Origin of the sequence: Schaalia georgiae DSM 6843 (assembly GCF_000429245.1) — a bacterium.
Lineage (GTDB): Bacteria > Actinomycetota > Actinomycetes > Actinomycetales > Actinomycetaceae > Pauljensenia > Pauljensenia georgiae.
On sequence record NZ_AUBM01000007.1, the window covers coordinates 161,505 to 339,081 of the forward strand.

Here is a 177,577-nt window from a genome sequence, read left to right on the forward strand (position 1 = left end):
GAAGATCGAGTAGGCGTAGGCGTTGTCCAGCGGCAGGGAGATGGGGATCCCGAAGAGCTCCGCGTTGAAGTTCACGCCCAGCAGCGTGTGCAGCACGTGGTACCCGGGGGCATCGTGCTTGGCCAGCTGGACGATCGACGGGTAGGCCAGGACGCCGCCGATGATCGCGACGACGATGGGGTCGGCGCCCAGGCGCTTGGCGGCCGTGAAACCGATGATGATGGGCAGGAAGAAGAACATCGAGTCCGCCATCGCGTTGAGGATGACGTTCGTGTCGGAGTCCTTCGCCAGCCAGCCGACCTGGACCAGCAGGCCCAGCAGGCCCTTGAGGATGCCCGATCCGGCCAGGACTCCGACGACGGGGATCATCGACCCGGTGATGACGCCGATCAGTGAGCTGAACCCGTACTTCACCCAGCCCAGGGGGGTGGTGGGCTTCTCGACGGGCTCGGCCGCCGCCTCGTCGTCCCCGGCCGCGCCCTGAGGGAGCCGCTTGACGATCTCCTCGTAGACGTCGCCGACGGTGGCGCCGATGACGACCTGGTACTGCCCGCCGGCCTTGGCGACGTCGATGACGCCGTCGATGTCGGCGACGGCCGCGTCATCGGCCTTGGCGTCGTCCTTGAGGTAGAAGCGCACGCGGGTGATGCAGTGGATGACGGAGGCGACGTTGTCCGCGCCGCCGACGCCGTCGATAATGCGGGCGGCCTGCAGGGCGAACCCCGTCAGCCCCTCGTACTCGCCTGCCGCGCCGGCGGTCCCGGCCGCTTCCGGTGCGGTTCCCGACGGGGCTGCGCCAGTGCCGGACGAGGCGGGGGCTGCCTCCGCGCGGGCGGGCGCGGCAGGAGCGGCGGCTTTGAGGAAGGCGTCGGCGACGGCGTCGCCGGCCCGGGCCCGGCCGGTCCGCACGTCGAGGGATTCCACGCGCTTCTTGGAGTTGGTGATGACGGTGATGGCGACCGTGGACTTCCCGGCGGCTTCGACGGCGGCCAGGTCCATCGTCCCGATGGAGTCGCCCGCCTGCACGGTGTCGCCCTTGGCGACGACGAGGCGGAAGGGCGCGCCCTTGAGCTCGACGGTGTCGACGCCCAAGTGGAGCAGCACCTGCAGGCCGTCGGCGGTTTCGAAGCCGACGGCGTGACCGGTGTCGGCCACCATCGTGATCCGCCCCGAGACGGGGGCTACGACCGTGTTCTCCTCGGGGACCACGCCGAAGCCGGCGCCCATGGCGCCCCCGGCGAAGGCGGGGTCGGGGATGTCGGCTTGGGCGATGACGCCGCCCGGCATCGGGGCGAGCAGTGACGCCCTCTGCTGTGGTGATTCGGACATGGTTGTTCCTTTCGTGCCGTGTTCGGGCACCGTGTCAGGCACCTGTGATGATGGACAGGCTCTCGTAGGGGCGCAGCGTGATGCGCGAGCGCACGACCGCGTCGTCGTAGTTCCCAATGAGGACGCGCCCCTGGGCGAAGCCCCCCAGGACGTCGACGTCGACGTCGTGGGCGCGGAAGTTGTTGAGCACCAGCAGGCGCTGGCCGTCGTGCTCGCGCACGTAGGCGAAGACCTCGTCGGGGGCGTTGTAGGGGGTGTAGGAGCCCTCGGCGATGACCGGGTGGGTGTGCCGCGCCTCGATGAGGCGCCTGTAGTAGGGCAGGATGCGGCCCCGCTCGGCGGACTCGACGTTGACCTCGGCGTGGTTGACCGGACGCAGCCAGGGAGTGCCCCGCGTGAACCCGGCGTTCTCGGAGGCGTCCCACTGCATGGGGGTGCGGGCGTTGTCGCGGGCCTTGGAGTGGACGACGGCGAAGGCCCGCGCGGGGTCGGCGCCCCCTTCGATGAGGACACGGTAGGCGTTGCGCGCCTCGACGTCCACGTAGTCGTCGATGCTCGTGTAGGCGGGGTCGCTCATGCCGATCTCCTCGCCCATGTACACGAAGGGCGTTCCGCGCAGCAGGTGGATGGCGGTGGCGAGCATCGTCGCCGACTCGTAGCGGTACTCATCCACGTTCCCGAAGCGGTCGAGGGCGCGGGGCTGGTCGTGGTTGTTCCAGAACAGGGCGTTCCAGCCCCCGCCCTCCTGCATGCCGAGGGCCCACTCCCCCAGGAGGCGCTTGAGCGCGGCCAGGTCGAAGTCCTTGAGCGTCCACTTCTGGCCGTCCTCGTAGTCGACTTTGAGGTGGTGGAAGTTGAACACCATCGACAGCTCGTGGTTGGCGGGGTTGGAGTAGCCGATGCACGCCTGGATGGAGGTCGACGACATCTCGCCGACGGTGATGGAGTCGGCGTCCTGCCCGAAGGAGTGCTCGGAGAGCCACTGCAGGTAGGTGTGGACATCGGGGCCGTCGGTGTACATCGCGCGGTCGTCGGTGCCCTCGGGGGCGTCGAGCAGCGCCTCGGGCTTTCCGATGACGTTGATGACGTCGAAGCGGAAGCCGCGCACGCCCTTGGAGCGCCAGAAGTTGACGACCCTGGCGGCCTCCTCGCGGACTTCGGGGTTGTGCCAGTCGAGGTCGGCCTGGGTGCGGTCGTACAGGTGCAGGTAGTACTTGCAGGTGTCCCCGAAGGGCTCCCAGGCGGGGCCCCCGAACTTCGACACCCAGTTGGTGGGCAGTGAGCCGTCGGGCTTGGGGTCGCGCAGGTAGTAGTAGCGCTGGTAGCGCTCGTCGCCGGCCAGCGCCTTGCGGAACCACTCGTGCTCGGTGGAGGTGTGGTTGAGGACCATGTCGAGCATGACGCCGATCCCGTGGGCGCCCAGGGCCTCGACGAGCTCCTCGAAGTCCTCCATCGTGCCCATGGCGGGGTCGATGGCGCAGTAGTCGGAGATGTCGTAGCCGTTGTCGCGCCCCGGCGAGGGGAAGAACGGGTTGAACCAGACGTGGTCCACGCCCAGGGAGGCGATGTAGGGGATCTTCTCGATGATGCCCCTCAGGTCCCCGACGCCGTCGCCGTTCGAGTCGTAGAACGACTTGGGGTAGATCTGGTAGACCACTGAACTACGGAACCCCGTCATCGTGCCCTCCAATGCTCTCGCATTCGTCAACGTTGTTTCGTACGCGAAAGTTTACCCTTTGAAAGACAGGTCAACGAGTGGTCTTTCACATATTCACACCACCGTTGTGGACGACTACGATTCTCCCCTCAGAAGCCGAGGCGCCCCAGCATCTTCGGGTCGGACTGCCAGTCCTTGGCGGTGCGCACGTGCAGGTCCAGGTACACCCGCTTGCCCAGCAGCTCCTCGATGTGGCGCCGCGCCTCGGTGCCGATCTCCTTGAGGCGCGCCCCGTCCCGCCCGATGATGATCGCCTTCTGGGAGTCGCGCTCCACGTAGACGTTGACATGGACATCCACCAGGGGCGGACGGGTGTCGCCCTCCCTGCGCTCCCGCTCGATGACCTCCTCGACCTGCACGGCCAGGGAGTGGGGCAGCTCGTCGCGCACCCCCTCCAGGGCCGCCTCGCGGACGAACTCGGCGATCAGGGTGTCGCGGGACTCGTCGGTCACGTCCCCGGCGGGGTACAGGGGCGGCGAGAGCGGGACTGTTTGGGCGAGCACGTCGCGCAGGTGGTCGATGCCCTTGCCCTCCACGGAGGACACGGGCACGATGGCATTCCACTCGCCCAGCCGTTCGATGGCGAGCAGGTGCTTCATGACGCGCTCGCGGCCCACCGCGTCGCACTTGGTGGCCACGGCGATGACCGGGCGCTTCACGCCCCGCAGCTCGCGGGCGATGAACTGGTCGCCCGGGCCGATCCTCTGGTCGGCGGGCAGGCAGAAGAGCACGGCATCCACCTCGGCCAGCGCCTCGCGCACCATGTCGTTGAGCCGCTTGCCCAGCAGCGTGCGGGGCCGGTGGTAGCCGGGGGTGTCCACGAGGACCAGCTGGTAGCCGTCGCCGTGGACGATGCCGCGGATGTTGTGGCGGGTCGTCTCGGGGCGCCCCGACGTGATCGCCACCTTCTGGCCGACCAGGGCGTTGGTGAGGGTGGATTTGCCGACGTTGGGGCGCCCCACGATTGAGACGAAGCCCGCGCGGAAGTCCTCGGGGTAGTCGGGGACCTCGATTGCGGCGGCCGCGTCCTGGCGCAGCGAGGCCACCGAGGTCAGCGCCTCGAAGGCGTCCAGGTCCGCGTCCTCCTCGTCCTCCAGGTCCGACAGGTCGTCGGCCCCGTCAGCGGCCGTATTCTCGGTGTCGTCGAGGCCGGGGTCGTCGCCGGGCCCGTCAGCGTCCGACGCTTCGGCGTCACCGGAGCCGGCGCCACCACCGGGCCCGGCCCCGTCCTCCCCTCCGAGGCCGGCACCGATCTGCGCGCGTGCCTCGGCTTCCGGATCGTCGGCGTCGGGCGCCACCTCGATGCGCGCGTCCCCGAGGGCGTTGGGGCCTGCCATGAGCTCGTCGTCACTGGGGAAGCGCATCAGTCCTCTTTCCGTGTTCCTGCGTGGGGCGGGGCACCGGGCGCCCCGCTCCCCCCAACTGTAGAGCACACGATGGTCCCCACCTGGCGCCGGCGGCCCCGCGCCTCCTCGGCGCGCATGCGCACCCCCGCCAGTTCGCCGCGCGCCCCGGGCAGCGGCACTCTGCCAATGGCTTTGGCCAGCAGGCCGCCCACCGAGTCCACGTCCTCGTCCTCGACCTCGACGCCCAGCAGGTCGCCGAGCTCGGAGATCGGGTAGCGCGCGGGCACGCGCCACGCGCCCCCTCCCAGGGGCTCGGGCTCGATGACGTGCCGGTCGTGCTCGTCGGTGAGTTCGCCGACGACCTCCTCGATGATGTCCTCCAGGGTGACCAGGCCCGCCACGCCCCCGTACTCGTCGATGACGATCGCCATGTGGGAGTGCTCGGCCTGCATCTGGCGCAGCAGGTCGTCGGCCGGCTTCATCTCGACGGTGAACTCGGCGGGGCGCATCATCTGCTCGGCGGTGTGGTCAAGGTCGGGCCCGTGGGCCTCCAGGCGGGCCACCACGTCCTTGAAGTAGAGGACGCCTCGCACGTCGTCGACGTCGTCGCCCACCACGGGCAGGCGCGAGAACCCGGAGCGCACGAAGAGGCGCAGGGCCTTGCGGGCGCCCAGGTCCGCGTCGGCGGTCACCATGTCCGTGCGCGGGACCATGACCTCGCGCACCAGGGTCTGGCCCAGGTCCAGGACGGAGCGCACCATCTCGCGGTCCTCCTCCTCGATGGACTCGGGCTCCCCCACCTCGTCGACGATCTCGCGCAGGTCGGAGACCAGTTCAGCGCGGGCCTGCGCCTCGGTGGGCTCGGGCGCGGGGCGGGAGGCTCGCACGCGCCCCAGCAGCGGGTCCAGGAGGCGGCTGAGCCGCACGAGGCGGGCGGCGGTGGGCGCCCCCGCCAGGGCGATCCCCTCGGGGCGGCGCGCCGCCCACTGGCTGGGGACCAGGGACACGAAGAGGAATTGCAGGGCGGAGACGGAGGCGACGGCGATGAGGGCCACGGCCCACCACGCGATGCCCTTGTCGACCAGGATGAGCGTGACGGACACGGCGAAGACCACCTGCCACAGGGTGCGCGCCGAACGCAGGACCAGCAGAGTGCGCCTGCGGTGGGCGACCAGGCCCGCCAGCACCCCGGCGCGCGCCCTGCCCTGCTCGGCCAGGTCCTCCACGGCGGCGGCGCTCAGGCGCGAGACGCCCTGTTCGACGCTCTGCGCCAGGCAGGCCACCACCAGGGCGAAGGCGGCCAGCACGGCGAGCGCCAGGTCGGGGACGGCCCCGATCGACGAGGCGCCCGCCGCCTGGGCGGTCAGCGGTGGGGTCATCGGGACGCCAGGAAGGTGAGGAGCAGTTTGCGCTGCAGGGCGAACATCTCCGCCCTCTCGGCGTCCTCGGCGTGGTCGTAGCCCAGCAGGTGGAGGATGCCGTGGGTGGCCAGCAGCAGCATTTCCTCGGCGGCGGTGTGCCCGGAGTCGGCGGCCTGGCGGGTGGCCACCTCGGGGCAGATGCAGATGTCTCCGAGCATCCCCGGCGGCGTGGGGTTGTCGGCGGTGCCGGGTTTGAGCTCGTCCATGGGGAAGCTCATGACATCCGTGGGGCCGGGCAGGTCCAGCCATTTGACGTGCAGCTCCTCCATGGGGCCGGCCCCGATGAACAGGATGTTGAGCTCGGCGTCGGAGGCGACGTGCATCTGGGTGAGCACGTAGTCGGCCAGGGCCGCGAACTCGGCGCAGTCGATGTCGTAGTCGGTCTCGTTCAGAACCTCGGTCATGAGCGGTCCTCTCGGGGGTGTCTGGCGCGGGAGCGGGCGGAGCGCCGGTGCGCGCCGCCGTCCTCCCACCGCTGGTACGCGTCGATGATATGGCCGACCAGCTCGTGGCGGACCACGTCCGCGCTGGTGAGGTGGCAGAACTCGATGCCGTCCACGCCCTCCAAGATGGTCTGGATGACGGCGAGGCCGCTGGGCTGGCCGCCGGGCAGGTCCACTTGGGAGGCGTCGCCGGTGACGACCACTTTGGATCCGAATCCCAGGCGGGTGAGGAACATCTTCATCTGGCCCAGCGTGGTGTTCTGCGCCTCGTCGAGGATGATGAAGGAGTCGTTGAGGGTGCGTCCGCGCATGTACGCCAGGGGCGCGACCTCGATGGTCCCGGCGGCCATGAGCTTGGGCAGCGCCTCGGGGTCCAGCATGTCCCCCAGGGCGTCGTAGAGGGGCCGCAGATAGGGGTCGATCTTGTCGGTGAGGGACCCTGGCAGGAACCCCAGGTTCTCGCCCGCCTCGACGGCCGGCCGGGTCAGGACGATGCGGCGGGCCTCGCCGGACAGGAGGCGGCGCACGGCCTGCGCCATGGCCAGGTAAGTCTTGCCCGTGCCCGCCGGACCGATGCCGAAGACGACGGTGGAGCGGTCGATGGCGTCCGTGTACGCCTTCTGCCCGGGCGTTTTGGGGCGGATGGAGCGGCCGCGGGCGGAGAGGATCTCCTCGGAGGGGGCTTCGCCGCGCGTGACGCGCCCCAGCAGTGAGATGGCCTGTTCGACGGCGTCGGCGTCGAGCGCCTGGCCCCGCCCGGCCAGGCCGATGAGCTCCTCGACCAGGTTCGCGGCCAGGTCGATGTCGGCTTGGACGCCGGTCATGGAGATCTCGCGCCCGGTGACCAGGAAGCGCACATGGGGGAAGCCGCGCTCCAGGGCGCGCAGCACCTGGTCGGCGACCCCCAGGACCATGATGGGCTCCAGGCGCGCGGGAATGGTGGCACGCCTGGTCTGCACGAGGGTGCTTTCAACGGTGGGGTCGCTCATGCGGTGGAGGTCCACGCTCCTTCGGATCCGCTTGTGGTGCTGCCCCGATTCTATCGGCGCCGCCGGGGCGGGGGCCACTCGGCGTGCCCGCCCCGCCCGCGGATGTTCCTCCCCGCCCCCCCGGGGGCAAGCTGACGCGCAGCGTGTGGGCGCGTTTGTTCTCCAGCCCTACCCGGCCCCCGGGGGCAAGCCCCTGACTCACAGTTTTCGAGTACTTGTCTGCTTCACGCGGGCGGGCGTAGTTTTGGAGCATGGCTGGAGCTTTCGAGGATTTCGAACAGATGATCGCCGACGCGCAGCGGCGCGTGTCGGAGAACGCACGGGCGGGGGCGCGCTTCAGGCGGGCCAGCGAGGGCGTGGTGGGGCGCGGGCGCGCCCTGGGCGGCGAGGTCGCGGTGGAGGTGGACGCCTCGGGCGCGCTGGTGCGCTGCGCTTTCGGGCGGGGCGTCCAGCGGGTCTCCCTGTCGTGCTTGGGGGCCGGGGTGGTGGAGGCGTACACGGCGGCACGGGCGGACGCGCTCGCCGGGGTGCGCGGGGCCGCTGTGGAGGCGTTCGGAGCGGACAACCCGATCCTGGCCCCCCTGATGGGAGGCGGGGACGGTGAGTGAGGAGCTGCGGGTGGACACGGACGTGGTGCGCTCCTACGCGGCGCGCGTGGACGCGACAGCCGACCAGGTGTCGCAGGCCCAGTGGGCGGTGGGCTCCTTGAACACCATCGGGGCGCTGGGCGCGTTGTGCGCGCCGCTCCTGGGGCCGGCGGTCAGCTTCGTCGAGGCGGGGGCGCGCTCGTGCATCGACGCGACGGGGCAGGGCCTTGGGCGCATGTACGAGCTCTTGGGGCGCACGGCCCAGGACTACGACGCGGTGGAGGCCCAGATCTCCGAGGATCTGCGCGCGATCATGGAGCGCCTGCCGTGAGCGGCGGGGCGGCGCTGAGCGCTGCTGATGCGCCCGGCGGGGCGGTCCGCGGCAGCGGGAACCCCGGCAGTGCCCTGGTGGCCGAGCGCCAGGATACACGCAGCGGCTTCGAGGGCCTGGGCATCATTGAGGACGGGCACGCCCTGGTGGAGGCCATCCAGGGCGGCAGCTGGGCGGGCACAGCGCTGGGGGTGGCGTTCACGGGGTTGGACGTGGCGTCCGCCGTCTCGGATCCCATTGGCACCCTCATCTCGATGGGCCTCGGCTGGGCACTGGAGTGGGTGTGGCCCTTCAACGCGTTGTTCAACGCCCTGGCCGGGGACGCGGCGCAGGTGGAGGCGAACGCGCAAACGTGGGAGAACGTGGCCGTGTCCCTGGAGGCTGCCGGCGCGCAGTTGGAGGAGGACACGACCACCTGCCTGTCCGACATGGCCGGGGACGGGGTCGAGGCGATCCGGACCTCGGCCGACGGAGTGGCGGAGCACGTGCAGGCGGCCTCCCAGTGGGCGCAGGCCATGGCGGACGGCCTGCGCATGGCGTCGGGCATCGTCCAGGTGGTGCATGACGTGGTGCGCCAGGCGATAACGGATCTGATCGGCACGATCTGCTCGGTGGCCATCGAGGAGGCCTGCACCCTGGGCCTGGCCACTGCACTGGTCATCGAGCAGATCACCACCCGGGTCGCCGCGTTGTCGACCCATGTCTTCGAGGCCATCGGCCATTTGAAGACCGCGTTCTCCAGTTTCCACGGGCTCCTGTCGGAGCTGGGGCGCTTGTGGAACACGCTCACCGGGGCGATCAGCTCCATGTTCCACCGGGGGGCCGCCGCTGTGACGCCCCACGGCCCCGTGGCGGGCACGACCGCGGCCATCGGAATCGGCGGCGGGGCCCCGCACGGCGCTCACGGCCCGCACGCCTCGGCCCAGCCCGCTCCCCCGCCCCCTCCTCACACCAAAGACCCCGTGAAGAACGATCCCCTGGTCTTCCCCGAGCGCAAGCCGTGGAAGGGCAAGTCGCGGGAGAAGCCCGAACCAGAACCCCACCACGGCGAGAGGTGGGGCGAGGGGCGCGACCAGGCCCAGCTCAACACACTGAGGGACGCCCGCGTCGAGACCAAGCAGCACATCGAAAACCTGGAGGCCGAACTCCGCGCCCACGGGGTGGATCCCAAGGACGCGACGCAAGAACGACTTGAAGAGACTATAACTGACCTCAGGAACAAGGGAATGCCTGACCCCGAAATCAAAAAGGTACAGATGATTGCAGACGCCTTGTCATCCCAGCGCGGAGAATATTCCCGCCTCGGCGAAGAAGTGGGTATCGTTGGGGCAGAATCTAAATTGGAGAGTCAGGGGATGGAGCTCGTTCCCGATACCGGGGGCACAGGCGCGGGGAACGCCAGCGGCGACATCTACGCGACCGCCCTGGACAAGGAGGGCAATCACCAAGCCTTCCACGTGGTGGAGGCCAAAGGATACAGCAGCAAACTGGGGACGCGATTGGTCGATGGAACGCCCTTCGAACAGGGGTCCCCCACATACGTGCGCGACATCATGCTCAGCGACACGCAGCTGCACGGCGCACTGGCCGGGGACGCGGCCCTCCGCGAGGCCATACTCAAAAGAGAGATCCCGGTGATCGCGGATGTGTACCGCACGCGCCACCCGTACATGTCCTGCGTCACCTTGCAAAAGACAACCGCCGTGCCCCTCGACGACGACTTCATAAAGAAGCTGGAAGAGATACTCAAGGGACACCCGGCCTACACGCCTTCATCTCCCCCGAAACCCACCCCCTGAAAAATACACTAGAAGATAATACCTACAAGGAGTAGAATTAAACCATGAGCACCACATTCACCCCCTGCCCCGCAGACAGATTCGCCGAGATTGCCAAAACCTGGCTCGATCACACTTGGCCCATCTCAGCAGCCGAGGCCAGCCAGATCTATGAGAACCTGGGATACTCGGCAGATCCAGAAGATCCAGAAATGTTCGCATCCCCCTTTTCAGACGGCAAAAGTGACTCGTATTATGTCACAGTGAAAGGCTTTGTCAGCACGGTCGACATCGCGGTTGCACGTCCATGCAATACGGGTGAAGAGGAGGAAGCATCTGCCGCTATCGCCGACACCTACACCACATATAGTCGAATTATTGATCGCCAATATGCTAGTACAATTAGTTCTACGCGATCCCGAGATCATTCGAAAGCATGGTTCTTCACGACTGGACTTGAACTGAACATCTCAATCTGGAACCGATCCCTTTCAATGCGCATTCGCTCCCCGTACATGACCCAGTTGCGTCGCGAAGAGGAGGAAATGGGCTTGACCAGCTACAGCGAGATCCTCGAGGACGACTGAAGAGGACGTTCAGCTCATGACGACGCAGCGCCCCGCCAGATTCGAAGCCTACCCAACAGATCGCCTCATCGAAATTGTCAAAGCCTGGGCCAACCACTCCTGGCCCATAACCACAGAAGAGGCGCGAAAATTATACGAAAGCCTGGGATACCGCGCTTACGCACCGAAACCGGAACTATTTATTTCAGACTTTTCACAGACAGACCCTGATTCCTACATCACAACATACAATGATCGCGTAGGCGACGCACGCATTTCAGTGTCCCACCCATGCGACACTGTTACACCACAGAACACAGACATAATCGCTCACACATTCAGCGATTACTGCGCCACTATCGAAGACAAGCTTAAAGATATAATTGCACGTCGCAAGAGAGAAAGGAACACAATCCGATGGACACTACACAACGGTGTTGATATTCGTTTAGCAAAGCTATCGAAGAACATCTCACTTTTCATCGAATCACCTCGTATGACCAAGTTGCGCCGCGAAGAGGAAGAAATGGGGCTGACCAGCTACGGCGAAATCCTCGAGGATGACTGAACGGAACATTCAGTCCATGACGCAGCAGCCGGCGAGGTTCGAAGCCTATGCTACGGACCGTTTTATCGAAGTCGTTAAGGCCTGGATTAATCACCCATGGCCGATTACACCTGACGAAGGAAAGGGATTATATGAAAATCTCGGACTCCGCGGATACAATCCGCGCCCGAACTTTTTCTGGTCTGATTTCTCCACGGACAAGGAACCAGACTCCTACTACGTCGTCACGCGGGATCAAGTCAGCACGATCGACATGGAAATGGCGCGACTCCTCCCCGGCAGGGGAGCCAGCGACGATTCACCGCTCTATGAGATATATACACGATACTGCAACGCCATCGACACGGTATTCAATGGAAACGCAACAAAACATCCAGTTCACGACAAAGTGACCGAATGGACGTTTCATAATGATGTCCGAATCAGGATCGCGAACATCGATATCGCAATATCTTTAGTTATCCATTCACCTCACACGACCCAATTGCGCCAAGAAGAAGAGGAAATGGGCTTGACCAGCTACGGCGAGATCCTCGAGGACGACTGAGGAGGAGATTTAGTCCATGACGCAGCGCCCCGCCAGATTCGAAGCCTACCCTACAGGCCGTTTCAACGAAGTCGTTAAAGCCTGGATTATTCACCCATGGCCCATAACCACAGAAGAGGCGAAAGAAATATACGAAAGCACTGGATACCGCCCCTACGCCCCAGACCCGAGTTTGTTCATATCAGATTTGTCAAAAGACGGCGAGCCGGACTCTTACTACACACATAACGACGGCTATATAAACACGGTCAACATAACAGTTACGAAACAAGGAGAAATAGGGACTGAGAAACACGATGCCGACAAAATTGAGAAGACATACAAACAGTACTGCAATGCGATTGACGCTCTACTTTCGAAACGACTTACCCGACGACATCAACAGGATTCCGCAACTGAGTGGTTCATCGACAATAATGTGAACATAAGAGTCGGAAATCCCGGGCACAGGGTAACGTTTTCCGTTTCCTCGCCGGCCATGACTCAGTTACGCCGCGAAGAGCAGGAAATGGGCTTGACCAGCTACAACGAGATCCTCGAAGCCGACTGAGAGGAACACCGGCGCCCCAGACTTGAGACCACCACCACTACAGAAGAAACGAGGATTCGGAGAGTGGACACCACCAACGTGACACGGACGCGCATAAGGCGCACACTCAGGCAGATGGCGAACAACCGGAGCCCGATCACAGAGCAGCGCCGCATCGAGCACATCGCCGACGCCCTGGCCCACGAGCAGGGCGAGTACACCAGGCTCGGCGAAGAAGTCGGCATCGTGGGCGCCGAGTCCTCCCTGGAGCGCGAGGGGATGGTAATACTCCCCGACATCGACGGCCCCAACGAGGGAAACCACAGCGGCGACATCTACGCCGTCGCCTACGACGAAGACTCCATGCCCCGTTCCCTCCACGTGGTCGCGGCCAAGGGGTACTCGCACAGGCTGAGGACGCGGCCAGTCGACGGCACCTACGCCACGCAGGGCTCCCCGGAGTACGCGCGCCACCTCATGCTCACAGACCGGTGCCTCCACGCCGCCCTCGCCAAAGATCCCGTTCTACGCCGGGGCATACTCGACGGCAGTGTCGAAGTCATCGCCGACGTGTACCGCACGCCGCACCCTTACATGTCGAGCGTCATCCACCCGAGCGCCACCCCCGTCCCCCTCGACCGGACTTACGCCACCACGCTCCAGAGCATCGTGAGGCAGCACCCGGACTACACCGAGTAGAGCACAATGAACAGCACCGCATTCCAGTCCTACCCCGTGGACCATTTCATCAGCATCGTTCAAGCCTGGGTCCACCAGGCATGGCCGATCACCACGGCGGACGGCCGACGGGTGTACGAAGCCCTCGGCATGAGACCCCACGCCACCGATCCCAGCCTCTTCATGTCCCACTTCGCGGTGGGCGGCGAGCCCGATGCCTACTTCACGGAACACGAGGGCCTCATCAACACGGTCCGCATGCAGATCGGCCGCCCATGCCCTCTCGGAACCGAAGAGCAGAACAGGCCCGTTATCGCCCAGTACTTCGCCGCGTACTGCGGTTCAATCGAACAGGCATTCGGGCCGAGCACGCTCATGCGCAGGCGAGAGGACGACGGAGCAATCGACTGGATCCTGAACAACAACGTCGGAATCAGCCTCGGCCCCCTCAGCCACTCGATCATCCTGTTCATCGACTCCCCCACCATGACGCAGCTGCTCCGCGAGGAGGAGGAGAACGGCCTGACCAACTACAACGACATCCTCGAAGACGACTGAGCAGAACGGCGAAGGCATGCCACAGCGCCCCGCCGCCTTCGAGGCCTACCCGGCGGAGCGATTCATTGAGATCGCCAAAGCCTGGGCCGACCACGCCTGGCCGATTACCGTCAAACAAGCACAGCGCGTGTACGAAAGCCTGGGCTACCGTGCTTACCCACCGGACCCGAGCCTCTTCACATCCGACTTATCTGCGGACGGCGAACCCGACTCCTACTATACTGCCACAGGAAAACACATCAATTCAATCAGACCCGCAGTCGCTCGGCGTTGCCCTATTGAAGAGGAAGCCAGATACTCCGCCCTGGTTTCCGACACCTACGCAAAGTACCGCTCTGCGTTCGATAGGACTTTCAACCATGTTGCTAAGCATGTGCGCGGAAGTCGGTCAGATGAGTGGACCTTAGACAACGATGTGCGATTCAGGATCAGCGATATAGGTATTACAATCACATTCGTCATTCATTCCCCACGCATGACACAATTGCGTCGCGAAGAGGAGTCGATGGGTTTGGCCAGCTACGATGACATCCTCGAAGACGACTGAGCAGAACGGACAGCCATGGGACATTACCCCACCAGATTCGAAGCCTACTCCGTAGACCGTTTCATCGACATTGTGAAGGCATGGATAGAACATTCCTGGCCGATCACAGCAGCAGAAGCCCAGCACGTTTACGAGAGCTTGGGTTATTCAGTGGATCCAGAGGATCCCGAAATGTTCACCTCCCCCTTCGCAGACGGAAAGGCCGACTCATACTATGTCACTGTGAAGGGCCTTGTCAGCACGGTTGACATCGCGGTTGCGCGCCCATGCAATCCGGGTGAGGAAGAGGAATCCTCAGCCGTCATAGCAGATGCATACGCCACATTCCACCAAGCGATCAATTCGCACTACATGAATATGATTAGTGCCACACGGTCCGATGCTGATTCCACGGAATGGACTTTTACAAGTGATGTTGAGTTAGATGTCTCAGTCTGGAACCGTTCCGTTTCAGCGTGTATTCACTCTCCTTACATGACCCAGTTGCGTCGCGAGGAGCGGGAAATGGGCTTGACCAGCTACGAAGACATCCTCGAGGACGACTGAGCAGAACGGAGAAGGTATGCCACAGCAACCCGTCACCTTCAAAGCCTACCCCGTAGAACGCTTTATCCAAATCGTCAAAGCCTGGGCGAACCACCCCTGGCCCATGACACCCGATGAGGGCAGACAACTATACGAAAGCCTTGGCTACAAAACAGACGACACGGACCGAGAGATGTTCTTTTCACCATTCGCCAATGGTGAACCAGACTCTTTCTTCACGCACACTGGAAACACCATTGCCGACATCGTCATCGCCGTCGGAGAGCGCCACACAGTCGAAGAAGAAGACAGCTGCATAGAAGCGGTGACGCGCGCATACGAGGAGTACTGCGGAGCAGTTGACGCATCGTTCATTGGAGCAGTGGACAGCCGCCAGAAGACAAGCGACGCGATGGAGTGGTTTTTGAACAATGGGGTGCAGATTAGAATTGACAATGTGGGAATAATGGTCAGCCTGACACTCCACTCCCCACGCATGACCCAGTTGCGCCGCGAAGAAGAGGCCATGGGGCTCACCGACTACGACGACATCCTCGAGGACGACTGACCCGGATCGCCCACCGACCGCCCGCCCCGGCAGCCAGGCCCGCCGCCCCCGCGCCTTCGGGGCGCAGCGGCGATAATGGTGGCGTGCGCACGCTTGAGGACCTCGTATCGGACCCGCCCGACCTGCCCGTCGCGGCCTCGCTGCCCGCGATCACCCGGGCCGCCCGCTCCGGCGCCTGCGCCGTCATCACCGCTCCCCCCGGAACTGGCAAGACCACACTGGTCCCCGCCGCCCTCGCCGCAGCACTGGCCCAGCCCCTCCGCGAGCGCCCCGGCCGGATCCTGGTCACCCAGCCGCGCCGCGTCGCCGTGCGCGCCGCCGCCCGCCGCATCGCAAACCTCCTCGGCGAACGGGTGGGCGGCCAAGTCGGCTACACGGTACGCGGCGACTCCGCCGCCTCCCGCTCCACCCGCGTTGAAATGGTCACCCCGGGCGTCCTGCTGCGCAGGCTCCAACGGGACCCCGAACTGCCCGCAGTGGCCGGCGTGCTCCTCGACGAGTTCCACGAGCGCGACCTCGACACCGACCTCGCCCTCGCCTTCCTGCTGGACGCGCGCGCCGCCCTGCGCAAAGACCTCTTCATCGCCCTCACCTCCGCCACCCTGGAGGCCTCCCGCACGGCCGGCCTGCTGGAGGACGCGACGGGCACCGCCCCGGCGCTCATCGACATCCCAGGCGCCATCCACCCACTCGACGTGCGGTGGGCCCCTCCCCCGCGCGGGGCCGAGCCCCTCGGAGCCGTGGGCGGGCGCGTCGGCGTGCGCCGCGAGTTCCTGGCCCACGTGGCGCGCACCGTGGAGTCCGCCTACGCCGGAAGCGACGGGGACCTGCTGGTGTTCCTGCCCGGCGTGGCCGAGATCGAACGCGTCCGATCCCTCATCAGCGCCCCGGGCGCCAACGTGCTCCCCCTCCACGGGCGCCTCGGCGCCGCCCAGCAGGACACTGCCCTGTCCCCCGGCTCCCGGCGCCGCATAGTGCTCTCCACGTCCATCGCCGAGTCGTCGCTGACCGTGCCGGGCGTGCGCGTCGTCGTCGACGCCTCCCTGGCCCGCGAGCCCCGCCTCGACGCGGCGCGCGGAATCTCCCAGCTGGCCACGGTCCCCGCCTCGCGGGCCCGCCTCGAACAGCGCGCGGGCCGCGCCGCCCGCCTGGGGCCCGGCACCGCCGTCCGCGTCATGGACCCCGTGGACTTCTCGCGCCGCCCCGCCCAGTCCGCGCCCGGCATCGCCGTCCAGGACCTCACCGGCGCGCGTTTGCAGGCCGCCGTGTGGGGCGCCCCCGACGCCACCGGGCTCGCCCTGCTCGACGCCCCTCCGGCGGGCGCGTGGAACGCCGCCGGGGCCAGGCTGCGCGCGTTGGGCGCCATCGACGAGGCGGGGGCGGCCACCCCCTTCGGCCGTGCCCTGGCCTCCCTCCCCCTCGACCCGCCGCTGGGCCGCGCACTGCTGGCGGCCTCCCCCGTCGTGGGCGCCGCCCGGGCGGCGCGCCTGGCGGCCCTGCTGGCCGAGGACGTGCGGGCCGACGGCGCGGACCTGGCGCGCCTGGAGCGCTCCCTAGGGTCCCCGCCCGCCCACCTGCGCGCCACTGCCTCGCGGGTGGCGGAGCAGGAGGCGCGCCTCGTGGCCCTGGCGTCCACGGTGAAGACCCCGGGCGGCGCGATCCCGGGGGCGGGTTCGGAACCAGCGGCAACGGGCGCGACGCGCACGCGGGAGGACGCGCTGGCGCTCACCGTCGCCCTGGCGCGCCCCGAGTGGATCGCCCGCAAGCGCCCCGGCTCCTCCGCCTACGTGCTCGCCGGGGGCGTGGGCGCCCTCCTGCCCGCGGGCTCCGCCCTGGAGGGCCAGGAGTGGCTGGCGGTCGCGGGCATCGACCGGGCCAGCGGCGACAAGCAGGCCCGCATTCTCGCGGCCGTCCCCATCGGGCCGGACGACGCCCTGGAGGCGGGCGCGCCACTGCTGGCCACCAGCACCGACGCGGCGCTCGAATCAGGGCGCATCCGGGCGCGCCGTGTGCGCCGCCTGGGTGCGATCGAGCTGTCCTCCCAGCCCGCTGGAGCCCTCCCCGCGGACGAGGCACTGGCCATGGTCCGCGCCTTCGCGCAGAAGAACGGCCTGGGGGCCTTCGGATGGGGGCAGCGCGCCACGGCGCTGCGCGCCCGCCTGGCCGCCCTGCGCGCCGCCATCGGCGCCCCCTGGCCCGACGTGTCCGACGAGGGGCTGCTGGCCGCCTCCGACACGTGGCTGTCCCCCCACGCCCAGCACCTCGCCTCTGGAGCGTCCCTGTCCGGCGTTGACATGGCCGAGGCACTGCGGGCGCTGCTGCCCTGGCCCCAGGCCTCCCGCCTCGACGAACTGGCCCCGGAGAGGATCACCGTCCCAGGCGGCGCACAGCGCGCCATCGACTGGTCCACCGGCTCCCCCGTGCTCACGCTGCGGGTGCAGCAGGCCTTCGGATGGACCGACACCCCCGTCCTCGCCGACGGCAGGCTCCCCCTGGTCCTCCACCTCACGAGCCCCGCGGGGCGCCCCGTCGCCGTCACCTCCGACTTGGCGTCCTTCTGGGCGGGGCCGTACACGCAAGTGCGCGCGCAAATGAGAGGGCGCTACCCCAAGCACCCGTGGCCGGAGGACCCGCTGTCCGCCCGGCCCACCGACCGGGCGAAACCCCGCCGCCGGTGACGGCGGCGCGCCAGCCGGGCGCCCTCAGTCCTCCAGGCTCTTCTCCACCACGGACCTGCCGTCGGGAAGGTTCTTCGACGGCATCTGGTAGCCGCCCACGTCCGCTATCGACGGACGCTCCAGTCCGAGGTCGCGCAACTGGCTGAGCGTCGACATGCGCACGGGGCCGAGCTCGGCGACGGGCACACCGCCCTCCAGCAGAGTCACGACCTCGCCTGATGAGACACGTGCGACCACGTCCCCCATGTTCTCCCGAAAATCACCAATATCAAGAGCCCTCATAGGGCTTATCGTTGCACATTCCCCAGTCCTGCGGCCAGTGGTGCTCCAACAGGTGGAATACTCCCCCCACCAGCGGCGTTGACACCCCGGGAAACACGAAAGCAAACGACTGAAATGGAGGCGGCATGACCACTGCGCCCGCACCGGAGAACTTCGACCTGCTCGTCGTGGGAGGGGGGAAAGCCGGGAAGTCCCTGGCGATGGACCGCGCCAAACGCGGATGGAAAGTGGCGTTGGTCGAACGCCGCTTCGTGGGCGGAACCTGCATCAATGTCGCCTGCATCCCCACCAAGACCCTGGTGGGCTCCGCGCGCCGCCTCGCCGAGGCCCGCACGGACGCCGACTTCGGCGTCGCTGGCACCGAGGGCGCCCGGATCGACCTCGCGTCGCTGCGCGCCCACAAGGACGGGGTCGTGGGCGCGATGGTGGCCGCCCACGAGAAGATGTTCGCCGCCCCGGGCATTGATTTCATCCGCGGGAGCGCCCGTTTTGTCGGCGAGCGCACAGTGAACATCACCACTGATGACGGCACGATTAGGACCATCAGCGCACCCCGAGTGCTCATCAACCTGGGAACGCGCCCCGCACGGCCCGCCATCCCCGGCCTGTGGGAGTCGGGCGCGTGGACCAGTGAGGACATCCTCCGCCTCGAGTCCCTGCCCCAATCCCTGGCGATCATCGGAGCCGGGTACATCGGCGTCGAGTTCGCCTCCATGATGGCCACCTTCGGCGTCACAGTCACCCTGGTGTCCTCCTCGCCGCGCATCCTGCCCCGCGAGGACGCCGACGCCGCGGCCGAACTGGAGGCCGCGCTCGAGGCGCAGGGCGTCACCATCGTGCGCGGGGCGCGCGCCGAGTCCGCCTCCCGCGACGGCTCCACGACCGCTGTGGCCCTGTCCGACGGCACCACGGTCGTGGCGGAGGCCGTCCTGGCGGCGGTCGGGCGCACCCCCAACACCGACGGCATCGACCTGGAGCTGGCGGGGGTCGACGTGGACGAGCGAGGCTTCATCGCCGTCGACCCCCACCTGCGCACCACCGCCGAGGGCACGTGGGCGGCGGGCGACGCGGCGGGCACGCCCATGTTCACCCACGCCTCGTGGAGCGACTACCGCATCATCCGCAACCAGTTGGACGGGGTGGGCCTGGACGACCCCACGACCTCCACCGCGGGCAGGACCATCCCCTACGCGGTGTTCTCCACCCCGGAGCTGGCGCGCATCGGCCTCAACGAGACGGAGGCCGCCGCCCAGGGCCTGGACGTGCGGATCGCGAAGATCCCGACCGCCGCGGTCCCCAGGGCGAAGACACTGCGCTCGCCCGCCGGGTTCCTCAAAGCGGTCGTGGACGCGCGCACCCACCGGATCCTGGGGGCGACCCTCATCGGGGAGCACGCCTCGGAGACCATCACCGCCGTGCAGATGGCGATGGCCGGGGGCCTGACCTACGAGCAGCTGCGCTTCCTGCCCATCGCCCACCCCACGATGGGCGAGGGGCTGCAGATCCTCTTCGACTCGCTGGACTGAGGCGCCCCGCTCCCGCGGGGCCGGCGGCTGCGCACAGGGGAAGGGCGCGGGGCACGAAAGGGGCGGGGCCCGGACCACAATGGTCCGGGCCCCGCCCCTCGCATCGCACCAGCAGATGCTCGCGCTGGTCAGCCGATCCAGCGGCCGGAGGAGTCGAAGTTCTGCCAACGCCCATCGACCCACTGAGTGCCAGTGGCCATCTCACCAGAGGGCTTCAGGTAGTACCAGTACCCGTCCACGCCCTTCCAGCCGGTGGCCATGGTGCCGTCCTCGTTCAGGTAGTACCAGCTGCCGTTGGACGCCTGCCAGCCCGTGGTCATCGCACCGGAGGCGTCGAAGAGGTACCAGCTGCCGTCGATCGACTTCCAGCCGATCGTCATGACGCCGGAGGCCTCCAGGTAGTACAGGCTGTCGCCGACCTTGGTCCAGCCGATCCGCATCTGCCCGGTCGACGGATCCAGGTAGTACCAAAGGCTGTTGACCCTGGTCCAACCGGATGCGCGGCCGTTGGGGCCGTAGTAGTACCACTTGCCGTCGGCCTTGTCCCAGCCGTAGGCCAGGTAGCCGTCGGCGTCGAAGCGGTACGCGACGCCGTCGATCTCAACGACCTCGGAGGAGGGGTGGGTGCCATCGGAGTACTGGTAGAACCAGCCCTTCCCGGTGTTCATCCAGCGCCCCGTCTTCACCGCGGTGGCGAAGAAGCCGACGGCCTGGGTGATGTCGTCGTCAGCCGCGGGGTCGTTGTTGGCGCCCTTGGCGGTGACGGTCGCGTTGACCGGGGTGGCGTCGGACCCGCTCAGGTGCAGGTTCGCCAGGTCGACCAGGCCGGACTCGACGACAACCGAGTCGGCGCCCTCATCGACCGTCTTGGAGACGGTGGCCAGTCCTGCCACGTCCAGGGTCGCCGAGGTCACGGACCCGGTGACGGTCGCGCGGACGTAGATGGTGCCGGACAGGGTCGCGCCCTCCAGGGGCTGCCAGGTCGCGTTGTCGGTCGAGTACTCGACGGATGAGACAACGGGCTTCTCCTGGTCGCGGGTGACCGCGGCCAGCGCGTTGACCAGGCCGGCGCCACGGTACTCCTTGCCGTCAGCGGGGACCGTGAGGCGGTCGAAGGAGTAGGCGGCCTGCTGCTTGAGCAGGGCCACCAGCTGGTCGGCGGTGTAACCGGGGTGGACCTCCTTGAGGAGGGCGACGACGCCCGCGGCGTGCGGGGAGGCCATCGAGGTCCCGGACAGGTAGGCGTAGCCGGACTCGCGTATCCCGGTCGGCACGGTGGACCACACGCGCATACCGGGGGCGGCGACGTCAACGGACTTGACGCCGTAGTTCGAGAAGTACGCGCGGTCCAGGAGGCCCGTGGACGCGTCCTGGCCATCGAGCAGGGCCAGCGCGGACACGGAGATCACATCGTCGTTGAGCATCGCGGGGACGTCGATGCCGCCAGTCACGTCGCGGGTGAAGGCAGCGCCCTCGACATCGTTGGGCGAGCTGGTATCAACCGTCGGGTTGTCGTGGTCGTCGTTGGCGTTGCCCTCGGCGGCCACGTTGACGACGCCCTTCTGGTGGGCGTAGTGGACGGCGCGGCTACCGGCCTCCATGCCAGCGGCCTGCGTGGGGTCGTTGGGCAGCCAGAACGCCCACGGATCCATGTAGAAACTCGCGTTGGTCACATCGACCCCGTGATCGGCCGCCCACGTGAACGCGCAGGCGACGTACTCGGGGTAGAAGCTGCCGTTGGAGTTCGAGGTCTTGATCGCGACCAGGGTCGCCTCGGGGGCGACGCCGTCAACGCCGATCCCGTTGTGGGCCGCGGCGATCGTGCCGGCCACGTGGGTGCCGTGGTAGTGGTCGTCCTTCCAGGCCGAGTAGTCCTGGTTGGCGATCCCGTTGGAGGCGCAGCCGACGGAGCGGGTGCGGTCCACCTGGTCCTTGAGGTCCGGGTGGTCGGCGTCGATGCCGGTGTCCAGGACGCCCACAGTCACCTTCGCACGGGGGACATCGACCTGCTGGGCCTGGACCGAGCCGACGGCGTACAGGCCCCAGGCGTTCGCATCGCCCTCGTCGGGCGTGAAATCGGTGCCGCCCTCGGGGGCGAAGTCATTGAGCTGGGAGTTGGGCGACAGGCTGTCATCGTGGTTGGCCACGGCCTCGGCGACCGCCTGATTCTCGCCGGGGGTGCCCTGGTTCCGCTCCACCTTGACCTCAGCGCCGCTCACCGTGGCGTAGCGCGTGGGGCCGATGGAGTCGTAGGAGATCCCGGCGGCGACCAGGGCAGCTCCGAGATCGGGCGCGAAGGCGGCCTTCACCGACTGCACGAAGAAAGAGTTGAATACCGGGTACTGGGCGAGGACTACTCCGCCCACATCACCGGCTTTCGAAACAGCCGTTGCAAAATCCGACTCGGAAGCGCCAACGGGCAGGTTCACGGCATAATTCATGACCTCGTCGCGCTCCCGCGCGGCTGAGGTAATTCCTGGAGTGCCCTCCGCGTGCGCGGCGGGACTACTCACGGCGACAACGGACAATGCTGTGGCCAGCGTTACTGCGGCGGACAGCATGACCCTTACGGGTGTACGCGACATCGTGTCCTCGATTCATTCGACGGATGGGACGGTCCCCCGAGCGGCGGAAGGCTCCTCCACTCAAGCTCCCGTCCTTTCATAATGTCGGGGATAACCGGTAAAAGTCCAGCAATATCCACATTTTAAGAACTGTTTACCATGTGTGAACACCGGTTCCAGGACTATCCACAACCCACTCACTCCCTTGTCATCACTGCATTCGACGCACAATTGGGGAAGCGATGGCACATGAGCGGGAGACATATCACTCCCCTATTCCCGCCGGGATCAGACAAAGCACTGACCACGTGTACCACATCCGCCCCAAGAAGCAGCGCCCCACCGCGTCCTGAGTACCACGGACGAGCCAGCGGCGGCGCGCCCCGCAGGCGGACGAGGCGATAGCCGCGCCGCGCTCAGTCCTCCAAACCCGCGTCCAGGGCGAGCAAGTGCTCCATGCCCTGCGGACGGACGAGCCAGTGGTGCTCCCCCGCCCCGACGCCGACGACACCGGGTTTGGTGAGCATGTTGTAGTTCGACGCCATCGAATAGCCGTAGGCGCCGGTGGCCGGGACCGCGATCACGTCCCCGGTCCGCACGTCGGCGGGCAGATCCACATCGCGCACCACGATGTCGCCGCTCTCGCAGTGCTTGCCCACGATCCTGCAGCGGGCCAGCTCCTCGGCGCCCGCCCTGCCTGCCAGGACCGCAGTGTACGACGCGCCGTACAGGGCAGGGCGGATATTGTCGGACATCCCCCCGTCGACGGCGACGTAACGGCGCACACCCCCACCCGGCAGGGACACGTCCTTCACAACGCCCACCGTGTACAGGGTCAGCGCAGTCGGCCCCACCACGGACCTGCCGGGCTCTGCGCTCACATGGGGGACCGGCAGCCGCAGCGACGCGCAGCGCTCGCGCACCACCCCCGCCAGAGCGCGCGCCACGGCCGCGGGCGAGTCGGGCACGGGATCCTGGCCGGTGTACGCGATGCCCACGCCCCCGCCCAAGTCGATGGCCGCCGTCTCCACGCCCAGCTCGTCGCGGATGAGCGCCGCGAAGTCCACGACGACGCGCGCGGCCTCCTCGAAAGCGGCCGTGCCGAAGATCTGCGACCCGATGTGGGAGTGGAGGCCCAGGAACCGCAGGTGGGGGGCCTCGCGGATCCGCCGGACGACGTCCAGGGCCTGCCCGTCGGCCACAGACACCCCGAACTTCTGGTCCTCGTGGGCGGTGGCGATGTACTCGTTGCCGCCCGCGTGGACCCCCGACTTCAAGCGCACCATGACGGGGGCCTCCACCCCCAGCCGCGCGGCGATGCGCTCGACGGCGCCCACCTCGTCGGCCGAGTCGATGAAGATCCTGTGGATGCCGGCCTCAAGGGCCAGCTCGATCTCCGCGTCGCCCTTGTTGTTGCCGTGCAGACCGATCCTGCCCGGATCCACCCCGGCGCGCAGCGCCAGCGTGAGCTCCCCCAGGGACGCGGTGTCGATCCCCATCCCCTCCGAGGCCACCAGGCGCGCCACTTCGGCGCTGAGGAACGCCTTGCTCGCGTAGAAGGCGGCGCCCCCGGCCATCCCGTAGCCGTCCCAGAACTCCTCGGCCATCGCCGACACCCACACGCGGGCGCGCGCGGCCAGGTCGGCCAAGTCCACGACGAAGAGCGGGGTCCCCAGCCGGCCGGCCAGGTCGGCCATTGCCACACCGCCGACCTCCAGGGCGCCGTCCGGGCGGCGCTCCGCGCTCCACGGCCACAGATCCGGGCGCTCGGCGGGTCCGGGGCACACCAGCGAGCCGAGCGGCGGGGAGTCCGCCCCATTGGAGCCCGGCATGGTCACATCCTCTCCGGGGCGGCGACCCCCAGCAGGCCCAGTCCCGTGCGCAGCACCTGCGAGACAGCGTCGTTGAGCCACAGGCGCGCGACGTGCCCCGCCTCGACGGGGTCGTCACCGCGAGGGGTGACGCGGCACTGCCCGTACCACGCGTGGTAGGTGCCCGCCAAGGCCTCCAGGTAGCGCGCGACGCGGTGCGGCTCGCGCAGCTGCGCGGCCTGGGCGATCTGGGCGGGGAACTGGGCGAGGGCCCCCAGCAGTTCCGCGTCCGCGGCGGTGTCCAGGGCGGCCGGGTCGAAGCCCGCGTCCCGCCGGACCCCGTGGTCCGCCGCGTTGCGCGCGACATTACGGGTGCGGGCGTGGGCGTACTGCACGTAGTACACGGGGTTGTCGTTCGTGTGCTGGGTGAGCAGGTCCAGGTCGATGTCCAGGTTGGAGTCCATCGACACGCGCACCAGCGCGTAGCGCGCCGCGTCGACGCCGACGGCGTCGACCAGGTCGTCCAGGGTCACGATGGTGCCCGCGCGCTTCGACATGCGCACGGGGGCGCCGTCCTTCACCAGGTTCACCATCTGGCCGATGAGGATCTGCATGTTCACGCCGGGCTGGTCGCCGAAGGCCGCGCACATCGCCATCATGCGGCCGATGTAGCCGTGGTGGTCGGCCCCCAGCAGGTAGATCGCGGCGTCGGCGCCGCGGCGGCGCTTGTCCAGGTAGTAGGCGACGTCCGCCGCGAAGTAGGCGGCCTGGCCGTCGGACTTGATGAGCACGCGGTCCTTGTCGTCGCCGTAGGACGTCGTGCGCAGCCACACGGCGCCGTCGCGGTCGAAGACCTCGCCGCGCTCGCGCAGGGTCTCGATGGCGGCGGACACCGCCCCCGAGTCGTGCAGGGAGTCCTCATGGAAGAACACATCGAACTCGGAGCGGAAGGCGCTCAGGCGCTCCTTGATCTCCGCGAACATCAGCTCCACCCCGCGCGCGCGGAATGCCTCAACGGCCTCCTCCTCGGGCAGGCCCACAGGATCGGGCCGCCCGGCGGCGCGCGCGTCGGCGCGCACCCTGTCGGCGATGTCGGCGATGTACTGGCCACCGTAGCCGTCCTCGGGTGCCTCGCGGCCCAGGGCGCGCGCGTACAGGGAACGGGCGAAGCGGTCGATCTGCGAGCCGTGGTCGTTGAAGTAGTACTCCCGCGTCACGCGCGCGCCCGAGGCGGTCATCAGGCGGGCGAGCGAGTCGCCGACCGCCGCCCAGCGGGCACCGCCCAGGTGGACAGGGCCTGTGGGGTTCGCCGACACGTACTCCAGGTTGATGTCCTGGCCCGCCAACGAGGCGTTGGCGCCGTAGGAGTCCCCCGCCTCGACGATCGCTGCGGCCAGCTGCCCGGCCGAGGACGCGGCGAGGCGGATATTGATGAATCCGGGTCCTGCGACCTCCACCGACTCCACACCCTCCGCGTCCAACAGGGCATCGGCGATGAGGGCCGCGAGGTCGCGCGGAGCGGTGCCGGCCCGCTTGGCCAGCTGCATAGCGGCATTGGTCGACCAGTCGCCGTTGTCGCGGTTGCGAGGGCGCTCGACCCGCACGGGGTCGGGGATGTCGGAGGGGTCGAGGGCGACGCGCCCTCCGGCGGCCGCGTCGAGCAGGACGGCGCGGATCAGTGAGGCTAGTTCTTCAGGAGTCACGCCCCAAGCCTACGGGCAATGGGCGGAGCGGGCGAACCGCCGAGCCCTCATCCCTCCCGATGTCGCGCACAAGGACGGAGTGGTGCCCCTCCTGCGGGCTGCGCCGTGAATCCGGGTGGTGATGGGCGGGACGGTCCAAAATGCGTCTGAGTTTCGCCGTTTTCGAAGGCCTCCGTGCGGGGTTGGTCCAAAATGCGTCTGAGTTCGACGGTTTTAGCCGGATCTGGGTAAATCCGGGCAAACTCAGACGCATTTTGGACCATATGCCCTCCAAGCCCCTTTTCCAGCCCGAGACTCAGACGGATTTCGGACCACCGACCCACTGGCGCCACCGGGCCGCTGGCCACAGGACCACAGCACAGCCCCTCCCATCGGAAGCGGTGGGAGGGGCCGCGTCCCCGCTCACGCGCGGTGCGACGCCTCGTACTCGGACATGAGGTCGATGCGCCGCTGGTGGCGCGCGTCCCCGGAGAACGGGGTCTCCAAGAAGGCGTCCACCAGCGCCAGGGCCTCCTCGACAGTGTGCTGGCGCGCGCCCACCGCTATGACGTTCGCGTCGTTGTGCTCGCGGGCCAGGCGGGCCGTCGCGTCGTTCCAGACGAGGGCCGCGCGCACGCCGGCGACCCGGTTGGCCGCCATCTGCTCGCCGTTGCCGGAGCCGCCGATGACGACGCCCAGGGAACCGGGCTCGGCGACGACCGCCTCAGCGGCCTCGATGCAGAACGGCGGGTAGTCGTCCAGGGGCTCGTAGGACAGGGCCCCGTGGTCGACGACGTCGTGGCCCGCCCCGCGCAGGTGGGCCACGACCTTTTCCTTCAGTTCGTATCCGGCGTGGTCGGTGCCGATGTGGACTCGCATATGACACTTCCTCGGGTGATGTGACGATGACACGCGCAAGTATGTCACACATCACCCGTGCGCACCCTTCCGCCAGGGCTGCTACACTGTTGCGCGCCGCCCCGATAGCTCAGTGGATAGAGCGTTCGCCTCCGGAGCGAAAGGCCGCAGGTTCGAATCCTGTTCGGGGCACTCTTAACGCCCAGCGCCCTGCCCGTCCGGATCCGGGTAGAAGACGTCCTCGATGCGCTTGCCGAAGACGGAGGCGATCTTGAAGGCGAGCCCCAGGGACGGGTCGTACTTCCCGTTCTCGATGGCGATGACCGTCTGGCGGGAGACCCCCAGAGAAGCCCCGAACTCCGCCTGCGTCCAGCGCTTCTGCGAGCGCCACGAAGCGCAGCAGACGAGGCGGGGGCCGCCCCGTCGCGGACTGGTCCGCGAGGCGGGGGCAGGAGTCGCAGGAACGGTGGGAACTGGGGCTGTGCGTGTTGCGCTCACGACCCGAAATGCACAGCATCCTTCACATCGATGTGAAGGCCACTTGACACTAAATGTCAACCTTCCTTGACTTCGTGCGCAAAAGTCACCGTCGTCCACCCCACATTCGCGTCCACGGAACGCGCACCCGGGCGACGCCAGGACCAGCCTCCCGTAGAGTGGGGGGACTCATCTGACCTCGAACAAGGAACTCGCATGACCTACCAGTGGTGGTCCCTGCTCCCCTTCGTGGCTATGCTCGGCTGCATCGCGCTCCTGCCGATCATCCCCGCCACAGCGCACTGGTGGGAGCGGGCCTCGAGCCAACTCATCATCGCCCTCGCCCTCGGAGCGCCCACCACCGTGTGGATGTTCCTGGGCGCGGGTTCCTCCCCCCTCATCGCCACCGGAGTCGAGTACGCGCAGTTCATCATCCTGCTCTTCGCGCTCTTCACCGTCTCGGGGGGCATCCACCTCGACGGCGACATCAAAGCAACGCCCCGCAACAACACGATCTTCCTTGCGGTCGGCGGACTCCTCGCCTCGTTCGTGGGAACGACCGGCGCGGCGATGCTGCTGATCCGCCCCTTGCTCGCCACGAACAAGGAGCGCGTCCACCGGGTCCACACCGTGCTCTTCACGATCTTCGTCGTCGCCAACTGCGGCGGACTGCTCACCCCCCTGGGCGACCCGCCCCTCTTCCTCGGCTACCTGCACGGCGTCCCCTTCACGTGGACGCTCGGCCTGTGGAAGGAATGGTTGTTCGTCCTCGCGCTCCTGCTGCTCACCTACTACTCGATCGACCGGATCCGCTACGCCTCCGAGGACGCCAGCGCCATCGAGTCCGACGACAGGGACATCAAGCCCCTGCGGCTGCGCGGCGGGCTCAACCTGCTGCTCTTCGCGGTCATCATCGCCGCCGTCGCCTTCGTCCCCTCCTGGGACGGCGAGGCGCTGGCCGAGGGGCACGTGGGCGGCTGGACCGAGCTGGTGCCGTGGCGCGAGATCGTCATGATCGGCGCTGCGGCGGCCTCCTACTTCCTCTCCGACCGCGAGGTGCGCTTCACGTCCAACGCCTTCACATGGGGACCGATCAGCGAGGTGGCGATCCTCTTCATCGGCATCTTCGCGACGATGGCCCCCGCGCTGCGCTTCCTGGAGCAGATCGCACCGTCGCTCCCGCTCACGCGGATGACGTTCTTCCTCTTCACCGGCGGCTTGTCGTCCGTGCTCGACAACGCGCCCACGTACATGACCTTCTTCGAAATGGCCAAAGCCCTCGGCGGCGACGGCACCCTCATCGCGGGGGTGCCCGAGTACTACCTCATCCCCATCTCGCTGGGGGCCGTGTTCTGCGGGGCGGTCACCTACATCGGCAACGGCCCCAACTTCATGGTGAAGTCCGTCGCCGAGGCCGACGGCGTGGCGATGCCGAGCTTCGGGGGCTACATCACCCACGCCTTCACACTGCTCGTCCCCATCCTGGCCGCGATGGCCCTGGTCTTCGTCGGAACCTCCTGGGTGGAGCGGGGCGTCGGCATCGCCCTGGCCGGCGGCCTGGCGTTCAACTCACTGTGGCGCATCCGCCGCGCTGGCAAGGTCGAGGGGGCCGCGGACTTCTCCGGCGAGCGCTGACCCGCCGAGGACGCCCGTGGGCCCGGGCGTCCGGGCCCATTCTCACGCGGGCGCCTGGGGCGCCTCCCACAGCCCGCGCGAGTCGAGGAGGTCGCGCACCATTGTCGGCTTCTCCGTGACAATGCCGTCGATGCCGTAGTCCAGCAGTTCCAGGACCTCCTCGGCGGTGTCGATCGTCCACACGTGCACGGCGAGCCCCAGGGTGTGCGCTGCGGCCACGAAACGGCGGTCGACGACACGGAGGGGCCCGAACCCCGCGGGCACCTGGGCGGCGACAACGCCCTGGGAGGGGCCGGGAACGCACCACCGCGACGGGTCGGTGGCCGTCTTCGCCGCTCCCACGAGGCGCACCACCGCTTCGGTGCCAAGGGAGGTGGGGATGGACGCGCGGGTGCGCACGGCGCGCAGGCGCGCTTCCTTGAAGGAGGCGACCAGGGTGCGCGAGGCCGCCCGGTGCTCCTCTATGACCGCGATGAGCGGCTCGACGACGCCGGGGGCCTTGGCGTCGATATTGAAGTACATGTCGGGGAACGCCTCGAGGACCTCGGCCAGCAGGGGCATCTTCTCCCCCGGGGCCCCGCGGTGGCGCAGCCGCGAGATCTCCTTCCAGTCCAGCTGGGCGATCGGCCCGGTCCCGTCGAAGCAGCGGTCCACCGTGTCGTCGTGGGAGAGGACGACCCTGCCGTCAGCGGTGAGGTGGGCGTCGGTCTCGATGTGGCGCACCCCCAGGGACCGGGCGTGCTCGAAGGCGGCCATCGTGTTCTCGGGGGCCTCGGCTCCCCCTCCCCGGTGGGCGAGGACGATCGGGCCGCGACGGGACACGACGGGAATCATTGGCAGGCCTCCTGACCGGGATAAATGGCTCGCACCCCGGCCATCCAGGCCTCGGGGTCAACGGGTTCGTCCTTCTCATTATGAATCTCGAAATGGAGGTGCGGGCCCGTTGACCACCCATTGTTACCCACGGCACCTATGGTTTGCCCGGCTGTGACCTGGTCGCCGACCTTCACGGTGATCCGGTTCATGTACTGGTGCAGGTACGCGGAGTAGAAGACCGTGCCGTCCTTGCGCTGGTGCCGGATCTGCAGGTAGGCACCCGACCGGGAGTTCTCGGCGACCTCCGTGACCGTCCCCTGGTAGACCGCGACGACCGGGGTGTCCAGCGGCGCCGCCATGTCGATGCCCTCGTGCTGCAGCAGTTGGCCCGACACCGGGGAGACACGCATCATGAAGGGCGACGTGATCGTGAAGGACCCCTCGGCGAGCGGCCAGTAGATGGTGTCGGTGGTGATGTTGACGCTCCGGGTCCCGTCGGCGCCCGCGCTCGAGGCGCAGCCCACCATGGAGACGGGGGCGCGCACCCGAGCCCGCGACGCCGCAGTGAGGGAGCCCTCGAGCATGGAGGCCCGGGGCAGCACCTGCCCCGCGGCCCAGCTCTGGCGGTCGGGCGGGGCGCCCAGGGCCATGGCGGGCATCGTGAGCGCCGTCGCCGAGCCGATGCGCCCCGTCATCGGAACCGCGATGGTGGCCCCGGCGAGGCCGACGATCAGGGTGGCGCGGGCGACGTGTCCGAAGAATCCCACCGTCCTGCGGGGTTTGCCCGGCCCCGGCTGGGACTCGGCGACGTGCCCCCCTCTGGGCCTGCCCCCGCTGCGCGGGGCGGAAGCCTCGCGATGCCGCTGGGCGCGTTTGGGCAGTGGGCATTGCAACTCGGTTCCGCTCACCCGGGTCCCCCGTTCGCTGTCGGTCGGCCAGTTCGCTTACTCATAATCTACCTCCAGGTGAGCGCGGGCGCGCAAGCCCGCGCAGCCGTGAGGTTGCACCCATATCGCGGCGGGGTGCAGCCGGACCGGTCCCCCTCGCCGGGGCCCGCCGCAGAGCGCCGCGCCCGACCAGAGCCGCGCCGGGCACGGGGATGGCCGCCCCGCACTCCGCGGACGCGCTGTTCTGCCCGCCGCTGGCGCCCCAGTGCGGCGCACTCCGCCCGGGGGCCTCACCGCTGGAGGGAGTCGCGCACCTCGCCGACCAGCTGCTCGAGGATGTCCTCCAGGAAGAGCACCCCTGCTGTCTCCCCGTCGCGCTCGACGAGGGCGCAGTGGACGCCCGTGCGCTGCATGTGGCGCAGCGCGTCCTCGACCTCGTCGGAAGCCCCGACGGTCTCCAGGCGGCGGATCCGCCACGGGGTGATGGGTTCGTCGCGCTGGGCGCCCTCGGCGTAGAGCACGTCCTTGAGGTGGACGTACCCACTGATCGCCCCGTCCCCGTCGAGGACCGGGAAACGGGAGTACCCGGTGCGGGCGACCTGTTCCTCGACGTCGGCGGGCGTCGCCGAGGCGGGCAGGACCACCAGGGCGTCGAGGGGGACCATCGTCGAGCCCGCGGTCTCCTCGGAGAACTCCAGCGTCCCGGACAGCAGGCCGAGCTCGTCGTCGAGGACGCCCTCGGCCTGGGAGGTCTCGACGATGGTGGCGACCTCCTCCACTGTGAACGTCGAGGCGATCTCGGCGCGCGGCTCGTACCCGGCCAGGCGGACGAACCAGTTCGCGAAGGCGTCCATTGCCGTGATGACGGGGCGGATGACGCGCCCTATGCCCACCAGGACGGGGGCCAGGACCAGCAGCATGCGCACGGGGGAGGCCAGGGAGATGTTCTTGGGGACCATCTCCCCGAACACCACGTGGGCGAAGAGGACGAGCGCCAGGGCGGCGGCGAAGCCGACGACGTGGGCCGAGGCCCCGGGCAGCCCCGCCCGGGCCAGCGGCGCCTCGACCAGGTGCGCGATGGCGGGCTCGGCGACGACGCCGAGGGTCGTGGAGGCCACGGTGACGCCCAGTTGGCAGATGGCGAGCATGAGGGACACGTGCCGCAGGGCGTGCAAGGCGTGGCGGCTGCCGGTCCTGCCCTGCTCGGCCAGGGGCTCGATCTGGGAGCGCCTCGTCGAGGTCACGGCGAACTCGCCGGCCACGAAGAAGGCGTTGACGCCCAGCAGGAGGACGGTGACGGCGATGCCGAGTCCGGCGTTCATCCGGCCTCCTCCGGCTCCGGCGGCGGAGTGAGGGCGATCTGCGTGACGCGCCTGCCCTGCATCTGCGCGACCTCCAGGCCGATGCCATCGACTTGGAGCCTCTGGCCGACGGCGGGGATGTCGCCCAGCTCGTTCATGACGAGGCCGCCGAGGGTGTCGTAGGGGCCGTCGTCGGGCAGGGCGATCCCCGTGCGCGCCTTGAGCTCGTCGGGCCGCAGCGTCCCGGGGACCAGCAGAGTGCCGTCGGGGCGCGGGCGGATCCCGAGGCGGCGCTGGTCGTGCTCGTCGGAGACCTCGCCGACGATCTCCTCGATGACGTCCTCCAGGGTGACGATGCCGGAGACTCCGCCGTACTCGTCGACGACGACCGCCATTTGCAGGCCCTCGTCGCGCAACTGCACCATGAGCGGCCCGATCGGCACGGTCTCGGGCACCGAGGGCGCGGGGGCGAGCAACGACGCGGAGACGACGGGCACCTCGGCGCGGCGCTCGTGGGGGACGGCGACGGCGCGCCTGAGGGACACGAGGCCGACCACGTCGTCGGAGTCCTCGCCGATGACGGGGAAGCGCGAGTGGCCGGTGCTGGCCGCCAGGGCGATGACGTCGGCGGCGCTGGCGCCCTCCGGGAGGGTGCGTACGCGCCCCCGGTCGGTCATGACGTCCGCGGCGCACAGGCGGGACATGCGGATCGAGTTGGTGAACAGGGAGGCGGTGGACGTGTCGAAAGTGCCCTCCTCGGCACTGTGCTCGACGAGAGCGGCCAGCTCCCCGGCCGAGCGCGCCGACGAGATCTCCTCGCGGGGCTCGATCCCCATGCGCCGGAGCACCCAGTTGGCGGTGCCGCCCAGCATCCAGATGACGGGGGCGAACACGGTGGTGAACGCCATCTGGAAGGGGGCCACCGCGCGCGCCGTGTCCATGGGGTGGGCGAGCGCGAGGTTCTTGGGGACCAGCTCCCCGAAGAGCATGGAGAAGACGTTGATGAACACGGCCGCCGCGAAGGCCGCTGTGCCCGTCGCCAGGCCCCAGGCCACCCCCGCCGACCCCAGTGCCGATTCCAGCAGCGAGGCGATGGTGGACTGGGTCGTGTAGCCCAGCAGGATCGTCGTCAGTGTGATGCCCACCTGCGCGCCGGAGAGCTGGGTCGACAGCGTCCTCGTGGCGCGCAGGACGCGGGCCGCGCCGCGCTGCCCCTCCTCGGCGCGCTTCTCGACGACTGCCTGGTCGATGGCGACCAGGGAGAACTCCGCCGACACGAAAACGAATGTCCCGGCGGTGAGGACGAGCCCCAGAACCAGCATCAGCGCGGTCGCCATTGCCGCCCCCCGCCGACGCCCTCGGTGCCCTGCGCGCGCCGGGCGCGTGGAGTCGGGGACGAATACCCTGGTGTGCCACTGTCCATGATGGACACCAGTCTAACGAGCCATTCCAGCGCCCTGCGCCCGCGCACGCCCCTTTTGCCAAAACTCACCCGCGCGCCCTTCAAGGGGAAGGAAGGGGGCGGCCAAGTGTCGCAAAAGAACAGTGAATGCGCTCACGGGACTCATACAATTGACTCCATCGCCACCAGTGCCGGGCCCTCGAGCGTCAGAACCAACCGGAGGAGACAGTGCCCAGTTCCACACAACACCCCGATCCCCAGTGGTACATCGCGAAGATGCGGGGCCTCTACGCGCGGGACCCCGGGCGGCTCGACGAGTCCTGGCGCGCCTACTTCTCGACCGAGACCGCCCCGCCGCAACTGCGCTCCCCGTTGCCCGCTCTTCCCACCGCGCCCGGGGCCACAGCGCAGGCGCCCGCCCCGTCGACCCCGCACGCGCCCACCGACGCTGGGACTACCTCATCGGCCCCTCCGGCGCCCGCCGGAACGGTCCCCGGGTCCAGCCCGGAGCCGGACCGGCGACCGCTCAGCGTCACCGAGCCCACTACCGGCCTGGAGGACTTCGCGCCCCAGGAGGGCGTCGCCAATGAGGAATCGGTGACGCGCGCCGACCTGCCCCCAGCCCCTCCGGCCGCCGTCGCCGAGGCGACCAGCCCCTACACGCGCCAGCAGCACGGGCGCGCCGCCTTCACCCGGGGCGCGGGCGGGGCCACCAGCGACGAGACCGCCGTCCTCAAGTCCACGGCGCGGGCCACGGCGAAGCACATGGAGGCGTCCCTGTCCATCCCGACCGCCACCTCGCAGCGCCAGATCCCGGCGAAGCTGCTCATCGAGAACCGCGCGCTCATCAACTCCCACCTTGCGCGGAGCGTGGGCGGCAAGGTGTCCTTCACCCACCTCATCGGCTACGCCCTGGTCGAGGCCCTGTGCGAGATGCCCGGACTCAACGTGCGCTACGCCCTGGAGCGCGGCAAGCCCGCCGTCGAGCACATGGCCCACATCGGGTTCGGGCTCGCCATCGACGTGGCCGACGCCCAGGGCAACCACTCGTTGAAGGTGCCCGTCGTCCACGACGCCGACACCCTGACCTTCGCGGAGTTCGTCGCCGCCTACCAGGACCTGGTGTCCCGGGCGCGGCACGGCGCGCTCGCTCCTGGGGACTACGCGGGCGCCACCGTCACCCTGACCAACCCCGGGACGCTGGGAACCACGACCTCGGTGCCGCGCCTCATGGCGGGCCAGGGCATCATCATCGGCGTGGGCGCCACCGACTACCCCGCCGAGTTCCGGGGCGTGTCCCCCAAGCGCCTGGCCGCGATGGGCATCGGGAAGACGATGTTCTTCTCGTCCACCTACGACCACCGCGTCATCCAGGGCGCCGACTCGGGCCGCCTCCTGGCCCTCATCGACCGGAAGTTGTCGGGGCACGACGGATTCTACGAGCGCGTCTTCACCTCCATGCACGTGCCCACCCGCCCCTACAAGTGGCAGGCGGACTACGAGTACGACCCCGCACGGGAGAAGGGCAAGGCGGCGCGCATCGCCGAGCTCATCCACGCCTACCGCTCCCGCGGGCACCTCGCCGCCGACACCGACCCCCTGTCCTACCGCGTGCGCCACCACCCCGACCTGGAGCTCTCCTCCTACGGCCTGTCCGTGTGGGACCTCGACCGCCCCTTCCCCGGCGGCGGCCTCGGGGGCGCCCAGACCCTCCCCCTGCGCGAGATCCTCGCCCAGCTGCGCGACACGTACACGCGCACAGTGGGCATCGAGTACATGCACATCCAGGACCCCGTCCAGCGCCAGTGGGTGCAGTCCCGCATCGAGAAGCCCTACTCGGCCCCCGACGACGCCGAGCAGGCGCGCATCCTGGACACCCTGATCCGCGCGGAGGCGTTCGAGGAGTTCCTCCAGACCAAGTTCATGGGCCAGAAGCGCTTCTCCCTGGAGGGCGGGGAGTCCCTGATCCCCCTGCTCGACGAGATCCTCTCCTCGGCGGCCCTGGCGGGGATCCACGAGGTGGCCATCGGCATGGCCCACCGCGGGCGCCTCAACGTCCTGGCCAACATCGCCGGGAAGTCCTACTCCCAGATCTTCGGCGAGTTCGAGGGCAACTACGTGGCCAACCCCGCCCAGGGCAGCGGCGACGTGAAGTACCACCTGGGCACGTGGGGCGTGTACTCCGTGGACGACGGCATGGCGACGAAGGTGTACATGGCCGCCAACCCCTCCCACCTGGAGGCCGCCGACGGCGTACTCGAGGGCATCGTCCGCGCCAAGCAGGACGCCCTGGGCGACCCGGACCTGCCGGTCATCCCCGTCCTGGTCCACGGGGACGCCGCCTTCGTCGGGCAGGGAGTCGTCCAGGAGACCCTCAACATGAGCCAGGTGGAGGGCTACAAGACGGGCGGGACGATCCACGTGATCGTCAACAACCAGATCGGTTTCACCACCGGCCCGGCCTCCGGGCGCTCCACCCGCTACGCCACGGACCTGGCCAAGGGCCTGCAGATCCCCATCCTGCACGTCAACGCCGACGACCCCGAGGCGGTGGTGCGCTGCGCCCGCCTCGCATTCCAGTACCGCTGCCGCTTCCACAAGGACGTCATCATCGACATGGTGTGCTACCGCAGGCGCGGGCACAACGAGGGCGACGACCCGTCGATGACGCAGCCCGTCATGTACTCCCTCATCAACCGCATCCCCTCCACCCGTTCCGTCTACGTGCGCAACCTGGTGGGGCGGGGGCGCCTCACCGAGGAGCAGGCGCGGGCCTCGATCTCCAAGTACGAGGCGGAGCTGTCGCGCATCCTCGAGGAGACGCGCTCGGGCGGGCACGAGGGGAGGCCCGCCCCCGACCCATCGCTGACGGCGGGCGTGGGCGGCGCGGGCGAGGCGGAGGACTCCGGGTGGACGATGCCCGAGTCCCAACTGCCCGGCCAGGGCATGATGATCGGGTGGGCGTCAGCCACCTCGGCCCCCCGGATCCGCCGCATCGGCAAGGCGCACACGCGTTTCCCGGAGGGTTTCACCCCCCACCCCAAGATCCGGCGGCTGTGCGAGCGGCGCCGCGAGATGGCGATGGGCGAGCGCCCCATCGACTGGGGTTTCGCCGAGATCCTCGCGATGGGCACCCTGCTCATGGAGGGGACGAATGTGCGCCTGTCCGGCGAGGACGCGGCGCGCGCCACCTTCGTCCAGCGGCACGCGGTGCTCCACGACCGCACGGACGGCAGGGAGTTCACGCCCCTGCGCTTCCTGCGCCCCGACCAGGCCGACTTCGGCGTGTGGAACTCCCCCCTGTCCGAATACGGTGTGCTCGCCTTCGACTACGGGTACTCGCTGGAGAGCCCGGAGACCCTGACCATCTGGGAGGCGCAGTTCGGCGACTTCGCGAACGGCGCCCAGACCGTGATCGATGAGTTCATCTGCTCGGCCGAGCAGAAGTGGGGCCAGCGCAGCGCCCTCGTCATGCTGCTGCCCCACGGCTACGAGGGGCAGGGGCCGGACCACTCCAGCGCGCGCATCGAGCGCTACCTCCAGCTGGCCGCCCAGGACAATATGTGGATCGTGCAGCCCTCCACCCCGGCGAACCACTTCCACATGCTGCGCACCCAGGCGTACAAGCGCCCCCGCAAGCCCCTCATCGCCTTCACCCCCAAGCAACTGCTGCGCCTGGCGGCTGCGGCCTCGTCCGTGGAGGAGTTCACCAGCGGCTCCTTCCGCCCCGTCATCGGCGAGGCGCAGGCCGGCATCGACCCCGCGTCCGTGGAACGGGTCCTGGTGTGCACGGGGCGCGTCTACTACGACCTCGTCCGCGAGCGCGCGGCCAGGCGCGACCCGTCGACCGCCATCGTCCGCCTCGAGCAGCTCTACCCGCTGCCCGAGGAGGCCCTCGGCGAGGAACTGGCCAAGTACCCGGGCGCCGAGGTGGTCTGGGTGCAGGACGAGCCGAGGAACCAGGGCGCGTGGCCCCACCTGGCGCTCAACCTCTTCGCGCAGTGGCCCGGGCCCGTGCGCCTGGTGTCCAGGCCCGAGTCCGCGACCACCGCGGCCGGCCGCCCGTCGCTGCACAAGGAGCAGGCCTCGTGCCTTCTGCGCGCGGCGTTCGGCGATTAGGGGCGCGCGCTCCGTATCCTGGACGCATAACGGTGCGAGTCGAAGGGAGTGGACGATGCGGCTGTGCGTGATCGGTGACGAGCTGGTGGCGGGCACGGGCGATTCCCGGAGCCTGGGCTGGATCGGCCGCGTGTGCGCCCGCTCCCGTTTCAAGGTGCCCGCGACGGTGATGGTGCTGGCGATGCCCGGGGAGACCACGAAGGAGATGGGGATGCGCTGGGAGGCCGAGGTCTCCCCGCGCCTGGCGGACGACCAGCCGCGCGGCCTCGTGATCGGGGTGGGGCCCGCCGACGTGCCCGCGGGGGTGTCGACTGCGCGCTCGCGCCTCAACCTGGCGAACATCACGGACAGGGCCGCGGTTCTGGGGATCCCCTGCTTCGTCGTGGGCCCCCCGCCCCTGGCGGGCGTCGACCACCAGGCGCTGCGGGGCCTCAGCCGCTCCTGCGCGGAGGTGTGCTCGCGGCGGCAGATCCCCTTCGTGGACACCTTCACCCCCCTGGTGTCGCACGACCAGTGGTTCGAGGACATGGCGGGGTCGATGGCCCGCAACGAGGCGGGGATGACGCTGCCGGGGCAGACGGGGTACGCGCTCATCGCCTGGATCGTCCAGCACCAGGGCTGGTACGAGTGGACGGGGGCGTCCCTGCCCGAGGACTGACGGCGGGCGCACTGTTCGCCGCCGGACCGGCTCCGCGGAGCGCGGGCTCCCGCCTACCCGCGCGCCGTCCTGCTGGCGGCCTCCGCCGTCGCCACCGCGTTGAGGAGCCTGCGCGCCGAGGCCACCCGGGAGGCGCGCCGCGCGAGCACCCCGGGTCCCGGGGCAGCCTCCCCGTCGCCTGCGCCATCCGGTGCCGCTCCCCCGGATCCCGGTTCCTCCGCCAGCCCTTCGGCCCCGTCGCCTCCGGCGCCGAAGGGGGCCTCGCCGCGTGCGAAGGCGTCGAGGGCGCAACTGGGCTCGGACTCGGCGTGCGTGCACATCGGCAGGCACCACGAGGCGGCGTCGCGCACGTCGGGGAAGACGGCGAGCACGTCGCCGGAGCCCACGTGCCCCAGTCCGAAGGAGCGCACGCCCGGCGTGTCCACGATCCACCCGCCGCCGGGCAGTTCGAAGGCCTCGGAGGAGGTGGAGGTGTGCCGCCCGCGGCCCGTCACCCCGTTGACGCTGCCCACTGCGCGGTCCGCGTCCGGCGACAGGGCGTTGATGAGGGTCGATTTGCCGACGCCGGAGTGGCCGACCAGCACCGAGAACTCGCCTCTCAGCGCCTCCGCCAGCCGGTCGGCGCCGCTGGCGCCCCCGCCCCCGGTCACAACCACGTCGAGGTCGAAGTCCGCGTAGGCGCCGACCAGCGGCCCGGGGTCGGCCAGGTCCGATTTGGTGAGGACCAGGACGGGGCGCAGTCCCGCCTCGTAGGCGGCCACGAGGCAGCGGTCGATCATGCCCGTGCGCGGCGGGGGGTCGGCCAGGGCGACGACGACGCACATGAGCGACGCGTTCGCCACAATCGCTTTCTCGCCCCGTGCGTCGGGGGCGTCCTCCAGGCTGCGGCGCAGCACGGTCGAGCGCTCCTCGACCCGGACGATGCGCGCCAGGGCCCCGGGCGCGCCCGACAGGTCGCCCGCCAGGCGCACCCTGTCGCCCATGATGACGCCGCCGCGCCTGATCTCCTTGGCGCGCACCGCCACGACGCGGTCGGCGGCCCCGGCGCGGGGCCCCCGCAGCTCGGGAGCGAGCAGCACCTGGTAGCGGCCGCGGTCGATGCCAATGACGGAGCCGACGGGCGCGGAGGACCAGTCGGGGCGGTCCTTCGTCCGGGGGCGCGAGCGCTTCGGGGGGCGCACCCGCACCCGCGGGTCGTCCGTCCCAGTGTCCCGGCGCCCCATCAGGGCTCCCGTCCGCCGGTGAGCGCGTCCGCCCACATCCGGGCGAACCCCGGCAGCGTCTTCGACGTGCATTCGATGTCGCGCACCCCCACCCCGGCGGTGGTGAGGCCCAGGACCGCGCCGAAGGCCGCCATCCTGTGGTCCTCGTAGGTCTCCACCGTGCCCGGGCGCAGCGGGGCCGGGGTGATGGCCAGCCAGTCGCCCCTGTCCTGGGCGGCGCCGCCCAGGCGGTTGAGCTCGGTGGCCAGGGCGGCGACGCGGTCGGTCTCGTGGCCGCGCAGGTGGGCGATCCCGCTCAGGCGCGAGGGCGAGGAGGCGGAGGCGCAGATCGCGGCGAGGGCGGGGGTGAGCTCCCCGACGGCCGACATGTCGGCGTCGATGCCCGGGTAGTTGCCCGCGCCGGGCCCCTCGACGGTGAGGCCGTCGTCCCCCAGTTCGACGCGGGCTCCCATGTGGCCCAGGATCGTGCGCCAGGCGTCGCCCGGTTGCGAGGTGGCGCGCGGCCAGCCCGGGATCCGCACGCGCCCGCCGGTGACCATCGCCGCGGCCAGGAAGGGCCCGGCGTTGGACAGGTCGGGCTCGATGTCGGTGTCGCCGGGACTGGGGCGGCCGGGGAACACGTGCCACGTGCGGACGGCCCCCGCCTCGTCGACCTCCTCGATGTCGATGCCCGAGCGCGCCAGGGCGCGGACAGTCATCTCGACGTGGGGCATCGAGACGACGCGGCCGGGGGCGGACACGAACAGGGGGTCGCCGATGAGTGGGGCCACCAGCAGCAGCGCTGAGAGGAACTGGGACGAGGCGGAGGCGTCGACGGCGCACTGGGCGCCCAGGGGGGTCCTCAGGGGGCCGCGGATCGTGAAGGGCAGGCGCCCCGGACCACCCTCGTGGTGGACGCGCGCGCCCATGCCCTCGAGGGCGTCGAGCAGCGGCGCGAGCGGCCTGGCGCGGGCGGCCGCGTCCCCGTCGAAGCGGGTCGTCCCCTCACTGAGGGCGGCCAGCGGTGGCAGGAAGCGCATGACGGTTCCGGCCAGCCCGCAGTCGATGGCGGCGGGCTTGGGGCGTTCCCCCATGGGCGTGACCCGCAGGGCGCCGCCCTGGCGGTCGAAGGAGGCGCCCATCTGTTCGAGGGCACTGAGGAACAGGCGGGTGTCCCGGGCGTCGAGGGCGCCGCGGATCGTGGTGGGGGCGTCGGAGACGGCGGCCAGGTAGAGGGCGCGCGCCGTCTGGGACTTCGAGCCGGGGAGCGCGACGACCGCGTCCACCGGCCGGGAGGCAGTGGGGGCCTCCCACACCGTCATCGCGTGTCCCCGCGGGCGGCCGCGACCTGCCTGAGGGCGCCTTCGCGCGCGGCCTTGACCGCCGCCGCGCGCTCCCTGCGCGCGCGCCGCGCCCACGAGGCGGAGGGCGCCCCCACGCGGTCGGTGGAGGCGATGAGCATGCCGCCGACGAGCGCGAGCCTGCGCATCACGGCGGCGCGGCGGGTGGCGCGCCCGGGTTCCTGGGCCGGTTCGGTCTGGGGGGCCAGGGCAATGGGCACCCCGACGACGGCGAGGACGGCGGCGCAGACGCGGGGTCCCCGTCCCAGCGCGAAGCCCACTCCCGCGACGGCGGTGAGAGCCCCGAGAGCGCGGGTGGCGGTGACGAGGCGGCCGTCGTCGGCCTCCACGCCCGTCACTGAGGCGGCGCGGTCGATGAGGGGGCGGGCGGGCGCGATGCGCGCCACATGGGAACGAGGATCGCGCACCGCGTCGATCCCGTCGGCGATGAAGGGGGCGGCGAGAAGGGGGCGGGCTACCATGCGCAGCAGATTCATACCCCTATTCTGACCGGGATCGGCGTGTTCGCGAAATGGAACACCCCGGGGCGGCGGCACGGGCGCGACAACTGCGACACAGGCCACTTGCGCGCGGGGAATACGGCGGGGGCGCGGCGCGTTCCGCTCACATGCCCCGCCAACCAGCCACGACAAGCGCCCCCCGCACCCCCGCGACTAGGCTGGTCACCGATGGACACGACGACACGCACACCGGCGGGGGCGACCCCACCCGCCGAGCAGGCGGAGCTGCGGGAGCGGTTCATGGACGAGGCGATGCCCCTCATGGACCAGCTCTTCGGCGCTGCCCTGGGCATGACGCGCAACCGCGCGGACGCGGAGGACCTCGTCCAGGAGGCCTACCTCAAGGCCTACTCGAAGTTCCACCAGTACAAGCCCGGCACCAATATCAAAGCCTGGCTCTACAGGATCCTGACGAACACGTACATCACCCAGTACCGCAAGGCGCAGCGCTCCCCGAAACGGGCCTCCACGGACACAGTCGAGGACTGGCAGCTGGCCGAGGCAGCCTCGCACGACGCCCGGGGCCTGGTCTCGGCGGAGGTCGAGGCGCTGGAGTCCCTGCCCTCCGAGCAGCTGCGCGACGCCCTGGAGTCTTTGTCGGAGGAGCACCGGATGGTGATCCTCATGGCCGATGTGGAGTCGATGACGTACAAGGAGATCGCCCAGGCCCTGGGGATTCCGATCGGAACAGTCATGAGCCGTTTGAACCGGGCCAGGCGCAACCTGCGCGCGAAACTGGGCGAGGTCGCAGCGGAATACGGGATCGGAGGAGCACGATGACAGCCGGAGGAACACGATGAGCGGCCCCGAGCCCACCTGCCGGGAAGTCCTGGAGCAGATCTACGCCCTGATCGACTGCGAGGAGTGCGACCGCCGGGGCGCGCTCATCGACGGCGGCGACGTCGACGGCCCCGACGCGCGCCTGCGCGCCCTCATGCTGGCGCACGCGGCCTCGTGCGCGCATTGCTCGGACGCGTTGGAGGCCGAGCGCCACGTGCGGGCGCTCCTGCGCCGCTGCTACGGGACCGCCCAGGCGCCCGCCGCCTTGCGCGCCCGTGTCACGGCCTCGATCACCCGGGTCTCGGTGGTCTACAACGGTTGAGCCGTGGCGTTCGGGGGGCCGCTTCGGGCCCCGGCCGGAGGGACGGGCCCACGAGGACAAACGCGTGGTGCGCGCCACACGACTATTGCGCACGTGGTGATGTGCGTCGCCCCCGGGGCGGGGCACGTTGGTGGCGCGGTGGCATGTGTGCGAAAATACGGGGGTTCAGATCGACCAATGAGGAGAACACCATGTCGAAGAGGGGTCGTAAGCGTCGCGATCGTCGCAAGAACGGCGCGAACCACGGCAAGCGTCCCAACGCTTGAGCCAATGACTCGGATGCCCGGCGGCCTCACGGCTTCCGGGCATCTTCTGCACTCCGGCGGCGCGTCATCCACGCCCCGCGGCCCCCGTCTTCCTCCCTATGTCGCACACAAGGGGCGGATTTACGCAACATGCCACCGCACACAAGGGCGTGATTCCGCCCTTGTGTGCGACTCATGTTGTCTAATCCGGGTCCCTTGTGTGCGTACCCACGGGGGACTCGGCGAACCCGGCCGCCCACACGGCGCTCCCTAGGCCCCGGTCAGCGCCTGAGCCGCCTGGCGGGCGCGGGCCTCCCACGTGTGGCAGCCCTTGACCCCCTCCACCGCCGCGCGCGCCCGCGCCGCAGCTCCCGGGTCGGCGACGAGGCGGGCGAGCAGGTCGGCGATGGCCGCCCGGTCGTAGGGCACCGTCCACCCGGTGCCGGTGCGCGCCACGAAATCGCCGACGTACGTGCCCTCGGAAGCCAGGACCGGCAGGGAGCGCCCGATGTACTCGAAGAGTTTCACGGGCGCGGCGAAGGCCCGGTACTCGACGGGCCGCATGGCCAGTACGCCCGCCCCCGCCCGCGCGTAGTGGGGGTCCAGGGCTTCCCCCCGCCCGTGGACGACGCTCACGCCACCGCCCAGGAACGGCTCGTAGGCGGCCCGCTGGGCCCGCCACTGGTCGGGGGGCACGCACATCGTCAGGGTCGCGCCGGGCGTGGCCGCCACCGCCGCCGCGCACTCGGACAGGTCGTAGTAGTCGCCCAGCGCCCCCACGTAGAACAGGTCCGCGCCCGCCCCCGCCGATGCCGCGCCCACCGGGGCCCCGGGCGGGAGCTCGCGGAACTTGCCGGGATCCACCCTGGGCACGTACTCCCCCATCCGCATGGTCGGCAGGAAGAGGACGTCCACAGCAGCGTCCAGGCGCCGCAACTCCCAAGCGTAGTGCGCCCTGGCCCACAATCCGTAGGCGACTCCCGCCTGCCGGAGGTAACCGGGGAAGCGCCAGTAGACATCCCTGTAGAAGGCTCCCACGGGCACCCCCCGGGAGCGGCAGTGCCGCAAGAACGCGAAGTCAGCGCGAGGATCCACCCGCGTGGTGATGGGCTCGGTCAGCGCCACCGGCGTCGAGGCCATCTCCGCGTACACGAACTCCACCCCGCCCACGTCCACGCGCTCGCGGGCGCGCGCCATCGCCTCGTGGCGCTCGCGGTGGCGCCCGCTCACGTCGATGACCTCGTAGCCGAGCCTCCCGAAAGCCTCGCGCATCCGGTAGGGCCGCACGCCGGATCCGGAGCCCGCGCCCCCGCTGACGACGGTCGGGGAGTAGAAGACCATCGCGCTCATCCGCGCCCTCCGACTTCACCGCTCCCATCGGCCAACGAGGCGTAGATGCCGCGCCACCTGCGCACGAACGCCTCCTCCCCGTAGCGGGCGCGGGCGCGCTCGCGGATCCGGCCCGCGGGGGCGAAGGCCGTGGGGCCGGCGGCCTGCCGCATCGCCCGGACCAGGGCGCCGGGGTCGTCGACGGGCACCAGCAGGCCCGTCCCCTCCGAGACGGCGTGCTCCCCCGCCCACGTGGAGGTCGCGACCAGGCGGCACCCGGCGGCCTGCGCCTCGGAGAGCACGGTGCCCCCCGCCTCGACAGCGCTGGCGAGGACGAACACGTCCGCTCGCGCCATCTCGCGGGCGGTGCCGCGCCTGTCCATCCGGCCGTGGAAGTGGATGGAAGCGGCGCCGGGTCTGCCCCCCACCGCGCTGCGCAGCGCCTCGACCTGCGCGGGAGAGCCCCCGACGACGTCGAGGCGCGCGCCACCGTGGGGGAAGGCCGCCAGGAAGGCGTCGCACATGGGGCCGGGGCGCTTGTTGCTGTCGAGGTGGGAGACGTGGACGAAGCGCGCGCCACCGGCTGCGCCGGCGCCGTCCGCGCTCCCCGTGCCGTCGGCGCTTCCGGCACCACCCCCCAGCGGCTCGTCGAAGAACAGGGCGGGCACGGGCAGCGGCACGGCCTCCCACTCCCCCATCCCGTAGTGCTCCCCCAGTCGGCGTGCGAAACCGTCCGAGACCGTGGTGAGCGCGCCGGCTCCTGCCACCGCGGCTGTTATTGGGCGGCAGCGGGCCCCGAAGGCCGGGGAGTCCAGCGTCGAGGGCCGGTGCTCGGTGATCGCGTAGGGGCGGCGCCACAGCCGGGCGAGCCCGCGGGCAACGGTCGCTCCTGGGAACACCGTGTGGGCATGGAGGACATCGGGGACGCCGAACACGGCCCCGACCAGGCGCGCCGCCCTGCGCGCCACCCACGCGTGCACGGCGGGCTCCAGGCGCCGCGTTCCCGGCGGCAGGGCCGGGACGCTCGCGCGCATGACGACGAGGCCGTCCTTTGAAGTGGCTCGGGGCGGGACCAGCCAAGCGGGGTCCTCGGCCCTCACCTGGCGCAGCGCGAGGACGCCCACCCGCAGACCGGAGTCGGACAGCATCCGCGCCTGCTCGGCGAAGAACGAGCCGTCGAAGGGGCGTTCGGCACTGGGGTACCACGAGCACACGAGGAGGATCCTCACCGCTTCCCTCCCCCCGGCGCCGCGCCCCCGTCGTCAGGGCACCCCGGGCCGCGCGGGGATCCTCCCGGGGCCCCCTCCGCGGGAGCCCCCGGGCCGCGCGGGGATTCCCCGGCTCCGCCGGGCGCCGCTCCTTCCCGCCGCGCGGGGGCGCCCTCCCCTCCGCTCGGCCCTTGCCCGCCGTTATCCGGCTGGCCAGTGCCCCGTGCGAGGCCCCCGCGCCGGTCGAACTCGCGCGCGCACGCCCACGCCATGGCGACCATCACCACGAGAAGCGCCGCCATGCCCGCCCCCAGCACGCGCACGGTCGCCGCCAGGTCCAGGGGCGACAGCCACAGCCACGCCAGGGGCGCGGCGCAGTAGACGACGGCGAAGGCGAGCATCCTGTGCTGGTTGTCCGTCACGACGAAGAGGTTGGACACAGGTGAGGACACCACCATCATCGCCAGCCAGGGCACCAGGGAGCGCGCGAAGTCCCCGGCCTGGCCCCACTGCGCGCCGAACACCACGGGGAACAGCCACGGCGCCAGGGCGTACAGCGCGCCGAAGGGGACTGCGGCGCCCAGGACCGCCCGCCTCATGGTCACTGCCACCAGGGCGCCCATCCGGCCCGGCTCCGTGCGCGACAGGGTCCGCAGGAACACCTGGCCGATGGAACCCACGATCAGGGCGACGGGCACCTGCAGCACCGCCCAGGCCAGTTGGAACTGCCCCAGCGAGGCCACCGCAGCCGATCCGATCAGCAGGTTGATGCCCGTGTTGCGCACCGCGTCGACGAGGACGTTGGGGCCCCCCAGCAGCGCCATCCTGCGGTACCTGCGCGCCATCTCGCCCATGGTGGGCGCGCCGGGGCCCCCGGGCGAACGGGCATCGCGCCCCCGCCCCCACACGTAGGCCAATGCGATCAACTGGCCCACCACGGTCGCGCCGATGAGGGCGTTGAGGCCGCCGCCCGCGGCCCACCCGCACACCAGTTGCAGGCCCGCGACCGCCAGGGAGCGCACCACCGACGAGCGCGCGATGTCGCCGAAACGCCCTTTGCGCGTGAGCCAGTACTGCAGGTTCGCAGCCTGGGCGAGCGCGAACACAGTGATCCCCGAGCCGCACAGCCACGCCGCCAGCTCCGCCGAGCCGTAACGGGACGACACCCACGACGCGGCCACCACGCACGCCAGCGACGTCAACAGGGAGGACACGACGATGCACCTGCTGGCCAGTCGCACGAGGACGCGCGCGCCGTCGTCGTCGCGCGGCAGCACCACCGACAGGTCGAAGCGGGCGGCGGCCACCGTGACCACCAGGGAGGCCACCGAGCCGTAGATGCCGAAGAGCCCCTTGTCCGTGGCCGAGTAGGTGCGCGCGATGCCGATCTGCAGGACGAAGCCGATGACCTGGGCGGCCAGGGTGCCTGACAGCAGGGTCATGACCGCCGTGAGCACGGGGGACCGCCCCCGCAGCCGCGCCGCGCCCGAGCGCAGAGTTCCACTGACCCGCATGGGCCCATTTAATCAGACCCCGCCACCGCGTAGACTCGTAGGCATCGCGTTGCCGAGGTGAGAGCGAGGAGGAGACGTGCTGCCCACCATCTCCCTGAACGCCTCGTGGAGGAGGTCCAGCGCCCCCGCCACAGGGGACGGGACCGGGGCCCGGACATGGGCGTGGTCCCCTGTCGGCGACCTGCCGCCCTCGTTGTTCTCCTTCCCCTCCGACCCGGACCTGGCGCGCCTGCCGGGGCAGTGGGCACTCGTGAGCCGCACCGGCGGCCAGGTGCGCCTCGCCGTGGACCCCATGCGATCGCGGGTCCTGCTCTTCGCCTTCCACGACGGGCGCTGGGTCGTCGCGGACTCCCCCGAGGCCCTGCGCGCCCTGGTGCCGTGGCGGCTCGACCGGGCGGGCGCCACCCAACTGCGCCACCTCGGTTTCTCCTTGGGAGCGCGCACCCTGGTCGAGGGGGTGCACTCGGTCCAGGCCGCGCACACCGTCGTCCTCCACGACGACGGCACGTGGAAGCAGCGCCCCTACATGCGGTACCGGCGGGGCCCGGACTCCGTCGAGGACCCCGATGAGTTCGCCGGGATCTTCGGCGGGGCACTGCGCCAGTGCGTGTCGCGCCTCGTGGCGGCTGCTGGCCGGCGCCAACTGGTCATCCCCCTGTCGGGCGGACTCGATTCGCGGCTGCTGGCCACCACCCTGGTCGAGGCGGGGGCCCCGCACCTGGCCGCGTTCTCCTACGGGGTCCCCGGGTGCGGCGAGGAGGCGGTCGCCCGGGGGGTCGCCGACAGCCTCGGCATCCCCTTCACGGCGGTCCGCCTGGACCCGGATCGCATGGCGCGGCGCTGGCGGGGAGCCGACGACTTCCGCCGCGCCACGTGGGGCGCCACGTCCCTGCCGCACGTCCAGGACTGGTACGCCCTGGGGGAGCTGCAGAGCCGGGACCTCATCGACGGCGACGCCGTCATCGTCCCTGGGCACACCATCGTGGGCAACGCGCACGACTGCGCCGCCCTGGCCCACCACCCCTCCCCGGCACGGGTCGCCTGGCTCATCACCCGCTACCACGGCTCTCTCCAGGGGGCCCCCGGGGCCCTCAGGCACGACCCCGACATGGCGCTCGCCCTTCGCGAGACCGCGCGCGACGCCGGGGTGGGCGCCGGCGCCGGTGATGCGGCGCTGCAGTCGTGGGTGGAGTGGTTCAACCTGCGCGAGAGGCAGGCGAAGTACATCAACATGTCGATGCGCGCCTACGAGCACTTCGGGTACGGGTGGGCGGCGCCGATGCTGGACGCTCAGATGTGGCGGGCGTGGTTGCGCGGTGGCCCGGTCCTGACGCGGGACCGCGGGTGGTACGCGGGCTTCGTGGACGCGCTCTACTCCTCGGTGTCGGGATCCCCGCCGAGGGACTACTACAGCACGCCGGGCAACGACCATGGGCTCCCGCCGGACCTGAAGAGGACCGCACTGCGCCTCATGGGCGCCACCGGCGCGGACCGGGCGCTCGCGCGGGCGCGCTCGGTGCGCGCCCAGCTGCGCCACCCGATGGGTTTCGAGGCGTTCTCCCGCCAGGTGCCGCTGCCCCTGCAGACGCTGCGCTACATGACGGGGGCCACCGTGCTGGGCACGTGGGCGCGCCTGTTCACCGACAACCGGTGGGGCGGCCAGGGCAGGATCGTCCCCGAGGAGGAGGGCGCATGAGGACGGCGATCACCAAGGGGACCCTGCGGATCCCCCCGACGTACTTCGCCCTGGCCCACGCCGACGCGATGCCTGACATCGAGTGGAGGGCCTTCACCCTGGTCGCCGACATCGCCGACCCGACCGTCGCCGTCCCCGTCGAGCAGGCCACCCCCCTCGCGGGGCGCCTGGGGACGCGCGTCCGCGAGCGGTTGAAGTGGGGGCGCCTGGGGGCGATGGCCCGGGCCGTGGAGGCGTGGGAGCCCGATGTCGTCCACCAGCAGCAGGCCACGTGGTCACTCCCCGCGGTCCGCGCCTCGCGGCGCACCGGAGCCCCGATGGTGACGACCCTGCACGGGGGCGACGCCTACCGGGCGGGGGCTGCGCGGGGTGCGGCGGGCCGGGCGTGGAACGAGCGGAACCGCAGGGCGGCCTTCGCCCAGTCGGAGGCGCTGCTGGCGGTGTCCCGCTTCCTCGCCGACATCGCCGTCGCCTCGGGTGCGCCCGCCGACAAGGTGGAGGTGCACTACCAGGGCGTCGACACGGGCTTTTGGACCCCCGGGGATCCCTCGCGCAGGGCGGACGGGGAGCCCACGGTCCTCTTCGTGGGGGCACTCACTGCGCTCAAGGGGGTGATGGACCTGGTCGAGGTGTCGTCGCGGCTCGTGGAGCGCCACCCGCACCGCCTCGTCATCGTCGGCGAGGGCCCGCTGGAAGAGCGGGTCCGCGCGGCCGCGGGCCCCCACGTCCGCTTGACCGGCGCCCTGCCGCGCGAGTGGGTGCGCGACCTCGTGCGGTCCGCGGCAGTACTGGTGTGCCCGACGCGCAGCTCGGAGGGGCGCCAGGAGGCGGCGGGCCTGGTGCTGTTGGAGGCGCAGGCCTGCGCGGTCCCGGTGATCGCGGGCCGCGTGGGGGGCACCCCGGAGATGCTCGCCGACTCCTCCACGGGGTTCCTCACCGCCGACGGGGACCGCGACGACCTGGCTGCGGCCCTCGGCCGGGTGCTGGCGATGCCCGAGGACGAGCGCGCTGCGATGGGGACCGCCGCGCGGGAGTGGGTGGTGGGCAACCGCTCCCTGCGGGGGGCGACGGCGCGCCTGCGCGAGGTCTACGCGTCGCTGGGCTGAGCGGGGCCCGGAAGCGGGGCGAGCCGCACGGCGCACCCCGTCCGCGCGCTGTCGAGGATCGCCTCGGTGACGCGCAGCGCCTCGAGTCCCTCATCCATGGACACGTGCTGGGAGCCCTCCCCCAGGACGGCGTCGCGGAAGTGGGCGTGCTCGACCGACAGGGGCTCGCGCTTGGTGAGGGCGTAGCGGATGACGGTCCCCTCCGACACCCCGCGGAAGGCCGCGATCTGGTCCCATTGGAGGGGCTGGTCGCCGTTCTCGTGGAAGGTGAGGTCCCCCATGGCGGTGTCCGCCACCAGCGCGCCCCGCTCCCCGGTGACGATGGTGGTTCGATCCTTGAATGGAGTGAGCCAATTCACAATATGGTTGACGAGGATTCCGTTCGCGAGCGTTCCCGAGGCGACCATCATGTCCTCGTGCTCCCTGCCGGAACGGGCCGTCGTCATGGCGCTGATGGTGGCGTAAGGGGAGCCCGCCACCCACGCGGCCAAGTCCACGTCGTGGGTCGCCAGGTCCTTGACGACGCCCACGTCGCAGATGCGGGCGGGGAAGGGGGACTGCCTGCGGGTGGCGATCTGGTAGATCTGGCCCAGCTGCCCGTCCGCGATGCGGCGGCGCATCTCGATGAGCGCGGGGTTGCAGCGCTCCACGTAGCCGACCGCGCCGACCAGGCCCGCCGAGGAGAAGGCATCGCGGATACGGGCCCCCGCGGCGGCCGATGCGGCCAGGGGCTTCTCGACCAGGGCGTGGACGCCCGCACGCGCCAGCGCCAGCGCCGCCTCCTCGTGGTGGACGGTGGGGGCGGCCACGATGGCGGCGTCAATGCCCGCGCGGATCAGCGCGTGGACGTCGGGGAGGACCTCCAGGGGACCTGCGGCGCCATGGGGATCGCCCGCGGGATCGGCGAGCGCCACCACCTCGAAACCGGGCGTGGCGCGCGCGTTGCGGACGTGGTGGCGCCCCATCGACCCCAGGCCCAGGATCCCCACGCGGATGGGTGCCCGCCCCATGGCCGCCCTCACGATCCCGCACGGGCCAGGGCGTTGACCCCGGTGACCACGCGCTCCAGGTCCCTGGTGAGCAGACTCGGGTGGACGGGCAGGGACAGGACGGACCGGGCGGCCTCGTCGGTGTCCCCCAGGGCGCGAGCGGGCGCGAAACGGGACAGGGATTCCAGGCGGTGGCACGGGATCGGGTAGTAGACGCCGGATCCGACTCCGTGCTCCTGGGCCAAGGCGGCGACGAAGCGGTCGCGGTCCTCGACGCGGATCGTGTACTGGTGGTAGACGTGGACGGCCCCGGGGGCGACGTGGGGGGTGACGACGCCGCGCAGCTCCGCGTCCAGGAACGCGGCGTTCGCCTGGCGCCTGCGCGTCCAGTCCGCGGCCTTGCGCAGCTGGACCCGGCCGATGGCGGCGCTGATGTCGGTCATGCGGTTGTTGAGCCCCACCACCTCGTTCGCGTAGCGCCGCTCCATCCCCTGGTTGCGCAGCAGGCGCACCCGGCGCTCGACGCCCGGGTCGGCGGTGGTGACCATGCCCCCCTCGCCGCAGGTCATGTTCTTCGTCGGGTAGAAACTGAATGCCCCGAACTCCCCGAAGGAGCCCACGCGGCGCCCGTGCAGGGACGCGCCGTGGGCCTGAGCGGCATCCTCGAAGACCATGAGGCCATTGGCCTCGGCGATGGCCATGATCTGGTCCATCGGAGCGGGGTGGCCGTACAGGTGGACCGGCATGATGGCGCGGGTGCGGGGCGTGATCGCCTCCTGGACCGAGGCGGGCGCCAGCGTGTAGGTGCCCAGGTCGATGTCGGCGAAGACGGGGGTGGCCCCCGTGATCGCGACGGCGTTGGCGGTGGCGGCGAAGGTGAAGGAGGGCACGACCACCTCGTCACCCGGCCCGATCCCGGCGGCCAGCAGCCCCAGGTGGAGGGCCGAGGTCCCCGAGTTGACGGCGACGGCGCGGGCGCCCGGCACCATGGCGCGCGCGAACTCCTCTTCGAAGGCGGCGACCTCGGGTCCCTGGGCGATCATGCCCGAGCGCATGACCGCAGCGACTGCGGCGACCTCCTCCTCGCCGATCAGGGGGCGCGCCGCGGGGACGAGGGGGGCGCTCATGCGCCCTCCCCCTCGGGCACCAGGGCGCCGGCCTCGTTCAGGCGGTAGGTGCGCCCGCTGACGGGGCACGTGAAGCGGCCGGGCTCCGCGCCCGGCACCAGGGGCTCGCCCGCCTCGCCGACCCATCCGATGCGGCGGGCGGGCACGCCGGCGACGAGGGCGTAGGCGGGGACGTCGCGGGCCACGACCGCCCCGGCGGCGACCATCGCCCACGGCCCGATGCGCACGGGCGCCACGCACACGGCGCGCGCGCCGATGGACGCCCCGCGGCCAACGTCCACGCCGACGCGCGTCCAGTCGCCCGCGCCCTTGGGCGAGCCGTCCGGGTTGACGGCCCGGGGATGGCGGTCGTTCGTCAGGACCGCAGCAGGACCGACGAACACCCCGGAGCCGAGCCTGGCGGGCTCGTAGACGAGCGCGTGGTTCTGGATCTTGCACCCATCGCCAACGCCCACCCCCGCCCCGATATACGCGCCGCGCCCGATGACGCAGTCCCGCCCGATGACGGCACCCTCGCGGATCTGGGCGAGGTGCCAGACCCGGGTGCCCTCGCCGATGGTGGCCGACGGGTCGATGTCGGCGGTTGGTGCGCTGGCCACGAAGACCTCCCTCTCAGTGTGTCGCACTGTGAACTATACTTCCCTGCGGCCCGCGGGGCGGTGCGGCGGCCCGGGCAGTTCGCGCGCTGCCAGGGCGCCGCCCCGTGCGGGTGTGGGACACTGGGGGCATGCCAGTGAACGACGACACGTGGGTAGTCATCCCCCTGTTCAACGAGGCCCCGGTGATCGCAGGGGTCGTCGAGGGGCTGCTCGAGCGGTTCCCCCACGTGCTGTGCGTCGACGACGCCTCCACGGACGGCGGCGGGCAGACCGCCCGCCGGGCGGGCGCATGGGTGGCCACCCACCCCGTCAACCTCGGCCAGGGCGCCGCCCTGCAGACCGGCTTCGACTGGGCGCTGCAGCACGGAGCGCGCTTCGTGGTGACCTTCGACGCCGACGGGCAGCACCAGGCGCGCGACGCCGAGGCGATGGTCGCCACCGCCCGCGAGCGGGACCTCGCCTTCGTCCTCGGGTCGCGTTTCCTCGGGGCCGCGCCCCAGGGGATGGGGGCTGCGCGCCGTGCCATCGTGCGGGCGGCCGCGCTCGCCACCCGGTGGCGCTCCGGCCTGCGCGTCACCGACGCGCACAACGGCCTGCGCGTTATCCGCGCCGACGCCCTGAAGGGGGTCCGCCTCACGCACAACCGGATGGCCCACGCCTCGCAGATCGTCTCGCAGCTCGGCGCGACGGGCCTGCCATGGGCGGAGGCGCCGGTGACGATCCACTACTCGGAGTACTCGCGGTCCAAGGGCCAGCCGTTGTTGAACTCGGTGAACATCCTGGTGGACCTGGCGCTGGAGGACGCGTGACGCGCTACTTCATCATCAAAGCGCTCCTGCTGGGGGCACTGTGCCTCATGACGTGGGCCCTGGTGCGGCCCGTGCGCTCCCAGTCCTCCCTGGCCCTGCGGCGCCTGGCCACAGCCATCCTAATGGTGTGCGCCGCCGCCGCGGTCGTCTTCCCCCAGGTGGCGAACACGGTCGCACGGGCCATCGGCGTCGAGCGGGGCGTCAACCTGCTCACCTACGGGCTGATCGTGGCGTTCTTCGCCCAGTCCGTCACCACCTACCGGCGGGACACGGGCGTCCAGCGCCAGTTGACCGCGCTGGCCCGCCAAGTGGCCCTCGCCTCAGCGCGCCCGCCGCACGCCGGGGCGGGGGCTCCCCCGCCCGGGGCCGAGCCGCCCTCCGGCTCCGAGGGGGGCGGCGACGAGGTGCAACGCGCCGCACCGGCGGCGGATATTCCCCGAAACGAGCCGTATAACGATATGGTTGCAACCGATGAGTAGCTTACCCATGCGAACGATCCAGCATTCGGCAACGAACTTCGGGCGCTTCGGACTCATCCGGAGCGCGCTCGCAGTCGCCTTGTCCGGGGTCCTCTTCGTCACCTCGGCGGGGGCCTTCCTCTACCGCGCCCTCGCGAGCCAAGTGCAGGACCGCGTCATCGACATCAACAGCTTCGTCACAGACTCCTCGGACACGCAGACCCCCGACTCCTTCGAGGGCCGCGCCGTCAACATCCTCGTGCTCGGCATCGATTCGCGCGAGGGCAAGAACTCGGACCTGGGGGCGGGGGACTCCGAGGACGTGGGCGGCCTGCGCAACGACTCGACGATGGTCGTCCACATCTCGGCCGACCGCACACGCCTGCAGGTGCTCTCGATCCCCCGTGACACGCTGGTCGACATCCCCTCGTGCCGGCACGCGGACAACACCTCCTCCGCCCCGCAGACCGATGTCATGTTCAACACCTCGATGTTCACCGGGGCCAACGGCGGCGCCGATGCCTCCGACGTGGCGCCCGGCGTGGCCTGCGTGAAGGCGACCGTGGAGCAGATGTCCGGGATGGCCCTGGACGCGTTCATGGTGGTCGACTTCGCGGGCTTCATCTCGATGGTGGACGCACTGGGGGGCGTGTGGTTCAACATCCCCGAGGACATCGCCGACGACGAAGCGGGGCTGTACATCGACGAGGGGTGCTGGAAGCTGGGCGGCACCCACGCCCTGGCCTACATGCGGGCGCGCTACTCGCTGGAGGACGGCACCGACATCTCCCGCATCGGCCGCCAGCAGCAGCTGATCTCCGCGATCATGCGCGAGTTGCAGTCGAAGAACTACGTCACCGACCTGCCATCCCTGGTCTCCTTCCTGCAGGCGGCGATCGCCACCGTCAACATCTCGTCGAACCTGGCCGATCCAATGGCGGACGCGACGCTCCTGGTCAATCTCATGTCGAAGCTGGACCGCGCGAACATGCAGTTCGTGACCCTGCCGGTCGTGGCGCCACCGTGGGACGAGAACCGCAGGATCGCGGCCGAGCCCTTGGCTTCCAAGGTGTGGCAGGCTATCGAGGACGACCAGGCGCTGCCCGTCGGCACCGAGTACACGGACGGGAACGGCGCGCACCTGACGGTCCCCGATCCGAACGCGGGGTCCTCCTCTGCGCCCGGTGCCGGGGACTCCACCCACGACCAGGGCGCCTCCCCCTCCAACCCCGGGCAGGGCTCCTCCAACCCCGGGCAGGGCTCCGAGGGCTCCACGTCGTCCCAGACCGATGTCGCCCAGGCCAACGACACCGCCGAGGCAAAGGCCAAGAACCAGGTCGACACATGCCCTCCGGCTGATCAACGATGAGCCCCCACCCCCCGTCCTTCACACCTGATCCGAAGCGGCACCGTCCCGGCGCCGACGACGCGCGCGTCGTCGGCGCACCGGAGGATCCCCACAGCGCGCCCGCTCCGCCTCCGCCCGGTGTGGCGCCGCAGATGTGGCGGATCTCCGAGGACCAGCAGGGCCCAGAGCACCCCCTGCTGCCCAGGACCCTCGACCAACCGAAGAGGACGGGCGGCGAGGGGAGCCGCATCCCGCAGGCCCGTGCGATGCCGCCGTCGTACCAGCCCTCCTCGGCCTCCAATCCCCCTTCCTATGCGCCGGCGTCGGCCTCGGCGCCCTCCTACGCGCCCGGCCGTGACGCCCCCAGCGGGCCCCGCGACGGCGGCCCCTCCGGCCCGCCCGGCCGCGCAGTGCCCGGAAGGCCCCGCAGGAGGAGGGGTCCCTTGCGCAGGGCTATGCGAGTCGTGGGCGTATTGCTGGTCGTCCTGCTCGCGTGGGGGGCTTTCCTGCTGTGGGACGCGAACTCGAACCTCGGCCGGGTCGATGCGCTGTCGGGGAAGGCCGACACCCCCGGGACGACCTACTTGCTGGCCGGGTCGGACTCGCGGGCCGACGGGGCGGTGCAGGACGGTTTCAACGAGTCCGAGCGCGCCGATTCGATCATGCTCGTCAACGTCGCGCAGAACGGCCAGACAGTGGCGCTGTCGATCCCGCGTGACACCTACGCCGAAATCCCCGGCTACGGGTGGGACAAAATCAACGCCTCCTACTCCTACGGGGGCGCGGCACTGCTGGTGGAGACGGTGGAGAAGCTGACCGGCCTCGCCATCGACCACTTCGTCCAGATCGGCATGGGCGCCGTCCCCGACATGGTCGACGCCGTGGGCGGCGTGGAGCTGTGCTACGACAACACCGTGTCCGATCCGTATTCGGGCTTGAACTGGGAGGCGGGGTGCCACACCGTCGACGGCACCACCGCCCTGGCGTTCTCGCGTATGCGCTACGCGGATCCGGAGGGCGACATCGGGAGGACGAAGCGCCAGCGCCAGGTGATCTCGAAAGTGGTGTCCGCCGCGATGTCGCCATCAACCCTCATCAACCCCGTGCGGACACTGGGCGTGGAGAGGGCAGGATCGAAGTCCTTCACGGTGGACGACTCCTCGTCGAACGTTTTCACTGTGGCGAGCCTCGTCATGGCCCTGCGTTCGGCGACTTCCAGCGAGATGATGGGGGTCCCGCCGATCGAGTCCCTCAACTACACGACGGACGCGGGCGCCTCGGCGGTCCTCCTGCGCGACACGACCGCGCCCGATTTCTTCGCCAAGCTCCGCACGGGCTCCCTGACCACCTCGGACTTCAACCAGGTCGACGGCTTCTGAGCGGGACCCCGTGGGCGGTCCTATGGGGAGCGCCCCCGCTTCGGAGCTTTGGGCGCTCGTTCCGGGAATCCGAGGCGCGGGAAGGGCTGCGCGACGCCTGCATGCGGACGCTCCCTGCACCTGCACCACTTGGACACTGCCCGCACCACTTAGGCCCCCGACACGCCGCGAGAACCCGGACCGACAAGGACCCGAGTGGCGCAACGGCGAGACAAGTGGTGCAGCGGCGCGCTAAGTGGCGCAACCACAGGCGAATCGGGCAGCACGGCGCACGAAGCCGCACAGAACACCGACAACGAAGCGTACGCGCCCCCCAACCACGCGGCGCAGAAGGAACCGGAATCAAACCCACACGGCCCAGCCCCACAGGCGTCAGAGCGTTGCGCGGCCCCGGTGATGACCGGGGCCGCGATCGCACGGTGCAGCGGGCCCGGCACGCCGAACCCGGGGAGGGCCTACCGCCCGGGGATTGTGATGGGGCGCTTGCCCGCCTGCCAGCCCTCCCACGCGGACTCGATGATCTCCTCGACGCCGTTGTTCGCCTTCCAGCCCAGGTCCACGCCGATGGAGAGCGGGTCCCCGATGAGTTTGGGCGGGTCGCCCGCGCGACGCCCCTGCTCCTCGACGGGGAAATCCCAGCCGATCACGCGGCGCAGGCCGTCGATGATCTCGCGCACAGAGGTGCCCAGGCCGGTGCCGACGTTGTAGGTGTGGTGCTCGGGCTGGCGCCCTTCCGCCAGGACGTCCAGCGCCGCGATGTGCGCCTCGGCCAGGTCGAGGACGTGGATGTAGTCGCGCACGCAGGTGCCGTCGGGCGTGTCGTAGTCGGTGCCGAAGATCTTCGCCGACTCGCCCTTCTCCAGGCGGTCGAGCACCATCGGGATGAGGTTCATGATCGCGGGGTCGGCCAGGTCCGGCCATCCCGCTCCTGCGACGTTGAAGTAGCGCAGGCCGATCCACTTCAGATCCCAGGCCCGCTCGCAGTCGGCCATCATCCACTCGCCGATGAGCTTGGTCTCCCCGTAGGGGTTGATGGGGTGGCAATCGACGGTCTCTGGCACCACTTCCACGGGCGGCATGCCGTAGACGGCCGCGGAGGAGGAGAAGATCATCTGGTCGATGCCCGCGTCGTTCATCGCGGCGAGGACGTTGGCCAGGCCGCCGACGTTCTGCTGGTAGTACCACGCGGGCCGTTTCACGGACTCGCCGACCTGCTTGCGCGCGGAGAAGTGGATGACGGCGGTGACGTCCTCGTCGACCATGACGTTGGACAGAACGGATTGGGCTTGGTCGGAGGCGACATCGAGGGTCACCAGCGTCGCGTCCCCGATGCGGTCGGCGCTACCGGTGGACAGGTCGTCCACGACGACGACCTTGTCGCCGCGTTGGGACAGGAGGCGGACCACGTGGGCGCCGATGTACCCGGCGCCGCCACAGACGAGAATGCTCATGTCCCTAGTCTACGACGGGGCGGCACGATGGGCGCTCCCGGCCGCCCCCGTCCCCGCGGCCGCGCTCCCGGGCACCGGAGCGGGGCGCCCGGCGGTGTTCCGTTCGTCGTCCACCGTCAGCCAGACGCCCTTCCGCCCGTCAGCGGTGTCCACCACGGTCCGCTACCGCCACGGTCCGCTACCGCTGGGAGGAGACGCGCTCGGCCAGGGCCGCGCCCTTGGCGGCGGCCATTGCGCGCAGCTCCCCCTGGAATCCGCGCATCCTGGCGCGCAGGGCAGCCGCCCGCTCCCCCTCGCCCGCGCCGAGGATCCGCGCGGCCAGCAGCCCGGCGTTGCGGGCACCACCGATCGACACTGTGGCGACCGGCACACCGGCGGGCATCTGGACGATGGAGTGCAGCGAGTCGACGCCGTCGAGGTGCTTGAGGGCCACGGGAACGCCGATGACGGGCAATTCCGTGAGGGCGGCGAGCATCCCGGGCAGGTGGGCGGCGCCCCCGGCACCGGCGATGATGACGCGCAGGCCCCGCGCGGAGGCGGAGCGCCCGTAGGCGACCATGTCCTCGGGCATGCGGTGGGCCGAGACGACGCCCACCTCGCAGGCGATGGAGAACTCGGCGAGGGCGGCAACGGCGCCCTCCATGGTCGGCCAGTCGGAGTCGGAGCCCATGACGACCCCGACCAGGGGGTCCTCACCGGTGGCAGTGAGCCGGACATCAGGGCTGGTGGGCATCGTTCCTCCCGTGGATTGTGGTTCGAGGCGGGGGCCGCCCGCCCGGTCAGTGGCGTCCGCGCTCACCTGGCGCCCCGCAGGGCGGCGACGGCGGCGCGGGCGAGGGCCTCGGCCTCGTCGGCGCTGGGGCCGACGACGGTGACGTGGCCGAGTTTGCGCCCAGGTCGCACTTCCTTGCCGTAGAGGTGGACGCGCGCCCGGGGGCCGCCGGCCTCCATGGCCGCGCCGAGGGCCCGGGCGGGTTCGTCCAGCCGCGAGCCGAGCAGGTTGACCATGACCGCGCTCCATCCTGGTCTGACGGGGTCGGTGGCGCCCAGGGGCAGGTCGAGGACGGCGCGCAGGTGCTGTTCGAATTGGCTGGTGACGGCCCCGTCGATGGTCCAGTGCCCGGTGTTGTGAGGGCGCATGGCGAGTTCGTTGACCAGCACCCGCTCCTGGTCGCCCTCCCCCACGACGAACATCTCGACGGCGAGGACCCCGGTGACGCCGAGGCGCTCGGCGATGTCCTCGCCGGTACGGCGCGCCAGGTCCGCCGTCGCGGGGCGGATCCCCACGGCGGGCGCGGTCACGGCCGAGCAGACGCCGTCCTCCTGGACGGTGGAGGCCACGGGCCACGAGCGGACCTCCCCTGAGGGGCGCCTGGCGAGCAGGGCGGCGACCTCGCGGGTGAAGGGGACCATCTCCTCCGCCAGCAGCGGCCCCTCCCCCAGCCACGGGTCCGCGTCGCCGGCCCGGCGGACTGTTTTGACGCCGTGCCCGTCGTAGCCCCCGCGCGGGGTCTTCACGACCAGGGGCCATCCGACTGCGGCGCCGAATGCCTCCAGGTCGGCCCGGGTCTCCACGCGGGCCCAACGGGGGCAGGGGATCCCCATCGCGGTGAGGCGCTCGCGCATGGCGAGTTTGTCCTGGGCATGGAGCAGGGCCGCGGCGGGCGGCTCGATGGCGACCAGGGGGGCGCACGCCTCGAGGACGGCGGCGGGGATGTGCTCGTGCTCGAATGTGAGGACATCGGCGCCCTTGATCAGGGCGAGGACGGCGGCGGGGTCGCGGGGATCCCCTACGGGCGCGTCGACGATCGCCTGCCCCCCTGATCCGTCGGGGGCCTCGACGAGCGCGCGCAGGGCGACCCCCAGCGCTATGGCGCTCTCCTGCATCATGCGGGCCAGTTGTCCGCCGCCGATGACGGCGACAGTCGGGCGGTGCTCGTTGTCCACGGCTACAACATAGCGCCGCTGGGTCAGAAACGCCGCGAGCGACGCCCCATGGACATGAGGGCGCCCTCGGGCATGACGCGGTCGGGGTCCAAAGACTTGGGGATGGCCGCCAGTGAGACGGTGAACACGGGCGGCCGGTTCTGGGCGAGTTCGAGGCGCCCTCCCATCGCTTGGGCGAGGTCGCGCGCCAGTGCGAGGCCGATCCCCGTGGACCCGTGCCCCGAAACGCCCTTCTCGAAGACGTTCGGCGCTATCTCGTCCGGGACGCCCTCTCCCTCGTCGCTGACCTCGATGATGATGCCGCGCTTGGACGTGCCCTTGCGGGCGCGGACCGTCGTCGTCCCCGCGCCGTAGCGCAGGGAGTTCTCGATGAGTGTGGCCAGGACCTGCCCGAGTTTGCCCGCCTCGGCCAGGACAGGCGTCTCCGCCTCGTCGAGGAAGACCAGGGGGCGGTCCTCGGACTCGAAGCGGTCCTCCCACTCCTCACGCGCGGTGTTGAAGACCTCGAGGATGTGGATGGCCTCGGTCTGGCCGTTGCTCCGCGCGTTCGCGTCGAGGAGGTCGGTGACGACCCGCGTCATGCGCTCGACTTGCTCGAGGCAGGTGCGGGCCTCGGCGCGCACTTCCTCCTGGGACGAGACGAGTTCGATCTCCTCGATCCGCATGGACAGCGCGGTGAGCGGGGTGCGCAGCTGGTGGGAGGCGTCGGCCGCGAACTGGCGTTCGGCGGCGAGGCGCCCCGCCATGCGCTCGCCCGTGCGGGCCAGTTCCTCGGACACGAGGTCGATCTCCTCGATGCCGGAGGACTCGACGCGGGCGCGCACCTGCCCGGAGCCGATCTGCTCGGCCTGGGCGGCCAGGTAGATGAGGGGGGCGGAGAGGCGCCGGGAGAGCCTGCGGCCCATCGCCCAGCCGGTGAGCATGGAGACCGCCATCCCGGTCGCGAAGACGGCGCAGGTCAGGGCGATGCGCATGACCGCGTGCGAGCCGGATGCGGTGAGCTGCACGGAGATGCCCGCGGGTGAGGAGACAGCGGTCGTGATGGTTGGTTGGGAGGGCCGCACCTGGTTGACCATGAGCGCGTGCCCTGGGATCTTCACCCTGTAGGCCACCGGGGAGCCGCTGCCCGGCTCGGCCACCAGGGAGTCCAGGAGCTGGGGGGTGATGGGCTCATCGGAGCTGAGGCGCCGCTCGATGGCGTGGAGCACCGCCTGCCCCTGGGTGTCGAGGGCGCGCTGGTCGTTGTCCCACACGAGCACCGAGGCGAAGAACGCGCCGGGCACCCCCATGATCAGGGACACGACGGCGACGACGGAGACGATGATCCGCACCGCCCGTTCCCGCATGCCCGGCCCCCCGGCTCAGCGGCGGGTCGTCTCGAAGCGGAAGCCCATGCCGCGCACGGTCGTGATGTAGTGCGGGTCGGAGGCCTCGTCACCGAGTTTGCGGCGCAACCACGACACGTGCATGTCGAGGGTCTTGGTGGATCCCGTGGGGTCGGAGCCCCACACCTCGCGCATGAGCTCGTCGCGCTCGACGACTGATCCGGCCTCGCGCAGCAGGACGCGCAGCAGGTCGAACTCCTTGGCGGTGAGCTGGAGCTCGGTACTGCCGGAGAACGCCCGGTGGGCGGCCACATCGACGCGGATGTCCTGGGCGCGCAGCTCGGACTCGGCGGGCTCGGCCGTGTGCCGGCGCAGCAGCGCGCGCACGCGTGCGAGCAGTTCGGCCAGGCGGAAGGGCTTGGTGACGTAGTCGTCGGCCCCGGCGTCGAGCCCGACGACCATGTCCACCTCGTCGGTGCGCGCGGTGAGGATGAGAATGGGGACGCGCCCGCCGTCGGCGCGGATCTCGCGGGCGACGTCGAGCCCGTCCATGTCCGGCAGTCCCAGGTCGAGGACGACGAGGTCGGCCCCCTCGACGCTGGCGAGCGCCTCGCGCCCTGTGGACGAGGCGAGCACCTCATACCCTTCGCGGCCAAGGGCGCGGGCGAGGGGCTCCGAGATCGCGGGGTCGTCTTCAACGAGGAGAACTCTAGTCACGCCCCCATCTTAGCGAAGACGGGGGATCTCTTTCACGTTTCTTGACCAAAATACGGGCATACGCTGAAGGCGCCCGAGGGCGCGCCACACCAGGCCCTAGACGTCGACGGCCGAGAGCACGTAGGGGGACACCGGGCCGAAACCGCGCAGGTCGGCCGTGGGGAACTCCTCGAGCTCGTAGCCGTGCCCCCCCTTGCCCGCGGCGACCGCGGCGGCGGTGGTCGGATCGGTGAGGATCTTCCCCACCGGGGCGATGTCCACCAGCCGGGAAGCGAGGTTCACGGTCGGTCCGAAGACGTCGCCGGAGCGGGAGAACACGTCCCCGCGCACGAAGGAGGCGCGCACCGGGAGGATCTCGTCGTCGGCGTTGAGCCTCTCGATGAGGGAGGTCGCCACCCGCAGGCCCGTCGGGAGGTCGTCGGCTATGTACAGAACGGCGTCGCCGATCATCTTGACCACGCGCCCGCCTGCCTCGACGACCGCGTTGCGGCTCTCCTCCTCGAAGCGCTCAACGAGGCCGACCAGGGCGTCCCCCAGAATCGTGGACGACGAGGTGTAGGACACCATGTCGACGAAGCCGAGGGAGCGGTTGAGGGGGAAACGGGAGCGGCGGTCCTCGTGGCCCCTCTGCGCGACCTCCTTGTCGAGGCGCGCCAGCAGCGCCTCCAGCTGGCGCTGCCACGAGTGGATGAACATGCTCTCGAAGACCTCGACCCTGGCGCGCATGTGGTCCAGGACGTACATGCGCGCCGTGGTGTCGTCGAGGCCGTGGCGGCGCATCGCGTCTTCGACGAGGGCCTCGAACTGCCACAGCGCGAGGCGGTCGGCCAGGTGCGAGTTCGCGCGCAGCAGCGAACGGGACGTCGCGGTGTCGATGGCCCCCGACTCGACCAGGTCGTGCCACTGGGAGAACACGTCGAGGTCCCTCTCTGAGAACACGACGGCGTCGGGGTCGGGGGTGGGGAAGCCGAGGGCGCGCCAGAACTCGTTGACGCGGACGATCGGCGTGCCCGTGCGCTCGGCGATATCGTGCGCCGAGTGCAGCAGGGGGCCCCCCAGGAGCCGCGGCACGTAGCTGGGGGCGGTCAGCTCGTCAGGAAACGCTGACGACGGCACGTCGTGCGCACCCATCAGGATCCCCTCCTCCGGCTGCTGAACACAACCTCATCAGCAGATAATGGTATCAAATCTCACATTTTTCGCTCGAAGAATCGATGAGAATCCTTCGATGAAATCGAGTATAGTGGATAATTTGATTTTTATCCATTGATTGTGGCTCCCACCTGCGCAAACCTGTTCCGCGATACGCTGGACCGCGGGCCATCCAACCCATTCACCCCCGATTGAGAGAATAATCCCATGCACTTCATCCTTGCCTCACGCTCGCCCGCGCGCCGCGCGACCCTGGAGTCGGCGGGCGTCCACCCCACCGTCATCGTCTCCGAGGTCGACGAGGAGGCGGTCCTGGACGCCCTGCCGGGCGGCCGGGCCTTCAGTGGCGGGCCGACCACCCCCGCCGACGAGGTCATGGCCCTGGCCCGGGCGAAACAGGAGGCCGTGACGGAGATCCTATGCGAAGAGGACTCCCCTTTCCAGGAGGCCCCCTCCGACGCGCTGATCGTCGTGGGGTGCGACTCGATGCTCGAGCTGGACGGAAGGATGCTCGGCAAGCCCCACACCCCCGATGTGGCGCGCGCCCGCATCCGCGAGATGCGGGGACGGACCGCTGTTCTGTGGACGGGCCACTCGATGGCCCGAGTCTCCCCCGCCCGCCCCGGCGCCACGCGGACCGTTGCCGGGACCGACACCGCCAGCGCCTCGACCCTGGTCCACTTCGGGGACATCTCCGACCGCGAGATCGACGCCTACGTGGCCACGGGCGAGCCCCTCGGCGTGGCGGGCTCCTTCACCGTCGACGGCCTGGGCGGCCCTTTCATCACGGGCGTGACCGGGGACTACCACTCGGTCGTGGGCATCTCCCTGCCGCTCGTGCGCACCATGGCGGCCGGCCTCGGCGTCTTCTGGCCGGACCTGTGGGAGGCCGCCGGGTGACGACGGGCACCCGGGGGCGCGCCACCGTAGAGTTGACGCATGGACACCAACACCGTGTGGGGCGTCGGCCTCGCGACTGTCACAACCAGCGGTCAGACCCTTGACACCTGGTACCCGGCTCCGCAGCTGGGCGAGGGCCACGACGACGAACTGTCCACGCGCCTCGCCTTGTTGGAGAAGGTCGATGACGCCCGGGGGGTGCGCACCAGGGTCGTCACCTGCGTCCAGCGCCTCGACGAGGCGCCGGACTCCACCGAGGGCGCCTACCTGCGCCTCCACGCCCTTTCCCACCGCCTCGTGCGGCCGAACACGGTCAACCTCGAGGGGATCTTCTCGTTGCTGCCCACGGTCGTGTGGACCGACGCGGGCCCCTGCGCCGTCGAGGGGTTCGAGGAGACCCGCCTGCGCCTGCGCGCCCGCCTCGGCCGCCCCGTCGTGGTGGTGGGGATCGACAAGTTCCCGCCGATGACGAACTACGTCGTGCCGTCGGGCGTGCGCATCGCCGACGCGGTGCGCGTCCGCCTGGGAGCGCACCTGTCCGAGGGCACCACCGTCATGCACGCAGGCTTCGTGAACTTCAACGCCGGCACCCTCGGCGCCTCGATGGTCGAGGGCAGGGTCTCCCAGGGTGTCGTCATCGACGACGGCTCGGACGTGGGCGGGGGCGCCTCGACCATGGGCACCCTGTCGGGGGGCGGTAGGCAACGGGTCCGGCTCGGTCGCCGCTGCCTGCTGGGCGCCAACTCGGGCCTGGGGATCCCCCTGGGCGACGACTGCGTCGTCGAGGCGGGGCTCTACGTGACCGCCGGCGCCAAAGTGGCGCTGATCGACCCCGCCTCCCCCGGCCAGGAGCGGATCGTGGCAGCCCGCGAGCTCGCGGGGGAATCGAACATCCTCTTCCGCCGCAACTCCGTGAGCGGCAGGATCGAGGCGATCGTGCGCGACGGGCACGGCATCGAGCTCAACTCCGCGTTGCACGCGTCGAACTGACCGCCCCGGCCTGGCGCACGGGCCGGGCCGGTCCCCCCGCCCTTTCGCACAGCGGCCGGAACGGTCCCCCGCTCCTTGCGCCGCCGCCCAAGCGGGCTCCGCTCAGCCCCAGTGGGAGGCGATCCTGGAGGCCGCAGCCCCTATCCTCTCGTCCGTGGCGGTCAGCGCCATGCGCACGCGCCCGCGCGCGGCCTCGCCGTAGAAGGCGCCCGGTGCCACCAGGATCCCCAGGTCGGCGAAGCGCCGCACCAGTTCCCAGTCGTCGTCGAAGCCCGGGCAGCACAGCCACAGGTAGAGGCCGGCCACGGACTGCGGGTCGTTGACCAGGCCCGCGGAGCCCACGGCCTCCAGGAGCCGAGCGCGCCGCGCCCCGTACACGTTCCGCTGGCGCCGCACGTGCGCCTCGTCGGACAGGGCGACCGCCATGGCGTGCTGGACCGGGGCGGGCACCATCATGCCCGAGTGCTTGCGGGCCTCGACGAGGGCGGCCACCAGGCGCGGATCGCCGTACACCAGGGCGGCCCGGTAGCCCGCCAGGTTCGACTGCTTCGACAGTGAGTAGAGCACGACCAGGCCGGAGGGGTCGCCCCCGCACACGTCGGCATCCAGCAGCGAGGGCACGCCCCCACTGATGTGCGGTTCGGCCCAGGGCAGGGCCGCGTAGCACTCGTCCGAGACGATGACCGCGCCCCTGCTACGCGCCCAGGCGATGGCGGCGCGCAGCTGGCAGGCGTCCATGACATGCCCATCGGGGTTGCCCGGGGAGTTGAGGAAGACCAACGCGGCGTCCGGCCAGGACCCGGGCCGCAGAGGGTCGACGGGCACAGGGACCGCCCCCGCCAGGCGCGCGCCCACGTCGTAGGTGGGGTAGGCGACCTCGGGCACCAGGACGGTGTCGCCGGGGCCCGCGCCCAGCAGGGTGGGGATCCAGGCCACCGCCTCCTTCGAGCCGATGGTCGGGATGACACCCGCCTCCCCCACGTCGACCATGTTCCTGCGGGCGCCCCATGCCAGGATCGCCTCGCGCACCTCGGCGGTCCCCACCACCGCCGGGTACCCGGGGGCGTCGCAGGCCTCGGCCAACGCCCCCCGGATCAGCGCGGGCGTGGGATCCACGGGAGTCCCCACCGACAGGTCGCAGATCCCGTCGGGGTGGGCGGCCGCCCTCTCCTTGTAGGGGACCAGGGAGTTCCAGGGGAACGCGGGCAGCGGGAGGGGACGGGGCAGCTCAGCCATATCAGTACCCGTTCTCGGCCTTCCACTCCTCGTTCTGCGGGGGCAGTGCGGCGACCATCGGATCGTCGTACTCCTGGACCCCGGTGCGCTGGGCGCCGCCCGGGCTGCCCAGCTCGCTGAAGAAGTCGGCGTTGGCGCGCAGGTAGTCAGACCACTCGTCGGGCAGGTCGTCCTCGTAGAAGATCGCCTCGGTGGGGCACACCGGCTCACACGCACCACAGTCCACGCACTCCTCCGGATGGATGTAGAGGCTGCGCTCCCCTTCGTAAATGCAGTCGACGGGGCACTCGTCGACGCAGGCGCGGTCCTTCACGTCCACGCACGGCTGCGCGATGACGTAGGTCATGTGGCATTCCTCCTCGGAAGTGTCTGCCGATAGCTCTGCGTCTATTATTCACGCGTGGAACCCTCCATACCCCATGAGCCTGGCCACGGGCCGGCGAACGGCACCACTGCGCCGAATAGTCGAACCACCCGCGATCCGGGGGCGGCGCGGCGCCCAGGGGCATTTTCTTCATCCCGACAGCGTGCAATTGAGCGCCTCCCGTGGATGCGGTGGCGCCCGGGCGAGCGCGTCGTCCTACGCTACCGCCTGGACGACGGCCTGCACGACGCCCTGGGCACGGTCATCGAGGTCGCCATTGACCACGTATCCATCGAAACGAGGCGGGGTCTGGTTCGAGTGGAGGCGACGACCATGGTGACCGGGAAGTCCGTCCCCGGCCCGCGGGCGCCCGATCCGGGGACTGGGGCCCGAAAACGCGGGCCGGGCGCCGCCCCGGGCACCCCGTCGTAAGGGGGGCGGGGGTGCCTTGTTGCGGGCCGGACTGCGCGGCCCGCCTGGGCACCCCGTCGTAAGGGGGGCGGGGGTGCCTTGTTGCGGGCTGGGTCGCGCGGCCCGCCTCCGGGCACACCCTTGTAAGGGGGCGGGCGCCTTGTTGCGGGCTGGGTCGGCGTCTGTTCTTGGCCAGGCCGGGGTGCTGGTCCCTGAGGTGCGTTTCGGGGTGGTGGGCGAGTACGTACGCCCGGAAACCTGGTGGGCAGATCCGTGAGCGCCCGGCGGGCCCCGGGCACGCGCGGTGGGCAGGCGGCGCGCGGGCGGGGTTTCCGGGCGGGCGCGGGGGCTGTTTTGCAAGCGCCCTGTCCGGCGTTGTAGGCGGCCAGGGCGCCCAACGGGCGGGCGCGGGGGCTGTTTTGCAAGCGAAGTGGAGTTTTCAAAGGGATACCACGCTTTGCAAGTGTTATAACGCTTGCAAAGTGTTGTATCGCTGTGAAAGTGGAGGTATCGCTGTGAAAGTGTGCCCCGTCGTGTCGGTATCGCTGTGAAAACAGCCCATGGCGCGCGGCTCCCGGGCCTGGGAGTCCGGAGGCCACGCGGTATAGCCGTGAAAACGGGCCCCGCGCCGCCTCCGCTTTCCAGCGAGCCGCATTGGGGCAGGTTAGCCCGCATTGGGGCAGGTTATTAACCTGCCCCAATGACCCGTTACCTACCCCAATGACCCCTTTCCTACCCCAATGCACCCTCTCCAATGCGACGTTGCCTACCCCCATGCACCGTCGTCCGCCCCAATGCGGGAATGCGCCGCCCGGAGCCGCATGACGACCGGGTCGCTGTTCTAGTCGTATAAGGGCGTGACGTTGTTTGCGGGGGCGGGGACAAGGCTAGCGGGGACGAGCGTGAAAACCGCAGTCGCCTGCGACGTTGTTTGCGGGGGGGCGGGGGCGAGGCTGGCGGGCGGCTACCACCTGCACTGCGCTGTGAGACGAACAACCGCCCCCGCGCCCAGCAGTACCCGGCCCGCGCCCAGCAGCACCGGCCCACGCCGTTCCACGGCGGAGCCGGTGCTCACACGTCCTTCTGCTCGTAGGGTTTGTCCCAGGAGCCTATTTCGATCAGATTCCCCTCGGGATCGGCGATGTAACAGGTCCTCTGCCCCCACGGCTCCGTCGTGGGCTCCATCACTGGTTTCGCGCCGTTGTCGACAACGCGCCTGAACGAGGCGTCCACTTCCCCGAAAGTGTCCACGTAGAGCGCGATCTCACAATGCCCGTTCAGTCCCCTGGCGTAGTCGTAGCGGCGGCCCGTCATCCTCTCGAAGTCCTTCCTGCCGTACAGCAGGAACAGGGTGCCGTCCTTGACCAGGTAGACGTTGGAGGAGTCCTCCGCCTCCTTGATCCCGAAGCCGAGCACGTCCCTGTAGAACCGGATCATCACCGCCATGTCCTCGACGAGCAGTCCGAAACCGTCAAGCCTCATGCGGCACCCCTCGACCACGATCGCGATTACGCCTCTGGATACTGCTATCAAAGCCACTGATCATGCGGCCCCCTCGATCACGATTACGCCCGGTCACCGGTTCGCGCGGCGCTCGCGGGCGGCGATCTTGAAGCGCTCCTGGGCGTCCAGGACGACCTTGCGCACGCGCACCGCCTCGGGGGTGACCTCGACGCACTCGTCGTTGGCCGCGAACTCGAGGGACTCCTCAAGGGTGAGTTTGCGCGACGGGGTGAGGGACTCGTACACGTCTGCGGTGGCGCTGCGCGTGTTCGTCTGCTTCTTCTCGCGGCAGATGTTCACGTCCATGTCCTCGCCGCGTGGGTTCTCGCCCACGACCTGCCCCTCGTAGACCTCAGAGGAGGGCTCGACGATGAAAGTGCCGCGCTCCTGCAGGTTCGTCATCGCGTAGGGGGTGGCCTGCCCGGCGCGGTCGGCGACGAGGGAACCGGTGAGGCGCTGCTCGATGGGGCCCTGCCAGGGCGCGTAGCCCTCGGCGATGGACGAGGCGATCCCTGTGCCGCGTGTTTCGGTGAGGAAACGCGTGCGGAAGCCTATGAGGCCGCGGGCGGGGACAACGAACTCGAGGCGGATCCAGCCCGAGCCGTGGTTCGCCATGGTCTCCATGCGTCCCTTGCGGGCGGCCATGAGCTGCGTGACCGCGCCGAGGTACTCCTCTGGGATGTCGATGGTCATGCGCTCCATCGGCTCGCTGAGGGTGCCGTCGATCTCCTTGGTGACGACCTGGGGCTTGCCGACCGTGAGCTCGAAGCCCTCGCGGCGCATCTGCTCGACCAGGATCGCCAGGGCGAGCTCGCCGCGGCCCTGGACCTCCCAGGCGTCGGGGCGCCCGGTGGGCAGGACCTTGATGGAGACGTTGCCGACCAGCTCGCGGTCCAGGCGGTCCTTGACCTGGCGGGCGGTGACCTTGGCGCCTTTGACCCGACCGGCCATGGGCGAGGTGTTGATGCCGACGGTCATGGAGATCGCGGGGTCGTCGACCGTGATGAGCGGCAGGGGCCGGGGGTCGTCGAGGTCGACCAGGGACTCCCCGATCATGATGTCCTCGATGCCGGCGACGGCGACGATGTCGCCGGGACCGGCGGACGCGGTGGACACGCGCTCGAGGCCCTCGGTGGCGAGCAGTTCGGAGATGCGGACCCGCGAGATGGTCCCGTCGTGGCGGGCGAGGCCCACGTCCGCCCCCTTGCGGAGCGTGCCGTTGTGTATGCGCAGCAGGGCGAGGCGGCCCAAGAAGGGGGAGGCATCGAGGTTGGTGACGTGGGCCTGCAGCGGCGCGGACTCGTCGTAGGCCGGCCCGGGGATGCGGTTCAGAATGGTCGCGAAAAGGGGTTCGAGGTCCTCGGTGGGCAGCTGCCCGTCGCCGGGGTTGTCGAGGGAGCACTTCCCGGCTTTGGCGCAGGCGTAGACGACGGGGACGTCCATGAGCGAGTCGACGTCGATGTCGGCCCCGTCGTTCATGAGGTCCTCGCCGAGGTTGAGCAACAGGTCGGTGGTCTCGGCAACGACCTCGTCGATGCGTGAGTCCGGACGGTCCACCTTGTTGACGACGATGATGACGGGCAGTTGGGCGGCGAGGGCCTTGCGCAGGACGAAACGGGTCTGGGGCAGGGGCCCCTCCGAGGCATCGACCATGAGGATCACACCGTCAACCATGGACAGGCCCCGCTCGACCTCGCCGCCGAAGTCCGCGTGGCCGGGGGTGTCGATCACATTGATGGTGACGCCGCCATCGATGCCCAGCGCCCCGGCGGCGGGGCCGTTGTAGTGGACGGCCGTGTTCTTCGCGAGGATCGTGATCCCCTTCTCGCGCTCGAGGTCGCCCGAGTCCATGACGCGCTCGCCCGTCTTCTCCACGGTGTCGCGCTCGGAGAAGGCCCCGGACTGCCAGAGCATGGCGTCCACCAGGGTGGTCTTCCCGTGATCGACGTGGGCGACGATCGCGACGTTGCGCAGATCTTGACGGGTGGACATCGTGGACTCCTCTTGCATGGACGACTAGCATTGTGAGGTGCAGGACACCGTGGTACCCCCTGCTGGCGGAAAGCCAACCAACCCTCACAGGCACACGGGTCTCAGAATATCGGCTGCCCCGGGCGCACGCTCATACGCGCCTGCGACATGAGACACGTAGGCGCCGCACAAGACCGACCAACCGGTCTAGTTGCACAGTAATTATATGCCTTCTTAACTGGGACCATGACTGAGATCGACATCCACACTTTCGGGCGCTATGCCAACGCGGGGCACGCCTCACCATTCGGCGCGCACGTCCTCGACTGGCAGCCGAACAGCGACCACCCTCTGCTGTGGCTCTCCCCCAGCGCCGTCACCGACGGCACCGCGCCGATCCGGGGCGGTATCCCCGTGTGCGCGCCGTGGTTCGCCGCACCCGGCCAGTCCCCCGCCGCGCCCCTGCCGGGCGCCCCCGCGCACGGACTCGCGCGCACCCGCTGTTGGGAGCTCGAGGAGTGCACCCCCCAGTCCCTCACCTACTCCCTCACCCACCGGCGCGCGGACGCCGACGGCGCCTTCCCCCACGATTTCACCGCCCGCGTGGTGATCCAGGGATCCGAGGAGCTCACGGTCGCGCTCACCCTCATCAACGACGACGACCACCCCTACGCCGTCGAAGCCGCCCTCCACGCCTACCTCGCAGTCGGCGATGTCAAGGACATCACGATCGACGGCCTGGACGGAGCGCCCTACTACGATGCCGCCAAGGAACGGAACGCCGTCCAGAAGGGGGCTCTCTCCCTCGTGGGCCCGACCGACCGCGTCTACGTGTCCACCTCGCCCATCCACGTCATGGACCCCCGGTGGGGACGGCGGATCACAGTGGACAAGAGCGGATCCGGCACTACCGTCGTGTGGAACCCCTGGCGGGAGGGCGCGGCCAGGATCGCCGACATGGGCGACGACGACTGGCAGCGCTTCGTGTGCGTGGAGACTGCCAACGCCCGCCAGCGCGCCATCACCCTGTGGCCGGGCCACCCCCGCCGCCTGACGGCCACCTACGGCGTGGACCAGATGGACTGACACCTCTGCCCCAGAGCCCCGCCCGCGTGCGCGCGCGGGCGCCCCGGCCTCGTACAATGGTGCGCGCACCATCACCTGCCCGGGAGTGAACATGGGACTGAAGAGCGCGGTGGCGACCGCATACCTGGCCATCTCGCGGTGGAAACTGGTCTGCGAGCCCCTGCCGCCGAAGGTCGTGATCATCGGGGCGCCCCACACCTCGAACTGGGATGGTGTCTTCATGGCGATCTCACTGTGGAAGGCCGGCCGTCCCTTCCAGTTCCTCGTCAAGGACTCGCTGGCGAAAGCGCCTGTGCTCGGAGCCTTCATCCGTGCGATCGGAGGCGTCTCCGTCCAGCGCGGGCAGGCCAACGGCTTGGTGGGCCAGGTCGCGGAACGCTTCCGCGCCTCGGAGTCCTTCACCCTGTGCATGACGCCGAAGGGGACGCGCTCCCCCCGGGAGTACTGGAAGTCCGGCTTCTACCGGATCGCCCTCGAGGCGGGGGTGCCGATCCAACTCGGTTTTGTGGACGCGTCCACCCGCACATTCGGCTGGGGCCCCACCTACGAGCTGACCGGGGACATGCGGGCGGACATGGACGCCATCCGGGCCTTCTACGCCGACAAGACCGGCGTACACCCGGAGAAGGCCTCCGTTCCGCGCCTGCGCGGTGAGGACGAATGACCCCGTCCCCCGTGCCCCCGGACCAACGCGGCCGGCCACCGCGGCCCTGCCCCCTCCGCCGGTGGCCGCGCCTGGTCATCGCCGCCTGCGCGGGCGCGGCCGCCCTCGGGTTCACCGCACCCGCCGGTGCGGAACCGGTCCAGCGCATCTCCCTCTACGAGGAGTACGAGGTGACCCCCGCCGTCTCCGCCCAGCACCGCGTCTTCCTCACGGCTGAGGGCGTGGCCCTCTCACAGAAGCAGTGCCAGGAAATGGGGAAGGGCGCGAACACGGACGTGGCGCGGACTGCGCGCCACGACGGGCAGGAGGGCTGCGAGTTCCACTGGTCCCTGGCGGACGCGGGGGCCGAGGTCTTCACGATCGACGACACCGGGAAGTTCGCCTTCCGCTCCCGCACCGATGAGCTGCTCGCCGGATTCGACACCCCCGACGCCCGCGCCTCCGTCGCCTCCGTCGTGCTGACCGTCCACGGCGCCCACGTCCACGAGACAAGCGGGCAGCCGCAGATCGACTCCCATGACGAATCCACCAAGAACGACGCGACAACGGTGACGTGGTCCCAGCCCGACGGCGCCGTGGAAGCCCGGGGCACCATCGATCCCGGGGCCTCGCCTACTCCGTCCCCTCCCCCGGCCACAGGTTCTGCGCCGCAGTCCACCACTGCGGCGCCCAGCGGCTCGGTGCGCCCGCAGGCGGCGGGATCCGCGGACCCGGACCCGTCCGGCCCCCCACTGGGGATCTACCCCCTGCTCGCCGGATTCCTCACACCCCTCGCCGTCGTGGCCGTCTTCTTGATCGTGGGGCGCTGGCGAGCGAACAGGGCCGGGGCGGCGTCCGAGAAGGGGGCAGCCGCCGAAGCCCCTCCGCCCCCAGTCGATCCCGCCGAGTCCGCCGAGTCCACGCGCTTCCCCTACGGGAGGCCCCGTACTTAGAGCGCCTCCCCGCAGGAGCGCGGGCCCTGATCGGATGGCGCGCTTGTTCGTTACGTTGCGTAATGAATTATCGTGAGCCCAACGAAAGGAGGGCACGATGAGCGGGAAGCGGTACACGAGCGGCGAGATCGCCATGGCCGCGGGAGTGACCGTCCGCACGATACAGCACTACGACAATATCGGCCTGCTCCCCTCCACGGGAAGAACCGACGGAGGGCGCCGGTACTACACCCAGGACGACTTGGTCCGGCTCGAGCAGATCGTCTTCTACAAGTCCTTGGACTTCCCATTGGACCAGATCAAAGAACGCCTACTGCTCCAACCCGGCAAGACCGAGTTATTGACGATGCTCGAAGAGCAGAGGCTACTGCTGCTCCAGAGGATGGAGCACCTGCACACCTCGTTCGCCACGATCGGGATCATGTCCGAGATGATCGAGTCCGATAAGGAACCGCCATTCGCCCTGATGCTCAGGTTCCTCAGCGCCCTACCTGGCGACGACGTGTTCTCACGGGCGCCCCAATTGCTGACAGAGGAACAGCGCGAAGCGCTCTCACCGCGGTTCCAGGACATCGAACCCGTCCAAACGTTCTACCACAGGTGGAAGGAGGTCCTCATCGAAGCAGCGGTACTGGTCCACGAGAACGCGCCCCCGGACAGCGCCGCCGCGCAGGAACTGGCGAAGCGGTGGTGGAATGCGATCCTCTCACTCACCAGCGGGGACATGGACCTCATCGAGCGATTGTCCCAGCTGCGCCTCGAGGACCAGATGGGAACGAGGGACGACGAGCTGATGGATTCGGCCAGCCGTTACGTGGAGGCGGCTTTCGGCCTGTTCTCCGCCAACGGCGGCCCACCCCCCGATCCGGACGGGAACAGTGCGGGAGGAGATGACGATGATAGAGCTGTGCAGCCTGACGAAACGGTACGCTGACAAAGTCGCGGTGGACAACGTCAGCTTCCAAGTCCGCCCGGGGGCGGTCACGGGTTTCCTCGGCCCCAACGGAGCGGGCAAGACGACGACGATGCGGATGATCCTCGGCCTGGCCGCCCCCACCTCGGGGCGTGTGGAAATCGACGGCCACTCCTACGCCGCATTGGACCTCCCTTTGAAGAAAGTCGGCGCGATGGTGGACGCGAGCGCGATAGACCCCCGCCTGACCCCTGCGCAGTACCTGGACATCCTCACGACCACTTCGGGGATCGGTGGCGGCAGGATCCGGGATGTCCTCGCCGTCGTCGGACTCGCCGGGGCTGCGGGCAAGAGGATCGGCGAGTTCTCCTACGGCATGAGACAAAGGGCCGGCATCGCGGCAGCACTTGTCGGCGATCCTGAGACCGTTTTGATGGACGAGCCCTTCAACGGCCTGGACGTGGACGGAATCCACTGGCTCCGCGCATTGTTCAAGGATCTGGCGCGGCAGGGGAAGGCCGTCCTCGTGTCGAGCCACCTGCTGAGCGAGGTCGAGGAGATCGCGGACAGGATCGTCGTGCTGGCCCGTGGCGCGCTGGTCGCCGACACGCCCATGGCCGATTTGCGCGGCAGGAGCGCGGACTCCTACGTGCGGGTGCAGTCGGATGACGCGTCCGCGCTGTGCCGCGCGCTGGTGGCGCAAGGCGCGCAAGTGGAGCCTTTGGGGCGCGGCGCCCTCCGTGTGAGGGGTTCGAGCGCGAGGCGCGTTGGGGACACCGCCTTCGACGAGGGCCTGCGCATTCACGAGCTGGCGGAGCACCAGCCGTCCTTGGAGCAGATCTTCGCCGAGCTGGTCGAGGGGAAGACGGAGCACGGGGGCGTCGCCCCTCGTCAGGAGAGCGGAGCGGCACAGCGATGACGAGAGCGATCAACGCGGAGTGGAAGAAGATCTGGTCCCCCACGCGCTCACGGCTGTACCTGCTCCTCGCGCCGGTGGCCGCCGTGGTCATGGGACTCGTATTCGCCTCGACGACAAAGGTCACTCGGGGCGAGGCCCTGTCCCAGCTCGACCCCATGTCCATAGTCAGCGCGAACGTCCTGGGAGTGGATGTCGTGGCGATCCTGCTCCTGCTCTTCGCGGCGGTCCAGGTCGGCCGCGAGTTCCGCGAGAGGACCGCGCAGTCCTACCTCGCCGCCTCGCCGCGCAGGAGCACTTACTTCATCGCGAAATCGCTTGCGTTCGGCCTGGTCTCACTGGCAGTCGGAGCCGCCGTGGCACTCGCCGCCCTACTCAACGGGCTCCTCCTCGTATCAGCGGTGGGCAAGCAAGCGCCTCCCCTCGTGGAGGCGTGCCGCCTCGCCACCGGGAGCACCGCCATGGCGCTCTTCTACGTCCTGCTCACGGTTAGCGCGACCTTCTGCACGAGGAGCACGGCCGCCGGGGCGGCGATCCCGTTCACTGTCCTGTTCCTCCCGGCGATCGCCGAACTGCTCCCGGGGGCGCTGCGGGACGCCCTCGTCCCGATTCTGCCCGCCTCAGCGATCCACACCCTGTCCGGGCAGGCCCCAGTCGGCAGCGCGGAGCACACGGGAGCCCTGGTGGCGCTCGCCGTCCTCGCCGCCTGGACCCTGCTGCCCGCCGGGTTCGCGTCCTGGCGGTTCCAGAAGACGGATGTGTGAAGCGCCGACTCTCCCCGCACCCTTCCACGAACGGGCGCCGGCCCTTTGGCGGGGGCGCGCGGCCCCGGTGCCCCCGCCCAGCCCCCTCGTCGGCACGCCCTACCACTTGACCGGGCCGGTCGGCGGCGCCGCCGGTCCTCAGCCGATGTGGAAGTACTGCTCCACCAGGTCCTCCACACTCACGCGCGAATCCGCCAAGTCCTCGCGCAGGTGCTCGTCGCCGAGGGCGACCAGCTGCCGCGCCCACGCGTCGATGAGGCCGCTGGGGAACACTCCGCCGGCCTCGTAGTCCGCCCGCTGGGCCAGCAGGCGCCCCGCCGCTTCGAAGCATGAGGCGGGCAGCTGGTCGAGTCCCCCGGTCCTAGAGGCGTCGCCGCTGACGTAGCGCTCCTTGGCGTACTCCAGCATCCCGGGGCCTGTCAGGCCGAGCCGGGCCGCCACAGTGATGCCGGCGAGCAGCAGGTGGATGGCGGCCGACCCGTCGGGGCTGCGCAGCTCAACGGTCTGCGCGTCGTTCGGGATCGCGCCCACGGGCGCTTCGGCGGGGTTGGCATCGCGGAACATGGAGTCCGAGACGTTCTGCCACCCCAGGGGCACGCGCACCAGCACGGAGCGGTTGCGGTCCCCCCAGCACACGGCGGTGGGCGCCTCCTGGTGGGGCACGAGCCGCAGGAACGAGGTGGGGGCGGTGTTGCCGAATGCCGTGAGCGAGGCCGCGTGCGAGAGGTAGCCGCCGATGACCTTGAGCGCGTCGTCGGTCAAGCCATGGCCCTGGGAGAACCGGTTCACCCCGTCCTGGACCAAACGCGTGTGGAAGTGCATCCCCGACCCGGCCTGCCCGACGGCGATCTTGGGGGAGAACGACACCTCAATGCCGTGGGAGTGGGCGACCTGGCGCACGACCCACTTCGCCAGGACCATCTGGTCGGCGGCGTCGCACACGTCCACGGGCAGGAACTCGATCTCCTGTTGGACCATTTGGAGCCCGCCGGACACGAAGTTCCCCACCTCGGCGTGGGCGTATTTCACGGAGCAGCCCATGGAGGCCAGGTGCAGCAGCGACTCGGTGCGCACCTCCTCCCACTTCGAGAACGGGGCGGCCTCGTGGTAGCCCCGCTGGGGCTCGACGGGGAAGAGGCGCTCCTGCTCGGAGAACAGGTAGTACTCCAGCTCCCCCAGCGCCTCCATGCGGCACCCGGTCTCCTCCTCGAGCAGCCGTTGCGCTTTGCGCAGGACTTCTTGGGGCGCCGAGGCAAGGGGTCCGCCGTCGACGTCGTAGAAGTTGCACATGAGCTCCAGCGTCGGAATGACACTGAAGGGGTTGAGGAAGGCCGAGGACAGGCGGGGCACCACGTACAGGTCGGAGCTGGTCGCATCGACGAAGGAGAACAGGGAGGAGCCGTCGACGCGCTCGCCGAGTGTGAGGACACGGTCGAGGTGCGCCTTCGACTGGATGGCGAAGTTGAGTGTTTTGAGCCGCCCGTCACCGCCGACGTACCTCAGGTTCAGCATCGGGATCCGATGGTCCTCGGCGTACCCCATCACGTCGGCTTTCGTGAACTCCTCCGCGGGTTTGCCCAAGGCCTGCACGAGGGGGTTCGGACTGAGGGAAACAGTGTCCGTCGACAGCATGGGAACTCCTCTTCGAGCATGATTCGTATCACCGCAATAGTGGCATATTTCCAGCGAACACGGAAGGCCCGGCCACTCCGCGGCTCCGCGCCGCGCCCCGGGGCCGGGGAAGCCCGCGCCGGAGCCATCGCCGCGCGGGCCGCCCCCCAGCGGTCGGACGGGCCGATCAGTCCGCGTGCGCCACCTTCTCGAATGCCCACACCGGGCACGTCTGCCCCTCCAGGGAGACCTCGTTCTCGTGGACCACGCGGCACCCGCTGTTCTTGTAGAAGCGCACGTTGTCCTCCGTGCACGTGATGAAGGCGATCCTGTGCCCGCCCCTGCGCCGCACGTAGGCGGGCAGCACGTCGCGCATCACCCAACTGCCGATCCCCTGCCCGCGCTTTCCGGGAGCAACGGCCAGGATCTCCAGGTACCAGTCGTAGTCCGAGTTCTCCTTCGCCCCGCGGTCCGCCTCCTCGGTGACCGCGAAGAAGCGCAGCAGCGACGCCAACGACGCCGAGCGCAGCATCGACAGGCCCCCGTTGGCAATGTAACCGGCCAGTCCCACGGGGACGCGGTTGAGCAGCGCGATGGCGACCGCCACACCGTCCTGTTCGACCACCAGGGCGTTGCGCCACCTGAGGTAGGCGCGCACCATCGTCGTGTTCAAGTCGACGAGGAAATCGAAGTAGGAGGCGCCTGGCTTCATGAACGGGCGCATCATCCCGTGCAGCGGGTACTCCTCGAAACCGTGCGCGGCGATGAGCGCCATCGCCTCAATGTCGTTGTGGCGCGCTGCGCGGCATCTCAGGGTCATGGGGGCTCTCTTCCCTAGCTGTGGTGATGGGGGGTGGGCACCGGCCGTTCCATCCGTCGGCGGTGAGGTGCCCGGACCAACTGTTCGTTAGTTAGGATGAGTCTACTCATTATGCTATTCGAACGATCGCGCGCGACTGGCCGACGGCACGCTGCCCGCGGTTCCCACCGCCCGCGCCCCCGGGCCGGAGGGGGCCGCCGCGTTCCCGGTGCCAGCGCCCCGGAGGAACTGCCATGCACCCACAGCGTTTGACGGCGCTGACGCGCCTCGTCGGCGCAGCCGTCCTCGCCGCCTGCCTCGGCGCCACCCACGCCGTTCCGGCGCTCGCCGTGGACAACGGCCCCGAACCGGCGCACGTGGACGAGATCTTCATGCTCACCAAGGACGGGCAGCTCATCAACCGCGTCTCCATCACCGACCCCTTGGGCCGCATCGACTACAAGCGGTGCCAGGCCATGGAGTCCACCCTTGCCCCCTCCTCGCGGGCCGACCAGACCGACGCCCGCGGCACCACTTCGGGGAATACCACCATCTGCGACCTCACGATGTCCTACAACGACGCCAACACCCAGACCGAGGTCAAGGCGGGGGTCAACGGCACGTGGGCGCTGGACACGAAGACGTTCGCGACTGCGGAGAACATGCAGCAGCTCTTCAGCGTTCCCATGGCCTACCGCTCGGCGACGGTCATGGTCGAGGGCACCGTCGATGAGAACTCCTCCAGCTCGCAGGCACGCCTGGGCACCGACGAGACCGTCTCCAACCGCGTCTTCACGGTGGCGCGGTGGGACACGGCGCCCGGACAGCTCATCGCGGCGGGCTCCCTCACGGCCGGTGGCGTGGCGCTGGCCGACGACCCCTCGCGCGCGATCACCTCCCCGGCCTCGGCAGTGCCGGTCTACCCGGGCGGCCACTCGTTCTACACGGCCGCGAGCGCCACCCCCACCCCCAGCGCGTCCTCCTCCACCGCGCCGTCGTTGGGGAGGCGGGGCACGAATTGGGGCCGCCTGGTCGTTGCCGGAATCGTCGCGGTGGGCGCCGCGGGCTTCGGCGCTGCGCGCAGGCGCAAGAAGTCAGTCGCCGAGCCCAAGGGGTTCCCCCCGCCCAGCCAGTGGCCCGCGGCACCCACAGAATACGGGCAGCCAGCACCCACTGCCGCGCCCGGGGCCCCCAGTACGGTGCCGGGGTCCCCAGCGCCCTACAGTGTTCCCGGTGCTGCGGGCGCTGCGGCGGGTGCAGCGGGCACTACTGCGGGCGCCCCCTTCGCACCGGCGGCCCCGGCGCCCGCCCCCCAGGCCGGACAAGCCGGGCAGATCGGGACGGCGCCGTCAGATCCGGACCGTTTCGCGCCGGAAGCGCGACCGCCCAGCGGGATGGGGGAGTTCGTCATCCCCGATGACCTCTCCGCCCTCGACTCCCTGCCGCCGCGCGGCGGCGCCCCCGGCTCCGGATCCGACTCCGCTGCCCGCCCAGGACCCACGCCGCAGCCGGACGACGCTCCCGACTCCGACGACGAGCCGCCGCGCGGCAACTACAAGTCCGGCGGGAAACGCTGCGACTGACGGCGCCCACACCCGTTTGCGCGCACGCCGACAGCTCTGCGGAACCGGCCGCTCCCCGGGAGGAACAGGGCGCGCCTGTTGCACGTGGAGCGGAGGGCGACCACAGCGCGGCGCTCCCCGGGAGGAACAGGGCGCGCACGCATCTGCCGCGGTCATAAGTCGGGCCAGGACCTGGGGGAACGGGGGCGCGCACGCATCGGGGCGCTGCTAGGGTTGTCCCATCGCTTCACCACGAGGAGACGGAATGTCCGACGCACGCGCGCAGTTGCTCGACCGCATCGAGCAGCTCCATTTGAACGATGAGCACCAGCAGATCATCGCACTGATAGAGGCTCAGAGCGATTTCACCGGCGACTACGACCTTGCGTCGTTGTTGGCGCGCGCGTACAACAACTACGCCCAGCCCCACATGGACACCTACCACGACCTGCTCCGCAGGGCTGTGGACCTGCTGCGCGGAGTGGAGACCGAGGGCCTGTCGGATCCGAAGTGGCATTACCGGATCGGTTACGCGCTCTACTTCCTCGACCGCGAGGACGAGGCCCTCATCTACCTCCGCCAGGCCCAGGCGCTCGACCCCACGGACACCGCCGTCACCGACCTCATCGACAGCTGCCACCGCTCCCTCACCGCACGCACGGAGCTGCTCCCCATCACCACGCAGAGCATCGCCGACTACTTCGACGACCGGGGGTGGACCTACAACCTCGACGACAACACCCTGTTCACCGGTTTCACCGAAGGGCTGTACCGCTTCCGCAAGGAGACCGACACCGATGACCTGAGCCTGTGGGGCGCCCTGCGCACCGACGCGCCCATGGACCTGCGCCCCCGGCTGGTCGAGACCTGCAACGACTGGAACAACTCGACCCGTTGGCCCAAGACCCACGTCGTCACCCTGGATGACGGGACCGTGCGCATCTGCGCCGAGCAGTACCTGACGACGCATTTCGGCATGACCCGCGCCCAGTTGTCGATGGCGGTGACCCGTTTCATCGACACGTCGGAGCAGTTCTTCTCCCACATCGTCGAGCGCTTCCCGTCGCTCGCCCAGCCCCCGAGCGAGGACTGAGGCCCCCATGGCGGCTATCGACGAAGAGGAGCGCTTGAGGCTGCTGGCCGAGGTGGCGCAGCTGCACGACGCCGGCCAGCACCAGCAGATCATCGCCCGCATCGAGAGGGTGAACGGGCACCGCGAGGACTACGTGATGGCCGGCCTGCTGGCGCGCGCGTACGTCAACTACGCGGACTCGTCGAAGTCCTCGTTCAACCAGCTCCACCAGACCGCCGTCGACTTGTTGGCGCCCTTCGAGCAGGAGGGCGCCAACGACCCCATGTGGAACTTCCGGATGGGCGCCGCCCTGTACTGGCTGGACCGTTTGGACGAGGCGATGCCCCGCTTGCGCCGCGCGTGCGAGCTGGACCCGGCGGACACGGCGTTCGCGCAACTCACCGAGAAGTGCGCCCAGGAGATCGCCGACAAGACGACCGTCACCCCCATCACAACGAAAACGATCACCGAACACCTCGATTCGCGTGAGGCCACTTACGCCTTCCACGACGACGGCGCAGTGTGCATGATGTTCCCCGTCGGGCACTACTGGTTCTCGGTTTCCCCGGAGGACAACAACCTGTCGCTGCTGGCCAGGATCGAGACGCCCGCGTCCCTCGACCTGCGCCCCGCACTGGTGGAGGTCTGCAACGACTGGAACTCCAGGACCCGCTGGCCGAAGGCGAGCGTCTTCGTGAACGACGAGGGCAAGGCCTTCGTCTACGCCGAGATGCACCTCACCCTCAGCGGCGGGATGACACGGGCCACCGTGAGCACGAACATCGACCGTTTCGTCAGCACCTCCCAGCAGTTCTTCACGCACGTCGGCGAGCGCTTCCCGTCGTTGGCCTACTCCCCCGAAGAGTGATCAGGAGCCGGTATGTTCGGTGTGTTCCAGCCCCGCCAACGACTGTTCGCGAAGATATCGCGCCTCAACACCGATGGCGAGTACCAGCGCGTCATCGCCCTCATCGAGGGGCACAGGGGCTACGAGAACGACTACGAGCTGGTGGGCCTGCTGGCCCAGGCCTACATCGACTACGCACAGCCGTCCATGGACGCCTTCAAGGACCTTCTCCAGTCGGCGGCCAACTTGCTTGCGAGCACGCAGGCGCAGGGCGCGGGCGACCCGCTGTGGAACCAGCGGATGGGGGTCGCGCTGTACTGGATGGACCGCAATGAGGAAGCGGTGCCGTACCTGCGCCACTCGCTGCAGTTGAACCCGTCGGACTCGACGACCTCCAGGTTCCTGGAGCTCTGCGAGGCGGAGATCACCGAGCGCACCACCGTGGCCCCGCCGACGGTCGAGCAGATCGCGCGGTACTTCGACCGCAAGGACTGGAAGTACGCGCTCAAAGAGGACAAGGGCGTGCTGGTTACGGACTTCACACGGGGCCACTACTGGCTGTCGTGCGACTCCGACGGTAGCGACATCCAGCTCCGCGGGGCGCTGCTGGTGGTGCCCGACGAGGACCTGAAGGCTCCTCTGATGGACGCGTGCAACGAGTGGAACTCGCTGATGCGCTGGCCCAAGGCCTACGTCTCGGACATCGACGGGCCGCTGCGGATCTACGCGGAGATGTACGTGACGTGCAGGCACGGCCTCACGTTCACGAACCTGTGCGTCAACGTCAGTCGTTTCATCCACACCGCCGAGGACTTCTTCGAGGACATCACGACGAAGTTCCCGACTCTGCTGCAGGATCCTCCCCAGGAAGGGGACTCCTGAGCCCCAGTGCTCTGCCGGATGCGGCGGGCGCGGTGGCCTGCAGCCCCCGGACGGCGGATGGGCGCCGCGTGCCCCATTCGGGGCTTCGGGGCGGTCTTGTCCTCTCAGGCGCCGGGGAGTAGCCTCTCCACAGAGGTGATCGATCAATGGCACAGGCGTTGTGGGCTTTGAACCTGGTGTGGCAGGCTGTGGCGGCGGGGTTCGCCTTCTCCTACGCCGTCACCCTCGGCGCGTTCTTCCAGTGGCAGGTGCGCGCCGGGGACGACGAGTTCTTCACACGGGTGTACACGCCCTTCCGCACGACGCTCCGCCTCAAGTGGCGCTACAGGTTGTTCATGCCCTTCGGGCCCGCTCTGACGGCAGCCGCGTCCCTGGCCTTCAACCACTCCGCGCACGCCGCCCTCCCACAGGTCCTGGCCGTCGTCGTGTTCTTCCTCTACTACTTCCTCGCGCACGTTCCGACTGGTTTCGCGAAGGCCGAGGAGGACCTCATGTCCGGGAAGGGCCTGACTGAGCGCCAACGGCGGATCTACTTGCGCCTCAACATCCCCCTGCACATCCTCATGGGCTCCCTGTACGCGGCTACCGCCGTGGCGCTCGCCCTCACCTGAGCGCAGCGCGCCGACCATTGCCCACTGCGACTCGGCGTCGGTAGCGCTCTCACCGGACGAAAGCCGATTGACAGGTCCCCGCTCTGCCTCTACTCTTGAATGAAACGTTTCATCCTCAATGCGGAGGCGCCCATGACCATCCCCACCGCGGACTTCATCGCACTGTGCAACCGGATCGGAGCGGACCCCGAGTTCACCAGGGCCGGAGGCGGCAACTCGTCGGCGAAGACCGGTACGACCCTGCGCATCAAGCCCAGCGGAGTCCCCCTGGCGACCCTACGGGAGGAGGACCTGATCCCCCTCGACATCCCCACACTGCTCAACGCCCTCCACTCCCCCGCCCCCGAGGGCGAGGATCCCGTCCGCGCCGCTGCGGAGCGGGCCCAACTGGGGCACCACGACAGGCGCCCCAGCGTCGAGATCCTCTTCCACGCCCTCATCCCCGACCCCTTGGTACTGCACCTCCACCCACTCACCGCCAACGCCGTCACCTGCAACGCCAGGGGCGCCGCCCTCACCGAGGAGATATTCGGGGACCAGGCGATCTGGGTGGACTACACGGATCCCGGGATCCCGCTCGCCCTGGAGGTCGAACGGCAGCGCGAAGCCTTCCAGGCCCGCCACCACAAGCAGCCCCCGCGCATCACAATGCTCGGCAACCACGGAGTGATCGTGTCCGGCGCCACCGTCGAGGAGGTTGATGAAAGGGTTCATTTCCTCACGGCCTCCATCCGGGCGGCCATTGAACGCGCAGCCACCAATATGGAGGAGCGGTGCCGCCGCATCGCCTCCCATTTCAAAGGGGCCACCGGGGCGGCGGCAGTCGCCATCGCCGCCGACGAGGCCGCCCGCTCGGACTCGGAACGCGATGCCGGCCCCGTGTCGCGCGGCCCCCTGATCCCCGACCAGATCGTGTACGCCGGATCGCTCCCCCTCCTGCTGGACCGCAACGACACCGAGGAGGTCGTGGGGGCGAAGACCGCGCTCTACCGGGCTCAGCACGGACGACTGCCCATCGTCGCGGTCATCCCGGCCACGGCCGTCATCGCCCGGGGCGATTCCCAGGGCAGCGCCGACAACGCCCTCGCCGTCTTCCTCGACGCCCTGCGTGTGGCCCGTGAGGCCGACCTCCTAGGGAAAGTGCGGGTCATGGACGAGGAGGAGCGGTGCTTCATCGAGCACTGGGAGGCCGAGTCCTACCGGAGGCAGGTGGCCAGCACCGGACTGCCCTGACCGGTGGCCAGCACCGGACCGCCCTGACCGCCGCCCTGTCCGGCGGACGGGGCGCCGGGCCGTGGTGTCCCAGCGGGCCGCTTCGACCGACCGGAGGCAGGCGCGTCGCCGCCTACGCCCCACCGCGCGCGACCCGCTCCTCGGCCCGCTCCCACTGGGACGCGGCTCCGCGCCGCGGAACGTAGCGCGCGAGGGGGGCCGACGAGGCGACGAGGCGCCTCATGTCCCCCAGGCCTCCGGACACGGCGCCGACAGCGCGCAGCTGGACGAGCATGTTCCCCAGCGCAGTCGCCTCGACGGGCCCGGCGACGACGGGGATACCCGTGGCGTCGGCTGTGGACTGGCACAGCAGGGCGTTCTTCGACCCTCCTCCGACGATGTGGATCGTGGTGGGAAAGACCCCCGACAGCTCGGCCGCCTCGCGCAGCGCGCGCCTGTAGGCGACCACCAGGGACTCGGTGATCGCCCGCAGCAGTTCCCCGCGCGTGGTGGGCACCGGCTCGCCCGCCGCCTCCAGCCGCGCGCCTACGCGCTCGATCATTCCACCGGGGGCCAAGAACTCCGGCGCATTGATGTCGAAGAGGGAGCGCATTGGCTGCGCTGCCTCGGTCTGGGCATCCAGCGAGGTCCAGTCCAGGCCGCCTTCACCCCGTTCCCTCCACTGCCGCAGGCACTCCTGCTGCACCCACATCCCCATGATGTTCTTGAGGAAGCGGACAGTGGAGTCCACGCCGAGCTCGTTCGTGAAATTCGCCAGGCGCGCTTCAGTCGTGCGCACGGGCGCACCCAGTTCCACGCCCACGAGAGACCACGTGCCCGAGGACACGAAGGCGAAGGGGCCGCCGTCCGGGTCGGCGGGGACACCGACGACCGCCGACGCCGTGTCGTGGGTGCCCACGGCCACGAGCGGGGTCGCCTCCCCCGACGGGGAGCGCAGCCCAAGGCCGGGGACCGTGATAGGACCGACGACGGCGCCCGCCTCGACGAGGCGGGGGAATCGCGCCTCGACGCCGAACCCCTCCATGAGCGCCTCCGCGATCCCCGGGTCCCACACGCGGGTGCCCGGGTCGAGCAGGCCGGTCGTCGAGGCATTGGTGGCCTCGGTTACGGTTTCCCCAGTCAACCAGTAAGCCAGCAGATCGGGGATGAGCAGCGCCCGTCGCGCCAGGGAGGCCCGGGCCTCACGGGCGTCTGCGACCAGTTGGAACATCGTGTTGAAGGGCTGGAACTGCAGGCCATTGCGCTCGTACAGCCATTGGGCGTCCAGCTCGGCCAGGACGGCGGCCGCCGCCGGGGCGCAGCGGGGGCTGCGGTACGAGGCCGGGTTGCCCAGCAGGCGGGAGTCGGCGTCGAGCAGGGCGTAGTCCACCGCCCACGAGTCGATCCCCACGGCGTCGACCGGGCCCAGCCCGGCGGCCACGCGCAGCCCGTCGAGGATCCCCGACCACAGGGCCAGGACGTCCCACGCGTACTCCTCCCCCACTCCGGCCCCCGCCGACGAGGCGGTGCGCAGGGGCAGGCGCACCGGGCCGTTGGCGAAGCGCGCGCACTCGTGGACGCTCAGGCGCCCTCCGTCGAGGACGCCGCGCAGGACGCGGCCCGACGAGGCGCCCAGGTCGACGGCGGCAACAGTCGTGGACACGTCACTCACGCGCCCCAACTGGCCTGGGCGCCGCCCACGCGCTCCGCCTCGGCGCGCGCCAGGTACCCCGATCGCGCGAAGGCCGCCAGGGGGTCGGGGTCGAGCCCCTGGGACTCGCGCAGCTCGCGCAGCAGGGGGCGCACATCCGTGGAGTAGGCGTCCATGAGGACCTGGTTCGCCCCAATGACATCGTGGGAGCGCTGGGCCGCGTCCAGTGCCGCGCGGTCCACCAGCAGGGCCTTGGCCGTGGCCTCCTGGACGTTGAGGGCGGAGAGGATCTCGCCGGGGATCTTCTGCTCCAGGTTGTGGCACTGGTCGAGCATGAAGTTCACGCCGCTGGTGGCCTCCAACGCCCCGAAGGACACGATCTCGTGCATGATGCGGAAGAGCTGGAACGGGTCGGCCGCCCCGACGACCAGGTCGTCGTCGGCGTAGAAGCGCGAGTTGAAGTCGAAGGCGCCCAGGCGCCCGGCGCGCAGCAGTTGGACCACGATGAACTCGATGTTGGTGCCCGGCGCGTGGTGACCGGTGTCGAGGCAGACCACGGCCCGCTCGCCCAAGGCGCTCACGTGCGCCAACGCCGTCCCCCAGTCGGGCACGTCGGTGTGGTAGAAGGCGGGCTCGAAGAACTTGTACTCCAGGAGCAGGCGCTGGTCCCCGCCCAGGGCGCCGTAGATGCGCCCCAGCGAGTCGGCGAGGCGGTCCTGGCGGGCCGCGATCGAGTCCTGGCCGGGGTAGTTCGTGCCATCGCCGAGCCACACCTTGAGAGTGGTGGAGCCCGTCTGGTCCATGACGTCGATGCACCGCAGATGGGCGTCGATGGCCTTGCGGCGTACCACCTCGTCGGAGTTGGTCAGCGAGCCGAATTTGTAGTCGTCGTCCTGGAACACGTTGGAATTGATGGTCCCCAGTTCGATCCCGCGCTCAGCGGCGTGGTCCCGCAGGCGCGCGAAGTCGTCGACGCGGTCCCAGGGGATGTGGAGCGAGACCCGGGGTGTGATCCCCGTGTACTTGTGGACCTGGGCCGCGTCGTCGATCTTCTCGAAGGGGTCGCGCGGCGCGCCAGGGGTGGTGAACACTTTGAATCGTGTTCCCGAGTTGCCGAACGCCCAGCTGGGCAGTTCGATCGTTTGCTCGCGCAGCAGGCGCGCCTGGGCAGGGGTGAGGTCGGCGAGGGAGGGGGGCATGGGGGTCTCCTATTGCTTGTGTGCGGGTTGTGGGCGCGGCGGCTCAGGGGTTCCGGTTCGGGCGGGGCCCGGGCGGGCGGCGCCCGGAGGCGCGGGTCGGCCCCGGGACGCGGCGGGGTTCCACTGGGCCCCCTCCCCTAGATCCCAGGAGGGCGGCCGGTGGAGCAGGGGTCAGGGGAGGTAGAAGTACTGGTGGAGGGCCTGGGCCCCTCCCCCGCCATCGGGCTCGAAGTACTGGGCCATCTCCCGCTGCCAGCGGGCGTTGACCCTGGTCGCGGCGATGGCCTCGGAGGCCGCCCGGGTGTCGTCCGCCTCGTAGTAGCCGACGACGAGGCCGGAGGAGGGGTCCAGGAAGAGCGAGTAGTTGCGCCACCCCGCCCGGCTCAGCGCGGAGCGCATCTCCTCCCATACGCGTTGGTGGACGTCGGCGTACTCCGCGAGTTTCTCGGGGCGCACTCGCAGGAGGAAGCAGGCGCGCGACGGGGAGGACTGGGATGTGGTGGCGAGTGTCTCGTCCAGGGTGGGGGTGGTCGTCATAGCCGTCCTTTCTGCTCGGGCACGGTGTGCTGCTCCCGGTGTTCGCTGCGGGATGCCGGTCGTCGGGCCGTCTCCGTGAGCTGGAGCCACCGGGAGCCAGTGGATGAATCGTTCAATCGCGTATGCGGGCGGCCCCCGCCGACGGGTCCTGTGCGGTGGGCGCGTCCACCGCACAGGACCCGAGGGGTCAGAAGTCGTAGTTGTCGATGTTGTCCGCGTTGAAGCGCACCGGGTCGCCCACGACGACGGTCTTACCGTCCTCAATGGTCCGCTCACCGAGAGTGCCCGCGGTGAAGGTCTCGCCGACCTCGCCCTTGACCGCCCCGCTCTCCAGTGCCGCGCCCGCGTAGGCGGCGACGTAGCCGAGCTGGGCGGGATCCCACAGGGCGAATTCCTTGACGGTGCCGTCCTTGACGAAGGAGCGCATCTCATTGGGCAGGCCGAGGCCAGTGAGGGCGACCTTGCCCTTGTAGTCGGAGGTCGACAGGTAGCGCGCCGTCGCGGCGATCCCCACTGTCGTCGGGGACACGATCGCATCGAGGTCGGGGTGGGCCTGCAGCAGGCCCTGGGCCTCCTGGAAGGACTTCGTGTCGTCGTCGTCGCCGTACACCTTCGCGACGATGGAGATGTCCTTGTACTTGGCGTTGGAGGCGATCTCGTCCTCCATGTACTGGATCCACGTGTTCTGGTTGGTGGCGTTCGCCGTGGCCGACAGGATCGCGACCTTCCCCGAGCCTCCGGTCTGCTCCGACACCATCTCCAGCATCGTCAGTGCCACCTGCTTGGACTCGACCTGGTTGATGAACAGGTCGCGGCAGTCGGCCGAGGCGTCGGAGTCGAAGGTGATGACCTTGCTGCCCGCGCCCCTCGCGTCCTTCAGCGCCGGGCACACGGCGTCGGGGTCGTTCGCCGCGAGCACGATGACATTGGTGCCCGCCTGAACCTCGGAGTTGATGAACGAGACCTGCGAGGAGGACGACGCCTCCAGTGGGCCGACGACGTGCGCCTCGGCGAATCCCAGCTCGGCCGCCGCGTCCTTCCCCCCGCCGAGCATGACGTCGGAGAAGGGGTTGTTGAGCTGTTTGGGGATGAAGGTGATCGTCTTGGAGGAGACGTCGTAGGCGCCGCCCGCGGGGGTGGCCCCGGAGCCGCCGGACGCCTGGGAGTCGGAGCCCCCGCCGCATGCGGCCACCGCCGTCGAGGCAGCGAGGACCAGGGCCGCCAGTGCGGTCGCGCTGCGTTTCGTGAGAGACATCGGTGTCTTCCTTTCAGGCGCCCTGGGCGCCGGTGGTGGGTGTTATCGGTGTTCGATGGGAACGCCACTGCGACCACGCCGACGCTATCGACGGAGCGACCACGGAGGCGATGAGCAGCAGCCCGGTCACCATGACCAGGACCACATCGGGAATGCGGTTGAGCCGCAGTGCGTAGTTGAGGACGCCGACGGTGAAGACGCCGCACACGGAGCCCCACACGGAGCCCTTGCCGCCGAAGACGCTGACGCCCCCGAAGACGACCGCCGCAATGACGACCAGCTCCAGGCCCTCGACGTTGTCGGCCTTGGCCGCCGAGTAGCGCAGGGTCCAGTACACGCCGGCCAGCGCCGCCATCACGCCCGACAGGACCAGGGCGATCAGGCGCGCGCGCCTCGTGTCGATGCCGACGAACTCCACTGCCTGCTTGGAGTGGCCGAGGGCGAAGAGCCCGCGCCCGTAGGGCGTCATGTGGAGCAGGACGGCGAAGAGGGCGACCGCCACCGCCAAGGGGACGATCATGTAGGGGATCCCCGTCTTGCCGAAGGAGCCCGTGACGGCCTCCGTCGCCCACTCGGGAAAGGCCGAGATCGACTGGTCGCCGATGACCACCAGGGCGAGGCCGCGGTAGAGGGCGAGCGTACCGATCGTGACCGCGAGCGCCGGGAGTCCGACGTAGGCCGTCATGACCGCGTTGAAAAGGCCGCACGCCACGCCGATCAGCAGGCACAGAGCGGCCACCGTCCACAAGCCCATCCCCGATTGGACGAGGACCCCCATCACAGCGCTGACCAGGCCTGCCGTCGAAGCGACGGACAGGTCGATATCGGCGTTGATCATGACCAGGGTCATCGGCAGGGCCATGAGGAGTGTGGCCGCCACGTCCAGCGTCAGGAAGGTGAGAGTGCGCGGCTGTCCGAATCGGGGAACCAGGACCAGGGCGGCCACGACCACCAGGGCCAGGACCAGCGTCATCTTGGCGTCCCTGGAGGCGGCGATGCGCCGCAGGGCGCCTGGCGCCCTCCTTCCCGAGTCCTCCGCCGGGGTGTTCGGTGTCCGGCTCATACTGATGCGCCTCCTTTCTTGCGCAGCAACTCGCGTCGGCGGATCGTCGAGACCCGGTCGATGACGATGGCGACCAGGATGAGGGCGCCGACGACGGCCCTCTGCCAGAACTTGTCGACGCCGATCGCGGTGAGCGCGGATGTCATCGTGTTGAGCAGCAGGGCCCCGATGGCGGCGCCGTAGGCAGTTCCCACACCGCCGGTCATGGCCACACCGCCGACGACGCAGGCGGCGACGATGTCGAGCTCCATGCCGCTCCCGGTCGTCGCCCCGACCGAGTTGAAGCGCGAGGCGTACAGGACGCCGCCGAGTCCGACCATCGCCCCATTGACGATGAAGGCCATGAGGACGCGGCTCCCCACGGGGATGCCGTACACGGCCGCGGCGGCGCGGTCCGATCCGATCGCGTAGAGGTCGCGCCCCGAGCGCGCATAGCGCTGGAACAGGGAGATCGCCGCGATGACGGCCACAGCGAGCAGTGTGAGCAAGGGGAAGCCCATGACGGTGGCGACACCGAGGTCCCCGAAGGCCTGGGGCCTATCCCCCGCGAAGTACTGGGTGGAGCCCGCCCACCAGTTGAGCGCTCCGCGGAAGACGTAGAGGGTGCCCAGGGTGATGACCATCGCGGGCACCCGCGCCCGGGTGACCAGGAGTCCGTTGATCGCGCCGAGCGCCGCGCCCAGGGCGGTTCCGGCGAGGAACACGACGATGATCGGGACCCCGGGCGCCGATGCGAAGAGCACGCCCGTGAGGAAGGCGGAGCCGCCCAGGATCGAGCCGACCGACAGGTCCACGCCCTCGGACTGGATGATGAGGGACTGGCCGGCGGCCATGAGCATCGCGATGGTGGCGTTGAGGAACAGGTCCTTGATGCCCTGCGGCGTCAGGAAGCGCGGGTTGAACGCCCATGTGACCAGGACGAGGACGACCAGGGCGACCAGCACCGGCGCCTCGCGCAGGGACGCCAGGGAGCGCCAGGCGCTCCGCGCGGCGGGTGCTGGGGGCGGGGCGGGCGCCTCGTTGGCGGGAGCGGTGGTGGTCATGATGCCGCCTTCGTGTGGTCGGTCGCCGCCGTCATGATCGCCTCGGCGTTCGCCTCGGCGCGTTCGAGTTCGGCGGTGACGCGGCCCTCGCACATGACGAGCACCCGGTCCGCCATCCCCATGACCTCCGGCAGCTCGGAGGAGATCATGAGGATGCCCACCCCCTGGCGCGCCAGCGCCGACAGCAGGCGGTGGACCTCCGCCTTCGTGCCGATGTCGATGCCGCGGGTGGGCTCGTCGACGATGAGGATCCTCGGATCCGTCGCCAGCCACTTCGCCAGGACGACCTTCTGCTGGTTCCCGCCGGACAGGGAGGAGGCGGGCGATTGCTGGCTGGCGGTCTTGACCTCGAGGGTCCGCGTCCACTCCTCGGCGGCGCGCGCCTCGGCCCGGGCGTCGATGATGCCCCACTTCGCCAGCTTGTCGCGCAGGGTGAGGGTGGTGTTGCGCGCGACCGACAGGTCCATGACGAGTCCCTGCTTGCGCCGGTCCTCGGGGACGAACGCCAGGCCCGCGCGGATCGCCGATGCCGTGTCGCCGAGCTTGAGGGGCTCGCCGAAGGCGGTGGCCGAGCCCGCGTCGGCGCGGTCGATCCCCATGACCGCGCGCGCCACCTCGGAGCGCCCCGCGCCCACGAGGCCCGCGAGGGCGAGGATCTCGCCGGAGCGCAACTCGAAGGAGACGTCCTCGAAGGCCCCGTAGCGGGTGAGTCCGTCGACGCGGAGCACTGGTCCGCCGATCTGGGCCTCGAGCTTGGGGAAGAGCTGGTCGACCTCGCGGCCGACCATGTCTTTGACCAGCTGGGCGCGGTCGGTGCCGGCCAGGACGCGCGTCGACACATAGCGCCCGTCGCGCATGATCGTGATCCGGTCGCACAGGTCGTATATCTCGTCCATGCGGTGGGAGATGAACATGAGCGCCGCGCCGCGGTCGCGCAGGGAGCGCGCGATGGCGAAGAGCCGGTCCGCCTCGTGCCCGGACAGCGCGGCCGTGGGCTCGTCCATGATGAGGACCTGTGCGTCCATGGAGATCGCTTTGGCGATCTCGATGATCTGCTGGTCCGCGATGGACAGCCCCTCGGCGGGCATCGCCGGGTCGATGCCGACCTCGAGGCGGTCGAAGAGGCGCTGTGCGTCGGCGCGCATCGCCGCGTGGTCGATCATGCCGAAGCGGCCCCGGGGCTGGCGGCCCACATAGATGTTCTCCGCGACGGACAGGTCGGGGAAGAGTGTGGGCTCCTGGTAGATGACGGAGATCCCGGCGGCCTTGGACTCCGCCGTGCTCTTGAACACCACCGGCTCCCCGTCGAGCAGGAGGAGCCCTCCGCTGGGCCGGTGGATTCCGGCGAGCACCTTGACCAGGGTCGACTTCCCGGCGCCGTTCTCGCCCGCCAGGGCGTGGATCTGCCCGCGGAAGAGGTCGATGCACCCATCGCTCATCGCCGTGAAGCTGCCGAACCGCTTCACCGCGTGCTGCAGCGACACGACGGGTTCGACGGAGTCACATGTCATGGTTCACCTCCACACTGAGGAATGAAACGATTCAGTGGTCAGAAGTCTGACACGGCGGACGAATGCTGTCAACTCGACCACAGAATTCCGCCGCGCCCTGTGAAATGACGCGGAACAAGGGCACCCGATTGTACTAATATGAACGATTCATCCTCGATTCTCACACCACGCGCGACGGAAGCGGAGCCAATGACCCCTCGGACCCAGGCGACCCAGCGTTCAGACCAAGACCCGCCGAAGGCGCCGCGCCGCCCCGGCCCGGCCCGGCCCGGGGGGAAGGCCCCCGGGGTCAAGGACGTCGCCACCCTGGCCGGAGTCAGCGTGGGAAGCGTGTCGAATGTGATCAACGGGCGCGGAAGCGTCAGTCCCGAAGTGCGCAAACGGGTCGAGAACGCGATCGCGCGGCTCGGCTACGTCCCCAACCCCACCGCCCAGGCCCTCAGACGGGGGACTTCCCCCCTGGTGGCCGTCGCCGTCTTCGACCTCAACAACCCGTTCTTCATGGAGGCCGCCTCGGGCATGGAGCGCTGCCTGCGCGAAGCGGGCTTCGTCATGACCCTGTCCTCGACCCACGCCTCGGTGGCCGAGGAGGCCCAACTGCTGCGCACTATGGCCCGGCAGGCCGTGCGCGGCGTCCTGCTCACCCCCGCGGACTCGGAACTCGAGGCGGCCCACGAGCTCGTCGCCCAGGGGATCCCCGTGGTCCTCTTCGACACCCCGGACACCCCGTCGGATATGTCGAGCATCGCCGTCAACGACCGGGCGGGCGCATCATTGGCGATCGAGCACCTGCTGGCCCTGGGGCACCGGCACATCATCTTCGTCAACGGCCCCGCCCACGTGCGCCAGGCCCGGCAGCGCCTGCTCGGCGTCCGCGACGCGATCGCGCACTGGGAGAAGCTGACGGGGACCGGATCGGTCGTGCTCGACGTGGTCTCCGTCGAGGACTTCACCGCCCGCGCCGGACGGGAGTTCGCCCAGGAGTGGCTGGCGGCGCGGGGCCTGGGAGCCCGCGCGGGCGCGGAGCGGGGCGGGGACGGCACCCCGGGTGGAGCGGACGGGGATGGCCGGGGCCCAGGCCGACCCGGCTCCAACGGCGCGCAGGACGGGCGCGGCGGCCGCACCGGCACCGACGAAGACGACGAGCACCCGACAGCGGTCTTCTGCGCGAACGACCTCATCGCCTTCGGCGTCATGTCCTCTCTGCGCGACGCCGGGATACGCATCCCCGCCGATGTCTCGCTGGTCGGTTTCGACGACATCGCCCTCGCCTCGCAAACCTCCGTGCCGTTGACGACAATCCGCCAGCCGATGGAGGAGTTGGGCATGGCGGCGGTCGAGTTGTTGCTGGCCGCCCCCCACGCCGACGAGGGGGACTCCCCCGTCATCGAGCACCGCTCCTTCGACCCGCAACTCGTCATCCGCGAGTCCACATCCGCGCCGAGGCGTTGAAATCCGGCGCCGGAGTGGGCCCTCCAAGCTCACGACAGCACACTCCGCCGCCCGCTACGATTGGGCCATGGAATCCCTCGACATCCTGGTCATCGGAGGCGTCGGCGTCGACACCGTGGTGCGCGTCCCCGCGCTCCCCCTCCCCCAGGCGGACTCCCTAATGGTGCCCCCCGTGCGCACACTCCTCGGGCACACGGGGAACGGCGTCGTCCGCGGCGCCCACGCCCTGGGAATGCGTGCGGCGGTAGTGGACGTGATCGGGGACGACCCCGAGGGCGCCCTCATCCGCTCCTCCTTCGAGCACGACGGCATCCCCGCGTCGTTCGCGACGAACACTGCGGGCACCCGCCGCTCCGTCAACCTGGTCGCCCCCGACGGGCGCAGGCTCTCCCTCTACGACGCCCGCGCGGACGGGTACGAACCGGACCCCGCCCTATGGCGCGACTGGCTCGGACGGACCCGCCACGTCCACGTGTCGATCATGGACTGGGCCCGCCGCGCCCTGCCGGACGCCCTGGGGTCCGGCACCACCACTTCCACCGACCTGCACGACTGGGACGGCCGCTCCGACTACCACCGCGACTTCGCTTACGGTGCGGACACCGTGTTCGTCTCAGCCACCGCCCTGGCTGACGAGGCCGGGGTCGTCGCGGATGTTTTCTCGTGCGGCAGGGCTAGCACTGTCGTCGTCATGGACGGGGAGCGCGGGGCGAGGATCTGGAGCAGAGCCGCCCCCGACTCGCCGATCCGAGTGGCCGCCGCGGTTCTGCCGGACAGGCCAGCCATCGACTCCAACGGGGCGGGCGACTCCTTCGTCGCGGCGTTCCTCCACGCGCGCCTGATGGGGCGTCCGCTCGCCGAGGCGGGCCGCGCGGGCGCCGTCGGCGGCGCGTGGGCGTGCGGCTCAGCGGGGACGCACACGAGCTTCGTCAACCGCCAGGAGCTGGAGGCAGCCCTCCGCCTTTAGAAGGCGGCGCGGTGGGCACAGCACCGCCCAGCCGCAACCGCACCACGCCCTGGCGCTGCCTCAGTCCGCCCCGCCCCCGACTCGGACGAGTCGCCCGCGGGGCCGCAGCAACGGCACTGCATCGGCGGGGACGTACACGCTGAGCCCGCCGTCGCTGACGGGGATCTCGACCGCGCCGTCCTGGTCGGCCACGACCGGCGGATGCCCGCCGATCACGCACTCCCACGTGGACCCGGCGTGGCGCTCGCCCACGAGAAGGCGTTTCACGCCCGCGAGGCGGTCGGAGAACACCACGGCGCATCCCGACGACGGGTGCGCGCTGTCGCCCTCGCGCGCGAACCCCACGACGTCGGGATCGTCGAAGGCGTTGTGCTGGGGCCCGTAGGCCAGGAAGCGGCGCGCGAGCACCAGGGCGGGCAGCTCGGAGACGGCAGGGAGCCCCCCGGAGCCGGGCGTCCCGAAAACGTCCCCCCAGAACACGCACGGCAGTCCCGCCTCGTGCAGCAGGATGAGCGCGTAGGCCGACGGCTTGAACCACGGCGCCACGGTCGACGCCAGCGACTGCCCGGGCTGCGTGTCGTGGTTCTCCACGAAGGTCACGGCCCGCGCGGGGTCGGATCCGACCAGTGTGCGCTCGAAGATCCGCGACAGGTCCATGTTCCCGTCCGACACCGAGGCGTTGTGCAGGCGGAAGTGCAGGGGCACGTCGAAGAGGCTCATGTGCGGGACCTGCTCGAGGTAGCGCTCCAGTTCGGCGACGTCGCCCGACCAGTACTCCCCCACTGCGGGCAGCTCCCGCCCCGTGGAGCGGCGCAATTCGGCCAGCCACCGGGAGAAGAAGTCGGAGCCCACGTGCTTGACGGCGTCCAGGCGGAAGCCGTCCACGCCCGTGGTCCGCACGTACCAGTGCCCCCACCGGTCGAGCTCGGCGCTCACCTCGGGGTCGGTGACGTGGACGTCGCACCCCATCAGGTAGTCGTAGTTGCCGAGCTCGGCGTTGACGTTGTCGTTCCAGTGCTTGCCCTCGAAGAGCCACACGCCGTGCTGGCGCCGCTGCTCGTCCCAGTCGCAGCCGTGGAAGCGCGTCCAGTCCCACACGAAGTCCGAGTAGGCGGAGCCGCGCCCGGGGAAGGTGTAGCGCGTCCACGCCGTGATCCACTCCGCCTCCCCGATGGCCCTGCGGCGGTCCGCCGGGTCCATGGGCGTGGCGCGCACGGTCTCAGCGGCGTCGCCGCCCATCCTGTGGTTGAGGACGATGTCGGCGATGACCCCGATGCCGGCGCGGTGCAGGGCGTCCACGGCCCGCAGGTACTCGTCCTTGGTGCCGTACTTGGTGGCGACGGAGCCCTTCTGGTCGAACTCGCCCAGGTCGTAGAGGTCGTAGACGCCGTATCCGACGTCCTCGGCCCCGCGCTTGCCCTTGTAGGCGGGCGGCAGCCACACGGAGGTCACCCCGTCCTTGAAGTCGATGGCATTCTCGGCCTTGTAGGCGGGCGGCAGCCACACGGAGGTCACCCCGTACTCGGCGGCCAGGGGCGCGTTCGCCTCCAGCAGCCGCCAGTGCGAGGAATCGGCCGGCAGGTCCCACGCGAAGGCCTGCAACAGCAGGGGGTTGTGCTCTTCCGGCCGCCCCGCCGACGAGGCGGGGGCAATGCCCGCTGATCCACTGTCGTTCTCGCTCACCCTCCGATCGTGCCAGGTCGGCGGCCGGGGCGAAAGCCGGGCGTGTCGGGGCGGGCGCGACGGTTCGGCGCGCGCTCGCCGCAACGAAGCCGCTCCTAGTGGGCGCCGCCGCGCCCGAGGACCGCGCCTTCCCCGCGGCGGGCGGGCGCTGGCCCCTCGCCGGACAACCGCTGTCACAGGCCCCGGGGCGCCGGTCATGTACAGTTGGCCGACATGGAGTACGAGACGACCGCGCCCCCGTTGCGCCGCAGCGCGCTGATCGGGGCCGCCAGCGGCCTGGTGCTGGCGGCGGCCACGTTCAGCCCCCACTGGTCCGGCCAGTTGCTGGCCCCGCTGGCGCTGGCGCCCGTGTTCTGGCTGCTCGCCCGCGTCCGTGCCCGCCAGGCCTACGCGGTGGGCACGTGCTTCGCCCTGGCGTGGCTGGTCCCCACGACCTACTGGTACTACTCCTTCATGTCCGTGGGCGCCGCCGTCGGCGCGAGCATCGGGTGGGCGCTGCTGCAGGCGAACCTCTTCCACCTGGCGGCGCTGCGCGACCGAATCGGCGTGCCAGGGGTGTGGCTGGCGTTCTCGGCCGCGTGGGTGGTCCTCACATGGGCGCGAATGCGCCTGCCCGTCACCGAGGACTGGTGGATCCCCCACCTGGGTTACGGCGTGTGGCGCAACCCCGGCCTCGTGTGGCTGGGGGGATTCGGCGGCGAGGCCGCGCTGGAGGGCGCGGTCCTGCTCGGCGGCGCGGTCGTCGCGTGGGCGCTGCTGCGCTCCTCGGCGCGCGCGGCCGCCCTGGCCCTCGGCGGCGTGGTGCTCGCCGTCGTCTGCCTGGACGCGGTGGCCTGGAACCTGCCCGCGCGCCCCATCCCGCCCTCTCTCGCCCTCCAGCAGATGACGCGGGGAGGCGTGGACGCCCCGGCCACCGAGGAGGACGTCGACTCCCTCATGGCCGCGACGCTCGCCGCAGCGGGCGCCGCCCCCGCGCAGGGCACCACGGCCGTGTGGCCGGAGAACTCGGTCCCCGCCTCCGCCCATGCGCGCATCGCGGCCTTCGCCTCGGACAACGGGGTGAACATCGTGTACCACACCGCCGAGGCGGACGGGGGCGCGGTCTACAAGAAAACGGTTGTCATCGACGCCTCCACCGGGCGCGAGGCGCTGTCGAACTACAAGAAGCACCTCGCGCCGGACGAGGAGGTCGGCGAGCCCCGCGATACCGCGAACACCGCGGACCTATCCGGCCACCGGGCCACGTCCTACATCTGCTACGACCTGCACTACCCGGACGCCGTGGAGCGCCTGCGGGGAGCGCAGGTCGCCTACGTGCCCCTCGACGACGCCGCCTACGGCTACCTGCAGAAGCAGTTCCACGCGGCTGACATCGCGCTGCACGCCGCTCAGGCGGGCACCGCCGTCGTCGCCGCCGCGACCGACGGCCCCACGATGGCCGTGAACTCGAACGGCGTCGTCGTCGAAGAGCTGGCGGGCACCGCGCCCGGCCACATCGCCGTACCCTGAGGGCGCGCGGAGCGCGCAAGGACGCGCCCTGGCCGTAGTCGGCGAGTCCGGCAGCCATGACGGCGTTGAGCGTCAGCTGCTCCTCGCCCGCCAGGCGCGCCTCGTCCTCGGCCTCGAGGGCCTCCTCGATCGCGGTCGTCGCAGCGCCCGACCGGGATGGGAGGAGCAGCCAGAAGACGAAGGCGACGACGTGCCCCAAGGAGAAGGTGAGCACGAGCGCGGGCTCCCTGCCCTGGACGGCGACCCATATCGCGGTGGCCGCCACGAGGGCCGCGCTCCCCGCGACCGCCTCCGCAGTGCGCTGGCGCAGCAGGAGGAGCAGCACCAGGAACATCGAGGCGCCGCGGGCCGCCCGCCTCACGAGCGCGGCCAGGACGGGTCCGCGCTTGGCCTGCTTGTCCCGGGGACCACTCCACTCCAGGACGACCCGCGTCCCCCCGCCGGGGCACGAGGCGAGGGACGCCCTGCCCCGACCGCCTCCATCCTGGCCACGATGGAGTCGCGGATCCCGTGGCACAGCCCGGTTGGCCGGTCCGGGTCGAAGCCACGCCCGTGTCGGTGATCGTCACGCGCACCGCGCCGCCTTCGAAGACCAGTGCGACGCGGCACTGGGCGGGCCTGCCAGGGTCCGAGGCATCGGAGCCCGCGTGGAGGCGGACGTTGTTGAGCGCCTCGTGGCCAGCGTCGATCGCCTCCCCGCGCCGTCGTGCCGCCGTCCCCTGGGGGCGCGCTGGGGGCCGCACACACGGTTCACGGGAACCTCATTTACAATGGACGGCATGACCAACCGCCGCACCGCCCCCACGTTCGAGAACCACGGTGGCGCGGGTAGCGCCCCAGAGGCCGCCCCCGCCGCTAACGACGACATCAGGGATGCGGTCCGCGCCCTCAACGAGGCGGTCACTCGTTTCTCGCGCGCCGTGGGCTCGGCCAGCGGCGACGCCTTCGGCACCAGCAAGAGCGCGGTCGCGGCGTCCCTCGACCAGGCCGCCCGCGACTTGGCGTCGGCCTCGCGCGCCGTCAGCGGCGTGTCCGGGAAGCAGGACGGGCGCCGCCGCAGGAGCGAGGAGACCCGGGCACGCCTGCTCGAAGCCGGGCGCGCGATCTTCGCCGCCCAGGGCTACGACGGCGCCTCCGTCAGCGACATCGCCCAGAAGGCCGGGTACACGAAGGGCGCGTTCTACTCGTCGTTCCCGTCGAAAGAGGCCCTGTTCCTGGAGATCGTCGACCGCCTCGACACCGGCATGCGCGGCTTCCCCGGGGCGGGCTCGCTTTTCGCCACCACCGGCACCGATCCGCACGACTGGGTGGCGGGCATCCAGGCGCTCCCCGCAGACGACGTGCTGCTGCACTTGGAGTCGTGGCTCTACGCGATGCGCCACGAGGACACCCGCGAGAAACTCTCCGAATCGTGGCACCGCTGGGTGGCGGGGATCGCCCTGGAGACCGCGCGCTTCGAGGGCCGCTCCGAGCCCACTCAGGAGGACTTCGACACCGCCTTCGGCGTGATCGCGGTCGGGATTTTCGGGCGCGTGTCCGCCAGCGCCTCCAACGAGGCGGGCCCCATGGTGGAGCGCGTCTCCCAGCGGCTCATCTCCACGCCCGGGGAGCAGCAGAACAGCGCCGACGACTGAGCCCGCGGCTCCGCTCCGCCTGCCCTGGGAGCCGCACCCCCACTCGGCGCGGCCCCCCTCCGCTGCCCGCCTCCCCTGGCAAGACGGGAACCAGCCGGACGCCGCCGCCTGAGCAACGAGGATCAGGCGCCGAAGAGGAATCGGGACCCGCGGGGACCGGCCCTCAGCCCAGCGATGAGACGAAGGCGGCGACCGAGTCGAGTGCAGCGCGGACCTCGGGGGATGGGACGAGCGCGACGTAGTCATGGATCCCCCCGGGCTCGACACGCAGGCGGATATCCGCGCCGCGGGCGCGGGCCTTGCGGGCGAAGAGCTCCACATCGGGCAGCAGGATGTCCCGGTCGCCCTGGTAGACGCGGGTCGGCGGCAAGCCCCGCAAGTGGTCGTGCAAGGGGCTGATGCGCGGATCGGCGGTCCCGAGGTCCCCCGCCCACTTCTTCCCGCACCAGACCAGGCCGTCGATGCCGAGCATCGGGTCCAACCGTGCCATAGGCGCGATCCGGGGGTTCGACATGGACACGTCCACCCACGGCGAGAACAGGACCAGCCCGTCGGGAGCGCGCACGCCCGCGTCCCTGCGCTGGATGGCGAGGCTCACCGCCAGTCCCCCGCCCGCGGAGTCGCCCGCCAGAACGGCCCTGCCCGGGGCGTCGAGGACCTGGCCCACGAGAACCCCCAGGGGAGCGAACGCCCCAGCCGCCGTGTACTCGGGGGCGCGGGGGTAGGCGGGGACCACGACCGCTGCGCGCGTCCGCTCCACGAGGGCGTCGATGAGCAGCCAGTGCGCCCAGCTGATGGGCGAGACGTAGGCGCCCCCGTGCAGGTAGACGATGACAGTCCCGGAGCCCGTGGCGCGCGGCTCGACCCGGATGACGCGCATCCCGGCGACGGCGCTGGCGCCGATCCGGTACTTCCACCGCATCCAGCAGGGCACACGGGCGCCGCGGCGGGGCAGCGCCATGGAGCGCCGGGTGAGCTCCTCGGAGTCGAGCATCCGGGGGGCCAACCGGAAAACGCCCCGTGTGAGCGCCATTTCCAAAGACATGGACCGGCCTTTCCGCACGGTGGCCGCCGACTCAGCGGCCACGGCCCCATCCTACGCGGGGCACCGGGGCGCGGGCACTCGGAGCGCGGCCCGGCCCCGCTTCGACTGGGTCTACCCGTATTCGTATTCAGCCATGCGTTTGAACTGACCGATCTCCACCTCGACGCGGGAGTAGCCCGCGTAGAGCCGCACACCGAACCCATCGACCGCGAACAACTGCATGAGCGTTCCAGCCGTGCTCGCCGCGCACCCGAATGGCGGGCCGTAGCGCTGCGCGAGCGCCTCCCCGATCCCCCTCGCGTACTCGACCACCTCGCGGTCGTCGAAGCGCACACGCGGGGCGGGCGGTTCCACCAGGTTGACCATCCAGCCGTCATCGCGTTTGGGATTCACGCTCCACCCGTCTGCTTCGAACAGCGGCCCGTCCCCACCGCGCGCTTTGCGCGCGCCGTGCTTCTTGAAGACCCGGGTCGGCTTGCGGCCCCGCCTGATGCCCCCCACGATCATGAGGACCTCCGGCGCGCCGAGCCCCGCGCGGAAAGGCGCACGGCGGATCTCGAGGGGCTCCTCCTCCTGCTCCACCGGCGAGCGCGCTATCAGGCGCCGCAACTCCCCCACGCTCAGCGGCTCCCACGCCTCCTCCCCCTCGTCGAAGTCGTCGGCGCTGATGCCCTCGCGCTCCCATTCCGGTCCGATGGGCGCCTCCGCGTAGAAATGGTACGCCTCGTCCCGTTCACAGGATGCGAGGCCCACGGACATGAAAGGCGCGCCGTGCGCGAGTCCGGCAATGGCCATCCCCATTCCCACAGGGTGGCTCCCGCTCCACCGTTCCAGGATCGAACGCGGCACCAGCAAGGTCTCCCCCGTGGACTCGACCATGACCTCAACGCCTTCGGGCAACGCCGTGAAGAACACGTCCCCCAACTGCGGCGCCGTCATCCTCCAGCGGAACGGACGCCTCCATTCGGGCGGGGTCATCGCGATGTCAGCGGGCAGCTCATTGAGCGTCGGCGCTATCAAATCACTGAAGGAGTCCCATGTTCCGACGGGGTACGCGCCCGGGTAGAACCACCCACCCGGGATCTCGCCGATATCGACCGACCAGTAGAACGGGTAGTCGGCGGGATCCGCCCACTTGAACGTTCTGTACTCCTCGATGTCAATGGCGTACTCCGTGTCCATTCCACGCACACGGAGCTCGAACGGCCAGTCCCCGCGCGCCCGTTGCGTCTCGACCTCGATGGTCCGGTCGTCCACGACCCATCGGAAACGCAGGCCGGGGCCGTACATCGAGATCGGTTTGGCCTCCAGGACCTGCGCGACTCCGCGGAGGAAACGATGGATCCCTTCCTCGTCCAAAGGCGCGCCGACCATTCGCGAGATCTGATCGCATACCAGCATTTCCGGGCGCATACCGGTGTCCTCCTACGCGTTGGCCTCACCCAATCCTACGCCGCCCGGGCCCCGTGGCGTGGAGGGCATCTGGTTCTGCTCGGCGGCCCCGGAAGGGCCCGCGCTCCAGCGGCGATCCATCCGAACACGCACCATACTGAAAGAGAGGGTAAAGAGGGGTTCACTCACGCCCCATACACTGTTAACCTGAGGGGGATGGACCAGACCACCGGCGGGCGAGGCGACGGAGCCCCCGCCGTCGACGAACGACTCGAGGAGGGGCATTCTATGACACGTCCGAACACCGCTGACTCGCGTGACACCAACGTCAAGTACATCGCCGCGGTCGCGAAGATTCTGCACGCGAACGCCGAGGCGGCCGCGGAGGGGTGGACCGAGGTGGGGCTGCTGGTCAACAAGGCCCCCGACAGCCAGAAGGTCTCCACCTACGCAGCGCTCGAGCGCGGCTCCGAGCACTTCGACGACTGGCTGACCCCGTCGGCGTGGGACGAACTGGGCAAAGTGCTGGCCGCCTGGCAGTTCGATCTCTCCCAGCAGGGCCATCCCAAATGGACGGCGATGTTCCTGGGCGGCGTGCGCGACGGAGGATTGGCGTGGCTGCCCGACTACTCGCCCACCTTCGGCAAGTGGCGCATCCGCAGGAAGCACTCAAACCTGCCGGCGATCCAAGAGGGGCTGGAGAAGGCCGCCCGCCTTTGAGGACCCCTGCCCCGGGGCGCTTGTCCGTGCACCGGATCTTTGTCCGCGCCCGGAGCGCAGTCCGCACTGCCCGCCCGCGCGCGGGCGGCGACGCGCGACTCCCAGCCTCCCGCCTCCCACGGCAAAAGCGCTGATAAACTTATCAAACGCCCGAAGCGTTGATAAACTTATCACCATGAGGACTCCACTGGACTCGCCCTTCAGCCCCGGATCCGATACCGTCCCCCACGTGTGGGCGGGGCGGGTCGAGCAACTCAGTGACTGGCGCGATGTCGTGCGCCCGCGTCGGCGCGCGGGCATTCACGAGCGCGGGCGCACCATCCTCGGCGAAGCCGGGTCGGGCAAGTCCGCGCTGGTCCGCAAAATCGCCCACTACGCTGCGGCCGAAGGCGACTGGACGACGCCCCAGCTCAGGATCCCCTCCGGTACCGACCCCGTGAAACGGGTGGCGTCGGCGCTCCTGCGCCTCGCATCCGACGCGGGCCTGCCCAGCGCCCGCGAGCGCCGCATCGCCGACCTGCTCGGCCGGGTCGAATCGATCGCCGCATCAGGATTCGGACTCACAGTGCGGGCGCGCGCAGGACCCGAACCGTACACGGCGCTCACCGAGCTCCTCGTCGAGATCGGCCGCGCCGCGATTCGCGCCGACGCGGTGGTCGTCATCCACATCGACGAGGTGCAGAACATCACCGACGAAGCGGCCCGCTCGCAACTGCTCATCGCCCTCGGCGACGCGCTGGCCCACGAGGAGGAGATCGTCCTGCCGGGCGGTCCACGCGCCTCGCGCGCCCTCCCGATCACCGTGTACCTCACCGGCCTCCCTGAGTTCGCCGACATGGCGGGGGCCAGGACGGGCGCGACCTTCGCACGGCGTTTCCGCACGACGATCCTCGAACCGATCAGCGACAACGACCTGCTGGTCGCGCTCCACCCGTTCGTGACCGAGGGGTGGCAGGTGCCCGGCGGCGAGCGCGTCTACATGGAGCCATCTGCACAACGGGCCATTGTCGAGCTCGCGCGCGGCGAACCGTTCCTCTTCCAACTGGCGGGCGAGCGCGCCTGGTACGCGGGAACCGACGACCTCATCACCGCCGAGCAGGTCGCATCGGGATGGCGCGGCGCAGCCCACGAGGCCGAAACCCACGTGCAGCGCATCCTGGAGCGCCTGCCCGCCCGGGAACAGGCGTTTCTTGAAGCGATGGCGCAGTTGCCGCCCCCGGAGCGGACCCTGACGAACATCGCGCGCGCACTCGACTACCGCCGGGCCTCCGACGCGGGACCGACCGCCCAGCGTCTCGACCTCATCCGGCGCGTGATCCGCAGGGGCCGCCCCCACTACACATTCCGCAACAGGGCGGTGGGCGCCTACTTGGAGTCCGACTGGCCGGAGTGACCACCTGCCGGGGGACGGGCCGGAGCCCCGATGCGCGGCGCGCCACCACTGCACGGGCACTAGCGGCGACGATCTCAGAAAGCTCGGCTTCCTTCGGATCGGCCCTTCCCTCTTCGCGAAGGCGCTCGACCCCCAGCGCCCGGTACACGCAGTCAAGGCGCTCCACCGTCATGTAGCGCTCCAAGTCGGCGAGGATCTGCGACCCGTTCTCCATGACGTGCGCCCGCACTTCGCCGGCCGGCGCTGCCCTCAGTGCCCGCGCCTCGTTCACATGTCCTTCGACATAGCGCCGGTACTTCTCCCTGTACTCGTTGATCTTCGCCTGCTGGCCCTCCACTTCCTTCCACACCCCGGGGGTCACGCTGCGGATCCACTCCGCCTCCTCGAACGCCTGATCCACCATGCGCGCTACCCCGGCGAGCTCGTCCTGTCTGTCCTCGCTCATTCCCTTGAGGATCTTGCGCGCGACCCCGCAGGTCTCCTTCGCCGTCTTCTCCAATCCGCTCAGTTGCAATTGCAACGCGATCATTATGGAAGCAGGGCCCAGGGACGCCAGAACAGTGCCCCCAGCGATCCGCGGGCCGACTGGCGTCCAACGGATCTGCCTGGCGAACCGCCCGCGTCCGTTAGGACGCCGAGGTTGCCACCGCCGCTCGTGAGGGCATTCATCCCCGCGTTCATCGCAGCCACGGTGTCCGGGGTGAGGCACACAAGCCCCCGCAGCCCTGGGTCCACGAGCTGCAGCCCGCCACGGTGAGGCGCACAAGCCCCTGCAGGTTCCCGACCCCTGCTGCGGCGGAAGCCGCTTGCGCGAGAACACCCGACATTCCGAGCACCTTGTCCAGTTCGACCTGGTCAACACCGAAAGGCAGTTCGACCAGATCGCTTGTGACTTCGTCGGGTAGCGCACTAAACGACTCACCCACATGGTGGCGTGGTACTCGGCGAGCCGTCTGGTGTTCCAAAATGCGTCTGAGTCTCGGGCGGGAACGGGGGCACGGCGGGCACGTGTTCCAAAATGCGTCTGAGTCTGCCCGAATCCGCCCAGATCGGGCCGAAATCGCTGAACTCAGACGCTTTTTGGACCAACCCGCGGCTAAGCCGTCCGAATGCGGCGAAACTCAGACGCATTTTGGACCAGTAAGCGCAATGGGCAGTCCGGCCAGACTCCGCAGACGGGCAGGCAGTCCCCGCTCGTCAGCGGTCGCGCCCGCCTGCGGTAGTGCCTTCTCCGACTAGCCGTTGCGACCTCCGGCCGAAGTTCCTCACATCCTAGCGCGGTAGTACCGGACCGCCACCTGCGTGCGGTTGCGCAGCCCCGTCTTGGCCAGGATGGAACTGATGTGGTTGCGCACCGTGCCCTCACTCATGAAGAGCCTCTCCGCCACCTCGGCGTTGTCCAGGCCGGCCGCCACTGCCTCGACGACCTCGTACTCGCGGTCGGTCAACGAGGCGAAGACCGTGCTCCTCGGGTCCGGGGCCCCCACCGCGCCCGCGGGCTCGCCCGGATCTCCGGGCGCCCCGGGCCAGCCACCGCTCTCCCCCGCCCCACTGCCGGACGTCCCCGCCCCGCTGCCGGACGCGGGAGCGGGCCGGGCGCGCATACCCATGGCGGTCCCGCGCTCGAGGACATCGCCCTCCAGGACGCACACGCCGACCATGACGGAGCGCAGCGCCGGGGCGATCTGGGCGACATCCTGTTTGATGAGGTAGCCGCGCGCCCCCATTCTCAGGGCCCGGACGATGTACTCGTCGTCAGAGAAGGTCGTGAGGAACACAATGCGGGCCTGCGGGTCCCCCTCCAGGATCTCCTCCGCGGCACTGAGCCCATCGGTCCCGGGCATGCGGATGTCCATGAGGAGCACGTCGGGGCGCAGCCGCCGGAACTCCTGGACCGCCTCCGTGCCGGACAGGCACGTGCCGACCACGTCGATGCCGTCCTCGGCGGACAAGATGGTCGCCAAGGATTGGACGACGATGGCGTCGTCATCGACGATGAGAACCCTCATACCGCACCTTCCTGGTCTTTCGGAATCGTCGCGAACACTGTGAAACGCGGGCGGGGGGTGATCCGCACGGTCCCGCCCAGTGCCTCGACCCGGTCCGCCATCGCACGCAGTCCGAGGCCGGGGCGGACGGCGCCGTCGCCTGATGTCCCGAGCCCGAACCCGCCGTCGTCTGGCGTCCCGAGCCCGAACCCGCGGTTGGATGGCGCACTGCCAAGGGAAGCCCCGAATCCGGGCGCGCCACCGCCCGGATCCGCGTCCCCGGCGGGAACGGCGCCGTCGTTATCGACCGTGACCTGCCAGAAAGCGGGGTAGTCGGTCACGGTGACCCGCGCTGAGGCCGCACCGCCATGGCGCGCCGCGTTGGTGAGGGCTTCGCGCACGACGGCCGTGACGCAGCGCGACACCGCGCGCGGCGGCTCCGCCTCCAGCGAGCAGTCCACCCCCACTTTCGCGATGGCGCTCCGCGAACCCAGCAGGTTGAGGGCGACAGCCAGGTCCTCCCCCTGCTCCGACAGGGCGTGGACGGAACAGCGCATGGAGTCCAGTGCCTCGTCGAGCCCATCGCTGAGCGCGGCCAGGCCGGCGACGACGCCGGGCTTCCCGCGATGAGTGATCTGAAGGGCTTTGATCTGCAGGAGAAGCCGGGTGAGCAGGTGCCCGACGCCGTCGTGGATCTCGCGGGCGATGCGTGTGCGCTCGGACAGGGCGGCGGCGCGCAGCTCGTCGTCCTGCATCTGGAGCATCCGGGTGTTCGCGTTCTGCAGGGCCAGGACCCTCTCGCGCAGGTCGTCGCGGGCGGCGTTCAGGTTCTGGCGGGTGGCCTCCCCCTGGCGGGTGCGCAGCGCCAGCAGCGCGGCGACCGCCCCCAGGGCCGCCGTGCAGGCCGAGGTCGGCTCTCCCCCCACCACCATCACGGCCGTGATCGGGGCGCACACGGCGGCGGCCGCCAAGCGCTGCCATGGCGGACGACCGGTACTGGCCCGGGCGAGGTCGTAGACGGCCAGCGGAGCGCCCACGGACGGGGCCGCCGCGAGCGCCGCCGCCAACAGGTAGGCGGCTGGTACTGCGGCGAACCAGCGCCAGTGCTCCGCCACCACCGCCAGTCCGCTGATCGTCACGGCGAGCAGCAGCCAGACCACGGTGGCGGCGTCCGCCCTCCACATCAGGACGCATCCGCACAGGACCACGCCTTTGTCCGCCAAGACCTTCATGCCCCGATTATCGGCGATCGAGGCGCGGGCGCGCCTCGCGGCCGCGGAACCCCATCGAAGTCATGACAGAAGTCATGCCCTCCCTCCGAGCTCATGACTTCCCGCACTTCCGCGGCGCCCGTCTCGTCGGGATGATTGGGGGCACGGGGCCAACGCACCGACACGAGGAAGGCGGGGAGGAATGGACTCCGAGAAAGGCGCCGGGGGCGCGCAGCGGAACGAGGCGGTCGGGGACGCGGAGCCGACGCGCGGAGCCGGGACTGATGCGGATCAGGCGCGCGGGCCCGGAGCGGGCACGACCGGAGTGGCTGGGGGTCGGTCCGGAGCGGCGGACACCGCTCACGGGACCGACGGCCGGGCGGACGCTGCCCATGGGACCGACGGCCGGGCGAGCACCCTCCACGGGAGCGACGGCCGGACCGGTGCCGCCGTCGAGATCGAGTCCCTGGTGAAGCGCTACGGGGAACTGATCGCCGTGGACGGGTTGTCACTGAGGATCGGGCGGGGCGAGGTCGTGGGCCTGCTCGGCCCCAACGGCTCGGGCAAGACCACGACGATCAACTGCCTCCTCCAACTGCTCTCCTACGACAAGGGGGCGATCCGCGTGTTCGGCGAGCCCATGTCGCCCACCGCCTACGGCCTCAAGCGCCGCATCGGAGTGGTGCCCCAGGAGGTCGCCGTTTTCGACGAGCTCACCGTGGCCGAGAACATCGACGCCTTCTGCGCCCTGTACGTGCGCGACCGCGGCCTGCGGCGCCGCATGGTCTTAGAGGCGGTCTCCTTCGTCGGGTTGGAGAAGTTCGCGGCCTTCAAACCGAAGAAGCTCTCGGGCGGACTGCTGCGCCGCCTCAACATCGCGTGCGGGATCGCGCACCGCCCCGACCTCATCATCCTCGACGAGCCCACGGTGGCCGTCGACCCCCAGAGCCGCAGCGCCATCCTCGACGGCATCAAGCGCCTCAACCAGCAGGGCGCCACCGTCATCTACACGAGCCACTACATGGAGGAGGTGGAGCAATTGTGCGACCGGATCACCATCATGGACCGGGGACGCCAGGTGGCCTCGGGCACCTCCGACGAGCTCAAAGCCATGATCGGCACGGGCGAGCGCATCCGCGTGGAGGTCGTCGACCCGCTCCCCCTGGGTGAGGAGGCCCTGGAAGCGCTGCGCCGCCTCGCGCGGGTGCGCTCCGTCGCCTACGAGGCGCCCACCGTGCTCATCGAGTGCGCCACCGGGCCCCACAACCTCTCCGACGTCATGGGCGCACTGGCCGCGGTCGGCGCGACCTGCGGCCGGGTCGTCTCCGAGCCCCCGACCCTCAACGAGGTGTTCCTGGAGATCACCGGCCGCGCGCTGCGGGACGAGGCGGCCTGACATGGCGGCCGTCTTCCGCTACCAGGTGCTCCGGCTCCTGCGCGACCGCATCCTGCTCGTGTGGACGCTCGCCTTCCCGATCGTGCTGTCACTCATCTTCATGGCGCAGTTCTCCAACCTGGAGAAGGCCTACGAGGCCACCCCCATGAGTTTCGGCGTCGTCCAGGACGACGCGTACTGGGAGGCCCCCGGACTGGACGCCGTCGTCGAGCGCATCTCCTCCGAGGACGCCGACCCGCGCCTCGTCGTGAAGGTCGCCCATTCCACCGCGTCCGAGGCCGAAGCCGCCGCGAAACGGGGCGACACGAACGGCTACCTCGCCGTCGAGGACGGCGGGCCGGTGCTGCACGTGACTCAGAAGGGCAACGAGTCTGAGACGACCCGGGTCCTGCGGGTGGTCATGGACTCCTACACCCAGGCGGTGGCCGAGCACCGGGCGCTCGCCGAGGCGGGCGCACCACCCGAGCAGGTGGCCGGGGCGGGGGCCGACCGCTCCTTCACCCGCCCGGTCTCGGTGACGCCGAATCCCGTCAAGCCCGCGACCCGCTACTACTTCGCGCTGCTCGCCTTCGCCAGCGGCATGGGCACGACCGTCACCATGGTCGCCGTACAGGGCATCATGGCCTCCTCCCCCCTGGGGGCGCGGCGCGTCCTGGCTGGCCTGCCGCGGTGGAAGGTCCTCACCGCCACACTCACGGCCTCCTGGGCTTGCGTCCTGGTCTGCCTGCTCATCGCCTTCGCATTCATCGCCGCAGTGGTGGGCGTGGACTTCGGACCGCACGTGGGCCTGTGCCTCGTGGCGATCGGGGCCGCCAGCCTCATGTCGAGCGCCGCGGGCGCCGCCCTGGGATCGGCAGGCAGAGCCGGGATCGGGGTGGTCTCCGCGATCACCTGCCTCCTGTCACTGTTCACCGGCCTGTACGGGCCCGGCGCGCAGTCCGTGGCCAACGCGGTCGAACACAACGCGCCGTTCCTGGCGCAGGCCAATCCCCTGTGGCAGGCATCCCATTGCTTCTACGCCCTGCTCTACTACGACTCCTTGGAGCCCTTCGCCCGCAGCTGCGCCGTCCTGGCGGGCATGACGGGCCTGTTCCTCGCTATCGCTCTGATCCGCGCCAGGAGGATGACCCATGAGCGCCTTTAGAACGTCGTTGAAGATCGTGGCCGCCCACCGGGTGTACGTCCTGGTCTACCTGGTGCTCCTGTCCATGCTCGGCCTGCTCACCGGGTTGGCCCGGTCCGAGGACTCCTCCGACCAGGTCCAGCAGGCCACGGCGAGTGTGGCCGTCATCGACCGCGACGGCTCCACGGTCTCCCGGGGGATCAAGGGCTACATCGAGTCCGTCGGCGAGGCGAGGCCGCTGGAGGACTCGACGCGGGCCTTCCAGGACGCCACCGCGCAGAACCGCATCAACTACATCCTCATCATCCCCGCCGGTTACGGGGAGGCGCTGCAGCGGGCCGCACGAGGCGGGGGCGAGCCGCCGCAGATGGACACGGTCATCGGGTACGAGTCGGCCTCGGGCGCGCTCATGGACGTGCGCGTCGACTCCTACGTGGGGCAGGTCGCCGACTACCTGTCGGCGCTCACCGACGACCCGGCCCGGGCCGTCGCTCTGGCCGAGGAGACGATGAGCCACTGCGCCCCCGCCGAGAGGATCGCCCAGGACGCCACCCCCCTGCCGCACAGCCTCCTCGTCTACGCCCGGTTCTCCCTGTACCCGCTCTTGGCTTTCGCAGTCATCGCGATCGCGACGCTCATGGCGTCGTTGGGGCGCCGGGCGGTGCGTTCCCGCCTCACTGCGGCGCCGGTGAGCAGCGGGACCCACAACCTCGGTGTGCTGGGCGCCTGCCTGGTCGTCGGCGCCGTCGGGTGGCTGTGGGTGTTCGGACTGGGAGCGGCCGTCTTCGGAAGGGCCTCCCTCGCAGCGTCGGCGCCTCTGCTGGGCGTGGTCGGCGCCGCCCTGGGGGCCTACACACTCGTGGCCGTGTCGCTGGGGTTCCTCATAGGGGAGATCGGCCTGGGCGAGAACGCGGCCAACGCCATCGCCAATATCGGCGGCATGGCATTGTCCTTCCTGGGCGGGACCTGGGTGCCCATCGAATGGCTGCCCGACGCCGTCGCCCGGGCCGCCAGGCTCACGCCCGGGTACTGGGTGGACCAGGCGCTCTCCGGTGCGTACTCCGCCACCTCGACATCCGCGCAAGCGCTCCTCCCCCTGCTGGCCGACTGCGGGATCTGCGCCCTCTTCGCATTGGCGATCCTCTCAGTCGCCATGGGCGTGCGCCGGACGCGGGCGCGCGCGTCGCTGTGAGGCGGTGTGCGGGACGGAAACATCGCCCGCTCGCTGCGCCGCCCCTCGGATCACGCACACAAGGAACCGAATTACGTAAGACGTGGTCGCACACAACGGCGGAATTGCGCCGTTGTGTGCGACCAGTGTTTCCAAAATAGAGTCCCTTGTGTGCGTACTCAAGCAGGAGGCGCCGCCTCCCTCCCCCACGGAGCGCGGGACAGACCCGATCCCCTCGATCCCCTCACGCGAACCGTGGGGGGAAGGGGTCCTGCTCCACAGCGTCGAGCGCGGCCCGGATCCTCGCCTCCTCATTGGAGCCGTTCGTCGGCAGCCGCAGAACGGGCACGCCGTAGGCCCGCAGCACCTGGTCCTTCAAGACATCGCGGCGCCGCTGGACGGGGTCGCCCCCGTGGTAGCGGAACCCGTCGACCTCGATGCCCAAGACCAGTTTGCGCGTGACCGTGGAGAACACTCCGAAGTCGAGGGCACTGCCGTGCCAGACGAACTGCCGTTGCTCCTCGTTGAGACGGCGCGTGTGCGGCAGCACATCGCGCAGATGCACCTGGAACTGGTAGCCCAGGCGCGCGTAGCGCGTCTCGGCGAGGATGCTTCCCAGGAGCGTGTCGATGATGTTCTCCGAGGGGAAGCGGCTGGGGCCGTGCCATTTGCTGCGCGCGTACCCGCGCACAGCGTCCGAGTAGTGGGCGTAGAGGACATCGAACACTGACACTATGTCGGATTCGACGACCTGCTCGGGATCCAGCATGGTGATGTAGTCGAGCAGCGCAGTCACATTGCGGCTGTGGCGCACCCCTCCGTGGGCGGTCACAACGACGACCCGGTCCTTCGCCCGTGAAACGGCGACGTTCGTGATCCGCGAGTCGTCGTAGAACCGCGGATCCCCGCCGTCGGTGTCGTCGGAGTTCAGCACCGTGGAGAACACGATCGTGCCTGCGCCGCGGCCCTGGAACTTGTGAGCTGTTTCCGCGAGCCACCTCGCGTGCCCGCTCCCCTCCGATTCCTGCCGTACTCGCGCGCCCACGCGGTTCGCCTGCTCCCGGTAGGGGGTCACGATCCCGAGCACGTAGTCCCCCGACTCGTCTTTGTCCTCTGTCGTGACTCCGCGGTCCAGCAGTCGCAGATCCTCCAACTGGGCGATGATGTCGATCTCGCGCTGGGAGTACCGGCCACCGCGCAGGCGGCGCGCGTGGTTGCCGGGAGCGGCGCGCACGACGCGCATAGGCGGTTCCTGGGTATCGGACGGATCCGTCATCGCGATGAGCTGGCCGTTGTAGTACATGCGGTTGCAGAACTCGATGATGGCCGGACGGCACCGGTAGTGCTCTCTGAGGAGGGTGCGCGGGATCCCGGCCACTTCGCCGAGCGCCTTGACGGACTTCAGGAGCGACAAGGACCGCACGTCGTAACGGGGATCCGGCGGCTCGCGGCGGCTCTCCTCCCACCCCGTCAGGACGGGGCCCAGTTGTTGCTCGTCCCCGACGATGACGGCGTTGCGGGCTTTGCTCAGCGCCGCTATGCCCTCGGGGATGACGACTTGGGAGGACTCGTCGATGATGACCCAGTCGAGCAGGACCGACTCGTCCAGGTTCCCGCGGATCGAATGGCAGGTGGAAGCGACCACGGGGTACGTGCCGAGCAGGGACCGCGTCTGCTCGCTGAGGTACTCGGTCGACGTGAGGAGGGTCCGGGGCGCGGCCGTGAAACGGCGTCGGAGCGCCCTGTCGAGCACGGCCCGCGATTGGCTGCGGTACTCGCGCGCCTCCTCCTGGGCCCCGGCATTGCGGGAGCGCTCCTCCGCGCGCTCGATCCGCGAGGCGGTCTGCTCCTCGAAGGCCCGGTACCACTGCAGTTGCAATGCGGCCTGCGTGTCGGCGTCGTCCAGCCGCACCCCCTTGAGGGAGCCGTAGACGAAGTAGCGGCGCATTCTTTCGACGAGGCCGAGTACTCCCCGGTGGGGCCTGGGCGCTGACCGCGCGAGGGCGAGCAGATCCGCCAGCGCCTCCGGGCCCCGCCTCACGACGGGGAGGCCGGAGACGTCCGTGAGCGGGCGCCCGGACTCCCGGATCTTCACTTCGAGGAGTTGGCGCTCCTTGCGCGTCGCAGCGAGTTCCGCCCGGATCCGGGGAATTTCCCTCCCGTCCTGCCACAATTGGACAAGGCGCGCCTCGCGTTCGTGGAGGTCATCGGGGGCGACCGCAACCGGCGTCCCATCGGCTCCGAGGCTGGCCGTGGCCTCCCACTCCTCCCACAGCTCCCCGAGGCGTCCTTGTTCGCGGAGGAAGGCCTCCACTTTCTCCCGCTTCCCCACGTTCGCCACCAGGAACCCGTACCCCTCCTCGGTGAGCTTCTCCACGACGTTGTCCACCGCCGAGTTCACTCCGGAGACGATGCCGACCGTTTTCCCCTGGGCGACAAGGGTCGCAACCAGGTTGAGGATCGTCTGCGTCTTGCCGGTTCCTGGAGGGCCGTCGATCACGGAGAGTTGGTGCGAAAGCGCCGCTTTGAGCGCCCTGCGCTGCTCGAGGTTGGAGACGAAGGGCATGATGATGTCCTGCTCCGCGCCCGTGTCCGCGCTGCTCGTGCCCGTCAGATAGGCCTCGAGCGCCGAGCCCGGTGGGATTCTGCGCAGCCGTTCCCACACGTTCGCCAACGTGGCCGCTGCCCTCGCCGAGTTCTTCTCGGCCCTCCACCTCGTGGAGCGCCCCGTGTCCTCCTGCCGGGCGCCCGCCCACCTCGCCTGGCCCCTCACTTCGTCGCGCACGTAGCCCATGATTTCGAGTGCGTTGCGCCGTTCCGGGGTCAGCAGCCTCATCTGGACCTCCCCCTCGCCGCGGCGGCTGAGACCTACTGTGCCGTTGCTACGTCGGTACACAAGCGTGTAACGCACCCTACTGGGATCTTCGCGCAAGCCGAGCGAGTAAACGGTTTCAACAGTCCCCCACAAGGACCCCCGTACATAGACCTCGTCCCCCCGGACGAGGTCGCGCCGGACCACCTGATCGTAGATACGGACTTTGGCGGCCCGGTAACGGTATATTCTCCCAGAGGAATAGGTGACGACGATCTGGTCGCCCCGCTCTTCAAGGCCGCTCACGCGGCCCGTCACATCCTCGAAATCCGGCTGGCCCTGGTTGTGCACCAGCACGTGCATCGCCCGGGCATCGATGGCCCCCATCTCTCCCCCTTTGACGGTCGCGGTCCCATCACTCACGCTAGCGGACGGCCCGCCCACCCGGTAGGTTGCTGGGAATCCTCCCACCGGCGCCGATTCACTCGGCCAGAGCTCTGCGCGGCCCGCCTCGTCCGCTCCCCTCGCCCCCTAAGAGGCGAATCGAAGCCATCGACGGGAGCTTGGACCACCCGACGGACACCTCCCCCGAGGTCCGCAACCGAATCTGCTACCGGATCCGGAGCATCCTTGAAACCATCGGTCCCGCACACCACCTACACCGTAAAGCGCGAAGAACCGGCAAACGCGCACGAGGCCTAATCGCCAGCCCGGGTTTCTCACCGAGAATCTGCGGGTCGCAGCCGCAATTGCCCGAGGCAGTGGTCGAGCCGCGCCCTCGCACGACCCGACCACTGCCTCACGACAGCTCGCACTCCTTAGTCAAGATCCGCCAACACGCCCACGTCGCTGGCAGCGTGACGCAAGCGCTTATCGCGCGTCCATAGCGATACCCCGGGGGTGACGATGGCACTCGCTAAAAGCGCTGCATCAACAGCGCTGAGCCCCCTGCCCCACAGACGCCGCTCTTCGACGAGATGACGCACCCCCTGGTCATCAACGTTGCGAACGATCATCAAGCGTTCTAACGCCTTCAGGAAGATCGACCGGTCTTTCAGGTTGCCCAATGCCAGCTCAGTGATGACGCTCTGGTGCACGCACACCTGATCACGTTCGAGCAGATCGACCAGGACTGGCTCAGTTGTGCGCAGGTGGTCGATCCACACGTTCGTGTCAACGAGGACTCTCATGCGCGCGCCCGGCTCCGCGGCGCAGCCTCCGCTCCCGGATCACTGCCGCCGAGCACAGCTAGCTGACGGCCGCTCTCGATACGGACGAGAAGCTCCACCGCGTCTCGGATCAAAGCGGACCGTTCTCTGATCCCAGTGAGCTCCTCGGCGCGGGCGAGCAGGTCATCATCGAGTGTCACAGTCGTTCTCATGCTTACCTCCATCACCAGCATAACATCACCAGCATCATCATTTGATTCACATTGTGATGCGACTTCGCTTCGCGAGCTCCACTCCCAACAGGAAAGCCGGGCCATGCCCTCGCACGACCCGGCCGCTGCCTCTTTCAGGAATTGGACTCTCGTGCCACAAGCCACTCGTTCGATTTCCGACAGACCGTCCGCAACTGCGGGTGCTCTCGCACGATCTGGCGCTGCCGCTCCGCCGACAGCCCAAGCTCGAGCAAGATGTTGAGGATCACGACCGCGGTTGTGGCCCCGACAATGGCATCCAACTCATCGATGGAATGGTTGGGCGTCCTGCCCTCGTGTGCGAGGTCGTTGCGGGCACACGCCGTCCGCTTCGCCCAATGATCGACGTCTGGCACGAACTGCATGATCGCTTCCTGATTGGGGCGAGCGGCTAGGGCGAGAAGCCGGTCCCGAAGCGTCGGAGTGTTTCTGATCGCCGCCTTGAACCTGCCTCGGTGCTCTTCGGGCACCTGGTCGAGCATGGCGTTACGGATCGCCTTGAACTCCGCCTCGGGGATTGGTTTCTCATCGATGTCGAGGCCTCGGTGCAGCACTTCGGCAGCACCCACTGCCATCAGGAGGTTGTTCTCAACGAAGCGAGCCGACGCGTAGCGCAGACCCAGGATCATGTTGGTCGCTGCCCGCAATCGATCATGCGCCTCGCACCAGCGTGGCAAGACTTCCTAAAACGGGAGCTCCTCACAGGTGAAGAACACCCGATCAGGGTCAACACCCTTCTCGTCGTGCTTACCGGGCGCTACGGGAGAGTAGAGCACGTTGGCGGACCGGCGCGGCCGAGGCTGGTCATTCGGCAGGACCGACTCTGTTCCGGCAACCTCCAGCCGGAGCCAGAGCACGCCAGCAGCACGGTGCGTCGCCAGCGCAATCAAATCCTGTATCAGGCTTGCTTCCTTCAGCGCGACATTCAGGGCGAACGGCTCGTCTCGGCAGACGCGAATGTGAACAGTGTCGCGCATGCGCCCGACCATCCCGCCCTTGCGCCGGTCAAAAAATGGCAGGGTGTGAGTGCGCACAAGGCTATACTCTGCGCCACCAACTAACACCGTCTGCGTCCCGATCGGCTCTACTGAGACCGCCCCGGTCCCATCGAGCTTGCCATCACGAGAGCCGAGGGAGGCTGAGAAGACAGACGATGCAGACCAGAGCGCCAAGTCTTCGACCGAGACCTCAGCCGCCGCGAACGCCGCGTCGCCTTCTCCGCTGACGTGTGCGCCGATGACCGCTATCGTCGCACTCACGGTCTGCAGGTCGGGACTCTCCACCCGCGCGAACATGGTCCGTTCGCTCCTAGTGGGAACACAGCCTAGGAGTGTGACCTCACGCTGCTCGGCCACCCCGTGAATAACGTCCCACGTCCTGGTGCCCTCGAGTTCATCCATAACTCCAGGGGCGAGAGTCGAAAAGATGCGGTCCTCGAACGCCCCGATCAGCGAGAGCGAGGATCTTCCTTCGCCGTCATACCGCAAGATGCCTGGGATCTGCTTGCCAGGCTCATCCGGCAGCCACCACAGGCCAGCCAATTCGACGGCCTCATCGAGATTCAAAGGATTGTTGGCCATCGCTCTCCTATGACGACTACTCAGACATTGAACCGGAACTCCACCACGTCCCCGTCCTGCATGACGTAGTCCTTGCCCTCCATGCGGACCCGGCCGTGGGCGCGCGCCTCGGCGATGGAGCCCAGGGAGACCAGGTCCTCGTAGGAGACGATCTCGGCCTTGATGAAGCCCTTCTCGAAGTCCGTGTGGATGACGCCGGCGGCTTTGGGGGCGGTGTCGCCCTTGTGGATGGTCCAGGCGCGCGACTCCTTCTCGCCGGCCGTGAGGAAGGTCTGCAAGCCCAGGGTGTCGAAGCCGACGCGGGCCAGCTGGTCCAGGCCCGACTCGTCCTGGCCGGACTCGGCCAGCATCTCGCGGGCGTCCGCCTCGTCGAGCTCCACCAGCTCCGCCTCGAACTGCGCGTCCAGGAAGACCGCCTCCGCGGGGGCCACCAGGGCGCGCAGCTCGTCCTTGCGGGCCTCGTCCTCCATGCCATCGGCGTCCATGTTGAACACGAAGATGAAGGGCTTGGTCGTCATCAACTGGAAGGACGCGAGCGCCTCCTGGTCCAGGTCCGCGCCCGCTGGGCCGCTGAGCAGTTCGCCCTTCTCCAGGACCGCCAGCGCCGCCCGCGCCGTTTCGAGGACGACGGGCTCGGTCTTCTTGCCGCGCACTTCCTTCTCCAAGCGGGGGATCTGCTTCTCCAGCGTTTGCATGTCCGCCAGAACCAGTTCCGTCTGGATCGTCTCAATGTCCGAGGCGGGGTCCACTTTCCCGTCCACGTGCATCACGTCGGGGTCGTTGAAGGCGCGGGTGACCTGGCAGATGGCGTCCGCCTCGCGGATGTTCGCGAGGAACTGGTTGCCCAGCCCCTCCCCCTCCGAGGCGCCGCGCACGATGCCGGCGATGTCGACGAAGGACACGGTGGCGTGCACGGTCCGCTGCGAGTGGAACATCTGGGCCAGCGTGTCCAGGCGCGGGTCGGGCAGGGGGACCACTCCCACGTTCGGTTCGATGGTGGCGAACGGGTAGTTCGCGGCGAGCACCGTCGCGCGCGTCAGGGCGTTGAACAGGGTCGACTTGCCGACGTTGGGCAGTCCGGCGATACCAATCGTAAGAGACACGGTCTCATCCTAACCGACCCCCCGCGCACCTGGGCCCGACCCACGGGCCCGTCCGCACCGATGCCCAGTTCGCCGGCGCCCCCGCGCCTGGGCCAGGCGCGGCCGACCGTGTTCCTGGCCGCCGGAACCGGGGTGGGCGCGTGGACGCCCGGCCCCACGCGGACGACACCGACCGCCACGAGAGGCGCTATTCAACCCCGCCGCCGTTTCCCCAGAACGCGGCTTGCCCCGGCTCCGCGCATCACCCGTACAAGCTGTGGAACGCGAGCTTCTCGAAAGAGCCGAAGACGACGCGCAACCCGAGGAACGTGTTGATCGCGAGCCCGCGGTCCCCGATCCGGAAGAACCGCGAGAATCCGAAACTGCTTGATGTCCATCCCGCGAAGGGGCTCCCGTACACGTCCTGGAACTCCCGGCTCAGCTGCCAGGCGGCGGCCGCCAGCTGTTGCTCGTCCGTCCGCGCGTGCTCTTCGGCGGGGGACACAACGATCTCCCAATCACTGGAGACCCGGCCCGTCACGGCGGCCCAGTCCCGCCCGACCAGTGCCTCGTCGTTGAGGTAGGTGCCCGGAACCGCCCCCAGTTCCATGAGGACACGGTCCATCCGCGCGCCCGCCGACCACTGCTGGACAATGTCGCGCAGTTGGCCCAACGAGAGCCCCCACCGCATCGGGAGGACCGTGCGCCCCGCCCGGCGATGGGCGCGGGGAGCCGTTTCCTTTTCCGGTTCTGCGAGGCGGGCGCGCAAATCCGCGAACGTCAGGGCGGGCCTGCGGTTGTCGTCGGTGTCCGGGCGTATCCCCTCGTCGTTGTTCTCTTCTATCATCTCGATCTCCCTGAGCACGTCTTCGGGCTCACTGCCGTCGAGGGTGATCGGACCGGCGTCGAATCCACTGCTCTCAAGCATCGGCACCTTTTTAAGGGGCGCACCGCCTGCGAGCCCGGCGAGGACCGCCCCCATCCCCTGCGTGCGCCCCGGCGGGAAGACGACGCACTCGCCCGTCGCCGCACTGGATATTTCGATCCCCTCGTGGGTGGCGCGCAGGGTGACGGCGCCCAGCCCGCTCACCGACATGTCCCACCGGTAGACCACCTCCCGGCGCCATTGGGGAGGCATCAGTTCCAGGTCTTGGGGCAGCGTGTTGAAAACCGGGTCGAATTCTATGTCGAAGTAATCCCAGTTGTATCCGACCAGGCCGCATTGCCGCCACCAGTCGAAGACAGATGTCGTGCGCTCGCCGAGCACCATGGACCACCGGAACGGCTTATCATCGGCCATCCCCCACTTGAAGGCGTGGTACTCGTCCTTCTCGGTGTACTCGCTGTTGAAGAAGTGCACGGCCAGCGTCAGCCTGCCCCGAAACCTGTGGGGGGCGACCACGACCGTGTGCTCCCCCAGCCTCCACCGCACCCACATCCCGTTGCCGGTCACGACCGGGACAGCGGGCGCGAGCAACTCGGCCGTGTCCAGGATGAACTGATGGACCTCGGACAGCGCCAGGTCACGGCCCGCGAGCGCGGCAACGCGGTCACTGAGTTCTTCAATGGGATCCATGACGGGCTCCTTAGCCGTTCTCTCAAACCGGTACCAGCGCGCACCTCGACCCCTGGGATCCGTGCGCCCCATGCGTCTTCCATGCTACCCGCAGAGCAGTGCTCCCTTCGCGGATTCAGCCCCACAACCAGCAGCACCCGGGCGCCCCGCCCGCCTGGTACCTGATCACCAATCGCGTGGAACAGGTCCCGTCCCGACCGCGGACCTCCACGCCTGGGCGACTGGATCAGCACGGACATGGATGCGCCGTGCCTCGTTGCCCGAGTCGGGTTCGGGCACCCACGGCCTCCCCCGGCCGGTCCCGACCAGGCCGCCGTCTTCGAGCACGTCCGCGATGCGGTCGCGCAACCCAGCGAAGTCCTCGAAGTCCTGCCACAGGACGCGTTCAATCTGCCAGCCCTCCGCTTCGACGAGGCGTTGCCTGTCCTGCTGGTGGCGAACGGCCCGGTTGAACTCCTGGGTGTTCGTCCCCATCTTCCCCGTCCCGTCGAACTCCCACGCCTTCCTCTGCCCGGGGACTGCCGCGTCGAGGAAGAACTCCCGGCCCCCGCGCGTCCTCACCGGCACCTGGGTGGCGGGGGCCTCGTGGGACGTGGCGGTGAGCACGTAGAGGAGCGCCGCCTCGCCCACCGACTCGCACCCGGCGTCCGCCGCGAGGACGACCCGCCTCGCGCGACCCATCCCGTAAGCGCCCGCGTCCTCGCCCTGGGCCACGAGTTCCAGCAGGATCCGGCGGGCCTCCTCCTCCCGGACACGCGATCCGGCCAAATCCCGGCGGTCGAAGCGCGACAGCCGGCGGAGCGCCATCGACACCGCAACGAAAGCCTCAAGCGGTGGGCGCATCGCGGCGATCAGCACACTCGTCGTCCAAAGGTCCTCCGCTGGCAGGCCGCGCACGTTCCCGACTCCGCGCAGCGGGTGCTTCCTGGTGACACGGCGCACACGAACCCTGGGCACACATTGGTCACCGACGTCGACGCGCGGGAACCACGAGGCCGTGTACGCCCGCCCACTGGTGAACTCCACGTCAGGATTGGAGATCCACTGGGGGACGCCGTGGATGGCGAGCGCGCTCTCACCACAGAACACGACGCTTTGCCGGATCTGCTCGTGCGCCACTGCGATCCGGGCCAGTGCCACGTCCTGCCACCGTTTCCATAGCGGGATCCCGCCCGGATCACTCAAAGCAGCACCCCGGCGCAAACGGCGCACTTTTCAATACAGAACTCCGCATGAACGCGCTTTCGGAAGAGCACACGGCACCCCCTTCCCAGCATTACCGAAAGCGCCAGCCCAGCGGAGCCCCGCGCGGGCCAAAACACCCCGGGGGAAGAATGCGTTCCACACCCAGCAACGCCCAGACCCCGGTCCCCGCGCGCCCGGGATGCGCCGCTGACGACTGACGGACTGTCAGATGTAGGACCCCGGCCCCGCGCGCCGCCCCCTGGAGGCCCCCGCCCTCAGCCTCCCGGCCTCACCTGGTGTGGTCGGGCAGAACCTCCCTGGGGGCGTGGGGGCGCGCGGGCGCCATGCCCGCGGCCTTGAGGTCGGCGCGCAGGTCGCGCGGCAGGGCGAAGGTGGTGGACTCGGTCTCGGTCCGCACGACCTCCACGGTCGGGAACCCGTGGGCCTGCAACCATTCGATGACATCGCGCACCAGGATCTCCGGGACTGACGCGCCCGAGGTGAGCCCCACGGTGGCGGCGCCGGCGAACCATTCGCCGCGCAGTTCCTCGGCCTTGTCGATGCGGTGGGCGGAGGGCACGCCGGATTCCAGGGCGACGTCGACCAGGCGCACCGAGTTGGACGAGTTCGCTGATCCCACGACCACCATGACATCGACTTTCGGGGCGATGGCTTTGACGGCGCCCTGCCGGTTCTGGGTGGCGTAGCAGATGTCGTCGGAGGGGGGGTCGATGAGGTTCGGGAAGCGCTGGCGCAGCCTGTCCACGGTGAGCCGCGTCTCGTCGACGGAGAGGGTGGTCTGCGAGATCCACACGACTCGGTCGGGGTCGCGCACCACCACGTCATCGACCTCCTCGGGGGTTCCGACGACCTGGATGTGCCCGGGGGCCTCGCCGAACGTCCCTTCGACCTCCTCATGGCCCTGGTGGCCGACCAGGATGATGTCGTAGTCCTGTTTGGCGAAGCGCACGGCCTCGCGGTGGACTTTCGTGACCAGGGGGCAGGTCGCGTCGATGGTGGCGAGCCGCCGCACGCGGGCGGCCTCGTGGACCTCCGGGGAGACGCCGTGGGCGGAGAAGACGACGCGCGCGCCCTCGGGGACTTGGTCGGTTTCCTGCACGAAGACGGCCCCGCGTTTGGACAGGGACTCGACGACGAACTTGTTGTGGACGATCTCCTTGCGCACGTAGACGGGGGCGCCATAGAGTTCGAGCGCTTTCTCGACGACGTCGACCGCGCGATCGACTCCCGCGCAGTAGCCACGGGGCGCTGCCAGCAGGATGCGCCCACCTCCGCCGACCGCAGTCGTTTCAGGCAGTGAAGTGAGGGAGGTGGCGCGCAAATCGGGGGTTCCGTGCATGCCACCACCCTAGCGGGGAGCACTCCCCGGCGCCCGCCGCCGGTCCCATCGCACAGCCCACGAGGCGGGGGCCGCCCCCACGCACCCACCGGCCCCACGACCGGCACGAACCGGCGGCGGACTGACGACGGGCAGTGCGGGCGGCACTCCGCGCCAGGCGCGGGCGGACAGGGCACGGCCGAGCGCACACAACCCCGCCTCGCCGGCACTCCGCATCCGGCGCGGGCGGACACGGCCGGCGCCGGTGTGGCATCCTGATCGGGTGACATCCCCGAGCCTGCCACCGGCCGCGAAGGCGGCGGACACCACGCGCGACAACCCATGGCCGTTGCGCCGCCTCACGGAGAACATCAAGAAGTACGTCGACCGGATGTCGCCCTTGTGGGTGGAGGGACAGGTCGTTGAGTTCAAGCGCCGTCCGGGCGCGAAGATGCACTTCCTGACGCTGCGGGACCTTCAGACGGACACGTCGATGACGGTGACCGCCTGGGCGGGCGTCATGGACCAGGCCGGGGACGGCCTGCAAGAGGGCGCCCGCGTGGTGACGCGCGTGAAACCGGTGTTCTGGGAGCGCACGGGCCGGCTCAACCTGCAGGCCGCTGAGATCCATTTGCAGGGAGTCGGGAGCCTGCTCGCCCAGATCGAGGCCCTGCGCCAGCGCCTGGCCGCCGAGGGGCTCTTCAACGAGTCCCGCAAGAAGCCCCTCCCCTTCCTTCCGCGGGTGATCGGCCTGGTGTGCGGGCGCGCCGCGAAGGCGGAGGACGACGTGGTGGTCAACGCCTCGGACCGTTGGCCGGGCGCGCGTTTCGAGATCCGCGAGGTCGCCGTCCAGGGGGACCGCTGCGTCGCCGAGGTGAGCGCCGCCCTGGCGGAACTGGACGCGGCGCCCGGGGTCGATGTCATCGTCATCGCGCGCGGCGGCGGCGCTGTGGAGGACCTGCTGCCCTTCTCCGACGAGGCGCTTGTGCGCGCGGTCGCGGCGGCCCGCACACCGGTGGTGTCGGCCATCGGGCACGAGGGCGACTGCCCGCTGCTGGATCTGGTCGCCGACTACCGCGCTTCGACGCCGACGGACGCGGCGCGCCGGATCGTGCCGGACCGCGCCCGTGAGCGCGAAGGAGTGGCCCAGGCGCTGGCCAGGATGCGCGGTGCGGTCGCGAACCGCATCGCGGCCGAGCGGAGTTCTCTGGCGCTGGTCGCCTCCAGGCCGGTGCTCACGGGCCCCGGCGCCATCGTCGATGGGTACCGGGCGGCGTTGGAGCGCCTGACCTCGTCGATGAACCAGGCGGTGGAGCGGCGCGTCAACACTGAGAAACAGCAGCTGACGCGTATGCGCGCGACACTGAGGGCACTGTCCCCGCAGGCGACCCTGGACCGCGGGTACGCGCTGCTGAAGACGCCGTCGGGGGCGCTGATCACCAGTTCCTCGGATGTGAAGAAGGGCGACCTCATCGAGGGGATCCTCGCTTCTGGCCGGATGGTCGCCCAAGTCGTGGGCGCGGCGCCCCCGGCCCCCCGCCCGGGCTCCGCGCCCCCCGGCGGCTCGGATCCCGCCGGCGCCCCGCGGTGAGCCCCTTACTATCGTCCCCATTCACAGCGGCTCCGCGCCAGCCGCGCCTCACGAAGGAGAATCCATGACAGGCGAGAAACTGCCGGACCCCGCCAGCCTCGGTTACGAGGCGGCCCGCGACGAACTGGTGCAGATCGTGCGCGCCCTGGAGGGCGGACAGGCGCCCTTGGAGGACACCCTGGCCCTGTGGGAGCGCGGCGAGGCATTGGCCGCCCGGTGCTCGGCGATCCTCGACGGCGCGCAGGCCAGGCTGGAGAAGGCGGACCAGTCGGGCGAGCCCCAGTAGCGCCCGGGCCCGCTGGACAGTGTCCGGCGCGTCCCGCTATGCCCAGCGCTTCCCCTCCACGTCCGGCGCTTCCCCGCCGTGCCCGGTGCGCGCCGTTCGACTCCCGCGACCGCGCCCGGGTCGAGGGTGCCTTCCCGCCGTGCCCGGTGCGCGCCCGCACCGAAGCGATGCGGCACCGCCCCGTCCCGTGGGCGCGGCCCCGCGCCCGAGCGCGCCCGGCAAAGGCAGGACCGCCATAGCCGGTCCCCTCGCTTTCCACCAGGACAATTACCCGACATACCCGGGGGCGAGACACGCCACGGAATTGGCCTCGCGCGCGTTACAGTGGGTGGGTAGCGCCGTCGCTGGCGCCACCACCCTAGGAGGCCCCATGGATCTGAGCACCACCCCCCACGTCCTCGCCATCGGCGAGGCACTCATCGATGTCGTAATCACTCCCGAGCAGCCGGACTTCCCCCAGGAGATCCCCGGCGGCTCGCCCGCGAACGTGGCCCTGACCCTTGGGCGCCTCGGACGCCCGGTCGCCCTATCGACGTGGATCGGCGCCGACGAGCGGGGGCGGCTCATCGAGTTCCACCTGCGCGACTCCGACGTGGAGATCACCCCGGAGTCCCGGGGGGCCTCCCGCACCTCCACCGCCCTGGCGCGCCTCGACGCCCAGGGCCAGGCCTCCTACACCTTCGACCTCGAGTGGGCGCCCACGAGCCCCCTGCCCGTGAGCGACACCGCAGTGGTCGTCCAAGCGGGTTCGATCTCCTCCGTCATAGAACCGGGGGCCGCTGTGGTCCTCGAAGCCCTCGAGCGCTCCCGCGCGCACGCCCTGGTGGTCTTCGACCCGAACGCGCGCCCCTCGATCATGGGCGAACCCGCGCGCGCCCTCGCCACCATCGAGCGCTTCGTCGCCGTCTCCGACATCGTGAAGGTCTCGGACGAGGACGTGGAGTGGCTGACGGACGGCGCCCCCCTGGAGGACACGATCGCGCGTTGGCTGGGCATGGGGCCCTCCATGGTCGTCGTCACCAGGGGCAAGCACGGCTCCTTGGCGGTCACGTCGTCGGGCGTGCGCCTGTCGAAGACCCCCAACGACGTCCCGGTGGTCGACACGGTGGGCGCGGGCGACTCGTTCACCGGTGGCATCATCGACGCGCTGTGGGAACTGGGTTTGACGGGCACTGGCGCTCGCGACGCCCTGCACAGCATCGACGAGGCATCGGTGGCGGCGATCCTGGACCGGGCTAGCGCCGTGTCGGACGTGACCGTGTCGCGCGCGGGGGCGAACCCCCCGTGGAAGCACGAGCTCTGAGCACGCCCCGTGCCTGGCGGCCCGGCCCTCAGCGGCCGAGCCGCCTTTCGCGCTGGGCGTAGGAGCGCAGGGCGCGCAGGAAGTCGACGCGCCGGAAGTCCGGCCAGTACACCTCGCAGAAGTAGTACTCCGAGTGCACTGACTGCCAGAGCATGAACCCGGAGAGGCGCTGCTCCCCGGACGTGCGGATGACGAGGTCGGGGTCGGGCTGGTCCTTCGTGTACAGGTGGGAGGCGATGTCCTGGTCAGTGAAGGACTCGGCGACCTCGGCGAGGCTGCGCCCCGCGGCAGCGGCCTCGCGCATCATCGCGCGCACCGCCTCAGTGATCTCATGGCGCCCGCCGTACCCGACTGCGATATTGACCTTCATCCCCTCCCTGCCCGCGGTCGCCTCGATGGAGCGGGTGAGGTCAGCGGCGACCCCGTCCGGCAGCAGCGAGAGGTCTCCAACGATCGCCAGTCGCCACGCCCCCTGTTTCGCCAGGGCCTCCACGGCCTCGCAGATGATCCGCAGCAGTTCGCCGAGCTCATCGGCGTCGCGGGAGAGGTTGTCGGTGGAGAGCAGCCACAGGGTGACGATGCCCACTCCGGCGTCGTTCGCCCACCCCAGGAACTCGCTGATCTTACCGGCCCCCGCCCGGTGCCCCTGCGAGGCGGGCGCCCCCAGGGACTTCGCCCACCGCCGGTTCCCGTCCAGGATGACGCCGATGTGCGCGGGGATCGGGGCGGTGGCGAGTTCCGCGCGGAGACGACGCTCGTAAATGTCGTAGAGCATGTTCCACTGGGCCATGGCTTCCTCGTTCCTCCGGTGGCGCACCGGTGAGCTGGTCGAATACGCTCAACGGCAAGTTTATCCGCTCACCACGCTCGACGCGTCAAGTGGAGCGCAGGCGGAACGGGCACGACGAAGAACCTACGCTATAGTAACCTACGGTATCGTAAGTGATGGTTTCCGCCACGAGGAGGCTCCATGGACATCGCGTCGCTCAAGCCCACGCAGTGGGTGCAAGGCCAACTGGTCGTCATCAAGCCCAAGCTGCGCGGATGGCTCCACCTGGGGGCCACCCCACTGTCGCTCGCCGCCTCCATCGCGCTGGTGTGCCTGGCGCCGACATCGGCGACCCGGTGGGGCTCAGCCGTCTACCTGGTGGCCTCGCTGTTCCTCTTCGGAGTGTCGGCGGCCTACCACCGCTTCTACTGGGCGCCCAAGTGGGAGACCATGTGGAGCCGCTTGGACCACTCGAACATCTTCCTCCTCATCGCGGGCACCTACACGCCCCTCACCATCGCCCTGCTGTCGCGCCACGATGCCACCGTCCTGCTCGGCATCGTCTGGGGGGGCGCGGCGGCCGGCATCCTCGTCAACCTGTTCTGGCCGTCCGCGCCGCGCTGGTTCAAGACCGCCATCTACGTGGCACTGGGGTGGGTGGCCGTGTGGTACCTGCCGCAACTGTGGCGGAGCGGGGGGCCCGCTGTCGTCTGGCTGGTCTTCGCGGGGGGAGTGCTGTACACGATCGGCGCCGTCGTCTACGGGACGAAGAAACCCGACCCCTCCCCCACGTGGTTCGGGTTCCATGAGATCTTCCACGCCTTCACCGTCGCGGCCTGGGCGTGCCACTGCGTCGCCGTCTACCTGGCGGTGCTGAACGCCTGATTTGATAAAATGGTCAGGAATCGCGTCGGCGCCCTGGGCGCCGACCCCTTTTATCTTTGGAGGTTCCCATGGCCGACACTCAGTGGCTCACGCAGGCGCAGTACGACCTGCTGGCCAACGAGCTCAAGGAGCGCATCGAGGTCAAGCGCCCCGAGATCGCTCGGCTCATCGACGCGGCGCGCCAGGAGGGCGACCTGCGCGAGAACGGCGGCTACCACGCCGCCCGCAATGAGCAATCCATGAACGAGACCCGCATCCAGGCACTCCAGGAGATGCTGGAGCACGCCGAGGTGGGCGAGACCCCCGCGGACGACGGCATCGTCGAGCCCGGGATGGTGGTGACCGCACTGGTCGCGGGACGCGAGCAGACCTTCCTGCTCGGCTCCCGAGACGCGGGGGGCGACCTGGGCATCCAGGTCTTCTCCACACAGGCGCCCCTGGGGGCAGCGGTCATCGGCCACAAGGCGGGCGACACAATCGAGTTCGAGGCACCCACCGGCCGGATGATCGAGGTGGAGATCCTCGGCGCCAAGCCTTTCAAGGGCTGACCCGCGCCGCGCCCGGATCCGAGGTCGGGGAGGATCCTCAGGCGCACAAGGCAGCACAACAGCACTGTTTGGGGCCGCGCTTCTGGCGCGGCCCCAAACAGTGCGATCCCTCCGCGCCCTCCGGCGCTTCCCAGGTCAGTCCGTCTCCTCCGCGCCGCCCGCGGCCTCCGCATCGGCCGGGTCCGGATACTCCTCGACGATGGTCGGCGCGGCACCATCGGACGCTTCCACTGCGACGGGCTCGTCGGCAGCGGCCTCAGTGGCCTCCGCGGCAGCCTCGGCCCCCTGCTGCTGGGCCAGCGCACGGGTGTCGGGCTTGCCGATGTAGGTGTTGGCGATCATCTGCTCGAGCATTCCGGGGGGCCCGCCCGGGCGGTCCGCCTGGGTCGCCAGTTGCGGCATCGGGTCGTAGCCGTGCAGGTACAGGACCGTCGCATTGATGAAAGCCGCGATCGGGACGCCGAAGACTGCCCCCGCGATACCGCCCACGGAACCGGCCGCAGTGATGACGAGCATCACGGCAACGGGGTGCAGGGATACGGCGCTGGACATCATGAAGGGCTGGAGCAGGTTGGACTCGACCTGCTGGACGACCAGGATGATCACGAGCATGATGACCGCCGAAGTCGCCCCCTTGTAGACCAGCGCCACCAGGACGGCGATGGCGCCGGACGCCAGGGCGCCGACGATGGGCACGAAGGCGGCGAAGAAGGTGATGACGGCGATCGGCACCACCATCGGCATCCCCAGGAAGAACGCGCCCAGCGAAATGCCGATCGCGTCAATGGCCGCCACTTGGATCTGGGTGCGCACGTATGACCCCAGGGTGACCCAGCCGCGGATCGCGGACTCGTGCAGTGGGACGCGGGCGGGGGCCGGGAGCAGCCGGACGACCCACAGCCAGATCGAACGCCCGTCCTTGAGGAAGAAGAACAGGCAGAACAGCATCGTCAAGCCGGAGGTGACCAGCGAGAGCAGTGAGGACGTGATCGACAGCGCCCCGGTCGCCAGCGATTGCTTGTTCGAGTTGACCCACTCGATCAACTCCGTGCGCATCTGGTTCACGAAGTTGTTGATCACGGTGGTGTCCACCTTGATAGGGCCGTGCTCCAGCCAATCGACCAGCTGCTTGACGCCGGACGTCGCTTGATCGACCAGCAGCGGCACTTGTTCGACGATCTGGTTGGTCGCCTGGGACAGGGCCGCGACGAACACGACGAAGAACAGCAGCAGGCCCACAGTGGCGGCCAGGGCCGGCGGGAAGTGGAGCCGGCGGCGCAGCCACTCGACCAGGGGTTGCAGGAATACCGCGATCGCCAGCGCGATCGCGACGGGCAGGAGGACCTCCTGGAGGCGCGACCCCAGCCAGACGATGCCGGCGACCACGGCGATGACCACGACGACGCGCCAGGAGACCGCAGCGCCCACGCGCAGCGTGCGGGGCACCGAGGCGACGATGTCCTTCTCCACCTCGTCCTCGCGCTCAACGCGTGGTGGCGCCGGTCGCGACTCCTCCCGGGACGGGCGCAGCGCTGTTATGCGCGCGACGAAGTCGCTGATGCTCCACCTGGTGGAGCCGTGGTTCTCACTCACTCTGCTCTCCTCATAGCCGACTGGGTAAAGACTACCGCCCGCGGGCTCGGGCACGCTCCCGCGCCGCGCCCGCACCGTAGTCGCGGATCCCACCCTTCGCCACGTGTGGCCCGCATCGCGTAGGAGTGGTGGAATGGGCCCGTGGAACTTTTCAACGCACTCCCCTCCTCCCCCATCCTCTCCCCCCGCCACGCGGTGCTGGGCACCCCGATCGATGCCGCGCCGGCGGACGGGCAGCAGGTCGCCTACTTCGCCGCCGGGTGCTTCTGGGGGGTGGAGAAGGCGATGTGGAGCGCTCCGGGTGTCATCGCGACCGCCACCGGGTACATGGGCGGGCACCGCCCCAGTCCCTCCTACGAGCAGGTGTGCGCCCACGGCACCGGGCACGCCGAGGCCGTGCGGGTCGTGTTCGACGCGGCGGCCGCCCCCTTCGGGCAGCTGGTCGCGCTGTTCTTCGAGATCCACGATCCGACGCAGGCCGACGGACAGGGCAACGACCTGGGGGACCAGTACCGGAGCGCGATATGGACGACCACTGCGGATCAGTTCGACATCGCCTCGCGCACCCGCGACGCGTTCCAGCACGAGCTCACCGCACACGGCTTCGGCACGATCACGACATCCATCGCCCCCGCCCCCGCCAGCGACTCCCCTAGGCGCTTCTGGTTCGCCGAGGAGCACCACCAGCAGTACCTCGCCAAGAATCCGGGCGGCTACGAGTGCCACGCGCGCACGGGACTGGCCTGTCCGGCTCTCTGACGAGGCGGGCGCCGGTCCGCGGCGCTCCCCTCCGGGCCTGGGCGGAACGCGGTCCTTCAAACCTGGTGCCCCACTCCCCTGCGCGCCCGTGTGGAACACGGCCCCAGCAGCGGATGCGCTGGCGCCCGGCTCGCCCCCTTTCCAGGTCCAACAGCGTTCCATTGACGGATCGAGGCGCCCGCCCTATCATATGAATGAACATATTCCATTCATTCATTCACCCAAGGAGGGCACCGTGGTCGACAAGCGCGAGGCGCTCAAACGCGCCGCGCACCAGATGTTCTCCCAGAAGGGCTACAAGGCGACGAGCATTGCGCAGATCGCCGCCAGGGCCCACGTGGCGGTCGGGAGCTTCTACAACTACTTCCCCTCGAAGGAGGCCATCTTCCTCGAGGTCTACATCGAGGAGAACAACCGCGCCCGCCAGCAGATGATCGAGACGATCGACTGGGAGGCCGACCCCATCACGATCACCGGGGACCTGTTCGACCAAGTGCGCACAGGAGTACGGGACAATCGGATCCTCGCCGAGTGGGGCAACCCGGCGCTCTCCGGGACACTGCACGCCCACTTCCAATCGGAGGCGCGCGAGGAGGACTACCCCTTCCACCAATTCCTCATCACCACCATCGCGGCCAAACTGGCCGACGCCGGTTTCGACGAGGCTGCGGTCGCACGCCTCCTCAACGTCTACCGGCTCGTCTACTTCATGGACACGCACATCACCGAAAGCGACTTCCCCGGATTCGACGAGGCGCTCGAAACACTGATCACACACTTCGTCAAAGGCGTTTTCGCCTAGCGGAGCGCCAGACCCAGGAACGCCCCGGCCCCTCACCACACATTCACAGCACACCCAAATGAATGAATCTCAGTATATACTCATTCATTGCGACGAAAGGAACGAACAATGAGCCTCGCACTCTCCGGGCGCTCCATCCTCGGCATTGCCATCGCGGCGATCGGCGTCCTCACCATGGCCTGGGGCACCACCCAGGCCGCCCAGGACTTCGAGGGGTTCAAGACCCTCGAGCTCGGCGGGATGATAGCCCTCGCCACGGGCCTGTGCCTGGTTTCCGAAGTCCCCACAGCCCTCCAGATCGGCGGGATCTGGATGGCGGCCGCGGCGAGCGCCGCGTATATCTTCACACTGCCCAACTGGGAGTTCCTGCTCCAGATGATGAGCGTGGTCCCGGTGGTGGCCCTCGCCGTGTGGATCACCACCCTGCTGGCGGATTAGGGGCGGACACAACGGCGCCGCCGCGCGGGTTTCCGCGCGGCGGCGCCGGGGCGCACTGTTCACAGCGCTCAGGCGACTCCGAGGATGTCGGTGACGAACACCAGGGTCGCCCCGCCGGGAATGCCTGCCTGGGGGACGCCGCGGGTGCCATAGCCCAGCTCCGCGGGGACCGACAGCAGGACGCGGTCGCCCACCCGCTTGCCGACGAGCCCCTGGTCCCAGCCGGGGATCACCATGCCCACGCCGATCTGGAAGGACAGTGCTCCGCCCCGGTCGAAGGAGTTGTCGAAGTCGGACTCGCCGGCGAACACGATGCCGTAGTAGTGGCAGTGGATCGTGTCCCCCGCCTCGACGACCTGGCCGTCCCCCTGGTGGAGGACCTCGACGAGCAGGTCCGGCGCGGGCGCCCCCTCGAAAGCGAGGGACGGCTTGCGGCCGAATTCCCCTGTGACGGTGATGTTCTCCACGGTTCCCCCAGTCGTGTCAGTCGTTGCGCAGGTAGGACAGCAGGCGCAGGATCTCGAAGTACATCCACACGAGGGTCACGGCGAGGCCGAAGGCGCACGTCCAAGCGGCGCGCGCGGGAGCGCCGTACTCCACGCCGACCTTGACGCGGTCGAAGTCCTGGACGAGGCAGAACGTCCCGATCAGCACCGCGACGACGCCGATGACGACGCCGAGGGGGATTCCCATCACCGTCATCCGGCCGATGGCAGTCGTATCGACCACGCCCGCGAACTCGAGGAGCACGGTCAGCAGGCGGAACACGACGAAGGACACCAGTGCGATCAGCGTGAAGCGCGCCAGCTTGGGCGAGTTGCGGATGCGGCCCGAGGCGAAGAGCGCCAGCGTCACGCCGAAGACGACCAGGGTGGCGACGACCGCTTGGAGGACGATGCCCGGGTACTGGGTCTCGAAGGCTGCGGAGATCGCGCCGAGGGCGAGCCCCTCGAACGCCGCGTAGGCCAGGACCAGCGCGGGGTTCGTGATCTTCATGAACGTGTTCGCCATCGCCAGGACGAAAGCCACGATCGTGGCGACGCCCGACAGCACGACTGCCGCGGCGATCGAGATCGTGAAGGTCATCCAGCCCAGGACCGCGCCCACGACGATCACGCCGAAGGTGATGCCGGTCTTGATGATGACGTCGTCGTAGGTCATGCGCCCGCGGTCCACCCCGTCGGCCGACGGGGCGTTCATCGCCGCCTCGTAAGCGCCCATCTGAGCGGCATCGATCCCATAGGGCGCGCCCTGGGGCATCCCGTAGGCGCCTTGCGGCTGGCCGTAGGGGTTCGTCGGCTGGCCGTAGGCGCCCTGGGGCTGCCCATAGGGGTTCGTCTGGCCGCCGTAGGGGTTCTGGGCGCTCTGCCCGGAGACCTGGTAGCCCGGCATGGCGGGGTAGCCCGCAGGGGTCTGTCCGGGTGCCCACTTCTTACCGAGATTGTCGAGGACTGGATTTGCCACTGTTTCATCTCCTTCGGCAATGGATACACGTCCAGTGTCTCACACGGGCCGGACTTTGGTACACCTGTGCCAGCCCCCATCGGCGGAACCCGGGCACCGGCCGCACCGGGGGCGAGCACCGCCCTCGGGCACATCGCACCTGCTCACGGCCCTCGCGGCGCACCCGCGCGGGTGCTGGTGCCCCCGGTGGGACTCGAACCCACAACACGCCGATTTTAAGTCGGTTGCCTCTGCCGATTGGGCCACGGGGGCGGAGCCGGGCGGCGGCCGCAGTCACACTCTACGGCCCCGGCGCCCCCTCACGCCATCGCCAGAGCGATCCCATCGAGGATGTCGTGCTCGGAGGTGCGCACCCGTGCGATGGGGCTGCCCGCCTGCTCGGCGCGCGCCAGGACCCGGCGCACGATGCGACTCCAGATCAGAGCTCCCCCCGCGATCACGTCCTCGCGCCCTTCGGGCATGAATCCCAGCGCGGCCTTGAGCGCCACGGGCTGGTCGACCATGAATCGCACCGCGGCGTCGATCTCCTCCTCCGACAGGGCGGCCCCGTGGATCCGCTCCGGCTGGTACGAGGTCAGGCCGAGCGCCTGGGCGGTCAGGGTCGTCACAGTTCCCGCGACGCCCACCAGGGTGCGCACGCGGCCCAGATCCACCGACTTCTCCGCCACGTCCAACTGCTCATCGACCCACGCCACGACGCGCGCCTCGTCCTGCGCCGGAACACCGCCGGCCGGATCGACACCCGACAAGAATTTCTCCGTCACCCGGACGGCGCCCATATTGACCGAGACCGCCTGCTCGACGCGCGCGTCCCCCAGGACCAACTCGGTGGAGCCTCCTCCGATGTCGACGACCAGCATGGGCGCATCGACACTCCCTCCGAGTCCGCACACCGCGCCCGAGAAGGACAGCGACGCCTCCTCGGTCCCGGGGACCACCTCTGGGTCCACACCGATGACACGCCGGATCTCGCGCGTGAACTCGTCACTGTTAGCGGCGTCCCGTGTGGCCGACGTGGCGACGAAGCGCACACGGGAGGCACCCAGCGCCTCGATCATCCGCTGGTACTCGACGGTGGCCTCGACGGCGCGCTCGATCGCCGCGGCGTCGAGCACGCCCGTGCGGTCCACTCCTCGTCCGAGGCGCACGATCCGCATCTGGCGGGTGAGGTCCGTCAGGCGGGCTCCCCCCTGGTCCCTGACGACGTCGGCCACGAGCAATCGTATTGAGTTGGTTCCGCAGTCAATGGCAGCTACACGAGTCACGTCGGACAATTCTGTCATAGGCACGGCCCGGGTCAAGCCCCCGCGGTCAGCAGGAGCAGCGTGCGGGCGACCACAGGCCCCGCCGTGCCATCTCCGCCAGCGCCATGTCACCGATCGGGTTGACGCCGCCACCGGCCGCCAGGGCGTGGCCGACGAGGGCGTGCAGGCACTTGACGCGGGTCGGCATCCCCCCGGCGGAGACGCCCGCGATCTCGGGGACCTCGCCCAGGAGCCCACGGCGCGCCAAGTAGTCCTCGTGGGCGCGGGCGTAGGCCTCGGCGAGGGCCTGGTCCTCACAAAGGGCCCGGTTGTACTCGTCCATGAGGCGCTCCGCCTCCAGCGTGGAGCACGCCTTCACGGCACGCGGGTGCGTGAGGTAGAAGGTCGTGGGGAACGGACTGGAGTCCTCCAGGCGCGGCGCGGTCACCACGACCGTGGGCCGTCCGCAGGCGCAGCGCGCGGCGATGCCCACGACGCCCCGGGGCAGGCGCCCCAACTGGTCGCGCAGCGCCTCCAGGTCGGCCTCTGTGGCGGGACTCGTGCCGGGGATCGTCTGTGTCATCGTCCGCTTTCCGCCTGGTCGCCGTCCTGTGCGGGCGCCTGGGGCTGGGCGGCCGCCGTCTGCGGCGGCTGGTCGGCTCTGCCCAGCAGGATGGCCACCTGCTGGACCCACGGGCGGGCCGGCCCCTGGGCGGGGGCCGCGTTCACCTGCGCGGAGTCCTGGTACTCGGGACCGGGATCGACCACCGTGTACTGGGTCTCACCGGGGCGCACGAATCCCAGCCGCTCCCTGGCCTGGGTGGAGATGTAGTTCGGGTCGGACCACAGGTCGAGTTGCTTGCGCATGTCGGCGTTGCGCTGCTCGGCGGCAGCCACCTGAGCGCGGATGTCGGCCAGCTCCCTCTCCTGCTGCCACCACGCGTAAACGCTGGGCACCAGCATCATGAGGATGAAGACCGCGACCATGGACAGAGCCAGGAGGCGCACCGACACGTCGAGCCCGCCGAAGGACACGCGCCCGGGCGCCCTGTCGGACGCCGACCGCTTCCCCCCGGAGGCGCGCCCCCGCGGCTTCGTCTTGCCCCCGGTCGCGGCGGACGGGGCCGCGGGGCGCTCGGCTGAGGCCCCGGAGCGCCTCCCCGCCGAACGGGGCGCGGCCGGTCGCCGGCGCTTGGAGCGGCCGCGCCCCTTGGAGGCGGTCGACGAGGCGGAGGCCGCGGCAGCGGCCTCTCTCCTCTTGCGGGACCGCTCGGCGTAGATCTCGCGGGGCGTGCGCCCCTCCCCCTCGCGCGGGGCGGAGGGGCGTGGGGCGGAACGGGAACCCGAGGGGCGCGAAGGACGTGGCATAGTCCAATCCTGCCCTATGCCCGCCGAACGGGCGCGCGCACTCGCCGCACTCGCCGCACTCGCCGCACTCGCCGCACTCGCCGCACTCGCCGCGCGCGCCGCATCGGCGCAGACGGGCAGCGACGCGCCGGTCCCCGGGAACCGCGTGGGTTCCCGGGGACCGGCGCGCTCGGGCCCTCCCACAAGGGGGCCGGCCCGGCGCCTCAGTGGGCGAAGCGCGGGAAGGCGCCGCGACCGGCGTAGACGGCCGAATCGCCCAGCAGCTCCTCGATGCGCAGCAGCTGGTTGTACTTCGCGACGCGCTCGGAGCGGGCGGGGGCGCCCGTCTTGATCTGGCCGGAGTTGGTGGCGACAGCCAGATCGGCGATCGTCGTGTCCTCGGTCTCACCGGAGCGGTGCGAGGTCATGGTGCGGTAGCCGTTGCGGTGGGCCTCCTCGACCGCGTCGAGGGTCTCGGTCAGCGAACCGATCTGGTTGACCTTCACCAGCAGCGCGTTCGCGGCGCCAAGCTCGATGCCCTTGGCCAGGCGGGCGGGGTTGGTGACGAAGAGGTCGTCGCCGACCAGCTGCACGCGGCCACCGATCTCGGTGGTGAGGGCCTTCCAGGCGTCCCACTCGTCCTCGGACAGCGGATCCTCGATGGAGACCAGCGGGTAGGCGGAGATGAGCTTCTCGTAGTACTCGACCATGTAGTCGGTGGAACGGCCCTCGCCCTCGAAGGTGTACAGGCCGTCCTTGAAGAACTCGGAGGAGGCGACGTCCAGGGCCAGCGCGACGTCCTGGCCGGGCTTGAAGCCCGCCTTCTCAATGGCCTCGACGATCAGGTCGAGCGCCTCGGCGTTGGAGTCCAGGTTGGGGGCGAAGCCGCCCTCGTCACCGAGGCCGGTGGACAGGCCCCGCTCCTTCACGACGGACTTGAGGGTGTGGTAGACCTCGGCGCCCCAGCGCAGCGCCTCACGGAAAGTGGGGGCGCCCAGGGGGGCGATCATGAACTCCTGGATGTCGACGTTCGAGTCCGCGTGGGAGCCGCCGTTGAGGATGTTCATCATGGGAACGGGCAGGACGTGGGCGTTGGGGCCGCCCAGGTACTGGAAGAGGGGCAGGTCGGCGGACTTCGCGGACGCCTTCGCGACAGCCAGGGAGACGCCCAGGATGGCGTTGGCCCCCAGCTTTCCCTTGTTGTCGGTGCCGTCCAGTTCGATCATCGTGGAGTCGATCTCGCGCTGGTCGGTGGCCTCGAGGCCGATGAGCTCGGGGGCGATCTCGTCCTCGACGGCGTCGACCGCGTCCTGGACCCCCTTGCCCAGGTAACGGCCCTTGTCGCCATCGCGACGCTCGACGGCCTCGAACGCGCCCGTGGACGCGCCGGAGGGGACGGAAGCGCGGGCCAGGACGCCGTCCTCCAGGAGGACCTCGACCTCGACGGTGGGGTTGCCGCGCGAGTCCAGGATCTCGCGTGCGCCAATGCCTTCAATAAGAGCCACGTCATTCTCCAATCGATCATTTGCGTGGACTGCGGTCAGTCCTAACGGTAGTACCAACCGCGTTCTCGGTCACCCCCCTCTTGGGGGGCAGACGTTCTTTCATTGCGGAGCCACTCCGCGGGCGAGCGCGCCACGTGACATTGGTCCCAGCGCCGGGGTGTGCCGCGCCACTGGGAAGGCGCGCCGCGAGGGGCGCTCCGCGGTCCGTCAGCCGGTGGGGGCCGACTGCCCTCCTGTGCGCTGGCGGGCGCCGGAGTCGCCGCCCGGACCGGAGACGACATCGCCCAAGCGCGGGTAGTCGAAGGCGTTCATCTGGCTATCCAGTGTCGGGAAGCGCGGGTTGACCTGCGGGTCGAGCTGGGCGTTCTGCTCCTGGAGGAAGGAGAGGACCTGCTCGCGCAGGGAGGGGTTCTGGGCGACCGCCTGGTTGAGCATCTCGGAGATGATCGTCGCCCGCACGACCGTCTTGGTGGGGTCGGCCAGGGGCTTGTCGTACTTGTCCTGTCCGGCTGCGGCGCTGAAAGCGGCGACCCTCTGGTCGATCTGCGCGTCGCTGACGCCCACTCCCAGTCGGACGGCCAGCGCGTCGAGCTGGGGAGCGGAGTAGAAGACCGCGCGGATCCGGTTCAGCTCGGCTTTCTGACCGATGATCTCACCGATCTGGGCGGTCGCGGTCTCGATGTCGGAGATCGAGTACGACCCCTGCGTAGTGACGATCGCCTGCCCGGGGTGCGCGGAGCACGCCCCCATTCCCACGGCGGCTGCCGCCACCGCCACCACCGACGCGATCTTTGTGCGCAAGGCCACGAGTATCCTCCTTGAAGGCGTATTCAACCCCACCAGTGTATTGCACGCCACCCTCACTCACGAAAAGGGGTGAGGAGCCTGGTCACCAGGGCCTCCACCCATTCGAGCAGCGGCCCGTCCGTCAAGGGCGCGCCGCCGATCCTCTGCGTCAAGGGGAGGGGCACCAGGACCTGGCGCACGGCGGCCTTGATGACCGCGCCCGGGTGGAGGCGCTTGAGCCGCATCGCCTGGGAGTCGCGCAACTGGACCGGCGACACCCGCAGGTACTTGCCCTGGGTGACGGCCTCGCTGATCCCGGCGCGCCGAAGGACCTCGCGCAACCGGGCGACGGCGAAGAGCAAGTCCACCTGGGCGGGCAGCGGGCCGTAGCGGTCCGCCAGCTCCTCGCGCACATCCGCCTCCTGCTCCGGGCAGGACACGGCGGCGATCTTGGCGTACACCTCCAGGCGCAGCCGCTCACCGCGCACGTAGTCCTCGGGGATGTGGGCGTCGACGGCCAGGTCCAGGCGCACGTCCGCCTTCTGGGCGGGCGCCTCGCCGCGGTAGGCGGCAACGGCGTCGGACACCATCCGCACGTAGAGGTCGAAGCCCACGCCCTCGACGTGCCCGGACTGCGCACCGCCCAGCAGGTTCCCCGCGCCCCGGATCTCCAGGTCCCGCTGGGCCACGGCCAGCCCCGCCCCCAGGTCCGTGTTGGCGGCGATGGTCTTGAGGCGCTCGTGGGCGGTCTGGGTGAGGGCCCTGTCCCCCGGGTAGAAGAAGTAGGCGTAGGCCCGCTCGCGCCCGCGCCCCACGCGCCCGCGCAACTGGTGGAGCTGGGAGAGCCCGAACACGTCGGCGCGGTCGACGATGAGGGTGTTCGCGTTCGAGATGTCCAATCCCGTCTCCACGATGGTCGTGCACACCAGGACGTCGAACTCGTGGTTCCAGAAGTCCTGGATCACGGCCTCCAGCTGGTGCTCGCCGAGCTTGCCGTGGGCGACGCGCACCCGCGCCTCGGGGACCAGCGACTGCACGCGGGCGGCGACGGAGTTGATCGAGTCGACGCGGTTGTGCACGTAGAACACCTGCCCGTCGCGCAGCAGCTCGCGGCGGATCGCAGCGCTGACCTGCGCGTCGGTGTGGGCCCCGACGAAGGTGAGTACGGGCTGGCGCTCCTCGGGAGGGGTTTGCAGGATCGACATCTCGCGGATCCCGGAGACCGCCATCTCCAGGGTGCGCGGGATCGGCGTGGCCGACATCGACAGAACGTCCACGTCGGTGCGCAGCGCCTTGAGGGTCTCCTTGTGCTCGACGCCGAAGCGCTGCTCCTCGTCGATGACGACCAGGCCCAGCTTCTTGAAGGCCACCGCCCCGGTCAGCAGCGCGTGCGTGCCGATCACCAGGTCGATGCGCCCCGAGGCCAGCCCCTCCTTGACCTCCTCGGTCTGCTTCGGCGTCGAGAAGCGCGACAGCGTCCCGATCTCGACGGGGAAACCGGCGTAGCGCTCCGAGAAGGTCTCGAAGTGCTGGGTGACCAGCAGGGTCGTGGGCACCAGGACCGCCACCTGGTACCCGTCCTGGATCGCTTTGAAAGCGGCGCGCACCGCGATCTCGGTCTTCCCGTAGCCGACGTCGCCGGTGAGCAGGCGGTCCATGGGGACGGGCTTCTCCATGTCCGCTTTGACCTCGTCAATGGTGACGAGCTGGTCGGGGGTCTCCACGTAGGGGAAGGCGTCCTCGAGTTCGCGCTGCCACGGCGTGTCGAGGCCGAAGGCGTGCCCCTTGGTCTGCTGGCGCACGGCGTACAGGCGGATCAGCTCCTTGGCGACCTCGTTCACGGCCTTCTTCGCGCGCGCCTTGGTTTTCGCCCAGTCGGCGCCGCCCATCTTCGTGAGGGAGGGTTCGTCGCTGCCCGTGTACTTGGAGATCTGGTCGAGGGCGTCGGTGGGCACGAAGAGGCGGTCGCCCGGCTGGCCGCGCTTGGAGGGCGCGTACTCGATGACCAGGTAGTCGCGCGTGGCGGCCGCGTCGGAGCGCCCGACGGTGCGGCTGACCAGTTCGACGAAGCGCCCGATGCCGTGCTGCTCGTGGACGATGTAGTCGCCCGGGTGCAGGGTCAGGGGGTCCACGCCCTTGCGCCGTCGGCTCGGCATGCGCCGCATGTCCCTGGTGGTGGCCCCCGCGCGGCCGGTCATATCGCCCTCGGTGAGGACAGCGACGCGCAGGTCCGGGGCCACGAACCCGGCGGGGCCCTGCGCCGTCGTGATGGTGACCAGGCCGGGCCCGGGGTCGGAATCGACGGAGTCCGACAGGGCGACGGGGCAGCCCGCCTCGGCCAGGATCGTGCGGATGCGGCGCCCGGGACCGGGGCCCTCGGTGGTGACGACGACCCGCCAGTCCTGGGCGGCCAGCGACTTGAGGTCCCCGGCTGCGGCTGCGAAGTCCCCCCTGTAGGGGCGCACCTCCCTGGCACCCGCGCGCATGAGCACGGGTGAGGCGACCAGCGCGGAGCCGCCTTCGTCGGAGCCCGCGCCCGCTGCCTCCCCGTCGGCCTCAGCCTCCGCGAGTTCAGCGGGGGGCAGGGAGGACAGCTCCCACCACGGACCGCCCGCCCCCCACAGGTCGTCGAGGTCGAGGAAGGAGGCGTCGGATGCCTCCAGGGGCACCTGGCCCCCTCCAGCCGCCGCGCTCCACGCCGCCCGCAGGAACTCGTCGGTCGTGGCGACCAGATCCGCCGCCCGCGCGCGGATGCGCTCAGGATCCGACGCCAGCACCGGCGTCCCCGGGGGCAGCAGGTCCACGAGGCGGTCCATGCCGGAGGCCAGGACCGGCGCCAGGGACTCGATGCCCGGGGCGGGGATGCCCTCGGCGGCCAGGGACAGCATCTCGGCCGCGCCGGGCAGGCGGTCGGCCGCCTCGCGGGCGCGGGCCCGCACCTGGGCGCTGAGCAGCAGCTCCCGGCAGGGCACCGCCCACAGGCCGTGGGGGGCGGCGCCCAGGGTGCGCTGGTCCTGGATGGAGAAGGCCCGGATCTCATCGACCTCGTCGCCCCACAGCTCCACGCGCAGCGGATGGGGCTCCTGGGGTGGGAACACGTCCAGGATGCCGCCGCGCACACTCATCTGCCCGCGCGCCTCGACCATGTCGACCCTTTGGTATCCCAAGTCCGACAGGCGCGCGGTGGCCTCCGGCAGGTCCACGACATCGCCCACTGCGATGCGCACCGGCTCCAGGTCCGCCAGGCCGCGGATGATGGGCTGCAGGAACGAGCGGACGGGGACCACCAGGACGGACAGGGGGCCCGCGAAGGCGTCGCCCTGGACGGGGTGCGCCAGGCGGCGCAGCACAGCGATGCGGTTGGCCATCGTGTCCACCTGGGGCGACAGGCGCTCGTGCGGCAGCGTCTCCCAGGCTGGGAAGGCGGCTGCCCCCGTCGTCCACGAGGCGAGGGCAGCGGTCATCGCCTCCGCCTCGCGCCCCGTCGCGGTGAGGACCACCACGGGGGTGGTGGCGCGCGAGGCGATGTGCGCGGCGATGGGCGCGCGCAGGCCCGAGGGGGCCACCAGTGTGCCTGAGCGCCCGGCCGCGATGGAGTCCGCCGCTGCGGCGACGGCCGGGTCGGATGCGAGCAGGGGCAGCAGTCCAGTGAGGAGCACGGATCGCCTTTCGGTGGCGCTGGGGCTTATCGGGTGTGGAGCGCCTGCTGGGTGGGCGCGAATCCCTCGGCCACGACCCCCTCCACGGCGTCGGCGGCCTCCTCGAGGGTCACGTCCCAGTCGGGGCGCTCCTTGGCGGGGATGGGCGCCAGGACGTAGTCGGCGGGGTCCATGCGCCCCGGCGGCCGCCCGATGCCGATGCGGAGCCTGTGGTAGTCGCGGGTCCCCAGGGCCTGGGTGAGGGACTTGAGGCCATTGTGGCCGCCCTCGCCGCCCCCGGCCTTGAGCCTGAGCTCGTGGGGGGGCAGGTCGAGGTCGTCGTGGACGACGAGGATCCTCTGCGCCCCGATGCCGAGGAAGTCCGCGAGGCGGCGGATGGGGCTGCCCGTCGTGTTCATGTACGTCTCGGAGCGCGCCAGGACGGCGCGCGGCCCGGGGACGCCGCCGGGCCCCGCTCCCAGGCGGACGTCGGCGACGCGGGTGCGCGAGCGGTGGGTCTTGAGCACCGCGCCCGCCCGCGCCGCGAGGACGTCAACGGTGAGGTAGCCGACGTTGTGGCGGGTTGAGGCGTACTGCGCGCCAGGATTGCCCAGCCCGACGACGAGCCACGGCGAGTCAGTCGTGTTCATACTCCGATTGTGCCACCCGCGCCGAGAGCATGCCCCACTGCGGAGCGTCGGCGACGACGGGCGCGGCCTGGCGCCGCGAGGCGGCCCACTCGTCGGCGAAGAGCTGCGCCCAGGTGGCGTAGGCCGCGGAGTTCGGGTGGAAGAAGTCGGCGGCGTGGTAGGCGAAGGTGTACGTCGGCAGGGAGTACTCGCGGGTGAGGGCCCGCACGTCCACCATCCGGGCGGTCGACTCCTCGACCGTGCGCGCCAGGTACTCCGACATCTCGGTGGCGCGCTTCTCCTGGGGCATGATGCCGAAGGAGGGGATGGAGGAGACCAGGGAGTCCGGGGGCAGCGCGGCGATCACGCGACCCAACCGCTCGGCGAACTGGCCGGGGGCCATGTCCTCCGCCATGACGTCGTTGCCGCCGATGCTCAGCGTCACCAGGTCCGGCTCGATGTCCCCGTCGATCAGTCCCATGCCGCGCATCTGGGGGATCTGGGTGAGTTCCACGGACTCCACCGTGGCGCCGGACAGCGAGAGGTTGAGCAGGGCGACCTCGCGCCCCAGGGTCTGCTGGATCGCGGAGGCGAGCAGCGCGGGATAGGACTCGGTGACGCGCGACGCCCCCAGTCCCTGCACCGAGGAGTCCCCCAGGGCGACCATGACGTAGGGCATTTCGCCCTCATTGGCGTGCAAACGGTCCATGGTGGCCAGCGTGTGGTCCTCCCACGCCTTCCGGTAGTCGCCGCGCTGGGAATCGAGGCGGAGCAGGCGCCCGAGCGCGATGCCGCCGCCGAACAGCGAGGCACCGCCCGCTGCCGCCCCGGCGACCTGCCATGCCCGTTTGCTGATTCGCATCATCTTCCTCTTTCCTGCGCCGTGCGCGACCGCTGCTAGTGCGAGCCCCCAGTGTATGCGCCCTGCGCGCGCCTCTTCAAACGGCGCCGCGGCCCCCCGCTGGGCGGTCGGCGCCGGGCATGGCCCTGCTCAAGCGGTGCGCCCCGCGGGTCCGGAGGGCAGGGCGGCGAGGAAGTGGGGGGGCTCCCAGCCCCGCGCCTCGTAGGCCGCGGCGATCGCCTCGCCCACAGCCGGGCCCGAGGCGGCGTCGACGAGCGCGATCGCACTGCCGCCGAAGCCGCCTCCGGTCATGCGGGCCCCGTGGGCGCCGGCCGCGCGCGCCGCCGCGACCGCGACGTCGAGCTCCGCGCAACTGACCTCGTAGTCGTCGCGCAGGGAGTCGTGGGAGTCGTCGAGCAGAAGGGCGGCCACATCGAGGCGCTCCCCCTCCAGCGGCCCCTCCCCCATGAGCTCGACGAAGGCGCGGGTGCGGGCGATCTCGGAGACGACGTGGCGGGCGCGCCTGGCGAGGCGCTCGTGCCCCTCCAGCGCCGACATGGCGGCTTCCAGGTCGGTCACCTCCACCAGCTGGCCGACTCCCAGCAGGCGGGCGGCTTCCTCGCAGTCGGCGCGCCGCTGCCCGTACTGCCCGTCCGCGAGCGAGTGCTTCGCCCGCGTGTCGATGACGAGCAGTTCCAGCCCCGATGAGGCCAGGTCGAAGGGGATGGGCGCCGCGGACATGTCCCGGCAGTCCAGGGCGAGCGCATGGCCGGTCCGACAGCGCATCGACGCGGTCTGGTCGAGCCCGCCGGTGTTCGCGCCCGCTATTTCGTTCTCCGCGGCGCGCGCGGCGTCCACGAGGAGGCGCCTGCCCTCTTCGGAGCCCGCCAGGCCGAGGCCGCAGACCTCGTCGACGGCGACGGCCGTGGCGCACTCGAGGGCCGCCGAGGACGACAGGCCGCCCCCCACGGGTACGCACGACCACAGGGCGGCGTCGAAGCCCGACAGCGGGCCGTAGCCAGCGCGCTCGAGGGCCCAGGGCACTCCCGCGATGTAGGCCGTCCAGTGCCTGGGCACCTGCCCGGGCCCGCCCCAGGGGCCGATGGAATCCAGGTCGAGGCTGTCGATGGAGTCGACGGTCTGCGGCGAGATGAGGCGGACAGTGCGGTCCGGGCGAGGGGCGAGCGCCAGGTACGCCCTGTGGGGAAGGGCGATGGGCAGGCACGGGCCACCGTTGTAGTCGACGTGCTCGCCGATGACGTTGACGCGGCCAGGTGCGCTCCACACTCCTGCGGGCTCGTGCCCGAAAGCCTGGATGAAGAGCTCGCGCGCGTTGAACGCGCCCTCCTCCGGGCTGACTGCTTCGGCTCTGATGATGCGGGCCACGGTACCTCCTTCGGGACTCCCCCCACCCTACCCGACTATGAGCACCTTCACACAAGGGGTCCGCATCACGTGCCCTTGTCGGAGAACCCCCTAGGATTGGGACCGTCCCGTACAACACGCAAGCAGGTCCCATGTTCCTCCCCGAGAGACTCCCCGGCCAAGACTGGCTCGGCGTCGTCATCGCCATACCCGAGCCGTGGGTGAGCGAATTGACGGATTTGCGCCTGCGCCTGGGGGATCTCCAGGGCTCGCGCGTGCCCGCGCACATCACGCTGATGCCTCCCATGCCGGTCGCCACCGAGTCGCGCGGCGAGGTGATCGAGCACCTGAGCGCCATCGCCCGCCGGTCCCGGCCCTTCCGTGTCGCGCTCAGGGGGGCGGACTGCTTCCGCCCCCTCTCCGCCGTCGCCTTCCTCAACCTGGCAGAGGGGGCCCGCGCCTGCTCCGACTTGGCCGAGAACATCCGCTCGGGCCCCCTCGATTACGAGCCGCGCTTCCCCTACCACCCGCACGTCACGCTCGTCCAGGGGGTCGCCGACCCCGTCCTCGATCTCGCGATCGACATAGGGAGTTCCTTCGAGGCGTCGTGGGTGGTCCCCGGGTTCCGCCTCGACCGCCTCGACCCCTCGGGGGCCTACTCCTCGATCGCGATCTTCGACTTCGAGGGCATGTGAGCCCTGGCGCACCAGCTCCCGCTGCCGGGCACTGCGGCGGCGGAGCCCGGCTCAGAGGTCGTAGACGACGCCCACCGGCGCGTGGTCGGAGAAGCGCTGGTCGTACGAGGGCGCCCGCCCGACGGTGAAGGACCGCGCCGTCCGGGCGAGGCCGGGCGTGGCGAACTGGTAGTCCAGGCGCCACCCCGCGTCGTTGGCGAAGGCCTGGCCCCGCCACGTCCACCACGAGTAGGGGCCCTGGACCCCGCCCGCCAGGTCGCGGACGACGTCGTGCCAGCCCTCCTCCACCCAGCCGTTGAGGAAGGCGATCTCCTCGTCGAGGACGCCGGCGCGCTTGTTGTGGTTGGACGCCCAGTTCTTGATGTCCGCCCGCGAGCGCACGACGTTGAAGTCGCCGCACACGACCGCCTGCTCCCCGCCCGAGGCCGCCGAGGCGAGCAGTTCGGCCATGCGCGCCCCGATCCGGGGCAGGTGCGCCATCTTCGCCTCCTGTTTGGGCGTGTCCTTCTCCCCGGAGTGGAAGTAGGCGGAGACGAGGCGCACGGGGGACGGGGCGCCGTCCGCTTCGACGAGGGCCTCCAGCCAGCGGCCTGAGTCCGCATCCGACTCGGCGTCGTCGAGGACGGTGCGCGGCCTGCCGACGAGGGCACCGCGGTCGCGGTGGACGGCGACGCCCACGCCCGCGCGCCCCTTGATGCGGCACGGCACCCACACGGAGTCCCACTGCCCGGGCAGGATCCCCCGTGCGATCTCCTCCGGCGCGCGCACCTCCTGCATGAGCAGGGCGGTGGGCGCCGCTTCCTCCAGCCAGTCCAAGAAGCCCCGCTTGTGGGCGGCGCGGATGCCGTTGAGGTTGACGGTCGTCACTGTCAGAGTCACGGGGTTCCCTTCGGGGTCAGCTGGCCGCCCGCTCGGCGGCCTCGACGATGTTGGTGACCAGGAGGGCGCGCGTCATCGGGCCGACGCCGCCGGGGTTCGGGCTCAGCCACGAGGCCACTCGGTCGACGCCGTCCGCGACGTCGCCCATCAGGCGGGGTTTGCCGTCCACGACGGTCCGAGACACGCCCACGTCGAGCACGACGGCGCCGGGGCGCACCATCTGCGCGGTGACGATCCCCGCGGACCCCGCGGCCGCCACAACGACATCGGCCCGTCGCACGTGGTCGGCCAGGTCCCTGGTGCCGGTGTGGCACACGTCCACCGTCGCATTGACGTCCTTGCGGCCCAGCAGGAGTCCGATGGTGCGCCCGACGGTGACTCCGCGGCCCACGATGCACACGTCGGTCCCGTCCAGGTCGATGCCGTGGCGCTCGACGAGTTCGATGACCGCGCGCGGTGTGCACGGCAGCGGCGAGTCGATGGGGCCCGAGCCGCGCAGGACCAGTCTGCCCAGGTTCGTCGGGTGGAGGCCGTCGGCGTCCTTGTCCGGGTCGATCATCTCCAGGACGGCGTTCGTGTCGATGCCGGCGGGCAGCGGCAGTTGGACGATGTAGCCGGTGCACGCCGGATCGGCGTTCAGCCGGGCGACGGCCTCCTCGATCCTCCCCTGGCCGGCGTCGGCGGGCAGGTCGATGCGGATCGAGTCGATCCCCACCTCGGCGCAGTCGCGGTGCTTTCCCGCCACGTAGGCCAGGGACCCCGGATCCTCGCCGACCAGGACGGTCCCGAGTCCGACGGCGCAGCCGCGCTGGCGCAGTGCGGCCACGCGGGCGCGCAGCTCCTGCTTGATGGCGGCGGCCGTCGCCTTCCCGTCGAGGATCCTGGCCGGGCCCGCCCACGGCGCCCTCATTGCTCGAGCCCCGCGTACAGGGGGTGCTTGTCGGTGAGGCGCTTGACGCGGGCGCGCAGGGCCTCCAGGTCCACAGAGGATCCCGAGGCCCCCTGGGCGAGGGCGGTCCCGATGATGTCGGCGACCTCTTCGAAGTCCTGGGCGTCGAAACCGCGCGAGGCGAGGGCCGGGGTCCCGATGCGCAGGCCCGAGGTGACGGCCGGGGGCCGGGGGTCGAAGGGGACGGCGTTGCGGTTCACGGTGATTCCGACTTCGTGGAGGAGGTCCTCGGCCTGCTGGCCGTTGATCTGGGAGTCCACCAGGTCCACGAGGACCAGGTGGACGTCGGTGCCGCCGGTGACCAGTTTGACGCCCGCGTTCACGGCGTCGTCGGCCCCGAGGCGCTCGGCGAGGATCCGCGCGCCCTCGAGGGTGCGGCGCTGGCGGTCCTTGAACTCGTCTGTCTGGGCGACCTTCATGGCGATCGCCTTGGCTGCGATCACGTGCATGAGGGGGCCGCCCTGCTGGCCCGGGAAAACGGCGCTGTTGAGCTTCTTCCCCCACTTCTGGCCGCGGGAGGAGAGGATCATGCCCGAGCGGGGGCCTCCGAGGGTCTTGTGGACGGTGGTGGTGACCACGTCGGCGTGGGGCACGGGGCTGGGGTGCAGGCCCGCTGCGACCAGGCCGGCGAAGTGCGCCATGTCCACCCACAGGGCGGCGCCGACCTCGTCGGCGATCTCCCTGAACGCTTGGAAGTCCAGGTGGCGGGGGTAGGCGGACCATCCCGCGATGATGACGGCGGGCCGCTCGCGCAGGGCGGCCTCGCGGACCATGTCGGGCTCGATGCGCATCGTCTCGCGGGAGACCTCGTAGGCGGTGGCCCGGTAGTGCTTCCCGGAGAAGTTCAGGCGCATGCCGTGGGTGAGGTGCCCGCCGTGGGCCAGGCTCAGGCCCAGGACGGGGTCGCCGACGTTCGCCATCGCCATGAGGGCAGCGGCGTTGGCCTGGGCGCCAGCGTGGGGCTGGACGTTGGCGTAGTCGCAGCCGAAGACTTGTTTCGCCCGCTCAATGGCGAGGGACTCGGCGACGTCGACGAACTCGCAGCCGCCGTAGTAGCGGCGCCCGGGGTAGCCCTCGGCGTACTTGTTGGTGAGCACAGAGCCCTGCGCCTGCAGGACTGCTCGGGGGACGAAGTTCTCGGACGCGATCATCTCGAGGGTGCCGCGTTGGCGCCGCAGCTCGCTGTCGAGGACCGCCTGGATCTCGGGGTCCAGTTGCGCCAGGGCCATGTCGTTGAGGGAGTCCATTGTTCTCCTGGGATCGTCGAGTCGGGAGGTGGCACACAGCCCAGGCGGGCGACTGCGGGTGCCGTCGGGTCGCTCCCCGGTGGTTGCCCACCTGTTCGCCAGTCGCGACGGGGCCATCCTATCGCGCGCCCATGGGCGGCTCCACGGGCCCCGCCGGCAGGCACAGCCCCGCTGCGGGCAAGTCCCGCGCGGCTCCGCCGCCCTCGCCCTTCCCCGAGGCGGCGCAGTCCACGACCGGGCGCGCCGCCTCGAAGTCTTGGGCCGCACCGTCGGCACCGCCCTCCCCCGTGCCCGGGCGCGTCCGGCGGAAGGCGGACGGCGGCCCCCATCCACTTACCACGCTAGAGTGGTCACCTGGTGAGACGGTCGACGATCATCTTTTGATCACACCCCCTGACCACCTGGCGCACAATATGCAATATGACACTCCTTGGAGATATCGATTTTCGGCAGAATACCAACCCAAACCCATTATCTACCGCATGGAAATTGTCTCGACAACCAATGACCCGGTAACTGATGTCACAAGACAATCTTCATAGATATCGAGCATCCCTAGTGCATTTTCTCTAACCATATGGATAACATGGGTTCCTGACCGAACGGTTACCCCTCCCCATCGACGCAAGTTTACACAGTAAACCACTCGAAGCGGCAGGGGGGCCGGCAGCCTAACCAAACAAACGCTTTTCAAGAAACTATCTAGGAGGCGCACGAGAGATGACCACCTTGACCAATTCCAGGGCCAAGCGGTACATGCCGACGTTTGTCGTGCCTTCCGCGGCTCGGGGCTCCGCACTGGATCTGGCGTTCAAACGCGTGATCGACATCGTCCTCGCGGCCGTTGGAGTCGCCGTTCTGACACCGCTGTGGCTGGTCGTGGCCCTGCTCATCCGGATCTCGGACCACGGCCCGGCCTTCTTCAAGCAGACACGGGTCGGCAAGAACGGCCAGCCCTTCACGATGTACAAGTTCCGCACCATGCGAGTCGACGCCGAACAGGTCAAAGCGTCCCTGGAGGCCGCCAACCGGGCCGACGCGGGCGCCGGGAACTCCGTGATGTTCAAGATGCGCGACGATCCGCGCGTCACCCGCGTCGGGCGCGTGCTGCGCAAGACCAGCATTGACGAGCTCCCCCAGCTCTTCAATGTCATCAAGGGCGACATGTCGCTGGTGGGCCCCCGTCCGCCGCTGCCCAGCGAAGTGGCCACGTATGAGCCCCACGTCATGGGCAAGTTCGCGGTCCGCCCCGGTATCACCGGATTGTGGCAGATCTCGGGGCGATCCAACCTCTCGTGGGAGGAAACGGTCCAGCTGGACCTGGACTACGCGGCGACCCGCACTTTGGGTCTGGACACGTGGATCCTCCTGCAGACCGTGCCCGCGCTGCTTCGTCAGGAGGGCGCCTATTAGACCATTTCTTCTGTGTGTGTGATTACGGGTGCGCCCCGGCCTCGGCCGGGGCGCACCCGCGTATATTCTGCTTCTCCCACCCCCGTTGGAGCGCTCGGGAGCGGCACGTCACCACGCAGCTGAGGGAGTGGGCTCCTCGCTGAGAACGCGGATCACGAACCAGTCCCCCGCCCGCGACTCGTCAAGGCGGTCGAACATCCGCGCCGTGGGCAGGCCCGTGTCCGCGCCCGCAGCTGCGCGGCTAGCGGGCGATCAGCCCGTACTCCCCGAACGTCCCCATGTCCTCCAGGCGAGCGACCAGTCGGGGTGCCAGCGCCAGGAAATCCACAGCCTCGACCGTGTAGCGCCCCAGCAGGCGCCGGGGCTCGTGGGCAATGCGCCACGCCCAGCCCAGCCGCCAGCGGTGCACCCAGTCGGGGAAGTACTGGTCCGAGGCGGCGAACTGGTCGATCCACCCACCGGCGGTGCACACGCTGGCGCGGGGCAGCCAGCCCCGGACTTTGGCGGCGACCAGTTCCTGCAAGCCAGCGCCGAGGCCGACGACGACCAGACGCGGATCGAAATCCACCAGGCTGGCGTGGGAGCGGCGCAGGCCCGCCAGGCCCGCATAGCCGTCGACCGCCATGACCTCGAAGGCGCCGAGCCTGGCCGCGGCGCGCTCGGCAAGACCGGGGGCGGCACCGATGAGGGCGACACGCGCGCCCGCCTCCATCTGGTTGAAGACATGGGGCAGGACCAGATCCGCCGACGACCGCACCACCGGGTGCCCCATGCGCGCCAACGTCATCTGCAGCAGCGTCCCATCGACGCCGACCACGTCCATCTTGCGCAACTGGTCGAAGTCGGCGTGGAGCAGCGACCAGTGGTTGAGCCAGGTGGTCGCCCGCCCCTCCGCCAGGACCATGCGCGCGATCTCGTGGTGGTGCTCCGCGTCGGGGTTGGCGGCCTCGCGCTGGGCTTCGTTCACAGCCTCACCTCTCCAAAGTGACGTACATGTCGAATGTCAGGGACGGGTCCGAGTCCCCCGCCGAGTGCTCCTCCACGCCGATCCGCGTGATCTCCGAGGTGAGCAGGTTGCCCGGCACCACGACCGCGACCATGCCGTCCGCTGCCTCCGCCACGGTCACCCCGCTGGACGCCTTGGTCTGCGGCGTCACCGCGCCCGAGGGCATCCGGACCCGGGCGACCTCGGTGCCGTTGACGTAGACGACGGCACCGTCGTCGGCTCGCACGTGGAGGGTGAGCGTGCCGTTCTCCGGCATGGGGCCGAACTTCACATCGCGGGCGAAGTAGGCGGTCGTGGGCCGTTTGGCCGCGCCGAAGTCGGTGCCGGCCCCGGCGTCGCCCCACCCCAGGGGGGAGGCCCCGTGCCGCCACTTCGACAGGTCGGCCGCCGAGGCCCACGCGGCGTCGGGGGCCTTCGAATCCGTCCAGTAGGACCACTGCTCGCCTGAGAAGAGCGCCTTGCCGAAATTCACATGCGAGGCGTCCAACGGCTTGAGGGGACCGTCAGCCGGGGGGTCCTGGGGCTCGCCGGACTGGGCGGGCGGCGCGCTGCGCCTCGGGGGCGAGGGGATCGGAGGCACGTAGGCACCAGCGGGAATGGCGGTGACCGTGGCCGACATGGTCAGCGACGGGGCGCTCCTGTAGTTGACGTGCTCCTCGACGGCGAGGACGTTCGCCCCCTCGACCAGGGCCGAGGCGGGCACGTGCACGGTCTGGCGGTCCCCCCGCGCCGCGTCAGTGGACAGCGCGGAGGAGGCGCGGGTCCCGTAGGACACGTCGCCGTCGTCGAGGCGCTGGCGCCCGATCTCCACCCCGTTAATGTACGCGACTGCGCCGTCATCGGCCACGAAGGACACGTCGACTCCGCCGACCTTGGACAGATCCTTGATCGTGAAGGCCGTGCGCCCGTAGAGGGTGATCGGGCGCGTGGCGGGGGCGCCCGGCTTGAGGACCGTGTTCAGGCCCTTCCCGCCGTAGCCGATGGGCGCGGTGCCAGTCGTCCAGGCGGAGTCGTCGTAGGAGGCGGAGGCCCACGCCTGGTCGGGCGCGGAGTCCTTCCACAGGTAGCGCCACTGCGCGGCATCCCCCACCAGGGAGCTGCCGGGGTCGGCGGGGGCCTGGGCGCCATCGGAGGCGACCCGGAGCACGGGGGTGGAGGCGCCGCGGGAGCCGGAAGCGCCCACCGCCCTCACGAAGAAACGGTTCTCCCCGCCCATGGGGACGCTGGCCGAAGTCCCCCGCACGGCTGCCACCGTGCGGTCGTCACGCAAGACCTCGTAGGAGGCCGCTCCGGCCACAGCGTCCCATGTGAGCGCCACCTTGCCGTCGCCCGCGTCCGAGGACGCCAGGTTCGCGGGTGCGGCGGGCGGGGCCTGCCGCGGCGCGAAGCGCGCGAAGCCGCCGGCCCACTGATTGGCGGACGTGGAGGTGAAGGAACGGGTGAAGTCGCCCCCCACCCACAAGGTTCCGGAGTCGTCGACTTCCAACGCCCACGCACCGGTCGAGCGGGCAGACGCGAGGCGGTAGGGGGTCCACCCGAGCTGGCGGCCCGTCGCGCCGTCCCACGCCCCCGCCCAGCGGATCTCGTCCGCGCGGGTCCAGCCGGTGCCCAACTCGTAGTAGCGGTACGCGTCCTGGAACACGAAGTCCGAGCAGTGGCACGAGGCGTAGACCACGCCGTTCCCCGCGCTGGTCACCGCCTGCATGTCGCCGCCGTTCTGCATGGCGATCGAACCGGAGGTCCGCGTCATGGTGGCCGTGTCATAGCCGAAGAGCGAGTGCTGGGAGCCCCCGAAGTACACGCGCCCGCCCGTCAGCGCCACCCCCTGTTGGTACTTCCCTTCGAAGTACGAGGGCTCGAAGATCCACGAGGAATCCAGCGCGGCGCCCGCCGCAGTCGACACCCGCGCGGCATAGGGGGCCGCGCCGCGCTGCGCGCGGGTGAAGTGGCCTCCCGCGTAGAAGTAGCCGCCCGCCTCATCGACGTCGAAAGCGACGACCGAGCCGTTGAACTCGGGGTTCCACGAGCGGTCGGGCTCCCCGGAAAGGGACAGGCGCACCGCCCCGCGAGCGTATGCGCTGCGGCCCCCGTTGCCCGACGCGTGGGTGAACAGGCCGGCCAGGTAGATGTGCTGGCCGGTGACCCGGGCCGCCTTGACGGACACTGTGCCCGAGCGCAGCGCGTTGCGCAGCTTCAGCGTCCACGAGGAGTCGATGGCGCCCGTGGCCGTGTCGATGACGACTGTGCCCACGTGCTCCTCGCCGTTGACCCGCGTGAAGTCGCCGACCGCCAGCAGGCGCGCGCCCGGCAGCTCCACGAGGTCCTTGACCTGGTTGTTGAAGGCGAAGGACTGCCCGTTCCACTCCCCCGACGCCGCGTCGAAGCCCGCCAGGCCGGAGGTCTGCGCCTTCGTCGAGCCCACGTGGGCCACGCCCGTGAAGTTGCCGCCCACGTACATCGTTGAGCCGACCTGCTCGAAGGCCTGGACCTGGGCGTTGCCCTCCGCGTTCGAGCCGTTGAGGTTGCCCGCCACGCCCCACTTCATCGGCGCCGCGTACTCGGAGACCGTCGGTGCGACGGCCTGCGCCGGGGTTCCGGAGTCGGCGATCCTGGCGTAGGCGTCGTCCGAGCGCAGCTGCGGGCGCAGGTAGACCTCGGCGTAGGGCTCGACGGTGAACCCCGCTTTGCGGAAGAAACTGGTGTCGGAGGTGTCCGCGTAGGGCAGCGCGCCGGGGCCGTAGCCGAACCCCACCCGGTACTTCGACGTGGCGGTCGCGGTCATGTTGACCATGCCCCACGCCTCGTCGTCGCCGAACTTGGACCAGATCGGTTTCCCGGTCGTCCACTCGCCGCCGTTGATGGAGTAGACGACCGGGTGCGCGGACTTGAAGGGCCACACGAAGTCCGCCATCTTCGGCAGGCGCATCTTGATGGTCTGCCAGGACGTCCCGCGCCCGTTGTAGGCGCGCACGACCCGCATGCCGTCGGGCAGTTCGGAGACGGGGGTGGAGCCGAGGAGGCCGTTGACGGCCTCGTTGGACAGCTGCGCGGTCCCGTCCGCGGGCCTGCGCTCGCGTTTGGCCAGCGAGGAGGCCGCGCCCTTCCCCTGGCTCCAGGTCTCCCACCCGTCGGTGCCGCTCCCGATGAGGACCCACCCGCCCCCATCGCTCGTCTGGTCGCAGAAGAACCGCCCGGGCGCGTTCATGGTGGGGGTCTGGAGCCAGTAGGTGCCGTCCGGCGCGTTGGGGTCGTTCTGCTTGATCTCCCAGCACGAGGCCGCCGCGCCCGCCTCGGACAGCCCGTCGCGGACGGGCGCGGGGGGCGCGGACTGGGAGGGCACGTGCCCCAGTCCGTTGAGGACGACAGTCGCCGCGGCGATCATGACGAGGGGGATGCGGTGGGTGTTTCTCATGGGACCTGCGGGAAGGTTGAGTCGGATACCCGCTATTTTCCCATGCGCAAGAGAAGCGCTCAACCGAGTTCTTACCACTCGGTTGAGCGCTTACTCACTGTGACCTGCGCTGAAGCGCGTCACCACCGCTTGAGAGAAGCCGTCAAGTCGAAGGACATCGACGGCGTCCCACGGTAGTTGATGTGCTCCTCGACGCCGATGCGGTTGATGCCGTTAACCAGTCGCGACGCGGGCACCTCAACGGTCACCATGTTGGATGCGGCGCGCTTGGCGCTGACTGCCTGGTTCGCGTAGGTCGAATGCGTGATCGTGCCCTCGCTCATGCGGACGGTCGTCAGCTGGAAGCCGTTGACGTAGACCACGGCGCCGTCGTCGGCCCGCACGTTGAGCGTGATCTTCGCGTCGCCCGTGATGGGCCCGAGGTCCACGTCGGCGGCGAAGTAGTTGGTGATCGCGCGATCGCTCTTCTCGATCGACAGGGGGGTCCCCGCGCCGGGGTCGCCCCAGCCGATCGGGCTGGCGCCCGAGGACCAGTCCGTGATGTCGCCGGACGGCGAGGCCCAGTACGGCGTGGGCTCGGACTGCGAGGTCCAGTAGCTCCACTGCGTGCCCGAGGAGATGATCTCACCGTCGGTCACCCCGGTGGCGTCCACCACCGGCGAGCTCGTGCCGCCGGGCGACGGCGACGGGGGCGGGGTGGTGCTCCCGTTGTCGCCGGGCTTGCGCTCGACGCGCTCGACCCGGGCCTGCATCGACACGGACTTCGCCTTGCGGTAGTTCACGTGGGTCTCCACGGCCAGGACGTTATCCCCAGCGACGAGGCGAGCGGCGGGCACGAACACCGTGGTCCGGTCGGCCTGCGCCGCGTCGTAATTGGGGGCGGAGTCCGCGCGGGTCTCGTAGGAGACCTCTCCGGTCCCCAGGCGCTGGCGGCCCACCTCGGCGCCGTTCACGTAGGCGACAGCGCCGTCGTCCGCGACGAAGTCGACGTTCACCCCCGAGATGGCCGAGGGGTCGGCCACGGTGAAGTGCGTGCGGAAGTAGCTGGTGATGGGCCACGTCTTGCGCGGCGAGGTCTGGATGTTCGTGGCAATGCGGTCATCGCCCCTGCCCAGCGGCGCGGCGCCGCGCGGCCACGCGGAGTCGTCGTAGTCGGGCGAGGCCCACGCCTCGTCGGCGGCGGACTCCTCGTAGCGGTAGGACCAGGTGGCGCCGTTATCGACCAGGACGGGGTTGGACGGGTCGTGCTCGCCGGCGGCCGGCGGGACGTAGACGGGGCTGGTTGCGGAGCGGTTGCCCTCGGCGTCCACGGCGCGCACGAAGAAACGGTTCTCACCAGCGCGGGCGAGTTCGACGGTCGGCTCCTTGACCTGGGCGACCGTGCGGTCGTCGCGCAGGATCTCGTAGGCGTCGGCGTCGGCCACCGGGGTCCACGACAGCGTCACATTCGCCTCAGTGGAGGCCGTGGCGCGCACCTGGGTGGGCGCCTGGGGCGGGGTCGTGTCGCGGGCGTCGAAGCGGGCGAAGCCGCCGTTCCACTGGGTGCGCGTCATGGAGGTGTGTGTGCGGGTGAAGTCACCGCCCGCCCACAGGTTGCCGTTGGAGTCGACGGTGAGCGCCCACGCGCCGGTCTTGCGCTGAGAGGACATCTCGAAGGGGGTCCAGTGCATGTGCTTGCCGGTGGCGGTGTCCCACGCGCCCACCCACTTGATGTCGTCGGCCCGGGTCCAACCCGATTCGATGGTCCACATGTCGGCGTCCTGGTAGGAGGCGTCGGAGCAGTGGCACGAGGCGTAGACGACGCCGTTGGGGGAGGCCGCACTGGCCTGCAGGTCGCCGCCGTTGCTCATGGTGATCGAGGCGGAGGTCCGCTGGTTCGTGGCCGCGTCGTAGCCGAACAGCGAGTGCTCGGAGCCGCCGATGTACACGCGGTCGCCCACCGAGGTGATGGTCTGCTGGTACTTGCCCGCGCTCACCGTGCTCGGCCGGAAGTCGAAGGAGGAGTCGACTGCTGCCCCCGCGTCGGTGGACAGGCGGGCCGCGTACCAGGCGCGGTCGCCGTGGGCGCGGGTGAAGTGCCCGCCGGCGTAGTACGCGCCGTTCTGCTCATTGATGTCGGAGGCCATCACCGAGGCGTTGAACTCCGGGTTCCAGGAGCGGTCGGGGCGCCCGTCGAGGCCGACCCGGCCCGCGTTGCGCGCGTAGACCTTCGCCATGTCGCCCAGGCGCAGGTGGGTGAAGGTGCCCCCCAGGTACACCTGGCCGTTGTAGAAGCGCGCGGTGCGCACCGAGACGCGGTGCGAGCCGATCGCGTTCATGATGGTGAGGTTCCAGTCCGGGTCGATCTGGCCGGTTGCGGGGTCCAGCACGACGGTGCCCACGTGCTCCTCGCCGTTGACCCGCGTGAAGTCGCCGACTGCGAGCAGTTTGCCCGAGGGGAGCGTGAGCAGGTCCTTCACCTGGTTGTTGAAGTTGAAAGTCATGCCCGTGAAGGCGCCCGTGTTCACGTCGAACGCGGCCAGGCCCCGCGACTCGGTGACCGCCCCGTCAGCGCCGGAGCGCACGCCCGTGAAGTTGCCCCCCACGAACATGGTGGAGCCGACCTGCTCGAAGGTCTGGACCTGGATATTGCCCTCGGCGTTGGAGCCGTTGAGGTTGCCCGTCACGCCCCACTGGGTGGGCGCCGCGAACTCCGAGACGGCGCGCGTCACTGTGGAAGCGGCCGCGCCCTCGTCGGGGATGCGGGTGAAGTCGGAGGAGTCGGAGGCGATCCGGGGACGGAGGTAGACCTCGGAGTAGGGGAAGACGGTCTGACGGATCTTGTGGAAGAAGGATCCCGCCGAATCCGTGTCACCGGAGTACTTCTGCGCCCCCGGGCCGAAGCCGAACCCGATTGTGAAGCCGTTCGCCCACGACGGGTAGGTGTTGTTGGCGTTCCACGCGTCGTCGTAACCGAAGCGCGAGTAGGCCCTCGACGAGATGACGGAACCGTGGTTGAAGGTCGCGTTGACGGGGTGGCCCATCTTGAAGAACCACACGAAGTCCGACATCTGGGGGAAGCTGAGATCCATGGTCTGGAAGGACGAGCCCTGGGGGTCCATGGAGCGCAGGACGCGCACGCCGTCCTCCAGGCCGGACACCGACCCGTTCCCAATGAGCTGGTTGACCTCCTTGGTGGACAGCTGCGCGACGGACATGTCCGCCGCCGTGCGCCCGCGCGCCGTCAGGGAGTTGCGGTCGCCCTTCCCCTGCGTCCACGGCTCCCAGCCCTCGCGCCCGCGGCCGATCATCACCCATCCGCCGCCGTCGGTGGTCTGGTCGCAGTAATACTGACCGGGCGCGTCCATCGTGGGGGTCTGCAGCCAGTAGGTGCCGTCGGCCGCCGAGGGGTTCTTCGTCTTGATGTCCCAGCACGAGGCCGCGGCCGTCTGGGCGCTGAGGCCGTCGTGGACGGCTGGCGCCCCGGCCCCCCCGGTACTGCCGCCGCCTGGGTCGGCCACGGCCATGGGTGCGAGTGCGAATGATGTGAGCAGGGCGGCGGGGGCGAGCAGGGCTCCCAGTAGACGGCGCGACATTCCGGCTGTTCCTTAGCATTCAAGAGTGAACGAGGCGTGTTAACGGGAATATATTTACACGCAAATCACTTCGCGATCAACCGGTTGGTCAGCTCTTGGACGCCGAAATATGTTGCAACTTGGTAAAGACCCTATTCGCCGCCCCTCCTCGCGCGGGCGAAGGCCCCCAGTCCCACCAGCCGCAACGGCGAGCGCCCCGCCCAGCACAGCACGAGGAAGCCCAGCGCCCCGGCCGCGCACCCGGCCGCGAGGCCCACCAGGCTGGCGCGCCCCGCCACGAGCGCCACCGCGCCCGCGGGCGCTCCCACGCACACGAGCACACCCGCCACCGGCAGGGCGACCTCCCCCAAGTCGGGCCGCACTCCGATGAACCGAGCCACCTGCACGGACGCCATCGCCGCGTCGACCACCATGCACACCGCCCACACGACGGCCGCCGCCAGCATCCCGAAACGCGGGATGAACAGCACATTGCCGACGACGTTGAGGCCGAGCACCACGACCTTGTTGACCGCGGCCCACCCGCTGCGCCCGCTCATGATCAGCAGCGAATGGACGTTCCCCGCCATGAAGGTCACCACCGAGCCCGCGCACAGGGCCACCAGGACCCCGGCGCCCGCCTCGAAGCCCTCGCCCAGGACCCGCATGAGCGCCGGGGAGAAGACCGCCATGAGGACGTAGACGGGGGTGGCGAAGAGCACAAGCCACACCGACGCGGTCGAGTACAGGGACACCAGCTCCTCCATCTTGCGCTGGTGGAGCAGCTTGGAGAACTGGGGGGACACGACGACGCGCAGGGCAGTATCGACGACGAGCCCGGCCTGGATGAAGCGGATGGCTCCCCCGTAGATGCCGGAGGCGGCATTGCCCGCCAGCATCCCCACCAGCAGGACGTCCAGCCATTGGAGGGCCTGCTCCAGACCGGCTGTGAGGGTGCGGGGCAGGGCGAAGGACACGATGCGGCGACGGCGCTGGCGCGCGGGCCAGCGGCTGCCCCCCGCCTCGGGCATGTGCCGGGCCAGGAGCGCCCACGCGCACACCAGGACGAAGACGAAGGGGAGCGCCCAGGCGGCGGAGACCACCGCGTAGGAGCCGCCGACGGCCGCCGCCCCCGCCACCAGCAGGGGCCGCAGCCCGGGCAGCAGCAGGTTCTGGACCAGGACGTACTCGCGCATGTTGCCCAGCGCCCGCAGCGCCGCCGAGGCGACCAGGGAGAGGGCGCCGATGGGCACGAACCACGCGGCCGCCCGCACTGCCCCCGCCACTTCCCCGCTCCAGATCATGGGGGCCACCGCCTCCAGGACGAGGACCGCCGACAGGGACACCCCGACCGCCACCGACGCCATGTAGTTCAACGAGGCGCGGATCTCCTCGGGCGAATCAACCGACAGCCGCGGCATGAGGTAGATGGCCGTCGAGTCCAGGCCGACCTTCGCCAGGGCCATGACGATGGCGAACACACCCGTGGCCTGGGTGACGACGCCGGCGCCCGTGGTCCCCAGGGCGCGCGAGAGCACGATCGTGAAGGCGAAACCGAGCACCGCGGACGCGGCCGCGCCGGCGAATCCGACAATGCCGCCCCTGGCGAGGTTCCTCCGGGATTGATGCGCATCACTCATTTGTTCTCCCTCTCGCTTCGTAATCACCGAGGTTGTGGGACTATCTTTACTAACTGGTAGGACTTACCGAGAATCCTCGATGGAAGAAGGGCACCCATGTCTGTTAAGAAACTCACCGGGAAATGGCTGGTCACGGCCTGGGTCGGCCTCGCCGTCATCCTGGTCGCCGCCGTGTGCGTGGTCTTCGCGCTGGTCGGCAGATCCGTGACCACCGCGCAGTCCACCCCCGGCGACTCCGGGGCCGAATCCGATCCCACTGCGGTGCCGCAGTCGGTGCCCAAGACCATCCAACCGCAGTCGGCGGGCCCGGCCAACACCGCGGGAGCGGGCATGGGGGGCGACGACGAGGCTTCCCAGCAGGTGGACTTCGTCCTGGCCTCCATGTGGCAGGCGTACTCCGACCCCTCCACCGCGATCGCCACCGACCTGTCCTCGATCCTCACCGAGTCCGCGCTGGAGGAGTTCGACGCGCAGGCCCAGGAGTGGAACGCGGACGGCACGCGCGTGTCGGGGACCCCCCGGATTGAGAACGCGCACGTCACCGCGTCCGACGGGACGACCGCCACGGTGCGCGCCTGCGTCGACTCGAGCGGGGTCGCGGTCACGAACGAGGCCGGGTCGTCCCTGACGGACGACACCTCGCTGACGCGGGCCCTCACTGATTTCTCGTTCGTCAACGACGGCGGTTCCTGGAAACTATCCGGGGTCTCCTTCCCCGACGATCCGACGTGCTGACCCGGTCCAGCATCCTCTCCGAGAAGGCCTCGCCCTCCACACGGAGGACGGGGTTCTTCCACATGCCCGTCGGCGTCTTGGCAGCCGGCCCGGCCGCGTCGTAGTCGGTGAGGGGCTCGGTGCCCTCCTCCAGGTGCCGCGCCAGCAGGGCGACGGCCAGCACCGAGACCATGAGCCCGGTGTTCATCCCGTAGTAGAACTGCTCGACCAGGGTGGCGATGACGATGCCGCCCAAGACCGAGCCGTAGATGTCCTTCGCCTTCCACACGCTGGGCAGGATCCTGGCGAAGAACGCCAGGAAGAGGAAGGCGCCGACGATCCCGTAGGAGAAGAGGACCGTCCAGAACTGGCCCTGGGTGCCCAGCGATGGCAGCCACGGCACGGAAGCGGGGCGCGGCGCCCCGAAGCCGAGCAGGGGGGACTCCCTGAGCGAGACCAGGGTCTCCAGGTAGTTCGTGAGGCGGTCGACCGTCGTGCTCGACGACTGCAGGCGCTCCACCAGGGACTGCGAGGCCGGGGTGAACAACCACGCGATGGCGCCGGCCCCGCCGAGGAGCAGCGCGACGAGCACCGTCCGCCACCGTCCGTCGCGAACCCGCTGGAACCCGACCCACGCCGCGATCACGATCAGGCCGATGTACATGCCTCGGTTGAGGGTCGCTGCCGCTGGCACCACCGCGGCGGCGCACACGAGGGCGTGGAGGTAGCGGTGGCGCGCGTACTCGCGCCAGGAGATGACCGTGAAGATGATCGCGAGCGGGAATACCAGGGAGAAGACGTTCCCCCACGTGTTCGCGTAGATGAAGGGCGCCGAGGGACGGGGATCCGAGAGGACCCACGACCCGGGGTTCCACTGCGTGGTCCCCCTGCGCACGAACTCCGACACGAAGTCGTTGGAGTGCAGCGCCTTGGGGACCAAGTAGTACATGAGCGTGTTGAAGCGCAGTTTGGGAAGCGCCATCGCCAAGTACCCGCCGACCACGGCCGACGCCAGGAAGCCCCACAGGGTCCCCATGAGGACCTTCGGCGTCAGGCGGGCGCGGGCGTTGAACGCGTAGATCCCGAACACCAGGGGGGACATCTGCAGAGCGAAGCGGTAGAACGCGCCGATGAGGCGCCCGACCGAGTCGAGCATGCTCATCGACGCGAGCACCCACACCAGGAAGAACAGCCAGATCACAGTCCCCGGCGGGAAGCGCAGGCCCCGCCGCCCCAGCATGAACACGATCATGATGATCGCGAACACCGGCCACATGAGGTCCCCGGCGCCGATCACCCACCACAGGAAGTACCCGGAGTAGGCGACGACGAAGGGCCATGCGGGCAGCTGCAGGGCGTCCTCGTTGAGCGCGCCGATGAAGGCCGGACCGGGTCTGGCCCAGATCCCACGGCGCGACGCCGCAATCTCGGCCACGTCAGTCCCGCCCGTCCGCGGGGCCCTTCGGCGCCCCCTCCGCCCCGTCGGCCCGGCCGGAGGAGGGGCGCTTCCTGGGGCGCAGGCGGTTGGCGTGGCGCGAGCGCAGGTAGCGCACCGGGCCCTCGAGGAAGCCCTTGACCTCGGACCGGGTGAGGCCGGAGGGCACGTCGTCGTCAGTGCCCGCGACGCGCGCGGATCCGGGGCGCAGGCGCGCCGCGACGGCGGGGGCCCGGGAGGCCAGGGTGAGCGCCGTGGAGGGACGGGCCAGGACCGCTTTGACGAGCAGGGCGGACATGCCCGAGCCGTTGCCGCGCACCTGGGCGTCCAGGCCCTCGTGGTCCACGCGGTGGCGGTGGTGGACCAGCGCGTCGGGCGTGTGCACGATGACGTCGCCGTGGGCGAGGACGCGGGCGAACATGTCGAGGTCCTCGCCCCCGCGGGTCGGGGTCCCGGCCCCCAGCGAGGGGTCGAAGGGGCCGACCTCCATGAGGACGTCGCGGCGCAGCGCCATGCACACCCCCGCGCCGACGCGGGCCGTGGCCACCGGGTAGAGGGGGCCGCCGTCCCCGGCCTCGCCGAGGCCCCTCACGCTGTCGGGGACCCTCCCCTTCGCCCACACGCGGGGCGTGAAATCCTTGGGGAAGCCCCCCCGGCTCTCGAACCAGCGCTGCGGGGCGTGGACGAGCTCCAGGGGGAGAACGATCCCAGTGGTCGCCCCCACCAGGGGGCTCGCCGTGAAGGGGTCGATGAGGGCAGTCAGCCAGTGGGGGTCGACGATGGCGTCGTCGTCGGTGAAGGCCACGACCTCGCCGGTCGCGGCCAGGACACCGCGGTTGCGGGCCCGGGAGAGCCCGGGCCGCGAGGCGTTGACGACGGTGAGGCGCTCGTCGTCAATGCCCTTCAGGGCGGTGCGCGCCAATCCGGTGGTCGGCGCGTTGTCGACGACGACGACACGGTAGTCGCGGTGGTCCTGGGCCAGGACCGCTTTGACGGAGGCGGCCAGCAGGTCCGAGCGCCCGGTCGTGCAGATGACGACGGTGGCGGGGACGGTCGCGCCCGCGCCCTCGTTCCACCCGCGCCTGGGGGCGGCGGGCACCGCGGCCACGGCGGGGTCGGACTCTGGCGCGCCAGTGCCCTCGATGGTGACCGCGCCGCAGTTTCGCCCGTTCTCGCGCACGAGCACGAGGGCGCGCTCCATACCGGGGTCGCCGGAGACGAGCTCACGCACCCGCTCCGTGCGGTCGACGTGCCAGATGGAGGACCCGTGGGGATCGGCGGTGCTCATCGCTTGTCCTCCACCCTGCGGGTCACCGTCTGCGTGGGGATCTCGTAGGTGCCCCGCTCCGCTTGGATCTGAGCGAGTTCCGCGTTGACGACGGCCTTGTCGGAATGGCGCGGCACGTCGCCGATAGGCGCTTGGATGAGGGTCTCCTCGGGGTCGTCGGAGCTGGTCATCCCCGCGTGCCTCCCTGGGGGCACGACCTCGGCGGGGCCGCCGTAGGCGGAGTGGACAGCGGGCTCGGGGCGCGGCGCCGAGGCGGCCTCCTCCGCCTCGCCCAGGTAGAGCATCGCGTTGACCTCGCGGTTGATGAGGGCGAGCTCGTCGAGGAGGGCGTGGATCGGGCCCAGGGCGTCGCCGCCGCGCACTGCGATGAGGACGTGCTTGGAGGGGCGGACCTCGTCGAGCAGGCCCGCCAGGGGCTGGGTCATGTCAATGAGGCGCGGGGAGGGCACACGGGTCTCGGCCAGGGACCGGGTGAGGGTGGCGTGCAGGGTCCGGGCCTGCGGGTCCGTGGGGTCGATGATGAGGTCCACCCAGTGCTCGCGGTCGATCGTCATGGCGAGCATCCGCGTGGGCGACTCCCACTCGTTCTCAGCGCCGTGCTCGCGGCTCCACACGGGCAGTGCGGTCAAGTCGGCCAACTGCGACGGCGAGATGAGCGAGCGCGCGCGGGTCTCCTTCACGAAGACGACGACCAAACCGATGAAGAGGCCGACGGCCGTGGTCACCAGGAGGGTGCGCGCCGCCGAGGGGGACGTGGTGTCCTCGGACTGCCCCGCCGCGGTCAGCACGCGCCCAGCGGTGACGTGGTAGGGCGCCAGCTGCACGGCCTGGTCCATGAGCTTGTCGATCTCAGCGCGCAGCTGCGTGATCCTGGCGGCGTCGGCCGAACTGGTCCGCTGGACCGGCTGGTTCCGCTGCGCGCCGCGCGCGTTGTTGCCCAAGCCCGTGTCCTCGTCCTCCGGTTCCTGGGCCGCCTGCTGGGCCTGGAGCTGCGAGAGCTCGGTGTTGAGCTCTTCGATGCGCGCCGTGATCCCCGCCAGCATCTCGTCGGCGCGGGCCTCGGCCAGGGCGGTGCGCTCCTTGAGGTAGGCGGCGGCGATGGCGTCGGCTGCGGCCACCGCCTTGTCGCGACTGCGGGCGCTGTACTCGATGCGCACGATGGTGCCGTTGGTGTCGCCCGACACCTCCATGCCTGCCAGAAGGGTCTCCGCGTCGGTGCCGCCGATCGCCGTGGCGGCTGCGGCGAGGACGTTCGCGGACTTGGCGATCCCCAGCTCGGTGACCATGTCCGTGGAGCTGATCGAGGTCTTCGCCACGGGGGTGGGGGTGGCTGCGGGCGGCGTGATCGTCATGGTGACGGTCGCCGTATGGTCCACGGGCAGTGCGAAGACCGCGCCCACCCCGATGGCGAGCCCGCCCAGGGTGGCGGCTACGATGGACTTCCACCGGCGCGCGAAGGCGTGGCGAAGTATCTCCTGGCCCCCAGTCGGCGGCTTGGTGAGGATCATTGGTCATCTCCTTGCATCCGGGCCCGCACCCAGCGGATGCGTCCGTTGAGTCGCCGCTCCAAGCGGTGCGCGGCGCGTGTCGGCAGGGCGCTCAGTCCCGCCCTGAAGGCCTCCTCGAAATCGTCGAGTGCGGCGCGGGCCCCGCTGGCCGGCATCTGGGGCAGGGCCACCAGCCTCGGCAGCGGGCGGCCCGTGAGTCGCTGCGCGAGGTCGGCGAAGGCGCGCGCCTGGAGCTCATTATTCCAGGACTCGGCCCTCCACCGCTGCGATGCGGTCACCTGAGTGGGGTGGATCCTGTACACCAGGCCCCAGGCGGCCAGGCGGCGGATCGTGCCCCCGTCCGCCGCGACGCGCAGCCACAGGTCGTAGTCCTCGGCGGGGACGTTCCGGTATCCGCCGACGCGGTCCAGGCAGTCGCGGGTCGCCACCATCGTCGGGTGGCACACGGGGTTGGTGAGCAGCAGGTGCCAGGGCATCTCGTCGGGCCCGATGGCGTAGGGAGCGCGGGGCACGGGACAGCGCCCGCGCAATTCGACGATCTGCGTGAACACCATGTCGTCGCCGCGCCCGATGGCGGCCCCGCACCGCCGGAAGCGGCCACGCAGGCTCACGTCGTCGGCGTCCATGCGCCCCACCAGGGACGAGTCGGTGCCCGCCATGAGCTGGCCGAGGACGCGGGCCACTCCTCCCTCGCCGGGGGCGATGGGGACGACGCGCAGGCGCGGGTCCCCGGCGGCGGCCTCCTGGGCGCGCTCCGCGGTGGCGTCGGTGGAGGAGTCGTCGCCGACGACCAATTCGGAGTCGGCGGGCATGGCGCGCAGAGTCGAGGCGACGGCGCGGCGGATCGTTCCGGCGGCGTTGCGGGCGGGCAGTAGGACGCAGAGGCGGGGCATGTCAGCGGCGCTCCGCTGCGTCCAGGGCCCGCAGGTCGCGGTAGCGCCTGCGCAGAGAGATCGCGCTGTGGGCGCAGGCGATGGCCGCGAGCGCCGTGTAGAGAACGGCGAAGGGCGTCCCCAGCCCCCACAGGACGAAGGACCAGCACAGCGTCCCCGGATCGGTGGGCAGCAGGATGAAGCTGCGCAGTGTGCCGCCCCGGGTCTGCTTGCGGCCCGCGGCGCGCACGAACTGCTCGGCCAGGATCTGGCTCATGAACTGCCCGGAGGCGACCCACCCGTAAACCAGGGCCACCAGGGCGAGCCACCACTGCTCCTGCTGGTGCCACATGAGCGCGACGGCCGCGCAGTAGTGGATGGCGGGACTGCGGAAGGCGTCGGCGACGTGGTCGACCCACTCCCCCGTCTTCGACGAGGCGTGGGTGACGCGGGAGACCTGGCCGTCGGCCGAGTCGAAGAGGAAACCCGCAGCCAGGAGGACGCCGACGGGGATCCCCGTCCACCACGCGGGAGGCAGGGCGACCAGGAGCGCCATGCCCGCAGCGGAAAGGCACACGGACACGAGGCTCACGAAGTTGGGGGTCCACCCCCAGGCGGCTGCCGCGGCGGCGACGACCCTGGCGCCCGAGCGGTTCACCCACCGCATGTAGGCGGGCACGCCGTCGCCGGGTTTCTGAGCGGCGCCGAGCTCGCGGCGGTACTGGCCGAAGCGCTGGGCCCATGTTCCCGAGGGGGCCTGCCAGTCACTCATCGCACTGCCCCCTCGTCCAGGGGCCGGGCCACGGCGTCTGCTGCGGACGCTTCGCCGGCTGCCGAACGAGGGGCCTGGGCGTCTGCCGCGGGCGCCTCGTCGGGTATTGCGGACGCCTCGCTGGATGCTGCGGGCGCCTCGTCGTCGGAGAAGTCCTCGGGCGCGATGAAACGGCGCAACTTGGTGGACGAGGTGGAGGGGGTGTAGGGCAGGTAGACGACACGGGCGCCCACCTCGGCCATCTCGGCCTCCAGTTTGGCCCCTTTGGGGGTGTCCTTCCAGTCGTCGCCCTTGAAGAGGACATCGAAGGGCTGCAAGCGCCACGCGAGGCGCTTGTCCTGGTCGAGGTCCACCACGACGGCGTCGACGAAGCGCAGGGAGGAGACCAAATCGCAACGCTCTTTGAGGGGGATGACGGGAGCCCGCCCTTTCATGCGGATAAGCGCCTCGTCGGAGGTGACTCCGACCACCAGTCGGTCGCAGCGCTCGCGCGCAGCGCGCAGGATGTTGAGGTGCCCCTGATGGAACATGTCGAAGCCACCGGGCACGTATCCGGTGACGGGCTTGGCTGTAGTCCGTGTCTGATCCACCCATCAAGTGTGCCACTTATCAAGCGGTCAACTCACCTTTACCGAGCAAATGCCCGAAAGATCACGCACACCCTGTTCCGACCATGCCGCCCCGGTCCACGGCGTGGCGCGCGGTGGCCAAAAAGTGACCAGGCCAGCCCTGAGCGGTGGGTCAGAATGCGCACGAGCCCCGGGCGGGAATGGGTCCTTTCCTCCCGCATCCCGTCGAGCTGGATCGCTTTGACCGAACCCCGGGCGGGGACGGGTCCTTTCCGGGAAACTGGTCCGAAATGTGTCTGAGTCCGCACGAATTCAGCAGAATCGCACCAAAACCGTGAGACTCAGACACAGAATGGACCAGCCCGCCGTGTCGGTCTCACCGTGCTAACAGCCCACTACGCGGGGCGTCCAGGTCGTTTTACACGCGAAGTCGCGTTTTCAAAGGGAAACCTCGCCCGCCGGACGGGCGCGGGGGCCGTTTTGCAAGCGAAGTGGAGTTTTCAAAGGGATACCACGCTTTGCAAGTGTTATAATGCTTGCAAAGTGTGGTATTGCTGTAAAAGTGGAGGTATCGCTGTGAAAACAGACCTCGGGCGAACCGCGCAACAAGGCTGCCCCACCCGCCCAGCAGGCCCCCTCGGTGCGACAAAACCGAATGCCGCGCACACGGAGGCACCGCGCCGCCGGAGCCGACGCCCTGGACCGCGTCCAGCCGCATGCCGCGCACACGGAGGCGCCGCTTTCCCACTGCCGCTGCCGAGTCGACTGGCCACGGCCCACTTGGTGGAACCGCGCCTCATTTGGCGAAGACGACGGTCCTCGTCCCGTTCGTGAGAACCCGGTGCTCGGCATGGAAACGGACGGCCTGAGCGAGAACCCGCCGCTCCACGTCCTGGCCCAGGGCGACCATGTCGGCGGTGGAGTCCGCGTGGCTGACCCGCGTCACGTCCTGCTCGATGATGGGCCCCTCATCCAGGTCGGCCGTCACGTAGTGGGCGGTGGCGCCGATGAGTTTCACGCCGCGCTCGTGGGCCTGGGCATAGGGGCGGGCGCCTTTGAAGGAGGGGAGGAAGGAGTGGTGGATGTTGATGACGCGGCCCTCCATGGCCCGGCACACGCCATCGGAGAGGATCTGCATATAGCGCGCCAGCACCACCAGTTCCACTTTCTCCGAGGCGACGAGGTCGAGCAACTGCTCCTCGGCCCGGGCTTTCGCGTCCTTCGTGACGGGGATGTTGAGGAAGGGGACGCCGTAGAACTGGGCGACGGGCGCCAGGTCCGGGTGGTTGCCCACCACCGCCACGACCTCGATGGGCAGGCCCTGGGTGCGCTGGCGGTAGAGCAGGTCCGTGAGGCAGTGGCCCTCTCGCGAAACCATGATGATGGTGCGCAGGCGGCGCCCCAGCTCGTCGAGCCGGTAGTCGGCGCCGAACTGGCGCGCCACGTCGGCCAGGCCCTCCTCCACGGGGGCGCGGCCCGCGGGCGAGTCCACTTCCACGCGCATGAAGAAGGTGCCCGTGCCGGGGTCGCCGAACTGCTGGGACTGGATGACGTTGCCGCCCGCCGCGCCGATGACGCCGGTGACGGCATGGACGATGCCGGGGCGGTCCGGGCACGACAGGGTGAGAACGAGCTGCGCGTTTTCAGTCATGGGCGCCAGTCTAATGGTTCTGCGCGAACGCGGGTGCGGGCCCCTGGGCACCGCCCCAGTTACGCACACAACGGACGGAATTACGCAACACGTCGTCGCACACAAGGGCGGAATCAAGCCCTTGTGTGCGAACAGTGTTGTCTAATCCGGGCCCCTTGTGTGCGTACTCCGGGGGAGGAGTGCATGGGAGGACCGCTGATACTGCCTCCGAGGCAGGCGCTCGCGATTGCGGTAGCAACCAGCGGGGCCTACAGGGTCCCCGCGTACCCGGCTGCGGCTGCCCGCAGATCCGAGAGGGCGCCGCGCGCCGAGGCGATGTCCCGCTTCGCCTCGCCCGCCAGTGCGGCGGCCGTCTCCCCGCACGGCTGCGGTGAGACGCGCCCGGCCTGCTCCGCGTAGTGCCCGGCCGAGCTCAGATCCGCGTCGGCGCCGTCCAGGGCAGCCAGGATGTGCTCGGCTTCCTCGGAGATGACCAGCAGGCGCGCGATGATCTCAGTGACAGCGGACATGGCGCCTCACCCCAGCTCTGACGCGTCGCGCTCGGCGCTGCGCGAGGCCGTTGACGCCGCCTCGCAGGCCCGCCGCACCAGTCGGTGCACCTCGTTCGCGGCCCCGTACAGGCGCGCGTCCGCTCCGGCCAGGGAGCCCGCCACGGTCGCATCGATGTCCGCCATCAGGTCCCGCAGCTGCGAGGCCAGCAGGTCGAGCCTGCTGACCGCCCTGGCCGAGTAGTGCGCGCTGTCGGACAGGCAGCCCCTCGCCTCCGCGAGGCGCCTGAGCCTTTCCTCCTCTTGGGACCGGTCGCCCATCACAGGGAGTCCGCGTACTCGCCGGTCGCCTTCGCGACGTTGTCCAACGCCATGATGGCGTGCATGAGTTGGCGGTGCGCCTGTTCCAGGGTGTCGATCAACTCGACGTCGATGCGGCGGGTGGATCCGCCGATCAGGGCGTTGATCCGGCCCTGCTGGACGGTGAAGCGCTTCGTGTAGATCTCCAGTTCGCGGCCCGTCCTGGTCGCGTCGGATTGGAAATCGGCCAGTTCGCCGCGCAATTGCCCGAGCATGGAGGCCATTGGGGGTCCTTTCGTTGGTGGGTTGTCGGCGGCTCAGACGGCGCCGATCGCTCCGAGGAGGATGTAGCACAGTCCCAGCGCCCCGCAGACCAGCATGATGGTGCGGCCCTGGTTCGCCGGCGCCCGGCTGGCGCGCCTGCGGGCGTCAGCCTCCTCGATCTGGCGGAGCATCGCCTCGCGCTCCACGAGGGAGTGGGCGGCGCTGAAGACGGCCGCGGCCCTTACGGGCAGTTCGCCGACGGGGATCAGCTGGTCCTCGGGCACCGTCTGGGGCGCGACCTCCATGAGGGCCCGCGCCCTCTCCGCCTGCTCGGCTGCCTGCCGGAGCTGGTCGAACTCCTCGCGGGCGGCCGCGTCGCGGGCCGCGGCCTCGGACTTGGCGCGCTCGCGCTCGGCGGCCGCCTCCGCCTCGGCGCGCGCCCCCAGGTCCTGCGCCTGGTCCAGGGAGCCCGCGAAGAGGGCGAGCTGCGCGTTGTAGTCGGTGACGATGCTCACCGTTCCTCCTTGGGGGTCGGCAGCGAGAAGGGGACGCCGATGAACGACTGGTTGGCGGCGCCGGGCCGCACGTAGACGAAACGGGGGGACTCCTCGGGGGGCTCCAGCGAGAAGTCGCCCGACACGTCGTGGAGGGTCCGCCGGTCCTGCCCGACCAGGGCGACTCCACTGACGCCGCGCAGGTCCCTGCCCACGACGCCCTCCAGGGCCGCGTAGGACGACCACGCGGTGACGACCGCAGGGTGGCCCGCGGCACTGGTGTCGTGGAGGACGTCGGCCAGGCGCGAGCGGATCGAGGGGGGCTCGCCGAAGCGGGGAACGTCCTCGCCCTCGATGGGGTCGGTGAAGTCGATGAGCTGATCGGCGTCCACCAGCACCACGGCCTGGTCGCCGGGCAGGCCGTCGCGCAGGAGGGCCGACGCCCCCTCCCCCGTCACCACGCGCACGGGCGCGCCCCGTCCCTCCAGGTGGGAGGCGGTGAGGCGGATGGGCACGGGGGCGTCCCCGTAGGAGCCGACCACGAAGGTCAGGGGGACGCCCGGCCGGAGGCGGGCCAACGACGAGGCGGCGGCCGCGATGAGCCCATCGACTTCCAGCGAGGGCTCGCCGACGATGGCCAGGCCGATCGGCCGGGACCCCATGACCGGGTGCCACACGGGGCTCTCATCGACGCCGATCCGTCGGCCCAGGTCGATGCCGTCGGTGGCGGCTGAGCGCCCCCGGGCGAAGGGCACGGAGTCGTGGCGCTCCCAGGCGACGGGCGCGTAGGGGTTGAAGACGGTGGGCGCGGGGCCGTGGGGCGCGGCGGCGAACATCCGCCTTTGCAGGTCGCGCACGTAGTCGTCTTGCGCCCACGCGCAGGTGCCGCGGATATTGCGGCTGGGGTCCTCGCCGAAGTTCTCGTTGAGGACGACCTCGCCGCGGTAGGTGAGGTCGGCTGCGGCGCGGTTGCCGCGCGCCAGGATCGTCTCGGATTCCTGCGCCTTGTTCTTCAGGGACAGGCGCGAGGCGAACTGCCCGAAGATCGCCTGCTCCTTGTTGGCCAGGGCCCGGATGCCGGAGAGGGTCTGGGAGGCCAGGACCAGGTGGATGCCCGCGGAGCGCCCCTGGCGGGCGATCTGCTCCAGTGCGCGCACGGCGTCGCGGGCGACGTCGTCATTGCCCTCGAAGAGCATCTGGAACTCGTCGGCGACCACCAGCAGGCGCGGCATGGACCCGCCCTGGGCGCGGTAGGCGTCGTAGGATCCGACGCCCGCCTCTTTGAAGGTGTTGGCGCGCGCACGGATCTCGTCGGTCAGGTAGGACAGGACGGACGCGCCGAAGACGGCGTTCGACTCCAGGGCGACCAGGCGCGCGTGGGGCAGCCAGTCGCGCCCCTCGTCGTTGGCGGCGAAACGGCGGAACTCCACGCCCTCCTTGAAGTCGAGGAGCAGCATCCGCAGCTCGTCGGGGCCGTAGTGGTAGGCCAGCGCGTAGACGATGTCGAGCAGCAGGTTCGACTTGCCCTGGCCGACGGCGCCTCCCACCAGCATGTTCGGCATGGCGGGGTTCTGGCTGGACAGCCGGATCGTCAGGGCGTCGCCCCGGGTGCGCCCGATGACGGCGCTGAGGCCGTCCGCGCTCGAGCGCGACCACATGGGCTCACCGCCCTCGATGAACTCGGAGAGCGGGTAGGTGGGGCCCTCGACCTTGTTCGACGAGGCGACGGCTGCGGAGACCACGGCACTCACCTGGGCGGGGTCCAGCGCCAGGAGGGCGCCCACGGCCCAGCGCCCTGCGGCACCGATGGCGACACGGTCCCGGTCGACGCGCACGTCCGTCAGCAGCCCCGCCAGCGCGCCGTCCCCCTCGGGCGCGGCGCCCGGCCCCTGGCCGGCCGCGATGACGCACACGCCGCGGCCAGGGGACGAGGCGAGGGCCCGCAGTTGCTCGCGCGCCCTCTCGCTGAGGGAACTGGGGTAGTCGAGGAGCACGAGGACCCGGAACTCGCCCTGGGGCACCGCCAGGCGCGACCACAGGTCCGACAGGGTGCGCTCGCCCTCGCCCGCCAGGAGCTCCGCGGTCGCCGAGGCGTGCCGGAGCAGGTCGTCGAGCGCGTTCTCCAGGTCGCGCTCAGTGATGAGGGGCGCGGGGAAGGACTCGGCGCGGGCCTCGCGCAGCCTGCCCAGCGGCGCCATCGTGAGGGAGTTGCGGGGGTCGTAGACGTGGATGCGCAGGTGCTGGAGGGGGATGTCCTCGACCAGCGACACCGCCAGGGCGAGCGCGAGGTCGTGGGCGGGCGCGGCGCCGTGAGCCGAGGAGACGAGCACGCCCGGCCCGTCGGTGAGGCCGACCGCCAGGGGGGCGCCCCCTTCCAGGGTTCCGATCCTCGTCAGCGGCGCGGGCTCGCAGCCCCGTTTGGCGTTGCGCGCGCTGTCGTAGAGGGAGCGCAGCTGCTGGGACGAGGAGGCCCGGGCTGCCGCGCCCTCTTCCTGGAGGCGGGCGGCGCTGCGCGCTCCGGCGGCGTCGATGGAGGCCAGCTGGGAGTCGAGTGCGGCATGCGAGTCGGCGAGGCGCCGGGTGAGCTCCGCGTGCGCCCTGGCCTCGTGGGCGCGCGCCGCCCCGGACACGAGGGCCGCTTCCTGGGCGATGGCCCGGCGTTCTTCGGCGAGTGTCATTCTTCCATCCCGTTGAGTGCGGCTGTGACGAAGGCGAGTACGAGGACGAGGATGACGGGGAGGAGCACTCCGGAGCGGGCGATCGGCTCCCCCACCCCCTTGAGGGCGTCGTTGGAGGCGCCCAGGGCCGCCAGCGCGGCCGCAATGACGTGGATGACGACCGCTCCGATGAGGCCGGCCAGCCACAGGGGGTGCGCCGGCCTGGAGCCGACCTGCCTGGTGAAGATCGTGACGGGCAGCGCCATGGCGAGGGCGAAGAGCACGAGGGCGAAGACCGACGGGCCCTCGCCGACCCGCGTCATCGCGTGGTTGAGGTCGAGGCAGTACTTGGGGATGTAGAGCGAGGCGAAGAAAGCGAGGGCGGCGGCCACGGCGGCTGCGACCTGGGAGGTCGAGCCGCCCGCCTTGTGCGCGCCCAAGGGCGCGCCGGCCTCGAGGCGCGCGGCGGTGTCGGCCAGGTCCCCCCTGCCTTCGCTGACGACGAGTTGGCTGGGCCTGACGAAGCCCTGTCCGGGGGCACCCGGGGCGAGCCACGGCCGCTTCCGCGTTCCCGTCAGGTCGGTGGTGTAGGCGGCGAGCGCCGATATGGCCTCGAAGTCCGACGGAGGTGTTGGGCTCACTGTTATGGCGCCTTTCACGTGTCCAACCGTTGCCGTTCGAGACTACCAGGGTTACTTCTCAACCCAGCCAGCATTCGAGACGCGGCGGCACGCCGCACCGCTCTGGACTGCGCGGCAGCAGACGGCAACTCAGAAGCCCGCGCAGGGACCGGAGGCTGGGACCAGACACCGGAAGCCCGGGGGGACCGGCGGTACGCCCCGCACGAGGGCCGGACGCGCCGGTGGGCGGCCCCATTGGGACCGCCCACCGTTCTCGCCGCCCGCAGCAGCGGGCGCGCGCTCACTTGATGAAGCCGAGTGCCTTGACGGCGTCGTACTCCTCCTGCAGGGCCTTGATGTTGTGGTCGATGCCCGCGCGGGTCGCCTCGGAGATCTCCAGGCCGTCCACGACCTGCCACTCGCCGCCGTCGGAGGTGACGGGGAAGCCGAAGTTCAGGCCGGCGGGCACACCGTAGTGGGTGCCGTCGCTCATGACACCGGCGGTGACCCACTCGCCGGCGGGGGTGCCGTGGATCCACGAGTGCATGTGGTCGATGGCGGCGTTCGCGGCAGAGGCGGCCGACGAAGCGCCACGCGCCTCGATGATGGCGGCGCCGCGCTTGGCGACCGTGGGACGGTAGTAGCTCGACAGCCACTCCTCGTCCACCAGCTCGGTCGCGGGCTTGCCCGCGACCTTCGCGAAGGACACGTCCGGGTACTGGTCGGCGGAGTGGTTGCCCCACACGACGACGTCCTTGATGTCGGCGTTCGCGGCACCCGTCTTGTGGGCCAGCTGCGCGACGGCGCGGTTGTGGTCCAGGCGCATCATCGCGGTGAAGCGGGACGCGGGCACGTCCGGTGCCGCGTTCTGGGCGATGGTGGCGTTCGTATTCGCGGGGTTGCCCACGACGAGGACGCGCACGTCCTCGGCGGCGCCGTCGTTGATGGCCTTGCCCTGGGGACCGAAGATGCCCGCGTTGGCCTCCAGCAGGTCGGCGCGCTCCATGCCCGCGCGGCGGGGCATCGCGCCCACCAGGTAGGCGACGTTCGTGCCCTGGAACGCCTTGGACGCGTCGTCGAAGATCTCCACGCCCGCCAGGGTCGGGAACGCGCAGTCGTCCAACTCCATCGCGGTCCCCTCGGCGGCCTTGACGGCCTGGGGGATCTCGAGGAGGTTCAGCTTGACGGGCACGTCGGGCCCGAAGAGCTGGCCGGAGGCGATGCGGAAGAGAAGGGCGTAGCCGATGTTCCCGGCTGCGCCCGTGACGGTCACGATGCGGGGTGTTGCCATGAGGCACTCCTTTGTTGTCCATGTTGCCGTGAGGCAGCTGGCGCGGTGGTTCCCGCGCTATGGACCAAGGGTACGCGCTCGGGGAGGCGGGCGTTCGGGTACCCGGTCCTATGCGTCCCCCGCGGGGACTGTCGGAGCGCGGCGGCGCCGCATATGATGGGCGCATGAGCGAGCACGACGACTGTGAACAGGCCGTCGGCCTGCCGTGCGCCCCCTCGGCGGGCGACGGCGCACGGCCGGGGCCGCGGGGGAACGGGGAGGCGCGCGGCGGAGGGCATGGGCACTCCCACGGCGGCCACTCGCACGACCACGCCCGCGCCTCACGCACGAGGCTCCTCATGGCGCTCGGGGTCACTGCGGGCGTCATGGCAGCTGAACTCGTCGCCGCCCACGTGTCCGGTTCGTTGTCGCTGGCGGCGGACGCGGGCCACATGGCAGTGGACTCCTCCGGGCTTGTGGTGGCCCTGGTCGCAGCCCACCTCATGACCCGGCCCCGCGACGACCGCCACACGTGGGGGTGGGCGCGCTCGGAGGTGCTGGCGGCCGCCCTGCAGGCGGGGATGCTGGCGATCATCTGCGCCATCGTCGCGTGGGAGGCGGTGTGGCGCCTCGTGTTGCCCGAGGCCGTCGAGCCCGTCCCCATGCTGGTCGTCGGCGCCGTCGGCCTGATCGCGAACGGCGCGTCCCTGCTCATACTCATGGGAGGGCGGGGGTCCTCCCTCAATATGCGCGCCGCGTTCTTGGAGGTCGCCAACGACGCCCTGGGCTCCGTCGCGGTGATCGCCGCTGCGGCCTGCGCCCTGGCGACGGGGTGGAGCGGTGCCGACGCCGTCGCCTCCCTGCTCATCGCGGCCCTTATGGCGCCGCGGGCGCTGGGGCTACTGCGCAAGTCCATCGGGATCCTCATGGAGCGGACCCCCCATAGGATCGAGCTGGCGCAGGTGCGCGAGCACATGCTGGCGGTCCCCGGAGTCACCCGCGTCCACGACCTCCACGTCACGACGGTCGCCACCGGCCTGGTGGCCGTGACCGCCCATGTCGAGGTCTCCCCCGCCGTCGACGCCCACGGGCGGGACCGCATCGTCCACAGCCTCGGCGAGTGCGCGGCGCATCACTTCCCCGTCGAGATCGCCCATTCGACCTTCCAGCTGGAGTGCGCGGAGCACGCCGCCCACGAGCACCTGGCCCACTGATCCCGGCCGCGTCGGGGCACCGCCAACGGGGGCGCCAGGGCGGAGGGCGCGTGTTAGCGCAGGACTGCCGCCCAGTATTCAGTCGTTGAACCAACAGCGCCGCGGCGGAGGGCGCGTATCCGCGCAGGACTGCCGCCCGGCGGTGCGGGCGGGCGCGCCGGACCACCGCGGCGCCAGACGCCGCCAACACGTCAATTACTGCCAAACGGTCCGCCTATGCGACACGCAGGGACATCGGGAGCCTTCCCTCCCATTACGAAAGGGGGTATCGTAATGGGCGGCCAACATTTACCATTCGGTCCATGTTGGTTCATGACCACCGGATACCCAGAAAGTGAGCTCATGCGCTACCTCAACAAGACCATCGGAGCTGCGGGCGCCCTCGTGCTGGCGACGGCCGGACTACTACTGTCCGGCCCTGCGCTCGCCGGCTCCCCCACCACGATCCACGTTTCCCAAGCGACCGGCGCGGACAGCAACGACGGCAGTGCCGAGCGCCCATTCGCGACGCTGGGGGCAGCGCTGAAGGCCGCGCCCTCCGGTGCGACTGTCGAAGTCGCCTCGGGCACCTACCGCGAGGGCGAGATCACCACATTCAAGAGCCTCAAGATCACCGCCGGTAAGGGACAGCAGGTCTCACTCAACGGCGCGGACGTGGTCGCGGACTGGAACGACAACGGCGACGGCACCTACTCCTCGGCCCGCAGCGACTTCGTCCGCTTCTCCCACGTGGGCACCGTGAACGCGGATCCCGCGGTCGAGGGCATGGCCGCCTACCCCGAGCAGGTCTTCGTCGACGGCAAGGAACTCACCCAGGTGGCGGAGCGCTCCCAGGTGGGCCCGGGCACCTTCTGGGTCAACGACCCCGACCCCGTGACACTGGTCAACCCCAAGAACAACCGCCAGGGCTACAACGTCAAGCCCCACACCGGCGTCTCCTACGTCCTGGGCGACAACCCCTCCGGACACACCGTCGAGGTCGTCCAGCACCACCGGGCGCTCACCCTGGGCGGGGAGGGCACCGTCTTCAACGGCTTCACGGTCGAGAAGTACTCGCCGCTGCAGCAGTGGGACTACAAGGACCCCGAGATCGGCACCCTCACCGGGGGCGCCATGTTCTTCGTGGGCGGCAAGAACGTGTCGATCACCAACAACACCTTCCAGTACTCGGCGATGGGCACGGCGCTGGGCCTGGCGAACGCTGACGGCTCCACCGTGTCGGGCAACACCATCACCCACAATGGCGGCGTCGGCTTCGGCATCAACCGGTCGTCGAACATTTCCGTCGAGCACAACACGTGGTCGATGAACAACCAAGCGGGGTTCATCGTCGATAACTGCGGCGCCTACTGCACCATCGGCGACACGAAGATCACCCACGTCGACGGCGTGCGCTACGCCTTCAACACGCACGACTACTCCCAGGCCGGCTACAACCACAACGACCCCAACGTGGACAGTCCGCGCCGCCTCATCGGCGTGTGGTTCGACGAGGGCGTCATGAACTCCCAGATCGTGGGCAACCACTTCATCAACGTCGGCAAGTCCGCGATCTTCGACGAGGTCAGCTCCCACAACATCATCGCCTCGAACATCGTCGAGAGCTCCTTCCAGGGGATCGTCCTGTCGGGCACCGACTCCGACAAGATCTTCAACAACACCATCGTCGACACCCTCTCCCCCATGGTGATCCGCGAGGACACGCGCTACAACGGCTGCAACGCGCGCAACAAGGCCGGCGAGTGCACCGCCCCCGAGTCCTGGTCCATTGAGAAGGGCCTGACGTGGAACGCCACCGACAACCAGATCTACAACAACGTGCTGACCAAGTCGGCCAACTCCAAGGAAGGCGACCCGTGGCGCTACTCCATGCTGCTGCGTTTCGCCGGCGGCGTGAACGGCGACGGCACCGCCGTGTACGGACCCCAGGAGGCCCAGGGCCTCGACTACAACACGTACTACCGCACCTCCAAGGACACCGAGTGGTTCACCGTCCACTGGCAGTGGGCCAAGGACGGCGGCGGATCGGGCACGTTCAACGCCCCCACTCTGGCCGAGTTCACGTCCCACCCGCAGGCCGGCACGAACACCGCGCCCGGGCGCGACGCCCACGGCCGCGAGGCGCACGGGCAGGACATCATCGCCCCGCGCGCCCAGCAGAACCTCTTCGTGAGACTGCCCGCCCAGGAGAACCAGTTCGGCGCCTCCGACCTGCACCCCGCCCCCGGCGGGCCCCTGGAGAAGTCGGGCACCGCCCTCGACCCCGCGGTCGCCGCGACCATGCGCCTGAACCCCGACAACCCCGTCGACAAGGGCGCTCTGGTGAACGCCGCCTGGGGCGACTGAGTCCCGGGCTCCGCGCGAACGGGCCCCGGCACCACTCCCGCAGTGGTGCCGGGGCCCTTCGTCTGCTTTCTCGGGGGACGTCGACGGGGGCCAGCCATCCTCAGTATCAACGCGGGCATCCACATCGGTCCCGACCACCCCGGGATCCACATGCTCACGACGAAATTCGCCGATATCGACCCCATCTACCTGCCCCACACCGCCTCACCCACCCGCGTCCAACAGGCCCAACAGGCCGCCACCACCACCCGGCACCTCGCCACCGGCACCGTCTACACCATCGCCACCCCACCACCTACCCAACCCGCACCACCGACTGGGCCAAAGACCCCAAACCCCACACCGACCCCGACGTCTGAGGCGCGGTGGAAGCGGAATCCGTCGGCTCACATTGTCCGCACACGCCCTCATGGGCCAAGCCGCCCCTCGTTTGAGTCCGCGCCTGCACCACTTGGACACTGCACGCACCACTTAGGCCCCCGACACGCCGGGAGAAGCAGGGCCCACTCGGACCTAAGTGGTGCAGCGGAACGCCAAGTGGCGCAATGGCGCGCTAAGTGGCGCAGCAGCGGCTGAATCCCGCAGTGCGGTGTACGAAGGCGCACAAAGCACCGACAAAGACGCACCCCGGGCCACCCCGCAATCAACCGCCCGGAAACGAGGCGGGCCTCGGACACGAAGGCCCCGGCCCTCCCCGCAAGCAACCGCCACGAACACCACGGGCAGTTGCGCGCAGGGGCGCGCGAACAGTCGGGCGGCGGGAGCGCTGAGCGCTCCCGCCGCCGTGACCAGGTGGGGCCCAGGGCCCCGCCTTCGTCGTCCGATTCAGCCCTCGCGGAACATGATGCCGAAGCTGCCGCGCGGGTAGTGCCACTTGAGCACACCCTTCGGCGCCACGGCCAGGCAGGTCCCGCACTCCAGGCACGCCGCGTACTCGACGCCGATCGTGCCATCGGCCTCGACCGAGTACACGTGCGCCGGGCAGATGCGCTCCAGCAGAGGGCCGGCGCCCAGCCTGCGGGCCAGCTCCTGATCGACCTCGATGTGGGATTCCTCC

The 177,577-nt window shown here is 70.0% G+C and carries 156 protein-coding genes, 2 tRNA genes, 1 pseudogene and 1 riboswitch (1 of these 160 running past the window's edge); of the genes and pseudogenes, 64 read left to right on the top strand and 95 right to left on the bottom strand.

What is annotated here, in order from left to right; all coding sequences use genetic code 11:
* The 6 genes from G447_RS0102725 to G447_RS0102750 form a co-directional block, all read right to left on the bottom strand.
* A protein-coding gene (locus tag G447_RS0102725; RefSeq protein WP_026429949.1) for a PTS sugar transporter subunit IIABC crosses the window boundary here: on the bottom strand, positions 1–1,329 show its 5' portion. The gene continues 780 nt to the left of window position 1, outside the view; the window shows 1,329 of its 2,109 coding nt (coding positions 1–1,329); it begins with the start codon at positions 1,327–1,329; the stop codon falls past the left edge of the window.
* Positions 1,330–1,363: 34 nt separating this feature from the next.
* Positions 1,364–3,007: an alpha,alpha-phosphotrehalase gene (treC, locus tag G447_RS0102730; protein WP_034476127.1), complete on the bottom strand. Its 1,644-nt coding sequence runs from the start codon at positions 3,005–3,007 to the stop codon at positions 1,364–1,366.
* Positions 3,008–3,135: 128 nt separating this feature from the next.
* Entirely contained in the window at positions 3,136–4,410 is a 1,275-nt protein-coding gene (era, locus tag G447_RS0102735) for a GTPase Era (RefSeq protein WP_026429951.1), read from the bottom strand.
* Positions 4,410–5,771: a hemolysin family protein gene (locus G447_RS0102740; protein ID WP_026429952.1), complete on the bottom strand. Its 1,362-nt coding sequence runs from the start codon at positions 5,769–5,771 to the stop codon at positions 4,410–4,412. The genes era and G447_RS0102740 overlap by 1 nt, the downstream gene beginning before the upstream one ends.
* Entirely contained in the window at positions 5,768–6,217 is a 450-nt protein-coding gene (gene ybeY / locus G447_RS0102745; protein ID WP_005871248.1) for an rRNA maturation RNase YbeY, read from the bottom strand. The genes G447_RS0102740 and ybeY overlap by 4 nt, the downstream gene beginning before the upstream one ends.
* Positions 6,214–7,245, bottom strand: a complete 1,032-nt coding sequence (locus G447_RS0102750; RefSeq protein ID WP_026429953.1) for a PhoH family protein — start codon at positions 7,243–7,245, stop codon at positions 6,214–6,216. Before G447_RS0102750 ends, ybeY begins: the two co-directional genes overlap by 4 nt.
* 251 nt (positions 7,246–7,496) lie before the next feature.
* Between G447_RS0102750 and G447_RS0102755 the strand changes: the two genes are divergently transcribed.
* From G447_RS0102755 to hrpB, 13 genes are all read left to right on the top strand, one after another.
* Positions 7,497–7,853: a hypothetical protein gene (locus tag G447_RS0102755; RefSeq protein ID WP_026429954.1), complete on the top strand. Its 357-nt coding sequence runs from the start codon at positions 7,497–7,499 to the stop codon at positions 7,851–7,853.
* Entirely contained in the window at positions 7,846–8,163 is a 318-nt protein-coding gene (locus G447_RS0102760) for a type VII secretion target (protein WP_243442287.1), read from the top strand. Before G447_RS0102755 ends, G447_RS0102760 begins: the two co-directional genes overlap by 8 nt.
* Positions 8,160–9,962, top strand: a complete 1,803-nt coding sequence (locus tag G447_RS12455; protein ID WP_026429956.1) for a hypothetical protein — start codon at positions 8,160–8,162, stop codon at positions 9,960–9,962. Before G447_RS0102760 ends, G447_RS12455 begins: the two co-directional genes overlap by 4 nt.
* A gap of 44 nt (positions 9,963–10,006) precedes the next feature.
* Positions 10,007–10,528, top strand: coding sequence for a DUF6301 family protein (locus G447_RS11905; RefSeq protein WP_034476131.1), 522 nt, complete (start codon positions 10,007–10,009; stop codon positions 10,526–10,528).
* Positions 10,529–10,544: 16 nt separating this feature from the next.
* Positions 10,545–11,075 carry a DUF6301 family protein gene (locus G447_RS11910; protein WP_081697837.1) on the top strand — a complete coding sequence of 177 codons (531 nt, stop codon included), beginning with the start codon at positions 10,545–10,547 and terminating at the stop codon, positions 11,073–11,075.
* A gap of 16 nt (positions 11,076–11,091) precedes the next feature.
* Positions 11,092–11,622 (top strand): DUF6301 family protein, encoded by a 531-nt coding sequence (locus tag G447_RS11915; protein ID WP_081697838.1) that lies wholly within the window; start codon positions 11,092–11,094, stop codon positions 11,620–11,622.
* A 16-nt stretch (positions 11,623–11,638) separates the two neighbouring features.
* On the top strand, positions 11,639–12,172 hold the full coding sequence (locus G447_RS11920) for a DUF6301 family protein (protein WP_081697839.1): 534 nt from the start codon (positions 11,639–11,641) through the stop codon (positions 12,170–12,172).
* A 114-nt stretch (positions 12,173–12,286) separates the two neighbouring features.
* Positions 12,287–12,850, top strand: a complete 564-nt coding sequence (locus tag G447_RS0102775; RefSeq protein WP_026429957.1) for a hypothetical protein — start codon at positions 12,287–12,289, stop codon at positions 12,848–12,850.
* Between the two features lie 6 nt (positions 12,851–12,856).
* The gene (locus G447_RS0102780; RefSeq protein WP_026429958.1) at positions 12,857–13,387 is read left to right on the top strand and encodes a DUF6301 family protein; all 531 of its coding nucleotides are present in this window, start codon (positions 12,857–12,859) and stop codon (positions 13,385–13,387) included.
* A gap of 16 nt (positions 13,388–13,403) precedes the next feature.
* The gene (locus tag G447_RS11925; protein ID WP_081697840.1) at positions 13,404–13,934 is read left to right on the top strand and encodes a DUF6301 family protein; all 531 of its coding nucleotides are present in this window, start codon (positions 13,404–13,406) and stop codon (positions 13,932–13,934) included.
* A 15-nt stretch (positions 13,935–13,949) separates the two neighbouring features.
* Positions 13,950–14,480 carry a DUF6301 family protein gene (locus tag G447_RS11930; protein WP_131295664.1) on the top strand — a complete coding sequence of 177 codons (531 nt, stop codon included), beginning with the start codon at positions 13,950–13,952 and terminating at the stop codon, positions 14,478–14,480.
* Between the two features lie 16 nt (positions 14,481–14,496).
* Positions 14,497–15,027 (top strand): DUF6301 family protein, encoded by a 531-nt coding sequence (locus G447_RS12230; RefSeq protein ID WP_034476135.1) that lies wholly within the window; start codon positions 14,497–14,499, stop codon positions 15,025–15,027.
* A gap of 83 nt (positions 15,028–15,110) precedes the next feature.
* Positions 15,111–17,705: an ATP-dependent helicase HrpB gene (gene hrpB, locus G447_RS0102790; RefSeq protein ID WP_026429960.1), complete on the top strand. Its 2,595-nt coding sequence runs from the start codon at positions 15,111–15,113 to the stop codon at positions 17,703–17,705.
* Between the two features lie 24 nt (positions 17,706–17,729).
* Here the strand turns inward: hrpB and G447_RS0102795 are convergent, their stop codons facing one another.
* Positions 17,730–17,987 (bottom strand): type II toxin-antitoxin system Phd/YefM family antitoxin, encoded by a 258-nt coding sequence (locus G447_RS0102795; protein ID WP_026429961.1) that lies wholly within the window; start codon positions 17,985–17,987, stop codon positions 17,730–17,732.
* Positions 17,988–18,112: 125 nt separating this feature from the next.
* Between G447_RS0102795 and G447_RS0102800 the strand changes: the two genes are divergently transcribed.
* Positions 18,113–19,513 (top strand): dihydrolipoyl dehydrogenase family protein, encoded by a 1,401-nt coding sequence (locus tag G447_RS0102800; RefSeq protein WP_026429962.1) that lies wholly within the window; start codon positions 18,113–18,115, stop codon positions 19,511–19,513.
* A gap of 128 nt (positions 19,514–19,641) precedes the next feature.
* Here G447_RS0102800 and G447_RS0102805 read toward each other — a convergent pair whose 3' ends face one another.
* From G447_RS0102805 to G447_RS0102820, 4 genes are all read right to left on the bottom strand, one after another.
* Positions 19,642–22,098: a S8 family serine peptidase gene (locus tag G447_RS0102805; RefSeq protein WP_026429963.1), complete on the bottom strand. Its 2,457-nt coding sequence runs from the start codon at positions 22,096–22,098 to the stop codon at positions 19,642–19,644.
* Between the two features lie 395 nt (positions 22,099–22,493).
* Entirely contained in the window at positions 22,494–23,909 is a 1,416-nt protein-coding gene (gene lysA, locus G447_RS0102810; protein WP_026429964.1) for a diaminopimelate decarboxylase, read from the bottom strand.
* Between the two features lie 2 nt (positions 23,910–23,911).
* Entirely contained in the window at positions 23,912–25,591 is a 1,680-nt protein-coding gene (argS, locus tag G447_RS0102815; RefSeq protein WP_026429965.1) for an arginine--tRNA ligase, read from the bottom strand.
* A 402-nt stretch (positions 25,592–25,993) separates the two neighbouring features.
* A complete protein-coding gene (locus tag G447_RS0102820; protein ID WP_005868209.1) occupies positions 25,994–26,449 on the bottom strand; it encodes a ribose-5-phosphate isomerase in 456 nt (151 codons plus the stop codon).
* A 98-nt stretch (positions 26,450–26,547) separates the two neighbouring features.
* Between G447_RS0102820 and G447_RS0102825 the strand changes: the two genes are divergently transcribed.
* Positions 26,548–26,620: transfer RNA gene (locus G447_RS0102825), tRNA-Arg, on the top strand.
* A gap of 3 nt (positions 26,621–26,623) precedes the next feature.
* Here G447_RS0102825 and G447_RS12850 read toward each other — a convergent pair.
* A complete protein-coding gene (locus G447_RS12850; RefSeq protein WP_051226218.1) occupies positions 26,624–26,926 on the bottom strand; it encodes a helix-turn-helix transcriptional regulator in 303 nt (100 codons plus the stop codon).
* Positions 26,927–27,121: 195 nt separating this feature from the next.
* Between G447_RS12850 and G447_RS0102835 the strand changes: the two genes are divergently transcribed.
* Positions 27,122–28,540, top strand: coding sequence for a sodium:proton antiporter (locus G447_RS0102835; RefSeq protein WP_026429966.1), 1,419 nt, complete (start codon positions 27,122–27,124; stop codon positions 28,538–28,540).
* A gap of 42 nt (positions 28,541–28,582) precedes the next feature.
* On the opposite strand, the gene G447_RS0102840 is transcribed toward G447_RS0102835, so the two are convergent.
* From G447_RS0102840 to G447_RS0102855, 4 genes are all read right to left on the bottom strand, one after another.
* Entirely contained in the window at positions 28,583–29,374 is a 792-nt protein-coding gene (locus tag G447_RS0102840; protein WP_026429967.1) for a glycerophosphodiester phosphodiesterase family protein, read from the bottom strand.
* Positions 29,371–30,123 (bottom strand): M23 family metallopeptidase, encoded by a 753-nt coding sequence (locus tag G447_RS0102845; RefSeq protein ID WP_005868201.1) that lies wholly within the window; start codon positions 30,121–30,123, stop codon positions 29,371–29,373. The genes G447_RS0102840 and G447_RS0102845 overlap by 4 nt, the downstream gene beginning before the upstream one ends.
* 410 nt (positions 30,124–30,533) lie before the next feature.
* On the bottom strand, positions 30,534–31,565 hold the full coding sequence (locus G447_RS0102850; protein WP_005867283.1) for a hemolysin family protein: 1,032 nt from the start codon (positions 31,563–31,565) through the stop codon (positions 30,534–30,536).
* Entirely contained in the window at positions 31,562–32,881 is a 1,320-nt protein-coding gene (locus tag G447_RS0102855; RefSeq protein WP_026429968.1) for a hemolysin family protein, read from the bottom strand. The genes G447_RS0102850 and G447_RS0102855 overlap by 4 nt, the downstream gene beginning before the upstream one ends.
* A 341-nt stretch (positions 32,882–33,222) precedes the next feature.
* Here G447_RS0102855 and G447_RS0102860 point away from each other — a divergent pair, with 341 nt between their 5' ends.
* Together G447_RS0102860 and G447_RS0102865 are read left to right on the top strand one after the other, a co-directional pair.
* Positions 33,223–37,065: a multifunctional oxoglutarate decarboxylase/oxoglutarate dehydrogenase thiamine pyrophosphate-binding subunit/dihydrolipoyllysine-residue succinyltransferase subunit gene (locus G447_RS0102860; RefSeq protein ID WP_243442292.1), complete on the top strand. Its 3,843-nt coding sequence runs from the start codon at positions 33,223–33,225 to the stop codon at positions 37,063–37,065.
* A 55-nt stretch (positions 37,066–37,120) separates the two neighbouring features.
* The gene (locus tag G447_RS0102865) at positions 37,121–37,723 is read left to right on the top strand and encodes a GDSL-type esterase/lipase family protein (RefSeq protein WP_026429970.1); all 603 of its coding nucleotides are present in this window, start codon (positions 37,121–37,123) and stop codon (positions 37,721–37,723) included.
* Positions 37,724–37,776: 53 nt separating this feature from the next.
* Here G447_RS0102865 and rsgA read toward each other — a convergent pair whose 3' ends face one another.
* The 3 genes from rsgA to G447_RS0102880 are packed head-to-tail and all read right to left on the bottom strand — an operon-like array spanning position 37,777 to position 40,762.
* A complete protein-coding gene (gene rsgA, locus G447_RS0102870) occupies positions 37,777–38,946 on the bottom strand; it encodes a ribosome small subunit-dependent GTPase A (protein WP_026429971.1) in 1,170 nt (389 codons plus the stop codon).
* Positions 38,946–40,247 (bottom strand): 3-phosphoshikimate 1-carboxyvinyltransferase, encoded by a 1,302-nt coding sequence (aroA, locus tag G447_RS0102875; RefSeq protein ID WP_005870724.1) that lies wholly within the window; start codon positions 40,245–40,247, stop codon positions 38,946–38,948. The genes rsgA and aroA overlap by 1 nt, the downstream gene beginning before the upstream one ends.
* Positions 40,244–40,762 (bottom strand): DoxX family membrane protein, encoded by a 519-nt coding sequence (locus G447_RS0102880; protein WP_026429972.1) that lies wholly within the window; start codon positions 40,760–40,762, stop codon positions 40,244–40,246. The genes aroA and G447_RS0102880 overlap by 4 nt, the downstream gene beginning before the upstream one ends.
* Before the next feature lie 192 nt (positions 40,763–40,954).
* On the opposite strand from G447_RS0102880, the gene G447_RS0102885 reads away from it, so the two are divergent.
* From G447_RS0102885 to G447_RS12855, 3 genes are all read left to right on the top strand, one after another.
* A complete protein-coding gene (locus tag G447_RS0102885; RefSeq protein WP_005867977.1) occupies positions 40,955–41,566 on the top strand; it encodes a sigma-70 family RNA polymerase sigma factor in 612 nt (203 codons plus the stop codon).
* Positions 41,567–41,582: 16 nt separating this feature from the next.
* Positions 41,583–41,888 (top strand): hypothetical protein, encoded by a 306-nt coding sequence (locus tag G447_RS0102890; protein ID WP_005867973.1) that lies wholly within the window; start codon positions 41,583–41,585, stop codon positions 41,886–41,888.
* 191 nt (positions 41,889–42,079) lie between these two features.
* Entirely contained in the window at positions 42,080–42,154 is a 75-nt protein-coding gene (locus tag G447_RS12855; RefSeq protein ID WP_370465157.1) for a 50S ribosomal protein bL37, read from the top strand.
* Between the two features lie 249 nt (positions 42,155–42,403).
* Here G447_RS12855 and G447_RS0102895 read toward each other — a convergent pair whose 3' ends face one another.
* From G447_RS0102895 to G447_RS10970, 3 genes are read right to left on the bottom strand one after another with little or no spacing between them, the layout of a single operon-like run.
* Positions 42,404–43,483, bottom strand: a complete 1,080-nt coding sequence (locus tag G447_RS0102895) for a glycosyltransferase family protein (RefSeq protein ID WP_034476143.1) — start codon at positions 43,481–43,483, stop codon at positions 42,404–42,406.
* A complete protein-coding gene (locus G447_RS0102900) occupies positions 43,480–44,691 on the bottom strand; it encodes a glycosyltransferase (RefSeq protein WP_026429973.1) in 1,212 nt (403 codons plus the stop codon). Before G447_RS0102900 ends, G447_RS0102895 begins: the two co-directional genes overlap by 4 nt.
* Positions 44,688–46,184 (bottom strand): lipopolysaccharide biosynthesis protein, encoded by a 1,497-nt coding sequence (locus G447_RS10970; RefSeq protein WP_207382530.1) that lies wholly within the window; start codon positions 46,182–46,184, stop codon positions 44,688–44,690. The genes G447_RS0102900 and G447_RS10970 overlap by 4 nt, the downstream gene beginning before the upstream one ends.
* A 76-nt stretch (positions 46,185–46,260) precedes the next feature.
* On the opposite strand from G447_RS10970, the gene G447_RS0102910 reads away from it, so the two are divergent.
* Positions 46,261–47,880 (top strand): asparagine synthase-related protein, encoded by a 1,620-nt coding sequence (locus G447_RS0102910; RefSeq protein ID WP_026429974.1) that lies wholly within the window; start codon positions 46,261–46,263, stop codon positions 47,878–47,880.
* Positions 47,877–48,986, top strand: coding sequence for a glycosyltransferase (locus tag G447_RS0102915; protein ID WP_026429975.1), 1,110 nt, complete (start codon positions 47,877–47,879; stop codon positions 48,984–48,986). Before G447_RS0102910 ends, G447_RS0102915 begins: the two co-directional genes overlap by 4 nt.
* Here G447_RS0102915 and G447_RS0102920 read toward each other — a convergent pair.
* The 3 genes from G447_RS0102920 to G447_RS0102930 are packed head-to-tail and all read right to left on the bottom strand — an operon-like array spanning position 48,968 to position 51,701.
* On the bottom strand, positions 48,968–49,996 hold the full coding sequence (locus tag G447_RS0102920; RefSeq protein ID WP_026429976.1) for a Gfo/Idh/MocA family protein: 1,029 nt from the start codon (positions 49,994–49,996) through the stop codon (positions 48,968–48,970). The genes G447_RS0102915 and G447_RS0102920 overlap by 19 nt on opposite strands.
* Positions 49,997–50,004: 8 nt before the next feature.
* Positions 50,005–51,102 (bottom strand): DegT/DnrJ/EryC1/StrS family aminotransferase, encoded by a 1,098-nt coding sequence (locus tag G447_RS0102925; protein WP_005868128.1) that lies wholly within the window; start codon positions 51,100–51,102, stop codon positions 50,005–50,007.
* Positions 51,099–51,701 (bottom strand): acyltransferase, encoded by a 603-nt coding sequence (locus G447_RS0102930; protein WP_026429977.1) that lies wholly within the window; start codon positions 51,699–51,701, stop codon positions 51,099–51,101. The genes G447_RS0102925 and G447_RS0102930 overlap by 4 nt, the downstream gene beginning before the upstream one ends.
* 128 nt (positions 51,702–51,829) lie before the next feature.
* On the opposite strand from G447_RS0102930, the gene G447_RS0102935 reads away from it, so the two are divergent.
* From G447_RS0102935 to G447_RS0102950, 4 genes are read left to right on the top strand one after another with little or no spacing between them, the layout of a single operon-like run.
* Positions 51,830–52,510: a glycosyltransferase family 2 protein gene (locus tag G447_RS0102935; protein ID WP_026429978.1), complete on the top strand. Its 681-nt coding sequence runs from the start codon at positions 51,830–51,832 to the stop codon at positions 52,508–52,510.
* Positions 52,507–52,989: a DUF2304 domain-containing protein gene (locus tag G447_RS0102940; RefSeq protein ID WP_026429979.1), complete on the top strand. Its 483-nt coding sequence runs from the start codon at positions 52,507–52,509 to the stop codon at positions 52,987–52,989. Before G447_RS0102935 ends, G447_RS0102940 begins: the two co-directional genes overlap by 4 nt.
* Before the next feature lie 7 nt (positions 52,990–52,996).
* Positions 52,997–54,337: an LCP family protein gene (locus G447_RS0102945; protein WP_026429980.1), complete on the top strand. Its 1,341-nt coding sequence runs from the start codon at positions 52,997–52,999 to the stop codon at positions 54,335–54,337.
* Positions 54,334–55,695, top strand: a complete 1,362-nt coding sequence (locus tag G447_RS0102950; protein WP_005868410.1) for an LCP family protein — start codon at positions 54,334–54,336, stop codon at positions 55,693–55,695. The genes G447_RS0102945 and G447_RS0102950 overlap by 4 nt, the downstream gene beginning before the upstream one ends.
* Before the next feature lie 455 nt (positions 55,696–56,150).
* Here G447_RS0102950 and galE read toward each other — a convergent pair whose 3' ends face one another.
* From galE to G447_RS0102980, 6 genes are all read right to left on the bottom strand, one after another.
* Positions 56,151–57,146: a UDP-glucose 4-epimerase GalE gene (gene galE, locus G447_RS0102955; protein ID WP_026429981.1), complete on the bottom strand. Its 996-nt coding sequence runs from the start codon at positions 57,144–57,146 to the stop codon at positions 56,151–56,153.
* Positions 57,147–57,324: 178 nt separating this feature from the next.
* Positions 57,325–57,879 carry a 5-(carboxyamino)imidazole ribonucleotide mutase gene (gene purE / locus G447_RS0102960; protein WP_026429982.1) on the bottom strand — a complete coding sequence of 185 codons (555 nt, stop codon included), beginning with the start codon at positions 57,877–57,879 and terminating at the stop codon, positions 57,325–57,327.
* Positions 57,880–57,941: 62 nt separating this feature from the next.
* Positions 57,942–59,093, bottom strand: a complete 1,152-nt coding sequence (locus tag G447_RS0102965; RefSeq protein WP_026429983.1) for a 5-(carboxyamino)imidazole ribonucleotide synthase — start codon at positions 59,091–59,093, stop codon at positions 57,942–57,944.
* 23 nt (positions 59,094–59,116) lie between these two features.
* Positions 59,117–60,439, bottom strand: coding sequence for an ATP-binding protein (locus G447_RS0102970; RefSeq protein ID WP_026429984.1), 1,323 nt, complete (start codon positions 60,437–60,439; stop codon positions 59,117–59,119).
* Positions 60,440–60,454: 15 nt separating this feature from the next.
* Positions 60,455–61,135, bottom strand: a complete 681-nt coding sequence (locus G447_RS0102975) for a response regulator transcription factor (RefSeq protein WP_005868426.1) — start codon at positions 61,133–61,135, stop codon at positions 60,455–60,457.
* Positions 61,136–61,231: 96 nt separating this feature from the next.
* Complete coding sequence (locus tag G447_RS0102980) at positions 61,232–62,266, bottom strand: adenylate/guanylate cyclase domain-containing protein (RefSeq protein WP_005868414.1); 1,035 nt, start codon at positions 62,264–62,266, stop codon at positions 61,232–61,234.
* A 228-nt stretch (positions 62,267–62,494) separates the two neighbouring features.
* Between G447_RS0102980 and G447_RS0102985 the strand changes: the two genes are divergently transcribed.
* Positions 62,495–63,187, top strand: coding sequence for a Maf family protein (locus G447_RS0102985; RefSeq protein WP_026429985.1), 693 nt, complete (start codon positions 62,495–62,497; stop codon positions 63,185–63,187).
* A gap of 39 nt (positions 63,188–63,226) precedes the next feature.
* A complete protein-coding gene (dapD, locus tag G447_RS0102990) occupies positions 63,227–64,177 on the top strand; it encodes a 2,3,4,5-tetrahydropyridine-2,6-dicarboxylate N-succinyltransferase (protein WP_026429986.1) in 951 nt (316 codons plus the stop codon).
* 102 nt (positions 64,178–64,279) lie between these two features.
* Here the strand turns inward: dapD and dapC are convergent, their stop codons facing one another.
* Positions 64,280–65,413, bottom strand: coding sequence for a succinyldiaminopimelate transaminase (gene dapC / locus G447_RS0102995; protein ID WP_026429987.1), 1,134 nt, complete (start codon positions 65,411–65,413; stop codon positions 64,280–64,282).
* A 1-nt stretch (position 65,414) separates the two neighbouring features.
* The gene (gene fdxA / locus G447_RS0103000) at positions 65,415–65,759 is read right to left on the bottom strand and encodes a ferredoxin (protein WP_005868465.1); all 345 of its coding nucleotides are present in this window, start codon (positions 65,757–65,759) and stop codon (positions 65,415–65,417) included.
* 204 nt (positions 65,760–65,963) lie between these two features.
* Here fdxA and G447_RS10975 point away from each other — a divergent pair, with 204 nt between their 5' ends.
* Complete coding sequence (locus G447_RS10975; protein WP_034476154.1) at positions 65,964–66,209, top strand: putative acetyltransferase; 246 nt, start codon at positions 65,964–65,966, stop codon at positions 66,207–66,209.
* Between the two features lie 1,050 nt (positions 66,210–67,259).
* Here G447_RS10975 and G447_RS0103010 read toward each other — a convergent pair.
* Together G447_RS0103010 and typA are read right to left on the bottom strand one after the other, a co-directional pair.
* Positions 67,260–67,670: a VOC family protein gene (locus tag G447_RS0103010; RefSeq protein WP_026429988.1), complete on the bottom strand. Its 411-nt coding sequence runs from the start codon at positions 67,668–67,670 to the stop codon at positions 67,260–67,262.
* A 93-nt stretch (positions 67,671–67,763) separates the two neighbouring features.
* Positions 67,764–69,683: a translational GTPase TypA gene (gene typA, locus G447_RS0103015; protein WP_005868441.1), complete on the bottom strand. Its 1,920-nt coding sequence runs from the start codon at positions 69,681–69,683 to the stop codon at positions 67,764–67,766.
* Positions 69,684–69,908: 225 nt separating this feature from the next.
* Between typA and G447_RS0103020 the strand changes: the two genes are divergently transcribed.
* From G447_RS0103020 to G447_RS0103045, 6 genes are all read left to right on the top strand, one after another.
* Positions 69,909–70,748, top strand: a complete 840-nt coding sequence (locus tag G447_RS0103020; RefSeq protein ID WP_026429989.1) for a D-hexose-6-phosphate mutarotase — start codon at positions 69,909–69,911, stop codon at positions 70,746–70,748.
* A gap of 91 nt (positions 70,749–70,839) precedes the next feature.
* The gene (locus tag G447_RS0103025) at positions 70,840–71,412 is read left to right on the top strand and encodes a 1-acyl-sn-glycerol-3-phosphate acyltransferase (RefSeq protein ID WP_026429990.1); all 573 of its coding nucleotides are present in this window, start codon (positions 70,840–70,842) and stop codon (positions 71,410–71,412) included.
* Complete coding sequence (locus tag G447_RS0103030) at positions 71,409–72,344, top strand: hypothetical protein (protein ID WP_026429991.1); 936 nt, start codon at positions 71,409–71,411, stop codon at positions 72,342–72,344. The genes G447_RS0103025 and G447_RS0103030 overlap by 4 nt, the downstream gene beginning before the upstream one ends.
* 97 nt (positions 72,345–72,441) lie before the next feature.
* Complete coding sequence (locus G447_RS0103035) at positions 72,442–73,278, top strand: MerR family transcriptional regulator (RefSeq protein WP_026429992.1); 837 nt, start codon at positions 72,442–72,444, stop codon at positions 73,276–73,278.
* Complete coding sequence (locus G447_RS10980; protein ID WP_243442288.1) at positions 73,235–74,176, top strand: ABC transporter ATP-binding protein; 942 nt, start codon at positions 73,235–73,237, stop codon at positions 74,174–74,176. Before G447_RS0103035 ends, G447_RS10980 begins: the two co-directional genes overlap by 44 nt.
* Positions 74,173–74,937 (top strand): ABC transporter permease, encoded by a 765-nt coding sequence (locus tag G447_RS0103045; protein WP_026429993.1) that lies wholly within the window; start codon positions 74,173–74,175, stop codon positions 74,935–74,937. The genes G447_RS10980 and G447_RS0103045 overlap by 4 nt, the downstream gene beginning before the upstream one ends.
* A 138-nt stretch (positions 74,938–75,075) precedes the next feature.
* Here G447_RS0103045 and G447_RS0103050 read toward each other — a convergent pair whose 3' ends face one another.
* Positions 75,076–76,569 (bottom strand): glutamine synthetase family protein, encoded by a 1,494-nt coding sequence (locus G447_RS0103050; protein ID WP_026429994.1) that lies wholly within the window; start codon positions 76,567–76,569, stop codon positions 75,076–75,078.
* 166 nt (positions 76,570–76,735) lie between these two features.
* Positions 76,736–77,368, bottom strand: a complete 633-nt coding sequence (locus G447_RS0103055; protein WP_026429995.1) for a GNAT family N-acetyltransferase — start codon at positions 77,366–77,368, stop codon at positions 76,736–76,738.
* A gap of 233 nt (positions 77,369–77,601) precedes the next feature.
* Between G447_RS0103055 and G447_RS0103060 the strand changes: the two genes are divergently transcribed.
* The 6 genes from G447_RS0103060 to G447_RS0103085 all read left to right on the top strand — a co-directional run bounded on the left by G447_RS0103060 (position 77,602) and on the right by G447_RS0103085 (position 83,554).
* Complete coding sequence (locus G447_RS0103060) at positions 77,602–78,930, top strand: hypothetical protein (protein ID WP_026429996.1); 1,329 nt, start codon at positions 77,602–77,604, stop codon at positions 78,928–78,930.
* 244 nt (positions 78,931–79,174) lie between these two features.
* Positions 79,175–80,002: a YbjN domain-containing protein gene (locus G447_RS0103065; RefSeq protein WP_026429997.1), complete on the top strand. Its 828-nt coding sequence runs from the start codon at positions 79,175–79,177 to the stop codon at positions 80,000–80,002.
* Positions 80,003–80,009: 7 nt separating this feature from the next.
* Positions 80,010–80,849: a type III secretion system chaperone family protein gene (locus tag G447_RS0103070; RefSeq protein WP_026429998.1), complete on the top strand. Its 840-nt coding sequence runs from the start codon at positions 80,010–80,012 to the stop codon at positions 80,847–80,849.
* Between the two features lie 12 nt (positions 80,850–80,861).
* Entirely contained in the window at positions 80,862–81,710 is an 849-nt protein-coding gene (locus G447_RS0103075; RefSeq protein WP_005868445.1) for a type III secretion system chaperone family protein, read from the top strand.
* A 146-nt stretch (positions 81,711–81,856) separates the two neighbouring features.
* Positions 81,857–82,321, top strand: coding sequence for a hypothetical protein (locus G447_RS0103080; protein WP_034476162.1), 465 nt, complete (start codon positions 81,857–81,859; stop codon positions 82,319–82,321).
* 99 nt (positions 82,322–82,420) lie between these two features.
* Positions 82,421–83,554, top strand: coding sequence for a class II aldolase/adducin family protein (locus G447_RS0103085; protein WP_026429999.1), 1,134 nt, complete (start codon positions 82,421–82,423; stop codon positions 83,552–83,554).
* Between the two features lie 112 nt (positions 83,555–83,666).
* Here G447_RS0103085 and G447_RS0103090 read toward each other — a convergent pair whose 3' ends face one another.
* The 7 genes from G447_RS0103090 to G447_RS0103120 all read right to left on the bottom strand — a co-directional run bounded on the left by G447_RS0103090 (position 83,667) and on the right by G447_RS0103120 (position 91,792).
* Positions 83,667–85,205 carry a rhamnulokinase gene (locus tag G447_RS0103090; RefSeq protein ID WP_243442289.1) on the bottom strand — a complete coding sequence of 513 codons (1,539 nt, stop codon included), beginning with the start codon at positions 85,203–85,205 and terminating at the stop codon, positions 83,667–83,669.
* Positions 85,202–86,383, bottom strand: a complete 1,182-nt coding sequence (rhaI, locus tag G447_RS0103095) for an L-rhamnose isomerase (RefSeq protein ID WP_026430001.1) — start codon at positions 86,381–86,383, stop codon at positions 85,202–85,204. Before rhaI ends, G447_RS0103090 begins: the two co-directional genes overlap by 4 nt.
* Before the next feature lie 171 nt (positions 86,384–86,554).
* Entirely contained in the window at positions 86,555–86,920 is a 366-nt protein-coding gene (locus G447_RS0103100) for an L-rhamnose mutarotase (protein WP_026430002.1), read from the bottom strand.
* Positions 86,921–87,107: 187 nt separating this feature from the next.
* Entirely contained in the window at positions 87,108–88,175 is a 1,068-nt protein-coding gene (gene rhaS, locus G447_RS0103105) for a rhamnose ABC transporter substrate-binding protein (RefSeq protein WP_005868447.1), read from the bottom strand.
* A 13-nt stretch (positions 88,176–88,188) separates the two neighbouring features.
* Positions 88,189–89,238, bottom strand: a complete 1,050-nt coding sequence (locus G447_RS0103110; protein ID WP_026430003.1) for an ABC transporter permease — start codon at positions 89,236–89,238, stop codon at positions 88,189–88,191.
* Complete coding sequence (locus G447_RS0103115) at positions 89,235–90,281, bottom strand: ABC transporter permease (protein ID WP_026430004.1); 1,047 nt, start codon at positions 90,279–90,281, stop codon at positions 89,235–89,237. The genes G447_RS0103110 and G447_RS0103115 overlap by 4 nt, the downstream gene beginning before the upstream one ends.
* A complete protein-coding gene (locus G447_RS0103120; RefSeq protein WP_026430005.1) occupies positions 90,278–91,792 on the bottom strand; it encodes a sugar ABC transporter ATP-binding protein in 1,515 nt (504 codons plus the stop codon). Before G447_RS0103120 ends, G447_RS0103115 begins: the two co-directional genes overlap by 4 nt.
* A 189-nt stretch (positions 91,793–91,981) precedes the next feature.
* Between G447_RS0103120 and G447_RS0103125 the strand changes: the two genes are divergently transcribed.
* Positions 91,982–93,244, top strand: coding sequence for a LacI family DNA-binding transcriptional regulator (locus G447_RS0103125; RefSeq protein WP_026430006.1), 1,263 nt, complete (start codon positions 91,982–91,984; stop codon positions 93,242–93,244).
* Between the two features lie 67 nt (positions 93,245–93,311).
* Complete coding sequence (locus G447_RS0103130) at positions 93,312–94,211, top strand: carbohydrate kinase family protein (RefSeq protein ID WP_026430007.1); 900 nt, start codon at positions 93,312–93,314, stop codon at positions 94,209–94,211.
* 60 nt (positions 94,212–94,271) lie between these two features.
* On the opposite strand, the gene G447_RS0103135 is transcribed toward G447_RS0103130, so the two are convergent.
* Positions 94,272–95,864: an alpha-amylase gene (locus tag G447_RS0103135; RefSeq protein ID WP_051226230.1), complete on the bottom strand. Its 1,593-nt coding sequence runs from the start codon at positions 95,862–95,864 to the stop codon at positions 94,272–94,274.
* 243 nt (positions 95,865–96,107) lie between these two features.
* On the opposite strand from G447_RS0103135, the gene G447_RS0103140 reads away from it, so the two are divergent.
* Both G447_RS0103140 and G447_RS0103145 read left to right on the top strand, forming a co-directional pair.
* Positions 96,108–97,403, top strand: a complete 1,296-nt coding sequence (locus G447_RS0103140; RefSeq protein ID WP_051226219.1) for a nitrilase-related carbon-nitrogen hydrolase — start codon at positions 96,108–96,110, stop codon at positions 97,401–97,403.
* Positions 97,404–98,182: 779 nt separating this feature from the next.
* The gene (locus G447_RS0103145) at positions 98,183–99,037 is read left to right on the top strand and encodes a TetR/AcrR family transcriptional regulator (RefSeq protein ID WP_005871272.1); all 855 of its coding nucleotides are present in this window, start codon (positions 98,183–98,185) and stop codon (positions 99,035–99,037) included.
* 163 nt (positions 99,038–99,200) lie between these two features.
* Here G447_RS0103145 and G447_RS0103150 read toward each other — a convergent pair whose 3' ends face one another.
* Both G447_RS0103150 and G447_RS0103155 read right to left on the bottom strand, forming a co-directional pair.
* Positions 99,201–100,124 carry an alpha/beta hydrolase gene (locus G447_RS0103150; RefSeq protein ID WP_243442290.1) on the bottom strand — a complete coding sequence of 308 codons (924 nt, stop codon included), beginning with the start codon at positions 100,122–100,124 and terminating at the stop codon, positions 99,201–99,203.
* 69 nt (positions 100,125–100,193) lie between these two features.
* Positions 100,194–101,495 carry a hypothetical protein gene (locus G447_RS0103155; protein ID WP_026430012.1) on the bottom strand — a complete coding sequence of 434 codons (1,302 nt, stop codon included), beginning with the start codon at positions 101,493–101,495 and terminating at the stop codon, positions 100,194–100,196.
* 267 nt (positions 101,496–101,762) lie between these two features.
* On the opposite strand from G447_RS0103155, the gene G447_RS0103160 reads away from it, so the two are divergent.
* Together G447_RS0103160 and G447_RS0103165 are read left to right on the top strand one after the other, a co-directional pair.
* Positions 101,763–102,194: a hypothetical protein gene (locus G447_RS0103160; RefSeq protein WP_026430013.1), complete on the top strand. Its 432-nt coding sequence runs from the start codon at positions 101,763–101,765 to the stop codon at positions 102,192–102,194.
* A gap of 175 nt (positions 102,195–102,369) precedes the next feature.
* The gene (locus G447_RS0103165; protein ID WP_026430014.1) at positions 102,370–103,587 is read left to right on the top strand and encodes an ATP-binding protein; all 1,218 of its coding nucleotides are present in this window, start codon (positions 102,370–102,372) and stop codon (positions 103,585–103,587) included.
* Here the strand turns inward: G447_RS0103165 and G447_RS12235 are convergent.
* The 3 genes from G447_RS12235 to G447_RS0103180 form a co-directional block, all read right to left on the bottom strand.
* Positions 103,496–104,116 (bottom strand): hypothetical protein, encoded by a 621-nt coding sequence (locus tag G447_RS12235; protein ID WP_131295666.1) that lies wholly within the window; start codon positions 104,114–104,116, stop codon positions 103,496–103,498. The two genes, G447_RS0103165 and G447_RS12235, sit on opposite strands and share 92 nt — an antisense overlap.
* A 736-nt stretch (positions 104,117–104,852) precedes the next feature.
* The gene (locus G447_RS0103175) at positions 104,853–105,596 is read right to left on the bottom strand and encodes a response regulator transcription factor (protein ID WP_026430015.1); all 744 of its coding nucleotides are present in this window, start codon (positions 105,594–105,596) and stop codon (positions 104,853–104,855) included.
* Positions 105,593–106,807: a sensor histidine kinase gene (locus G447_RS0103180; RefSeq protein WP_026430016.1), complete on the bottom strand. Its 1,215-nt coding sequence runs from the start codon at positions 106,805–106,807 to the stop codon at positions 105,593–105,595. The genes G447_RS0103175 and G447_RS0103180 overlap by 4 nt, the downstream gene beginning before the upstream one ends.
* 181 nt (positions 106,808–106,988) lie before the next feature.
* On the opposite strand from G447_RS0103180, the gene G447_RS0103185 reads away from it, so the two are divergent.
* From G447_RS0103185 to G447_RS0103195, 3 genes are read left to right on the top strand one after another with little or no spacing between them, the layout of a single operon-like run.
* Positions 106,989–108,182 carry an ABC transporter ATP-binding protein gene (locus tag G447_RS0103185; protein ID WP_026430017.1) on the top strand — a complete coding sequence of 398 codons (1,194 nt, stop codon included), beginning with the start codon at positions 106,989–106,991 and terminating at the stop codon, positions 108,180–108,182.
* 1 nt (position 108,183) lies between these two features.
* Complete coding sequence (locus G447_RS0103190; protein WP_026430018.1) at positions 108,184–109,326, top strand: ABC transporter permease; 1,143 nt, start codon at positions 108,184–108,186, stop codon at positions 109,324–109,326.
* Positions 109,313–110,497, top strand: coding sequence for an ABC transporter permease (locus tag G447_RS0103195; RefSeq protein WP_026430019.1), 1,185 nt, complete (start codon positions 109,313–109,315; stop codon positions 110,495–110,497). Before G447_RS0103190 ends, G447_RS0103195 begins: the two co-directional genes overlap by 14 nt.
* A 223-nt stretch (positions 110,498–110,720) precedes the next feature.
* On the opposite strand, the gene G447_RS0103200 is transcribed toward G447_RS0103195, so the two are convergent.
* The 9 genes from G447_RS0103200 to G447_RS0103235 form a co-directional block, all read right to left on the bottom strand.
* A complete protein-coding gene (locus G447_RS0103200) occupies positions 110,721–113,675 on the bottom strand; it encodes an AAA domain-containing protein (RefSeq protein WP_026430020.1) in 2,955 nt (984 codons plus the stop codon).
* Between the two features lie 431 nt (positions 113,676–114,106).
* Positions 114,107–114,478, bottom strand: a complete 372-nt coding sequence (locus tag G447_RS0103205) for a type II toxin-antitoxin system VapC family toxin (protein WP_026430021.1) — start codon at positions 114,476–114,478, stop codon at positions 114,107–114,109.
* Positions 114,475–114,669 (bottom strand): type II toxin-antitoxin system VapB family antitoxin, encoded by a 195-nt coding sequence (locus G447_RS0103210; RefSeq protein ID WP_026430022.1) that lies wholly within the window; start codon positions 114,667–114,669, stop codon positions 114,475–114,477. The genes G447_RS0103205 and G447_RS0103210 overlap by 4 nt, the downstream gene beginning before the upstream one ends.
* Positions 114,670–114,803: 134 nt before the next feature.
* On the bottom strand, positions 114,804–115,337 hold the full coding sequence (locus tag G447_RS12810) for a HEPN domain-containing protein (RefSeq protein ID WP_341532728.1): 534 nt from the start codon (positions 115,335–115,337) through the stop codon (positions 114,804–114,806).
* Between the two features lie 54 nt (positions 115,338–115,391).
* Complete coding sequence (locus tag G447_RS12815; protein ID WP_341532729.1) at positions 115,392–116,288, bottom strand: ApeA N-terminal domain 1-containing protein; 897 nt, start codon at positions 116,286–116,288, stop codon at positions 115,392–115,394.
* A 20-nt stretch (positions 116,289–116,308) separates the two neighbouring features.
* Positions 116,309–117,391 carry a redox-regulated ATPase YchF gene (ychF, locus tag G447_RS0103220; protein WP_026430023.1) on the bottom strand — a complete coding sequence of 361 codons (1,083 nt, stop codon included), beginning with the start codon at positions 117,389–117,391 and terminating at the stop codon, positions 116,309–116,311.
* Between the two features lie 241 nt (positions 117,392–117,632).
* The gene (locus G447_RS0103225) at positions 117,633–118,946 is read right to left on the bottom strand and encodes a hypothetical protein (RefSeq protein ID WP_026430024.1); all 1,314 of its coding nucleotides are present in this window, start codon (positions 118,944–118,946) and stop codon (positions 117,633–117,635) included.
* A gap of 165 nt (positions 118,947–119,111) precedes the next feature.
* Positions 119,112–120,131 carry a hypothetical protein gene (locus tag G447_RS11690; RefSeq protein ID WP_131295668.1) on the bottom strand — a complete coding sequence of 340 codons (1,020 nt, stop codon included), beginning with the start codon at positions 120,129–120,131 and terminating at the stop codon, positions 119,112–119,114.
* Between the two features lie 289 nt (positions 120,132–120,420).
* Entirely contained in the window at positions 120,421–121,491 is a 1,071-nt protein-coding gene (locus G447_RS0103235; protein ID WP_005867635.1) for a 4-hydroxy-3-methylbut-2-enyl diphosphate reductase, read from the bottom strand.
* A 262-nt stretch (positions 121,492–121,753) separates the two neighbouring features.
* Here G447_RS0103235 and xseA point away from each other — a divergent pair, with 262 nt between their 5' ends.
* From xseA to G447_RS0103250, 3 genes are all read left to right on the top strand, one after another.
* Positions 121,754–123,061 carry an exodeoxyribonuclease VII large subunit gene (xseA, locus tag G447_RS0103240; RefSeq protein WP_026430025.1) on the top strand — a complete coding sequence of 436 codons (1,308 nt, stop codon included), beginning with the start codon at positions 121,754–121,756 and terminating at the stop codon, positions 123,059–123,061.
* A gap of 64 nt (positions 123,062–123,125) precedes the next feature.
* Positions 123,126–123,347 carry an exodeoxyribonuclease VII small subunit gene (locus tag G447_RS0103245; protein ID WP_026430026.1) on the top strand — a complete coding sequence of 74 codons (222 nt, stop codon included), beginning with the start codon at positions 123,126–123,128 and terminating at the stop codon, positions 123,345–123,347.
* A gap of 370 nt (positions 123,348–123,717) precedes the next feature.
* Complete coding sequence (locus tag G447_RS0103250) at positions 123,718–124,650, top strand: carbohydrate kinase family protein (protein ID WP_026430027.1); 933 nt, start codon at positions 123,718–123,720, stop codon at positions 124,648–124,650.
* 28 nt (positions 124,651–124,678) lie between these two features.
* Here the strand turns inward: G447_RS0103250 and G447_RS0103255 are convergent, their stop codons facing one another.
* Entirely contained in the window at positions 124,679–125,440 is a 762-nt protein-coding gene (locus G447_RS0103255) for an isoprenyl transferase (protein ID WP_026430028.1), read from the bottom strand.
* A gap of 180 nt (positions 125,441–125,620) precedes the next feature.
* Between G447_RS0103255 and trhA the strand changes: the two genes are divergently transcribed.
* Together trhA and greA are read left to right on the top strand one after the other, a co-directional pair.
* Complete coding sequence (gene trhA / locus G447_RS0103260; protein ID WP_026430029.1) at positions 125,621–126,304, top strand: PAQR family membrane homeostasis protein TrhA; 684 nt, start codon at positions 125,621–125,623, stop codon at positions 126,302–126,304.
* Positions 126,305–126,372: 68 nt separating this feature from the next.
* Positions 126,373–126,852, top strand: a complete 480-nt coding sequence (greA, locus tag G447_RS0103265) for a transcription elongation factor GreA (protein WP_005867619.1) — start codon at positions 126,373–126,375, stop codon at positions 126,850–126,852.
* A 135-nt stretch (positions 126,853–126,987) separates the two neighbouring features.
* On the opposite strand, the gene G447_RS0103270 is transcribed toward greA, so the two are convergent.
* Positions 126,988–128,445 (bottom strand): AI-2E family transporter, encoded by a 1,458-nt coding sequence (locus G447_RS0103270; protein ID WP_034476171.1) that lies wholly within the window; start codon positions 128,443–128,445, stop codon positions 126,988–126,990.
* Between the two features lie 141 nt (positions 128,446–128,586).
* Between G447_RS0103270 and msrA the strand changes: the two genes are divergently transcribed.
* The 3 genes from msrA to G447_RS0103285 all read left to right on the top strand — a co-directional run bounded on the left by msrA (position 128,587) and on the right by G447_RS0103285 (position 130,444).
* Positions 128,587–129,204, top strand: coding sequence for a peptide-methionine (S)-S-oxide reductase MsrA (gene msrA, locus G447_RS0103275; protein WP_026430031.1), 618 nt, complete (start codon positions 128,587–128,589; stop codon positions 129,202–129,204).
* Between the two features lie 235 nt (positions 129,205–129,439).
* On the top strand, positions 129,440–130,006 hold the full coding sequence (locus G447_RS0103280; protein ID WP_026430032.1) for a TetR/AcrR family transcriptional regulator: 567 nt from the start codon (positions 129,440–129,442) through the stop codon (positions 130,004–130,006).
* Between the two features lie 108 nt (positions 130,007–130,114).
* Entirely contained in the window at positions 130,115–130,444 is a 330-nt protein-coding gene (locus G447_RS0103285; RefSeq protein WP_026430033.1) for a hypothetical protein, read from the top strand.
* Between the two features lie 68 nt (positions 130,445–130,512).
* Here G447_RS0103285 and G447_RS0103290 read toward each other — a convergent pair whose 3' ends face one another.
* The 12 genes from G447_RS0103290 to galK all read right to left on the bottom strand — a co-directional run bounded on the left by G447_RS0103290 (position 130,513) and on the right by galK (position 143,284).
* The gene (locus tag G447_RS0103290) at positions 130,513–130,911 is read right to left on the bottom strand and encodes an FKBP-type peptidyl-prolyl cis-trans isomerase (protein WP_026430034.1); all 399 of its coding nucleotides are present in this window, start codon (positions 130,909–130,911) and stop codon (positions 130,513–130,515) included.
* Positions 130,912–130,927: 16 nt separating this feature from the next.
* Positions 130,928–131,908: a Bax inhibitor-1/YccA family membrane protein gene (locus G447_RS0103295; RefSeq protein ID WP_026430035.1), complete on the bottom strand. Its 981-nt coding sequence runs from the start codon at positions 131,906–131,908 to the stop codon at positions 130,928–130,930.
* A 175-nt stretch (positions 131,909–132,083) separates the two neighbouring features.
* Positions 132,084–132,160: transfer RNA gene (locus G447_RS0103300), tRNA-Leu, on the bottom strand.
* Positions 132,161–132,207: 47 nt separating this feature from the next.
* Positions 132,208–133,173: a Ppx/GppA phosphatase family protein gene (locus tag G447_RS0103305; protein WP_026430036.1), complete on the bottom strand. Its 966-nt coding sequence runs from the start codon at positions 133,171–133,173 to the stop codon at positions 132,208–132,210.
* Positions 133,174–133,219: 46 nt separating this feature from the next.
* The gene (locus tag G447_RS0103310; protein WP_026430037.1) at positions 133,220–133,735 is read right to left on the bottom strand and encodes a DUF501 domain-containing protein; all 516 of its coding nucleotides are present in this window, start codon (positions 133,733–133,735) and stop codon (positions 133,220–133,222) included.
* On the bottom strand, positions 133,732–134,520 hold the full coding sequence (locus G447_RS11940; protein ID WP_081697842.1) for an FtsB family cell division protein: 789 nt from the start codon (positions 134,518–134,520) through the stop codon (positions 133,732–133,734). Before G447_RS11940 ends, G447_RS0103310 begins: the two co-directional genes overlap by 4 nt.
* Before the next feature lie 203 nt (positions 134,521–134,723).
* Complete coding sequence (gene eno, locus G447_RS0103320) at positions 134,724–136,004, bottom strand: phosphopyruvate hydratase (protein WP_026430038.1); 1,281 nt, start codon at positions 136,002–136,004, stop codon at positions 134,724–134,726.
* A 207-nt stretch (positions 136,005–136,211) separates the two neighbouring features.
* A complete protein-coding gene (locus G447_RS0103325) occupies positions 136,212–136,811 on the bottom strand; it encodes a hypothetical protein (protein ID WP_026430039.1) in 600 nt (199 codons plus the stop codon).
* Between the two features lie 53 nt (positions 136,812–136,864).
* Positions 136,865–140,449, bottom strand: coding sequence for a transcription-repair coupling factor (gene mfd / locus G447_RS0103330; RefSeq protein ID WP_026430040.1), 3,585 nt, complete (start codon positions 140,447–140,449; stop codon positions 136,865–136,867).
* A gap of 26 nt (positions 140,450–140,475) precedes the next feature.
* Positions 140,476–141,078, bottom strand: coding sequence for an aminoacyl-tRNA hydrolase (pth, locus tag G447_RS0103335; protein WP_026430041.1), 603 nt, complete (start codon positions 141,076–141,078; stop codon positions 140,476–140,478).
* Positions 141,065–141,919 carry an SGNH/GDSL hydrolase family protein gene (locus tag G447_RS0103340; RefSeq protein WP_005867864.1) on the bottom strand — a complete coding sequence of 285 codons (855 nt, stop codon included), beginning with the start codon at positions 141,917–141,919 and terminating at the stop codon, positions 141,065–141,067. The genes pth and G447_RS0103340 overlap by 14 nt, the downstream gene beginning before the upstream one ends.
* 129 nt (positions 141,920–142,048) lie before the next feature.
* Complete coding sequence (gene galK, locus G447_RS0103345; protein ID WP_026430042.1) at positions 142,049–143,284, bottom strand: galactokinase; 1,236 nt, start codon at positions 143,282–143,284, stop codon at positions 142,049–142,051.
* Between the two features lie 131 nt (positions 143,285–143,415).
* On the opposite strand from galK, the gene G447_RS0103350 reads away from it, so the two are divergent.
* Complete coding sequence (locus tag G447_RS0103350) at positions 143,416–143,958, top strand: 2'-5' RNA ligase family protein (protein WP_005868309.1); 543 nt, start codon at positions 143,416–143,418, stop codon at positions 143,956–143,958.
* A 51-nt stretch (positions 143,959–144,009) separates the two neighbouring features.
* Here the strand turns inward: G447_RS0103350 and G447_RS0103355 are convergent, their stop codons facing one another.
* The 3 genes from G447_RS0103355 to glyA are packed head-to-tail and all read right to left on the bottom strand — an operon-like array spanning position 144,010 to position 147,033.
* On the bottom strand, positions 144,010–144,837 hold the full coding sequence (locus G447_RS0103355) for an exodeoxyribonuclease III (RefSeq protein ID WP_026430043.1): 828 nt from the start codon (positions 144,835–144,837) through the stop codon (positions 144,010–144,012).
* Between the two features lie 16 nt (positions 144,838–144,853).
* Complete coding sequence (locus tag G447_RS0103360) at positions 144,854–145,747, bottom strand: bifunctional methylenetetrahydrofolate dehydrogenase/methenyltetrahydrofolate cyclohydrolase (protein ID WP_026430044.1); 894 nt, start codon at positions 145,745–145,747, stop codon at positions 144,854–144,856.
* On the bottom strand, positions 145,744–147,033 hold the full coding sequence (gene glyA, locus G447_RS0103365; RefSeq protein WP_026430045.1) for a serine hydroxymethyltransferase: 1,290 nt from the start codon (positions 147,031–147,033) through the stop codon (positions 145,744–145,746). Before glyA ends, G447_RS0103360 begins: the two co-directional genes overlap by 4 nt.
* 31 nt (positions 147,034–147,064) lie before the next feature.
* Positions 147,065–147,149, bottom strand: a riboswitch (ZMP/ZTP riboswitch).
* Between the two features lie 604 nt (positions 147,150–147,753).
* Here glyA and G447_RS0103370 point away from each other — a divergent pair.
* Positions 147,754–148,446 carry a sugar transferase gene (locus G447_RS0103370; protein WP_005868348.1) on the top strand — a complete coding sequence of 231 codons (693 nt, stop codon included), beginning with the start codon at positions 147,754–147,756 and terminating at the stop codon, positions 148,444–148,446.
* A gap of 241 nt (positions 148,447–148,687) precedes the next feature.
* Here G447_RS0103370 and G447_RS0103375 read toward each other — a convergent pair whose 3' ends face one another.
* The 4 genes from G447_RS0103375 to G447_RS0103390 form a co-directional block, all read right to left on the bottom strand.
* Positions 148,688–149,413 (bottom strand): WecB/TagA/CpsF family glycosyltransferase, encoded by a 726-nt coding sequence (locus G447_RS0103375; RefSeq protein ID WP_026430046.1) that lies wholly within the window; start codon positions 149,411–149,413, stop codon positions 148,688–148,690.
* 4 nt (positions 149,414–149,417) lie between these two features.
* Positions 149,418–152,864 (bottom strand): fibrinogen-like YCDxxxxGGGW domain-containing protein, encoded by a 3,447-nt coding sequence (locus G447_RS0103380; protein ID WP_026430047.1) that lies wholly within the window; start codon positions 152,862–152,864, stop codon positions 149,418–149,420.
* Between the two features lie 119 nt (positions 152,865–152,983).
* Entirely contained in the window at positions 152,984–156,439 is a 3,456-nt protein-coding gene (locus G447_RS0103385; RefSeq protein ID WP_026430048.1) for a fibrinogen-like YCDxxxxGGGW domain-containing protein, read from the bottom strand.
* 131 nt (positions 156,440–156,570) lie between these two features.
* Positions 156,571–158,058 (bottom strand): oligosaccharide flippase family protein, encoded by a 1,488-nt coding sequence (locus G447_RS0103390; protein ID WP_026430049.1) that lies wholly within the window; start codon positions 158,056–158,058, stop codon positions 156,571–156,573.
* Between the two features lie 96 nt (positions 158,059–158,154).
* Between G447_RS0103390 and G447_RS0103395 the strand changes: the two genes are divergently transcribed.
* Positions 158,155–158,793, top strand: coding sequence for a hypothetical protein (locus G447_RS0103395; protein WP_034476180.1), 639 nt, complete (start codon positions 158,155–158,157; stop codon positions 158,791–158,793).
* On the opposite strand, the gene G447_RS0103400 is transcribed toward G447_RS0103395, so the two are convergent.
* The 14 genes and pseudogenes from G447_RS0103400 to G447_RS0103465 all read right to left on the bottom strand — a co-directional run bounded on the left by G447_RS0103400 (position 158,732) and on the right by G447_RS0103465 (position 172,981).
* Complete coding sequence (locus G447_RS0103400) at positions 158,732–160,207, bottom strand: O-antigen ligase family protein (RefSeq protein WP_026430051.1); 1,476 nt, start codon at positions 160,205–160,207, stop codon at positions 158,732–158,734. The genes G447_RS0103395 and G447_RS0103400 overlap by 62 nt on opposite strands.
* A 1-nt stretch (position 160,208) precedes the next feature.
* On the bottom strand, positions 160,209–161,495 hold the full coding sequence (locus G447_RS11005) for a glycosyltransferase family 2 protein (RefSeq protein WP_034476183.1): 1,287 nt from the start codon (positions 161,493–161,495) through the stop codon (positions 160,209–160,211).
* Entirely contained in the window at positions 161,492–163,003 is a 1,512-nt protein-coding gene (locus G447_RS0103410) for a hypothetical protein (RefSeq protein ID WP_026430052.1), read from the bottom strand. Before G447_RS0103410 ends, G447_RS11005 begins: the two co-directional genes overlap by 4 nt.
* Entirely contained in the window at positions 163,000–163,896 is an 897-nt protein-coding gene (locus G447_RS0103415) for a glycosyltransferase family 2 protein (RefSeq protein WP_026430053.1), read from the bottom strand. Before G447_RS0103415 ends, G447_RS0103410 begins: the two co-directional genes overlap by 4 nt.
* A 1-nt stretch (position 163,897) precedes the next feature.
* Positions 163,898–164,647, bottom strand: coding sequence for a CDP-alcohol phosphatidyltransferase family protein (locus G447_RS0103420; protein ID WP_026430054.1), 750 nt, complete (start codon positions 164,645–164,647; stop codon positions 163,898–163,900).
* 107 nt (positions 164,648–164,754) lie between these two features.
* Positions 164,755–165,237: pseudogene (locus tag G447_RS11010) on the bottom strand (FAD synthase family protein); the annotation flags it as partial.
* Between the two features lie 775 nt (positions 165,238–166,012).
* The gene (gene purU, locus G447_RS0103430; RefSeq protein WP_026430056.1) at positions 166,013–166,867 is read right to left on the bottom strand and encodes a formyltetrahydrofolate deformylase; all 855 of its coding nucleotides are present in this window, start codon (positions 166,865–166,867) and stop codon (positions 166,013–166,015) included.
* Between the two features lie 248 nt (positions 166,868–167,115).
* Positions 167,116–167,376, bottom strand: a complete 261-nt coding sequence (locus G447_RS0103435) for a hypothetical protein (protein WP_026430057.1) — start codon at positions 167,374–167,376, stop codon at positions 167,116–167,118.
* Between the two features lie 6 nt (positions 167,377–167,382).
* Positions 167,383–167,676, bottom strand: coding sequence for a hypothetical protein (locus tag G447_RS0103440; protein ID WP_034476185.1), 294 nt, complete (start codon positions 167,674–167,676; stop codon positions 167,383–167,385).
* Positions 167,676–167,939, bottom strand: coding sequence for a hypothetical protein (locus G447_RS0103445; RefSeq protein WP_005868350.1), 264 nt, complete (start codon positions 167,937–167,939; stop codon positions 167,676–167,678). Before G447_RS0103445 ends, G447_RS0103440 begins: the two co-directional genes overlap by 1 nt.
* A 33-nt stretch (positions 167,940–167,972) precedes the next feature.
* The gene (locus tag G447_RS0103450; RefSeq protein ID WP_026430058.1) at positions 167,973–168,434 is read right to left on the bottom strand and encodes a hypothetical protein; all 462 of its coding nucleotides are present in this window, start codon (positions 168,432–168,434) and stop codon (positions 167,973–167,975) included.
* The gene (locus G447_RS12765; RefSeq protein ID WP_026430059.1) at positions 168,431–171,091 is read right to left on the bottom strand and encodes an FtsK/SpoIIIE domain-containing protein; all 2,661 of its coding nucleotides are present in this window, start codon (positions 171,089–171,091) and stop codon (positions 168,431–168,433) included. The genes G447_RS0103450 and G447_RS12765 overlap by 4 nt, the downstream gene beginning before the upstream one ends.
* Entirely contained in the window at positions 171,088–171,711 is a 624-nt protein-coding gene (locus G447_RS0103460) for a hypothetical protein (RefSeq protein WP_026430060.1), read from the bottom strand. The genes G447_RS12765 and G447_RS0103460 overlap by 4 nt, the downstream gene beginning before the upstream one ends.
* 280 nt (positions 171,712–171,991) lie before the next feature.
* On the bottom strand, positions 171,992–172,981 hold the full coding sequence (locus G447_RS0103465; RefSeq protein WP_026430061.1) for a malate dehydrogenase: 990 nt from the start codon (positions 172,979–172,981) through the stop codon (positions 171,992–171,994).
* 164 nt (positions 172,982–173,145) lie between these two features.
* Between G447_RS0103465 and G447_RS0103470 the strand changes: the two genes are divergently transcribed.
* Positions 173,146–174,174: a cation diffusion facilitator family transporter gene (locus G447_RS0103470; protein WP_026430062.1), complete on the top strand. Its 1,029-nt coding sequence runs from the start codon at positions 173,146–173,148 to the stop codon at positions 174,172–174,174.
* Positions 174,175–174,486: 312 nt separating this feature from the next.
* Complete coding sequence (locus G447_RS0103475; RefSeq protein WP_243442291.1) at positions 174,487–176,520, top strand: right-handed parallel beta-helix repeat-containing protein; 2,034 nt, start codon at positions 174,487–174,489, stop codon at positions 176,518–176,520.
* Positions 176,521–177,345: 825 nt separating this feature from the next.
* Here the strand turns inward: G447_RS0103475 and G447_RS0103480 are convergent.
* Positions 177,346–177,577 (bottom strand): ferredoxin family protein (locus G447_RS0103480; protein ID WP_026430064.1); only part of this gene is annotated, 232 nt, incomplete at its 5' end.

Coding starts and splice junctions, on each gene's coding strand:
- treC (WP_034476127.1), bottom strand. CDS start 3,007: ATGACGGGGTTCCGTAGTTCAGTGGTCTACCAGATCTACCCCAAGTCG.
- era (WP_026429951.1), bottom strand. CDS start 4,410: ATGCGCTTCCCCAGTGACGACGAGCTCATGGCAGGCCCCAACGCCCTC.
- G447_RS0102740 (WP_026429952.1), bottom strand. CDS start 5,771: ATGACCCCACCGCTGACCGCCCAGGCGGCGGGCGCCTCGTCGATCGGG.
- ybeY (WP_005871248.1), bottom strand. CDS start 6,217: ATGACCGAGGTTCTGAACGAGACCGACTACGACATCGACTGCGCCGAG.
- G447_RS0102750 (WP_026429953.1), bottom strand. CDS start 7,245: ATGAGCGACCCCACCGTTGAAAGCACCCTCGTGCAGACCAGGCGTGCC.
- G447_RS0102755 (WP_026429954.1), top strand. CDS start 7,497: ATGGCTGGAGCTTTCGAGGATTTCGAACAGATGATCGCCGACGCGCAG.
- G447_RS11905 (WP_034476131.1), top strand. CDS start 10,007: ATGAGCACCACATTCACCCCCTGCCCCGCAGACAGATTCGCCGAGATT.
- G447_RS11910 (WP_081697837.1), top strand. CDS start 10,545: ATGACGACGCAGCGCCCCGCCAGATTCGAAGCCTACCCAACAGATCGC.
- G447_RS11915 (WP_081697838.1), top strand. CDS start 11,092: ATGACGCAGCAGCCGGCGAGGTTCGAAGCCTATGCTACGGACCGTTTT.
- G447_RS11920 (WP_081697839.1), top strand. CDS start 11,639: ATGACGCAGCGCCCCGCCAGATTCGAAGCCTACCCTACAGGCCGTTTC.
- G447_RS0102775 (WP_026429957.1), top strand. CDS start 12,287: ATGGCGAACAACCGGAGCCCGATCACAGAGCAGCGCCGCATCGAGCAC.
- G447_RS0102780 (WP_026429958.1), top strand. CDS start 12,857: ATGAACAGCACCGCATTCCAGTCCTACCCCGTGGACCATTTCATCAGC.
- G447_RS11925 (WP_081697840.1), top strand. CDS start 13,404: ATGCCACAGCGCCCCGCCGCCTTCGAGGCCTACCCGGCGGAGCGATTC.
- G447_RS11930 (WP_131295664.1), top strand. CDS start 13,950: ATGGGACATTACCCCACCAGATTCGAAGCCTACTCCGTAGACCGTTTC.
- G447_RS12230 (WP_034476135.1), top strand. CDS start 14,497: ATGCCACAGCAACCCGTCACCTTCAAAGCCTACCCCGTAGAACGCTTT.
- G447_RS0102795 (WP_026429961.1), bottom strand. CDS start 17,987: ATGAGGGCTCTTGATATTGGTGATTTTCGGGAGAACATGGGGGACGTG.
- G447_RS0102800 (WP_026429962.1), top strand. CDS start 18,113: ATGACCACTGCGCCCGCACCGGAGAACTTCGACCTGCTCGTCGTGGGA.
- G447_RS0102805 (WP_026429963.1), bottom strand. CDS start 22,098: ATGTCGCGTACACCCGTAAGGGTCATGCTGTCCGCCGCAGTAACGCTG.
- lysA (WP_026429964.1), bottom strand. CDS start 23,909: ATGCCGGGCTCCAATGGGGCGGACTCCCCGCCGCTCGGCTCGCTGGTG.
- G447_RS0102820 (WP_005868209.1), bottom strand. CDS start 26,449: ATGCGAGTCCACATCGGCACCGACCACGCCGGATACGAACTGAAGGAA.
- G447_RS0102835 (WP_026429966.1), top strand. CDS start 27,122: ATGACCTACCAGTGGTGGTCCCTGCTCCCCTTCGTGGCTATGCTCGGC.
- G447_RS0102840 (WP_026429967.1), bottom strand. CDS start 29,374: ATGATTCCCGTCGTGTCCCGTCGCGGCCCGATCGTCCTCGCCCACCGG.
- G447_RS0102850 (WP_005867283.1), bottom strand. CDS start 31,565: ATGAACGCCGGACTCGGCATCGCCGTCACCGTCCTCCTGCTGGGCGTC.
- G447_RS0102855 (WP_026429968.1), bottom strand. CDS start 32,881: ATGGCGACCGCGCTGATGCTGGTTCTGGGGCTCGTCCTCACCGCCGGG.
- G447_RS0102860 (WP_243442292.1), top strand. CDS start 33,223: ATGCGGGGCCTCTACGCGCGGGACCCCGGGCGGCTCGACGAGTCCTGG.
- G447_RS0102865 (WP_026429970.1), top strand. CDS start 37,121: ATGCGGCTGTGCGTGATCGGTGACGAGCTGGTGGCGGGCACGGGCGAT.
- rsgA (WP_026429971.1), bottom strand. CDS start 38,946: ATGGGGCGCCGGGACACTGGGACGGACGACCCGCGGGTGCGGGTGCGC.
- aroA (WP_005870724.1), bottom strand. CDS start 40,247: ATGACGGTGTGGGAGGCCCCCACTGCCTCCCGGCCGGTGGACGCGGTC.
- G447_RS0102880 (WP_026429972.1), bottom strand. CDS start 40,762: ATGAATCTGCTGCGCATGGTAGCCCGCCCCCTTCTCGCCGCCCCCTTC.
- G447_RS0102885 (WP_005867977.1), top strand. CDS start 40,955: ATGGACACGACGACACGCACACCGGCGGGGGCGACCCCACCCGCCGAG.
- G447_RS0102890 (WP_005867973.1), top strand. CDS start 41,583: ATGAGCGGCCCCGAGCCCACCTGCCGGGAAGTCCTGGAGCAGATCTAC.
- G447_RS0102895 (WP_034476143.1), bottom strand. CDS start 43,483: ATGAGCGCGATGGTCTTCTACTCCCCGACCGTCGTCAGCGGGGGCGCG.
- G447_RS10970 (WP_207382530.1), bottom strand. CDS start 46,184: ATGCGGGTCAGTGGAACTCTGCGCTCGGGCGCGGCGCGGCTGCGGGGG.
- G447_RS0102915 (WP_026429975.1), top strand. CDS start 47,877: ATGAGGACGGCGATCACCAAGGGGACCCTGCGGATCCCCCCGACGTAC.
- G447_RS0102920 (WP_026429976.1), bottom strand. CDS start 49,996: ATGGGGCGGGCACCCATCCGCGTGGGGATCCTGGGCCTGGGGTCGATG.
- G447_RS0102925 (WP_005868128.1), bottom strand. CDS start 51,102: ATGAGCGCCCCCCTCGTCCCCGCGGCGCGCCCCCTGATCGGCGAGGAG.
- G447_RS0102935 (WP_026429978.1), top strand. CDS start 51,830: ATGCCAGTGAACGACGACACGTGGGTAGTCATCCCCCTGTTCAACGAG.
- G447_RS0102945 (WP_026429980.1), top strand. CDS start 52,997: ATGCGAACGATCCAGCATTCGGCAACGAACTTCGGGCGCTTCGGACTC.
- G447_RS0102950 (WP_005868410.1), top strand. CDS start 54,334: ATGAGCCCCCACCCCCCGTCCTTCACACCTGATCCGAAGCGGCACCGT.
- galE (WP_026429981.1), bottom strand. CDS start 57,146: ATGAGCATTCTCGTCTGTGGCGGCGCCGGGTACATCGGCGCCCACGTG.
- purE (WP_026429982.1), bottom strand. CDS start 57,879: ATGCCCACCAGCCCTGATGTCCGGCTCACTGCCACCGGTGAGGACCCC.
- G447_RS0102970 (WP_026429984.1), bottom strand. CDS start 60,439: ATGCGGGAACGGGCGGTGCGGATCATCGTCTCCGTCGTCGCCGTCGTG.
- G447_RS0102980 (WP_005868414.1), bottom strand. CDS start 62,266: ATGGGTGCGCACGACGTGCCGTCGTCAGCGTTTCCTGACGAGCTGACC.
- G447_RS0102985 (WP_026429985.1), top strand. CDS start 62,495: ATGCACTTCATCCTTGCCTCACGCTCGCCCGCGCGCCGCGCGACCCTG.
- dapD (WP_026429986.1), top strand. CDS start 63,227: ATGGACACCAACACCGTGTGGGGCGTCGGCCTCGCGACTGTCACAACC.
- dapC (WP_026429987.1), bottom strand. CDS start 65,413: ATGGCTGAGCTGCCCCGTCCCCTCCCGCTGCCCGCGTTCCCCTGGAAC.
- fdxA (WP_005868465.1), bottom strand. CDS start 65,759: ATGACCTACGTCATCGCGCAGCCGTGCGTGGACGTGAAGGACCGCGCC.
- G447_RS10975 (WP_034476154.1), top strand. CDS start 65,964: ATGCGGTGGCGCCCGGGCGAGCGCGTCGTCCTACGCTACCGCCTGGAC.
- G447_RS0103010 (WP_026429988.1), bottom strand. CDS start 67,670: ATGAGGCTTGACGGTTTCGGACTGCTCGTCGAGGACATGGCGGTGATG.
- typA (WP_005868441.1), bottom strand. CDS start 69,683: ATGTCCACCCGTCAAGATCTGCGCAACGTCGCGATCGTCGCCCACGTC.
- G447_RS0103020 (WP_026429989.1), top strand. CDS start 69,909: ATGACTGAGATCGACATCCACACTTTCGGGCGCTATGCCAACGCGGGG.
- G447_RS0103025 (WP_026429990.1), top strand. CDS start 70,840: ATGGGACTGAAGAGCGCGGTGGCGACCGCATACCTGGCCATCTCGCGG.
- G447_RS0103030 (WP_026429991.1), top strand. CDS start 71,409: ATGACCCCGTCCCCCGTGCCCCCGGACCAACGCGGCCGGCCACCGCGG.
- G447_RS0103035 (WP_026429992.1), top strand. CDS start 72,442: ATGAGCGGGAAGCGGTACACGAGCGGCGAGATCGCCATGGCCGCGGGA.
- G447_RS10980 (WP_243442288.1), top strand. CDS start 73,235: ATGACGATGATAGAGCTGTGCAGCCTGACGAAACGGTACGCTGACAAA.
- G447_RS0103045 (WP_026429993.1), top strand. CDS start 74,173: ATGACGAGAGCGATCAACGCGGAGTGGAAGAAGATCTGGTCCCCCACG.
- G447_RS0103050 (WP_026429994.1), bottom strand. CDS start 76,569: ATGCTGTCGACGGACACTGTTTCCCTCAGTCCGAACCCCCTCGTGCAG.
- G447_RS0103055 (WP_026429995.1), bottom strand. CDS start 77,368: ATGACCCTGAGATGCCGCGCAGCGCGCCACAACGACATTGAGGCGATG.
- G447_RS0103060 (WP_026429996.1), top strand. CDS start 77,602: ATGCACCCACAGCGTTTGACGGCGCTGACGCGCCTCGTCGGCGCAGCC.
- G447_RS0103065 (WP_026429997.1), top strand. CDS start 79,175: ATGTCCGACGCACGCGCGCAGTTGCTCGACCGCATCGAGCAGCTCCAT.
- G447_RS0103070 (WP_026429998.1), top strand. CDS start 80,010: ATGGCGGCTATCGACGAAGAGGAGCGCTTGAGGCTGCTGGCCGAGGTG.
- G447_RS0103075 (WP_005868445.1), top strand. CDS start 80,862: ATGTTCGGTGTGTTCCAGCCCCGCCAACGACTGTTCGCGAAGATATCG.
- G447_RS0103080 (WP_034476162.1), top strand. CDS start 81,857: ATGGCACAGGCGTTGTGGGCTTTGAACCTGGTGTGGCAGGCTGTGGCG.
- G447_RS0103085 (WP_026429999.1), top strand. CDS start 82,421: ATGAAACGTTTCATCCTCAATGCGGAGGCGCCCATGACCATCCCCACC.
- rhaI (WP_026430001.1), bottom strand. CDS start 86,383: ATGCCCCCCTCCCTCGCCGACCTCACCCCTGCCCAGGCGCGCCTGCTG.
- G447_RS0103100 (WP_026430002.1), bottom strand. CDS start 86,920: ATGACGACCACCCCCACCCTGGACGAGACACTCGCCACCACATCCCAG.
- rhaS (WP_005868447.1), bottom strand. CDS start 88,175: ATGTCTCTCACGAAACGCAGCGCGACCGCACTGGCGGCCCTGGTCCTC.
- G447_RS0103110 (WP_026430003.1), bottom strand. CDS start 89,238: ATGAGCCGGACACCGAACACCCCGGCGGAGGACTCGGGAAGGAGGGCG.
- G447_RS0103115 (WP_026430004.1), bottom strand. CDS start 90,281: ATGACCACCACCGCTCCCGCCAACGAGGCGCCCGCCCCGCCCCCAGCA.
- G447_RS0103120 (WP_026430005.1), bottom strand. CDS start 91,792: ATGACATGTGACTCCGTCGAACCCGTCGTGTCGCTGCAGCACGCGGTG.
- G447_RS0103125 (WP_026430006.1), top strand. CDS start 91,982: ATGACCCCTCGGACCCAGGCGACCCAGCGTTCAGACCAAGACCCGCCG.
- G447_RS0103130 (WP_026430007.1), top strand. CDS start 93,312: ATGGAATCCCTCGACATCCTGGTCATCGGAGGCGTCGGCGTCGACACC.
- G447_RS0103140 (WP_051226219.1), top strand. CDS start 96,108: ATGGAGTACGAGACGACCGCGCCCCCGTTGCGCCGCAGCGCGCTGATC.
- G447_RS0103145 (WP_005871272.1), top strand. CDS start 98,183: ATGACCAACCGCCGCACCGCCCCCACGTTCGAGAACCACGGTGGCGCG.
- G447_RS0103155 (WP_026430012.1), bottom strand. CDS start 101,495: ATGCGCCCGGAAATGCTGGTATGCGATCAGATCTCGCGAATGGTCGGC.
- G447_RS0103160 (WP_026430013.1), top strand. CDS start 101,763: ATGACACGTCCGAACACCGCTGACTCGCGTGACACCAACGTCAAGTAC.
- G447_RS0103165 (WP_026430014.1), top strand. CDS start 102,370: ATGAGGACTCCACTGGACTCGCCCTTCAGCCCCGGATCCGATACCGTC.
- G447_RS12235 (WP_131295666.1), bottom strand. CDS start 104,116: ATGATCGCGTTGCAATTGCAACTGAGCGGATTGGAGAAGACGGCGAAG.
- G447_RS0103175 (WP_026430015.1), bottom strand. CDS start 105,596: ATGAGGGTTCTCATCGTCGATGACGACGCCATCGTCGTCCAATCCTTG.
- G447_RS0103180 (WP_026430016.1), bottom strand. CDS start 106,807: ATGAAGGTCTTGGCGGACAAAGGCGTGGTCCTGTGCGGATGCGTCCTG.
- G447_RS0103185 (WP_026430017.1), top strand. CDS start 106,989: ATGGACTCCGAGAAAGGCGCCGGGGGCGCGCAGCGGAACGAGGCGGTC.
- G447_RS0103190 (WP_026430018.1), top strand. CDS start 108,184: ATGGCGGCCGTCTTCCGCTACCAGGTGCTCCGGCTCCTGCGCGACCGC.
- G447_RS0103195 (WP_026430019.1), top strand. CDS start 109,313: ATGAGCGCCTTTAGAACGTCGTTGAAGATCGTGGCCGCCCACCGGGTG.
- G447_RS0103200 (WP_026430020.1), bottom strand. CDS start 113,675: ATGGGGGCCATCGATGCCCGGGCGATGCACGTGCTGGTGCACAACCAG.
- G447_RS0103205 (WP_026430021.1), bottom strand. CDS start 114,478: ATGAGAGTCCTCGTTGACACGAACGTGTGGATCGACCACCTGCGCACA.
- G447_RS0103210 (WP_026430022.1), bottom strand. CDS start 114,669: ATGAGAACGACTGTGACACTCGATGATGACCTGCTCGCCCGCGCCGAG.
- G447_RS12810 (WP_341532728.1), bottom strand. CDS start 115,337: ATGATCCTGGGTCTGCGCTACGCGTCGGCTCGCTTCGTTGAGAACAAC.
- G447_RS12815 (WP_341532729.1), bottom strand. CDS start 116,288: ATGGCCAACAATCCTTTGAATCTCGATGAGGCCGTCGAATTGGCTGGC.
- G447_RS0103225 (WP_026430024.1), bottom strand. CDS start 118,946: ATGGATCCCATTGAAGAACTCAGTGACCGCGTTGCCGCGCTCGCGGGC.
- G447_RS0103235 (WP_005867635.1), bottom strand. CDS start 121,491: ATGCACGGAACCCCCGATTTGCGCGCCACCTCCCTCACTTCACTGCCT.
- G447_RS0103245 (WP_026430026.1), top strand. CDS start 123,126: ATGACAGGCGAGAAACTGCCGGACCCCGCCAGCCTCGGTTACGAGGCG.
- G447_RS0103250 (WP_026430027.1), top strand. CDS start 123,718: ATGGATCTGAGCACCACCCCCCACGTCCTCGCCATCGGCGAGGCACTC.
- G447_RS0103255 (WP_026430028.1), bottom strand. CDS start 125,440: ATGGCCCAGTGGAACATGCTCTACGACATTTACGAGCGTCGTCTCCGC.
- trhA (WP_026430029.1), top strand. CDS start 125,621: ATGGACATCGCGTCGCTCAAGCCCACGCAGTGGGTGCAAGGCCAACTG.
- greA (WP_005867619.1), top strand. CDS start 126,373: ATGGCCGACACTCAGTGGCTCACGCAGGCGCAGTACGACCTGCTGGCC.
- G447_RS0103285 (WP_026430033.1), top strand. CDS start 130,115: ATGAGCCTCGCACTCTCCGGGCGCTCCATCCTCGGCATTGCCATCGCG.
- G447_RS0103310 (WP_026430037.1), bottom strand. CDS start 133,735: ATGACACAGACGATCCCCGGCACGAGTCCCGCCACAGAGGCCGACCTG.
- G447_RS11940 (WP_081697842.1), bottom strand. CDS start 134,520: ATGCCACGTCCTTCGCGCCCCTCGGGTTCCCGTTCCGCCCCACGCCCC.
- pth (WP_026430041.1), bottom strand. CDS start 141,078: ATGAACACGACTGACTCGCCGTGGCTCGTCGTCGGGCTGGGCAATCCT.
- G447_RS0103340 (WP_005867864.1), bottom strand. CDS start 141,919: ATGCGAATCAGCAAACGGGCATGGCAGGTCGCCGGGGCGGCAGCGGGC.
- G447_RS0103350 (WP_005868309.1), top strand. CDS start 143,416: ATGTTCCTCCCCGAGAGACTCCCCGGCCAAGACTGGCTCGGCGTCGTC.
- G447_RS0103360 (WP_026430044.1), bottom strand. CDS start 145,747: ATGAGGGCGCCGTGGGCGGGCCCGGCCAGGATCCTCGACGGGAAGGCG.
- glyA (WP_026430045.1), bottom strand. CDS start 147,033: ATGGACTCCCTCAACGACATGGCCCTGGCGCAACTGGACCCCGAGATC.
- G447_RS0103370 (WP_005868348.1), top strand. CDS start 147,754: ATGACCACCTTGACCAATTCCAGGGCCAAGCGGTACATGCCGACGTTT.
- G447_RS0103380 (WP_026430047.1), bottom strand. CDS start 152,864: ATGAGAAACACCCACCGCATCCCCCTCGTCATGATCGCCGCGGCGACT.
- G447_RS0103385 (WP_026430048.1), bottom strand. CDS start 156,439: ATGTCGCGCCGTCTACTGGGAGCCCTGCTCGCCCCCGCCGCCCTGCTC.
- G447_RS0103390 (WP_026430049.1), bottom strand. CDS start 158,058: ATGAGTGATGCGCATCAATCCCGGAGGAACCTCGCCAGGGGCGGCATT.
- G447_RS0103395 (WP_034476180.1), top strand. CDS start 158,155: ATGTCTGTTAAGAAACTCACCGGGAAATGGCTGGTCACGGCCTGGGTC.
- G447_RS11005 (WP_034476183.1), bottom strand. CDS start 161,495: ATGAGCACCGCCGATCCCCACGGGTCCTCCATCTGGCACGTCGACCGC.
- G447_RS0103410 (WP_026430052.1), bottom strand. CDS start 163,003: ATGATCCTCACCAAGCCGCCGACTGGGGGCCAGGAGATACTTCGCCAC.
- G447_RS0103415 (WP_026430053.1), bottom strand. CDS start 163,896: ATGCCCCGCCTCTGCGTCCTACTGCCCGCCCGCAACGCCGCCGGAACG.
- G447_RS0103420 (WP_026430054.1), bottom strand. CDS start 164,647: ATGAGTGACTGGCAGGCCCCCTCGGGAACATGGGCCCAGCGCTTCGGC.
- purU (WP_026430056.1), bottom strand. CDS start 166,867: ATGACTGAAAACGCGCAGCTCGTTCTCACCCTGTCGTGCCCGGACCGC.
- G447_RS0103435 (WP_026430057.1), bottom strand. CDS start 167,376: ATGTCCGCTGTCACTGAGATCATCGCGCGCCTGCTGGTCATCTCCGAG.
- G447_RS0103440 (WP_034476185.1), bottom strand. CDS start 167,676: ATGGGCGACCGGTCCCAAGAGGAGGAAAGGCTCAGGCGCCTCGCGGAG.
- G447_RS0103445 (WP_005868350.1), bottom strand. CDS start 167,939: ATGGCCTCCATGCTCGGGCAATTGCGCGGCGAACTGGCCGATTTCCAA.
- G447_RS12765 (WP_026430059.1), bottom strand. CDS start 171,091: ATGACACTCGCCGAAGAACGCCGGGCCATCGCCCAGGAAGCGGCCCTC.
- G447_RS0103465 (WP_026430061.1), bottom strand. CDS start 172,981: ATGGCAACACCCCGCATCGTGACCGTCACGGGCGCAGCCGGGAACATC.
- G447_RS0103470 (WP_026430062.1), top strand. CDS start 173,146: ATGAGCGAGCACGACGACTGTGAACAGGCCGTCGGCCTGCCGTGCGCC.
- G447_RS0103475 (WP_243442291.1), top strand. CDS start 174,487: ATGACCACCGGATACCCAGAAAGTGAGCTCATGCGCTACCTCAACAAG.